The 227,123-nt window shown below is 70.9% G+C and carries 198 protein-coding genes, 3 rRNA genes, 13 pseudogenes and 1 riboswitch (1 of these 215 only partly in view); of the genes and pseudogenes, 101 read left to right on the top strand and 113 right to left on the bottom strand.

Features of this window, described 5'->3' with window-relative positions:
• Positions 1-543, bottom strand: partial view of a penicillin acylase family protein gene (locus StrepF001_RS04975; RefSeq protein ID WP_129797030.1) — the start only. Its footprint begins 2,256 nt before the window's first position; only the first 543 of its 2,799 coding nucleotides appear in the window; its start codon is at positions 541-543; its stop codon lies off the left edge, out of view.
• Between the two features lie 230 nt (positions 544-773).
• Here StrepF001_RS04975 and StrepF001_RS04985 point away from each other — a divergent pair, with 230 nt between their 5' ends.
• Positions 774-1,376, top strand: coding sequence for a hypothetical protein (locus StrepF001_RS04985; RefSeq protein WP_129797031.1), 603 nt, complete (start codon positions 774-776; stop codon positions 1,374-1,376).
• A gap of 102 nt (positions 1,377-1,478) precedes the next feature.
• Here the strand turns inward: StrepF001_RS04985 and soxR are convergent, their stop codons facing one another.
• Complete coding sequence (soxR, locus tag StrepF001_RS04990) at positions 1,479-1,976, bottom strand: redox-sensitive transcriptional activator SoxR (protein ID WP_129797032.1); 498 nt, start codon at positions 1,974-1,976, stop codon at positions 1,479-1,481.
• Between the two features lie 105 nt (positions 1,977-2,081).
• Here soxR and StrepF001_RS04995 point away from each other — a divergent pair, with 105 nt between their 5' ends.
• Complete coding sequence (locus StrepF001_RS04995; RefSeq protein WP_129797033.1) at positions 2,082-2,543, top strand: MaoC family dehydratase; 462 nt, start codon at positions 2,082-2,084, stop codon at positions 2,541-2,543.
• Between the two features lie 3 nt (positions 2,544-2,546).
• On the opposite strand, the gene StrepF001_RS05000 is transcribed toward StrepF001_RS04995, so the two are convergent.
• From StrepF001_RS05000 to StrepF001_RS05010, 3 genes are all read right to left on the bottom strand, one after another.
• Positions 2,547-3,191, bottom strand: a complete 645-nt coding sequence (locus tag StrepF001_RS05000) for a TetR/AcrR family transcriptional regulator (protein ID WP_129797034.1) — start codon at positions 3,189-3,191, stop codon at positions 2,547-2,549.
• A 73-nt stretch (positions 3,192-3,264) separates the two neighbouring features.
• Positions 3,265-3,552, bottom strand: coding sequence for a YiaA/YiaB family inner membrane protein (locus StrepF001_RS05005; RefSeq protein ID WP_129797035.1), 288 nt, complete (start codon positions 3,550-3,552; stop codon positions 3,265-3,267).
• Positions 3,553-3,611: 59 nt separating this feature from the next.
• Positions 3,612-4,763: an acyl-CoA dehydrogenase family protein gene (locus StrepF001_RS05010; protein WP_129797036.1), complete on the bottom strand. Its 1,152-nt coding sequence runs from the start codon at positions 4,761-4,763 to the stop codon at positions 3,612-3,614.
• Positions 4,764-4,850: 87 nt separating this feature from the next.
• On the opposite strand from StrepF001_RS05010, the gene StrepF001_RS05015 reads away from it, so the two are divergent.
• From StrepF001_RS05015 to StrepF001_RS05025, 3 genes are all read left to right on the top strand, one after another.
• On the top strand, positions 4,851-5,492 hold the full coding sequence (locus tag StrepF001_RS05015) for a TetR/AcrR family transcriptional regulator (RefSeq protein WP_129797037.1): 642 nt from the start codon (positions 4,851-4,853) through the stop codon (positions 5,490-5,492).
• 46 nt (positions 5,493-5,538) lie between these two features.
• Positions 5,539-6,375: a winged helix-turn-helix domain-containing protein gene (locus tag StrepF001_RS05020; protein WP_129797038.1), complete on the top strand. Its 837-nt coding sequence runs from the start codon at positions 5,539-5,541 to the stop codon at positions 6,373-6,375.
• Positions 6,376-6,440: 65 nt separating this feature from the next.
• Positions 6,441-7,391: a DMT family transporter gene (locus tag StrepF001_RS05025; RefSeq protein WP_165396179.1), complete on the top strand. Its 951-nt coding sequence runs from the start codon at positions 6,441-6,443 to the stop codon at positions 7,389-7,391.
• On the opposite strand, the gene StrepF001_RS05030 is transcribed toward StrepF001_RS05025, so the two are convergent.
• From StrepF001_RS05030 to StrepF001_RS05065, 8 genes are all read right to left on the bottom strand, one after another.
• Positions 7,383-8,702, bottom strand: a complete 1,320-nt coding sequence (locus tag StrepF001_RS05030) for an MFS transporter (RefSeq protein WP_129797040.1) — start codon at positions 8,700-8,702, stop codon at positions 7,383-7,385. The genes StrepF001_RS05025 and StrepF001_RS05030 overlap by 9 nt on opposite strands.
• A gap of 191 nt (positions 8,703-8,893) precedes the next feature.
• A complete protein-coding gene (locus tag StrepF001_RS05035; protein ID WP_129797041.1) occupies positions 8,894-9,979 on the bottom strand; it encodes a Zn-dependent alcohol dehydrogenase in 1,086 nt (361 codons plus the stop codon).
• A 14-nt stretch (positions 9,980-9,993) separates the two neighbouring features.
• Positions 9,994-11,382 carry an aldehyde dehydrogenase family protein gene (locus StrepF001_RS05040; RefSeq protein ID WP_129797042.1) on the bottom strand — a complete coding sequence of 463 codons (1,389 nt, stop codon included), beginning with the start codon at positions 11,380-11,382 and terminating at the stop codon, positions 9,994-9,996.
• A 117-nt stretch (positions 11,383-11,499) separates the two neighbouring features.
• Positions 11,500-12,744, bottom strand: a complete 1,245-nt coding sequence (locus StrepF001_RS05045) for an MFS transporter (protein WP_129797043.1) — start codon at positions 12,742-12,744, stop codon at positions 11,500-11,502.
• Positions 12,745-12,772: 28 nt separating this feature from the next.
• Positions 12,773-14,176 carry a citrate:proton symporter gene (locus StrepF001_RS05050; protein ID WP_129797044.1) on the bottom strand — a complete coding sequence of 468 codons (1,404 nt, stop codon included), beginning with the start codon at positions 14,174-14,176 and terminating at the stop codon, positions 12,773-12,775.
• Between the two features lie 133 nt (positions 14,177-14,309).
• Positions 14,310-16,562 (bottom strand): molybdopterin oxidoreductase family protein, encoded by a 2,253-nt coding sequence (locus tag StrepF001_RS05055; RefSeq protein ID WP_129797045.1) that lies wholly within the window; start codon positions 16,560-16,562, stop codon positions 14,310-14,312.
• Between the two features lie 113 nt (positions 16,563-16,675).
• Positions 16,676-17,293, bottom strand: coding sequence for a TetR/AcrR family transcriptional regulator (locus StrepF001_RS05060; protein ID WP_129797046.1), 618 nt, complete (start codon positions 17,291-17,293; stop codon positions 16,676-16,678).
• Positions 17,290-17,808: a hypothetical protein gene (locus tag StrepF001_RS05065; protein WP_129797513.1), complete on the bottom strand. Its 519-nt coding sequence runs from the start codon at positions 17,806-17,808 to the stop codon at positions 17,290-17,292. The genes StrepF001_RS05060 and StrepF001_RS05065 overlap by 4 nt, the downstream gene beginning before the upstream one ends.
• Positions 17,809-18,228: 420 nt before the next feature.
• Here StrepF001_RS05065 and hmgA point away from each other — a divergent pair, with 420 nt between their 5' ends.
• From hmgA to StrepF001_RS05085, 3 genes are all read left to right on the top strand, one after another.
• The gene (gene hmgA / locus StrepF001_RS05075; RefSeq protein ID WP_129797047.1) at positions 18,229-19,605 is read left to right on the top strand and encodes a homogentisate 1,2-dioxygenase; all 1,377 of its coding nucleotides are present in this window, start codon (positions 18,229-18,231) and stop codon (positions 19,603-19,605) included.
• A gap of 28 nt (positions 19,606-19,633) precedes the next feature.
• Entirely contained in the window at positions 19,634-20,383 is a 750-nt protein-coding gene (locus StrepF001_RS05080) for a GntR family transcriptional regulator (RefSeq protein ID WP_129797048.1), read from the top strand.
• Between the two features lie 119 nt (positions 20,384-20,502).
• A complete protein-coding gene (locus StrepF001_RS05085) occupies positions 20,503-21,672 on the top strand; it encodes a type ISP restriction/modification enzyme (RefSeq protein WP_129797049.1) in 1,170 nt (389 codons plus the stop codon).
• Here the strand turns inward: StrepF001_RS05085 and StrepF001_RS05090 are convergent.
• Complete coding sequence (locus tag StrepF001_RS05090) at positions 21,669-22,385, bottom strand: TetR/AcrR family transcriptional regulator (protein ID WP_129797050.1); 717 nt, start codon at positions 22,383-22,385, stop codon at positions 21,669-21,671. The two genes, StrepF001_RS05085 and StrepF001_RS05090, sit on opposite strands and share 4 nt — an antisense overlap.
• 63 nt (positions 22,386-22,448) lie before the next feature.
• Between StrepF001_RS05090 and StrepF001_RS05095 the strand changes: the two genes are divergently transcribed.
• A complete protein-coding gene (locus StrepF001_RS05095) occupies positions 22,449-23,399 on the top strand; it encodes an ATP-binding cassette domain-containing protein (RefSeq protein ID WP_129797051.1) in 951 nt (316 codons plus the stop codon).
• Positions 23,396-24,178: an ABC transporter permease gene (locus tag StrepF001_RS05100; protein ID WP_129797052.1), complete on the top strand. Its 783-nt coding sequence runs from the start codon at positions 23,396-23,398 to the stop codon at positions 24,176-24,178. Before StrepF001_RS05095 ends, StrepF001_RS05100 begins: the two co-directional genes overlap by 4 nt.
• Before the next feature lie 196 nt (positions 24,179-24,374).
• Here the strand turns inward: StrepF001_RS05100 and StrepF001_RS05105 are convergent, their stop codons facing one another.
• From StrepF001_RS05105 to sigK, 3 genes and pseudogenes are all read right to left on the bottom strand, one after another.
• Positions 24,375-24,644 (bottom strand): hypothetical protein, encoded by a 270-nt coding sequence (locus tag StrepF001_RS05105; protein WP_129797053.1) that lies wholly within the window; start codon positions 24,642-24,644, stop codon positions 24,375-24,377.
• Positions 24,645-24,759: 115 nt separating this feature from the next.
• Positions 24,760-25,576, bottom strand: a pseudogene (locus tag StrepF001_RS05110) (anti-sigma factor).
• Positions 25,573-26,115, bottom strand: coding sequence for an ECF RNA polymerase sigma factor SigK (gene sigK / locus StrepF001_RS05115; protein WP_165396161.1), 543 nt, complete (start codon positions 26,113-26,115; stop codon positions 25,573-25,575). Before sigK ends, StrepF001_RS05110 begins: the two are co-directional and overlap by 4 nt.
• Positions 26,116-26,320: 205 nt before the next feature.
• Between sigK and StrepF001_RS05120 the strand changes: the two genes are divergently transcribed.
• From StrepF001_RS05120 to StrepF001_RS05135, 4 genes and pseudogenes are all read left to right on the top strand, one after another.
• Complete coding sequence (locus StrepF001_RS05120) at positions 26,321-27,850, top strand: DUF4331 domain-containing protein (RefSeq protein ID WP_129797055.1); 1,530 nt, start codon at positions 26,321-26,323, stop codon at positions 27,848-27,850.
• A 100-nt stretch (positions 27,851-27,950) separates the two neighbouring features.
• Positions 27,951-29,474 carry a tetratricopeptide repeat protein gene (locus StrepF001_RS05125; RefSeq protein WP_129797056.1) on the top strand — a complete coding sequence of 508 codons (1,524 nt, stop codon included), beginning with the start codon at positions 27,951-27,953 and terminating at the stop codon, positions 29,472-29,474.
• Positions 29,471-31,051: a nickel transporter gene (locus StrepF001_RS05130; RefSeq protein WP_129797057.1), complete on the top strand. Its 1,581-nt coding sequence runs from the start codon at positions 29,471-29,473 to the stop codon at positions 31,049-31,051. The genes StrepF001_RS05125 and StrepF001_RS05130 overlap by 4 nt, the downstream gene beginning before the upstream one ends.
• Before the next feature lie 57 nt (positions 31,052-31,108).
• Positions 31,109-32,691 (top strand): annotated as a pseudogene (locus StrepF001_RS05135) (serine/threonine-protein kinase).
• 3 nt (positions 32,692-32,694) lie between these two features.
• Here the strand turns inward: StrepF001_RS05135 and StrepF001_RS05140 are convergent.
• Positions 32,695-33,498, bottom strand: a complete 804-nt coding sequence (locus StrepF001_RS05140; RefSeq protein ID WP_129797058.1) for an SGNH/GDSL hydrolase family protein — start codon at positions 33,496-33,498, stop codon at positions 32,695-32,697.
• A gap of 315 nt (positions 33,499-33,813) precedes the next feature.
• Between StrepF001_RS05140 and StrepF001_RS05145 the strand changes: the two genes are divergently transcribed.
• The 7 genes and pseudogenes from StrepF001_RS05145 to StrepF001_RS05175 all read left to right on the top strand — a co-directional run bounded on the left by StrepF001_RS05145 (position 33,814) and on the right by StrepF001_RS05175 (position 43,345).
• The gene (locus tag StrepF001_RS05145) at positions 33,814-35,022 is read left to right on the top strand and encodes a S8 family peptidase (RefSeq protein ID WP_129797059.1); all 1,209 of its coding nucleotides are present in this window, start codon (positions 33,814-33,816) and stop codon (positions 35,020-35,022) included.
• Positions 35,023-35,117: 95 nt separating this feature from the next.
• A complete protein-coding gene (locus StrepF001_RS05150) occupies positions 35,118-35,621 on the top strand; it encodes a hypothetical protein (RefSeq protein ID WP_240797285.1) in 504 nt (167 codons plus the stop codon).
• A 1-nt stretch (position 35,622) separates the two neighbouring features.
• On the top strand, positions 35,623-36,720 hold the full coding sequence (locus StrepF001_RS05155; RefSeq protein ID WP_129797061.1) for a GNAT family N-acetyltransferase: 1,098 nt from the start codon (positions 35,623-35,625) through the stop codon (positions 36,718-36,720).
• A gap of 322 nt (positions 36,721-37,042) precedes the next feature.
• The gene (locus StrepF001_RS05160) at positions 37,043-37,864 is read left to right on the top strand and encodes a glycosyltransferase family 2 protein (protein ID WP_129797062.1); all 822 of its coding nucleotides are present in this window, start codon (positions 37,043-37,045) and stop codon (positions 37,862-37,864) included.
• Positions 37,861-38,849: pseudogene (locus StrepF001_RS05165) on the top strand (glycosyltransferase family 2 protein). The gene StrepF001_RS05160 and the pseudogene StrepF001_RS05165 overlap by 4 nt, the downstream one beginning before the upstream one ends.
• Before the next feature lie 19 nt (positions 38,850-38,868).
• On the top strand, positions 38,869-39,642 hold the full coding sequence (locus StrepF001_RS05170; protein WP_129797514.1) for a polysaccharide deacetylase family protein: 774 nt from the start codon (positions 38,869-38,871) through the stop codon (positions 39,640-39,642).
• Positions 39,635-43,345 (top strand): lipopolysaccharide biosynthesis protein, encoded by a 3,711-nt coding sequence (locus StrepF001_RS05175; RefSeq protein ID WP_129797063.1) that lies wholly within the window; start codon positions 39,635-39,637, stop codon positions 43,343-43,345. The genes StrepF001_RS05170 and StrepF001_RS05175 overlap by 8 nt, the downstream gene beginning before the upstream one ends.
• 30 nt (positions 43,346-43,375) lie before the next feature.
• On the opposite strand, the gene StrepF001_RS05180 is transcribed toward StrepF001_RS05175, so the two are convergent.
• Positions 43,376-44,788, bottom strand: a complete 1,413-nt coding sequence (locus tag StrepF001_RS05180) for a xylan 1,4-beta-xylosidase (protein ID WP_129797064.1) — start codon at positions 44,786-44,788, stop codon at positions 43,376-43,378.
• A 168-nt stretch (positions 44,789-44,956) separates the two neighbouring features.
• Between StrepF001_RS05180 and StrepF001_RS05185 the strand changes: the two genes are divergently transcribed.
• Together StrepF001_RS05185 and StrepF001_RS05190 are read left to right on the top strand one after the other, a co-directional pair.
• Complete coding sequence (locus tag StrepF001_RS05185) at positions 44,957-46,051, top strand: DUF5925 domain-containing protein (RefSeq protein WP_129797065.1); 1,095 nt, start codon at positions 44,957-44,959, stop codon at positions 46,049-46,051.
• A gap of 39 nt (positions 46,052-46,090) precedes the next feature.
• Positions 46,091-46,864, top strand: a complete 774-nt coding sequence (locus StrepF001_RS05190; protein WP_129797066.1) for a DUF72 domain-containing protein — start codon at positions 46,091-46,093, stop codon at positions 46,862-46,864.
• Between the two features lie 57 nt (positions 46,865-46,921).
• Here the strand turns inward: StrepF001_RS05190 and StrepF001_RS05195 are convergent, their stop codons facing one another.
• Positions 46,922-47,290: a GntR family transcriptional regulator gene (locus tag StrepF001_RS05195; protein WP_206306769.1), complete on the bottom strand. Its 369-nt coding sequence runs from the start codon at positions 47,288-47,290 to the stop codon at positions 46,922-46,924.
• Positions 47,291-47,361: 71 nt separating this feature from the next.
• On the opposite strand from StrepF001_RS05195, the gene StrepF001_RS05200 reads away from it, so the two are divergent.
• Positions 47,362-48,291 carry a GNAT family N-acetyltransferase gene (locus StrepF001_RS05200; protein WP_129797068.1) on the top strand — a complete coding sequence of 310 codons (930 nt, stop codon included), beginning with the start codon at positions 47,362-47,364 and terminating at the stop codon, positions 48,289-48,291.
• A complete protein-coding gene (locus StrepF001_RS05205) occupies positions 48,272-48,772 on the top strand; it encodes a DUF402 domain-containing protein (protein ID WP_129797069.1) in 501 nt (166 codons plus the stop codon). The genes StrepF001_RS05200 and StrepF001_RS05205 overlap by 20 nt, the downstream gene beginning before the upstream one ends.
• A gap of 11 nt (positions 48,773-48,783) precedes the next feature.
• Here the strand turns inward: StrepF001_RS05205 and StrepF001_RS05210 are convergent, their stop codons facing one another.
• On the bottom strand, positions 48,784-49,401 hold the full coding sequence (locus tag StrepF001_RS05210; RefSeq protein ID WP_129797070.1) for a class I SAM-dependent methyltransferase: 618 nt from the start codon (positions 49,399-49,401) through the stop codon (positions 48,784-48,786).
• Between the two features lie 140 nt (positions 49,402-49,541).
• On the opposite strand from StrepF001_RS05210, the gene StrepF001_RS49395 reads away from it, so the two are divergent.
• Positions 49,542-49,676 carry a hypothetical protein gene (locus StrepF001_RS49395; protein WP_129797071.1) on the top strand — a complete coding sequence of 45 codons (135 nt, stop codon included), beginning with the start codon at positions 49,542-49,544 and terminating at the stop codon, positions 49,674-49,676.
• Between the two features lie 209 nt (positions 49,677-49,885).
• On the top strand, positions 49,886-50,863 hold the full coding sequence (locus tag StrepF001_RS05220) for a lytic polysaccharide monooxygenase (protein ID WP_129797072.1): 978 nt from the start codon (positions 49,886-49,888) through the stop codon (positions 50,861-50,863).
• A gap of 64 nt (positions 50,864-50,927) precedes the next feature.
• Here the strand turns inward: StrepF001_RS05220 and StrepF001_RS05225 are convergent, their stop codons facing one another.
• The gene (locus StrepF001_RS05225; protein WP_129797073.1) at positions 50,928-51,800 is read right to left on the bottom strand and encodes an alpha/beta fold hydrolase; all 873 of its coding nucleotides are present in this window, start codon (positions 51,798-51,800) and stop codon (positions 50,928-50,930) included.
• Between the two features lie 324 nt (positions 51,801-52,124).
• On the opposite strand from StrepF001_RS05225, the pseudogene StrepF001_RS47275 reads away from it, so the two are divergent.
• The 4 genes and pseudogenes from StrepF001_RS47275 to StrepF001_RS05250 form a co-directional block, all read left to right on the top strand.
• Positions 52,125-52,199, top strand: a pseudogene (locus tag StrepF001_RS47275) (cupin domain-containing protein); the annotation flags it as partial.
• 121 nt (positions 52,200-52,320) lie between these two features.
• Positions 52,321-53,061 (top strand): VOC family protein, encoded by a 741-nt coding sequence (locus StrepF001_RS05235; RefSeq protein WP_129797074.1) that lies wholly within the window; start codon positions 52,321-52,323, stop codon positions 53,059-53,061.
• A gap of 550 nt (positions 53,062-53,611) precedes the next feature.
• Complete coding sequence (locus StrepF001_RS05245) at positions 53,612-54,307, top strand: response regulator transcription factor (RefSeq protein WP_129797075.1); 696 nt, start codon at positions 53,612-53,614, stop codon at positions 54,305-54,307.
• The gene (locus StrepF001_RS05250; protein ID WP_206306770.1) at positions 54,300-55,412 is read left to right on the top strand and encodes a HAMP domain-containing sensor histidine kinase; all 1,113 of its coding nucleotides are present in this window, start codon (positions 54,300-54,302) and stop codon (positions 55,410-55,412) included. The genes StrepF001_RS05245 and StrepF001_RS05250 overlap by 8 nt, the downstream gene beginning before the upstream one ends.
• Before the next feature lie 154 nt (positions 55,413-55,566).
• Here the strand turns inward: StrepF001_RS05250 and StrepF001_RS05255 are convergent, their stop codons facing one another.
• The 4 genes from StrepF001_RS05255 to StrepF001_RS05270 form a co-directional block, all read right to left on the bottom strand.
• Complete coding sequence (locus tag StrepF001_RS05255; RefSeq protein WP_129797076.1) at positions 55,567-56,265, bottom strand: VanZ family protein; 699 nt, start codon at positions 56,263-56,265, stop codon at positions 55,567-55,569.
• Between the two features lie 281 nt (positions 56,266-56,546).
• Positions 56,547-57,629 (bottom strand): S1 family peptidase, encoded by a 1,083-nt coding sequence (locus StrepF001_RS05260; protein ID WP_129797077.1) that lies wholly within the window; start codon positions 57,627-57,629, stop codon positions 56,547-56,549.
• Between the two features lie 375 nt (positions 57,630-58,004).
• Entirely contained in the window at positions 58,005-58,910 is a 906-nt protein-coding gene (locus StrepF001_RS05265; RefSeq protein WP_129797078.1) for a S1 family peptidase, read from the bottom strand.
• 229 nt (positions 58,911-59,139) lie between these two features.
• The gene (locus StrepF001_RS05270) at positions 59,140-60,375 is read right to left on the bottom strand and encodes a DUF5685 family protein (protein WP_206306771.1); all 1,236 of its coding nucleotides are present in this window, start codon (positions 60,373-60,375) and stop codon (positions 59,140-59,142) included.
• Positions 60,376-60,687: 312 nt separating this feature from the next.
• Here StrepF001_RS05270 and StrepF001_RS05275 point away from each other — a divergent pair, with 312 nt between their 5' ends.
• Positions 60,688-61,128: a cell division protein SepF gene (locus StrepF001_RS05275; RefSeq protein ID WP_129797079.1), complete on the top strand. Its 441-nt coding sequence runs from the start codon at positions 60,688-60,690 to the stop codon at positions 61,126-61,128.
• Between the two features lie 41 nt (positions 61,129-61,169).
• Here StrepF001_RS05275 and StrepF001_RS05280 read toward each other — a convergent pair whose 3' ends face one another.
• Both StrepF001_RS05280 and StrepF001_RS05285 read right to left on the bottom strand, forming a co-directional pair.
• On the bottom strand, positions 61,170-62,399 hold the full coding sequence (locus StrepF001_RS05280) for an acyl-CoA dehydrogenase family protein (RefSeq protein WP_129797080.1): 1,230 nt from the start codon (positions 62,397-62,399) through the stop codon (positions 61,170-61,172).
• A gap of 105 nt (positions 62,400-62,504) precedes the next feature.
• Positions 62,505-64,134 (bottom strand): annotated as a pseudogene (locus StrepF001_RS05285) (MFS transporter).
• A 271-nt stretch (positions 64,135-64,405) separates the two neighbouring features.
• On the opposite strand from StrepF001_RS05285, the gene StrepF001_RS05290 reads away from it, so the two are divergent.
• The gene (locus tag StrepF001_RS05290) at positions 64,406-65,659 is read left to right on the top strand and encodes a glycosyltransferase family 39 protein (protein ID WP_240797286.1); all 1,254 of its coding nucleotides are present in this window, start codon (positions 64,406-64,408) and stop codon (positions 65,657-65,659) included.
• 263 nt (positions 65,660-65,922) lie between these two features.
• A complete protein-coding gene (locus tag StrepF001_RS05295) occupies positions 65,923-66,969 on the top strand; it encodes a phosphatase PAP2 family protein (RefSeq protein ID WP_129797082.1) in 1,047 nt (348 codons plus the stop codon).
• A gap of 78 nt (positions 66,970-67,047) precedes the next feature.
• Here the strand turns inward: StrepF001_RS05295 and StrepF001_RS05300 are convergent, their stop codons facing one another.
• Positions 67,048-67,263 carry an I78 family peptidase inhibitor gene (locus StrepF001_RS05300; RefSeq protein ID WP_129797083.1) on the bottom strand — a complete coding sequence of 72 codons (216 nt, stop codon included), beginning with the start codon at positions 67,261-67,263 and terminating at the stop codon, positions 67,048-67,050.
• 442 nt (positions 67,264-67,705) lie between these two features.
• Between StrepF001_RS05300 and ctaD the strand changes: the two genes are divergently transcribed.
• Positions 67,706-69,397 carry a cytochrome c oxidase subunit I gene (gene ctaD, locus StrepF001_RS05305; RefSeq protein ID WP_240797287.1) on the top strand — a complete coding sequence of 564 codons (1,692 nt, stop codon included), beginning with the start codon at positions 67,706-67,708 and terminating at the stop codon, positions 69,395-69,397.
• A gap of 52 nt (positions 69,398-69,449) precedes the next feature.
• On the opposite strand, the pseudogene StrepF001_RS47280 reads toward ctaD, so the two are convergent.
• The 4 genes and pseudogenes from StrepF001_RS47280 to StrepF001_RS05320 form a co-directional block, all read right to left on the bottom strand.
• Positions 69,450-69,779, bottom strand: a pseudogene (locus StrepF001_RS47280) (hypothetical protein); the annotation flags it as partial.
• Positions 69,692-70,315 (bottom strand): annotated as a pseudogene (locus tag StrepF001_RS47285) (YafY family protein); the annotation flags it as partial. The pseudogenes StrepF001_RS47285 and StrepF001_RS47280, both read right to left, overlap by 88 nt.
• Before the next feature lie 45 nt (positions 70,316-70,360).
• Positions 70,361-71,647, bottom strand: coding sequence for an ABC transporter substrate-binding protein (locus StrepF001_RS05315; protein ID WP_129797084.1), 1,287 nt, complete (start codon positions 71,645-71,647; stop codon positions 70,361-70,363).
• Positions 71,622-72,176, bottom strand: a complete 555-nt coding sequence (locus tag StrepF001_RS05320; RefSeq protein WP_129797085.1) for a hypothetical protein — start codon at positions 72,174-72,176, stop codon at positions 71,622-71,624. Before StrepF001_RS05320 ends, StrepF001_RS05315 begins: the two co-directional genes overlap by 26 nt.
• Before the next feature lie 138 nt (positions 72,177-72,314).
• Between StrepF001_RS05320 and StrepF001_RS05325 the strand changes: the two genes are divergently transcribed.
• The 3 genes and pseudogenes from StrepF001_RS05325 to StrepF001_RS05335 all read left to right on the top strand — a co-directional run bounded on the left by StrepF001_RS05325 (position 72,315) and on the right by StrepF001_RS05335 (position 76,249).
• The gene (locus StrepF001_RS05325; protein ID WP_129797086.1) at positions 72,315-72,791 is read left to right on the top strand and encodes a hypothetical protein; all 477 of its coding nucleotides are present in this window, start codon (positions 72,315-72,317) and stop codon (positions 72,789-72,791) included.
• Positions 72,791-75,545, top strand: a pseudogene (locus StrepF001_RS05330) (branched-chain amino acid ABC transporter permease/ATP-binding protein). The gene StrepF001_RS05325 and the pseudogene StrepF001_RS05330 overlap by 1 nt, the downstream one beginning before the upstream one ends.
• A complete protein-coding gene (locus StrepF001_RS05335; protein ID WP_129797087.1) occupies positions 75,542-76,249 on the top strand; it encodes an ATP-binding cassette domain-containing protein in 708 nt (235 codons plus the stop codon). The pseudogene StrepF001_RS05330 and the gene StrepF001_RS05335 overlap by 4 nt, the downstream one beginning before the upstream one ends.
• Before the next feature lie 103 nt (positions 76,250-76,352).
• On the opposite strand, the gene StrepF001_RS05340 is transcribed toward StrepF001_RS05335, so the two are convergent.
• Complete coding sequence (locus tag StrepF001_RS05340; RefSeq protein ID WP_129797088.1) at positions 76,353-77,006, bottom strand: transglycosylase family protein; 654 nt, start codon at positions 77,004-77,006, stop codon at positions 76,353-76,355.
• A 544-nt stretch (positions 77,007-77,550) separates the two neighbouring features.
• Between StrepF001_RS05340 and StrepF001_RS05345 the strand changes: the two genes are divergently transcribed.
• A complete protein-coding gene (locus tag StrepF001_RS05345; protein ID WP_129797089.1) occupies positions 77,551-78,330 on the top strand; it encodes a hypothetical protein in 780 nt (259 codons plus the stop codon).
• Positions 78,331-78,421: 91 nt separating this feature from the next.
• Positions 78,422-78,823: a hypothetical protein gene (locus tag StrepF001_RS05350; protein ID WP_129797090.1), complete on the top strand. Its 402-nt coding sequence runs from the start codon at positions 78,422-78,424 to the stop codon at positions 78,821-78,823.
• 56 nt (positions 78,824-78,879) lie between these two features.
• Here the strand turns inward: StrepF001_RS05350 and der are convergent, their stop codons facing one another.
• The 14 genes from der to StrepF001_RS05420 form a co-directional block, all read right to left on the bottom strand.
• Positions 78,880-80,361, bottom strand: a complete 1,482-nt coding sequence (gene der, locus StrepF001_RS05355; RefSeq protein WP_129797091.1) for a ribosome biogenesis GTPase Der — start codon at positions 80,359-80,361, stop codon at positions 78,880-78,882.
• A 75-nt stretch (positions 80,362-80,436) separates the two neighbouring features.
• Positions 80,437-81,084, bottom strand: a complete 648-nt coding sequence (locus StrepF001_RS05360) for a lysophospholipid acyltransferase family protein (RefSeq protein WP_129797092.1) — start codon at positions 81,082-81,084, stop codon at positions 80,437-80,439.
• Positions 81,081-81,776: a (d)CMP kinase gene (cmk, locus tag StrepF001_RS05365; RefSeq protein ID WP_129797093.1), complete on the bottom strand. Its 696-nt coding sequence runs from the start codon at positions 81,774-81,776 to the stop codon at positions 81,081-81,083. Before cmk ends, StrepF001_RS05360 begins: the two co-directional genes overlap by 4 nt.
• A 135-nt stretch (positions 81,777-81,911) precedes the next feature.
• A complete protein-coding gene (locus tag StrepF001_RS05370) occupies positions 81,912-82,997 on the bottom strand; it encodes a prephenate dehydrogenase (protein ID WP_129797094.1) in 1,086 nt (361 codons plus the stop codon).
• Positions 82,994-83,356, bottom strand: coding sequence for a chorismate mutase (gene aroH, locus StrepF001_RS05375; RefSeq protein ID WP_129797095.1), 363 nt, complete (start codon positions 83,354-83,356; stop codon positions 82,994-82,996). The genes StrepF001_RS05370 and aroH overlap by 4 nt, the downstream gene beginning before the upstream one ends.
• A 137-nt stretch (positions 83,357-83,493) precedes the next feature.
• Positions 83,494-84,564 carry a pseudouridine synthase gene (locus StrepF001_RS05380; RefSeq protein WP_129797096.1) on the bottom strand — a complete coding sequence of 357 codons (1,071 nt, stop codon included), beginning with the start codon at positions 84,562-84,564 and terminating at the stop codon, positions 83,494-83,496.
• Positions 84,564-85,220 (bottom strand): SMC-Scp complex subunit ScpB, encoded by a 657-nt coding sequence (scpB, locus tag StrepF001_RS05385; RefSeq protein WP_129797097.1) that lies wholly within the window; start codon positions 85,218-85,220, stop codon positions 84,564-84,566. The genes StrepF001_RS05380 and scpB overlap by 1 nt, the downstream gene beginning before the upstream one ends.
• Positions 85,217-86,263 carry a segregation/condensation protein A gene (locus StrepF001_RS05390; RefSeq protein WP_129797098.1) on the bottom strand — a complete coding sequence of 349 codons (1,047 nt, stop codon included), beginning with the start codon at positions 86,261-86,263 and terminating at the stop codon, positions 85,217-85,219. Before StrepF001_RS05390 ends, scpB begins: the two co-directional genes overlap by 4 nt.
• A gap of 18 nt (positions 86,264-86,281) precedes the next feature.
• Positions 86,282-86,848, bottom strand: a complete 567-nt coding sequence (locus StrepF001_RS05395) for a hypothetical protein (protein WP_129797099.1) — start codon at positions 86,846-86,848, stop codon at positions 86,282-86,284.
• A complete protein-coding gene (locus StrepF001_RS05400; protein WP_129797100.1) occupies positions 86,833-88,011 on the bottom strand; it encodes a ParA family protein in 1,179 nt (392 codons plus the stop codon). The genes StrepF001_RS05395 and StrepF001_RS05400 overlap by 16 nt, the downstream gene beginning before the upstream one ends.
• Positions 88,012-88,404: 393 nt before the next feature.
• Positions 88,405-89,529, bottom strand: coding sequence for an alanine dehydrogenase (ald, locus tag StrepF001_RS05405; protein WP_129797101.1), 1,125 nt, complete (start codon positions 89,527-89,529; stop codon positions 88,405-88,407).
• Positions 89,530-89,658: 129 nt separating this feature from the next.
• Positions 89,659-91,725, bottom strand: coding sequence for a tetratricopeptide repeat protein (locus StrepF001_RS05410; protein WP_129797102.1), 2,067 nt, complete (start codon positions 91,723-91,725; stop codon positions 89,659-89,661).
• A 173-nt stretch (positions 91,726-91,898) separates the two neighbouring features.
• Complete coding sequence (locus StrepF001_RS05415; protein WP_129797103.1) at positions 91,899-92,525, bottom strand: NUDIX hydrolase; 627 nt, start codon at positions 92,523-92,525, stop codon at positions 91,899-91,901.
• 96 nt (positions 92,526-92,621) lie between these two features.
• On the bottom strand, positions 92,622-94,289 hold the full coding sequence (locus StrepF001_RS05420; protein ID WP_129797517.1) for a CTP synthase: 1,668 nt from the start codon (positions 94,287-94,289) through the stop codon (positions 92,622-92,624).
• 510 nt (positions 94,290-94,799) lie between these two features.
• On the opposite strand from StrepF001_RS05420, the gene StrepF001_RS05425 reads away from it, so the two are divergent.
• From StrepF001_RS05425 to StrepF001_RS05435, 3 genes are all read left to right on the top strand, one after another.
• Positions 94,800-96,587, top strand: coding sequence for a glycoside hydrolase family 15 protein (locus StrepF001_RS05425; protein ID WP_129797104.1), 1,788 nt, complete (start codon positions 94,800-94,802; stop codon positions 96,585-96,587).
• A gap of 87 nt (positions 96,588-96,674) precedes the next feature.
• Positions 96,675-98,051 (top strand): FAD-binding oxidoreductase, encoded by a 1,377-nt coding sequence (locus tag StrepF001_RS05430; RefSeq protein ID WP_129797105.1) that lies wholly within the window; start codon positions 96,675-96,677, stop codon positions 98,049-98,051.
• 75 nt (positions 98,052-98,126) lie between these two features.
• On the top strand, positions 98,127-99,806 hold the full coding sequence (locus StrepF001_RS05435; protein WP_129797106.1) for a PucR family transcriptional regulator: 1,680 nt from the start codon (positions 98,127-98,129) through the stop codon (positions 99,804-99,806).
• Here StrepF001_RS05435 and StrepF001_RS05440 read toward each other — a convergent pair.
• The 6 genes from StrepF001_RS05440 to StrepF001_RS05465 form a co-directional block, all read right to left on the bottom strand.
• On the bottom strand, positions 99,803-100,939 hold the full coding sequence (locus StrepF001_RS05440; protein ID WP_129797107.1) for a glycosyltransferase family 4 protein: 1,137 nt from the start codon (positions 100,937-100,939) through the stop codon (positions 99,803-99,805). The genes StrepF001_RS05435 and StrepF001_RS05440 overlap by 4 nt on opposite strands.
• Positions 100,940-101,115: 176 nt before the next feature.
• Complete coding sequence (locus StrepF001_RS05445; RefSeq protein ID WP_240797288.1) at positions 101,116-101,856, bottom strand: hypothetical protein; 741 nt, start codon at positions 101,854-101,856, stop codon at positions 101,116-101,118.
• A gap of 2 nt (positions 101,857-101,858) precedes the next feature.
• The gene (gene recN / locus StrepF001_RS05450) at positions 101,859-103,577 is read right to left on the bottom strand and encodes a DNA repair protein RecN (RefSeq protein ID WP_129797518.1); all 1,719 of its coding nucleotides are present in this window, start codon (positions 103,575-103,577) and stop codon (positions 101,859-101,861) included.
• Between the two features lie 189 nt (positions 103,578-103,766).
• Positions 103,767-104,672: an NAD kinase gene (locus StrepF001_RS05455; protein WP_129797109.1), complete on the bottom strand. Its 906-nt coding sequence runs from the start codon at positions 104,670-104,672 to the stop codon at positions 103,767-103,769.
• Positions 104,669-105,484 (bottom strand): TlyA family RNA methyltransferase, encoded by an 816-nt coding sequence (locus StrepF001_RS05460; RefSeq protein WP_129797110.1) that lies wholly within the window; start codon positions 105,482-105,484, stop codon positions 104,669-104,671. The genes StrepF001_RS05455 and StrepF001_RS05460 overlap by 4 nt, the downstream gene beginning before the upstream one ends.
• Positions 105,485-105,491: 7 nt before the next feature.
• Positions 105,492-105,773 carry a hypothetical protein gene (locus StrepF001_RS05465; RefSeq protein ID WP_129797111.1) on the bottom strand — a complete coding sequence of 94 codons (282 nt, stop codon included), beginning with the start codon at positions 105,771-105,773 and terminating at the stop codon, positions 105,492-105,494.
• A gap of 42 nt (positions 105,774-105,815) precedes the next feature.
• On the opposite strand from StrepF001_RS05465, the gene StrepF001_RS05470 reads away from it, so the two are divergent.
• Positions 105,816-106,163: an SCP2 sterol-binding domain-containing protein gene (locus tag StrepF001_RS05470; RefSeq protein WP_129797112.1), complete on the top strand. Its 348-nt coding sequence runs from the start codon at positions 105,816-105,818 to the stop codon at positions 106,161-106,163.
• On the opposite strand, the gene StrepF001_RS05475 is transcribed toward StrepF001_RS05470, so the two are convergent.
• From StrepF001_RS05475 to StrepF001_RS05490, 4 genes are all read right to left on the bottom strand, one after another.
• On the bottom strand, positions 106,147-107,016 hold the full coding sequence (locus StrepF001_RS05475) for an ABC transporter ATP-binding protein (RefSeq protein ID WP_129797113.1): 870 nt from the start codon (positions 107,014-107,016) through the stop codon (positions 106,147-106,149). The two genes, StrepF001_RS05470 and StrepF001_RS05475, sit on opposite strands and share 17 nt — an antisense overlap.
• Positions 107,013-108,059, bottom strand: a complete 1,047-nt coding sequence (locus tag StrepF001_RS05480; RefSeq protein WP_129797114.1) for an iron chelate uptake ABC transporter family permease subunit — start codon at positions 108,057-108,059, stop codon at positions 107,013-107,015. The genes StrepF001_RS05475 and StrepF001_RS05480 overlap by 4 nt, the downstream gene beginning before the upstream one ends.
• Entirely contained in the window at positions 108,056-109,099 is a 1,044-nt protein-coding gene (locus tag StrepF001_RS05485) for an iron chelate uptake ABC transporter family permease subunit (protein WP_129797115.1), read from the bottom strand. The genes StrepF001_RS05480 and StrepF001_RS05485 overlap by 4 nt, the downstream gene beginning before the upstream one ends.
• Positions 109,100-109,171: 72 nt before the next feature.
• A complete protein-coding gene (locus tag StrepF001_RS05490) occupies positions 109,172-110,200 on the bottom strand; it encodes an HAD hydrolase-like protein (RefSeq protein WP_129797116.1) in 1,029 nt (342 codons plus the stop codon).
• 73 nt (positions 110,201-110,273) lie between these two features.
• Here StrepF001_RS05490 and StrepF001_RS05495 point away from each other — a divergent pair, with 73 nt between their 5' ends.
• Positions 110,274-111,566 (top strand): DUF1015 domain-containing protein, encoded by a 1,293-nt coding sequence (locus tag StrepF001_RS05495; protein WP_129797117.1) that lies wholly within the window; start codon positions 110,274-110,276, stop codon positions 111,564-111,566.
• Positions 111,567-111,622: 56 nt separating this feature from the next.
• On the opposite strand, the gene StrepF001_RS46265 is transcribed toward StrepF001_RS05495, so the two are convergent.
• Entirely contained in the window at positions 111,623-112,360 is a 738-nt protein-coding gene (locus StrepF001_RS46265; protein WP_206306782.1) for a tetratricopeptide repeat protein, read from the bottom strand.
• Between the two features lie 60 nt (positions 112,361-112,420).
• Here StrepF001_RS46265 and StrepF001_RS46270 point away from each other — a divergent pair, with 60 nt between their 5' ends.
• Entirely contained in the window at positions 112,421-113,335 is a 915-nt protein-coding gene (locus StrepF001_RS46270) for a hypothetical protein (protein WP_206306785.1), read from the top strand.
• 136 nt (positions 113,336-113,471) lie between these two features.
• Here the strand turns inward: StrepF001_RS46270 and rrf are convergent.
• The 4 genes from rrf to StrepF001_RS05520 form a co-directional block, all read right to left on the bottom strand.
• Positions 113,472-113,588, bottom strand: a 5S ribosomal RNA gene (gene rrf, locus StrepF001_RS05505).
• A gap of 105 nt (positions 113,589-113,693) precedes the next feature.
• A 23S ribosomal RNA gene (locus StrepF001_RS05510) occupies positions 113,694-116,813 on the bottom strand.
• A 317-nt stretch (positions 116,814-117,130) separates the two neighbouring features.
• Positions 117,131-118,656: ribosomal RNA gene (locus StrepF001_RS05515) — 16S ribosomal RNA — on the bottom strand.
• The 16S, 23S and 5S rRNA genes sit together here, the layout of an rRNA operon.
• Before the next feature lie 536 nt (positions 118,657-119,192).
• The gene (locus tag StrepF001_RS05520; RefSeq protein WP_129797119.1) at positions 119,193-119,843 is read right to left on the bottom strand and encodes a DNA-3-methyladenine glycosylase; all 651 of its coding nucleotides are present in this window, start codon (positions 119,841-119,843) and stop codon (positions 119,193-119,195) included.
• 138 nt (positions 119,844-119,981) lie between these two features.
• On the opposite strand from StrepF001_RS05520, the gene StrepF001_RS05525 reads away from it, so the two are divergent.
• The 3 genes from StrepF001_RS05525 to StrepF001_RS05535 all read left to right on the top strand — a co-directional run bounded on the left by StrepF001_RS05525 (position 119,982) and on the right by StrepF001_RS05535 (position 122,040).
• Entirely contained in the window at positions 119,982-120,764 is a 783-nt protein-coding gene (locus tag StrepF001_RS05525) for a sporulation protein (protein WP_129797120.1), read from the top strand.
• 40 nt (positions 120,765-120,804) lie between these two features.
• On the top strand, positions 120,805-121,344 hold the full coding sequence (locus StrepF001_RS05530; protein WP_129797121.1) for a YbhB/YbcL family Raf kinase inhibitor-like protein: 540 nt from the start codon (positions 120,805-120,807) through the stop codon (positions 121,342-121,344).
• Between the two features lie 186 nt (positions 121,345-121,530).
• Complete coding sequence (locus tag StrepF001_RS05535) at positions 121,531-122,040, top strand: HNH endonuclease (protein ID WP_129797122.1); 510 nt, start codon at positions 121,531-121,533, stop codon at positions 122,038-122,040.
• A gap of 105 nt (positions 122,041-122,145) precedes the next feature.
• Here the strand turns inward: StrepF001_RS05535 and StrepF001_RS05540 are convergent, their stop codons facing one another.
• The 3 genes from StrepF001_RS05540 to StrepF001_RS05550 all read right to left on the bottom strand — a co-directional run bounded on the left by StrepF001_RS05540 (position 122,146) and on the right by StrepF001_RS05550 (position 124,562).
• Positions 122,146-123,093 (bottom strand): SPFH domain-containing protein, encoded by a 948-nt coding sequence (locus StrepF001_RS05540; protein WP_129797123.1) that lies wholly within the window; start codon positions 123,091-123,093, stop codon positions 122,146-122,148.
• 146 nt (positions 123,094-123,239) lie between these two features.
• Entirely contained in the window at positions 123,240-123,671 is a 432-nt protein-coding gene (locus StrepF001_RS05545; protein ID WP_129797124.1) for an NfeD family protein, read from the bottom strand.
• Positions 123,672-123,764: 93 nt separating this feature from the next.
• Positions 123,765-124,562, bottom strand: coding sequence for an ABC transporter ATP-binding protein (locus StrepF001_RS05550; RefSeq protein WP_129797125.1), 798 nt, complete (start codon positions 124,560-124,562; stop codon positions 123,765-123,767).
• Positions 124,563-124,713: 151 nt separating this feature from the next.
• On the opposite strand from StrepF001_RS05550, the pseudogene StrepF001_RS05555 reads away from it, so the two are divergent.
• Positions 124,714-125,501 (top strand): annotated as a pseudogene (locus tag StrepF001_RS05555) (hypothetical protein).
• Between the two features lie 199 nt (positions 125,502-125,700).
• Here the strand turns inward: StrepF001_RS05555 and chpE are convergent.
• From chpE to StrepF001_RS05570, 3 genes are all read right to left on the bottom strand, one after another.
• Positions 125,701-125,946 carry a chaplin ChpE gene (chpE, locus tag StrepF001_RS05560; RefSeq protein ID WP_129797126.1) on the bottom strand — a complete coding sequence of 82 codons (246 nt, stop codon included), beginning with the start codon at positions 125,944-125,946 and terminating at the stop codon, positions 125,701-125,703.
• Positions 125,947-126,106: 160 nt separating this feature from the next.
• A complete protein-coding gene (locus StrepF001_RS05565) occupies positions 126,107-126,748 on the bottom strand; it encodes a response regulator transcription factor (protein ID WP_129797127.1) in 642 nt (213 codons plus the stop codon).
• A complete protein-coding gene (locus StrepF001_RS05570) occupies positions 126,741-127,886 on the bottom strand; it encodes a GAF domain-containing sensor histidine kinase (protein ID WP_129797128.1) in 1,146 nt (381 codons plus the stop codon). Before StrepF001_RS05570 ends, StrepF001_RS05565 begins: the two co-directional genes overlap by 8 nt.
• A 213-nt stretch (positions 127,887-128,099) precedes the next feature.
• On the opposite strand from StrepF001_RS05570, the gene StrepF001_RS05575 reads away from it, so the two are divergent.
• From StrepF001_RS05575 to StrepF001_RS05585, 3 genes are all read left to right on the top strand, one after another.
• A complete protein-coding gene (locus tag StrepF001_RS05575) occupies positions 128,100-128,798 on the top strand; it encodes an SDR family oxidoreductase (protein ID WP_129797129.1) in 699 nt (232 codons plus the stop codon).
• Positions 128,795-129,931 carry an S-adenosylmethionine:tRNA ribosyltransferase-isomerase gene (locus StrepF001_RS05580; protein ID WP_129797130.1) on the top strand — a complete coding sequence of 379 codons (1,137 nt, stop codon included), beginning with the start codon at positions 128,795-128,797 and terminating at the stop codon, positions 129,929-129,931. Before StrepF001_RS05575 ends, StrepF001_RS05580 begins: the two co-directional genes overlap by 4 nt.
• 299 nt (positions 129,932-130,230) lie before the next feature.
• Positions 130,231-131,001 (top strand): transglycosylase SLT domain-containing protein, encoded by a 771-nt coding sequence (locus StrepF001_RS05585; protein WP_129797131.1) that lies wholly within the window; start codon positions 130,231-130,233, stop codon positions 130,999-131,001.
• A gap of 112 nt (positions 131,002-131,113) precedes the next feature.
• Here the strand turns inward: StrepF001_RS05585 and StrepF001_RS05590 are convergent, their stop codons facing one another.
• On the bottom strand, positions 131,114-133,645 hold the full coding sequence (locus StrepF001_RS05590) for an FHA domain-containing protein (RefSeq protein ID WP_129797132.1): 2,532 nt from the start codon (positions 133,643-133,645) through the stop codon (positions 131,114-131,116).
• Between the two features lie 229 nt (positions 133,646-133,874).
• On the opposite strand from StrepF001_RS05590, the pseudogene StrepF001_RS05595 reads away from it, so the two are divergent.
• Together StrepF001_RS05595 and serB are read left to right on the top strand one after the other, a co-directional pair.
• Positions 133,875-135,578: pseudogene (locus StrepF001_RS05595) on the top strand (streptophobe family protein).
• 319 nt (positions 135,579-135,897) lie between these two features.
• Positions 135,898-137,106, top strand: a complete 1,209-nt coding sequence (gene serB / locus StrepF001_RS05600; protein ID WP_129797133.1) for a phosphoserine phosphatase SerB — start codon at positions 135,898-135,900, stop codon at positions 137,104-137,106.
• Between the two features lie 64 nt (positions 137,107-137,170).
• Here serB and StrepF001_RS05605 read toward each other — a convergent pair whose 3' ends face one another.
• From StrepF001_RS05605 to StrepF001_RS05620, 4 genes are all read right to left on the bottom strand, one after another.
• Positions 137,171-137,689 (bottom strand): histidine phosphatase family protein, encoded by a 519-nt coding sequence (locus StrepF001_RS05605; protein ID WP_129797134.1) that lies wholly within the window; start codon positions 137,687-137,689, stop codon positions 137,171-137,173.
• A 66-nt stretch (positions 137,690-137,755) separates the two neighbouring features.
• On the bottom strand, positions 137,756-137,962 hold the full coding sequence (locus StrepF001_RS05610) for a hypothetical protein (RefSeq protein ID WP_129797135.1): 207 nt from the start codon (positions 137,960-137,962) through the stop codon (positions 137,756-137,758).
• Between the two features lie 175 nt (positions 137,963-138,137).
• Entirely contained in the window at positions 138,138-138,254 is a 117-nt protein-coding gene (locus tag StrepF001_RS49400) for an SGM_5486 family transporter-associated protein (RefSeq protein ID WP_129797136.1), read from the bottom strand.
• A gap of 43 nt (positions 138,255-138,297) precedes the next feature.
• Entirely contained in the window at positions 138,298-139,599 is a 1,302-nt protein-coding gene (locus tag StrepF001_RS05620) for a CynX/NimT family MFS transporter (protein ID WP_240797290.1), read from the bottom strand.
• A gap of 81 nt (positions 139,600-139,680) precedes the next feature.
• Between StrepF001_RS05620 and StrepF001_RS05625 the strand changes: the two genes are divergently transcribed.
• Positions 139,681-140,376: a FadR/GntR family transcriptional regulator gene (locus tag StrepF001_RS05625; RefSeq protein WP_129797137.1), complete on the top strand. Its 696-nt coding sequence runs from the start codon at positions 139,681-139,683 to the stop codon at positions 140,374-140,376.
• Here the strand turns inward: StrepF001_RS05625 and StrepF001_RS05630 are convergent.
• The 3 genes from StrepF001_RS05630 to fabG form a co-directional block, all read right to left on the bottom strand.
• The gene (locus StrepF001_RS05630; RefSeq protein WP_129797138.1) at positions 140,351-140,701 is read right to left on the bottom strand and encodes a hypothetical protein; all 351 of its coding nucleotides are present in this window, start codon (positions 140,699-140,701) and stop codon (positions 140,351-140,353) included. The genes StrepF001_RS05625 and StrepF001_RS05630 overlap by 26 nt on opposite strands.
• 156 nt (positions 140,702-140,857) lie before the next feature.
• Positions 140,858-141,625: an enoyl-ACP reductase FabI gene (fabI, locus tag StrepF001_RS05635; protein ID WP_129797139.1), complete on the bottom strand. Its 768-nt coding sequence runs from the start codon at positions 141,623-141,625 to the stop codon at positions 140,858-140,860.
• Between the two features lie 5 nt (positions 141,626-141,630).
• Entirely contained in the window at positions 141,631-142,350 is a 720-nt protein-coding gene (gene fabG, locus StrepF001_RS05640; RefSeq protein ID WP_129797140.1) for a 3-oxoacyl-[acyl-carrier-protein] reductase, read from the bottom strand.
• 244 nt (positions 142,351-142,594) lie between these two features.
• On the opposite strand from fabG, the gene StrepF001_RS05645 reads away from it, so the two are divergent.
• The 3 genes from StrepF001_RS05645 to tyrS are packed head-to-tail and all read left to right on the top strand — an operon-like array spanning position 142,595 to position 146,838.
• The gene (locus StrepF001_RS05645) at positions 142,595-144,118 is read left to right on the top strand and encodes a TldD/PmbA family protein (protein WP_129797141.1); all 1,524 of its coding nucleotides are present in this window, start codon (positions 142,595-142,597) and stop codon (positions 144,116-144,118) included.
• Positions 144,115-145,512 (top strand): metallopeptidase TldD-related protein, encoded by a 1,398-nt coding sequence (locus StrepF001_RS05650; RefSeq protein WP_129797142.1) that lies wholly within the window; start codon positions 144,115-144,117, stop codon positions 145,510-145,512. Before StrepF001_RS05645 ends, StrepF001_RS05650 begins: the two co-directional genes overlap by 4 nt.
• 57 nt (positions 145,513-145,569) lie before the next feature.
• Positions 145,570-146,838, top strand: a complete 1,269-nt coding sequence (gene tyrS / locus StrepF001_RS05655; protein WP_129797143.1) for a tyrosine--tRNA ligase — start codon at positions 145,570-145,572, stop codon at positions 146,836-146,838.
• A 68-nt stretch (positions 146,839-146,906) separates the two neighbouring features.
• Here tyrS and StrepF001_RS05660 read toward each other — a convergent pair whose 3' ends face one another.
• Complete coding sequence (locus tag StrepF001_RS05660; RefSeq protein ID WP_129797144.1) at positions 146,907-147,182, bottom strand: GlsB/YeaQ/YmgE family stress response membrane protein; 276 nt, start codon at positions 147,180-147,182, stop codon at positions 146,907-146,909.
• 244 nt (positions 147,183-147,426) lie between these two features.
• Here StrepF001_RS05660 and StrepF001_RS05665 point away from each other — a divergent pair, with 244 nt between their 5' ends.
• Together StrepF001_RS05665 and StrepF001_RS05670 are read left to right on the top strand one after the other, a co-directional pair.
• Positions 147,427-147,834: a DUF3099 domain-containing protein gene (locus StrepF001_RS05665; RefSeq protein ID WP_129797145.1), complete on the top strand. Its 408-nt coding sequence runs from the start codon at positions 147,427-147,429 to the stop codon at positions 147,832-147,834.
• A 182-nt stretch (positions 147,835-148,016) separates the two neighbouring features.
• Positions 148,017-148,235, top strand: coding sequence for a hypothetical protein (locus tag StrepF001_RS05670; protein WP_129797146.1), 219 nt, complete (start codon positions 148,017-148,019; stop codon positions 148,233-148,235).
• Positions 148,236-148,246: 11 nt separating this feature from the next.
• On the opposite strand, the gene moaA is transcribed toward StrepF001_RS05670, so the two are convergent.
• From moaA to StrepF001_RS05685, 3 genes are all read right to left on the bottom strand, one after another.
• Positions 148,247-149,236, bottom strand: a complete 990-nt coding sequence (gene moaA, locus StrepF001_RS05675; RefSeq protein WP_129797147.1) for a GTP 3',8-cyclase MoaA — start codon at positions 149,234-149,236, stop codon at positions 148,247-148,249.
• 172 nt (positions 149,237-149,408) lie between these two features.
• Positions 149,409-151,034, bottom strand: coding sequence for a cation acetate symporter (locus StrepF001_RS05680; RefSeq protein WP_129797148.1), 1,626 nt, complete (start codon positions 151,032-151,034; stop codon positions 149,409-149,411).
• Positions 151,031-151,387 carry a DUF485 domain-containing protein gene (locus StrepF001_RS05685; protein WP_129797149.1) on the bottom strand — a complete coding sequence of 119 codons (357 nt, stop codon included), beginning with the start codon at positions 151,385-151,387 and terminating at the stop codon, positions 151,031-151,033. Before StrepF001_RS05685 ends, StrepF001_RS05680 begins: the two co-directional genes overlap by 4 nt.
• 339 nt (positions 151,388-151,726) lie before the next feature.
• Here StrepF001_RS05685 and StrepF001_RS05690 point away from each other — a divergent pair, with 339 nt between their 5' ends.
• The 4 genes from StrepF001_RS05690 (at position 151,727) to StrepF001_RS05705 (ending at position 156,590) form a co-directional block, all read left to right on the top strand.
• Positions 151,727-153,250, top strand: a complete 1,524-nt coding sequence (locus StrepF001_RS05690) for a S8 family serine peptidase (protein WP_129797150.1) — start codon at positions 151,727-151,729, stop codon at positions 153,248-153,250.
• A 96-nt stretch (positions 153,251-153,346) separates the two neighbouring features.
• The gene (locus StrepF001_RS05695) at positions 153,347-154,867 is read left to right on the top strand and encodes a S8 family serine peptidase (protein ID WP_129797151.1); all 1,521 of its coding nucleotides are present in this window, start codon (positions 153,347-153,349) and stop codon (positions 154,865-154,867) included.
• Positions 154,868-154,942: 75 nt separating this feature from the next.
• Positions 154,943-155,491, top strand: a complete 549-nt coding sequence (locus StrepF001_RS05700; protein ID WP_129797152.1) for a hypothetical protein — start codon at positions 154,943-154,945, stop codon at positions 155,489-155,491.
• A 91-nt stretch (positions 155,492-155,582) separates the two neighbouring features.
• Positions 155,583-156,590: a CopD family protein gene (locus tag StrepF001_RS05705; RefSeq protein ID WP_129797153.1), complete on the top strand. Its 1,008-nt coding sequence runs from the start codon at positions 155,583-155,585 to the stop codon at positions 156,588-156,590.
• A 4-nt stretch (positions 156,591-156,594) separates the two neighbouring features.
• Here StrepF001_RS05705 and StrepF001_RS05710 read toward each other — a convergent pair whose 3' ends face one another.
• Both StrepF001_RS05710 and StrepF001_RS05715 read right to left on the bottom strand, forming a co-directional pair.
• A complete protein-coding gene (locus tag StrepF001_RS05710; RefSeq protein WP_129797154.1) occupies positions 156,595-157,260 on the bottom strand; it encodes a lysoplasmalogenase in 666 nt (221 codons plus the stop codon).
• Between the two features lie 121 nt (positions 157,261-157,381).
• A pseudogene (locus tag StrepF001_RS05715) lies at positions 157,382-157,603 on the bottom strand (sterol desaturase family protein); the annotation flags it as partial.
• 205 nt (positions 157,604-157,808) lie between these two features.
• On the opposite strand from StrepF001_RS05715, the gene StrepF001_RS05720 reads away from it, so the two are divergent.
• From StrepF001_RS05720 to StrepF001_RS05740, 5 genes are all read left to right on the top strand, one after another.
• On the top strand, positions 157,809-158,804 hold the full coding sequence (locus StrepF001_RS05720) for a DEDDh family exonuclease (RefSeq protein ID WP_129797155.1): 996 nt from the start codon (positions 157,809-157,811) through the stop codon (positions 158,802-158,804).
• A 92-nt stretch (positions 158,805-158,896) separates the two neighbouring features.
• A complete protein-coding gene (locus StrepF001_RS05725; RefSeq protein WP_129797156.1) occupies positions 158,897-159,130 on the top strand; it encodes a hypothetical protein in 234 nt (77 codons plus the stop codon).
• 88 nt (positions 159,131-159,218) lie between these two features.
• The gene (locus tag StrepF001_RS05730; RefSeq protein WP_129797157.1) at positions 159,219-160,010 is read left to right on the top strand and encodes an SURF1 family protein; all 792 of its coding nucleotides are present in this window, start codon (positions 159,219-159,221) and stop codon (positions 160,008-160,010) included.
• A 122-nt stretch (positions 160,011-160,132) separates the two neighbouring features.
• Positions 160,133-161,917 (top strand): glycoside hydrolase family 15 protein, encoded by a 1,785-nt coding sequence (locus StrepF001_RS05735; protein WP_129797520.1) that lies wholly within the window; start codon positions 160,133-160,135, stop codon positions 161,915-161,917.
• Between the two features lie 5 nt (positions 161,918-161,922).
• Entirely contained in the window at positions 161,923-162,678 is a 756-nt protein-coding gene (locus tag StrepF001_RS05740; protein WP_129797158.1) for an SDR family oxidoreductase, read from the top strand.
• An 8-nt stretch (positions 162,679-162,686) separates the two neighbouring features.
• On the opposite strand, the gene amaP is transcribed toward StrepF001_RS05740, so the two are convergent.
• The 5 genes from amaP to StrepF001_RS05765 all read right to left on the bottom strand — a co-directional run bounded on the left by amaP (position 162,687) and on the right by StrepF001_RS05765 (position 165,054).
• On the bottom strand, positions 162,687-163,274 hold the full coding sequence (gene amaP, locus StrepF001_RS05745) for an alkaline shock response membrane anchor protein AmaP (RefSeq protein WP_129797159.1): 588 nt from the start codon (positions 163,272-163,274) through the stop codon (positions 162,687-162,689).
• Complete coding sequence (locus tag StrepF001_RS05750) at positions 163,271-163,951, bottom strand: DUF6286 domain-containing protein (RefSeq protein ID WP_129797160.1); 681 nt, start codon at positions 163,949-163,951, stop codon at positions 163,271-163,273. The genes amaP and StrepF001_RS05750 overlap by 4 nt, the downstream gene beginning before the upstream one ends.
• Positions 163,948-164,331, bottom strand: coding sequence for an Asp23/Gls24 family envelope stress response protein (locus StrepF001_RS05755; protein ID WP_129797161.1), 384 nt, complete (start codon positions 164,329-164,331; stop codon positions 163,948-163,950). The genes StrepF001_RS05750 and StrepF001_RS05755 overlap by 4 nt, the downstream gene beginning before the upstream one ends.
• On the bottom strand, positions 164,328-164,513 hold the full coding sequence (locus StrepF001_RS05760) for a hypothetical protein (protein ID WP_129797162.1): 186 nt from the start codon (positions 164,511-164,513) through the stop codon (positions 164,328-164,330). Before StrepF001_RS05760 ends, StrepF001_RS05755 begins: the two co-directional genes overlap by 4 nt.
• 61 nt (positions 164,514-164,574) lie before the next feature.
• Positions 164,575-165,054, bottom strand: a complete 480-nt coding sequence (locus StrepF001_RS05765) for an Asp23/Gls24 family envelope stress response protein (RefSeq protein WP_129797163.1) — start codon at positions 165,052-165,054, stop codon at positions 164,575-164,577.
• An 89-nt stretch (positions 165,055-165,143) separates the two neighbouring features.
• On the opposite strand from StrepF001_RS05765, the gene StrepF001_RS05770 reads away from it, so the two are divergent.
• A complete protein-coding gene (locus StrepF001_RS05770) occupies positions 165,144-165,863 on the top strand; it encodes a nucleopolyhedrovirus P10 family protein (protein WP_129797164.1) in 720 nt (239 codons plus the stop codon).
• Positions 165,864-165,868: 5 nt separating this feature from the next.
• Here the strand turns inward: StrepF001_RS05770 and StrepF001_RS05775 are convergent, their stop codons facing one another.
• The 4 genes from StrepF001_RS05775 to StrepF001_RS05790 all read right to left on the bottom strand — a co-directional run bounded on the left by StrepF001_RS05775 (position 165,869) and on the right by StrepF001_RS05790 (position 169,632).
• Positions 165,869-166,660: an enoyl-CoA hydratase/isomerase family protein gene (locus StrepF001_RS05775; protein ID WP_129797165.1), complete on the bottom strand. Its 792-nt coding sequence runs from the start codon at positions 166,658-166,660 to the stop codon at positions 165,869-165,871.
• 134 nt (positions 166,661-166,794) lie between these two features.
• Complete coding sequence (locus StrepF001_RS05780) at positions 166,795-167,016, bottom strand: helix-turn-helix domain-containing protein (protein WP_018567695.1); 222 nt, start codon at positions 167,014-167,016, stop codon at positions 166,795-166,797.
• A 362-nt stretch (positions 167,017-167,378) separates the two neighbouring features.
• On the bottom strand, positions 167,379-168,977 hold the full coding sequence (locus StrepF001_RS05785) for an ABC-F family ATP-binding cassette domain-containing protein (protein ID WP_129797166.1): 1,599 nt from the start codon (positions 168,975-168,977) through the stop codon (positions 167,379-167,381).
• A 91-nt stretch (positions 168,978-169,068) separates the two neighbouring features.
• A complete protein-coding gene (locus StrepF001_RS05790) occupies positions 169,069-169,632 on the bottom strand; it encodes a PQQ-binding-like beta-propeller repeat protein (RefSeq protein WP_240797291.1) in 564 nt (187 codons plus the stop codon).
• A gap of 485 nt (positions 169,633-170,117) precedes the next feature.
• Between StrepF001_RS05790 and StrepF001_RS05795 the strand changes: the two genes are divergently transcribed.
• A complete protein-coding gene (locus tag StrepF001_RS05795) occupies positions 170,118-170,531 on the top strand; it encodes a VOC family protein (RefSeq protein ID WP_129797167.1) in 414 nt (137 codons plus the stop codon).
• Positions 170,532-170,537: 6 nt separating this feature from the next.
• Here StrepF001_RS05795 and StrepF001_RS05800 read toward each other — a convergent pair.
• From StrepF001_RS05800 to StrepF001_RS05810, 3 genes and pseudogenes are all read right to left on the bottom strand, one after another.
• Positions 170,538-171,843, bottom strand: a pseudogene (locus StrepF001_RS05800) (hypothetical protein).
• 297 nt (positions 171,844-172,140) lie between these two features.
• Positions 172,141-173,268, bottom strand: coding sequence for an alpha/beta fold hydrolase (locus tag StrepF001_RS05805; RefSeq protein ID WP_129797168.1), 1,128 nt, complete (start codon positions 173,266-173,268; stop codon positions 172,141-172,143).
• Positions 173,269-173,526: 258 nt separating this feature from the next.
• The gene (locus StrepF001_RS05810) at positions 173,527-174,252 is read right to left on the bottom strand and encodes a class II aldolase/adducin family protein (protein WP_129797169.1); all 726 of its coding nucleotides are present in this window, start codon (positions 174,250-174,252) and stop codon (positions 173,527-173,529) included.
• A gap of 197 nt (positions 174,253-174,449) precedes the next feature.
• Between StrepF001_RS05810 and StrepF001_RS05815 the strand changes: the two genes are divergently transcribed.
• The 10 genes and pseudogenes from StrepF001_RS05815 to cobI all read left to right on the top strand — a co-directional run bounded on the left by StrepF001_RS05815 (position 174,450) and on the right by cobI (position 188,064).
• Positions 174,450-175,199 (top strand): lysozyme, encoded by a 750-nt coding sequence (locus tag StrepF001_RS05815; RefSeq protein WP_129797521.1) that lies wholly within the window; start codon positions 174,450-174,452, stop codon positions 175,197-175,199.
• Between the two features lie 142 nt (positions 175,200-175,341).
• Positions 175,342-176,580, top strand: a complete 1,239-nt coding sequence (locus StrepF001_RS05820) for an inorganic phosphate transporter (protein WP_129797170.1) — start codon at positions 175,342-175,344, stop codon at positions 176,578-176,580.
• Between the two features lie 31 nt (positions 176,581-176,611).
• Positions 176,612-176,833 (top strand): hypothetical protein, encoded by a 222-nt coding sequence (locus StrepF001_RS05825; RefSeq protein ID WP_129797171.1) that lies wholly within the window; start codon positions 176,612-176,614, stop codon positions 176,831-176,833.
• A 109-nt stretch (positions 176,834-176,942) separates the two neighbouring features.
• Positions 176,943-177,087, top strand: a riboswitch (cobalamin riboswitch).
• Positions 177,088-177,192: 105 nt separating this feature from the next.
• A pseudogene (locus tag StrepF001_RS05830) lies at positions 177,193-178,134 on the top strand (cobalamin biosynthesis protein).
• Positions 178,131-179,642: a cobyric acid synthase gene (locus StrepF001_RS05835; RefSeq protein ID WP_129797172.1), complete on the top strand. Its 1,512-nt coding sequence runs from the start codon at positions 178,131-178,133 to the stop codon at positions 179,640-179,642. Before StrepF001_RS05830 ends, StrepF001_RS05835 begins: the two are co-directional and overlap by 4 nt.
• Positions 179,639-183,295 carry a cobaltochelatase subunit CobN gene (gene cobN, locus StrepF001_RS05840; RefSeq protein ID WP_129797173.1) on the top strand — a complete coding sequence of 1,219 codons (3,657 nt, stop codon included), beginning with the start codon at positions 179,639-179,641 and terminating at the stop codon, positions 183,293-183,295. Before StrepF001_RS05835 ends, cobN begins: the two co-directional genes overlap by 4 nt.
• Positions 183,292-185,286, top strand: coding sequence for a putative cobaltochelatase (locus StrepF001_RS05845; protein WP_129797174.1), 1,995 nt, complete (start codon positions 183,292-183,294; stop codon positions 185,284-185,286). The genes cobN and StrepF001_RS05845 overlap by 4 nt, the downstream gene beginning before the upstream one ends.
• Positions 185,286-185,885, top strand: a complete 600-nt coding sequence (gene cobO, locus StrepF001_RS05850) for a cob(I)yrinic acid a,c-diamide adenosyltransferase (protein WP_129797175.1) — start codon at positions 185,286-185,288, stop codon at positions 185,883-185,885. The genes StrepF001_RS05845 and cobO overlap by 1 nt, the downstream gene beginning before the upstream one ends.
• A complete protein-coding gene (locus StrepF001_RS05855; protein ID WP_129797176.1) occupies positions 185,879-187,336 on the top strand; it encodes a cobyrinate a,c-diamide synthase in 1,458 nt (485 codons plus the stop codon). Before cobO ends, StrepF001_RS05855 begins: the two co-directional genes overlap by 7 nt.
• Entirely contained in the window at positions 187,333-188,064 is a 732-nt protein-coding gene (cobI, locus tag StrepF001_RS05860; protein ID WP_129797177.1) for a precorrin-2 C(20)-methyltransferase, read from the top strand. Before StrepF001_RS05855 ends, cobI begins: the two co-directional genes overlap by 4 nt.
• An 11-nt stretch (positions 188,065-188,075) precedes the next feature.
• On the opposite strand, the gene StrepF001_RS05865 is transcribed toward cobI, so the two are convergent.
• A complete protein-coding gene (locus StrepF001_RS05865; protein ID WP_129797178.1) occupies positions 188,076-188,780 on the bottom strand; it encodes a ZIP family metal transporter in 705 nt (234 codons plus the stop codon).
• Between the two features lie 100 nt (positions 188,781-188,880).
• On the opposite strand from StrepF001_RS05865, the gene cobM reads away from it, so the two are divergent.
• From cobM to cobC, 6 genes are read left to right on the top strand one after another with little or no spacing between them, the layout of a single operon-like run.
• Complete coding sequence (gene cobM, locus StrepF001_RS05870) at positions 188,881-189,699, top strand: precorrin-4 C(11)-methyltransferase (RefSeq protein WP_129797179.1); 819 nt, start codon at positions 188,881-188,883, stop codon at positions 189,697-189,699.
• On the top strand, positions 189,696-190,931 hold the full coding sequence (gene cbiE, locus StrepF001_RS05875) for a precorrin-6y C5,15-methyltransferase (decarboxylating) subunit CbiE (protein WP_129797180.1): 1,236 nt from the start codon (positions 189,696-189,698) through the stop codon (positions 190,929-190,931). Before cobM ends, cbiE begins: the two co-directional genes overlap by 4 nt.
• Positions 190,928-192,598 (top strand): precorrin-3B C(17)-methyltransferase, encoded by a 1,671-nt coding sequence (gene cobJ, locus StrepF001_RS05880; RefSeq protein WP_129797181.1) that lies wholly within the window; start codon positions 190,928-190,930, stop codon positions 192,596-192,598. The genes cbiE and cobJ overlap by 4 nt, the downstream gene beginning before the upstream one ends.
• Positions 192,595-193,185 carry a precorrin-8X methylmutase gene (locus StrepF001_RS05885; RefSeq protein WP_129797182.1) on the top strand — a complete coding sequence of 197 codons (591 nt, stop codon included), beginning with the start codon at positions 192,595-192,597 and terminating at the stop codon, positions 193,183-193,185. The genes cobJ and StrepF001_RS05885 overlap by 4 nt, the downstream gene beginning before the upstream one ends.
• Complete coding sequence (locus tag StrepF001_RS05890) at positions 193,182-194,111, top strand: sirohydrochlorin chelatase (RefSeq protein WP_129797183.1); 930 nt, start codon at positions 193,182-193,184, stop codon at positions 194,109-194,111. Before StrepF001_RS05885 ends, StrepF001_RS05890 begins: the two co-directional genes overlap by 4 nt.
• Entirely contained in the window at positions 194,101-195,162 is a 1,062-nt protein-coding gene (cobC, locus tag StrepF001_RS05895; RefSeq protein WP_129797184.1) for an Rv2231c family pyridoxal phosphate-dependent protein CobC, read from the top strand. Before StrepF001_RS05890 ends, cobC begins: the two co-directional genes overlap by 11 nt.
• On the opposite strand, the gene StrepF001_RS05900 is transcribed toward cobC, so the two are convergent.
• From StrepF001_RS05900 to StrepF001_RS05925, 6 genes are all read right to left on the bottom strand, one after another.
• On the bottom strand, positions 195,110-197,026 hold the full coding sequence (locus StrepF001_RS05900; RefSeq protein ID WP_129797185.1) for a DUF2264 domain-containing protein: 1,917 nt from the start codon (positions 197,024-197,026) through the stop codon (positions 195,110-195,112). The genes cobC and StrepF001_RS05900 overlap by 53 nt on opposite strands.
• A gap of 137 nt (positions 197,027-197,163) precedes the next feature.
• Entirely contained in the window at positions 197,164-198,210 is a 1,047-nt protein-coding gene (locus StrepF001_RS05905; RefSeq protein WP_129797522.1) for a LacI family DNA-binding transcriptional regulator, read from the bottom strand.
• Between the two features lie 44 nt (positions 198,211-198,254).
• Positions 198,255-199,904, bottom strand: coding sequence for an extracellular solute-binding protein (locus StrepF001_RS05910; protein ID WP_129797186.1), 1,650 nt, complete (start codon positions 199,902-199,904; stop codon positions 198,255-198,257).
• Positions 199,905-199,943: 39 nt separating this feature from the next.
• Positions 199,944-200,831: a carbohydrate ABC transporter permease gene (locus tag StrepF001_RS05915; protein ID WP_129797187.1), complete on the bottom strand. Its 888-nt coding sequence runs from the start codon at positions 200,829-200,831 to the stop codon at positions 199,944-199,946.
• Positions 200,828-201,682, bottom strand: coding sequence for an ABC transporter permease subunit (locus StrepF001_RS05920; RefSeq protein ID WP_129797188.1), 855 nt, complete (start codon positions 201,680-201,682; stop codon positions 200,828-200,830). The genes StrepF001_RS05915 and StrepF001_RS05920 overlap by 4 nt, the downstream gene beginning before the upstream one ends.
• 212 nt (positions 201,683-201,894) lie before the next feature.
• Positions 201,895-202,806 carry an SCO1860 family LAETG-anchored protein gene (locus StrepF001_RS05925; RefSeq protein ID WP_129797189.1) on the bottom strand — a complete coding sequence of 304 codons (912 nt, stop codon included), beginning with the start codon at positions 202,804-202,806 and terminating at the stop codon, positions 201,895-201,897.
• Between the two features lie 222 nt (positions 202,807-203,028).
• On the opposite strand from StrepF001_RS05925, the gene StrepF001_RS05930 reads away from it, so the two are divergent.
• The gene (locus tag StrepF001_RS05930; protein WP_129797190.1) at positions 203,029-204,279 is read left to right on the top strand and encodes a serine hydrolase domain-containing protein; all 1,251 of its coding nucleotides are present in this window, start codon (positions 203,029-203,031) and stop codon (positions 204,277-204,279) included.
• Between the two features lie 18 nt (positions 204,280-204,297).
• Here the strand turns inward: StrepF001_RS05930 and StrepF001_RS05935 are convergent, their stop codons facing one another.
• The 4 genes from StrepF001_RS05935 to StrepF001_RS05950 are packed head-to-tail and all read right to left on the bottom strand — an operon-like array spanning position 204,298 to position 207,875.
• The gene (locus tag StrepF001_RS05935; protein WP_129797191.1) at positions 204,298-205,389 is read right to left on the bottom strand and encodes an amidohydrolase family protein; all 1,092 of its coding nucleotides are present in this window, start codon (positions 205,387-205,389) and stop codon (positions 204,298-204,300) included.
• 25 nt (positions 205,390-205,414) lie between these two features.
• A complete protein-coding gene (locus StrepF001_RS05940; RefSeq protein WP_129797192.1) occupies positions 205,415-206,209 on the bottom strand; it encodes an amino acid ABC transporter ATP-binding protein in 795 nt (264 codons plus the stop codon).
• Positions 206,206-207,033: an amino acid ABC transporter permease gene (locus tag StrepF001_RS05945; protein WP_129797193.1), complete on the bottom strand. Its 828-nt coding sequence runs from the start codon at positions 207,031-207,033 to the stop codon at positions 206,206-206,208. Before StrepF001_RS05945 ends, StrepF001_RS05940 begins: the two co-directional genes overlap by 4 nt.
• Complete coding sequence (locus StrepF001_RS05950) at positions 207,030-207,875, bottom strand: basic amino acid ABC transporter substrate-binding protein (RefSeq protein ID WP_129797194.1); 846 nt, start codon at positions 207,873-207,875, stop codon at positions 207,030-207,032. Before StrepF001_RS05950 ends, StrepF001_RS05945 begins: the two co-directional genes overlap by 4 nt.
• 174 nt (positions 207,876-208,049) lie before the next feature.
• Between StrepF001_RS05950 and StrepF001_RS05955 the strand changes: the two genes are divergently transcribed.
• From StrepF001_RS05955 to thpD, 5 genes are all read left to right on the top strand, one after another.
• Positions 208,050-209,150 (top strand): aminotransferase class V-fold PLP-dependent enzyme, encoded by a 1,101-nt coding sequence (locus tag StrepF001_RS05955; RefSeq protein WP_240797311.1) that lies wholly within the window; start codon positions 208,050-208,052, stop codon positions 209,148-209,150.
• Positions 209,151-209,494: 344 nt separating this feature from the next.
• The gene (ectA, locus tag StrepF001_RS05960; RefSeq protein WP_129797195.1) at positions 209,495-210,010 is read left to right on the top strand and encodes a diaminobutyrate acetyltransferase; all 516 of its coding nucleotides are present in this window, start codon (positions 209,495-209,497) and stop codon (positions 210,008-210,010) included.
• Positions 210,011-210,073: 63 nt separating this feature from the next.
• A complete protein-coding gene (ectB, locus tag StrepF001_RS05965) occupies positions 210,074-211,345 on the top strand; it encodes a diaminobutyrate--2-oxoglutarate transaminase (RefSeq protein ID WP_129797196.1) in 1,272 nt (423 codons plus the stop codon).
• 21 nt (positions 211,346-211,366) lie between these two features.
• Positions 211,367-211,771 carry an ectoine synthase gene (locus tag StrepF001_RS05970; RefSeq protein ID WP_129797197.1) on the top strand — a complete coding sequence of 135 codons (405 nt, stop codon included), beginning with the start codon at positions 211,367-211,369 and terminating at the stop codon, positions 211,769-211,771.
• Between the two features lie 7 nt (positions 211,772-211,778).
• On the top strand, positions 211,779-212,672 hold the full coding sequence (thpD, locus tag StrepF001_RS05975; RefSeq protein ID WP_129797198.1) for an ectoine hydroxylase: 894 nt from the start codon (positions 211,779-211,781) through the stop codon (positions 212,670-212,672).
• Between the two features lie 63 nt (positions 212,673-212,735).
• Here thpD and StrepF001_RS05980 read toward each other — a convergent pair whose 3' ends face one another.
• From StrepF001_RS05980 to StrepF001_RS06000, 5 genes are all read right to left on the bottom strand, one after another.
• On the bottom strand, positions 212,736-213,788 hold the full coding sequence (locus tag StrepF001_RS05980) for a maleylpyruvate isomerase family mycothiol-dependent enzyme (RefSeq protein WP_129797199.1): 1,053 nt from the start codon (positions 213,786-213,788) through the stop codon (positions 212,736-212,738).
• Between the two features lie 25 nt (positions 213,789-213,813).
• Positions 213,814-214,404 (bottom strand): sigma-70 family RNA polymerase sigma factor, encoded by a 591-nt coding sequence (locus StrepF001_RS05985; protein ID WP_240797292.1) that lies wholly within the window; start codon positions 214,402-214,404, stop codon positions 213,814-213,816.
• Between the two features lie 54 nt (positions 214,405-214,458).
• Complete coding sequence (locus tag StrepF001_RS05990) at positions 214,459-215,508, bottom strand: aminotransferase class V-fold PLP-dependent enzyme (RefSeq protein WP_129797201.1); 1,050 nt, start codon at positions 215,506-215,508, stop codon at positions 214,459-214,461.
• A gap of 96 nt (positions 215,509-215,604) precedes the next feature.
• Positions 215,605-216,318 (bottom strand): DsbA family oxidoreductase, encoded by a 714-nt coding sequence (locus StrepF001_RS05995; RefSeq protein WP_129797202.1) that lies wholly within the window; start codon positions 216,316-216,318, stop codon positions 215,605-215,607.
• Positions 216,319-216,412: 94 nt separating this feature from the next.
• A complete protein-coding gene (locus StrepF001_RS06000; protein WP_129797203.1) occupies positions 216,413-217,021 on the bottom strand; it encodes a DUF1349 domain-containing protein in 609 nt (202 codons plus the stop codon).
• Between the two features lie 482 nt (positions 217,022-217,503).
• Here StrepF001_RS06000 and StrepF001_RS46275 point away from each other — a divergent pair, with 482 nt between their 5' ends.
• The gene (locus tag StrepF001_RS46275) at positions 217,504-217,878 is read left to right on the top strand and encodes a hypothetical protein (protein WP_206306772.1); all 375 of its coding nucleotides are present in this window, start codon (positions 217,504-217,506) and stop codon (positions 217,876-217,878) included.
• 256 nt (positions 217,879-218,134) lie between these two features.
• Here StrepF001_RS46275 and StrepF001_RS06010 read toward each other — a convergent pair whose 3' ends face one another.
• Positions 218,135-219,664 carry an aldehyde dehydrogenase (NADP(+)) gene (locus StrepF001_RS06010; RefSeq protein WP_129797204.1) on the bottom strand — a complete coding sequence of 510 codons (1,530 nt, stop codon included), beginning with the start codon at positions 219,662-219,664 and terminating at the stop codon, positions 218,135-218,137.
• 133 nt (positions 219,665-219,797) lie between these two features.
• On the opposite strand from StrepF001_RS06010, the gene StrepF001_RS06015 reads away from it, so the two are divergent.
• The 6 genes from StrepF001_RS06015 to StrepF001_RS06040 all read left to right on the top strand — a co-directional run bounded on the left by StrepF001_RS06015 (position 219,798) and on the right by StrepF001_RS06040 (position 225,576).
• Positions 219,798-220,571, top strand: coding sequence for an IclR family transcriptional regulator (locus StrepF001_RS06015; RefSeq protein WP_129797205.1), 774 nt, complete (start codon positions 219,798-219,800; stop codon positions 220,569-220,571).
• A gap of 4 nt (positions 220,572-220,575) precedes the next feature.
• Complete coding sequence (locus StrepF001_RS06020; RefSeq protein ID WP_129797206.1) at positions 220,576-221,046, top strand: GNAT family N-acetyltransferase; 471 nt, start codon at positions 220,576-220,578, stop codon at positions 221,044-221,046.
• A gap of 80 nt (positions 221,047-221,126) precedes the next feature.
• Positions 221,127-222,125, top strand: a complete 999-nt coding sequence (locus tag StrepF001_RS06025; RefSeq protein ID WP_129797207.1) for a hypothetical protein — start codon at positions 221,127-221,129, stop codon at positions 222,123-222,125.
• Entirely contained in the window at positions 222,122-223,420 is a 1,299-nt protein-coding gene (locus tag StrepF001_RS06030) for a histidine kinase (protein ID WP_129797208.1), read from the top strand. Before StrepF001_RS06025 ends, StrepF001_RS06030 begins: the two co-directional genes overlap by 4 nt.
• Positions 223,417-224,079 (top strand): response regulator transcription factor, encoded by a 663-nt coding sequence (locus StrepF001_RS06035; RefSeq protein WP_129797209.1) that lies wholly within the window; start codon positions 223,417-223,419, stop codon positions 224,077-224,079. The genes StrepF001_RS06030 and StrepF001_RS06035 overlap by 4 nt, the downstream gene beginning before the upstream one ends.
• 54 nt (positions 224,080-224,133) lie before the next feature.
• A complete protein-coding gene (locus StrepF001_RS06040) occupies positions 224,134-225,576 on the top strand; it encodes a penicillin-binding transpeptidase domain-containing protein (RefSeq protein WP_129797210.1) in 1,443 nt (480 codons plus the stop codon).
• A gap of 43 nt (positions 225,577-225,619) precedes the next feature.
• Here StrepF001_RS06040 and StrepF001_RS06045 read toward each other — a convergent pair whose 3' ends face one another.
• On the bottom strand, positions 225,620-227,077 hold the full coding sequence (locus tag StrepF001_RS06045) for an NCS2 family permease (RefSeq protein WP_129797211.1): 1,458 nt from the start codon (positions 227,075-227,077) through the stop codon (positions 225,620-225,622).
• Positions 227,078-227,123: the final 46 nt, after the last annotated feature.

The raw sequence follows: 227,123 nt of genomic DNA on the forward strand, positions 1-227,123 counted from the left end.
CATCAGCCACAGCCGGTCCTCAGCCGCCGCATAGCCGGCACCGAACTCCGTGCCGTACCGAGTGGTACCGGTGATGTGCGGTACGCCCGTCTTCTTGTCGCGGACGATCGTCACGTCGCTGCGGCCGGCAGGCTTGACGGTGGAGGCGACCTGATCGGCGGGGACCCCGAACGACGCGTCGTTGAAGAAGGTGTTGATCGTGGCGTCGGTGAGCGTGGAGTAGCCGGTGGCCAGAGAGGCGTACGGGCCGAGTTGGTCCTCGGCGTGGGCGGGCTGGGTGCCGAAGGCCTGGTGGAGGAGGATCTGTGCAAGGGTGGCGTTGCCGTTCTGGCCGGGCGGCAGGATGTCCGAACACCGGTTGCCGCAGTGGTCGGTGACGGCCGCGGCATCGGCGGCAGGCGCCTCGGGGGCAGCGGCCGCCTGGGACAGCGGGGACAAAAGGCCGGCAATCAGGACGCATACGGATGCGGTCTTCAGGAACCCGAGGGATCTCCGGGGAGTTCTCAGTCTGTCGAGCGCGTTGCGTGGGGTGCGCCGTGGCATGGCAGCTCCTCCCGACGGGGGTGGGCGGGATGTTACCGCCGGTTATCCCCGAGTTTGAAGATGAACATGCGTCACTTTTGGGAGTCGAAAGGACCAGCCAGAGCGGCAGTTGGAGACGGAGGACATCGGATGGAGCCGATTCGCTTGTCGATACGTCTATTCGGAGACGTCCGTACGACGACGCCGAAGTGACCGAAGTACAGGTGCAGGTGTGACGGAGGTGCAGGGCGATGGCCGGTTTCCGGAGTCTGGCGAGACAGGTACGCGACCCCCGGTGCGATCTGGCGCTACGGCGCTATTCGCTGCGCAAGTGCCTTGAACGGTTCGCCCCCTACGGACACAGGGCGACCTGGGACCACTTGTGCTCCCGGGCCGGATTCGGCCCGGAGGACCGGTCTCCCGAACCGGCGCGGCTCGTGGCCGCGTTGGAGGAGCTGGAGGAGGCGCGGGCGGTGTGGCTGGCCTACGAGGTCGAGTTCGCCGAGCGCCGCAAGAAGGAGAAGCACGACGGGCTGCGCAGGCCGGGCACGGTGGACGACTGGCACCGGCTGACCTGGGGCGGTTTCGGCGTCGCCTGGTGCGACGACCCGCGGCTCCACCCGGTCGAGCCGCTGGCGGAGGTACTGCGCCGGCTGATCGCCGCGTTGGAGCGCGAGCCCGGATCGGCGTGCCCGGCGTGCGGAGGGGAACGCCTCGTCTGGAAGTACGACCTGGACCACGAACCGTCGTCGGGGCCGGTCTGCACGGACTGCGGGATCCTGGTGCCGCGCCCCGTGCTCACGCCCGAGGCCCTGGCGTACGCCAGGCGCGAACGACTGCTGATGTCCGCCTGAGGATACGGGTGCTCAACGGGGGACAACGGGGGCAAAGAGGGGCAAAGAGAGGACAGTTGGAGGCGGTGAGACGCACCCGAACCACCTCCCGTCGGCAGCCCCTCAGCCGCAGCCCCCGGACTCCCGCTGCCGCGGCCCGCCTTCCCGTCGCTCCACCATCAGGCGGGAGCCCGACCGGCGTTCACCGAAGGCGTCGTCGGGGTTGGACAGGATGCAGGTGTCCAGGGAGAGGCAGCCGCAGCCGATGCAGTCGGTGAGGTGGTCGCGGAGGCGGTTGAGCTGCTTGATGCGCTCGTCCAGTTCGGAGCGCCAGGCCTCGGAGAGACGGGCCCAGTCCTCCCGGGTGGGCGTGCGTTCCTCGGGGAGCTCGGCGAGGGCCTCGCGGATCGTGGCGAGCGGGATGCCGACGCGCTGCGCGGCACGGACGAAGGCGACACGGCGCAGCGTGTCACGGGTGTAGCGGCGCTGGTTGCCGGCGGTGCGACGGCTGCTGATCAGGCCCTTGGACTCATAGAAGTGCAGGGCGGAGACGGCGGCGCCGCTGCGCGCGGAGAGCTGGCCGACCGTGAGCTCGTGGATCTTCTCGGGAATCTTGGGCACTCCTCCGACCCTACCGACCCGCCATGACCGACCGTCCGTTGACATGGGCTCCCGATCGCACCATGCTAAGCAGTCGCTTAGACAAGCTACGCGAGAGGCCGGGACATGGCAGAGCCGAGGATCTTCACGTCCGTCGATGAGCTGAAGGCGGCGGTGGGCGAGCAGCTGGGACACACGGACTGGCTGGAGGTCGACCAGAAGCGGATCGATCTGTTCGCCGACGCGACCGGTGATCACCAGTGGATCCATGTCGATCCGGAGAAGGCCGCCGCAGGTCCGTTCGGTACGACCATCGCGCACGGCTATCTGACCCTGTCGCTGCTGCCGTTGTTCGGCCCGCAGCTGATCGCCGTCGAGGGCGTGAAGATGGGCGTCAACTACGGCACCAACAAGGTCCGTTTCCCCTCCCCCGTCCCGGTCGGCTCCCGGCTGCGCGCCACCGCGCGGATCACCGGCGTCGAGGACGTGCCGGGCGGGGTGCAGGTGACGGTCGCCTTCACCGTGGAGCGCGAGGGCGGGGACAAGCCGGCGTGCGTCGCCGAGTCGGTGTCGCGGTACTACGTCTGAGGCCTACTTCTCGGCGCCCGGCGCCCGCTGCACCCCCACCATCCGCAGCACGAGGTCGGCGTACATCGCGCCGACCTCGTCGGGCGTCCAGGGGCCCTGGACATTGAACCAGCGGGCCACGTCGATGCAGAGCGAGAGCACGGCGAGGGTCGTGCCCTGCACGTCGAGCACGTCGAACTCGCCCGCCGCGAGGCCGTCCTCGATGATGCCGCGCACCTCGGCGTCGCACTGTCGCCGCAGTGCGACGATCTCGGCGCGGGCCTCGGGTCCGAGGGAGTCCAGTTCGTACTGGACCACGCGTGCTGTCGTGCGGCCCCCGGCGTGCCAGCGGACGAAGGAGCTCACCGCGTCGGCGAGCCGCTCGGTCGCACTGCCCTCACGCCGGGCCGCCGTGCGCAGGATGTCGAGGGCCCTTTCGTGGCCGATCCTGCTGATGCGGTGCAGCAGCTCTTCCTTGGTCTTGTAGTGGATGTAGAGCGCGGCCGGGCTCATGCCGGCGCGGCCCGCGATGTCACGGGTCGTCGTGGCGTGATAGCCGCGCTCGGCGAAGGCCTCCACGGCGGCGATCAGCAGTCGCCGGGCCGCGTCAGGGGTGACCTCGGCCCACGGCTGCATCTCGCCGCCGGCCGTCTCCTCCGCCGTACTCATCGCTTGTCCGCCCCTCTCGCCGCCAGAGGCACCACCATACCGCCGAAGCTGAGCGAGCGCTTAGGGCACTCGCTCAGAGCTTCTCGAAGGGGTCGTGCTCGGCGAGCAGCTTCTCCAGCCGTGCCTGGTCGACCCGGCTGACGATCTGCCCGGCCTCCTGCCGGTCGCGGATGACCTTGGCGAGCGTGAAGGCGGACGTGACGAGGTAGAGGACGGCGATACCGAGAAAGCCGCGCACCCATGGATCGGCCTCGAGCTGGAAGATGCCGACGGCCGTGGCGGCCAGGGCGACGGCGAACGACGCGACGGCCTGACCGTAGAAGGCGGCCGTGCTCTGCTGTTTGACCGGTGTGTCACTCATGGGGACAAGCGTCCGCAGATGTGGCGCGGCCCACATCCGCTCAGGTACTCAGAAGGTACTCAGAACGCCGAAACCCCGGTCAGCGCCCTGCCGATGAGCAGCTTCTGGATCTGGCTGGTGCCCTCGTAAAGGGTCATCACGCGGGCGTCACGCAGCAGCTTGCCCACCGGGTACTCGTCGATGTAGCCGTAACCGCCGAAGACCTGGAGGGCGTTGTTGGCGGCGCGGACGGCCGCCTCCGAGGCGAAGAGCTTGGCCTTGGACGCCTCGGTGGCGAAGGGCAGGCCGCGGTCGATCAGATCGGCCACCCGCCAGGTCAGCAGCCGGGCGGCGTCGGCGTCCACGGCGATGTCGCTGAGGAGCTCCTGCACCAGCTGGTGATGGGCGATGCTCCGGCCGAACTGCTCGCGCTCACCGGCGTACCGCACCGCCGCGTCCAGCGCGGCCTGCGCTATGCCGACACAGCCCGCCGCGACCGACATCCGCCCCTTGGCGAGCGCGGACATGGCGACGGAGAACCCCTTGCCCTCCGCTCCGAGCATCGCGGAGGCGGGGACGCGGACGTCCTGAAGGACCAGCTCGGCGGTGGCCTGGCCGCGCAGGCCGAGCTTGCCGTGGAGGGTGCGGCGGGTCAGGCCCGGAGCGGAGGCCGGCACGAGGAAGGCAGAGACGCCCTGGTGGCCGGGGGTGTCCGTGGAGCGGGCGAACAGCAGGACCACATCCGCCCAAGTCCCGTTCGTGATGAACATCTTGGTGCCGTTGATCACGTAGTCGTCGCCCTCGCGGACCGCGCGGGTGGCGAGGTTCCCGGCGTCGGATCCGGTGCCCGGCTCGGTGAGGGCGAAGCAGCCGACGTACTCCCCGGAGGTGAGCCCCGGCAGCCACCGCCGCTTCTGCTCCCCGCTCCCCCAGGCGGCGATCGTCTTGGCGACCAGGCCCAGCGAGACGGACACGATCCCGCGCACGGACGAGTCCCCGCGGCCGAGTTCCTCCGTCACCAGGCAGTACGCGAGATGGTCGCCGCCCGAGCCGCCGTACTCCTCGTCGACGGTCAGCCCCAGGAACCCGACCTCACCGAGCTTCTTGACGATGCCGCGGTCCACCTCCTCGGCGCGGTCCCAGGTGACGACGTTCGGGGCGATCTCACGGTCCACGAAGTCCCGGGCGAGCTGCCGTACGGCGGTCTGCTCCTCGCTGAGCTCGAGGTTCATGACGGGTCACCCCACAGATCGAAAGTCGCACAGTCGCCATTTAAATTAGCACTGCTAGTTTCCAGTCGCAGCCCTACTATGTGCGCCATGGCCCGACCGCGCAAGCCCCTGCTCAGCACCGAACGGATCGTCGAGACGGCCCGCGCGCTGGTGGACACGGAGGGCCTGGCGGCCGTCTCCACCCGCCGGCTCGCCGCGGAGCTCGGGGTGAGCGGGCCCTCGCTCTACAACCACTTCCGCACCAAGGACGAGATCCTGGAGGCGGTCGCGGACTCGGTGAGCGCCCAGGTCGATCTGTCGATGTTCGAGGACGGCCGGGACTGGCGGACCGCGCTGCACGACTGGGCCGTCTCCTACCGGGCCGCGCTGCGCAACCACCCGAACATCGTCCCGGTCCTCGCCCGCGGCCCCGGCCGCCGCCCGGCCGCGCTGCGGCTGGCGGACGCGGTCTACGGCGCGATGGTCGAGGCCGGCTGGCCACCTGCGCAGGCCACCTCCATCGGTGCGCTGATGCGGTACTTCATCATGGGCTCCGCGCTGGGCTCGTTCGCCGGGGGTTTCGTGGACGACGTGAGTGCATACGACCCCGCCGACTACCCGCACCTCGGGCAGGCCCATCTCCTGGCCGAGCGGCAGGAGAAGATCGACGAGCGCGCCTTCGAGACCGGGCTCGCGGCCCTGCTGGACGGGTTGGCGCAGCAGTACGAGCAGGTCGCACGGCCTGCGTAGAGACGGTTCGGTGGGCACCGAAAGGTGAGTGCCCCATGCTGGGCGCATGACTTCCAGGGATCCCCGGGCGCCGGAGCTTGCGCGGCTCGCCGGACTGATCGCCGACGAGACGCGCGCCGCGTGTCTGCTGGCGCTGCTCGACGGGCGGGCGTGGACCGCCGGCGAGCTGGCGCGGCATGCGGGGGTGGCCGCGTCGACGGCGAGTGAGCATCTGCACCGGCTGGTCGCGGGCGGGGTGCTGGCCGAGGAGCGGCAGGGGCGGCATCGGTATGTGCGGCTGGCCGATGCGCGGGTCGCGCAGTTGGTGGAGGATCTGGCCGCGCAGGTCGCGCCCGGTGCCGTGGTCCGACGGCCGCGTGGGCTGCGCGAGACGAGTTCCGGGTCTGCCATGGCCCGCGGCCGTACCTGCTACGACCATTTCGCCGGGCGGCTCGGCATCGCGGTCACCGATGCGTTGACCGCGCGCGGACTGCTGCTGCCGACGAGTGAGCCGGAGGGGCGCGCCGGTGTCGAGCGTTCGACCGCGCGCAGGCCCGAAGGACTGAGCACGGGCGGGCTCTCGACACCGGCTGGAGCACCCCGGAGGCGAACGAGCGAAGAGAGGGCCACCGGGTTCGCGCTCACGGACGCGGGACTGCGGTGGTTCGACTCCGCGGGCATCACCCTCGACCGCACGAGCCGCCGCCCGCTGGCCCGCGCATGCCTGGACTGGACCGAACGCCGCCCACACCTCGCCGGCGTCGCGGGCGCGGCCCTGTGCCGGCACGCCCTCGACGTCGGCTGGTGTGTGCGCATCGGCTCGGCGCGGGCGGTGAAGGTGACGCCGGAAGGTGAGCGCGCCCTGTCCGAACTGCTCGGCATCGAGGCGGAAGCGCTGCACTGAGCGCCGACGCCCCGTCCGAAATCCGCGAGCTTGCGTCCCCTTCCCCGCCTAGCCTCTGGAGCATGATGAACGCCTCCCCTCGGACACCGGCCCGCCGTACGCAGTTGTTGGCGGCCGGCGCCGCGACCGTCACCGTCGTGCTGTGGGCCTCCGCCTTCGTCTCGATCCGCAGCGCGGGTGCCGCGTACTCGCCGGGCGCGCTGGCGCTCGGGCGGCTGCTCGCCGGAGCCCTGGTGCTGGGGGCGTTCTGTCTTGTACGGCGGGAAGGGTGGCCACCGCGGTCGGCCTGGCGCGGGATCGCGATATCGGGCGTGCTGTGGTTCGGCTTCTACATGGTCGCTCTCAACTGGGGCGAACAGCAGGTCGACGCCGGTACGGCGGCCCTGGTCGTGAACGTCGGCCCGATCCTCATCGCCCTGCTCGGCGCGCGGCTGCTCGGCGACCGGATGCCGCCACGGCTGCTGGCAGGGATGGCGGTGTCGTTCGCGGGTGCGGTGACGGTGGGGTTGTCGATGTCGGGCGAGGGCGGCTCGTCGGTGCTCGGGGTGGTGCTGTGTCTGCTGGCCGCGGTCGCTTACGCCGGCGGGGTCGTGGCGCAGAAGCCGGCCCTGGGCCGGGCGAGCGTGTTGCAGGTGACGACGTTCGGGTGTCTGGTCGGGGCGGTGTGCTGCCTGCCGTTCTCCTGGCAGCTGGTGACGGAAGCCGCCGAGGCGCCCCTGTCGGCCACCCTCAACATGGTGTACCTGGGCGTGTTCCCGACCGCGCTCGCCTTCACGACCTGGGCGTACGCCCTGGCCCGTACGACCGCCAGCCGCATGGGCGCGACGACGTACGCGGTCCCCGCGCTGGTCGTGCTGATGTCGTGGCTGGCGCTGGGCGAGGTGCCGGGGCTGCTCACGCTGGCGGGCGGAGTGCTGTGCCTGGCCGGCGTGGCGGTGTCGCGGTCCCGGCCGCGGGCCGCGGCGCCGGTTTCCTGTACGGCGCCGCAGCCCGAGGGCGTATCGGAATCAGCGTGAACGTGCCCTGTCCGCAAGGACCTTGATGGACAGCAGCGCGATCACGGCGAGGCCGATGATGTAGGCGGACACCGCCATCGACGTGCCCGTCGCCTCCAGGAGCAGCACCATCACGAAGGGGGCGAGGCCGCCGCCGAACACGGCCGCGATCTGGTAGCCGAGGGAGGCGCCGGTGTAGCGCATCTCGGGCGTGAACAGCTCGGCGAACAGGGCGGCCTGGGGGCCGTACATGATGCTGAGGAAGCAGCTGGCGACGAACGTGCCGACCGCGAGCCACAGCAGCGAGCCGGTGTCGATCAGCAGGAACAGCGGCACGGCCCACAGCGCGATACCGGCCGCGCCGAGCGCGTAGATCCGGATGCGGCCGATCTTGTCGGAGAGCGCTGCGGCGGCCGGGATCAGCACCAGTTGGGTCAGGCTGATGCAGAGCGAGACGGTGAGGACGGCGCTCTTCTTCATGCCGAGTTCGCGGGTCGTGTAGTCGAGCACGCCGGTGATGATGATGTAGAAGGTCGCGGTGTTCACAGCGAAGGAGCCGCCGGCGAGGAGCACGGTACCCAGGTGACCGCGCAGGATCGTGCGCAGCGGGGAGGGCTGCTCGGCCTTCTCCTTCTCGGCCAGCTTCTTCTCCGCCTCCCGGAACTCGGGGGTCTCCTCGACTCGCGTGTGGATGTACCAGGCGAGGACGAGGACGAACAGGCCGACGAGGAACGGCACGCGCCAGCCCCAGGCCGCGAACGCGGAGTCGGTGGTGAAGGCTCCGGCCAGCAGGAACACCGTGTTGGCGGTCACCACGCCGATGGGGACGCCGAGCTGGACGAAGCTGCCGTAGATGCCGCGCTTGCCCTCGGGGGCGTACTCGGTGGCCATCAGCATCGCGCCGCCCCACTGGGCTCCGACGGCGATGCCCTGCACCACGCGGAAGGCGACCAGCAGGATCGGGGCGGCGACGCCGATCGTCTCGTACGTCGGGAGCAGGCCGATGCCGGTGGTGGCGATGCCCATGAGCGTGAGCGCGAGGACCAGCATCGGCTTGCGGCCGCGCTTGTCGCCGAGATGTCCGGCGACGATGCCGCCGAGGGGGCGGGCGAGGAAGCCGACGGCGAAGGTGGCGAAGGCGGCGAGTACTCCGGCTGTGGGGCTGCCGGCCGGGAAGTACAGGTCGCCGAGGACGAGGGCGGCGGCGATGCCGAAGACGAAGTAGTCGTACCACTCGACGGCCGAGGCGAGGGCGGCTGCGGTGGCGACCCGGCGGCGGTTCGGGGTGGCCGGGGTGGTGGTGAGCGGCTGGGCGGAAGGTGCCGTGTCCATGCGTGCACACTCCGGTGGGTGCGGGGACGGAACAGGGGGTGGCTCGGGTTCCGGGAACGTACTGACCGGACGGTATGGACGTCAACGGGTCGTGCAGCAGGAGTTTTGCCTGTACACGGCACGGAGAACGAGGTGCGGGCATGCCGAAGCCCCGGCCCACCCGCGGGGCCGGGGAGCGCGGGGCGGCCGGGTTAGAAGACCACCAGGGCCCGGCCGCCCTTCCCCGCCGACATGTTCTCGAAGGCCGCCGGAATGCCGTCCAGAGCGATGTGTTCGGTGACCAGCGCTGTCAGGTCGAGGCGGCCGGAGCGGACATGGCCGGCGAGGACGGGGAGGTCGCGCTCGGGGTCGCAGTTGCCGTAGACGCAGCCGGAGAGGGTGCGGCCCCAGTGGAAGATCTCCAGGGCGTTGAAGGTGACCTGCTGGTCCTTGCCGCCGATGCCCACCACCGTCGTACGGCCGCCGCGGCGGGTCGACTCCCACGCCGCGCGGATGGTGACCGCGCGGCCCACGCACTCGACGGCGACGTCGACGCCCTGCTTGGCGGTGCGGGCGCGGATCTCGCGGGGGGTGTCGTCGGAGGCGAGGACGTAGTCGGTGGCGCCTGCCGCGCGGGCCAGTTCCTCCTTCTGCGGGGAGACGTCCACCGCGATGATCCGGGACGCGCCCGCGATCCGGGCCGACTGGAGGGCGGCCAGGCCGACGCCGCCCACCCCGAACACCGCGACGCTCTCGCCGGGCCGGACCCGCGCCGAGTGGTGCACGGCGCCGTAGCCGGTGAGCACCGCGCAGCCGAGGAGGGCCGCGTCGGTGAGCGGGACGCCGGGCGGGGCGGGCAGGGCGCAGGCTGCGGAGACCACCGTCTCCTGAGCGAACGCGGCCACGTTCAGCCCGGGGTACAGCTCCGCGCCGTCGCGGGAGCGGTGGGCGTGGACGTCGGCCGCGCCGTTCAGGGCGTTGGCGCACAGCCAGACCTCGCCGAGCGCGCAGGCCGGGCAGGTGCCGCAGGACGGGGCCCAGTTGAGGACCACGCCGTCACCGGGCGCGAGGTGCGTCACCCCGTCGCCGACCGCGACGACCGTGCCGGCGCCCTCGTGGCCGAGGACGGCGGGGACCGGTACCCGCAGGGTGCCGTTGGACAGGGAGAGGTCGGAGTGGCAGACACCGGCGGCGGCGAGGCGGACCCGGACCTGGCCGGGGCCGGGATCGGGCAGGTCGATCTCGGTGATCTCCAGCGGGGAGCCGATGGCGGGCAGTACGGCGGCACGGACGGTCATGTCGGGGAACTCCGTCAGAACTGGAGGGACTTGGTCTGGAGGTATTCGGTGAGGCCGTGCACGCCCAGCTCCCGGCCCACGCCCGACTGCTTGTACCCGCCGAAGGGCGCGAGCGGGTTGAAGCGGCCGCCGTTGATGTCGACCTGGCCGGTCTCCATGCGGCGCGCGAAGGCGACCGCCTCCGTCTCGTCGCCCGCCCAGACGGCGCCGGCGAGCCCGTACACCGTGCCGTTCGCGATATGCAGGGCGTCCTCCTCGTCCTCGTAGCGGAGGATCGACAGGACCGGGCCGAAAATCTCCTCCTGCGCGACGGTCATCTCGGGGGTGACGTCGGCGAAGACGGTCGGGCTGATGAAGTAGCCGCGCTCACTCGGGGGTTCGACGCCGCCCGCGACCAGGCGGGCGCCCTCGGCCAGGCCCTTCTCGATGTAGCCGCGCACCCGGTCCCGCTGCCTGGCGTTCACGACGGGGCCGATGCGGTCGCCGTACTTGGCGGCCGCCCGGGCGGCGAGCTCGACGGCCGCGTCGTACTGCGCGGTGTGGACGAGCATGCGGGTCCATGCGCTGCACGTCTGGCCGGAGTTGGACATCACGTTGGCGACGCCGACGTTGACCGCCCGGGCCAGGTCGGCGCTCGGCAGGATGACGTTGGCGGACTTGCCGCCCAGTTCGAGAGCGACCTTCTTCACGGCGGCACCGGCCGTGGCCGCGATCCGGCTGCCGACGGCCGTGGAGCCGGTGAAGGACACCAGGTCGACGTCCGGGTGCCCGGCGAGGGCCTGCCCGGCCACCGGGCCGAGGCCCGTGACGAGGTTGAAGACTCCGGCCGGGACGCCCGCCTCGTGCACCGCCTGAGCGAAGGCCTGCGCGGTGAGCGGGGTGTCCTCGGCGGGCTTCAGTACGACGGTGCAGCCCGCGGCGAGGGCCGGCGCCACCTTGGCGACGATCTGGTGCAGGGGGTAGTTCCAGGGCGTGATCGCGCCGACCACGCCGATCGGCTCGTGGTAGACGGTCGAGTTGCCGACCTTCTCCTCGAAGGCGTACGTCGCCGCCAGCTCGGCGTACGAGCCCGCGACCGCGATCGGCGTACCCATGTGCACCGCCTGCGAGAACGCCAGTGGCGAGCCCAGCTCCGCGGTGATCGTCCCGGCGATCTCGTCCTTGCGTGCCACCAGGACGTCCCGCAGGGCGGCCAGTCGCGCGGCCCGCTCGGCCGGCGGCGTGGCGGCCCAGGCCGGGAGCGCGGCGCGGGCCGCCCGGACCGCGTGGTCCACGTCCTCGGCGTTGCCCGCGGGAACCTGCCCGATGACCTGCTCGTCGACCGGGTTCACGACGTCGATCGTGTCCCGGCCCTCGGCGGGGCACCAGACACCGTCGATGTACAGGGCCTGCTGCGCCTTCATGATCCGTCTGCCTCCCGAGCCTGTGCGTCGTCCGGCGCCTAAACTAGCGGCGTTAGTTTTCCGGCGCCAGGGGTGCCCCTGAAGCCTCCGGCACCAGAGATACCCCAGCGCGTGGCGTCAGGCGTCGCTCTTGCGCTGCGCCGTCGGGTGGGGTGACGGACGTCTGCCGGCGGACGCGGTGTCCTCCTCGGCCGGCCTGGCCGGGGAGCGCAGCGCCACGCCCGCCGACAGCAGCAACAGCCCGCCGAGCATCACGAACGGCGCGGCCACGCCCGCGATCCCGGCGATCAGGCCGGCCGTGGCGGGGGCGGCGACCTGGCCCAGGCGGTTGCCGGTCAGACGCAGGGCGAGGGCCGTGGAGCGGGCACCCTCGGGGGCCGCCTGGACGACCGTCGTCATGGACAGCGGCTGGCCGACGCCCAGGCAGAAGCCGAGGGCGGCGAGGATCAGGGCCAGCGCCCCCACCGGCACCGGCAGGGCGATGCCCGCGCACAGCAGGGCCGCCAGCAGGCAGGTCACGGTGAGCAGCAGGGTGCGGCCGACCAGCCGCAGCAGGGGCGTGAGGACCAGCCGGCAGGCGATGGTGGCCGCCGCGCGCAGACTGAGCAGCAGGCCGATCACGGACGGTGCGATGCCCCGTTCTTCGCCGACCACGGGCAGGTAGGCCGTGAGGACATCGGTCGCGGACAGCACCGAGAGGCTGATCAGGATGCCGGCGGGCACGCCCCGCGCGCGCAGGATGCGGTGGACGGGGACGCGGTCTCCCTGTCCGGTACGGGACGTGGGCGTCGTACGACGATCCTCTATGCGCCACAGCGACGTGAACGCCACCGCGGCACCCGCGCCCGCGACGAGCAGGGCGAGCGCACTGGTGCCCGCCATGTCGTGGCCGCCGATCAGCGCCCCGGCCGCGATCGGGCCGACCAGCTGGCCGAGCGAGGCGCCGATGGTGAAGTGGCCGAAGTTGCGGTCCTGTTCGTGCGGGGCGGACTGGCGGGCGACCAGGGACTGGGCGCCGATCACGAAGCTGAGGTGCCCGAGGCCCATGACACCGCTCCAGATCGCCATCGCCCAGAGGGAGTCGACGAGGCCGCTGAGCGCGCAGCCGCCGGATATCAGGACGACACCGGCGGGCAGCAGGGGCGCACAGCGGCCGTGGTCGGTACGGCGGCCCAGGGGGACGGCGGCGAACAGGGGGAGCAGGGCGTAGACACCGGCGATCACACCGACCGCCCGCTCGTCGGCGCCCAGCGCGAGGGCCCGGTAGGAGACCGCCGGCCGGGCCATCGACACCGCCCCCTGCGCGAAGCTGAAGGCGATGACGAGGCGGAGCAGCCAGCCGCGGTTCCTGCCGGGCCTCACGATGAGCGAACCTCCACCGGTCAACGGGTCAGATGATCCCGAACAGGATGCCTGCCCCGAGGATCACGAGGCATGTGAGGGCGGCCCACTTCACCACGAACCGCGTGTGGTCGCCGAATTCGACCTTCGCCATGCCGACCAGCACGTACACGGCAGGGACGAGCGGGCTGGACATGTGCAGCGGCTGGCCGACGAGCGAGGCGCGGGCCATCTCCAGCGGCGAGACACCGTGCGCGGCGCCGGCCTCGGCGAGGACCGGGAGGACGCCGAAGTAGAAGCCGTCGTTCGACATGAAGTAGGTGAGCGGCAGGCTCAGGATGCCGGTGACGAGGGCCATGTGCGGGCCCATGCCCTCGGGGATGACGTCGACCATCCACTTGGCCATGCTGTCCACCATGCCGGTGCCCTGGAGCACGCCGGTGAACACGGCGGCGGCGAAGACCATGCCGGAGACGTTGAGGACGTTGTCGGCGTGGGCGGCGAGCCGGGCCTTCTGGTCGGGCAGGTGCGGGAAGTTGACGGTGAGCGCGAGGGCGGCACCGAGCAGGAACAGCACCGGGATCGGCAGCAGCTCCATGATCATGGCGGTGAGCAGGCCGACCGTGAGCAGCGCGTTGAACCAGTACAGCTTGGGGCGCAGGGTGGGCCGGTCGGGGTCGAGGCCCTGGAAGTCGTCGTCCTCGGTGGCGTCGGCGTCGGTGCCGGAGCCGGAACCGCCGGTGCTCGCGACACCCTTGCCGGTGCCGGTGCCGGTGCCGCTCGCGACCAGGACCGTCTCCTTCTCGCTCTCCTCCACCAGCACCTCGTCCAGCGTCAGCACGCCGAGCCGCCTGCGCTCGCGCAGACCGAGGACGTACGAGAGGACGATCACGAAGAGCAGACCGACGGCCAGGGCCGGGATCATCGGCACGAAGATGTCGCTGGCGTCCAGCTTCAGGGCGGTGGCGGCGCGCGCGGTCGGGCCGCCCCACGGCAGGGTGTTCATCACGCCGTTGGCCATCGCCGCGACACCGGTCAGGATGACCAGGCTCATCTTCAGGCGCTTGTACAGCGGGTACAGGGCCGAGACCGTGATCATGAAGGTGGTCGAGCCGTCGCCGTCCAGCGACACGATCGCGGCGAGCAGGGCCGTACCGACGACGATCCGCATCGGGTCGGCCTTGCAGAACTTGAGGATCCCCCGGACGATCGGGTCGAAGAGCCCGACGTCGATCATCACACCGAAGTAGACGATCGCGAACATGAGCATCGCCGCGGTGGGGGCGAGGCTGGAGACCCCGTCGATGACGTAGTCACCGAGATGCGCACCCTTGCCGACGAAGACACAGAACAGTGCGGGTATGAGCACGAGCGCCGCTATGGGCGACATCTTCTTCATCATGATCAGGACCAGGAAGGTCGCGATCATGGTGAAGCCGAGGATGGTCAACATGAGTGGATACCTAACGTTCGCCCTTGAACTCCCACCTGGGCCGGCGGTGCGACGACGTTAGGTCCCCTCGAGCAGCGTTAACAAGACGTTGACGTGCGAGCAATAAGCGCAAAACTGCTGGTCACAGCTTTGCTCAGGTCAGCGGGGTGAGCTTTTCGGTCACGGCGGAGACTTCCACGGGCACTCCGTTGAGGACCGCGTTGCCCGACAGCGGGTCGAGCAGGCTGCCGTCGAGGAGCTGGTTGACGTTGACGCCGGGGTCGGTGGCGGCGTGGGTGAGGCGGGTGCCGGGACGGTCGTGGCCCCAGCCGTGCGGCAGGCTGACCACGCCCCTGCGCACACCGTCGGTGATCTCCGCGGGTGCGGTCACCTCTCCCCCGGCGCCCTTCACGCGCACGGGTGCCCCGTCGCGCACACCGAGGCGTTCGGCGTCCTCCGGGTGGATGTGCAGGGTGCAGCGGTTGGTGCCGCCGGTGAGGGCGGGCACGTTGTGCATCCAGCTGTTGTTGGACCGCAGATGGCGGCGGCCGACGAGGACGAGCCCGTCGGGTCGTTCCCGCAGCGCCTCGCGGAGCCGGGGCAGGTCGTCGGCGATGGGCTGCGGGAGCAGTTCGACCTTCCCGCTGACCGTCTTCAGCGGCTGCGGGAGCCGGGGCCGCAGCGGGCCGAGGTCGATGCCGTGCGGGTGGGCGAGCAGTTTCTCCAGGGTCAGGCCGTCCGGTCGTACGCCGAAGCCGTCGCCGTAGGGGCCGAGCCGCAGCATCATGTCGAGCCGGCGTTCGGGGCCGTTCGCCCCCGTGAGCTGTGCGGCGAGTTCCTTCGGGTCGCGGCCGTGCACCGGCGAGTGGGGGTCCCCGACCGCCTTGCCGAGGGTCTGGTCGATGACCATCGCGTCCACGGCCGCCGGGTCGGCGCCGTGCATGCCCGTGGCGGCCAGGGCCAGGCGGGCGAGGATCTCGGTCTCGGCCATCCTGCCGGGCTCCAGGGGCACGGCGGGGCGGGTGTAGCGGACCTGGTTGCGGATGGCGAGGGTGTTGAAGGCGAAGTCGTGGTGGGCGCTCTGCGCGGGCGGGGGCGGCGGCAGCACGACATGGGCGTGCCGGGAGGTCTCGTTGAGGTAGGGGTCGACGCTGACCATGAAGTCGAGCGAGTCGAGGGCCTTGTCGAGGCGGTCGCCGTCGGGCGCGGAGAGCACGGGGTTGGCGGCCACGGCGATCAGCGCCCGGACGGGCTCGCCCTCCTCGGTGGCGGTGTCGATCTCCTCGGCGAGCGCGGACAGCGGCAGCTCACCCTTGGCCTCGGGGTGGCGGCTCACCCGGGAGTGCCAGCGGCCGAGCGCGAACCCGCGGCCGGGCCCTGCGGGCCGAGGCGTCCGGTCGGTGGCGGCCTGCGGGAACAGGGCACCACCCGGCCGGTCCAGGTTGCCGGTGAGGATGTTGAGGACGTCGACGAGCCAGCTGGCGAGCGTGCCGTGCGGGACGGTGCAGCTGCCGATGCGGCCGTAGACGGCGGCGGTGGGAGCGGCGGCCAGCTCGCGGGCGAGGGTGCGGATCGTGCCGGCCTCGACATCGCAGGCCGCCGCGACGGCTTCGGGACTGAAGTCCCGTACGGCGTACCGGAGTTCGGGCAGGTCCTGGACATGCGGCGCGAGGTCGCCGAGGTCGACCAGGTCCTCCGCGAAGAGGACGTACGCCATGGCCGCGAGGAGCAGGGCGTCCGTGCCGGGTCGTACGGCGATGTGCCGGTCGGCGAGTTTGGCGGTGCGGGTGCGGCGCGGGTCGATCACGGTGAGGGTGCCGCCGCGTGCCTTGAGCGCCTTGAGCCGGCCGGGGAAGTCGGGCGCGGTGCACAGACTTCCGTTGGATTCCAGCGGGTTGGCGCCGATGAGCAGCAGGTGGTCGGTGTGGTCCAGGTCGGGCACAGGGATGGCGTTGGCGTCGCCGTAGAGCAGCCCGCTGGAGACGTGCTTGGGCATCTGGTCGACCGTGGACGCGGTGAACAGGCTGCGGGTGCCGAGCCCCGCGATCAGGAGCGGCGGGTACAGCGCGCCGGCCATGGTGTGCACGTTGGGGTTGCCGAGGACGACGCCGACGGCGTTCGGCCCGTATCGCTCGACGACCGGCCGGATCCCGGCGGCCACGGCGTCGAACGCCTCCTCCCAGGTGGCCTCGCACAGCTCCCCGTCCCTGCGCACGAGCGGGGTGCGCAGCCGGTCGGGGTCGCCGTCGACGGCCCCGAAGGAGGCGCCCTTGGGACAGATGAAGCCCTGACTGAACACGTCGTCGCGGTCACCACGGGCGCCGGTGACACGGGTTCCCTCGAGGGTGAGCGTCAGCCCGCAGGTGGCCTCGCACAGGGGGCAGATACGCAGGGCGGTGCGGGACACGGGTCCTCCCGGAGGTCTGGCGGCAGCGGTGACGCACGGACTGCGCCGAGCATACCGACCGGTATGCACGGAGGGGAGGCCTCACGCAGAGGGGGTCCGGAAATCGTCGGCTCTCAGTCCAGTACGCGCGCCAGATACGCCCGCAGCATCTCCCGCATCTCCCCGATGATCTTCTCGTCCCCTTCCGGGTCCACCCGGAACGCCAGATGCACCAGGGTGTCCGCGGTCTCCACCGCGATCAGGAAGGAGCGGCGCAGTTCCTCGTCGGGGGTGCGGTCGAAGTGGCCGGAGAGCAGGTCGGTGAGACGGTCGGCGACACGATGGTTGGGCTCGCCGTGGCGGACCCCGACCGGGATCTGGTTGCCGAAGTCGACCAGGGAGAAGCCGGGTGCGGTGCGCTTCATGGCGAGGTACTCGTCGAGCACGGCATCCAGGGCGGTACGCCAGTCGCCCCGTTCGGCATCCTTCAGCCGCTCGGTGACGCGCTCGGCGTAGCGTTCCAGGTTGCGCTGCGCGAGCGCGTCGGCCATCTGGCGCTTGTTGCCGAAGAAGCGGTAGACCGAGCCGATGGGGACACCGGCGCGCTGGGCGACCGCGCGGGTGCTCAGGTCGTCGTAGCCGACCTCGTCGAGGAGCTCGGCGCAGGCGTCGAGGATTCGGGTCAGCCGTTCGGCGCTGCGCCGCTGTACGGGCGCACGACGGAGCGTTGTCGCATGGGGCACGGGCTTCATGATGCCCGGTCGGCGCGATCCGGTGAACCGGCGGGCCCCTCGGTCGTGGACGCCGGCTCGGTCCCCGAGGCGGTGATGTCGGCCGTGCACTCGACGGGTTCGCCGTCGACCGCCCAGACGGTGCCGTCGTCGGCGTACAGCCGTGCGGTGACCTGGTGGGTGCCGCGCGGGACGAGACCGGCGGCCAGACGGTACTCGGGCGTGCGCAGTCGGGTTACAGGGCGGCCGTCCAGGAAGAGGCGGGCGAACCCCTGGCCGGGCACCGCCTTCGGCCGTGTACCGGCCGACGAGAAGCGGAAGTCACGGGCGGTCAGCCGTACGTCCCAGCCGCCACCGGAGGCGTCGGGCTGGACCTCGATGTCGACCTCGGGGGCGCGCTCCTCGTCCACCTCCCGGTAGGGCTGCCCCTCGTCGTCGGTGTCGTCGAGGAGTCTGCCCACCGGCGACGGCGACTCCCCGTTCTTCTGTCCTCCCGCAGCGCTGGTGCCACAGCCCACGGATCCGGTCAGCAGCAGGACACAGACCGCGAGCGCGGCTAGGGCCTGCGCCGGAAGTGGCGTCGTCCGCCCGGAGGGCGGGCCGGGCGGCGTCCGGTGCGTGCTCTCGGCGTGCCGGGCGAGAGCCCTCGTACTGGATGTACTTGGGCTTTCGCCCGGTGCGGCGAGTGGGGGCACCTCCCACGCCCTTAAGGCAATGGGGGAGCGGGCCGGGCGTCGTCCGGCAGGCGCCACTTCCGGCGCAGGCCCTAGAGTTCGGCGCGTCCACGACATGGCGGGGAGACTAGAACACCGGTCCGACACCCCGAATCCCCCTGGAGTCTGGTTCTCGTCATCCTCCGGGTCGTCCGTGGAGAGGAGGCCGTACGGCCTCTTGCGTACCCCGAGCCGCATTCCTATGGTGAACCATAGGAATGAGCGTGCAAGGGAGCACTGATCATGAGCGATGGGGGCACCTCCCGCGCGAGCGTGTTCGAGCGTGGGGGAGCGCGGAAGACCGCCGAAGGGCTGGCCCACCTCCACGGGTTCGGCAACGAGCACAGCTCCGAGGCCGTCCCGGGCGCACTGCCCGAGGGCCGCAACTCACCACAGCGCGCCCCACTGGGCCTCTACGCGGAGCAGCTCAGCGGGACGGCCTTCACGGAACCGCGGGCGCACAACCGCCGCTCCTGGCTCTACCGGATCCGCCCCTCGGCCGCACACCCGGGCTTCACCCGCACCGACAACGGCACACTGCGCACGGCGCCCTTCACCGAGACCGTGCCCGACCCGAACCGGCTGCGCTGGAACCCCCTGCCGGAGCCGGCGCCCGGCACGGACTTCCTGGCCGGCCTGTGGACCCTGGGCGGCAACGGCGACGCGACCCAGCGCGCCGGCATGGCCGTGCACCTGTACCACGCCGACGCCGACATGGACCGCGTGTTCAGCAACGCGGACGGCGAGCTGCTGATCGTCCCGGAGCGCGGCGGGCTGCTGCTGCGCACCGAGTTCGGGCTGCTGGCGGCGGAACCGGGACAGGTGGCGCTGATCCCGCGCGGCGTGCGCTTCCGTGTGGAACTCCTCGACACTGTGTCGAACGGCGGGCAGAGCCCGACGGCCCGGGGCTACGTCTGTGAGAACTACGGCGCCCCCTTCCGCCTGCCCGACCTCGGCCCGATCGGCGCCAACGGCCTGGCCAACCCCCGCGACTTCCGGGCGCCGGTCGCCGCGTACGAGGACGTCGAGGGCCCGGTCGAGGTGGTCAACAAGTTCTGCGGCAACCTCTGGACGGCCACCTACGACCACTCGCCGCTCGACGTCGTCGCCTGGCACGGCAACCATGTGCCGTACGCATACGACCTGCGCCGGTTCAATGTGCTCGGCACCATCAGCTACGACCACCCCGACCCGTCGATCTTCACGGTGCTGACCGCACCGAGCGACACCCCCGGCCTCGCGGGCGTCGACTTCGTGGTCTTCGCGCCGCGCTGGCTGGTGGGCGAGGACACCTTCCGGCCGCCGTACTTCCATCGCAACGTCATGTCCGAGTACATGGGCCTGATCGAGGGCGCGTACGACGCGAAGGCGGAGGGCTTTGTGCCGGGCGGCGGCTCGCTGCACAACATGATGTCGGCGCACGGTCCGGACCGGGAGACGTTCGAGCGGGCCGGCGCCGCCGAGCTGCGGCCGCAGAAGGTCGACGACGGGCTGGCGTTCATGTTCGAGACCCGGTGGCCGGTGACCCTGACCCCGCAGGCGGCCCGCGCCGAGCACCTCCAGCAGGGCTACGACGACGTGTGGCAGGGCCTGCAGCGGCACTTCGGCCCCTTGCACTGAACATTCCCCGGCCGGTACGGATGGCCCCGTGACCTCCTTCGCCCCGGACTCCATCGTCCTGAACCGCAAGCTGCCGCTCTGGTACCAGGTCTCGCAGTCGCTGCGCGCCTCGATCCTCGGCCGCTCGCCGGCGGATCCGCTGCGCCTGCCCACGGAGGAACAACTGGCGGTGCACTACGGCGTGAGCGTGCTGACCATGCGGCAGGCGCTGAAAGAGCTGGAGGACGAGGGCCTCATCACCCGTCACCGCCGGCGCGGCACGTTCATCGAGCCGAACGTCCGCCGCGGCACCCCCGTACGGCTGCTCGGTTCGGTGGACGCGATCGTGGCCCAGCAGTCCGGCATGACGACCGAGCTGCTGGACCACGGCCACGCGCGCGTGCCCGCGGAACTCGCCGAGTTCTTCCCGGATCTCGCCGAGGTGGCGACGTACCACCGGCTGCGCAGCGACGAGAAGACGGGCGAGCCGACCAACCACGCCCACAACCACGTCCGTCCCGAACTGGCCGACCGCATCGACCTGGACGACCTGGTCCGCTGGCCGATGACCAAGGTGCTGCGGGACATCGTGGGCGCGGACATCAGCCGCATCACGGACACCGTGGAGGCCCGCCTCGCGGACCCGGAGACGGCCCGCCTCCTCAACGTCCCGCTGCTCAGCCCGATCCTGCACTACACGGGCATCACCTACGACATGGCCGGGCGCGTGCTGGACGTGGCCGTCATCCACTACCGCGGGGACCGCTTCTCCTTCACGGTGACCCTGGACGCCACGTAAGCGCTCCGCCGGGGGCGCGGTGATGAACCTGCGGGCCGGTGGGGGCTGGTCGCGCCCCGCGGCGGAGCCGCATATCGGCGCTGTCCCGCGCCCCTTCGGGGCGCTCGATTCATCGTACGATGCCCAGCGTGACGCACGACGACGCTCCGTTGCTCGCGGACCTCATGCCGTGGTCCGTCGCACCGCCGCGGCTCGGCCGGGGGTGGCCGACGGGCCCCGACGCGGCGTCCCTGAAGGCTCGCTGGGACGCCTTCGTGAAGGCCGACGGCCCGGACCGGGAGGCGCTGCTGGAGCCGACGCGCTCCCGCACACTGCACTCGGCCGTGGGTCAGCTGCCCGGCCGGTCCGCCGGCACGGAGAAGCTGATCCGCGCCACGGGGCCCTGCCCGGAGCCGGTACGCGTCCTGCACGCCCCGTTCGACGAACAGTGGCTGATCCCCGACCACCGCCTGATCGACGCGGCCCGGCCCGAGCTGTGGCGGGTGGCCGACGAGCACCAGATCTTCGCGGTGGAGGCGACGGCGGCACCGGGCGCCGATGGTCCGTTGCTGCTCGCGACCTCCCTGCTGCCGGTCCTCCGCCCCGGCCGCATCCGCCCGTTGTACCGGCGGCCGGGGGGTGAGGAACCGAACCTGGCGCCGGGGTTGGTGGAGCACCTGGGCGCACGTCTCGGCACCTCGGTGGAGCCGGTGGACGTCCTCGCATGGGCACTGGCGACAGCACGGTACGCACCCGGCGGACACGCCGTCCCCCTCACCGAGGACGCCGGACTCTGGGCACAGGGTGTCGAGTCGGGCCACCGCCTGCTGTGGCTGATGCGCCGCAACGGCGAACGCCCCAAGCTCCCCGGCGGCCGCCGCCCGTACGTCCGGGCGCCGCTCCCCTCCCGGCCCGTCAACCTGCACTACGACCGTGACGAGGAGACCCTGGAGCTGGACGAGGGCCGCGTCTCCCCGGTACCGCCCGAGGCATGGGACTTTGAAGTGGGCGGAGTGCGGGTCCTGGAGCAGTGGTTCACGACACGCACCGCCGATCCGGAGCCGGGCACACTGACGGCGATCCGCCCGGCTACCTGGCCGCAGGCCTGGACGTCGGAGCTGCTGGAGCTGATCACGGTGCTGGCCCTGCTGTCAGAACTCCAGCCACTCCACCAGGAGTTGACGTCGTCCATCACGGCACCCGACCTCCACAAGGCCGGCGTCCTGCCGGTCCCGGAGTCGACCCGCAGGCCTGCGTCGGTGCTGGACGGGCACGAGGAGGGGCCGGAGGGGCAACTCGCGCTGATCTAACCCGGATCGGGGTCGAAGGCGTCCAGCACCCGTTCGAGCGCCCGTCTGAACACCGCCTCCAGATCGATCGGCCCGCTGTCCTCCATGAAGGCCGCGGCCAGGTGCGGATACGCGCCGGTGGCGACCTGGCCGCCGAGGTAGGCGATGCGGACCGCGTTCTCCTCCTCCTCGGACCAGGGCATGGCACGGGTGCGCTCGGCGGTGGCGATCTCGTTGGCGGTGTACGTCGTCACGACGCCGTTGATCAGCGCGACCAGCTCCATCTTCACGCCGTACGCAGCGTCGAGCGGTTCGAGACAGGCCAGGCAGTGCTCCAGGTAGCGCAGGGTGTTGGGGCTGAAGCCGTACACCCCTGACATCAGACGCGGCACCCAGGTGTGCCGGTGCATGATGCCGCGGGTCTCCTCCGCGTTGCGGATCATGTCGGCACGCCAGTCGCCCGAGGGCTCGCGGATCTCGTGCTCGGCGCCCACCGCGTCGATCATCAGCTCGTACAGGTCCTCCTTACGGGGGACGTAGTTGTACAGCGACATCGTCCCGCAGCCCAGCTCGGCCGCGACATGCCGCATGGACACGGCATCCAGCCCACTGGTGTCGGCGATCCGCACCGCCGCGGCCGCGATGTCCGCGCGCGTGAACGCGGGCCTGGGACCACGCCCGGTCCGCTCGGGTCGCGCCCAGATCACTTGGGGTTCGGCCGCCTTGCCCGCCATCGATCATCACCTCGACCACCATCCTAGTTACGTACACCGTACGTAGTGCGCTATGGTCGACCCATGACTTCTACGTACGCCGTACTTAGTGAAGGCCTGGAGAAGCGGTTCGGTGAGGTCCATGCCCTGCGCGGGCTCGATCTGGCCGTCGCGCAGGGCACCGTCTGCGGCCTCCTCGGACCCAATGGCGCCGGCAAGACCACGGCGATACGGCTCCTCACCACGCTCCTGCGCCCGGACGCCGGCTCGGCCCGGGTCGCGGGGCACGACCTGCTCCGGGACCCGGCGGCCGTCCGCCGCCACATCGGGGTCACCGGCCAGTACGCCTCGGTCGACGGCGACCTCACCGGCCGCGAGAACCTCCGGCTGTTCGCCCGGCTGCACCGGGTGCGCGGGCCGGCCGAGCGGGCCGGCGAGCTCCTGGACCGCTTCGGGCTGACCGAGGCGGCCGACCGCCCGGCGTCCACGTACTCGGGCGGGATGCGGCGCCGCCTCGACCTGGCGGCGAGTCTCGTCCGCCGCCCCGACGTGCTGTTCCTCGACGAGCCCACGACCGGCCTGGACCCCGCCAGCCGCAACCGGATCTGGGACGCCGTACGGCAGCTGACCGCCGAGGGCACGACCGTGCTGCTGACCACGCAGTATCTGGAGGAGGCCGACCAACTCGCCGACAGCATCGCCCTGATGGACCGGGGGCGGGTCGCGCACACGGGTTCGCCGGCCCAGTTCAAGGCCCTGATCGGCGCGCACGTCGAGGCCGTCGTCCCCGACGCCGACGTCATGGTGAAGGCGGCGGCCGTACTCGATCAACTCACCGGCGCGGAGCCGTCGTTCGACCACGAGCGGCGGGCCGTCGGCGCGGTGACCCGGGACGGCACCCTCACGCTCCCCCGCCTGGTGCGCGAACTGGACGCGGCGGGCGTGCCGTTGCTGGATGTGAGCATCGAACCACCGACTCTCGATGATGTGTTCCTGCGACTCACCCAGGATCAGGAAGAGGAGCGTGCGGCATGAGCACCCTGGCCTATGACGGCGGCGCGATGCTGGGCCGGCAGCTGCGGCGGATCCGGAACAATCCGGGGCTGCTGATCCTGACCCAGACGATGCCGATCTCCATGCTGCTGTTCTTCGGTTACGTCTTCGGCAGCGCGCTCGCGATGCCCGGCGCGGAGTACCGGTCCTTCCTGGTGCCGGGGCTGATGGTGGCGACCGCCGCGGGCGGGGTCATGGCCGGTATGTTCCAGGCCGCCCAGGACACGCACCGGGGTGTGATGGACCGCTTCCGGACGCTGCCGATGAGCCGGGCCGCCGTACCGCTGGGACAGGCGGCCGCCGACCTGGTGGTGACGGCCGCCGGGACGGTGCCGTTCCTGCTGGTCGGGCTCGCGGTGGGCTGGCGGATCGAGGGGTCCGCGCTCGAAGCAGTGGGCGCCGTGGGGCTGTTGCTGCTGTTCCGGTTCGCGACGACGTGGGTCGGGATCTTCCTCGGGCTGCTCACCCGGAACGAGGAGGCCGCCGGTCAGCTCGGCGGGGCGACCTTCCTGCTGCCGCTGCTGTCCAACGCGTACATCCCGACCGAGGGCCTGCCCGGCTGGCTGCGCACCGTCGCCGAGTGGAATCCGATCAGCGCGGTCACCACGGCCCTGCGGGACCTCTTCGGCAACGCACCCGTGCCGGACGGCGCCGCCTGGCCGGTCGCCCATCCGGTCGCCGGGTCACTGGCCTGGTGTGCGGTACTGCTCGCGGTGTTCGCTCCGCTCGCCGTACGCCGGTACACGCACGGCGAGCGGTGATGTGCGCGGGCGCCCAGCACTGCCGGGTGGGGGGCGCGGCGCATGGCGGCGAGGGGACGTACCCGCGCTCGAGCAGTACACCGGGGCGTTGCCGCGTGCCGTGGGGATGATGGACGGCGGTGTCGCGGCGCTGTGCCGGGACGGTGTGGCCGGCTGAGCGCGGGTCCTCGAGGCGTCGAGGAGACGCAGGTGTCGGTCAGCGTCCGCCGAACAGCGTGCGGCGCAGCCGGCGCAGCGGCGCGAAGAGCGAGACCCGGCTCACTCGCGCACCCCTGGCGCTGGGGGTGTGCGCAGGCTCACGCGCGGTCAGCTCACGCATCAGCGAGGTCGCCTCGGCCGTCTCCCTCTGGGGGACCGCAGGGCCCGCCAGCACCGAGAGATGGCGGTCGAGGCGCGAACTGGTCGCGCTGCTCCCGCAGGTGATCGCAGGGACCCTTGCCCTGCTGCGCACTGTTATCTGTTCCATGTCACTCCCCACCCGTACGAGTCCACCCGGCCCGGGCAGGGTAACCCTATCGCCCCCTTGGGGCACGCGTGTATCGCGGGCACAGGATTCACCTTCCCCGTAAGGGTGTTGACGATCACTCTCCGAATCCAACCGATTTCAGGGCGAGTTGAACAACTGGCTGGCTGGTGGGCTGCGCCGAGCCGCCGTCGGGTTCGACGGTCACGGCGAGTGACGTGGCGGACTGCTCGAGCCCCGTTGCGACCAAGGGCGTGTCGCCGTCGAAGAGGCCGAGGGAGCGCGGTTGCTCCTGGGGGCGCATGAGCCACAGCTGGTGCACCCGGTTGCCCGGCAGCTCGCCGTATCCGCTCAGGGTGACCACCGCACTCCCCTCAGATGCGGAAGCGATCACTCCGATATTTCGGCCCTCACCGTCCCGGCCGGTCGTCGCCCGTGCGTCGGGAGCGGCCAGGACGTGGGCGATCTCACGTGCCTGGGCGCGCTCGGCAGCCAGTTGCTCCTGGGTCCGGTTCGCCTGGACGGCGAACAGCGAGGCGACGACGAGAGCCGCCGCGGCGGTCGCGGTGGCGAACGGGACGAACAGGGGGCGCGGCCGGGGCGCACGGGTGCGCGCCGGGGGCGGCTGGGTCCCCCACATGGGGCGGCAGCGTGGGGGTGTGCTCACGCCCACGCCCCGGGGCGGGTTCCTGCGGAGTGGTCCGTACGGCGGCCAGGACCCGGTCCCGCAGCGCGGCCGGCGCCGGGGCGGCCGTGGACCAGGCGAGGCGGACGGCGTCCTCGGACAGCGCCCGCACCTCGGCGGCGCAGCGGGCGCAGCGCGCCAGGTGTTTCTCGAAACGGCGCCGCTCGTCGGGTTCGAGGGCGTCCAGCGCGTAGGGCGCGGCGAGGCTGTGCTGGTCCTCGCGGTCCAGCAGTCGGCCGAGGATGCTCACGCGACTCCTCCCAGGCACTCGCGCAGCCGGGTCAGTCCGTCGCGCATCCGGGTCTTGACCGTGCCCAGCGGCAGGGAGAGCCGCTCGGCCACTTCACGGTAGGTGTAACCGTCGTAGTAGGCGAGGGTGACGGACTGCCGCTGGAGGGCGGTGAGCCGGTCCAGGCAGCGGCGCACCCATTCGCGTTCGAGTTCGGCCTCGACCTCCTCGGAGACATGGTCGAAGGCGGGGTGGTGGGCGCGCCGGGCCTCGCGCTCCTCGCGTTCGCCGGCCGCGCGGGCGCTGCGCACCCGGTCGACGGCGCGGCGGTGGGCGAGGGTGAGGACCCAGGACAGGGCGCTGCCGCGGGCCGGGTCGAACCGGGCGGCGGACCGCCAGAGTTCGAGCAGTACCTCCTGGGCCACCTCCTCGGACTGGGCCGGATCCCGCACCACCCGCTTCACCAGTCCGAACACCGGCCCGGACACCAGTGCGTAGAGCTCCTCGAATGCCTTCTGGTCGCCGCCTGCGACGCGCACCAGAAGTTCGTCCGCCCCCACTCGGTCCCCCTCTCTCCGGCCGCACAGGGCCGGTCCCGTCCCACGAGGCATTCGCAACGAACCCACCTCCGGATGGGGTTACGGATCAGAGAGCCGAAAACGCGGGTCGAGCAGCGAGGAAATGAGTTTTCAGGTTCGACCAATCCGGTCCGGCCGTGGCTCCGAATCCCCGGCGTCAGGCAAGTTGGCACTGAGGACGGACGGCATGACAGCTATCTCCAAGCGCGGCGCAGGACTCAGGAGCGTCGCCACCCTCGTCTGTGGTGCGCTGGCCGCCGGAGGGCTCGCAGCCGCCGGCGTGACCGCGCTGGAACCGGGGGAGGCGGAAGCCTCCAGCCACCGGGAGGCCCCGCTGATCTCGGGGACCCCGCAGTACGACAACACCGACGTGTACGCGTTCGTGAGCCCGGACAAGCCGGACACGACGACGATCATCGCCAACTGGATCCCGTTCGAGGAACCGGCCGGCGGTCCGAACTTCTTCACCTTCGCCGAGGACGCCCAGTACGACATCCACATCGACAACAACGGCGACGCGCAGGGCGAACTGCTGTTCCGCTACACGTTCAAGACGCAGACGAAGAACAAGAAGACGTTCCTCTACAACACCGGTCCCGTCGAGAGCCTCGACGACCCGGACCTCAACGTCACGCAGACCTACGACCTCGAACTGCTGAAGCTGAAGAACCAGCACGTGCAGTCCCGGACGAAGATCGCCGACGACGTTCCGGTCGCGCCGTCGAACGTCGGCAAGGCGTCGATGCCGGACTACGCAGGGCTGCGCAAGCAGGCCGTCCATGAACTGGCGGGCGGCTCGACGACGTTCGCCGGGCAGGCCGACGACCCGTTCTTCCTGGACCTGCGCGTCTTCGACCTGCTGTACGGCGGGAACCTCTCCGAGGTCGGCAACGACACGCTCAAGGGCTACAACGTCAACTCCATCGCCCTGCAGGTGCCCACCAAGATGATCCAGGAGTCGGCCGACCAGCCGGTCGTCGGCATCTGGTCGACGACCCAGCGCAAGAACGCCCAGGGGCACTTCACGCAGGTCTCCCGGCTCGGCAACCCGCTGGTCAACGAGGTCGTCAACCCGATCGAGGACAAGGACACGTTCAACGCGTCCGCGCCGTGGGACGACGCCCAGTTCCTGGACAACGTCACCAACCCCGAGCTGCCGAAGCTCATCGAGGCGATCTACAAGATCCCGGCGCCCAAGGAGCCCCGCAACGACCTGGTGGACGTCTTCCTGAAGGGCGTACCGGACCTCAACCAGCCGCCGCACGTGACCCCGTCCGAGATGCTGCGCCTGAACACGTCCATCGAACCGGCCGCCGAACCGAAGCGACTCGGCGTCCTCGACGGCGACAACGCCGGCTTCCCGAACGGCCGTCGCCTCACCGACGACGTGATCGACGCCTCGCTCCAGGTCGTCGAGGGTGAACTGCTCGGCCAGAAGAACGACCTGGGCGACGCGGTCGACAAGAACGACAAGGAGTTCGAGAAGGCCTTCCCGTACGTCGCCCTGCCGACGGAGGGTTCCCGCGGCCCGCTCGCCAAGGGCACCTCGGGCGGCAACGACGTGCGCAACCAGATCGGCGACGCGCTGCAGCCGGCCGGGTCCTCCGAGGACAACATGACGCTGATCGCCGCCTCCGCGGGCGCGGGCGCGGCGGGGATCCTCCTGATCGGCGCCGGCCTGATGTGGTGGCGCCGGATGCGGGGCCGCGCGTACTGACGCGCCCCCTACCGACTGGCGCGGCCCGTCCCTCCCCATCCCCCACGGCACGGGCCGCGCCGCCTCACGATGACGACCCTTTTGTGTACGAGGAGAGGGCATGGTCCCGCATACGAACGACAACGAGCCGGAGCACGAGACCGACCGGAGCCCGGCCCCTGAGGAAACCGCGGCCCCCGCGGCCCCCACGGACACGGCCACCGAGACGACCTCGGGTGCGGCGGACGCCGACCGTACCGCCGCGGGCGTCGACGAGCGGGTCGCTGCTCTGCGGCGGGTTGCTGCGGCCGGGCGGCGCCTGCGGGGCGGGCGGGTTGCCGGCTGCGCCGCCCTGTTGGCCGTGGCCCTGACCGCCGGTTCGATCGCCGTGGGGAACGTCCGGGACGGCGACGGCCGGGGCGTTGCCGCGGCGCCCGGTGCCGTCGCTCCGGCCGTGCTGGCGAGCGGCGACCTCGACTCGAGCATCGGCGCCCTGCAGACCCATCTCCGCGCCCAGCCGAGGGACTTCGGCGGCTGGGCCACCCTCGGCCTCGCCTACGTCGAACAGGCCAGGGTCGACGGCGACCCCTCGCGCTACCCGCAGGCCGAGCGAGCACTGGACCGTTCCCTCGCCCTCGAACCCGAGGGCGACCAGGCCCTGGCCGGCCTCGCCGCCCTCGCCGCGGCCCGGCACGAGTTCACCGACGCCCTCGACTTCGCCGGCCGCGCCCTGAAGCGGAACCCCTACAACGAACGCGCCCTGGCCACCCGTATCGACTCCCTCGTCGAACTCGGCCGCTACGACGCCGCGTCGAAGGCCGCCGACACCGCCGACACCCGCCGGCCGGGCATCCCGGTCTTCACGCGGTACGCGTACGTGCGCGAGCTGCGCGGCGACGTCCGCACCGCCCGTCGGGTCCTGGAACAGGCCCTCGACAACGCCGTCGCACCCGGCGACGTGGCGTACGTCGCCACCGCCCTCGGCCAACTGGCCTGGAACCAGGGCGACTACACGACCGCCCTGGACCACTACGCCCGTGCCCTCGCCGCCGACGACACCTACCTGCCCGCCCTGGAGGGCCGCGCCCGCGCCCAGGCCACGAGCGGTGATCTCGCCGAGGCCGTACGGGGCATGGAGGCGGTCGTCGCCCGCGCCCCGCTGCCCGGCGCGCTCGTCGCCCTCGGCGAGCTGTACGAGGAGCGCGGCGCCGAGGGCGACCGGGACAGGGCCCGCGACCAGTACGCCCTCGTCGACGCCTGGACGGCGCTGGCCCGCGCGGGCGGCGTCAACCCCGACCTCGACACCGCGCTCGCGGCCGCCGACCACGGTGACGCGGACCTGGCCCTGCGCGCGGCCCGCGCCGAGTGGTCCCGCCGCCACACCGTACACACCGCGGACGCCCTCGCCTGGGCGCTGCACGTGGGCGGCCGCGACGAGGAAGCCCTGTCCTACGCCCGCCGGGCCACCGCCACCGGCTACCGCAGCGCCGCCTTCCTGTACCACCGCGGCATGATCGAGCTCGCCACGGGCCGTACGAAGGACGCCCGCGCCTCCCTGACGGCGGCCCTGGAGCTGAACCCCGGGTTCTCCCCGTCGGCGGCTCGCGAGGCCCGCGCGGCGCTGAAGACCCTGGGGGCCGAGTGAGGCCCCGTCGTGTTCTCGCCTCCGCCGCGGCCGTCCTGGGCGTCGCCGGCGCGATCGTGCTCGTCCCGGCAACCACCGCGAGCGCGCACCCCTTGGGCAACTTCACCGTCAACCACTACGACGGTCTCGTCGCCGCCCCCGGTGAGCTGCGCATCGACCACGTCGAGGACCTCGCCGAGATCCCGGCGACCCAGGCCGGGCCGGACGTGGAACGGCTCGGCATCACCGCATGGGCCCGCGGGCGGTGCGCGGACGCCGCGCGGGCCGGCGAGGCGACGGTCGACGGACGCACGGTCACGCTCGACGTCGCCGACAGCCACGCGCGCGTGCTGCCCGGTCAGGCGGGGCTCGACACCCTGCGGGTGGAGTGCCGGCTGACGGCTCCCCTGCCCGAGGCCGACTCCGTGACGGTCGGATTCCGCAGCGCGGGCGCCGACTCCGGCCCCGGCTGGCGGGAGATCACCGCGCGCGGGGACCGTATGACGCTCACCGCCTCGGACGTGCCGGAGAAGTCGTCGTCGCGCGAACTGACCGCCTATCCCGAGGAACTGCTGTCCTCCCCGGCCGACACGACGTCCGCGTCCCTGCGCCTGCGCCCCGGCGGTCCCGCCCTGGCCGAGGAACAGGGCGACGCGCCCGCCGCGTCCGTCCTGCCACGCGGCGCCGACCGCTGGACCCGGGCCCTGGAGTCCCTGGTCGCCCGGCACGACCTCACCGTCGGCTTCGCCGCCCTGGCCCTGCTCATCGCGGTCGGCCTCGGCGCGATGCACGCGCTCGCACCGGGCCACGGCAAGACCCTCATGGCCGCGACCGCGGCGGCCCACGGCGGCCGCGCCCGTATGCGGCACGTCCTCCCCCTGGCCGCCTCGGTGACGGTCACCCACACCCTCGGCGTGGTCGCCCTCGGCGTTCTGGTCACCGCCGGGTCCGCGGCGGCACCCTCGGTGATCGCCTGGCTGGGCATCGCGAGCGGAGTGCTGGTGACACTGGCGGGAGCGGGCCTCGTACGACGGGCGTTCCGCAACCGCGGACAGGCCCACGGCCACACGCGCACCCACGACCACGAACACGAGTACGCCCACGGGCACGAACACCGCGACCACGGTCACGAACACGTCCACGAACCCGAAACCAAAAAGCACAGCCACGATCACGACCACGGTCACCAGCACCCCCACCCTCACACCATCGAACACACCCACGGCGGCCACACCCACTCCCACCCCATCGCCCCCACCCTCCGCGGCACGATCCTCATGGGCTTCGCCGGCGGGCTCGTGCCCAGTCCCTCGGCCGTCGTCGTGCTCGTCGGCGCGGCGGCGCTCGGGCAGGCCTGGTTCGGGCTTCTGCTCGTCGTCGCGTACGGCGCCGGGCTCGCGCTCACCCTCACCGCGGCCGGGTTCGCCGTCGTCCGGTTCGGCAGCGGCGTGACCCGGGCGCTGGTCCGGCGGCCCCGCTGGACCGCCAATCCGCTGGCCGCCCTGATCCGCCGTACCGCGCCGGTGGGTTCCGGGTTCGTCGTCGTCGCCCTCGGGGCCGGATTGGTGTTCAGGGGGGCGGCATCCGCATTCGGCTGAGCTACTTTTGGGGAGAAATCAGGCGAGACATCGCTCGCGGATGCGAAGGGGGCGCCGGTGTCCGTGGATCCGGGCAGTGAACGCGTGATCGCCGGCCGCTACCGACTGCTGTCCCCGCTCGGCGAGGGCGGCATGGGGACGGTGTGGCTCGCCCGCGACGAGGTGTTGCGCCGCGAGGTCGCCGTCAAGGAGGTGCGGGCCCCGGCGGGGCTGCCGGCCGCCGACGTGGAGCGGATGTACGCCCGTCTGGAGCGGGAGGCCTGGGCCGCCGCGCGGGTCGCGAACCGCAATGTGGTGACGGTGTACGACGTGGCCACGGAGGAGGGCCGGCCGTGGATCGTGATGGAGCTGGTCCGCGGGATCTCTCTCGCCGAGCTGCTGGACGCCGAGGGCCCGCTGCCCCCGCAGCGCGCGGCGCACATCGGCGCCGAGGTGCTGTCCGCGCTGCGTGCCGCGCACGAGGCCGGGGTGCTGCACCGGGACGTGAAGCCGGGCAACGTACTGCTGTCGAACGACGGCCGGGTGGTGCTCACCGACTTCGGTATCGCGATGGTGGAGGGCAGCTCTGCGCTGACCATGACCGGGGAGGTGGTCGGCTCGCCCGAGTTCCTGGCGCCGGAACGCGCGCTCGGCCGCACGCCGGGTCCCGAGTCGGACCTGTGGTCGCTCGGCGTGCTGCTGTATGCGGCGGTGGAGGGCAGTTCCCCGTTCCGCAACGACACGCCGCTGAGCACCCTGCGGGCAATCGTCGACGAGGAGTTGCCGCCGCCCCGCCGGGCCGGTCCGCTCACCCCGGTCATCGAGGGGTTGCTGCGCAAGGACCCCGCCGAGCGGCTGCCGGCCGCGCGGGCCGAGCAGGACCTGCGGCTGATCGGCGCGGGAGGCACGCCGCGCGCGGACACGGCCCCGACGACGCCGTACACCCCGTACGCCCCGACCGCCGCGGCCCACCGGCAGCCGCCGACGCCGCCCCGACCTGTCCCCGCTGCCGCTGCCGCTGCCGCGACCACCGTCGACGAACCGCGCCACGACAAACGCACCGCCGCCGTCCTGATCGCCGGCGTCACCGCCCTGGCGCTGGCGATCGCCGGTCTCACGTACGCCCTGCTGAACCGCGACGACGGCGACAACCGCACCGCAGGGGGTGGCAACACCCCTACGGCAGGAGCGACTTCGACGGCGCCCGAGAAGGAGACCACCCCGGGCACCAGCGCTCCCACCACCCGACCCCGAGCAGCAGTCCGACGACCGCTCCCCCGCCGCAGTCGGTGACGGTCACCCTCACCGGCGCCCGCACGGAGTACTCGGGCACGTGCCCGCCGCCGAACGACCAGGCTCCCGCGTTCACGGCGACGTTCACGGTGGGACGGCTGCCCGCGGAGGTGGACTACCGCTGGGTGACCAAGGACGGCGAGGTCGAGAGCTGGAAGACGCTGTCGTTCCCCGAAGGGGGCGAACGGACCCGGCAGGACCAGGTGATCGTGACGACGTACGCCGACAGCGGGACGTATCAGAACGAGATCAGTGTCGAGGTCCGCGATCCGGTCCGGACGACGTCGGATGCGGTGGCGTTCTCGGTGACCTGTGTGACGGAGACCCCGACGGACGGGGCCTCCGCTTCACCTACGCCGACTCCCTGAAGGTCAGGCGGCGTTGTCGAGCACCGGCAGATAGCCGCCGGACTGGCCGTTCGCGGTCGGGTGGTACGACTCGCCGATGTTGAGCCAGTTGACGCTGTGCAGCCAGGAGCTGCCGGAGCAGATCTCGTGACCGGTGAAGGTGCCGCGCACGTCGCCCCAGGTGAAGCCGTGGTTCAGTGCGCGCTTCTGGATGGCGGTGTTGAGGTGGTCGGAGGCGTCGTTGATGGCCTTGCGCTTGGTCTCGGACAGACCGAGGCACGACTGGCCGAGCTTGTAGAAGCGGGGGTAGCCGAGCACGACGACCTGCGCCGCGGGTGCCTTGCCGCGGATCGCCGAGTAGACGGTGTCGAGCTTGCCGGGCAGCGTCGTGTCGACGTACGCCCTGGCGGTGTTGATGCGGGAGATGCAGGCGCTGTCGGACTGGAGTACGCAGGTCGTCATGACGTCCGCGAAGCCGGCGTCGTTGCCGCCGACGCTGATGGACACCACACCTGTACTCGCGTTGAGCGGGGCCAGCTGACCGGCGAGGACTTCATCCGTTCGGGCGCCGGAGCAGGCCGTGAAGGCGAACGACGAGGGTGAGTTGGCGGCGGCCCAGAGGTACGGGTACGCCTTCGTGCTGCGCTTGCAGTCGCCGCTGGAGCTGATGTAACTGCCCGCACCGACGCCGGAGGAGTAGGAGTCGCCGAGCGCCACATAGCTGGTGGCGGCGGCTTCGGACGCCTGCGCCGGAGCGGCTCCCGTGAGGGCGGCCGATGCGGCGAGGAGGAGTGAGCCGAGTAACACGACAAGTCGGGAACGTCTCATGGAACCTCCCTTTAGCAGGATCTCTGCCTCAACCGTCGTACCAACTACGCGTGTTGAACGGAAGTGTCCATGCCAAGACTTTTCACCCATCCTCCACATGAACCCTGCGCGTTCACTCTGGCGTTTGTTACGTGCTCATGACAGGTTTGTTGACAGGTACTCAACTCCCTTGTTCTACGCACGTAGCTCACCCACGCTTTACCGCAGCCCGGGCGGTACGCGACGCCCCGGGCCGTGTGCGCGAAGACGCGCTCACCCCCCACATGCGCGCAGCCCCACCCGGGCGCGCGCCGCCTGGAGGAGGACTCCCTCGTAATGGCACAACTGCGTAGCAAGAAGGCCCGGTTCGCCGCGACCACCAGCCTGGCGACCGCCGCCCTCCTGGGCGGGCTCACCGCACTCCCCGCCCAGGCCGCCCCGGCCGAGGGCAAGGTCCTGGCGGCCGGCTCCCCCGCCGCCGTCAAGGACAGCTACATCGTCACCCTCAAGAAGGGCGCCGGCGTCAAGGCCGCGTCCAGCGAGGGCAAGGGTTTGATCAAGGAGTACGGCGGCACGGTGCAGCAGACGTTCGGCAAGGCGCTGAACGGCTACACCGCCAACCTCTCCGCGACCGAGGCGAGGAGACTGGCCGCCGACCCCGCGGTGGCCTCCGTCGAGCAGAACCAGCGCGTCCAGCTCGCCGACACCACACAGTCCAACGCCCCCTGGGGCCTGGACCGGATCGACCAGACCTCGCTTCCGCTTTCCGGGACCTACACCTATCCGGACAGTGCGGGCAGCGGTGTGACCGTATACGTCATCGACACCGGCGTGCGCATCAGCCACTCGCAGATCAGCGGCCGGGCCACCTACGGCTACGACGCCGTCGACGGCGACACCACCGCCTCCGACGGCAACGGCCACGGCACCCATGTGGCCACCACGGTCGCGGGTTCCACTTACGGCGTCGCCAAGAAGGCGAAGATCGTGGCGGTCCGGGTGCTGAACAACAGCGGCTCCGGCACCACCGCGGGCGTGATCGCCGGCATCGACTGGGTGACGCAGAACCACTCCGGCCCCTCGGTCGCCAACATGTCGCTCGGCGGCGGCGCTTCGGCGTCGCTGGACACGGCGGTCCGCAACTCCATAGCCAGCGGCGTGACCTACGCCGTCGCGGCGGGCAACAGCAGCACCACCGCCTCCTCGTCCTCCCCGGCCCGGGTCTCCGAAGCGATCACGGTCGGCGCCACCACCAACACGGACGCCAAGGCGAGCTACTCCAACTACGGCTCCGCCCTGGACATCTTCGCGCCCGGCTCCTCCATCACCGCCGGCTGGCACACCAGTGACACCGCGACGAACACCATCTCCGGAACGTCGATGGCGACTCCGCACGTCGCGGGCGCAGCGGCGGTCTACCTCGCGAACCACACCTCGTCCACCCCGGCGCAGGTCGCCTCGGCACTGACGAGCGGAGCGACCACCGGCAAGGTCACCAGCCCGGGCAGCGGCTCCCCGAACCGGCTGCTGAAGATCGTCCCGTGACACCCCTGAGCCTGGTGTGACAGGCAGTTCCCCGGGGGCGGTCCCGCCGCCTCCGGGGAATGTCCCTATGTGCCACAAGAAGCGCATTCCGCGTCTTGACGGCCCGGGCGGCACTGCGCGACATTGAAGCCCGGCATCCGGCGCTTCGGGGGGCAAAGTCGCCAATGCAGACCATCCGCATCAAGACCGATGCATCAGACGCACCAGACGGTGTCGAGGGGACGCGGCCGGGTTCGGGGAGGGACCTGTGGCCCGTGCTCGCGGGCGCCGTGACGGCCGTCGGGGGGATCGGCGCGCTGCTCGCGCTCACCGACTCGAGCTCGCCGCTGCGCGCTCCGTTCACGCTGTTCTTCCTGCTCGTGGCGCCGGCCGCGGCCATCGCCGCCGCGCTCAGCGGGCTGGATCCGCTCAGTCGCGCACTCGTTTCGCTCGCGGGTGCGATCGTCGTCGACATGCTGGTGGCCCAGGGCCTGCTGGCCCTGCACCTGTGGTCGGTACGCGGCGGGATCGCGGCCGTGACCGCCATCAGCGCCCTCACTCTCCTGCTGGTTCTGGTACGGCGCCACGGCGGCCGTACCGTGAGAAGACAGGGCTCGTGACGTGGACATCAGTGTGTACCGCCCCGGCGAACTCACCGCCGCCGACCGGGCGGCGTGGACGGCCATGCAGGCCAAGGCCCATCTGCACGGTTCGCCCGAGCTGGCGAACCCGTTCCTGTCCCCCGAGTTCGCGCTCGCGGTGGGCCGCTGCAGACGGGGCGTACGGATCGCGGTCGTCCGCGAGGGCGGCGAACCGGCCGCGTTCTTCCCGTTCCAGCGATCGGCGACCGGCGTCGGCCGGGCCATCGGGCTCGGTGTCTCCGACGCCCAGGGCGTGGTGCACCGGCCCGGGTTCGCCTGGGACGCCCGGGAGCTGCTGCGGGCCTGTGGGCTCGCCGTATGGGAGTTCGACCACCTGGTGGAAGGCCAGCATCCGTTCGAGGCCGAGGCCTCCGGCACCTTCCCGTCCCCGGTCATGGATGTCGACCAGGGCTACGAGGCCTATCTGAGCCGACTGCGCGCCCAGTCACCGAAGTTCACCAGGACCACGCTCGCCAAGGAGCGAAAGCTGGGCCGGGACGCGGGTGAGGTCGTCTACGTCCACGACGAGCGCGATCCCGCCGCCCTGCGCACGCTGATGGACTGGAAGTCCGCGCAGTACCGCAGGACGGGGCGCAGCGACCGCTTCGCGCACGACTGGATCACCCGCCTGGTGGAGCAGCTGTTCCACACCCGCTCCCAGCCGTTCGCCGGGATTCTGTCCGTGCTGTACGCGGACGGCAAGCCGATCGCCGCGCACTTCGGGCTGCGCAGCGAGCGGGTGCTCGCCTGCTGGTTCCCGGCGTACGACCCGGCGTACTCGAAGTACTCCCCGGGGCTGGTCCTGCATCTGCGGATGGCCGAGGCGGCCGCCGCCGACGGCATCGCCTATCTCGATCTGGGCCGGGGCCAGAAGGAATACAAGGACTCCCTGAAGACCCGTGAAATCCAGGTGTCCGAGGGGTGGGTGACGCGACGTCACCCGGTGGCGATCGGGCACCGGGCCCGGCGTGCGCCGGTGCGCGCGCTGCGCAATGTCGTGGTGTCGCGGCCGGAGCTGTTCGAGCCCGCCGACCGGCTGCTCAAGAAAATGGGCAAGATCCGGGCAGGTCGCAGGTAACGGCCAAACCAACAAAAAGGTGAGGTCAGGTTCCAGGTCTTGCCATAAGGAGTGATAGGTCAATACCTTCATACATCTCACCCGCATCGGACCATCACCAAGCGGAACCAGGGGAGGGCTCAGGGGCCGCGGTGGTGCCGGCGCGGGCGCGGTAGGGGGGTGCCGTGCTCGGTGACCTGCGTGTGACCGAGACGTGCCGCGCAACCGGCTGCCGTTTTCCGGAGCCGGCGAGCTTTTGCCAGTGACAACCCCCCTTTCGAACCGGACACAGAGCCGGGCCGCCCGGGGGTGGGCGGTCCACCGGACGAGAGGGACCAGACTCATGAGCTCCGTTCTGGGCTCGGCAACCACGAGCCAGAATCCGACAACGGCCGGCGCATACCGGCCGATCTCCTCTCACCTGGCCATTGCGCCACCGGTGAGCGTGGTGATTCCCGCCATGAACGAGGCGGAGAATCTCCCCTACGTCTTCAAGACACTTCCGGACTGGATACACGAAGTGGTTCTTGTGGACGGCAATTCCACCGACAACACCGTCGAGGTCGCCCGTGACCTGTGGCCGGACGTGAAAGTCGTCGGACAGCGCGGCAAGGGCAAGGGCGACGCGCTGATCACCGGGTTCGAGGCCTGCACCGGCGACATCATCGTGATGGTCGACGCGGACGGCTCGGCCGACGGCAACGAGATCGTGTCGTACGTCTCCGCCCTCGTCTCGGGCGCGGACTTCGCCAAGGGCTCGCGTTTCGCCAACGGCGGCGGCACCGACGACATGACCTTCATCCGCAAGCTCGGCAACCGTGCCCTGTGCGCGGTCGTCAACCGCAAGTTCGGCGCCCGCTACACCGATCTGTGCTACGGCTACAACGCGTTCTGGCGGCACTGCCTGGACAAGATCGACCTCGACTGCACCGGCTTCGAGGTCGAGACCCTGATGAACATCCGGGTGGTCAAGGCGGGGCTGAAGGTGCAGGAGATACCGAGCCACGAGTACCTCCGCATCCACGGCACCAGCAATCTGCGCGCGGTGCGCGACGGGCTGCGGGTGCTGAAGGTGATCCTCAAGGAGCGCTCCAACCGGCGTGCGCTGCGCCGCCGTACGCACCCGTCCCCGATGCTCGACACGGTCCGGGGAGAGGTGTCTTGAGCAGTCCCGACATCTCCGTCGTGATCTGCGTCTACACCGAGGACCGCTGGGAGGACATCCTCGCGGCGGTCGCCTCGGTGCGGGCGCAGTCCCGGCCGGCTCTGGAGACGCTCCTGGTCGTGGACCACAACCAGGCGCTTCTGGACCGTCTGGCCGGGGAGTACAAGGAGGCCGGGGACGTGCGGGTGCTCGCCAACGCGGGCCCCCGCGGTCTGTCCGCCGGCCGCAACACCGGCATCGCGGCCTCCCGCGGCGACGTCATCGCCTTCCTCGACGACGACGCCGTCGCCGAACGCGACTGGCTGCGCCACTTCGCCTCGTCGTACGCCGACCCGCGGGTCATGGCGGTCGGCGGCCGTACCGAACCGATCTGGGCGTCGGGGCGCCGGCCCGCCTGGTTCCCGGAGGAGTTCGACTGGGTGGTCGGCTGCACCTACCGGGGCCTGCCGCGCGGACTGGTCCGGGTGCGCAACGTCCTCGGCGGCAACGCCTCCTTCCGCCGCAGCGCGTTCGACACGGCGGGCGGCTTCGCCACCGGTATCGGCCGCGACGGCGACAAGCGCCCGCTGGGCTGCGAGGAGACGGAACTGTGCATCCGCCTCACCCGCGCCCTGCCCGAGGCGGTCCTGCTGATCGACGACCGTGCGGTGATCCACCACCGGGTGCCGAAGGCGCGTGAGCACTTCGGGTACTTCCGTACGCGTACGTATGCCGAAGGTCTGTCGAAGGCACTGGTGGCCCGAAGTGTCGGCGCGGACAAGGGACTCGAGTCGGAACGCCGGTACACGACCCGGGTGCTGCCCGCCGGGGTGGCGCGCGGGCTGCGCGACGCCGTGCTGGCCCGGCCGGGCGGTGCGGGCGGGCGGGTGCGATCGTCGCCGGAGTGTTCGCGGCGGCCGGTGGGTACGTCGTGGGGAGTGTCCGGGCGCGCAGGGGCGGCACCACGTTCTCCGTGGCGCCGATCGAGGGGGGTTCCGGTGGCTGAGGTGCGCGTACCGATCCTCATGTACCACGCGGTCGCGACCGACCCGAACGACGCCACCCGCGCCCTGTCGGTCACGCCCGATGCGTTCGCCCGACAGATGGCGGTCATCGGCGACCTGGGCCTGACCCCGGTGACCACGGCCGATCTGGCGGCGCGGTGGCGCACGGGCCGTCCGCTGCCGCCGCGCCCGGTGCTGGTCACCTTCGACGACGGCTACGAGGGTGTGCACCGGCACGCCCTGCCCGTGCTGGCCAAGCACGGCTTCCCGGCCACGCTGTTCGTCTCCACGGGCTGGCTCCGGGGCGCGTACGACACCGGCGGCGGCCTGGACCGCATGCTCGACTGGGACCAGGTGCGCCAGCTGGCGGACGCGGGCGTCGAGATCGGCGGCCACAGCCACAGCCACCCGCAGCTGGACCAGCTCGACGACGACGCCCTGCGCTTCGAGCTGACCCGCTGCCGGGACATCGTGGCCGGTGAACTGGGCGCCCTGCCCGTGTCGTTCGCCTACCCCTACGGCTACTCCAGCCACCGGGTGCGACAGGAGGTGCGCGCCACGGGGTACGCCCAGGCGCTCGCCGTCGGCAACGGCCTGGCCCGCCGCCACCAGGGGCCGTACGCCCTGCGCCGTGTCACCGTGCGCCGCAGCACCGGCCTCGAGGAGTTCGAGCGGCTGATCGAGGGCCGCGCGATCGCCCGCACCTTCGCCAGGGACCGCGCCCTCACCAAGGGGTACGCGATGGTCCGCAGAGCACGACAGGTCCGCCGGAAGGCCACCAGAACCCGTGTCTGACACGACGACCACAGCACAGGCCGAACCCATCGAGACGCAGACCCCGGAGCAGCAGCCCCGGCGCCGGCTGCGCCTGCCCGCACTCGGCCGGTCGCCGGGCGGCGGTCAGCTGTTCCGCAACGCCTACGCGCTGATGCTCAACACCGGCATCTCCGCCCTCCTGGGCCTCGGCTACTGGCTGGTGGCGGCCCGCTACTACTCCGAGGCTGCGGTCGGTCAGGGTTCGGCCGCGATCGCCGCGATGAAGCTCCTCGCGGGGCTCACCGCGGTGACGCTCACCGGTGCCCTGGCCCGCTTCATCCCGGTCGCGGGCCGCACCACCGGGCGGCTCATCCTCCGTACGTACGCGGGCAGTTCGCTGGTGGTGGCGCTGGCCGCGGGGGTCTTTCTGCTGACGCTGGACGTGTGGGGGCCGTCGTACCGCTTCCTGCACGGGCCGCTGCCCGCCGCCGGGTTCGTGGTGGCCGTCGTCGCGTGGAACCTGCTCACCCTGCAGGACGGTGTGCTGACCGGGCTGCGCAGCGCGCTGTGGGTGCCGGTGGGTAACACCGTGTTCTCCGCGGTGAAGCTGGGGCTGCTGGTCGCGTTCGCGGTGGCGATCCCGATGACCGGCGTCTTCGTGTCCTGGGTCGCGGCGATCGCCACCTCCGTACTGCCGCTCGGCTGGCTGGTGTTCCGGCGGCTGGTGCCCCGGCATGTGAAGGCGACCGAGGAGCAGGCGAGGCCGCCGACGCTCGGGGAGGTCGGCAGGTTCCTGGCCGGTGACTACACCGGGTCGCTGTTCTCGCTCGCCGTGGTCTATCTCGTGCCGGTGATCGTGGCCGCGCAGGTCAGCTCCGAGGACAACGCGTACTTCTACATCACCGCCACCATCGGCGGCACGGTCAACCTGCTCGCCATCAACATGGGCGCCTCGCTGACCGTCGAGGGCTCGCACGACCCCGGCCGCCTCGCCGCCAACACCCGTGCCGCGCTGAAGCGGATGGCGCGGATCATGCTGCCGGTCGCCGCCCTGCTGTTCTTCGGCGCGCCGTGGATCCTCGGTGTCTTCGGTGCCGGCTACGCGGACGCGGCGACGCCGCTGTTGCGCTGGTTCGCACTCGGCGCGGTCCTGCGGGTCGTGATGGAGACGTACCTGGCGGTGCTGCGCGCACAGAGCCGCACCGCCGGACTCGCCTGGCTGCAGGGCCTGTTGTGCGTGCTGGTGCTCGGGCTGACGCTGCTGCTGCTCCCCCGCATGGGGCTGACCGGCGCGGGCGTCGCGGAGATCGCCAGCCTTGCGGTGATCGTGGCGATCGCCGCGCCCAAGTTGTACAAGATCGTCAGGGCTCCGTCCGTCGACCTCGTCGAGGGCACGGCACCCGACGGGGACCTCGCCGACCTGGGGGCGCGCGAGGTCCCGGCGGCGCCCGGGCCGGCGCGCAGGCGCGGGCCGGCCTGGGCGCTCGACGGCGACACCCTCGCGCTCGGCGTCCATGTCGACTTCGACCACCTCGAACGCCGCCCCGACGTGCGGCCGGGGCCGGGGACACCGCCGACGGGCGTGCCCGTGCTGCCGGAGCCGGAGGTGGACGCGCCGTTCGAGCCGGAGGCCGGCATGGCGGCCGTACCGGAGCCGATGCCGGAACCGGAGCCGATACCCGCCCCGGAAGCGGATGTTCCCCGTCCGGAGCCGTCGCTGCGACGCCTGTTCCCCACCCGCCTCGGTGTGATCCTCGGCTGTCTGCTGATCGCCGCCCTCCTGCTGTACTGGGTCCCGGCCCTGCGGCTCGGCGAGGCCGACCTGGACCGGATGGGCGGGCTCGGCCTCGTCTCCGTGCTGCCGGCCCCGACCCTGGTCGGCGCCGGACTTCTGGTCGTGGTGTTCGCCTCGCTGCTGTGGCTCGGTCGCGAGCACCGGACGCTGCTGCTGGTCACCCTGCTGGCGACCGTCGTGTCCCTGCACGCGCTGCCCGCGGTGATCGAGACCGAGCCGCGGTTCGCGACCGCCTGGCAGCACCTCGGGTTCCTCGACCACATCGACCGGACCGGCGTCGCGGTGCCCGACCTGGATGCGCGCTGGAGCTGGCCGGGCTTCTTCGCGGCCGCCGCGTTCGTCGCCCAGGCCTGCGGGGTCACGGACCTCACCGAGGTCATCCGCTGGTGGCCGCTGACCATGCAACTGCTCTGCCTGGCCCCGCTGTTCCTGCTGACCCGCTCGCTCCGGGCGAGCTGGCGCGCCAAGTGGACCGGGGTCTGGATCTTCGTGCTGAGCGGCTGGGTCGGGCAGGACTACTTCTCCCCGCAGGGCTTCACCTATCTGCTGTACCTCGTCTTCGTGGCGATCCTGCTCGTCTGGTTCCGTGCCCCGCGCGTGATCTGGACCAAGGCGCGTCCCGGCGAGGCGGAGGTCGAGCCGACCAACCGGCGGCAGCGGGCCGTGCTGCTGCTGGTGGTGACCGGTCTGTTCGCGGCGACCGTGCCGGCCCACCAGCTCACCCCGTTCGTGATGCTGGGCGTGCTCTCGGTCCTCGTCCTGATCGGCAGGTCCGAACTGCGCGGCCTGCCCGTCCTGTGCGGGGTGATGGTCGCCGCCTGGATCGGTTTCCTGGCCGAGCCGTACTGGTCCGGGCACTTCGCCGAGCTGTTCGGCGGGGTCGGCGGCGTCGGCGGCAATGTGTCGTCGTCGGTGTCCGGCCGGATCGAGGGCGGCAGTTCCACCCACAAACTCGTGCTGTACGCGCGCGTGGCACTGGCCGGCGGGGTGATGGCCTTCGCCTGCTGGGGCTGGTGGCGGCGGCGCGAGTACAAGTACCGGGAGCGTTCGCTGCTGGTCCTCGCCTTCGTGCCGTTCCTGGGCTTCGGCATGCAGTCGTACGGCGGTGAAATGGCGCTGCGCGTCTTCCTGTTCGCGCTGCCCGGCGCCGCCCTGCTGGCCGGACTGGCCCTGTTCCCGCGCACCGGCGTCACCGCCGAGGAGCGCGACAAGGACCGGGTGAGCCTCGCACCGCTGGCCGCGCTGATGGCCGGTCTTGTGCTCATGGGCGGCTTCCTGGTGGCCCGTTGGGGCAACGAGACCTTCGAACGGGTACGGCCCGGTGAGGTCGCCGCGATGGAGTACGTGTACGCCCATGACGACCCGAGCGTCCGGCTGCTGTGGCTCAGCGACGACCCGCTGGAGACCGTGACGCCGGCCCTGCCGTGGGGCGCCCGGGACATGGAGAAGGTGCAGTACGTGCCGACGCAGGCGCCGACCGACCCGGTGCTGGTGTCGGGGCTGGTCAAGGCGCTGAAGGACGCGGGGCCGAACTCGTATCTGATGATCAACCGGAGTCAGGTCACCTTCCTGCGCATGGACGTGGGCTACTCGGCGACCTGGGAGCCCCGGCTGATCCAGAACCTGGACCGGCGGCCGGAGCTGCGGAAGGTGTACATCAACGACGACGTCACCATCTATTCCCTGGCCCGGCAGCCCAGGGGTCCCGTGCCGGAGGCGGACCCGGGGCCGGCCGGACCGCTGGTGACCTGGACACCCTGGTCGGTGGTCGGGGCGCTCGCGGCCGTCGCGCTGATCGTGCTGCTGACGGCGCGGGAAGTGGTCCGGGTGGCGGTGCGGCCGAGCGTGCGGCAACTGCGGTGGCTGCAGAGCACCTTCTGGTTCTCGCTGCCGCTGCTGGCGGTGCTGCTCGCCTCGCTGGTGCAGCGGTTCCTGACGATGAAGTGAGCGGCCCAGGGCCTGTCCGGCGGACAGGCCCTACCGCTTGAGCCACTTCACCTCGTACGCCTGCAGGTCGAACCGCTTGCCGTCGACCTCGGTGCTGATCGCCCGGTCGAGCGTGTTGACCACCAGGACGGTCCTGTCGCCGGCGAGGACACGTACGTCCGCCGGGGCGGACACCGTCTCGTACGCGGTACCCGGCGGGAACTCGGCGTTGAAGCGGGCGACCAGGTCGTACATGGGCAGCCTGCCGCCCCCGTCGCCGGTGTCGGTCGGCGTCCACAGGCAGCCGGGGCAGTCGGGACCCGTCTCCTCCTCCGGGTTCCAGTAGAAGCCGGAGGAGGCGCCGCCCTTGACCATGGCGATCATTCCGGCGGCCTGGACGGCACCGCGGCGGGCCTCGGACCAGCCGTGCCGGTCGTCGTTGCCGTCGGACGGCTCGACGTAGTACTCGGCCCACCACAGCGGCAGATCGCCACCGGTCTGCCGGCGCACCCACTGGCCGACGGCCGTGAACTTGTCCGTCGCGGCGAACTCGTCGGGCAGCAGCTCGTCGTCCTTGGTGTAACTGGAGCCGTCCACGACGACGAAGTCGGCGCCCGCCTTGTGCTCGTTCCAGTAGCCGAAGGCGTCCAGGACCCGCTGGTCCATGGCGCCCCAGGGGCCCTTGAGGGTGCGGGAGGCGTTCTCGGTCTGGCGCGGGTCGACGCTGTCCATCACGAGGTACGGGCCGCCGACCATGATGTCGGCGTCGACCTTCTTCAGGGCCCGGTACACGAGGTTGTACAGCCTGGTGTAACCCTCGTGGTCCCAGCGGTGCTCCGCGTCGTTCCAGAACCCCTTGAACTCGTTCCAGACGATGAAGTGGCGCACGTCCGGATAGCGCTTGGCGACGGTCGCGGCGAGCGCGGCGAAGTCGTCGTAGTGCTCGGGGTCGGGGGCCGTCTCCAGGGCCGACTGGCTCCAGTCGGTGTTGCCGGCACCTGCCTCGCCGCCCTTCATCCAGTCCGGGGCGCAGCACAGCGTGATGACCGGCGTGCCCCCGGAGGCGCGGACGAAGTCGACCCGGCGGTCAAGAGCCGCGAAGTCGTAACGCCCCTTCACCGGCTCGGGGTTGTCGGCTCCCCAGCCCATGATGTGCTGGTTCTGCGGCAGGCTTGTGTTCTTGAGCAGGCCCTGGACACGCGCGGTGGCGGCGGTGCTGCCCTCGTCGGCGCTGAACTGGGTGTGGGTGAAGCCCCAGCCGACGTCCGGCTGCGGGTCCCGCGGCGGTGTGGCGGGCGTGCCGTGCACCTTGTCGCCGTCGGGCGAGGTGCCTTCGGTGCTCGCGCCGCCGCCGGGAAGCGTGCTGACCAGGGTCACCACCAGGGCCACGACGGCCGCCGACACACCGAGCAGCGCGGTGAGCCGCCACCGCCGTGCCCCCGAATCCCACCCATGACGTCCCATCGAGGGCAACAGTAACGGCGAGCAGGGCGATGGGGGCAGATGTCGTGGATGTACGACCCGGTAACGGGACGGAGAGGGACACAGCAGGAGGAGGAGCGTGGAGCCGACACTCCACGCGCACCGCGGAAACCGGGTGCACGCGGCGCCCGTGTGCCCGATCATGGCGGCATGTCTGCGAACCCACACGACGCTCTGCCGATCCGGCTCAACGTCGACGACAGCGACTCGCCGTCCGACGTCGTCGACGCGCTGTTCCTCGGCCGCTTCGCGACGGGCGAGCAGCCGTACTCGCATGCGGCCAACATCGACCGCGTACGGTCCGGGGCGACACTGCTGCCGCCGGACGCCCGGGTGCTGCGCGCGGCCCGCGACGACGACCGCAGCGCCACGCTGGCGGAGGGCGACGGCTGGACACTGCTCATCTCCCGCTGGAACCGCGGCGCCGACGTCACGGTGACGGCGACCAGCCCCGAGCTGGCGCAGCAGGTCCTCGACCAGGCCACGGACGGCGCGGCGGACGAACCCGAGCCGCAGCCGGAGAACGTCACGATGGGCTTCTGGTACGTCTCCCCGAGGCGCGGCCCGCACCGTACGACACGGCAGATCTCGGCGGGTACGTGGGACGAGGTCCGGGCCAACTACACGGCACCGGTCGCGGACGCGATGGACCGCCTGATGAAGACGACCCCGGAGGACATCGCTGGCCGGCTGCTGCTCCTGCACGGCCCGCCCGGCACCGGCAAGACGTCGGCGCTGCGCACGCTGGCCCGCTCGTGGCGGGACTGGTGCCAGGTGGACTGCGTGCTGGACCCGGAGCGCCTCTTCTCCGACGTCGGCTACCTCATGGACATCGCCATCGGCGAGGAGGACGCGGCGGGCAAGGGCCGCTGGCGGCTGCTGCTGCTGGAGGACTGCGACGAACTGATCCGCGGCGAGGCCAAGCACACGGCCGGGCAGGCGCTGTCCCGCCTGCTGAACCTCACCGACGGCCTGCTCGGCCAGGGCCGCAACGTCCTGGTCGGCGTCACCACCAACGAGGACCTCGAGCGCCTCCACCCCGCCGTCGTCCGGCCGGGCCGCTGCCTGGCCCGTATCGAGGTGGGGCCCCTGACCCGGCGGGAGGCGGTCGGCTGGCTGGGCAGCGAGGAGGGCGTGGGCCGCGAGGGCGCGACACTGGCGGAGCTGTACGCGCTGCGCCGGGGCACGTCACCGACGACGCTGCCGGAGCCGCGGGACGGGTCGGATGCGGGGCTGTATCTGTAGGGCTGAGGCTTCGGCTTCGGCCGGTGCTTTGATGGACGTATGACCCTGTTCGTCGGCACGTCGGGGTGGCAGTACAAGGACTGGCGGGGGCTGCTCTACCCCGACGGGTGTCCCATGCGTCTGTGGCTGGAGCAGTACGCGGAGCGGTTCGCCACCGTGGAGATCAACAACGCGTTCTACCGGCTGCCGACGCGGGAGAACTTCGAGGCCTGGCGGGATCGCGTGCCGTCGGACTTCGTGGTCGCGGTCAAGGCGAGCCGGTACCTCACCCACATCAAGCGGCTGCGGGACCCCGAGGAACCGGTGAACCGCCTGATGAGCCACGCGGAAGGGCTGGGCGACCGTCTGGGCCCGGTCCTGCTGCAACTCCCACCGACGCTGCGCGCCGATGCCGACCTGCTGGATGCCTGCCTCGCCTGCTTCCCCGCCGGCACGCGCATCGCGGTCGAACCGCGCCACGACTCCTGGTGGACGCCGGAGGTGGAGGCGGTGCTGCGCTCCCGGGGCGCGGCCCTGTGCTGGGCCGACGTCCAGGCCCGCCCGGTGACGCCGCTGTGGCGCACCACCGACTGGGGCTACGTCCGTTTCCACCAGGGCCGCGCTCAGCCGTGGCCGCGCTACGGCCGGCAGTCCCTGCGGACGTGGGTCCAGCGGATCGCGGGCACCTGGTCCGACGGGCACGACGTGTACGCGTACTTCAACAACGACCCCGGCGGGGCGGCGGTGGAGGACGCGGTGCTGTTCGGGGAGCTGGCGGCGCGGGAGGGGCGGACGGTCACACGGACTCCGGGGCGGCTGGAGCGTACGGCGTGACACCTGGTTCCCGCCGTGGCTGCTCGGCGTGATCCGCACATCTGATTCCGCCCGTGGCTACTCGGCGTACGCCGCCCGCAGGGCATCCCGAACCGCATCGAGCGCCGCGTCCTCGCCGAGGCCGAGCCGTCGGACCCGCTCGGCATAGGCCTGCGCAGCCGACGCCGCCTCCCGCTCGGCCGCCGAGCCCGCGGCGGCGACGAACGTCCCGTGCCGCCCTCGCGTCTCGATCACCCCGTCCGTCTCCAGCGCCCGGTACGCCTTGGCGACGGTGTTCGCGGCGAGGCCGAGCGACTCGGCCAGCCCCCGCACGGTCGGCAGCCGGTACCCCACCGGCAGCGCCCCGGACCGCGCCTGCTCGGAGATCTGCGCCCGCACCTGCTCGTACGGCGGGGCACTGTCGTCGATGTGGATCTTCAAGGTCACGGGCCGATTGTCCCGCACCCGCCGGAAAATGAGAGGCATCCCGCACTCGTCCCCACGTAACGTGCGCATCCATGACCGTCATCGTGCGCGACCTCCGCCCGGAGGTCCGAGCCGACATCGAGGGCTTCGCCCGCGTCAGGGGCCTCGCCACGCCCTTCCTCCTGATGACCCCGGAATCCCTCATGCACGACCTCACCCACATGAGCCCCGAGGCGCACTATCGCCCCCTCGCCGCCGTGGACGACGGCGAGGTGATCGGCACGGCCCAGGTGCACCTGGCCCACGACAGCCCCGAGCCCGGCCAGGGCAACGTCAACGTGTACGTGCACCCGGAGCGGACCCGCCGCGGCGCCGGCGCGCTGCTGGTCCGGGCCGCCGAGGAGCATCTGACCGCCCACGGCGCGACCAGGCTGTTCACCTGGGTCCTGGACGAACCCGGCAACCGCGCCTTCGCCGCATCGCACGGCTACGAGGCGAGCCGCTCTGCCCACTTCCTCCGGCTGGACCTGGCGAACAGCACGCTGCCACCGCTGCGGACCCCGCCACCGGGCGTCGAGCTGCGCACGGCCGCCGACTTCGCGGACGACCCACGCCCGATGTTCGAACTGGACGCGGAGACGACGTCGGACGAACCGAGCGACATCGACACCGAGTTCACCGACTACGAGGCCTGGATCGAGGAGACCTGGAAGCGCCCCCTGCTGGACCTCGATCTGACCACGGTCGCGGTCGTCGACGGCCGCCCCGCCGCCTTCACCGCGGCGTATACGGACGGCACCGGGCGCTACGCCACCGCCATGACCGGCACCGCCCGCGCCTTCCGCGGCCGGGGCCTGGCCAAGCTCGCCAAGAACGACTCGCTGCACCGCGCCCGCGCCGCCGGGTACATGGAGGCGTTCACGGGCAACGACGCCGGCAACGGCCCGATGCTCGCGATCAACAAGTGGCTGGGGTACGAGATTTGCGCAACGGAGGTGCGGTATGTCCGCGAACTCGGCTGACGCCGCACACATGGTGGACGTCGTCCTCGTCAAGGGCGGCCGGACGAAGATCCGTTACCCTGCGGAGCTGCTCCAGGACGACGGTGTCCGGATCTCGGTACGCGCCCCCTGGGCAGGCGACACCGCCCGCGACTTCGGCTTCGTACGCTTCGAGCAGGGCGACATCTTCACGGAGTACTACTGGCGGGACCGCTGGTACTCGGTGAAGGAGGTCCGCACGGCCACGGGCATCCTCAAGGGCTGGTACTGCGACATCACCCGCCCGGCCGCGCTCACCGGCACGGAGCTGGTCGTCGAGGACCTCGACCTGGACCTGTGGCGCTCCGCCGACGGCACGGACGTACGCCGCCTGGACGAGGACGAGTTCGCGGAGAGCGGCCTGCCGGAAGCGGACCCGGCAGCAGCCGCCACCGCCCTCGCGGCCCTGGACGAACTGGAGGCCCTGGCCCGCGGCGCCGACTTCGACGCGCTGCTCAAGTAGCGCAGCCACTCTCACACCACGCACACCACCGCATACCGCTCGTCGTCCACGCGTCTCCCCCACAGTCCGGCGTCCTCCGACAGCCGCTCCACCCGCACCCGCCCGCCGAGCGGCACGAGCAGCGCGCGAAGCCGCTCGGCCGGTATGCCGACCGGGCTGGTCCTCCCCCAGACGCCCTCGACCAGCACGAGCCGGCCTGCAGGCCGCACCAGTCCCCGCCAGTGCCGCAGGACGCGGCCGGGGTCGGGCAGCGTCCACAGGACGTGCCGTACGAGGACGACATCGAACCGCTGCGGCCCCACCGGCGGTGCCGCCGCGTCACCGACCAGGAACGCGGCGTCACGTCCGGCGAGCTTTGCGCGGGCCCGGTCCACCATGGCCGGGGACCGGTCGACGCCGGTCACGTGGTGTCCCTGCTCGGCCGCGAGGAGCGACAGGCTGCCGGTGCCACAGCCGAGGTCGAGGACGTCGCAGGGGGCGTCGGGCAGCCAGGTGCGCAGCCGTGTCGCCCAGGCCGCCCGGACGTCGGGATCGCGCAGTCCGTGGTCCGGCTCGTCGTCGAAGGTGGCGGCCGACGCGTCCCAGTCCACGTCATCCGCCGAGGTCGTTCCGTCCCGGTCATCCGTCATGCGCCCAAGAGTGACAGCCACCACTGACAGTCGAATCGTGACAGCCGCCACTGACAGACCCGTACCGATGAGGAACTCTCGCCGAAAGGGTCTACCTCCGTGAGATCACGGAAATGCGGTAGGCACTGAAGGAGGCAGCCATGCGCCGAGTCACAGTGCACAAGCCCCCACGGAAGACGGACACCCGCCGGGTCCGTGAGGAGGCCGAGGAGCGGCCCGCCGAGCGCCCGGAGGTGCGGAAGGACATCGCACGGACGTGGTGGCCGGACGGGTGACCGGGCCGGGTACCGGCGCACGGTGCCTCGAAGGCGCGGCGAACCGTACCTACCTCAGCGCAGCATGAGCACTCCCTTAAAGGGACCATAAGGATCTCCATCACCCGCCTCCAGCAGGCGATTTCACGGTTTCTTGGGGCTAGCTTCTGATCAGCCCCCACGGGATCCCCCCGGGATTCACCCCAGTGACCGTTACGAGGAGCTCCCCCATGCCCGCACGCCGCAAGGCCGCCGCCGTCGTCACCCTCGGCCTGGCCCCACTCGCCCTGACCGCGCTCGCCGCCGCACCCGCATCCGCGCACGGCTCGATGGGCGACCCGGTCAGCCGGGTCTCGCAGTGCTACGCCGAGGGCCCCGAGAGCCCCCGGTCGGACGCCTGCAAGGCGGCGGTCGCGGCCGGCGGCACCCAGGCGCTCTACGACTGGAACGGCATACGCATCGGCGACGCGAACGGCCGCCACCAGGAGCTGATCCCCGACGGCAAGCTGTGCAGCGCGAACAACGACGAGTTCAAGGGCCTCGACCTGGCCCGCGCCGACTGGCCCGCGACCGCCGTGAGCAGCGGCTCGTACACCTTCAAGTACCGCGTGACCGCCCCGCACAAGGGCACCTTCAAGGTGTATGTCACCAAGCCGGGTTACGACCCGTCCCAGCCGCTCGCCTGGGACGACCTGGACCTGGCCGACCCGGTGGCGACGGCCACCGACCCGGCCCCCGTGGGCGGCTTCTACACGTTCTCCGGCACGCTCCCCGAGCGTTCCGGCAAGCATCTGCTGTACGCCGTCTGGCAGCGCTCGGACAGCCCGGAGGCGTTCTACTCCTGCTCGGACGTCACCTTCGGCGGCGGCAGCGGCGAGCAGAGCGGCACGGAGAACGCCGGCGGCACCGACGCCTCCCCGGCGCCCACCGCGTCCGCCCCCTCCGAGGAGCAGATCGAGGACGGTACCGACAAGTCGACCGTCGAGAACCACGGCCACGGCGACAACGACGCCCGTACGTCGGCGGAGCCGGTCGCGGCGGCCAACCAGCCCAAGGCCGCCGGTGCCACCGAGAACCTCGCCGAGACCGGCGGCGACAGCGGCACGCCGTACATCGCCGTCGCCGGCGCGGCCGCGCTGGCGCTCGGCTCGGCGGCCCTGTTCGCGTCGGTACGACGGCGGGCGGTGGGCGGCCGGGCCGGCCGCTGAACCGGACTCCGGGGCCTGACCGGCGGCTCAGGCCGGTCAGGCCCCGGCGATGGCGGGGTGCGCGTCAACTGAACACCGACGCGCAGGTGGTGGGCTTCGCCCGCGCAGGATCCAGGGAGTTGGCCACCTCATGGAAGGCGATCCGGTCGAACAGGCCGATCGCCAGGTGCTCGGAGAGGTCGACCGGGCACAGATCCTGGAGCAGGACGTTGCGAACGTCCGGTCCGTCCAGGTACTGGCTGCGGTACGGCGTGGCCACCTGGTCGTACTTGGTGGCGATGACCGTGTACCGGACGCCGGGCACGGTGTCACCGCCCTCGTTGAGCTTGGTGAGGAAGGCGGAACCGGGGATCTGGTCGGCGAGGCCGGGGGTCGCGGTGGAGAGCAGGTCCTCGGCGCCCGGGAAGTACGGCAGCAGATGGGTGAGCCCACTGAGGGTGGCCCCGTGATTGTCGGGCGCGAGGCCGATGAGGGCGTTCACCTCGGCTGCTCCGCCGAGGAACTTCAGGTAGTAGCGGGGCATCATGCCGCCCTGCGAGTGACCGACGAGGTCGGCCTCGGCGGCGCCGGTCGCGGCGAGCACCTTGTCGACGAACGCGTCGAGTTGCTCTGCCGACTTGTCGATCGGACCGAGACCGTGGAAGAACGGGACGCCCGGCAGTTGGCCGTAGTCGAGCGAGAAGACGCAGTAACCGCGCTGGATCAGATACGGGGCAAGGCCCAGCCAGTTGTCGACGGAGTTGCCGAAGGTGCCGTGCACCAGGACGACGGGGCGCGGGTGGGCGGCGGACGGCTTGCAGGAGTAGTCGTTCCAGCCACTGTCCGAGGTCACAGTGGCGTCGGCCGCGTGAGCGGCGGTGGCGGCGGGGAGGGTGGCGACCACGGCGGTCAGCAGCAGCGCGGCCGCCGATCTGAGCACTCGTTTCCAGGGCAGCATCGGGTGATCTCCTTGCGGCTCAAGGGGAGGTGCGATGGCCTTACGCCCTGTGATCCGGATCACGAGGATGCTGTTCACTCGTCAAGTTACGGACGAGTAGTTCAAGTGGGAAGTTACGCGTCAGTAAAAACTTCCAGTGACGACAAGTCACCAGGAGGGACACATGGGCCGGTTGGGCACCAGACGCACCAACTGGCAGTGCAATGCGCGGACTTCGGCCTCCCCCCAGCCCACTCCACTCACGCGCGACGTCCGCAGCCGCCTCCTCCGCAGCCCGCGCACAGGCCCACTCGCGCCCAGTCAGCACGACGAGCCGGGCACGCCTGGGTCACCACCTCCATCGGCCTGGAGGCGGAGCTGGCCGACGGTACGCGTATCGTGCCGCCATGGGCCAACTGAACTGCTGATCGAGGGGAGTTACACCACCAACGACCCCGGAATCACCGCCCCCCGGCCCGATCTCTGTTTGGCGACGGTACCTGCGGATGTCGTTGCAGAGCGGGTGCATAGGATCGCCGGCATGGCACTGCGACCTGTTCAGGTGAACATAAAGGCTCTTGACGGCTCGGCGGTCGGCCGGTTCTGGGCGGAGGCGCTCGGCTGGAGTGCTTACAGCCCCGGCGTGACCACCTACGTCGGACCCGCCGGCGGCCTCGTCTGGCCGGACCCGGTCTTCGTCTGCGTCGACGTCGTTCCCGTCCCGGAACCCAAGACGACAACAAAGAACCGTGTGCACCTCGATCTCGCCACCACCTCGGCGGCCCATCAAGCGGAGTTGGTCGCGCGTCTGAAGGCTCTCGGTGCGACGCCCGCCCACGTGGGCCAGGGCAAAGTGCCGTGGACGGTCCTCGCCGACCCGGAGGGCAACGAGTTCTGCGTGCTGGAGCCTCGGGAGATCTACCGGGACACCGGGCCGATCGCCGCGGTGGTGGTCGACTGCGCGGATCCGCGGGCCATGGCCCGGTTCTGGGGTGAGGCGATGGACTGGACCCTGCACGAGGTGACCGACGACCATGCGGTGTTGCGCTCCGCCAAGGGTGTCGGCCCGTATCTCGAGTTCCTCCGCACGCCCGGCGTGAAGACCGTGCCGGACCGCGTCCATCTTGACCTGCTGCCGTACCCCGGTGACGACAAGGCAGCGGAGGTGGCCCGGCTGCGGGCCCTCGGCGCCACCGACCTCGACCTCGGCCAGGGCGACGTCCCGTGGACGTGCCTGGCCGACCCGGAAGGCCACGAGTTCTGCGTCCTCGCCCCCTCCTGACGCGGAGCCTTGACGACACCCCGACACGTGAGCCTTGGGTGCTCATGCGCCATGGCCCCGGGTGGTCGGGCTGCGGCGTCTCGGTCGATTCGGGCGGCGAGAGCTTGCGTGCAGGTGGTCAGCGATCGTTATGGCCGGCCGCCCCCGTGGGCGTCCGGTCAAGGCTTTGTGCGAACACCAGGCGAAGCGGCGCTGAGCAGCTGTGGCGAGACGCTCATGACCTGGACAGCCATCACGCTGATGACCCGCCGTCTCACCCGGAGGCCCGCCGGTCCACGCGACGGGCGGCTTGGGGGGCTTACCTCGATGCCCTTACGCGCGTGAGTGCGCACCGGATGACCCGTTCCTCGGGCGTGTAGCCGAGGGCTGCGGTGATCGCTGCTGTGACGACTATCAGGCCGACGACAAGGAGCCGGTGAATCCGGCGGGGCGTTGTTCGTGCGGACGGCAGGGTTCGAGGCACGCCTTCAGTCAAGGCAGCGTGGTGTTGCCGGCACGTATGTGGTTCTCGATATGTCGATGATATGCGCCGGCTCGTAGCATCGAGACCATGCGTGTGTTGATCGTCGAGGACGAGCCCTACCTGGCAGAAGCCATCCGCGATGGCCTACGCCTGGAAGCGATCGCAGCCGACCTCGCAGGTGACGGCGACACCGCTCTGGAACTGCTGAGCATCAACGCCTACGACATCGCCGTCCTCGACCGCGACGTCCCCGGACCGTCCGGTGACGAGATCGCCAAACGCATCGTCGCGTCCGGCAGCGGCATGCCGATCCTGATGCTCACTGCTGCCGACCGTCTCGACGACAAGGCCTCCGGGTTCGGACTCGGCGCCGACGACTACCTCACGAAGCCGTTCGAGCTGCAAGAACTCGCGCTCAGGCTCAGAGCACTCGACCGCAGGCGCGCGCACAACAGGCCGCCCGTGCGGGAGATCGCAGGTCTGCGGCTGGATCCGTTCCGCCGCGAGGTCCACCGCAACGGCCGCTACGTCGCGCTCACCCGGAAACAGTTCGCCGTGCTCGAAGTCCTCGTCGCTGCCGAAGGCGGTGTCGTCAGCGCCGAAGAGCTGCTGGAGCGGGCGTGGGACGAGAACGCCGACCCATTCACCAACGCCGTGCGCATCACCGTCTCGGCACTGCGCAAACGCCTCGGCGAACCCTGGATCATCGCCACCGTGCCAGGCGTCGGCTACCGCATCGACACGCAACCAGAGGCCGGACACGAGGGAGGAGACCGTGGATAGGGCGTCTGGGCTGAGCGTTCGCCTCAAACTCACCCTCAGCTACGCCGGCTTCCTCATGCTTGCCGGTCTCCTGCTGCTCGCGGCGGTGTGGGTGTTCCTCCTGCGTTACGTCCCCGAGCGTGCAACGCTCATCAACCACGATGACAACCCCACGAATGGTGTTTTTCCCGTCCGGTCCAGTCTCCTGGACGTTTTCGCTCCGAGGGCAGCCGCAGTGCTGGCGTTCCTGCTGGTGTTCGGCCTCGTGGGAGGGTGGATCCTCGCCGGCCGGATGCTCGCCCCGCTGACCCGGATCACCAACGCCACACGCACCGTCGCGAACGGATCACTCTCCCACCGGATCCGGCTACCGGGCCGCAAAGACGAGTTCCGTGAACTCGCCGACGCCTTCGACGGCATGCTCGAGCGGCTCGAAGCACACATCGCCGAACAGCAGAGATTCGCAGCCAACGCCTCGCACGAGTTGCGCACCCCCCTGGCGGTCTCGAAGGCACTTCTCGACGTGGCCCGCACCGATCCGACACACGACGCCGGCGAAGTCATCGACCGCCTCCACGCCGTCAACACCCGAGCGATCGACCTCACTGAAGCACTGCTCCTGCTCAGCCGCGCCGGCCGGCGGTCCTTCACCCGAGAACACGTCGACCTGTCCCTCCTGGCGGAAGAAGCCACCGAAACACTCCTCCCCCTCGCCGAGAAGCGTGGCGTCACCATCGAAACCTCCGGCGACATCACCCCCACCATCGGCTCACCCGCGCTCCTGCTGCAGCTGACCACGAACCTCGTGCACAACGCGATCGTCCACAACCTGTCTGAACAGGGCACCGTGTGGGTGAATACCAGCGTCCGCCCCAAGGCTGTGGTGCTCACTGTCGAAAACACCGGCGAGAAGCTCACCCCACAGCTGGTCTCGACACTCACCGAACCATTCCAGCGGGGCACCGCGCGCATACACACCGACCACGCAGGCGTCGGCCTCGGCCTGGCCATCGTCAAAACCATCACCCAGGCACACGACGGAACGCTCACCCTCACCCCGCGCTCCGTCGGCGGGATCCGCATCACTGTGGAACTACCCGCGATATCCCCGCACACCGACAGGTGACGAATATCGAATTCATTCGAACGTCTCCGGCATCCAATGAACCCAGACATTCCAGGGCCTCGCGGCGGACCATGACCAATCTCGGCGTCAACCACGGTTCGATTGATCCCCGAGGCCGAGGTAGCGGTGCACCGAGGCCGGCGTACCGCGCGGCTCAGCGCCCCGGTACCGGGGCCGATCGAGGTCCGTCTGACGACGCTGTGGCCGTAGCGCGCCACCAGCAGCGCGACGCCAGCGCGGCCAGCCCGGCGCCAGCGGTGTTGAGCAGTACGTCGTCCACGGAGGACACCCGGTCCAGCCGCAGGACGTACTGCGCGGTCTCGACCAGGACCGAGCAGCCCGCCGCGAGCGCCAGGATCCGCGGTACCGACGCCAGCGCCGCGAACCGCAGCGGGGCGAGGAATCCCAGCACCGCGAACACCAGCAGGTTGCCGACGACCTGACCCGTGTCCATCGCCAGCAGGTCTCGCAGCGGTACCAGGCTCACGACGGCGCCGGCCTCGTCGCCCGGCAGCATGATGATCCAGACCCACGGCATCGTCCCGTAGACGATGCCGACCTCGGCCAGCGACATCCGCCACGCCGACGTGACGCCGGCGGCCCTCCGACGGCGTGCCAGTGCCCACCCCGCCAGCGCGGCCAACGGCAGTGCGGCCACCGTGATGAGTGCCACGCCATTGAACGTACCGAAGAAGACGTGCCACCCCGGCCTGCGCAGCGGCATGGACAGCATCCTCAGCACCATGCCGAACGGGCCGAACGCAGCGGTCGCTGCACCGAGGATCGCCAGACTGACGATCACGATCCTGCGCGTACGACGGGCTGGGGCTGACAGTGATGTGCTGTGGTCCATGCCCGCATTGAAGGCGGAGGACTGTATCGCGGGCGTATGCGTTTTTCGATGCGCCCGTGATACGACGCGGTCTTCCGCCCGCCGGAGAGAGGGAGTGGGGGCCCACCCCGGCTCCGGGCGGCCCGGTGCAGTTCGGTCAGGTGCAGTTGCAGATCACGGCGGTTGGCGCGTCGGGCTCGGGCCCCTCCACCGCCAGGTTCACGCCGAACAGCAGACGGACGCCCGCATGCGAAAGTCCCGCCCCTCGCGCGCGGAGCGGGACTTCGCAGGAACGGAGTGGATCAGCCGATCTCGGTGCCGGTCGCCGACAGGGCCTCCGTCACCGGCTGGAAGAAGGTCTCCCCGCCGGAGGTGCAGTCGCCGCTGCCGCCGGAGGTGAGGCCGACCGCGTTGCTGCCGGAGAACAGCGAGCCGCCGCTGTCACCGGGCTCGGCGCAGACGTCGGTCTGGATGAGGCCGTTGACGATGTCGCCGTTGCCGTAGTTCACGGTGGCGTCCAGGCCGGTGACCGTGCCGGAGTGCACCTGCGTGGTCGAGCCGCTGCGGGTGACCTCCATGCCGACCGTGGCCTCGGCCGCGCCCGAGATCGCCTGCGTGGAACCGTCGTAGAGGTTGACCTCGCTCGGGTGGTCGACCTCGGCGGTGTACTTGACGAGGCCGTAGTCGTCGCCCGGGAAGCTGGAGGCCTCGTTCTCGCCGATGACGTTGCCGGACGAGTCCGACCAGGTGGAGATCCCCTCGGTGCAGTGGCCCGCGGTGAGGAAGAACGGTTCCCCGCCCTTGACCACGTTGAAGCCGAGCGAGCAGCGCCCGCCGTCGCCGGTGATGGCGTCGCCGCCGGCGATGAAGGGCTTGAACTCTCCCTTGGTGCGCTGCAGTTCGGCCGTGCCGCCGAGCTCCTCGACGACCGCGGTCAGCTTCTTCCACTCGGCCGCGGAGACCGTGCGGTCGGCGGTCACGACGACCTTGTTGGTGGTCGGGTCGGTCACCCAGGAGGTGCCGGGGATGGTCGCGTCCTGCTTCAGGGTCGTACGGGCGCCCTTCAGTTCGGCGAGGGAGTTCTCGACGATTCTGGCCTTGGCGCCGGCCTGCTCGACCGTCTGTGCCGCGGCCTCGTCGAGCACGTTCACCACGAGGCTCTTGGCCTTCGCGTCGTAGTACGTTCCCGCCGCGTCCGCGCCGAGGTCACGGTCGAGCGTCGAGGCGAGCTTTCCGGCCGCCAGGGCCGACAGCGTCTTGAGCGCGGGCGCCTCCGGGGTCTCACTGGCGTTCGCACTCTGCAAGGTGACTCCCGCGGCGACCAGTGCGGCGATGCCCGCACCTGCCACGGCGGCCCGCCGCCTGGGTATGCGTCGGTGCTTCAACTCACGTCCTCCTGTGGGGGGTTGGTCCGGGAGGCTGTGGGGGCCTCACGGACCAGAAGGTGTGTGGACTGGGCGCCCACTATTCCGACACCCACAGGGAGCACACAAGGTCGACTTCAGGACGCGCGTACGACAACTGGCGTGCGCCCCATACGCCTTGCGCAACTTGAACGTCCACGGTCGCGCCAGCGCGATTCGCAGTGCAAACACTACGCGCGAGTAACCGGTATGCGTTGAGTGAGGTCTAGTCCTGTCCGAAACTCGGCCCTTCGGGGACTGGGGCAAGGGCGAGCCCCCGCACGCGAGTTGCGTGCGGGGGCTCGCTTGCTGCCGGCTACAGATCAGGTCATACAGGTACCGATGACCGACCGAACGTCAGTAGACGCTGACGCCGTAGGCGCTCAGGGCCTCCGTGACGGGCTGGAAGAAGGTCGTGCCGCCGGAGCTGCAGTTGCCGCTGCCGCCGGACGTCAGACCGTACGCGACACCGTTGCTGCCGTAGAGCGGGCCGCCGGAGTCGCCGGGCTCCGCGCAGACGGTGGTCTGGATCATGCCGTAGACGATGTCACCACCGCCGTAGTTGACGGTCGCGTTGAGCGCGGTGACACGGCCGGTGTGCGTGCCGGTGGTGGAGCCGGTGCGGATGACGTTGGTGCCCACGCTCGGGGTGGCGGCGCTGGTGATGTCCACGCTGCCCGCGGTGCCGGGCTTGGTGATGGACGTGTTGGTGTACCGGACGATCCCGTAGTCGTTGGTCGGGAAGCTCGAGCCGGAGGTGGGGCCGAGGACCGTGGTACGGGCGGAGTTGGAGTACCAGGTGCCCGCGCCGTCGGTGCAGTGACCGGCGGTCAGGAAGTACGAGGTTCCGCTGCCGCTGCGGACGTTGAAGCCGAGGGAGCAGCGCCAGCTACTCGCATAGATGGCGTCGCCGCCCTTGATGAGCTTGTTGAACTTGCCGGGGGTGCGCTTGATCGTCAGGGCGTCGGCGTTGGCGCCGGCCGCCTTCTTGATCTTCGCGATCTCGGCCGCGGAGACCGTGCTGTCGACGGTGAGCAGCACGCGGTTGGTCTTGCTGTCGACGGCCCAGGCGGTGCCCGGGACGTCGGCCTTGAGCACCGAGTTGCCGGCGCTCTTGAGCTCGGTGGCGCTGAACGTGGCGGTGTCGGACGCGTTCGCGCTGGGGATCGCGATCGCGGCGGCGGCCACGAGTCCGGTGGAAACGGCGATCAGCCGGGTCCGTCTCGCTATGCCGCTGCGGGGGGTGGTGCGCTTGATCCTCACTTTTCGTTCCTCCACATGGGAAGTAGGGGGCCCGCGTGGGGTCGGGGCCCGTGAGGCGCAGCCAGCGGCCGCGTGCCCGGATTCCGAACACGCCGTGCCCCTGACAAGCGCTGAGGGGGAGTATTCGGGGGCACGGCCGACGGGCGCAAGAGCGCCTTTCGGCCGTCAATCTTTGAACGAGTTACGGGAATTGGCCACCGCTGCCCCACCGGCGAAGCACAGCAGCCCTTCAGCAGCCGTCGCAGGGACAGCAGCAGTCGCAGCCGCCGCAGTCGCAGTCACGGCAGCAGCCCTCGCGCTTCTTGCGGGACCACGGGCCCTCGTACTCTTCGGCGCAGCACAGCTTGCAGGTGCAGCACAGCAGCCAGAACATCCCGCAGCCGGCCCAGAACCCACGCCGCCCCTTCGGCGGCTGAGCGGCCGGCCCACCGCCGAACCCGCCGAAGTCACCACCGCCACCACCGCCGGGCGCTCCCCCGCCGCCCGTATAAGGGGTCCCGCCCGCGTACGGGTTCCCGCCGGCGTACGGATTCTGCGGTGCGCCGTACGGCCCCTGCTGTGGCGGCTGACCATAGGGCCCGGGCTGGTGGGACGCGCAGGCGGGCACCGTGCCGAACGCCCGGTCCACCGAGCGCCGCAGCTCGTGCACGAGCAGCAGGTGCGCCAGCCGGCCGTCCACGAACTCCACCTCCCGCAGCGCCAGCCGCACTCCGTGCACGGCGTCGTCCGCGAGCCGCCTCGCCTCGGCGAGCGAGGTCCCCGTGGCCGTCAGCGGGTTCCAGGCACCCGACGCGGCGTCAGTCTCCTGGTCCTCCACGGCGTCCAGCAGATGCGCCAGTCGGCCGAAGAGCCGGCCGGCCTCGGCGAGCGGTTCGGCGTTGCCCGGCCGGCCCGCCAGGATCGCGGTGTGCACGAAGGCCGCGGCCGTGGCGGTCTCGGTCGGCTCGGTGACGGTCAGGATCGACGTCCCGGGCCCGGCGAGCGCCTCGATGCCGACCTGCCGGTCCACGGCGTCGACCAGCACCGCCGTATCGAACCCGACCACCGCTGCACCACGAGCCCCCGCACGCCCCCACCCGTCGGCGACCCGGCGCGCGGCGAGCGCCACCGGCCGGCGGCCCAGCAGCCCGTCCCCGTCGGCGACATGGTCGCGCACCTTGGCCGACGCGAGCACCAGCGAGACGGCGGCCGCGAGCCGGGCCCCCTCACCCTGGGCGACGGACGCGGTCCGCATCCCGCGCAGCGGACACGGCCCCGCGGTACGCCGCCACCCGTCGGCGTCGGCCTGCGTGGCCTGAGCCTCCGTCAATACGGAGATGAGAAGCCCGTCGTAGTTCGTCACCACCCGGGCGAACTGTCCATGGTCACTGCGCAGCGCGAGACACAGTCCGCACAGATGCGCCATCCACTGCGTCTTGAGCCGTTCCCCGAGCCGGTGACTGCACGGCCTGACGATTCCGAACACGACGATCCCCCGTGATGCGTGCGACATTGAGCAGCCGCATCGTATCGACCGATTTTCACATCGGATCGACCGCCTTGGTTCACCCGTCCGCCTCGTCCCTCACCCGTACGCCATGAAGAATCATATTTCACTCACAGTCAGCAGCTGGGCCTGGCAGGACCCTTGGGGCACCCGGGCTCTCGACGGATTCGCTGTGCACCAGTACCGTCACAAACCCCCCGCGCGGCGTCTATCCACTTGGCGCACCGTCCGCATCATGGATGACCATAGGGATGCGGAAAGCGAGAAAGCCCGCTGTGAGAGGAGGCGTCCATGGGATCGGTGCGCAAGGCGAGTGCGTGGCTCGGCCTCGTCGACGACAACGATGACGAGCGTTACTACGACGACGACGAGTACTCCGAGGGGACCGAGTCCGGGGACGCCTGGGTCACGGACCCCCGGGTGAAGGTGGCCACGGACACGGCCGAGGAGAAGGGCCGCCGGATCGGCACGGTCACCCCGGACAGCTTCCGGGATGCCCGCGCCATCGGCGAGCTGTTCCGGGACGGCGTCCCGGTGATCATGAACCTGACGGCCATGGAGCCCGCCGACGCCAAGCGCGTGGTGGACTTCGCGGCCGGCCTGATCTTCGGGCTGCGCGGTTCGATCGACCGCGTGTCCAACCGTGTGTTCCTGCTGAGCCCCGCCGACACGGAGATCATCAGCGGGGAGCCCGCCGCCCACCGGGCGGACGGCTTCTTCAACCAGAGCTGAGGCAAGGCCGCTCACCGGCCTGCCCTTTCCGGTGCGACGGATCACCGGAAGGCATCGACTCCGGTGAGCGCCTTGCCCAGCACGAGTTGGTGCATCTCGACGGTGCCCTCGTAGGTGAGCACCGATTCCAGGTTGGTCGCATGCCGCATCACCGGGTACTCCAGTGAGATCCCGTTGGCCCCGAGGATCGTCCGGGCCGTACGGCAGATGTCGATGGCCTCTCGTACGTTGTTGAGCTTGCCGAAGCTGACCTGTTCGGGTCGCAGCCGGCCGGCGTCCATCCGCCGCCCCAGGTGATGGGCGAGCAGAATCCCCTTGTGCAGTTCGACCGCCATGTCGGCGAGTTTGGCCTGGGTGAGCTGGAACCCGCCGATGGGCCGCCCGAACTGCTCCCGCGTCTTCGCGTAGTCGACGGCGGTCTCGAAGCAGGTCCGCGCCGCGCCCATGGCACCCCAGACGATGCCGTACCGGGCATGGGAGAGACAGCTGAGCGGACCGCGCAGTCCGGTCACGTCCGGCAGCACGGCATCCGCGGGCAGCCGCACGTCGTCGAGAATCAGCTCGCTGGTGACGCTGGCCCGCAGCGACCACTTGTGCCGGATCTCGGGCGCGGAGAACCCGGGGGCGTCGGTGGGTACGACGAACCCGCGGATGCCCTCCTCGGTCTGCGCCCACACGACCGCGACCCCGGCGACGGACCCGTTGGTGATCCACATCTTGCGCCCGCCCAGGACCCAGTCGCCGCCGTCCCGCTTGGCATACGTCCGCATCGAGGCGGGGTCGGACCCGTGATCGGGTTCGGTGAGCCCGAAGCAGCCGATCATGTCACCGGCGGCCATGCCGGGCAGCCACCGCTGCTTCTGCTCCTCGGAGCCGAACCGGTGGATGGCGTACATGGCGAGCGACCCCTGCACCGACACCAGGGACCGGATCCCGGAGTCGGCGGCCTCGAGCTCCAGACAGGCGAGCCCGTACTGCACCGCACTGGCCCCGGCGCACCCGTACCCGCTGAGCGACATCCCGAGCGCCCCAATACCCCCGAGCTCCTTGGCCAGCTCCCGGATCCCCGGCAGCTCGCCCGCCTCGAACCACTCGGCGATGTGCGGCAGCACCCGGTCCGCGGCCCAGCTGCGCACGGTGTCCCGGACGGCCAGGTCCTCGGGCTCCAGCAAGTCGTCGATCCCGAGCGGATCGAACGGATCGAAGGCGGGCAACTTCTCGGGCTTCTCAGACTTCGCGGACTTCTCGAACTTCGGGGACTTCGAGGACACCGACACCCTCCGGGCAGCTCAAACTAGCACCGCTAGTCACGGACTCGGGGTGACGTTACGACCCGAGGGCCTGCGGAGCAACCACCCGCAGGCCGCAGGCGCCGCTCAACCCCCGCGGGCGACGTCCACCGGGGGTGCGTGGGTGGGAGACCCGACGCCGGCACGAGGCGACGGCACCTCCACAGCGACCGTCTCGTACTGCATAGCCCGCGGCAACCGCAACGCCATCACCGCCCCGAGCAGCAACAGCCCCGCACTCACCAGCAGCGTCACATGCAGCCCATGCACAAAACAGTCCCGAGCCGCCTCCCGCAGGGCATCCCCCGCCGGCCCCCCGAGCCGCCCGCGCGACGTCATACGCCTCCCCCAGCGAATGCCCCGCCGCAGCCGAGGCCGACGCCGGAACCCCCGGCACGGACGTCAGCCCAGGCGTGTACGCCGCATTCATCACGCTCCCGAGAAGCGCAATCCCGATTCCCGCCCCCAGCTGGTACGACGTCTCCCCGATCGCCGCCGCGCCCCCCGCCTGCTCCGGCGGAGCCTCGCTCAGCATGGACTCGTACGCCCCGAACAGCGTGGTCTCCAGCCCGAACCCGAGCAGCACGAACCCGGCCAGCAGCAGCCCGGGGTTGTCCTGCCGCCCCATCGCGGTCAGCAGCACCACGGCGAAGGCCGTGAGACAGAACCCGGAGGACACCATCCGCCGCGGCCCGAACCGCCGCAGCATCCGCGCCCCGAACAGCCCCGCAGCCATCGCCGCGAACGTCAGCGGCACCAACCGCAGCCCCGTCTCCAGCGGCGACAGGTCCAGCACCAGCTGCAGATACTGCGCCGCGATCAGCTCCAGCCCCACCAGCGCGAGCATCGCCAGCACAATGCACCCGACCGAGGTGCTGAACGCCGGACGGGCGAACATCCGCAGGTCGACCAGCGGATGCTTGCGCCGCCGCTGCCGCCGTACGAACAGGACGACCAGCGCGACCCCCACCACGAGCGGCACCACGGTGAACGCGCTGTCCACCGGCTCACCGCCACCGAGCCGCTTGACCCCCAGCACCACCCCGAACAACCCGGCCGCCGCCATCAGCGCACCGGCCACGTCCCAGGGCCCGTCCCCCGCTCCCGTCGACTCGGGCAGCAGAAGTCGCCCCACCGGCAGACTGACCAGCATCAACGGGATGTTGACAAGGAACACCGACCCCCACCAGAAGTGCTCGAGGAGGAAGCCGCCGAGAAGGGGCCCGACCGCCGCGCCGACCGCGGCCACCGCACTCCAGACGCCGATCGCGAGCGCCCGCTCGCGCCGGTCGGGGAAGACCTGCCGCAGGATCGACAGCGTCGCGGGCATGATCATCGCACCGCCGACGCCGAGCAGCGCCCGCGCCGCGATCAGGACCTGCGCGGTGTCGGCGACGGCCGCCATGGCGGAGGCGACGCCGAACAGGGCGTAGCCGAGGAGCAGGATCCGTCTGCGGCCCACCCGGTCGCCGAGCGTGCCGAAGAGGATCAGCAGCGAGGCGCAGACGAGCGGGTAGGTGTCGACGATCCAGAGCAGTTCTATCGCGCTGGGCTTGAGGTCCTCGGTGACAGCGGGCACCGCCACGTGCAGCACGGTCGCGTCGACCGCGACCAGCAGCAGGCTGGTGCAGAGGACCACGAGGACGACCCAGCGGTTGGCACCGGCCCCGGCCGCCCGACGGCGCAGCCCGACGGCAGCCGTGGTCGTCCCGGACATGTACGTACCTCCCAGATGTTCCCTCGCTTCGGCGGGCTCACGGGAGTGGGGACTCTCCCGTGACTCGGCCGGAGAGGAGCGGTGGTCTCCGGCCCGCGCAACGATCGGCGAGTGACACGTCAGCGTACGCGAGTCCGTACCGTGATCTAGTGGCGGACCTCTCATACATATGGCGGAACAGTGTGGCGTACGCCACTACCGTCGCCCGCTGTCGCCCCCCGTCACGCCGCCGCCGGCCGTGCGGCCCCGCGCGCCGTCGATAATCGAGCCCGTGACCGATCTTGAAACGCCTGTGGCACGCCGCGGCTCCGCGGCCCTGCGCCGGGCGGCCCCGGCCCTTCTCGGCTACGCGGCCGTCCGTGCACTGGGACTGCTCGCGCTGGCCGGATGGAGCGCGGCGCGGGACAAGAGCGCGTACACGCTGCTGACCGCCCGCTGGGACGCGCTCTGGTACACCCGGGTCGCCGAACTGGGCTACGGCTACGAGGTGCGTCTGCCGAACGGCGACGTGCACTCCAACCTGGCCTTCTTCCCCCTCCTCCCCTGGCTGGAGCGGCTGCTGCACGCGGTGACCCCGCTGTCGTACGCCGACGCCGGCTTCGTCGTCAGCCTGCTCGCCTCGCTCGCGGCGGCGTGGGGGATCTTCGCGGTTGCGGACCACGTGTACGGCCGTCGGGCTGGGGTCTGTGCGGTGCTGTTGTGGGCGGTGCTGCCGGTCGGGATCGTGCAGTCGATGGCGTACAGCGAGTCGCTGTTCACGGCGCTGGCCGCCTGGTCGCTGTACGCGGTCCTGACCGGTCGCTGGCTCACGGCGGGCTCGCTGGCCCTGCTGGCGGGACTGACCCGGCCGGTGGGACTCGCCGTGGTCGCGGCGGTGTGGGCGGCCGGGATCGCCTCGTTCGTACGAGCACGAGACCGGGACCTTGCTCCATCCGTGCGGTACCGCAGCGCGGCGCCCGTTCCCGGCGCACATGCCCTGTCGCGCGCCGCCTCCCCCTCCGACGGCGCGGGCATCGAGGGCGCGTCGGCCGGGCGGCGCGCCCTCGGCATGCTCCTCGCGCCGCTCGGCGCCGCCGGGTACGTCCTGTGGGTCGGCCACCACACCGGCAAGGGTCCGCTCGGCTATCTCGACGTCCAGGCGGGCTGGCGCAACGGCTTCGACGGCGGGTACGCCTTCGCCCGCTTCGTCGCCGAAAAGTTCACGTCGTTTCCGTCGGCCCCGGCCGGCCTGGGGCTGGTCGTCGGGGTCGGGCTGGTGGTCTGGCTGTACGTCGTCTGCGTCCGACAGCGCCAGCCGCTTCCGCTGCTGGTGTATGCGGGGGTGGTCACCGCGCTCGCCCTGTGCGCGTCGAGCTACTTCGGCTCGAAACCGCGCCTGTTGCTGCCGGCGTTCCCGCTGCTGCTGCCCCTCGCGCTTGCCCTGGCCAGACTGCGCACCACCGCCGCCGCGCTGGTCGTGGGCGGGGTCGCGGCGGCGTCGGCGGTCTACGGGGCCTTCTGGCTGAACGGCTCCGGTCCGCCCTGACCTGCTTCGATCGCCGGTTTTTATTGCCGGGTTATTGCCAGGTTATCGACCGGAAAAGTTCCCCCCAGGGCTCGGTGAACGGTTTCATAAGCAGCCGAAACACTAGACCATGGGCCGGTCAAAGAAATTGAAGAGAAGGCCCCCGAGGGATTGCAGAATCCCCGGAAATAAACCCCTTCCTGAGAGAAATCCCACATCACATCGTCATTACAAACCCGGTGATTGGGCGAGGAACTGAGCTCACTCGCTGTAACGTCGATTGTGTGCGTACCGAACCAACGCTGACCCGGCTCGACCGGATCTTCGCCCGACTGGACCGTGAACCCGTGCGGCCGGTCCTCGACGTGCCGCGAATGACCCGGCACCGGGTGGTGCTTTTCGGCGCGACTCTCACCTTCTACCTGACGATCGTCCTCGCCGTGGTGACCACCTCGTGGCTGGTCCGGTTCGACTGGCAGGCGATGCTGTTCCGGCCCTACCAGCAGTGGTCCGGGATCCACGCCTTCCTGGACTACTGGGTGGTCCTCGGGCAGCGCGGCCCCACGGCCGTCATGGTCGCCGCCTGGCTGGGCTGGCGCTGCTGGCGGCAGCACACACTGCGGCCGCTGCTGGCGTTCGGCGCGGCACTGCTGTTGCTGAACGTGACCGTGGGTGCGGTGAAGTACGGCCTGGGCCGCTCGGGCCCGCACTACGCGACCGAGGTCGGCTCCAACGAGATGTGGCACTGGTTCCAGGCCGGGAGCGACATATTTCCCTCGGGACACACCGCGAACGCCGTCGTGACCTGGGGCATCCTCGCCTATCTCGCCACCTCGCCACGCGCCCGGCGCTGGCTGTCCGCGCTGTCGGCGGTGCTGTCCCTCAGTGTCGGCCTCACCACCGTCTACCTGGGTACGCACTGGCTGAGCGATGTGCTGCTGGGCTGGGCCGCGGGTCTGCTCATCCTGCTGGCGCTGCCGTGGTTCGAGCCGCTGATCGCCCACGCCGAGGCCCGGCTCCTGGACCTGCGCGGCCGCCGGCTCGCCGGTGCGCGGCGTACGGCTCCGCAGGCCGCGCCCGTCCCGGCCGAGGTTCCCGCGGTGCTCACCCCGCGCCCGGTCGCCGAGGAGGAGGCGGCACCGGTGCGCGAGACCCTCTCCCCGTCGGCGGCGGCCCGCACCACCCGGGCGCCGGTCTATCTGGCCCCGGGCCCGCACAGCACCCGCGCGGAGCGCACCCCGGTCACTCCGGCGGGCAGCCGCCGGCCCCCGCACCCCGACCGTCTCCCGCGCGGCCCGGCCTCGACGGCCCGCCCGGTCACGGGCGGCTGACCGGCCGGGCGGTACGCACGGCGAAGGCCCCGGTTCCTCCTCGAGGGAACCGGGGCCTTCGTCATGCACCGTCGGCCGTCAGCCCTTCCAGGAGCGCGCCACCACGCCGTCCTTGACCTCGAAGTTCAGTCGGCCCACGCGGTACTCCATCGTGATGATCGCCCCCGGCGGCAGCGAGCGCACCGTCGACCAGCCGCGCTCGCGCGCGAGCCGCTCGGCCGCGGCCTCTTCGAGGCCGATGTACGCCTCGGGACTGTCGTCGGGTTCCGCGGGAGGTGTGGGAATGGGTGCCATGCCGCCACGCTAGGCGCTGCACGGCGGCCGGGGAAGTCGGCCAGGGAAGTGGAGCCCGTGCACCGTGGGTCACTGATCCCCCTGCGGTCACACTTCTGTCACAAGATCACGACACGCGTTTCGGGGGAACTCCATCACCCGGACGGACGGATCCGTACGCCTTGCGGCGGTATCCGAACACAATTCCCGTGTGTCTCCACAACTCCTCGAATTGCCCGGCGGAGAGTTTCTGAAGAAACGTCCCCGGATCCCATTCCATTCCAGTTTCGGGCGGACCCGCGGGGAGTCGGCACAACACAGGAAATACCCGGTTCCGACACAGACTCCCCGTACGCCCCCTGTCGCGGTACCCGGCCGCGCGAGCATCATGGCGTGGGCTCGCGGGTACGCGTGGCGCGGGCTCGGCGGGCCCGGGCGCGACGAGCGAAGGGGCGAGCGAGGCATGGGGACGGAGACCGTACCGGCTGCGACAGGACCCGTACGGACCAGGGCGCGCGGCGAGGTGATCGTCGACTGGCTGACCACCACCGACCACAAGAAGATCGGCCACCTCTACCTGATCACGTCGTTCGCGTTCTTCCTGATCGGCGGGGCGATGGCGCTGGTGATGCGCGCCGAGCTGGGCCGTCCGGGGCTGCAGATCGTGAGCAACAACGAGTTCAACCAGTTGTTCACGATGCACGGCACGATCATGCTGCTGCTGTTCGCGACGCCCAGCTTCGCCGGATTCGCCAACGAGCTGATGCCGTTGCAGATCGGCGCCCCCGACGTCGCCTTCCCACGGCTGAACATGCTGTCGTACTGGCTGTTCCTGTTCGGCGGGCTGATCGTGCTCGGCTCGCTGCTGGTGCCCGACGGGCCCGCCAACTTCGGCTGGTTCGCCTACGCGCCGCTGAACAGCATGGAACGCTCGCCCGGCATCGGGCCCGATCTGTGGATCATGGGGCTGGCGCTGGCCGGCTTCGGCACGATCCTCGGCGCGGTCAACTTCATCACCACCATCATCGCCATGCGCGCCCCCGGCATGACGATGTTCCGGATGCCGATCTTCACCTGGAACACGCTGTTCACGTCGATCCTGATCCTGATGGCGTTCCCGGTGCTGGCGGCCGCGCTGCTGTGTCTCGAGGCGGACCGGCGGTTCGGCTCGCACATCTTCGACGCGGCCAACGGCGGTGCGCTGCTGTGGCAGCACCTGTTCTGGTTCTTCGGGCATCCCGAGGTGTACATCATCGCGCTGCCGTTCTTCGGCATCGTCACGGAGATCATCCCGGTCTTCAGCCGCAAGCCGATCTTCGGCTACACGGCGCTGATCGGCGCGACGATGGCGATCACCGGTCTGTCCGTGGTCGTGTGGGCGCACCACATGTTCGCCACCGGGGCGGTGCTGCTGCCGTTCTTCTCCTTCATGAGCTTCCTCATCGCCGTGCCGACGGGCGTGAAGTTCTTCAACTGGACCGGGACGATGCTCAAGGGCTCGCTGTCCTTCGAGACGCCGATGCTGTGGTCGGTCGGTTTCCTGGTGACGTTCCTGTTCGGCGGTCTGACCGGGGTGATCCTGGCGTCGCCGCCGATGGACTTCCACGTCACGGACTCGTACTTCGTGGTGGCGCACTTCCACTACGTCGTGTTCGGCACCGTCGTCTTCGCGATCTTCGCCGGGTTCTTCTTCTGGTGGCCCAAGTTCACCGGGAAGATGCTCGACGAGCGGCTCGGCAAGATCCAGTTCTGGACGCTGTTCATCGGCTTCCACACCACGTTCCTGGTGCAGCACTGGCTGGGTGCGGAGGGCATGCCGCGCCGCTACTCCGACTACCTCGCCGCGGACGGCTTCACCGCCCTGAACACCGTGTCGACGATCGGCGCCTTCCTGCTCGGCCTGTCGACGCTGCCGTTCCTCTACAACGTCTGGAAGACCACCAGGTACGGCAGGAAGGTCGACGTGGACGACCCCTGGGGCTACGGCCGCTCCCTGGAGTGGGCGACCTCCTGCCCACCGCCGCGCCACAACTTCACGACGCTGCCGAAGATCCGCTCCGACTCCCCGGCGTTCGACCTGCACCATCCCCAGTACGCCGGGCTCCAGCAGCACCCCGTTCAAGAGCCCGGCTCAGGCGGTCCCGTGCCGTCCTGATCGCCTCCGTCAGCCCGTCCGGTTCCAGCACCTCGAACTCGAATCCCATCAGCATCACATGAATGACCATCACCTCGAGGCTCGCGGCCCCGGTGCGCAGGATGCAGGCGTCGTCGCCGTCGGCCTGAAGCGTCCCGGCGGACGGCGAGATGTGCTCGGCGGCCTCCTCGACGGGTACCAGCAGCCGGATTGCGGCGTGCGTGACGTACGCGCGCGTGGAGACGCCTTTGGAGACGTACGCGGCCAGGTCCTCGGCGGGCGGGTGCGCGGGGCGAATCGCGGGCCGTGCGGGGGCTTGGGGGTGATGCGGTCGACGCGGAAGGTGCGCCAGTCGTCCCGGTCGAGGTCCCAGGCGACCAGGTACCAGCGGCGCTCGGTGCACACCAGGCGGTGCGGTTCGACACTGCGGCGGGTGGCGGCACCCTCGTGGTCCAGGTACTCGAAACGCAGCCGCTCCGCATCCCGGCACAGGCCCGCCAGCTCCGTCAGCACGGCCGGGTCGACGGCGGCCGGCTGCGGGCCCCTCAGCATCGGCACGGTGAAGGCGTTCAGGGCGCCCACGCGGCGGCGCAGCCGGTTCGGCAGGACCTGCTCCAGCTTGGCGAGGGCCCGTACGGAGGTCTCGCCGATGCCCTCGATGCCCTGTCCGGCGGCCGTGCGCAGCCCGACGGCGACCGCGACGGCCTCGTCGTCGTCCAGCAGCAGGGGCGGCAGCTCGGCACCCGCGCCCAGTGTGTAGCCGCCGCCGGTGCCGGGGCTGGCGTTGACCGGATAGCCGAGCTCGCGCAGCCGGTCGACGTCCCGGCGCACGGTGCGCGGGGTGACGCCGAGGCGGTCGGCCAGTTCGGCGCCGGACCATTCGCGGTGGGCCTGGAGCAGCGAGAGCAGGCGCAGGAGGCGGGCGGAGGTTTCCAGCATGGGTCGAGTCTGTCAGCCGTTGCGGACAGGTGCGGTCCTGAAGCGTCACGGCTCGTACGACAGCAGCGGCACGTTGAAGCAGGTGCTGTTCATGTCCCCCTGGGAGACCCAGCCCCGGCCGTCCTGCCAGCGGGCCACCGACAGACAGCTCCTGCGGGTCCGCGGCGGCTCGGGCAGCGGCCTGAAGGTGACGGGGAGCAGCAGGCCGTCCGCGGTGTAGCCGTCGCTGCGGTGCACGAAATCGTCGACGCACGCGCGCGTGATGCCGGTTCGGGAGCAGGATCGCGCCGCGTCCGTGAACCACTTGGCCGCCGCCCAGCCCTCCAACTGCCACTGGGAGTGCGTCGGCAGCGACTCGGTGGCGTCCCGGAACTCCCGTACGGCCTCGTTGCCGGTGTCCTGGTGGTTGCGGCTGGACCCGGTCGCCCACAGGGCGTTGCGGCAGCGCGGGGCGTCCCTGTAGTCCTCGGGGACGGTGGACGTCCAGTTCTGCACGTTGGTGACCTTGGCGGTGACCTCGGCGCCGACGTCGTCCATCGCCTTGCACAGGCGGGCGTTGCCGTGGCTGTCGATGGCGTCGAAGACGAGGTCGGCGCCCTGCTGCTTCAGGTCGGCGGCGACGGCACGGAAGTTGGGCAGCGCGAAGTCGACCTGCTCGGTGACGACCTGGTAGCCCTCGGCCTTCAGGCCCCGCTCGACGAGCCGCGCGTAGGCGGCGGACGCGGCCTGGTTGTACGAGACGACGGCGGCCGTGCGTGCCCCGTGCTCGCGTTTGAAGTAGCGGTAGACCTCCGTGCCGCCGTACAGCTTCCCGTCCCAGCCCGGCTTCCCGTCACGGGGTGCCTGGCTGCCGTAGATGTCGTACAGGTGCGGGTAGGTGTCGTAGGCGGCGCCGATGGGCTGGCCGCCGATGTCGGGCACGCGCGCGCGGGAGACGCGGGAGGCGCCGGCGTAGTCCAGGGCCGTGGTGGCGACGAGGGCGACGACCCGGTCCTCGTCGATCAGCCGGTGCACGCACTCGTTGTTGCCCACGCCGCTGCCGCCGTCGTCGCACCGGCGCACCTCGATGCGGCGGCCGTCGATGCCCCCGCGCGCGTTGAGGCGGTCGAAGTAGGCCTGGGCGCCGTCGCGCGGGCCGGTGAAGGCGTTGCCGCCGACCGGGCTGGTGACGCTGGTGATGATGCCGACGCGCAGGGGCTCACCGGTGGCCGGGGCCGGCGTACGCCTGTCGTGCTCGAAGTCGCTCTCCGGAAGGCGGCTGCCGCAGGCCGTGCCCAGCAGGAGCAGCAGGACCGCGGCGGCGGCCTCAGCAGCCCGGCAGCGGCGTCGCATTGCCGGTCTGGTTCAGGGCGACGAGTCCGCACAGGGTCCTGACCGACACCTTCCAGGTGCCCTCCTGCTCGACCGCGGTACCGGCGGCGTCCGGCAGGGCGGTGGCGCCCTGGAGGGTCAGCGTGTACGTCACGTTCGCCTCGGTCGCCGAGGTGAACTCGACCTTGTCGACCTTCGCCTGCACCTGGGAGCCGCGTTCGTCGCCGCTGAAGGCCTGCAGCACCGGGGCCATCCGGCCGCCGTTCTCCAGGAAGTTCTGCTTGTCCTCCAGGGCGGTGGCCGGGTCGAAGAACTGCTCCCAGTTCTGCCGGATCTCCCGCTCGGCCGCGGCCGTGTCGGCGGGCGCGCTCGCCGCCTGATCGGTCGGTTGCGTCTGCTCCACGGCCGGCGTCGGAGGGGGACTGTCGCTGCCGCCGCCCTCGTCGTCGCTGCACGCCGCGAGGGCCGGGGCGAGGAAGAGGAGCAGGGCGGCCGCCAGTGCCGCACGCCGTCGCGCGTTCCCCCGCCTGAGGTCGCTCCCGAGAACCATCTGGCTCACCACCGGGTGTCGGTCCGGGCCGTGCACGCCGCTTTCAGGGTCAGCTTCCGGAAGGCATAGTGCAAGTCCGTTGGCAGACTTGGACATACAGCCAGACACACCCAGACACACGACGTGTGGGAGCCGGCCATGAGGACAGCCCGACCGCGGACCGTGCACCCCGTCCTGTGGGCCGGCTGGGCGGCGCTCGCGGCCGGCGCGGTGCTGTGCGTCCTGGGCTGGTACGGCGTCTCCGGTGAGCGGTTCGCCGAGCGGCAGCTGCCCTATCTGGCCTCCTGCACGGTCCCCGGCGCCGCGCTGATCATCGCCGGGGCGGTACTGCTCACCCACGGTCGTACCGCGCTCGCCGCCGCGCGCGTGGAGGAGCTGTACGCCCTGCTGGTGGCCGCCGAGCCCGCCGACGCGGACGGGTCGGGTCAGGCAGCCGCCGCGCCGGTCGCGGCCGGCGCGGACCTGTTGATGGTGCCGGGCGGCACACTCTTCCACCGCGCGGACTGCCCACTGGTGGCCGGGAAGGCGGAGGCCGTGCCGGTGGACGGGAAGCTGGTGGCGGGCGGCGAGCTGGGCCCGTGCCCGATCTGCGAGCCCGCCGGGACGACGGGCTGATGTCGTCTCTCACGTACGACCTGACACTCGCGGGCCTCTCGGTGGGCAGCGCCGCCGCGCTCACCGGGATCGGGCTGATCGTGACCTACCGCGCGACGGGCGTGCTGAACTTCGCGCACGGCGCGATCGCGATGGTGTGCGCCTACGCACTGCGGCAGTTCGTCGTCGAATGGGGCTGGCCGCTGTGGCCGGCCGCGGCGGTGACGCTGGTGGTGCTGGCGCCGGGTCTCGGCGTGGTCCTGGAGCGGTGGGTCTTCCGCCCCCTGTCGGTCCTGGGCAGTGATCCGGCGCAGACGTTGGTGGCGTCCATCGGGGTGTTCGTGCTGCTGGTGGGCGGGGCGGCGCTGCTGTGGGGGCAGGGGGCGCGGGACGACGCCCCCGTGCTGGTGCCGGACGAGCCGTGGGGGCAGTTGGCCATCGTGCTCGTGCTGGCCGCCGCGGTGGCGGCCGTGATCAGATGGACGCGTGTCGGGCGGGAGCTGCGGGCGGTCGTGGACGACCGGCAGCTGGCCGTGCTCGGCGGGATCGACGCGGACCGGGTGGCCGCGGCTGGCTGGGCGTTCGGCTCGTTCACGGCGGGGCTGACGGGCGTGCTGCTGGCGCCGTACGTCCGTCTGGACCCGTACGGGATGCCGCTGTTGGTCATGGAAGTGGTGGCGGTCGCGGTGGCCGCGCGGATGCGCAGTCTGCCGGTCGCCGTGGTGGTGGCGCTGGGCGTCGGGGTCGCGCAGAGCCAGTTGACGCGGCTTCATCCGGCGGGCTGGGGCGAGCCGTTGCTGCAGGCGGTCGGCGCGAACCTGTTCGTGGTGGCGTTGCTGGTCGCCGCCCTGGTGCTGCCCGGCGTCGGCACACGGGACGCGCTGCCGCGTACGGCGACGGCGCGGGTGCCGACCCCGCCGGGCGCCTGGATCGTCGCCGTGGTCCTGTTCCTGCTGCCGCTGGGCTTCGCCGGACGGGACCTGCACACCTCGGTGCAGGTGCCCGCGCTCGGCGTGGTGCTGCTGTCGCTGGTGGTGGTCACCGGCCGCAGCGGCCAGATCTCGCTGGGGCAGGCGGCGTACGCGGGTCTGGGCGCCCTGTTCACGGCCCTGCTGGCGGCCGGGCGGTTCCCGGGCCTGCCCCGCCTGCCGGAGCTGGCCGCGCTCGCCGTCGCCGTCCTCCTGGTCGCCCCGCTCGGTCTGCTGACCGGCTGGCCGGCGATCAGCCGCCAGGGCCTGGCCCTGGCGCTCGCCACGTTCGCGGTGGGCGTCGGGGTGAGCCGGTTCGTCTTCGCCCAGCCGTACGCCACGTCCGGGCTGTCGCTCGACCGCCCGGCGGGCTTCGCCGGGGACCGCGCGTACTACCCCTGACCGGCGCGCTGCTCGCCACGCACGCGCTGCGCCGGGGCCGTACGGGCCGGGCGCTGGCGGCGATGCGGGACCACGAGTCGGGGGCGTCAGCGGCAGGCGTCCAGGTGCCGGCCCTGAAACTGCTGGCGTTCGTGTCCGGCGCCGCGCTGGCGGCGCTGGGCGGCGGCATGCTCGGCATGGGCCTGCGGGCCTTCGACCCCGCCGCCTACGACCCCGTACGCGGCCTGCTGTGGTTCGCGGCGATCGTCGTCCTGGGCGCCGACAGCACACTCGGCGCCCTGGCCGCGGCGGCACTGCTGGTCGGCCTCGACGCGGGCACCCGGGGCGGGGTGGCGGCGGCGCTGATCGGGCTGCTGGCGGTACTGGTGGGCCGCTTGCCCGGGGGCCGTACGAGGCGCTGCGGACGGCGGCGGGGAGGCTGCGGTTGCGGCGGGCGGCGAGGTTGACCGCGGTGGGGGCGCAGACGCGGAGGCGACTACGACCGGCGGAGCAGCGGGCGGCGCGCCGACCGGCGCCGGCGGGGGTGACCGCGGTGGTACGCACCGGGGCGACACACCAGGCACCCGCGGCCGCCGACGGCGCTGAGCCCCCACAGGGGCCACCCGCACCCGACAACGATGCCCGCACGAGTGGTGCGGGTGGGAACCCGAACGCGGCCGAAGGCCGCCACGTGCCCACCCACAAACCCGCACATGCACCCGCACCCCCACCCACCCTCACCACCCGCCACCTCCTCGCCCGCTACGGCCGCTTCACCGCCCTCGACGGCGTCGACCTCGACATCCCGCCCGGCCGGATCACCGCCCTCGTCGGCCCCAACGGCGCCGGAAAGAGCACCCTGTTCCACTGCCTGGCCGGAACCGTGCGCCCCGCGCGCGGGCGGGTGCTGTTCGGCGGACGGGACATCACCCGGCTGTCCGCCCACACCCGCACCCGGCTCGGCATCGCACGGACCTTCCAACAGCTGGCCGTGTTCCCCTCGTTGACGGTGGCCGACAACGTCCGGGTCGGCGCCGAGCAGGGGCGGATCGCCGATCCGGGTGCCGTGGAGCGGGCACTGCGGCTGTTCGGGCTGGACGGCCCCGTACGGGCGCTGCCCGCCGCCGGGCTGCCCACCGGCACGCTGCGCCGCGTCGAGCTGGCCCGGGCCCTCGCGGGTGGCCCGCGTGTGCTGCTCCTGGACGAGCCCGCGGCCGGCCTCGACACCGCCGAAGCAGCGGCGCTGGCCCGGGTCCTGAAGGCGCTCGCCGCGGACGGAACCGCCCTGCTCGTCGTCGAGCACGACCTCGACCTGGTCGCCGACCTCGCCGATGTCGTGCACGTCATGGCAGCGGGCCGGATCATCGCGTCCGGCCCGCCCGGTCGCGTCCTCGACGCCCTCGCCGCGCGGGAGGCCACGCCGTGACCATCGCCCTGCGCCACGCGCGCGTGCGCTACGGCCCCCTGGAAGCCCTGCACGGCATCACCCTCGCCGCCCCCTCCCCCGGTCTGACCGTCCTGCTCGGCCGCAACGGCTCCGGCCGTACGACCGCCCTGCGCGCGCTGGCCGGAACCGTGCCGCTGTCGGGCGGCGCGGTGCTGTGGGACGGCGTCGACGTGACCCGCATGCCCGCCTACGAGCGGGCCCGGCGCGGACTGTGCCTCGTACCGGAGCGGCAGGCCGTGTTCGGCTCCCTCACCGTGCGGGAGAACCTGGAACTCGCCGCGCCGCGCCACGACCCCGCCCTCGCCGCCTATCCGCAGCTGCAGCCGCTCCTCCCGCGCCGCGCCGGCACCCTCTCCGGCGGCGAGCAGCGCATGCTCGCCCTCGCCCGGGCGCTGCTGGCACGCGCGCGCGTGGTGCTCGTCGACGAACCCGTGCAGGGCATGGCGCCGGCGGTCGCGGCCCGCACGTACGACCTGCTGGGCTCGCTGGACGCCTGCGTGGTCCTGGCGGAACAGCGGCTGCCGCCCGCCCTGCACGGCCGAGCCGCCCTCGTGTACGAACTGCGCCGCGGTGCGGTCGTCTTCAGCGGAGAAGCGGGCGAGTTGCGGGCGCGGGAAGCGGCGGCCCGCACACCGCGGGGGCGTGCTCCGGGCCCTGCGCGCGGGCCGAACCCTCCGGGATGAGCAGCATCATGCCGTGCCTGCGGGCGACGCCGCCCGCTGCGCCAGGGGCCCCGCCCGGTCGGTGGACCGGGCGGGGCCCCGTGCTCCGGGCAAGGGGAGCGGCTCAGAGCGCGAGGCGCTGCCCGGGCACGATCACGTCGGGATCACCGCCGATGACGGCCTTGTTGGCGGCGTAGAGCCGCTGCCAGGTGGTCCCGTGCCGGTCGGCGATACCGCTCAGGGTGTCGCCCTGACGGACGGTGTAGTCGCCGCGGGTCGTGCCGCGGTCCGTGTGGTCCGACGCCCGCGCCGGCGTCTTCGCCGGCTGCGACGAGGAGGTGGACCGCTCGGACCGGTCGGACTGCTCGCCGGCCGAGCCGGTCACGGGCGCCTCGGGAGCGCCGCCGGACGCTCCGGCGCGCACCGAGCAGGTCGGCCACGCGCCCCAGCCCTGTGTGCGCTGCACCTTGGTGGCGACCGCGATCTGCTGCTCCTTGGATGCCTGGTCGGCGGTGGGCGCGTAGGCCGAGCCGCCGTACGCGCGCCAGGTGTCGGCGGAGAACTGGAGTCCGCCGTAGTAGCCGTTGCCGGTGTTGATGTGCCAGTTGCCGCCGCTCTCGCACTGGGCGATGCGGTCCCACACTCCGCCGTCCGCGGCCGCCGCGTTGCCTGTTCCGGCCAGCAGCCCGAGCGGGGCCAGCAGGGCCGCCCCGGCGAGGACTGCCGTCGTACGCGCCTTACGGACGTTGTTGCGAGTGGTATCGGCACATTCGGACATGTAATTCCCTCTCGACGGACCCGGGGTCCCCCAAGACGGGGCGCGTCTGCCGCGTATGGCCGCGGTCGTCGCGCTCCGCCCCGTCCGCCGACGGCTGTGCTGTGCGCCGGCCTGATGCGGCCGGCGCGGCGGCGGACGTACCCGAGCGGTGCTCGTTGCACACGGCCGAGGAATGTACGGAGCTTGAGCAGTCGGCCTCAACCAACTCCTCGTCGCTCCAGGCCAGTTCGCCGTTACCCGAGGTATCGTCGATTTCCGGCCACCCATTTCATTCGCCGATTTCCTGATTTGTCGACCAGTTACTCCGTCGACCTGTGACCCACTTCACCACTACAAGTGCCTTGCTGTTTCCCCGACTTGACGGTGAGTGTCCGATTCCGTGCCGGTCGTGACCGTGTGCGGTGGATGGTTCGATTCCGTTCGCCGGTCAGCGTGACTCCCGCCACAGATCCCCCGTTGTCTTCTTCATGAGCCCGGGACCACCCGGACCACGGGCCGGGAGCCACCCGGCCTCGCCACGTACCGCATCCCGAGGGAGCCACCCGTGCCGCGCATGCTCGACGTCAGCGACGAGGTACGCGCCGAGATCGGCGACGAAGAAGCCAACCGGCTGCTCGCCGGAGAGAACGCCCCCGGCAGTTACGACTGCACGTCCTGCCGCACCCCGGGGGACTCCGAGCGCGAGCGGACCAGCACCGTCCTGTTCATCGGCGACGAGACCGCCGTGCTCGCCTTCGCCCACGCCACCTGCCTGCCCTCGCAGGTCGTCCAGGTCACCGAGGAACAGCTCCGCGGTGCCGTGCGGTCCATCAGCGGCGACACGGTCGACCTGGAGCCGGAGCAGGTGGTGCCGGAGCAGGCCGTGCTCGGTGTCACCAGCGGACTGGTACTCATCGCCGGGGAGTTGCACCCGGCCCTCGTCGTCGAACCCACCGGCCCCATCGTGCGGCCCGGCTCCACCGCCGCCGGTGACGACTTCCTGCCGCTGCTGATCGAGCAGGGCTTCATGCCGGTGACCGAGCTGAGCTCCCTGCCGCCGGTGCTGCACGGCTGGTCCGTGCTGCTCGCCATGGGGCAGCTGCACGCGGTGCTCCAGCCGAGCCCGGGCGGTCAGCCGGTGGCCTGGTGGCAGGCGCATCAGCCGCTGCAGGTGACCGAGGGGTGGCGGGCCGCCGCCAACAAGCACCAGCAGGTGCTGATGTTCGCGGCTCCGGTGGGGTCGATCGGGCGTCAGCCCCGGGAGGATCTGCTGCGGGACGCCCTGGACAAGGCCGCGGCGGGCGGGAAGCTCGTCGCGAGTGTGCTGCCGCTTGCGGGGACGTGAGCGAGCGAGATCGTCGGGGGTGCAGCAGCCCTGCGCCCCTTGCGGTCTCGCTCGGCCGCATCTCTTCAGAGCCGGGGTCGTTTGGACATACGTGCACGCATACGACGTTTCCCGCCGCCAGTCCTTCCAGTCGATCCGGTCCACACGGCCGGCACAGGAACATTCGGGCGGCCCATCGGCCACGCCGATCTACGACGCGCTCTATGCCGAGTACGTCAAGTCCTTCCGCTCGCTGCCGGGTGACCGCAGCGGCGAGGACGAGTTCGGGTTCACCGCCTTCGCGAGCATCCCGCACGGTTCGGGATCGTTCGGGGGCCACCGCGCGGGATCGTTCAGCAGCTCGTACAGCGCCTACAGCGCGGGCGCGCAGAGCGCACGGCACGGCAGTGGGCAGTTGTCGCCCTGGCAGCGGGTCGGGCAGATCGGGCAGCACGGCACCGGGATGCACCACGTCCCGGCGGCACTGCCACCCGGTCCCCGCAAGGGGAGCTGAAGCGACGAGGGCGACCCGACAAGGGCCGCCCTTCTGCTACGTCTTGTGCCGCGTCGCTACTTCTTCTTCGCGCCGCGCTTCTCACGCACCCGCACCGAGATATGGATCGGCGTCCCCTCGAAGCCGAACTCCTCACGCAGCCGGCGCTCGATGAAGCGCCGATAGCCCGCCTCGATGAACCCGGAGGCGAAGAGCACGAACCGCGGGGGCTTGGTGCCGGCCTGGGTGCCGAACAGGATGCGCGGCTGCTTGCCGCCCCGGACCGGGTGCGGGTGGGCGGCGACCAGTTCGCCGAGGAAGGCGTTCAGCCGGCCCGTCGGGACACGCGTCTCCCAGCCGGCCAGGGCCGTCTCGATCGCCGGGACCAGCTTCTCCATGTGCCGTCCGGTCTGCGCCGAGACGTTCACCCGGGGCGCCCACGAGACCTGACCCATCTCGGTCTCGATCTCCCGCTCCAGGTAGTAGCGACGCTCCTCGTCGAGGGTGTCCCACTTGTTGTACGCGACGACGAGGGCGCGGCCCGCCTCGACGGCCATGGAGATGATGCGCTGGTCCTGCACCGAGATCGACTCGGCGGCATCGATCAGGACGACGGCCACCTCGGCCTTCTCGACAGCCGCCGCGGTGCGCAGCGAGGCGTAGTAGTCGGCGCCCTGCTGGAGATGGACGCGCTTGCGGATACCCGCCGTGTCGACGAACTTCCAGGTCTTGCCGCCGAGTTCGATCAGCTCGTCGACCGGGTCGCGGGTGGTGCCGGCGAGTTCGTTGACGACGACCCGCTCCTCGCCGGCCACCTTGTTCAGCAGCGAGGACTTGCCGACGTTCGGGCGGCCGATCAGCGCGACGCGGCGCGGTCCGCCGACGGCGGCTGCGAAGGTCTGCTGGGGCGCGTCCGGCAGCGCCTCCAGGACGGCGTCCAGCATGTCGCCGGTGCCGCGGCCGTGCAGCGCGGAGACGGGGTGCGGCTCGCCGAGGCCGAGGGACCACAGGTAGGCCGCGTCGGCCTCGCCGCTCGGGCCGTCGACCTTGTTGGCGCACAGCACGACGGGCTTTCCGGCCTTGCGCAGCAGTCGTACGACCGCCTCGTCGGTGTCGGTGGCGCCCACCTTGGCGTCGACGACGAAGACGACCGCGTCGGCCGCCTCGATCGCGAACTCGGCCTGCGCGGCCACGGAGGCGTCGATGCCGAAGACGTCCTGCTCCCAGCCGCCGGTGTCGACGACCTTGAAGCGGCGGCCCGCCCACTCGGCCTCGTAGGTGACGCGGTCGCGGGTGACACCCGGCTTGTCCTCGACGACGGCCTCACGGCGGCCGATGATGCGGTTCACCAGAGTCGACTTGCCGACATTCGGGCGGCCGACGACGGCGAGTACGGGCAGCGGTCCGTGCCCGGCCGCCTCGATGGCACCCTCGACCTCCTCGAGGTCGAAGCCCTCGTCCGCGGCGAGCTCCATGAACTCCGCGTACTCGGCGTCGCCGAGCGCCCCGTGATCGTGCTCGAACGCGTCCGAGCCGTCGGGCTGGATGTGGTCGTTCATGAAGTCCGTACCTCGTCGTTCATCGTGGTGATCGGTGGAGTACCCGATATCGGGTGATCCACTACTCAGTGTCGCTCAGCGCCCGGTGAGGCGCCTGGCGTTTTCCAGGTGCTCGGTGAGCTGTTTCTGGATGCGCTCGGTCGCCTCGTCCAGCGCCGTGCGGGTGCGCCGTCCGCTGCCGTCACCCGCCTCGAAGGGTTCGCCGAAGACGACGTCGACACGGTGCCGCAGCGGGGGCAGCCCCTTTATCAACCGTCCCTGCCGCTCGGAACTTCCCAGCACGGCCACCGGCACGATCGGGGCTCCGCTGCGCACCGCGAAGTACGCGAGGCCGGCGCGCAGTGCGGCGAAGTCGCCCTCGCCGCGGGTGCCCTCCGGGAAGATACCGAGGACGCCGCCGGCGGACAGCACGTCGAGGGCCCGCGTGATCGCTGTCCGGTCGGTCGTGTCGCGGTCGACCTTCAGCTGGCCGATGCGGGTCAGGAACGGGTCGAGCGGGCCGACGAACGCCTCCTTCTTGACCAGGAAGTGCGTCGGCCGGGGCGCGACGCCCATGACCATCGGGCCGTCGATGTTGTGGGAGTGGTTCACGGCGAGGATCGCCGGACCGGCCGCGGGCACCCGCCAGGCGCCGAGCACGCGCGGCTTCCACAGCCCGTACATCAGGCCGACGCCGATGCGCCGCCCGACCTCGGCGCCCCGCGCCGACGGCACCTCGCTCACTTCCCGGCCCGCTTCTCCTCGACGAGGGTGACGACGCACTCGATGACCTGCGGCAGCGTGAGGTCGGTGGTGTCCACCTCGACCGCGTCGTCCGCCTTGGCGAGCGGCGAGGTCTTGCGGCTGGAGTCGGCGGCGTCCCGCTTGATCAGGGCCTCGCGGGTGGTGTGGATGTCCACACCCTTCAGCTCGCCGCTGCGGCGGGCGGCACGGGCCTCCGGGGAGGCGGTGAGGAAGATCTTCAGGTCGGCGTCGGGCAGCACGGTCGTACCGATGTCGCGGCCCTCGACGACGATGCCGTTCTCGGCGGCGGAGGCGACGGAGCGCTGCAGCTCGGTGATCCGGGCGCGTACCTCGGGCACCGCGCTCACCGCGCTGACCTTGGAGGTGACCTCCTGGGTGCGGATCGGGCCGGCGACGTCGACGCCGTCCACCGTGATCGTCGGGCCCGCCGGGTCGGTGCCGGAGACGATGTCCGGCTTGCCGGCCACGGCGGCGATCGCGGACGGGTCGTCGATGTCGATGCCGTTGGTCACCATCCACCAGGTGAGCGCCCGGTACTGGGCGCCGGTGTCCAGGTAGCTCAGACCGAGCTGTGCCGCCACGGCCTTCGACGTGCTCGACTTGCCCGTACCGGAGGGGCCGTCGATGGCGACAATCACGGGCTGGGCGGTCCGAACGGCGCCGTTTTCCACGGGGGGACACCTTCCTGGTGCGGTGTGGGGTGAGTGTGCGGGGCGCGAGCGTGCCCCGCACAAGGTTACTGGGTTCGGGTCACTCGTCCGGCCGCCCGGCACCTCCCGACGCGGTGGGCTGCCCCACCCCGGCACCTACTGCCGGATCGCCCAGCCCCGCTCGCGCAGCGCGGCGCTCAGCACGGGCGCCGCCTTCGGCTCCACCATCAGCTGCACCAGACCCGCCTGCTGCCCGGTCGCGTGCTCGATGCGTACGTCCTCGATGTTGACGCCCGCCCGTCCCGCGTCCGCGAAGATGCGGGCCAGCTGGCCCGGCTGGTCGTCGATCAGTACGGCCACGACCTCGTACACCCGCGGAGCGGACCCGTGCTTGCCGGGGACGCGGACCTGGCCCGCGTTGCCGCGCCGCAGGACGTCCTCGATGCCGGCGGTGCCCTCGTGCCGCTTGGCCTCGTCGGAGGACTGCAGTGCGCGCAGCGCGCGGACCGTGTCGTCGAGGTCGGCGGAGACGTCCGCGAGGAGGTCGGCGACCGGCCCGGGGTTCGCGGAGAGGATGTCGATCCACATCCGGGGGTCGGAGGCGGCGATCCGGGTCACGTCCCGGATGCCCTGCCCGCACAGTCGTACGGCGGCCTCCTCGGCGTTCTCCAGACGCGCGGCGACCATGCTGGACACCAGGTGGGGCATGTGGGAGACGAGGGCCACCGCGCGGTCGTGGGCGTCGGCGTCCATGACGACCGGGACGGCCCGGCAGTGCGAGACCAGCTCCAGGGCGAGGTTCAGCACCTCGGTGTCGGTGTCCCGGGTCGGGGTGAGCACCCAGGGGCGGCCCTCGAAGAGATCGCCGGTCGCGGCCAGCGGACCGGACTTCTCGCGGCCGGACATGGGATGCGTGCCGAGGTAGCAGGACAGGTCGAGGCCGAGTGCCTCCAGCTCACGGCGGGGGCCGCCCTTGACGCTGGCCACGTCGAGGTAGCCGCGGGCGAGCCCGCGCCGCATGGCGTCCGCGAGCACCGTGGCGACATGGGCGGGCGGGGCGGCGACGATCGCGACGTCGACGGGACCGTCGGGCGTCTCGTCCGTGCCGGCGCCGAGCGCGGCCGCCGTCCGGGCTTGCTCGGGGTCGTGGTCGGCGAGATGCACGATGACGCCGCGCTGCACCAGGGCCAGGGCTGCGGAGGTGCCGATGAGCCCGGTGCCGATGACGAGTGCGGTCCTCACTGCGCGATGTCCTTGCGCAGGGCGGCCGCGGCGCCGAGGTAGACATGGTTGATCTCGGCGCGGGACCGGTCGGACTCGATGTGCGCGAGGATGCGCACGACCCGCGGCATGGCGCCCGCGATGTCCAGTTCCTGGGCGCAGATCAGCGGGACGTCGACAATGCCGAGCTTGCGCGCCGCGGCTGCCGGGAAGTCGCTGTGCAGGTCGGGCGTGGCCGTGAACCAGATGCTGATCAGGTCGTCCACGCTCAGCCCGTTGCGCTCCAGGACGGCGGTGAGCAGGGCTCCGACCTGCTCATCCATGTGGCTGGCCTCGTCCCGCTCGAGTTGGACGGCGCCCCGGACCGCTCGTACCGCCACGGCGATGCTCCTTGCTGGTGTGTATCGGCTCTGCGTCCGTCCAGCGTAGTCAGCCCGTCGCCGACAGGTACGCGACGCCCGCCCGCTGAGACAGCGGGCGGGCGTCGCCTGCCGTTCGGACAGGCCCCAGAGGAGCCCTAGAGGTCGACTTCCTTCATCAGCATCCCGACCTCGGTGTTCGACAGCCGTCGCAGCCAGCCCGACTTCTGGTCGCCCAGCGTGATCGGGCCGAAGGCCGTCCGCACCAGCTTGTCGACCGGGAAGCCGGCCTCCGCGAGCATGCGGCGGACGATGTGCTTGCGGCCCTCGTGGAGGGTGACCTCGACGAGGTAGTTCTTGCCGGTCTGTTCGACGACCCGGAAGTGGTCGGCGCGCGCGTACCCGTCGTCCAGCTGGATGCCGTCCTTCAGACGCTTGCCCAGGTCACGGGGGATCGGGCCGACGATGTGCGCGAGGTAGGTCTTCTTCACGCCGTACCTGGGGTGCGTGAGGCGATGGGCCAGCTCACCGTGGTTGGTCAGCAGGATGACGCCCTCGGTCTCGGTGTCGAGCCGGCCGACGTGGAAGAGCCGCGTCTCACGGTTGGTGACGTAGTCGCCGAGGCACTGGCGGCCTTCGGGGTCCTCCATCGTCGACACGACACCGGCGGGCTTGTTGAGCGAGAAGAACTGGTACGACTGCGTCGCCACGGTCAGGCCGTCGACCTTGACCTCGTCCTTCTCCGGGTCGACCCGCTTGCCCTGCTCCAGGACGATCTCGCCGTTGACCTCGACCCGCGCCTGCTCGATCAGCTCCTCGCAGGCACGCCGCGAGCCGTACCCCGCGCGCGCGAGCACCTTCTGCAGCCGCTCGCCCTCCTGCTCGGCGCCCGGGAAGGTCTTGGGCAGCTTGATGTCCTTCTTGCCCGCGTACCGCTCCCGGTTGCGCTCCTCGGTCCGCGTCTCGTACTCACGCGAGCGCGCCGGTGCCGTACGCCCGCCCTGCTGGGGCTTCTTGGGCCCGCCCTTGGCGCCGCCGCGGGCCGCGCCGCCGCGTCCCGCCTTCGGGCCGTCCTTGGTGGCGCCGGGGCCCACGTCGTAGCGGCGCTCCTCGGGGCGGGGCTTGCGGGGGCGGCCCTGCCCCTGCTTCTGGTCCCTGTTGTTGCCGGCACCGCGATAGTTACCGCGCCCGCCGGTCCCGCCACTCTTGCCGCTGCCGCTGCTTCGCATCAAAGTTCCGTCGTCTTGTCGTCTGCGTCCTCGGAATCCGGAGCGTCCGGATCGAACGACGGCACGCCTTCCTGCGTCTCGGCCTCGATCGCCTCCGCCTCCGGGAGGAAGGGCGCGAGCTCCGGGAGCTCGTCCAGGCCGCGCAGGCCCATCCGCTCCAGGAAGTAGTTCGTCGTCGTGTACAGGATCGCACCTGTTTCGGGTTCCGTGCCCGCCTCCTCTATCAGACCCCGCTGGAGGAGGGTGCGCATCACGCCGTCGCAGTTGACTCCGCGGACGGCTGACACGCGGCTACGGCTGACCGGCTGGCGGTAGGCGACCACTGCCAGCGTCTCCAGCGCGGCCTGGGTGAGCCGGGCCTGCTGGCCGTCCAGGACGAAGCCCTCGACGGCCGCCGCGTACTCGGGCCGGCTGTAGAAGCGCCAGCCGCCCGCGATGAGCCGCAGCTCGAAGCCGCGCCCCTGCACGGTGTACTCGTCGGCCAGCTCGCGCAGCGCGTCGCCGATCTGCCGCCGGGGTCGCTGGAGGATCTTCGCGAGATGCTCCTCGGTCGCGGGCTCGTCCACGACCATGAGGACGGCCTCCAGGGCGGGCTTCAGTTCGAGGTCGGCGACGCTCCGCAGCCCCGCCGGAAGCCCGGTGGTCTCCTCGCTCACGCCTTCTCCTCCTGCTCCTTCGGCTGCTCGGGCGGCCGGTCGAACTCGTCGGTCACCATGGGCTCCGCCTCCCCCTCGCCGCCGGTCCAGCGCACCAGCAGCTCGCCGAGCGCGGTCTCCTGCTCCAGCGCCACGGCCTTCTCCCGGTACAGCTCCAGCAGCGCCAGGAAGCGCGCCACCACGGTCAGTGTGTCGTCCGTGTCCTCGACCAGCGCGCGGAAGCTGGCCTCGCCCAGCTCCTTCAGCCGCGCGACCACGATCCCGGCCTGCTCCTGCACGCTCACCAGCGGTGCGTGGATGTGGTCGACGTACACCTGCGGCTTGGGCTTCGGCTGCATCGCCTTGACCGCGAGCTTCGCGAACCCCTCCGCGCCGATGCTGATGACGACCTCGGGCAGCAGCTCCGCGTGGTGGGGTTCGAGTCCGACGGTACGGGGGTAGCGCCGGGCTTCCTCGTCGAGGCGGTTGCTGAAGATGTCGGCGATCTGTTTGTACGCGCGGTACTGGAGCAGTCGCGCGAACAGCAGGTCCCGGGCTTCGAGGAGGGCCAGGTCGGCCTCGTCCTCCACCTCGGCGGCCGGCAGCAGCCGGGCTGCCTTGAGGTCGAGCAGGGTGGCCGCGACGACGAGGAACTCGGTCGTCTCGTCCAGGTCCCAGTCCGGCCCCATCGCCCTGATGTGCGCCATGAACTCGTCGGTCACCTTGGACAGGGCGACCTCGGTGACGTCGAGCTTGTGCTTGGAGATCAGCTGGAGCAGCAGGTCGAAGGGGCCCTCGAAGTTGGAGAGCCGCACCTTGAAGACCCCGGAATCGCCCTCTTCGGACTCCGCGGGAGCCGCTTCGAACTCCGTCGGAGCGGTGGGTTCCGGCTCAGGTTCCGGTGCGACGACCTCGGGTTCCGGCTCCGCAGGAGCGACCGGCTCGGGCGGTGCCTCCACGGGAACCGGCGCCTCGACAGGCACCCCTGGAACACCCGGCCCCCGCCCCAGGGCACGCCGACGACCGGCTGCGCTGCCGGAGGCCGAGGCGTCGTTCGAGGTCATAGCCCCCGCAGGCTACCGTTACCGCCCACGGAGCCGTCGTACGAGGATGCTGGCGTCCCCCCTGCTCTCCAGATCCGCGAGCACGACGGCGACCGCCTCCCGCACGATCCGTCCCCGGTCGACGGCCAGCCCGTGCTCTCCCCGGAGCACGAGTCGCGCGTGCTCCAGATCCATGAGCTCCTCGGCGGACACGTACACCGTGATCTTCTCGTCGTGCCGCTCACGCCCGCTGGGCCGCCGTGCGGCCGCCCGTCCACGCTTGCGGGGCGTCGCCGCGGCAGAACCTTCCTGCGCCGCCTGACGCCGGGAGGAGCGCTCCGAGGCCGCGGCCCGGCTGCGGGACTCCCCCGCGTCGGCCGGCTCCGCGTCGGCCGCGACATGTTCGGCCCCGTCGCCGTCACCGCCCTGCGCGGGCACCGACTGCGGTGCGTCCTCGACCACGGCGGCCGCGTCACCCTCTCCCGCGGGCGGCGGCACCCTGGCCTCGCCGTTGGCCTGGCGCCGGGGAGTGGATGCCTGGAGCGCCGATCCCCCTGTCGTACGGAACAGTTCGTCGGCCCCCGGCAGACTCACTCGGCGTGACACCGGGCGAGCACCTCCCTGGCGAGCTGGCGGTAGGCGGCGGCACCGACGGAGTTGGAGGCGTACGTGGTGATCGGCTCACCGGCGACCGTGGTCTCCGGGAAGCGGACCGTGCGCCCGATGACCGTGTGGTAGACGTGGTCGTCGAATGCCTCGACGACCCGCGCGAGCACCTCGCGGCTGTGCACCGTGCGCGAGTCGTACATCGTGGCGAGGATCCCGTCGAGCTCCAGCTCCGGGTTGAGCCGCTCCTGGACCTTCTCGATGGTCTCGGTGAGCAGCGCGACACCACGCAGCGCGAAGAACTCGCACTCGAGAGGCACGATCACCTTGTGAGCGGCCGTCAGGGCGTTCACGGTGAGCAGGCCGAGCGAGGGCTGACAGTCGATGACGATGAAGTCGTAGTCAGGCAGCAGCGGCTTCAGGGCGCGCTGCAGCGTCGACTCGCGGGCCACCTCGGAGACCAGCTGCACCTCGGCCGCCGACAGGTCGATGTTGCTGGGCAGCAGGTCCATGTTGGGGACCGCCGTCTTCAGCAGCACCTCGTCGGCCGCCATCCCCCGCTCCATGAGCAGGTTGTAGACGGTGAGGTCGAGCTCCATCGGGTTCACGCCGAGGCCGACCGACAGCGCGCCCTGCGGGTCGAAGTCGACGAGCAGCACCCGGCGCCCGTACTCCGCGAGCGCGGCACCCAGGTTGATGGTCGACGTCGTCTTGCCGACGCCGCCCTTCTGGTTGCACATCGCGATGATCTTCGCGGGACCGTGGTCGGTCAGCGGGCCCGGGATCGGGAAGTACGGCAGCGGGCGACCGGTCGGGCCGATGCGCTCACGGCGCTGGCGGGCAGCGTCGGGCGCGAGCGTGGCCGCGTACTCGGGGTCGGGCTCGTACTCGGCGTCGGGGTCGTAGAAGTGCCCGTCGGGCAGTTCGTCGTAGTCGGCGAAGTGGTTGTGGGGCGCGCCACTTCCGTCGCCGGCCATGGCGTTCACGTGATGGCCATCCATGCTCTGGTGTGCTGGGCGAGTCACTCCTGAGGTCTGGTGACTCTGGTGGGCTGCGAAGGTGCGCACCGCGACGGAGCCGACAGCCTCGAACCCCGCGGGAGCCTGGCCCCGCGCAGGGCTTCCTGGTTGACCACCCCCGGGAGAAAATGTCGACTCATTCACAAGTCGTCTTACCTCCTTGGTGACCAGGAAACTTCTAGACAGGTCAGCGTGGCACCATGCCGACGGTTGGCGACTCTATGGCGTGTCGGCGGTTCGCAGCAACACAATCCGCCGGACCCGGCCGGATGTGTCGGCAATGAAACATCCCTCTGTCAAGGGCGTACGGCCGTCGCACGGTAGGTTTCACCGGTGTGCGAATCGGTTCAAGGGTTACGTTCGAGGCGAGTTGACCGAGAGCCGCAAAGTGACCATACACACACCCGGCCGGACCTTGTCGGGCAAGGTCCGGCCGGGTGCGCGAGGTTGACGAGCCGTGTTGACGTATCGCCTTTACGAAAAGGTGACTTAGGGCCTACTCGGTGATGAGGCCCTGGTCCGAGCCGTGTCGCCGGCTCAGCCGAGCAGGGACTCCAGCTCCACGTGCTCCAGGCCGTGCGCCTCGGCGACCTCGCGGTAAGCGACCTTGCCGTCATGGGTGTTGAGGCCCTTGGCGAGCGCGGGGTCGCGGCGCAGCGCCTCGACCCAGCCGCGGTTGGCCAGCTCGACGATGTACGGCAGCGTGGCGTTGGTCAGCGCGTAGGTGGACGTGTTGGGCACGGCGCCGGGCATGTTGGCGACGCAGTAGAAGACCGACTCGTGGACCTTGAAGGTCGGCTCGGCGTGCGTGGTGGGGCGGGAGTCCTCGAAGCAGCCGCCCTGGTCGATCGCGATGTCGACAAGGACACTTCCCGCCTTCATCCGGGAGACCAGCTCGTTGGTGACCAGCTTCGGGGCCTTGGCACCCGGGATGAGGACGGCGCCGATCACGAGGTCGGCCTCGAGGCAGGCCTTCTCGAGTTCGAAGGCGTTGGAGACGACGGTCTGGATCTTCGTGCCGAAGACCTTGTCCGCCTCCTTGAGCTTGTTGATGTCCCGGTCGAGCAGGGTCACGTGGAAGCCCATGCCGATGGCGATCTGCGCGGCGTTCCAGCCGGAGACACCGCCGCCGATGACGACGGCCTTGCCCGCCGGCACACCCGGGACGCCGCCGGGCAGCACACCGCGGCCGCCGCCCGCGCGCATCAGGTGGTAGGCGCCGACCTGCGGGGCGAGCCGGCCGGCGACCTCGGACATCGGGGCGAGCAGCGGCAGCGCGCGGCTCGGCAGCTCGACGGTCTCGTAGGCGATCGCCGTCGTGCCGGACTCCAGCAGAGCGTCCGTGCACTCCTTGGAGGCGGCCAGGTGCAGGTAGGTGAAGAGCGTCTGGTCCTTGCGGAGGCGGTGGTACTCCTCGGCGATGGGCTCCTTGACCTTCAGCAGCAGGTCGGCGGTGGCCCACACCTCGTCGGCGGTGTCGAGGATCTGCGCGCCGGCGGCCAGGTACTCGGCGTCCGGGATCGAGGAGCCGACGCCGGCGCCGCGCTCGATGACGACCTGGTGGCCGCCTCGCACCAGCTCGTGCACGCCGGCGGGGGTGATGGCCACCCGGAACTCGTTGTTCTTGACCTCGCGGGGGATGCCGACCTTCACGTCGATCACGGTCCTTGGCTCAGAGGGGGTAGTACGCGACATACCCGGATGTTCAGGGCACACCGGGAGACACCGCAGGAGAACGTGCGGCAGAGCCAGTCTAATGAAGGCGTTCCCGCTGTCTAGCCTTTCATTGCATCAATCTTCAGCGGATGCACTACGGATTTCGCAGGCGTTAGCGTCTTGTTCCATGGCTGGATCTCGCGTATCGCCCTCCTGCATCTCTTCCCCCAGCATGCGCTCCGCCGCCTTGCGGTGCAGCAGAGCGGCCGTGGAGTCACCGAGGTGGTCCAGGGTGTCGGCGAGCCGCAGGTGCAGCGCGGCCTGCAGTCGTACGTCCTCCGCGCGGCGCGCCCACTCGACGGCTTCCTGGCAGGTGCGCAGCGACTCCTCGGGCCGCCCCGCGTACTCCTGGACCCGCGCCAGTTCGCTCAACGCCCGCGCGTGGGCGGCCACATCGCCCAGCTTGCGGTACCCGGCCATCGCGGCGCGCCAGTGCCGCTGCGCCTCGCCGTAGCGGCCCGCGTAGGTGTGTGCGGTGGCGATACGGCCGTACAGCCGGGCGGCCTCCGCGCGCTCGTCGCGGGCCAGGCGCTCGGCGAGGGCCCGGCCGAACCAGTCGGCGGCCCGGTCGTGGTCGCCGAGCTCCTGGTGCGCGCCGCCTACGGATTCCATCGCGCGTCCGGTCGCATACGGGTCGTTCGCCCGGCGTCCGGCGTCCAGGGCGGCCCGGTAGCGGGTCAGCGCGTCGGCCGTGCGGCCGGTCTGGGCGTCCAGGTCGCCGAGATTCAGCAGCGCGGCGGCCTGCTCGCGGGGCAGGTCCTGGCGCTCGGCCACATCGAGGACGAGGCCGTGGATGCCGTACAGGTCGGGCGCCGCCGCCTGCATGCCGAAGTGGGCCACCATCGCCCGCACCAGCTGGGACATCAGACGCCTGGCCAGCGTGTCCAGCTCCCCGTCGGCGACCGCCAGCCGGGCGGCGGCGAGCAGGGCGGGCTTGCGGATGCGCAGCCAGTCGGCGGCCGCGCGAGGACTGGGGAAGCGCAGGGAGCGCGGCATGCCGAGCAGCTTCTCGCGGGCCTGCGGGCTGTCGGTCTCGGTGATGGCCCGGCACGACTGCAGCAGCCGGACCGTCCGCTCCAGCATCCGGGCGCGGGCCAGCTGCAGCTCGGCCGGGCGGTCCTGAGCCTCGATGCGATCGCGCAGCAAGGGGTGCAGACAACCCGGAATCTCGTACTGCGGCAGCGGCGAGTCCACCGCCCGCAGCAGACCGACGGCGACGAGGTCGTCCAGGGTGGTGCGGGCGCCGCTGACCGAGCAGCCGGCGAGCGCGGAGGCGGTGTGCGGGTCGACGTACTCGGTGGGGGCCAGGGTGAGCAGTCGCAGTATCCGGGCGGCGGAGCCCGGCAGGGACGCGTACACGAGCCGGAAGACCCGGCCGAGCGGGGCCCCCTCGTCGCCCTCGGCGCGCAGCTGCTTGGCGAGGTCGGCGACGGCCGCCTTGGGGCGGGCTGCGAGCCAGCCCCCGGCCAGCGTCAGCGCGGTCGGCTGGGCCTGGCACTCCTCGACGAGCCCTTCGGCCGCCCGCGGGTCGACGGTGATCCGGACGGAGCCGGTGAGCCGGGACAGCAGTTCGACGGCGGACTTGGTGTCGAGGCCGCCGAGGGTGCAGGGGCGGACGTCCGAGATCCCGGTCAGCGGGCCCTGGGAGACGGCGACGACCAGGCAGTCCGGGGTGTCCGGCAGCAAGGCGTCGACCTGCCCGGCGTCGGCCGCGTCGTCCAGCAGAAGCAGGGCCCGGCGGTCGGTCAGGGCCTCGCGGAGAGCCGCCGCGAGGTCGTCCTCGGCGGCGCCGGGCGGGGTCGGCAGGTCCAGGGCGGACAGTAGTTCGCGGGCGGTGCGCTCGGTGGGGACGGGGGTGCCGTCGGGTTCGCTGAGCCGGGCCCGCAGTACCCCGTCGGGGTAACGCTCCGCGACCTGACGTACCAGCTCCTCGGCCAGCGCCGTACGGCCGGAGCCGGGTCTGCCCGCGATGAGGAGCACGCGCGCGCGTGGTGCCTTCCGGCCGGAGAGGGTGTCCAGCCCCGCACGCTCGATGTCGGCGCGCAGCTCCTTCAACTCCCGTGTGCGGCCCAGGAACTGGCTCTCCGCCGACGTGCGCCCCGACACCTGCACGCCGTCCGTGTCCACCGCCTGATCCGTCACGGGCCACACTCCCGTCCCACCGCACCGCACACATCCCGCCGGGACTCCGGTTCGGGCGCTTACAGAGCCTAGTTCACGCTCTGCGACGAACCGTGTGGAGCACGGCGGGGACGTCCCCCGATCGGATCAGGCGATCGTCACACCGGGGGACGCCGCAGGCGCCCTGTGCGTGTTCAGGACTCGAAGGGACGCGCGGGCCACGGCGCCTGCGCCGGGCGCAGCGCGTCGAGGCCGTCGCCCTGCCGGGCGGCGACGAGCGAGAGGACGCCCACGACGAGGCAGGTGTTGTGCAGCTCGCCGGCCAGCACGCCACGCACGAGCTCCTCGACCGGCACGCGCGCGAGCTCCATGTCGGCCTCCTCGTCCTCGACCTCGAAGCGCTCTCCGTCGGCGTCGGACAGGCCCCGGGCCAGGAAGATCCGCACGGCCTCGTCGCAGCCGCCGGGCGTGGTGTAGACGTCGGTCAGCACCCGCCAGTCCTCGGCCTTGACGTGCGCTTCCTCGTAGAGCTCGCGCTGGGCGGCGTGCAGCGGGTTCTCGCCCGGGACGTCGAGCAGCCCGGCCGGGATCTCCCAGAGCTTGTGGCGCACGGGGTGGCGGTACTGGCGCAGGACGAGCACGCGGCCGGCCTCGTCGAGGGCGAGGACCGCCACCGAGCCCGGGTGCACCTGGTAGTCGCGGCGTACGACGGTGCCGTCGGGCATGACCACGTCGTCGGTGCGGACGGAGGTCTTGTTGCCCACGAAGGGGGTGTCAGTGGCCCGGATCTCCCACTCCTCCGGGGTGTCCTTGATCGTCATGCCCTGTCCTTCCACGTGCAAAGAATCCCCGTACAAGAGAAACCGGGGTGCTCACCTTTTGAAGGTATGCACCCCGGCCACCGTACAACTGGTGTGTTACTTCGAATTCTTCCGCTCGACCGCGGCCTTCACGAGCCCGGCGAAGAGCGGGTGCGGCCGGGTCGGCCGCGAGCGCAGCTCCGGGTGCGCCTGGGTGGCGACCAGGTAGGGGTGGATCTCGCGCGGGTACTCCACGTACTCGACGAGCTTGCCGTCCGGCGAGGTGCCCGAGAAGAGGATGCCCGCCTTCTTCTCCAGCTCGGAGCGGTAGGCGTTGTTCACCTCGTAGCGGTGCCGGTGCCGCTCCTCGACGTACTCCTTGCCGTCGTACACCTCACGCACGATGGAGCCCTCGGCAAGCTTGGCCGGGTACATGCCCAGGCGCATCGTGCCGCCCATGTCGCCCTCGCCCGCGACGATGTCGAGCTGTTCGGCCATGGTGGAGATGACGGGGTGGGCCGTCGCCGCGTCGAACTCCGTCGAGTTCGCGTCGGCGATGCCGACGAGGTTGCGGGCCGCCTCGATCACGATGCACTGCAGGCCGAGGCAGAGGCCGAGCAGCGGGATCTTGTTCTCGCGGGCGTACTGGATGGCGCCGACCTTGCCGGAGACGCCGCGGTCGCCGAAGCCGCCGGGGATGCAGATCGCGTCCACGTCGGAGAGCTGCTCGGCGGCGCCGGCCGGCGTCCTGCAGTCGTCGGAGGCGACCCACTTGATCTTGACGCGGGTCTTGTTGGCGAAGCCGCCCGCGCGCAGCGCCTCGGTGACCGAGAGGTAGGCGTCGGGCAGGTCGATGTACTTGCCGACGAGGGCGAGGTTGATCTCGTGCTCGGGGCGGTGGACGCGGTCGAGCAGGTCGTCCCAGGTCGTCCAGTCCACATCGCGGAACGGCAGGTCGAGGCGGCGGACGGCGTAGGCGTCCAGGCCCTCGGAGTGCACGACCTTGGGGATGTCGTAGATGGAGGGCGCGTCCGGGCAGGCGACGACCGCGGCCTCGTCGACGTCGCACATCAGCGAGATCTTCCGCTTGATCGCGGTCGGCACTTCGCGGTCGCAGCGCAGCACGATGGCGTCCGGCTGGATACCGATGTTGCGCAGGGCCGCAACCGAGTGCTGGGTCGGCTTCGTCTTCAGCTCTCCCGAGGGGCCGATGTACGGCAGGAGCGAGATGTGCACGACGAAGACGTTGTCGCGGCCGACCTCATGCCGGACCTGGCGGACGGTCTCCAGGAACGGCAGCGACTCGATGTCGCCGACCGTGCCGCCGACCTCGGTGATGACGACGTCCACGTCCTCGGCGGCCATGCGGCGGATGCGGTTCTTGATCTCGTTGGTGATGTGCGGGATGACCTGGACGGTGTCGCCCAGGTACTCGCCGCGGCGCTCCTTGGCGATCACCGTCGAGTAGACCTGACCCGTGGTGACGTTGGCGGAGCCGTCCAGGTCGCGGTCGAGGAAGCGCTCGTAGTGGCCGATGTCCAGATCGGTCTCGGCGCCGTCGTTGGTGACGAACACCTCACCGTGCTGGAAGGGGTTCATCGTGCCCGGGTCGACGTTGATGTACGGGTCGAGCTTCTGCATCACGACGCGCAGGCCCCGCGCCTTGAGCAGCATGCCCAGGCTGGAGGCGGTCAGGCCCTTGCCGAGCGAGGAGGCGACACCCCCGGTGACGAAGATGTGCTTGGTCGTCGTGGCTGTGCTGTTTCGAAAAGCAGCGGGCGGCATGGCCAAGAGGAGGCTCCCGTGGTCGCGTTCTGGAGTGCGGTGCGGCTGTCCGGCCCGGAGATCCCGGGTTTTCTGGAGGAGCCGTCGCTGCGGTTCGGGGGTTTCTTGCCCACCGGTCCACGGGCTACCAGGGTATCAGCGCCACGGCCCGATGGCGCCCGGCCACGCTCCGCGCACAGTCCGCCACGGACATGCACTGCTCACCCTTTTCTCACCCGGCGCTCACTCGTTCGGCGCACGCGCGTTGCCCGGAGCGGCACGCAGATCATCTACGTGCGTCGTATCCTGCTCGGACACTCGCTGCCGAGCCCGCCGGCACCACGGCACCACCCCCGTCCGTACGCACCGGAACAACAAGAGCTCGTCAGTTCGTTGAGCGACGACGGTCGTTTTGCCTCTCGGCAGGGCGACGGTTTTACTTCACAGTTCAACGACGCATTACAACAACCCCCTGACCGCTTTAGCGCAAGCCCCCTGTGGGGCTACGTGGCCGTTCGACTGGAGTTGCACGTGGCCGGGCGTATCGAGGACTACGCACTCATCGGAGACATGCAGACCGCTGCCCTGGTCTGCCGGGACGGCACAGTCGACTGGCTGTGCCTGCCCCGCTTCGACTCGCATGCCATCTTCGCCGGTCTGCTGGGCACCGAAGAGCACGGGTTCTGGCGGATCGGCCCTGCGCACGCGGCCGACGCCGAACCCCCGACGGCGGCCCGGCGCGGCTACCGCGGCGACTCGCTGATCCTCGAGTCGGAGTGGGACACCCCGCGCGGCACGGTCCGCGTGATCGACTTCATGCCCCCCAGGGACGGCGCGCCACAGCTGATCCGGATCGTGGAGGGCGTCTCGGGCCGGGTACCGATGCGCTCGGCGCTGCGGATGCGGTTCTCCTACGGCCGGATCGTCCCGTGGGTGCACAAGCACGACGGGCGCACGGTCGCGGTCGCGGGGCCGGACTCTGTGTGGTTCGACACATCTGCCGAGACGTACGGCAGGGCGCTGACGACGTACGCCGACTTCACGGTCGCGCCGGGCGACCGGATCGCGTTCACCATCTCGTGGCAGGCCTCGCACCGCGAGCCCCCGCCGCTGCCGGAGCCGGAGCAGTCGCTGGAGGCGACGGAGGACTTCTGGCGCGAGTGGGTGGAGCACTGTACGTACCACGGCCCGTACCGCGAGGCGGTGGTCCGCTCGCTGATCACGCTGAAGGCCCTGACCGGCATCGTCGCGGCGCCCACGACCTCGCTGCCGGAGGAGATCGGCGGCGTACGCAACTGGGACTACCGCTACACCTGGCTGCGGGACGCCGCGATCACCCTGTCCTCGCTGCTGCGCACCGGCTACCGCGAGGAGGCCCGCGCCTGGCGCGAGTGGCTGCTGCGCGCGGTCGCCGGCGACCCCGAGAACCTGCAGATCATGTACGGCATCGCCGGCGAGCGCGAGCTGGGCGAGGCAGAGCTGGACTGGCTGCCCGGCTACGAGAACTCCGCCCCGGTACGGGTCGGCAACGGCGCCGCACACCAGCTCCAGCTCGACGTGTACGGCGAGGTCACCGAGGCCCTGCACCTGGCGCACATGACGGGCCTGGCCCGCAGCGACTACGCCTCGCTGCTCCAGCTGAAGCTGATCCGCTACCTGGAGGACCACTGGCAGGAGCCGGACGAGGGCATCTGGGAGGTGCGCGGCCCGCGCCGCCACTTCGTGCACTCCAAGGTCATGGCGTGGGTCGCCGTCGACCGCACGATCAAACTGCTGGAGTCCGGCGACGCCGACGGCCCGCTGGAGCGCTGGCGCGAGCTGCGTGACGACATCCACCGGGACGTGTGCGAGAAGGGCTACGACAAGGAGCGCAACACCTTCACGCAGTCGTACGGCTCGCAGGAGCTGGACGCCTCGCTGCTGCTGATCCCGCAGATGGGCTTCCTGCCGCCGGACGACAAGCGCGTGATCGGCACCATCGAGGCCATCCAGCGCGAACTGTCCACGCCGGACGGCTTCATCCTGCGCTACCCGACGCAGGGCGAGGACGCGGGCGTCGACGGTCTCCCCGGCGACGAGGGCGCCTTCCTGGCCTGCTCGTTCTGGATGGCGGACGACCTGGCGATGATCGGCCGAGTCGACGAGGCCCGCAAGCTGTTCGAGAAGCTGCTCTCCCTGCGCAACGACCTCGGACTGCTCGCCGAGGAGTGGGACCCGCGCCTGCAGCGCCAGGTCGGCAACTTCCCGCAGGCCTTCAGCCACGTCCCGCTCATCGACACGGCACTGCGCCTGACGGCCTCGGGGGCATACGGAGGCTGAGGCCACGGCTGGAAGGCCGGAAAGGACCGACGGGCCGCCCCGGCCTAGGCTGGAAGCGCATGCGCCCTTCGCCGGAAGGGGGCGGCCATGTCCTCCAAGGCGCACACGCTCCTCGCCGCGCTCCGCGACGATCTCGACGGCAATGTGTTCGCCCCGTGGGATCCGGGCTACGACGATGCCCGGTCGGTGTTCAACGCGATGATCGACCGCCGACCGGCCGTGATCGCGCAGTGCGCGCACGAGGCCGATGTCGTGCGGGCCGTGCGCTTCGGACGCGACCTGGACCTGAACATCGCGGTGCGCGGCGGCGGTCACAGCGTCGCGGGGATGGGGACGAACGACTCCGGACTGGTCGTCGACCTGCGCCGGATGCATCACGTCACCGTCGATCCCGCAGCCGAGGCGGTCCGGATCGGCGGCGGCGCCACGATGCGCGACCTGGACCGCGCGACGCAGCCGTACGGCCTGGCGACGACAGGCGGACGGGCTTCGACGACAGGCGTCGGCGGCTTCGTCCTCGGCGGCGGCAGCGGCTGGCTGGAGCGCTCCTGCGGCCTGGCTGTCGACAACCTGCTCGGCGTCGAGCTGGTCACCGCGGACGGCGAGCAGGTCCACGCCAACGCCGACGAGAACCCGGACCTGTTCTGGGCCCTGCACGGCGGCGGCGGCAACTTCGGCATCGCCACGGCCCTCACCCTGAAGCTGTACGAGGTACCCGAGTTCTCCATCGCCCAGGTGCTGTACCTCCCGGAGTTCGGCCCCGAGGCGGTCCGCACCTACCGCGACATCATCGAGTCCGGCCCCCTGGAGGCGGGCGGCGCCGTCATCCACCTCACCGGCCCGCCCACGGACTTCGTACCGCCACGGCTGGTCGGCAGCCTGCTGTGCTGTGTGCTGCTGGCGTACGCGGGCGCCGAGGAGGACCTGCGCAAGGTGGCCGAGCCACTGCTGGCGCTGCCGCACGAGGCGGAGCTCGTCACCGCGATCCCGTACGCCGACCTCCAGTGCATGATCGACGATCCGCCCGGCCTGCGGAACCACTGGTCGGCGGAGTATCTGACCGGCGCGCCCGACGCGTTCGTGGACGTCTTCTGCGCCCGCGCAGACTCCCTGCCCGTGCCGACCGGCACCAAGCACATGCTGTTCCCGCTGGGCGGCGCGGTCGCCGACGGTCCGGCCGACCACCCGGTGCCGTACCGGGACGCGCCCTGGGCCGTGCATCCCTTCGCCATCTGGGCGGACCCGGCGGACGACGAGCGGTGCATGCGGTGGGTCCGCGACGTCCGTGCCGACGTCCGGCCGTGGAGCACCGGAGCGGTCTGCCTCAACTTCATCGGCGATGAGGGCACGGACCGCGTACGGGCCGGACTGGGCGCCGAGAACATCCGGCGCCTGGGCGAACTGAAGCGGCGCCACGACCCGGACAACGTCTTCCGCTTCAACCACAACATCAAGCCCCTGTAGGCCGGTTCCGAGGTGATCGTTCCCGCAACCGCTCGGAGATGTCGCCGGAGCGTTCGCGCAGGTAGCGTCCGCTGCATGGACAGCCGCACGGACCAGCGATTCGACAGCCAGGGCGCCGGCATCACCGTTCAGCGGGCGCTGGAGCTGCCCGGGCTGCGCAGTGGGCTCCCCGAGGTGCTCGCGGGCGCCGACCGGCTGCAGCGGACCGTGCGCTGGGTGCACGCGGGCGAGGTGCCGAACATCGCCTCGCTGCTGAAGGGCGGCGAACTGCTGCTGACCACCGGCTACGGCCTGGGCACCCGGCCGGCCGACCAGCGGGCGTTCGTGCGCACCCTGGCCGAGCGGGGCATCGCGGCCCTGGTGGTCGAGCTGGGCCCGCGCTTCACCCGGCTGCCCGCCGCGCTGGTCGACACGGCGCGGGCGGCCGGGCTCCCGCTGGTCCAGCTGCACCGCGAGGTGCCGTTCGTGACGGTCACGGAGGAGATCCACACCGAGATCGTCAACGGCCACTACGCGCTGCTCCAGCAGGCGGAGGAGGTGCACCGGCGCTGCACCGAGGCCCTGCTGGGCGGCGGCGGAGTACCGCAGGTGCTCGGCATCCTGGCCGACTTCAGCAGCAACCCGGTCTTCCTGGAGACCTCCGACGGCCGCCTCCTGTACGCCGCCGGGGCCGGGCCCGAGGGTGCCGAACCGCTCCAGGTGTGGGAGGGGCTGCGCGGCCCGCACAAGGACGCGCCGCCGCCGGCCGGGTCGGTGCTCGTGGACGTGCCGGGGGGCGGTCCGGGGACGGGGTCGGTGCGGGCCCGTCTCGTGCTCCTGCCGGTCCGCGCGCCCCTGGCGCCGGTGCACCGGATCGCGGCCGAGCGGGCCGCCGGCATCCTCGCCGTGGTCCTGATGCAGGCCCGTCAGGAGGAGGAGCTGGCGGCGCGCGGGCGCGGCGACTTCCTCACCGACCTCGCCGAGGGCCGGATCACCCCGCAGGACGCCCCGGCGCAGGCCCGCGTCCTGGGCTTCAAGCCGGGCACCGGCCCGCTGCTGCCGGTGGTGATGCGGCTGGGTGACGCGCTGACACCGGACGGGGGGACCGCCAGTTCGAGCGGAGCCGAGAGTGGGGGAGGCTGGGCGGTGCTGGCCCGGGCGGTGGCGGAGGAGCTGGCCTCGGTGGGGGTTCCGGTACTGCTGGGCGTACGACCGGTCGAGGGCCGTGTCCCTTTGTTGCTCGGCCTGCGATCGGAGTCGGAGCGCTCCGCGGTCGCCGACCGGGTCGCGGCGGCGCTGCGGGCCGGGGTCGAGCGCGCGGGGATGCAGCGGCCGGGAGCCCAGCCGCCGGTCGTGGTCGTCGGGGTGGCCGGAGGCTGGGCGGCGGCGTCGGCAGGGCTGCGGCACGCGGCGGAGACGGCCACCGCGGCACAGGGGCTCACGGACCGTCCCTGGTACGACGCCCGGCGCCTGGACATCGACCTGCTGCTGTGGCGGCTGCGTGACCATCCCGACCTCGCGGCCTTCGTGGACCGCACGATCGGCCCGATCCGGGACCACGACCGCCGCTCCAGACCTCCGCTGCTGCCCACCCTGGAGACGTACCTGGCACATGCGGGCCGCAAAGCGGAGACGGCCCGCGAGCTGCACCTCAACCGCCAGACGCTCTACAACCGCCTCGCCCGGATCGGCGAGTTGCTGGGCACCGACCTCGACGACCCGCAGTCCGTACTGGCGTTGAGCCTGGCACTGCGGGCGCGTCGGCACGTGCCCTAGGCGAACGGCCTGGCCTGCGTCAACTCGTCGTAGATGCTGAGGACTTGGGCGACGGTCTCGTCCTCGGTCGGCCAGGTGGCCGCCTGCCGCAGGCCCATCTCCTTGAGCTGCTCCCGCCGTTCGGGGTCGGTGAGGAGCCGTACGACGGCGTCGGCGAACGCCTCCGCATCTCCCGACGGGACGAGTTCGGCGGCGTCTCCGACGAGTTCGGGGATGCCGCCGACCGAGGTGGCGACCAACGGTACGCGCGCGTGCAGGGCCTCCTGCGCGAGCACGGACCGGGACTCCCACCGGCTCGGCAGCAGGGCGAGGTCGGCGGACGCGAGCAGTTCGGCCACGTCGTCACGCCGCCCGATGAGCCGCACCGGCAACCCCTCTTCCTCGATCCGGCGCTGCAGCAGCGCACGCAACGGCCCCTCCCCCGCGATGACGACCAGCGGCACGGGATCGAGCCGACGCCAGGCGCGCGAGGCGTCCAGCAGGACGTCGTAGCCGCGCTGCGGGTCGAGGGAGCCGACGGCCATCAGCAACGGGCGTCCGGTGGCGCCGAGTTCGGCCCGGATCTTGGGGCGCAGCCGGTCGGGGTCGTCGCGCTCGACGGGCGTGCGCTGCCCGGGCAGGGCGACGGCGGCGAGCCGGGCGTCGCGGGCGCCCGCCCTGCGCGCCCGGTCGACGAGGTCCGAAGTGGTCCCGAGCACGACCGCGGCGGCCTTGACCACCCGGCGCTCCAGCAGACGCAGAAAGCGGGCGCGCGCCCCCTCGGCGTGGGCGCGGTTGTGCCAGGTGACGACCAGCGGGGTGCGCCGTCCGCCGAGGGCGAGCGCGGCTCGGAAGGAGGCGTGCAGTCCGTGCGCGTGCACCAGGTCGGCGCCCGTGCAGGCCGCCCGCAGCACGGCCACGGACGCGGGATCGCTGCTGCGCGGCACATGGACGTGCTCGGCTCCGGCGCCGGTGAAGTCGTAGGTGTGATCCGCATCGTGGGGGGCGCACACGGTGACCCCTACGCCCCGTGCGACGAGCCCCGCGGCAAGAGAGCGCACATGTGCGCTGCTGCCGGCGTTGCCTCCGCCCAGCACCTGCACGGTGCGCAGCGGCGACTGGCCGTGCGGTGAGGGGCTGCTCACGGGGGTCACGTGGCCGGGGGCTCCTGATTCGGCGTCGGACGGTCACGAAGCAACGTACAGAAGGATCGTGTGGAAGGGGTGTACCGCTCGGCTTCCTCGCGTACCCGCCCAAGCATGCCAGGACATACGGCCGTCAACGGCCCGTCGACCGTCTCGGCCGCAGACAACCTGGCGATCCGAGTCACTCACACGAGTGACCTCGCCAGCTCGCTGACCCGATCGCCGCAGACCGCCGCGAGCACGACCGCCGCAGCGTGGACGGCCAGCCCGATTCGCCTGTTGCCGGCGACGACAGCAGCCCCGAGGGCGGCTCCCAGCGCATGCGCGCCGGTGTCACCGATCATCGCGCCCTCCCTCAGGTCATCGGGCAGCACCGCGGCAGCCGCCCCCGACGTGGCGGCGGCCATGTCCGCGCCCGGCCCCTTTCGCAGCAGCCCCGGCGCCGCGAGCGCGAGGACCGCTCCGGCAGCCCTCCCGGGCCGTACGTCCACGAGGTTGACGAAGTGCGCGGCACCGGCGATCACGACGCCGGCCAGCACCTTGTCCAGCGGCCGCTCCTTGAGCGCCGCGCCCGCGAGCAGCCCGGCCGCGGAGATCCCGAACAGCTTGACGACACCGCTGGTGACCTCACCGTCCCGCAGCGCCGTCAGATGCGCCCGGAAGCCGCGCCGGTGATCCCCGGCGACGTCGTCATACGCCCCGCAGGCGCCGACGGCCACCAGGGCGGCCCCCGCGAGCGGACTCACTCGCCCGACGCCGGCCGCCGCCGCGAGGGCGGCCGCGGGTCCGGCGTACAACTTCACGGTCCTCCCGGCGTAGTTCTTCCGCTCCCACCGCTCCCGCCCACCGGGCGCGGTGGCCCGCAGGGCGGCGAGTCCGGCGCGGGTGAGGGCGGCCGTGACGGCGAGGGAGGTGGACCTCGACACCGTCACACGTCCGCCCGAGCCGACTCCAGCAGCTCCTCCGCATGTGCCCGGGCCGTCTGCGAGTCCTCCTGCCCGGCCAGCATCCGCGACAGCTCCCGGATCCGCTCCTCGCCCTCCAGAACCTTGACGCCGGACCGGGTCACCGACCCGTCGTTCGTCTTCTCGACCAGCAACTGCCGGTCGGCGAAGGCGGCCACCTGGGGCAGATGCGTCACCACGACGACCTGCGCGGTCTTCGCCAGCCGCGCCAGCCGCCGCCCGATCTCGACCGCGGCCTTGCCGCCCACGCCGGCGTCCACCTCGTCGAAGAGATACGTCGGCACGGGGTCCGTCCCCGCGAACACGACCTCCACGGCCAGCATCACGCGGGACAGCTCACCACCGGACGCACCCTTGGCGATGGGCCGGGGCGGCGCGCCCGGGTGGGGCGCGAGCAGCAGCTCCACCTCGTCGACACCGGCCGGCCCGTACGCCACCGCACGTCCACCGACCTCGACGCCCTCCGGGTCCTCGGTCTGCCGGATCGAGAACGACACGCGCGCGTGCGGCATGGCCAGCGAGGCCAGTTCGGCGGTCACTGCGGCGGCGAACCGCTCCGCCGCCACGGTGCGCGCATCCGTCAACGCCTGCGCCAACCCTCCCAGTTCGGTCCGCAGCGCGTCCCGTTCGGCGGTCAGCTCCCCGATCCGCTCGTCATCGCTGTCGAGCTCGGTGAGCCGCACGGCGCCCTGCTCGGCATAAGCGAGTACGGCGTTGATGTCCTCGCCGTACTTCCGGGTCAGCGCGGTCAGCGCGGCCCGCCGCTCCTCGACCGCGGCCAGCCGCAGCGGATCGGCGTCGAGATCGTCGGCGTACCCCGCCAACTCCCCTGCCACGTCGCCCAGCAGGATCCCGACCTCCCCGATCCGGTCGGCCAGCGAGGCCAGCGCCGGATCGTGGGACCGTACGGCCTCCAGGGCCCGGTGCGCGCCCGCGACGAGGGTCGAGGCGTCGACGCCCTCGGGGTCCTCCGGGTTGCCCGCGAGCGCGGCGTGCGCGGCGTTCGCGGCCGACGCCAGCGCCTCCGCGTGCCCGAGCCGCTCGGCCTCCTCGGCCAGCTCCACGTCCTCACCGGCCCGCGGTTCCACGGCGGCGATCTCGTCGAGCCCGTACCGCAGCATGTCGGCTTCCTGGGCCCGCTCACGCGCGCGTGTGGTGATGTCCTCCAGCTCGGCGGAGACGGCCCGCAGCCGCCGGTAGGCCTCCGTGTACTTGGTGAGTGGCACGGCGACCGCGTCCCCGGCGTACCGGTCCAGTGCCTGCCGCTGCCGGGACAGCTTCAGCAGCCCCTGCTGATCGGTCTGCCCGTGCACGGCGACCAGCTCGTCGGCCAGCTCGGCCAGCACCCCCACGGGCACCGACCGCCCACCCAGATGCGCCCGCGACCGCCCCTCGGCGGAAACGGTACGGCTGATCAGCAAGGCCCCGTCGTCGAGCTCGGCCCCGGCCTCCTCGGCCCGTACGGCGACCGAGGCGTCCTCGGGCACAGTGATCCGCCCCTCCACGACCGCCTTCCCGGCCCCGATCCGCACGAGCGCCGGATCCGCACGCCCGCCGAGCAACAGCCCCAGGCTGGTGACGACCATTGTCTTACCGGCACCGGTCTCACCGGTCACGGCAGTAAAGCCGGGCGACAACTCGACGACCGCATCGTCGATGACGCCGAGCGACCGTATCCGCATCTCCTCCAACACGGACACGACCTTACGAGGTCCGGGGCAGGGATTGCGACCGGCCCACCCATGTCACCCACGTGAGTGGACGTACCTCAGGGGCGCGGGGTTGTATCGATGTGCGGCTCCGCCGCGTGGGCGCGACCAGCCACCGACAGTCCGCAGCCGCCGACGCACCGGAAACCACCCCACAAACCGCTAATGCGGCGCCCCCCGCCACCCGGAAACCGGCAGCGCGAACTTCGCCACCAGCCGATCGGTGAACGACGCATGATGCAGCCGAGCCAGCCGCACCGGCACAGACCCCCGCCGCACCTCGACCCGCGCCCGGGGAGGCAACTCCACAGTCCGCCGCCCGTCACACCACAAAACCCCCGGCGGAATGTGCGGCAGCACCTCCACCGCCAGCACGGAATCCGGCGACGTCACCAACGGCTTCGCGAACAGCGCATGAGCACTGATCGGCACCATCAACAGCGCCTCCACCTCGGGCCACACCACAGGCCCACCCGCGGAGAACGCATACGCGGTCGACCCGGTGGGCGTCGAGAGAACGATCCCGTCACACCCGAACCCCGTCACCGGCCGCCCGTCGATCTCGAGCACGACCTCGAGCAGCTTCTCGGCGCCCGCCTTCTGCACGGCCGCCTCGTTCAGCGCCCAGTCGGTGTGCACGATGTCCCCGTTGCTGAGCACGACGACGTCGACGGTCATCCGCTCCTCGACCTCGTACGCCCGCGTCACCACCCGGTCGACAACCTTGTCGAGATCGTCCCGCTCGGCCTCGGCGAGGAACCCGACCCGCCCGAGGTTGACACCCAGCATCGGAACCCCGGAGGCCCGGGCGAACTCCGCGCCCCGCAGCAGCGTCCCGTCACCGCCGAGCACGATGAGCAGCTCGCACCCGTCGAGGCACTGCGGGGTCGCCTCCTTGACGAGTTCCACCTCGTCCGGCAGGGGCAGATCCTGTGCCTCCGCCTCCAGCACCCGGACGCCGATCCCCGACCGCAGCAGCCCCTTGACCACCAGCTCGGCGCTGCGGATCGCCGCGGGGCGCCCGGTGTGGGCCAGCAGGAAAACAGTACGAGCTCGGTTCGGTGTCAACGCGGCCCCTCCGCCACTGCACGGTCAACGTCGGCCGGGTCCAGTCGGGGAGCCCCGGCCCGCAGCCACAGAAAGTACTCGACATTCCCCGAGGGCCCGGGCAACGGACTGGCCGTCACACCCTTCACCCCGAGCCCCAGCTCCCCGGCCCGCTCGGCCACCCCGCGCACGGCCTCGGCCCGCAACTGCGGGCTCCGTACCACTCCCCCGCTGCCCAGCCGCTCCTTGCCCACCTCGAACTGCGGCTTCACCATCATCACCAGATCGGCGTCCGGCCGCACGCATCGCACCAGTGCGGGCAGGACCAGTCCCAAGGGGATGAAGGACAGATCCCCCACCACAAGATCCACAGGTTCCCCATCGATCGCCTCAAGCGTCAACTCGCGTACGTTCGTACGGTCCTTGACCGTGACGCGTTCATCGCTCTGCAGACTCCAGGCGAGTTGCCCGTATCCGACGTCGACGGCGACGACATGCGCGGCCCCCGCCCGCAACAGCACGTCGGTGAAGCCTCCGGTGGACGCGCCGGCGTCCAGCGCCCGCCGCCCCTCGACGACGAGCCCCTGCGGGACGAACACCTCCAGCGCGCCGGCGAGCTTGTGGCCGCCCCGCGACACGTAGTCGGGATCGTTGTCGTCGGCCGCGACGACGATGGCCGCCGCGGTCTCCACCTGCGTGGCCGGCTTGATCGCGACGGTCCTGCCGACGGTGACCCGCCCGGCGGCGATCAGCTGGCCGGCATGCTCACGCGAGCGCGCAAGCTTGCGGCGGACCAGCTCCGCATCCAGACGGCGACGTGCGACTCCTGCCACGTTCGGTTCAGCTCCTAGTCCCATACGTCGACGGGGGCGCCGGAGGTCCCGGGCGGGCGTCGAGCGCGGTGAGCGCGTCGCGCAGCCCCCGATGTACATCCTCGTACACCTCGAGGTGTCCGTCGGTGGCGAGGTGGTCGGCGTCGGCCAGCCGCTCCAGCTGCGCGTCGACCTCGGGTTGCCGGTGGGGTGCGGGGCACCTCGAGCGGGCGGGGGCGGCGGGGTCGTACTCGGGCTGCGCCGGCGCCGCCTCCTGAGGGATCTCCGTCTGCGGAACCGAGTCGTTCATGCCCTGACGCTACCCCGAAGCGCTGGGGTACCGTCGATCGCCATGGCCACGATCGAGGAGTGCCGCGCCGCACTGGAGAAGCTCTCGGACAACATGCAGGACGCCGGGGGCGACGTCCGCGCGGCCGCTGCCCTGGACCGCTCGGTGAGCTGCCGCATCACCGACCTGGACATCACCTTCGTCGGCCGCCTCGAGGACGGCCGGATCAAGGTGCACGACACGCTCCGGGGACGGGCGCGCGAGAAGGCGCAGATCCGGCTGACCCTGGCCGGCGACGACCTGGTGGCGCTCGTGGACGGCGAGCTGCACTTCGCGAAGGCCTGGGGCTCGGGCCGGGTGAAGCTGGAGGCGAGCCTGTTCGACCTGTTCCGCCTCAGGAAGCTTCTGTAGCCGCCACGGCCGGGGCTTTCGCCCGGGCCTTGCGCGCCGCCGGCACCACGAGCGGGGTCCCGGTCTCCGGGTCGTCGATGACCTGGCAGCGCAGCCCGAAGACCTCCTCCACCAGCTCGGCGGTGACGATGTCGTTCGGCGCACCCTCGGCGATCACCTCGCCGCCGCGCAGCGCGACGAGGTGTGTGGCATACCGGGCGGCGTGGTTGAGGTCGTGCAGGACGGCCACCAGGGTGCGGCCCTGCTCCTCGTGCAGCTCGGCGCACAGGTCGAGGACATCTATCTGGTGCTGGATGTCCAGGTATGTCGTCGGCTCGTCGAGCAGCAGCAACGGCGTCTGCTGGGCGAGCGCCATCGCGATCCAGACACGCTGGCGCTGACCACCCGACAACTCGTCGACATAACGATCCGCGAGCTCCGCGACACCGGTCTGCGCCATGGACTCCTGCACGACCCGCTCGTCCTCGGTCGACCACTGGCGCAGGAGCCCCTGGTGCGGATAGCGGCCGCGGCCCACGAGGTCGGCGACCGTGATCCCGTCCGGCGCGATCGACGACTGGGGCAGCAGGCCGAGGGTCCGTGCGACCTTCTTCGCGGGCATCGACTGGATGACCTGCCCGTCCAGCAGCACCCGGCCCTGGCTGGGCTTGAGCATCCGCGAGAGCGCACGCAGCAGCGTCGACTTGCCACAGGCGTTCGGACCGACGATCACGGTGAAGGAGTTGTCCGGGATCTCCACCGACAACTGTTCGGCGATGACCCGCTGGTCATAGGCGAGGGTGACGCTCTCGGCGGTCAGGCGGTTCACGGTGCTCCTAGTGTTGTTCAGCTCGGTGCTGCTGCTCGCGCTCATATCCGGCCCGCCCTGCGCTCGGTGACCAGCAGCCACAGCAGGTAGACACCCCCGAGCACGCCGGTGACCACGCCCACGGGCAGCTGGTCGGCGCCGAAGACGCGCTGCGAGATCCAGTCGGCGGTGACCAGCAGGGCGGCGCCCATGCACAGGGACGGCAGCAGGTTCGGGCCGGGCGAGCGGGTCAGGCGGCAGGCGAGCTGCGGCGCGGTGAGCGCGACGAAGCTGACGGGGCCGGCGGCGGCGGTGGCCGCAGCGGTGAGCAGGACGGCGGCCACCATCAGCAGCAGCCGTACGCGCTCGACCCGCACCCCGAGGGCGTACGAGACGTCGTCGCCCATTTCCAGCATCCGCAGCCCGCGCGCATTGGCCATCACGAGCGGCACGAGGACGGCGCACAGCGCGAGCAGCGGCCAGACCTGATCCCAGCTCCGGCCGCTGAGCGACCCGGTCATCCAGACCACCGCGCGGGCCGCGTCGACGATGTCGGCCCTGGTCAGCAGATAGCCGTTGACGGCCGTGACGATGGCCGACACACCGATACCGACCAGGACCAGCCGATAGCCGTGCACGCCCTGCTTCCAGGCCAGCACGTAGATGGCGAGCCCGGTCCCCAGACCGCCCACGAGCGCGCCGAGGGTGACGGCGTTCGCGCTCCCGGAGAACAGCACGATCATGACGAGCGCCCCGGCCGTCGCCCCCTGACCGAGGCCGAGCACGTCAGGGCTGCCCAGCGGATTGCGGGAGATCGACTGGAACAGCGCACCGCCGAGCCCGAGCGAGGCGCCGACCAGCAGCGCGACCAGGACCCGCGGCAGCCGCAGCTCGTTGACGATGAACTCCTGACCGGCATCGCCGCTCCCGACCAGGGTCTTCAGCACGTCGCCGGCCGGGATCGGGAAGTCGCCGGTGCCGATCAGCACGACGCTCGCGGCGAGCGCGGCGAGCAGCAGCAGGAGGACGACGGTGAGGGTCCGGAGGTCCAGGCGCACGGACAGCCCGCCCGGCGTGCGCACGGCACGGTTGGCACGGTTGGTCTTCACAGCTGGGCCGTCCTCCGCCGTCGTACGAGAAAGATGAAGACCGGGCCGCCGAGGATCGCGGTGACGATGCCGACCTGGAGCTCCGCGGGCCGGGCGACGATCCGGCCGAGCACATCCGCGCCGAGCAGCAGCACGGGCGACAGAATCGCCGCATACGGCAGGATCCAGCGCAGGTCCGGCCCGGTGAAGGACCGCACGACATGCGGAACCATCAGTCCGACGAACACGATCGGCCCGCAGGCGGCGGTCGCGGCCCCGCACAGCACGGTGGCGGCGAGCATCGACAGCGCCCGGGTCCGGTTCAGGTTGGCGCCGAGCGCCTTGGCGGTGTCGTCGCCCATGGCCATGGCGTTCAGCGGCCGGGCGAGAGCGAGCGCGAGGAGCGAGCCGACCAGGAAGAAGGGCAGCACCTGTGTGATGGTCTCGTCGGTCGCCGAGGTCAGCGAACCGACCGTCCAGAAGCGCATCTTGCCCAGCGCGGCCTCATCCATGATCATCACGGCCTGGAGATAGCCGTAGAGCGCGGCGCTGATCGCGGTGCCGGCCAGCGCGAGCCGGACCGGCGTGGCCCCCCGGCTGCCGCCCAGGAACCACACGAGCGCCCCGACCGCGGCCGCGCCGAAGAACGCGAACCACACATAGCCGCTCAGGCTCGTCACGCCGAAGTAGGTGAGAGCGGTGACGACCGCCGCCGACGCGCCGGCGTTGATGCCGAGCAGTCCGGGATCGGCCAGCGGGTTGCGGGTGAGCGCCTGCAACACCGCCCCGGACAGGCCCAGCGCCGCGCCGGCGAGGAGCCCGAGGACCGTCCGGGACATCCGTTCGTCGACCACGACGTCGCCGTACGTCCCCGAGTTCTCGAACAGGCCGTGCCAGACCTGTTCCAGGGACAGCTCCTTCGCGCCGACCGCGATGCTCGCCAGCGCGACGAGCACCATGATCGTCGCGGCCACGAGCAGCCCAAAGGCACGTATCACCCGGCGGGTTGGAGGCGCAGGGGTGACGTCCGCGCGCTGTTCGGGAGGACTTTCAACCAACACGGAGGTTAGGTTAGCCTACCCTCCGATCGGATCAAGATCCCGAGTCCGCCGCACGCGACTGCCGAGCCCGTCTCACAACCCCAGCCGCGCCAGCGCCTTCTCCCCGTCCAGCTCGCACACCCCCTCACCGGCCGCCGTCCAGGCCGCCGCACACAGGGCGCGCAGCCCGTCCACGGGCTCGCCGTCACCGTCGAGTTCGAGTTGCTCCGCGCCTGCCGTCGCCGTCCAGCCTCCGCACCGGAATCCGTCGCCCGCCTCGGCGATCTCCGGCTGCCCGGTGAGCAGCCCCCGCAGATCGGCGTCGACATACGTCGGCCGGTGCTGCGGCGGCGCGGCGAGCAGCTGCGGCCCGTCGGTCACGCCGGTCAGCACCAGCAGCGAGTCGACCTCGCCGTTGAACGCGCCCTCGATGTCCGTGTCCAGCCGGTCCCCCACCACCAGCGGCCGCTTCGCCCCCGTGCGCAGGATCGTCTCCCGGTGCATCGGCGGCAGCGGCTTGCCCGCGATCTGCGGCTCGGCGCCGGTCGCGATCCGCACCACCTCCACGGCAGCGCCGTTGCCCGGCGCGATCCCGCGTGCGCTCGGAATCGTCAGGTCGGTGTTCGACGCGAACCACGGCACGCCCGCCGCGATGGCGTAGCACGCCTCGTTGAAGCGCCCCCAGGGCAACTCCGGCCCCCCGAACCCCTGCACGACCGCCGCCGGATCGTCGTCCGCCGACTCGACGGGAACGAGCCCGCGCTCCCGCAGCGCCACTCGCAGCCCCTCGCCGCCGATCACCAGCACCCGGGCTCCCGACGGCACCTGCTCGGCGATCAGCCGCGCCACCGCCTGCGCCGAAGTGATCACGTCCGAGGCCGTCGTGGGTATGCCCAGCGCGGTCAGATGCGCGGCCACGGTGTCCGGGGTCCGCAGCGCGTTGTTGGTGACGTACGCGAGATGCATCCCGCCCGCCCGGGCCGCACCGAGCGAGTCGACCGCGTGCACGATCGCGTTCCCGCCCGCGTACACCACTCCGTCCAGGTCGAGCAGCGCCGTGTCGTACGCCTCGCTGAGCGCCTCTCCACAGCCCTCGGGCCTGGTCCTGACCCCCTGGCTCATTCCGCATCTCTCCTCGGTTCGGCGTCTTTCCCCCGATCATCCCTCATGCCACCGACACACGTACGATGCCGAGATGAACACAGCAGGTCACCCGGAAGCAACGACGCGCCGAGGCCTGGAACTCACCCCGTTCCGAGGGCTCCGCTACGACCCCGACCGGGTCGGCAGCCTGGCCGCCGTGACATCCCCTCCGTACGACGTCGTCGTACGCCCGGACGGCCTGCACCATCTGCAGTCGGCCGACCCGCACAACATCGTCCGCCTGATTCTCCCCGAGGCCGCCACCTCCACCGCCCGCAACGCACAGGCCGCGGACACCCTGCACCGCTGGCTCACCGACGGAGTCCTCACCCCCGACCCGGAGCCCGGCCTCTACGTCTACGAACAGTACGACGGCAACGGCATGCTCCAGCGCGGACTCATCGGCGCCCTGCGGGTCTCGGATCCGACGGAGGGCGTGGTCCTGCCGCACGAGGACGTCATGCCGCACATCGTCGCCGACCGAGCGGCCCTGATGCGCGCCACCTCCGCGAACCTCGAACCCCTCCTCCTGACCTACCGAGGCAACGGCCCGACGGCCGCCACGACCGAAGTCGTGGAACGCACAACCGAGAAGCCCCCTCTGCTCGCCACGACCACGGAGGACGGCTTCAGCCACCGCCTCTGGTCCGTCGCGGACCCCGGCGACGTGGCCCGGATCCAGTCCGACCTCGCCCACCACCAGGCCCTGATCGCCGACGGCCACCACCGCTGGGCCACCTACTGCCTGCTGCGCGCCGAGCACCCGTCCCCCAGCCCCTGGGACTACGGCCTGGTCCTGCTGATCGACACCGCCCGCTACCCCCTGCGTGTCCGCGCCATCCACCGCCTCCTGCACGGACTGCCGGTGGCCGACGCCCTCGCCGCCCTAGACGGCCGGTTCCGCGTACGACACCTCGACGCACCGCTGACCGAGGCGCTTGCCGCGCTCGGCGACGCGGCGTCCGCCGGCAACGCCTTCCTCCTGGCCGGCGACGGCGCCTTCCACCTGGTGGACCGCCCGGACCCGGACCTGCTCTCCCGTACGGTCCCCACCGACCGCCCCACCGCATGGCGCACCCTCGACGCCACGGTCCTGCACGCCACGCTCCTCACCCACGTCTGGCACATCCCCGAGGACTCCCCCGCGCACATCGCCTACATCCACGACGCGTCCGCCACGGTCACCAAGGCGGAACGCGACGGCAGCACGGCCGTACTGATGCACCCCGTCCGCGAGGAAGTCGTACGAGACCTCGCCCGCCAAGGCGTCACGATGCCCCGCAAGTCGACGTCGTTCGGCCCGAAACCGGCGTCCGGGCTGGTGCTGCGCGCACTGGACATCTGACATACGAAGGGGGGCGGGATCCATGTCCGGATCCCGCCCCCCTTCACTCGGGCACGTCAGTGCTTGTCGTCGTCCCGGCCGTCACCGGTCTCGTCACTCAGCTCGCTCTCACTCTCGTCGAGAGCGTCGACGAACTCCACGCCGTCCAGCTCGGCAAGCCGGTCCGAGGCATCCGTGCTGCCGTCCCGGTCCGCCTCGACGGCCTTCGCGAACCACTCCCGCGCCTCGCGCTCCCGCCCGGCCGCGAGCAGTGCGTCGGCGTAGGCGTACCGCAGCCGCGCGGTCCACGGCTGTACGGAGCTGGAGGCCAGCTCGGGGCTCTGCAGCGTCACGATGGCCGCGTCGAGCTGCCCCATGTCACGTCGGGCACCGGCCGCGACCAGCCGCATCTCCACCTGCCCGGCCTTGTCGAGCTTGTGCACCTCGGGCGCACCGGCCATGTCGAGCGCCTTCTCCGGCCGTCCCAGGCCCCGCTCGCAGTCGGCCATGACGGGCCACAGATCGACGTTGCCGGTCATACGCCGCGCCGCACGGAACTCGGCCAGCGCCTCCCCGTACTTCTGGTTCGCGTACGCCGCGAACCCGGCTGCTTCCCGAACGGCCGCCACGCGCGAGGCCAGCCGCAGGGCGACCTTCGAGTAGCCGTACGCCCCCTCGGGGTCCTCGTCGATGAGCCGGGCAACCATCACCAGGTTCTTGGCGACATCGTCCGCGAGCGTCTTCGGCAGGCTCTGCAACTCCTGCCGTACGTCCTGGTCGATCTCGTCGCCGGTCACGTCCTCGGGGATCGGCAGCCGCTTGATCGGCTCACGGTCACGTTCCCGCTCCTCACGGAACCGGCCGCCACCGCCACCGTGCCGGTCGTCGCGGCCACGGAAGCCACCAGGGCGGCCACCACGGTCGTCCCTACGCGGCGCACCACGCCCACCACGGTCGTCCCGACCCCGGTACCCGCCGCGCTCACCCCGGCTGTCGTCGCGGCGCCCGTAGCCACCACGCTCCCCACGGCCCTCGCCCCGACGATCGTCCCGCCGGAACCCACCGCGCTCACCTCGGTCCCCCCGCTCATCCCGCCGGAAACCACGGTCGCGGTCATCACGGCGGTCATCGCGCCGGTCATCGCGCCGGTCATCGCGCCGGTCATCGCGCCGACCGTATCCACCGCGGTCACTGTCACGCCGGACATCGCGCCTGTCGTCGCGGCGGTCGTCCCGACGGACATCACGGCGGTCATCACGGCGGTCGTCGCGGCGGTCGTCCCGACGGACATCACGGCGGTCATCGCGGCGGAAGCCACCACGATCACCACGGTCATCACCACGCCGGTCGTCGCGCCGACCGTACCCGCCACGGTCGTCGTCCCGACGGAAGGAAGGACGGTCACCACGGTCGTCGTCCCGACGGAAAGCAGGACGATCACCGCGGTCGTCCCGACGGAAGCCACCGGGACGGCTGCCACGGTCGTCCCGACGCGGCCCACGGTCACGGTCACCGCGCTGGAAGGACGGACGCGATCCACGGTCACTGTCACGTCGGCCGTATCCGCCCCGGTCACTGTCACGGCGGTCATCGCGCCGGTCGTCGCGGCGGAAGCCACCACGCCCACCCCGGTCATCACCACGCCGATCGTCGCGCCGACCGTATCCGCCACGGTCGTTGTCCCGCCGGAAACCGCCACGGTCACCACGATCGCCGCGGTAGCCGCCTCGGTCGCCGCGATCCCCACCATCCCGTCGCCGCTGGTCGCGCTCCGGTCGGTCCTCGGGTGAGTTGGTGGACATCGGTGACTCCTGTCTTCGGTACCGCAAGTCATTCTCGCGCAGCCGCGTACGCCGCGCGCTCTGGAAAAACAAAAGGACCCCTGGTCCCAGCTGAACGCTGGTGACCAGGGGTCCTTCAAAGATTGTTCGGCGGTGTCCTACTCTCCCACAGGGTCCCCCCTGCAGTACCATCGGCGCTGTGAGGCTTAGCTTCCGGGTTCGGAATGTAACCGGGCGTTTCCCTCACGCTATGACCACCGAAACCCTATTGGTTTCGAGCGAACAAGCACACTCTTCAATTGTCTGTTCGACTCAAAGCCGGCAACTGTTCGTTGCCTCAGAACTGACACAGTGGACGCGAGCAACTGAGGACAAGCCCTCGGCCTATTAGTACCGGTCAACTCCACCCCTTGCGGGGCTTCCATATCCGGCCTATCAACCCAGTCGTCTACTGGGAGCCTTACCCCATCTAGTGGGTGGGAGTCCTCATCTCGAAGCAGGCTTCCCGCTTAGATGCTTTCAGCGGTTATCCCTCCCGAACGTAGCCAACCAGCCATGCCCTTGGCAGAACAACTGGCACACCAGAGGTTCGTCCGTCCCGGTCCTCTCGTACTAGGGACAGCCCTTCTCAAGACTCCTGCGCGCACAGCGGATAGGGACCGAACTGTCTCACGACGTTCTAAACCCAGCTCGCGTACCGCTTTAATGGGCGAACAGCCCAACCCTTGGGACCGACTCCAGCCCCAGGATGCGACGAGCCGACATCGAGGTGCCAAACCATCCCGTCGATATGGACTCTTGGGGAAGATCAGCCTGTTATCCCCGGGGTACCTTTTATCCGTTGAGCGACGGCGCTTCCACAAGCCACCGCCGGATCACTAGTCCCGACTTTCGTCCCTGCTCGACCCGTCGGTCTCACAGTCAAGCTCCCTTGTGCACTTACACTCAACACCTGATTCCAAACCAGGCTGAGGGAACCTTTGGGCGCCTCCGTTACCCTTTGGGAGGCAACCGCCCCAGTTAAACTACCCATCAGACACTGTCCCTGATCCGGATCACGGACCCAGGTTAGACATCCAGCACGACCAGACTGGTATTTCAACGACGACTCCACCCACACTGGCGTGTGGACTTCACAGTCTCCCAGCTATCCTACACAAGCCGAACCGAACACCAATATCAAACTGTAGTAAAGGTCCCGGGGTCTTTCCGTCCTGCTGCGCGAAACGAGCATCTTTACTCGTAGTGCAATTTCACCGGGCCTATGGTTGAGACAGTCGAGAAGTCGTTACGCCATTCGTGCAGGTCGGAACTTACCCGACAAGGAATTTCGCTACCTTAGGATGGTTATAGTTACCACCGCCGTTTACTGGCGCTTAAGTTCTCAGCTTCGCCCACCCGAAGGTGAGCTAACCGGTCCCCTTAACGTTCCAGCACCGGGCAGGCGTCAGTCCGTATACATCGCCTTACGGCTTCGCACGGACCTGTGTTTTTAGTAAACAGTCGCTTCTCGCTGGTCTCTGCGGCCACCCCCAGCTCGGAGAGCAAGTCTCTTCACCGGCGCGGCCCCCCTTCTCCCGAAGTTACGGGGCATTTTGCCGAGTTCCTTAACCATAGTTCACCGAACGCCTCGGTATTCTCTACCTGACCACCTGAGTCGGTTTAGGGTACGGGCCGCCATGAAACTCGCTAGAGGCTTTTCTCGACAGCATAGGATCATCCACTTCACCACAATCGGCTCGGCATCAGGTCTCAGCCACACGTGCGACGGATTTACCTGTCGCACGGCCTACACCCTTACCCCGGGACAACCACCGCCCGGGATGGACTACCTTCCTGCGTCACCCCATCACTCACCTACTAACCGCTTGGTCCGGCGGCTCCACCACTCCGTGCTTGTCCGAAGACGCACACGGCGGTTTCACGGCCTTAGCATCACGATGCTCGATGTTTGACGCTCCACAGCGGGTACCGGAATATCAACCGGTTATCCATCGACTACGCCTGTCGGCCTCGCCTTAGGTCCCGACTTACCCTGGGCAGATCAGCTTGACCCAGGAACCCTTAGTCAATCGGCGCACACGTTTCTCACGTGTGTATCGCTACTCATGCCTGCATTCTCACTCGTCAACCGTCCACGACTCGCTTACGCGGCCGCTTCACCCGGCAGACGACGCTCCCCTACCCATCACAGTCTCCGTTGGGAGTATGTACTGCAATGACACGACTTCGGCGGTACGCTTGAGCCCCGCTACATTGTCGGCGCGGAATCACTTGACCAGTGAGCTATTACGCACTCTTTCAAGGGTGGCTGCTTCTAAGCCAACCTCCTGGTTGTCTCTGCGACTCCACATCCTTTCCCACTTAGCGTACGCTTAGGGGCCTTAGTCGATGCTCTGGGCTGTTTCCCTCTCGACCATGGAGCTTATCCCCCACAGTCTCACTGCCGCGCTCTCACTTACCGGCATTCGGAGTTTGGCTAAGGTCAGTAACCCGGTAGGGCCCATCGCCTATCCAGTGCTCTACCTCCGGCAAGAAACACACGACGCTGCACCTAAATGCATTTCGGGGAGAACCAGCTATCACGGAGTTTGATTGGCCTTTCACCCCTAACCACAGGTCATCCCCCAGGTTTTCAACCCTGGTGGGTTCGGTCCTCCACGAAGTCTTACCTCCGCTTCAACCTGCCCATGGCTAGATCACTCCGCTTCGGGTCTTGAGCGCGCTACTCTACCGCCCTGTTCGGACTCGCTTTCGCTACGGCTTCCCCACCCGGGTTAACCTCGCAACACACCGCAAACTCGCAGGCTCATTCTTCAAAAGGCACGCAGTCACGAGAATGAAGCAAGCTCCATTCCGACGCTCCCACGGCTTGTAGGCACACGGTTTCAGGTACTATTTCACTCCCCTCCCGGGGTACTTTTCACCATTCCCTCACGGTACTATCCGCTATCGGTCACCAGGGAATATTTAGGCTTAGCGGGTGGTCCCGCCAGATTCACACGGGATTTCTCGGGCCCCGTGCTACTTGGGTGTCTCTCAGACGAGCCGCTGACGTTTCGACTACGGGGGTCTTACCCTCTACGCCGGACCTTTCGCATGTCCTTCGCCTACATCAACGGTTTCTGACTCGCCCCACGGCCGGCAGACCGTGGAAGAGAGATCCCACAACCCCCACGACGCAACCCCTGCCGGGTCTCACACGTCGTAGGTTTGGCCTCATCCGGTTTCGCTCGCCACTACTCCCGGAATCACGGTTGTTTTCTCTTCCTGCGGGTACTGAGATGTTTCACTTCCCCGCGTTCCCTCCACATGCCCTATGTGTTCAGGCATGGGTGACAGCCCATGACGACTGCCGGGTTTCCCCATTCGGACACCCCCGGATCAAAGCCTGGTTGACGACTCCCCGGGGCCTATCGTGGCCTCCCACGTCCTTCATCGGTTCCTGGTGCCAAGGCATCCACCGTGCGCCCTTAAAAACTTGGCCACAGATGCTCGCGTCCACTGTGCAGTTCTCAAACAACGACCAGCCACCCATCACCCCGAACCAACCGGTTCGAGTGCACTGGGGCCGGCATCCGAAGGACGAGCAGCGCTCGCACCCTCAGACACCCAACAGCGTGCCCGACCAGCTCCCGTCCGGAGATCATGCGTTCCACGCTCTTGCGAGCAGTACTTGCAGCCTCCGACCCGTGAACCCGGCCGAATAATCAACGTTCCACCCATGAGCAACCACCGCAGGACACTCGCCTGCGTTGTGGCTCTGGACCACCAAGCAAGCTTGGCAGCCTAGATGCTCCTTAGAAAGGAGGTGATCCAGCCGCACCTTCCGGTACGGCTACCTTGTTACGACTTCGTCCCAATCGCCAGTCCCACCTTCGACAGCTCCCTCCCGCGAACGGGTTGGGCCACCGGCTTCGGGTGTTACCGACTTTCGTGACGTGACGGGCGGTGTGTACAAGGCCCGGGAACGTATTCACCGCAGCACTGCTGATCTGCGATTACTAGCGACTCCGACTTCATGGGGTCGAGTTGCAGACCCCAATCCGAACTGAGACCGGCTTTTTGAGATTCGCTCCACCTCACGGTATCGCAGCTCATTGTACCGGCCATTGTAGCACGTGTGCAGCCCAAGACATAAGGGGCATGATGACTTGACGTCGTCCCCACCTTCCTCCGAGTTGACCCCGGCGGTCTCCCGTGAGTCCCCAGCACCACAAGGGCCTGCTGGCAACACGGGACAAGGGTTGCGCTCGTTGCGGGACTTAACCCAACATCTCACGACACGAGCTGACGACAGCCATGCACCACCTGTACACCGACCACAAGGGGGCGCCTGTCTCCAGACGTTTCCGGTGTATGTCAAGCCTTGGTAAGGTTCTTCGCGTTGCGTCGAATTAAGCCACATGCTCCGCCGCTTGTGCGGGCCCCCGTCAATTCCTTTGAGTTTTAGCCTTGCGGCCGTACTCCCCAGGCGGGGAACTTAATGCGTTAGCTGCGGCACCGACGACGTGGAATGTCGCCAACACCTAGTTCCCACCGTTTACGGCGTGGACTACCAGGGTATCTAATCCTGTTCGCTCCCCACGCTTTCGCTCCTCAGCGTCAGTAATGGCCCAGAGATCCGCCTTCGCCACCGGTGTTCCTCCTGATATCTGCGCATTTCACCGCTACACCAGGAATTCCGATCTCCCCTACCACACTCTAGCCAGCCCGTATCGAATGCAGACCCGGGGTTAAGCCCCGGGCTTTCACACCCGACGTGACAAGCCGCCTACGAGCTCTTTACGCCCAATAATTCCGGACAACGCTTGCGCCCTACGTATTACCGCGGCTGCTGGCACGTAGTTAGCCGGCGCTTCTTCTGCAGGTACCGTCACTTGCGCTTCTTCCCTGCTGAAAGAGGTTTACAACCCGAAGGCCGTCATCCCTCACGCGGCGTCGCTGCATCAGGCTTGCGCCCATTGTGCAATATTCCCCACTGCTGCCTCCCGTAGGAGTCTGGGCCGTGTCTCAGTCCCAGTGTGGCCGGTCGCCCTCTCAGGCCGGCTACCCGTCGTCGCCTTGGTGAGCCGTTACCTCACCAACAAGCTGATAGGCCGCGGGCCCATCCTTCACCGCCGGAGCTTTCCACCATCAAAGATGCCCAAGATGGTCGTATCCGGTATTAGACCCCGTTTCCAGGGCTTGTCCCAGAGTGAAGGGCAGATTGCCCACGTGTTACTCACCCGTTCGCCACTAATCCACCCCGAAGGGCTTCATCGTTCGACTTGCATGTGTTAAGCACGCCGCCAGCGTTCGTCCTGAGCCAGGATCAAACTCTCCGTGAATGTTTACCGGTCATCCGGTGCAACACCACGAGAGCGGAACAGCCAGGCGGAATAAGCCCGGCCGTTCACAGCGTCCTCGCTGTGTTATTTCAAAGGAACCTCGCCCCGGCCTGACGGCCGGAGACGGGGTATCAACATATCTGGCGTTGATTTTTGGCACGCTGTTGAGTTCTCAAGGAACGGACGCTTCCTTCGTACTCACCCGAGAGACTCTCTCGCGGCTTTCCTCCGGGCGCTTCCCTTCGGTCTTGCGTTTCCGACTCTATCAGATCCTTTCCGATCCGATTCCCAGTCGGCGGGATTTGTCTTGGGCTTGTGGGCTTTTGCCCGTCAGCCTTTCGACATTCACTACTTTAGCCGATTCCCCACCCGATTCATAATCGGGGTTCTGCGGGTTCGAATTCAGGCATGCAAGCACACCGAAATCGACCCCGCTGAGGGGTTCTCGTAAGTAGTGGGTTGGCCGCTCCGGCTGCTGACAATCGCAGTACCCGGTTCAGCGGCTCGGGCTACGTTACGCACCTTCGAGGGCAGAGTCAACTTCGGCGGCGCCTCGGGACGTGGGCCCGATAGGGGCTCACCGTGGGGTCGTTGGCGATCCAGAAGCGCCAGGGGTGGACGTCCCCGTTGCCACCGTCGCCGGCCACGCCGGTCCGGGGACCATTACGCACCTGGTCAGGGGTGGCCGGGGTACCGACGAGCACCTTCAGTGGTGCCTCGCCGGAGGCGCACGCGTCCGTGCCGTCCAGGGCGCGGCCCACGTCCAGGGCCGTGGCCAGCCGGGCGGGACCTTTGGCCAGTTCCTTGTCGTTTCGGGCCGAGAGTCGACGTCTGCGGGCCAGCTCGGCGCCCTCGATGATCTCGCCGGCGCGGAGCAGGACGGCGCTCGCCTGTCCGTCCGGGCCGCACACCAGATTCATGCAGTGCCACATGCCGTAGGTGAAGTAGACGTACACATGGCCGGGCGGACCGAACATCACGTCGTTGCGGGCCGTGCGGCCGCGATAGGCGTGGGAGCCGGGGTCGTTCGGGCCGTCGTAGGCCTCGACCTCCGTCAGGCGCAGGATGATCGGACCGTCCGGGGTCGTGCGTACGAGGAGGCGGCCGAGGAGGTCGGGGGCCACGTCCAGTACGGGCCGGTCGAAGAATCTCCGGGGCAGGGGCGTACGGTCGGGGGTCGCGATCATGCCGTCCGAGGGTAGTGCAGACGGCTGGGTGCAGCGGGGTGGTCAGGGGACGTTCGCCTTGCCAGGGTGGGGCGCGGAACCGGTCGCGGCCGGATCGCGTTTGTAGTGATCAGAGACGTTAGTGAACGAGGGAGAGACATGGCGTTCAAGAAGCTGCTCGCGAGTCTGGGGGCCGGCGGCGCTTCGGTCGAGACGGTGCTGACCGAGGTCAACGTGGTTCCGGGCGGTGTCGTCCAGGGTGAGGTGCGGATCCAGGGCGGGTCCGTGAACCAGCAGATCGAGGCGCTGTCTGTGGGGCTGCAGGCCAAGGTCGAGGTCGAGGGTCAGGACACCGAGTACAAGCAGGACATCGAGTTCACGAAGGCACGGCTGGGCGGTGCCTTCGAGCTGCAGGCGAACGCCGTGCACGCGGTGCCGTTCGGGCTGGACATCCCCTGGGAGACGCCGATCACGATGATCGACGGTCAGCCGCTGCGTGGCATGCACATCGGTGTGACGACCGAGCTGGAGATCGCGCGTGCGGTGGACTCCGGTGACCTGGACCCGATCAACGTGCATCCGCTGCCGGCGCAGAAGGCGATTCTCGACGCCTTCATCCAGCTGGGCTTCCGTTTCAAGAACGCGGACATGGAGCGCGGGCACATCCGGGGTACGCGCCAGAAGCTGCCGTTCTACCAGGAGATCGAGTTCCTTCCGCCGCAGCAGTACCGCGGGCTGAACCAGGTGGAGTTGAGCTTCGTGGCCGACGAGCAGGCTATGGACGTCGTGCTCGAGATGGACAAGAAGCCGGGGCTGTTCAGCGAGGGCAGCGACACTTTCCGGTCGTTCCAGGTGGGGTTGCACGACTACCAGGGCACCGACTGGGTGGCGTATCTCAACCAGTGGCTGTCCGAGGTCGGCAGCAAGCGCAACTGGTTCTAGGCTCGGAACCCACTGAACCATCCGATCAGGAGGTACCGAGGTGACCGAGCTCAAGAGGCGGCCGCTCCCCCACGACTTCCATCCGCCCGTGCCGTCGTTCACGGTCACGAGTGAGGACGTCGAGGAAGGCGCGACGCTCAAGGACGCTCAGGTCTACGCGGCCGGCAACACGTCACCGCACCTGCGGTGGGAGGGCTTCCCGCCCGAGACCAAGAGTTTCGCCGTGACCTGCTACGACCCGGACGCCCCGACGGGGAGCGGTTTCTGGCACTGGGTCGTGTTCGACATCCCTGTGTCGGTGACGGAGCTGCCGGCAGGTGCGGGCAGCGGGAAGTTCGAAGGGCTGCCGGAGGGTGCCGTACAGGCGCGCAACGACTACGGCACGAAGGACTTCGGCGGTGCCGCGCCGCCGCCCGGGGACGGGCCGCACCGGTATGTGTTCACGGTGTACGCCGTGGACCAGGAGAAGCTCGGTGCGGACGCGGACGCCAGCCCGGCCTTCGTGGGTTTCAACCTGCGGTTCCACACGCTGGCGCGCGCCCAGCTGATCGGTGAGTACGAGGTGCCCGCCACACCCTGACGTTCACCGAACGTTTGCCCGCCTCTGGTCTTGGACGTGATCAGAGGCGGGCATTTTTGTTGCCGGGGGTCACGGGGACACCCCTGTGGAGCAGCAGATATTGCGTTGTCCATCTCGGCGTGCACGGCCAGAGTTGATCCCAGCCCGCCATGGGGTGGGCCGGTGCACACGGGAGGTGGGCTGGTTATGCGGGACACGCTGGTTCTGAACGCGAGCTTCGAGCCGCTGTCGACGGTGACGTTGAACCGAGCCGTCGTTCTGGTGCTTCAGGACAAGGCCGTCGTCGAGCAGGCCCACCCCGAACTGCGTATGCGCGGAGCCGCGGTCGACATACCGGCGCCCCGGGTGATCAGGTTGTGCAGGTATGTCCGGGTGCCGTTCCGAAGACAAGCGCCGTGGTCGAGGCGGGGTGTCCTGGTGCGGGACCGGCACAGGTGCGCGTACTGCGGGCGGCGGGCGACGACCGTGGACCACGTGGTGCCGCGGTCGCAGGGTGGTCAGGACACCTGGCTGAACACGGTCGCCTCGTGCGCGGAGGACAACCACCGGAAGGCGAATCGGACGCCGGAGGAGGCGGGGATGCCGTTGCTGCGGAAGCCGTTTGAGCCGACGCCGACGGATGCGATGTTGCTGGCGCTGGCCGACGATGACTTTGAGGCGCTGCCGGATTGGTTGGCGCAGTCGGCTGCTGCCTAGACCGTAGGGCTGCGGGTTTGGTTGACCTGCGGGCCGTATGTTGTTGATCGCGCAGTTCCCGCGCCCCTGAGAGGGTGTGGGGAACTGCGCGTTGTAAGGCGGCCGTCAGTCGATGCTTGGCTTCTCTCGGCGTTCGGAGGCTGTGCCGCTGTTGCCCGAGGAGCCCGAACCTCCTGCGTTCGGGGCGAAGTTGCCCATGGCGCCGGAGAGGCCCTTGAGGGCGTCGCCGATTTCGCTGGGGACGATCCAGAGCTTGTTGGCGTCGCCCTCGGCGATTTTCGGGAGCATCTGAAGGTACTGGTAGGAGAGCAGCTTCTGGTCGGGGTCGCCGGCGTGGATCGCCTCGAAGACCGTACGGACGGCCTGGGCCTCGCCCTCGGCGCGCAGTGCGGCGGCCTTGGCCTCACCTTCGGCGCGCAGGATCTGGGACTGCTTCTCACCCTCGGCGCGCAGGATTTCGGACTGCCGGACACCTTCGGCCTGGAGGATCGCGGCGCGCTTGTCACGGTCGGCGCGCATCTGCTTCTCCATCGAGTCCTGGATGGAGGTGGGCGGTTCGATCGCCTTGAGCTCGACGCGGTTGACGCGGATGCCCCACTTGCCGGTGGCCTCGTCGAGGACGCCGCGCAGGGCCGCGTTGATCTCCTCGCGTGAGGTGAGGGTGCGTTCCAGGTCCATGCCGCCGATGATGTTGCGCAGCGTGGTGACGGTGAGCTGCTCGATCGCCTGGATGTAGCTGGCGACTTCGTAGGTGGCGGCGCGGGCGTCGGTGACCTGGTAGTAGATGACGGTGTCGATGTTGACCACCAGGTTGTCCTGGGTGATCACCGGCTGCGGCGGGAACGGAACGACCTGTTCGCGCAGGTCGATGCGGTTGCGGATGGTGTCGATGAACGGGACGACGATGTTGAGGCCCGCGTTCAGCGTCCGCGTGTAGCGGCCGAAGCGCTCCACGATGGCGGCGCTGGCCTGCGGGATGACTTGGATCGTCTTGATCAGGGCGATGAAGACCAACACCACCAGAATGATCAGGACGATGATGACCGGTTCCATCGTCGTTCCCCGTACCCTTCTTCCGCATCGGCGCTTTCGGCAGTTCTTATGGTGCAGATCTTATGGCTGTTGAAGATCTTGCTGGTCGAGTCTGACAGACCGTCGCGCAGCTCGTGCGGTGTTCGGTCACCTTGCGTCGTGCGAGGTCACATGACGATCGCCGTGGCACCCTCGATGTCCACCACGTCCACTTCCTGGCCTGCCTCGAAGGTGCGGTCGGCGTCGAGGGAGCGTGCCGACCAGACTTCACCGGCCAGCTTGATACGTCCGCCGGAACCGTCGACGCGCTCCAGCACGACGGCTTGTCGGCCTTTCAACGCCTCTACACCGGTGGCGAGTTGGGGACGTTGTGCACGGTGCCGGTTGGCGATGGGCCGTACCACCGCGATGAGGGCCGTCGAGACGACAGCGAAGACCACGACTTGGAAGACGGCGTCACCGCCGAAGATGCCGGCGGTCACCGAGGCCGCGATGGCGCCCACCGCGAGCATGCCCAGTTCGGGCATCGCGGTGATCACGAGTCCTATGCCGAGCCCCGCCGCTCCGATCAACCACCACAGCCACGCGTCGATTTCCACACGGTCATGGTAGGACCGCGGAACGTGCGCGGACAGGGCGCGATCAGGTTGGCAGGTGCTTCTTACCCGTCTCTTTGCGGGTACTTCACCGGCTCAGGACAGCGGGAGGCCCTGGGCGGTCCAGCGGTCGCCGACCTGCTCGACGACGAGTGGGAGGCCGAAGCAGAGGGAGAGGTTGCGGGAGGTGAGCTCGAGCTCGAGGGGGCCGGCCGCGAGGACCTTGCCCTGGCGGATCATGAGGACGTGGGTGAAGCCGGGGGCGATCTCCTCCACGTGGTGGGTGACCATGAGCATCGAGGGGGCGATCGGGTCGCGGGCGAGGCGGCCGAGACGGCGTACGAGGTCCTCGCGGCCGCCGAGGTCGAGACCGGCGGCGGGCTCGTCGAGGAGGAGCAGCTCGGGGTCGGTCATCAGGGCGCGGGCGATGAGGGTGCGCTTGCGCTCGCCCTCGGAGAGGGTGCCGAACTTGCGGTCCAGGTAGTCGGACATGCCGAGGCGGTCCAGGAACGCGCGGGCGCGCTGCTCGTCGATCTCGTCGTAGTCCTCGTGCCAGGCGGCGGTCATGCCGTAGGCGGCGGTGAGCACCGTCTGCAGGACGGTCTGGCGCTTGGGGAGCTTGTCGGCCATGGCGATGCCGGCCACGCCGATGCGGGGGCGCAGTTCGAAGACATCGGTGCCGGGGGTGCCGAGGGTTTCGCCCAGGATGGTGGCGGTGCCCTTGCTGGGGTAGAGGTAGCTCGAGGCGACGTTGAGGAGGGTGGTCTTGCCGGCGCCGTTGGGGCCGAGGATGACCCAGCGCTCGCCCTCCTTCACCGACCAGGAGACCTGGTCCACCAGAGCCCGGCCCTCGCGGACCACGGATACGTCCTGAAGCTCCAGAACATCGCTCATGAGCGCGTTGTCTCCCCTTGCAGTGTGGCCGGTCTCGGCTGTCGCGTACGCCTGTGGCTCGGTCTGCCGCGCCGGTGGGCGCAGCCCTCAAGGAAATCTACGCCACCGGTCCGCCGGTCCATTCCCTCGGTCCGGTACTTAGGGTGGAGGCATGCTTTCGGAACCGCGCTCTGGGCGCCTTGCCGCTTGGGGAAATGCCCTTCTTGCCGGACTTGTTTCGCCGGACGACGCCGTGCTCGCCATCGTCGGGGACGATGCCGTGCACCGGGTGGAGGGGCTGCCGGGTGAGTCGGCGCCGGTCGGGCTCACACTTGCGCTGGGGCGGCTGCGGGCGCTCGGAGTGACCGGGCTGCGGGTCGCCCTGCCGGCGCCGGGGCATCCGCTGGGGCTGAGCGGGCCGCCGGAGTTCAATGCGCGGGCGCTGGACGCCGAGGAGGCGGTGATCTGCCACGGCGGTGCGCTCGGGCTGGTGCCGGAGGTGTACGAGGCCGGGCCCGACGGTGATGTCCATGTCGAGGTCGTGTGGCATGTGCTGCCGGTGCGGGAGGCGCCGCCGGCCGATGTGCCGTCGCTCGGGGAGGCGGAGCGGGAGCTGGCGGAGGCGCTGCGGGAGGCGACCGAGGTGCTGACGCGGCTGGACGTGGCCGGGTCGGGGCCGGTGGCGGAGGCGGCGATCGATGCGTATCGGGCGCGGGCCGAGCGGGGGGGGAGGCGTTGGCGCCGGGGTATCCGGGGCGGGCCGTGCGGGTGCTGGAGCTTGCGCAGCGGGTGGGGATGCTGATCTCGGTGGCGTGTGAGAACGGGCACGGGGGTGCGGTGAGTGCATCTGAGATGGCGGCGCGGTCTGAGGCGTTGCGGCCGGTGGAGCGGGTGGCTCGGCGGGCGCAGGTCGCGGCGTACAACTCCGTTGTGGAGGAGCGGGAGCGGGGCGTGAGGTGAGGGTCGGTCGGTTGCTGTGGTGACCGGTGTTGGTGCGGGGCGGGGGGTGGGTGCGCAGCCCGGCGCTGACGAGGTGCCGCCCGCGCCCACCCCTGCCGCCCTGGGCGGCACGACTGCCCGCGGCTCGACGCGGCAAAACTGACCGGCCTCCCGGAGGGAACCCGGGAGGCCGGAGGTCACTGCGGCTTTGCTGTGGACGTCAGCGGTTGATGCCCAGGTTGCCGAAGGCCGGGTTCAGCACGCCGATGACGTTCACGCTGTTGCCGACCGCGTTCACCGGGATGTGCACCGGGGCCTGGACGACGTTGCCCGAGAGGACACCCGGCGAGCCCACGGCCTTGCCGTCGGCCGTTGCGCCGTCGGTGGCGGAAGCCATTCCGGCACCGGCAGCCATGAGCCCCCCGGCCACCATCGTCACGGCCGCTGCCTTCTTCAGGTTCTTCACTTCTGAGCCCTTCTGATGCGATCGCCGCGGCCAGTCGCCGCAGCACGCACTGAAGAACGGCCGAGTTCGACGAAGGATGCGCCATTCGGGGGACATTCCCACGACGGTATGAATCTCAGCCCGGAGCGGAACCCTCCGTATTGCCGGACGAGCGTACTGATCAGCCGGTCACCCCGTGGCGTACGGCCCACAGTGCCGCCTGGGTGCGGTCCGCCAGGTCGAGCTTCATCAGGATGTTCGAGACATGGGTCTTCACCGTCTTCTCGGACAGCACCAGCGCGCGGGCGATCTCGCGGTTGGAACGGCCGTCGGCTATCAGGCCGAGCACCTCGCGTTCCCGCTCGGTGAGCGAACCCGCCCTGCCCGGGCCGGAGTTGGCCTCCTCCTGGGACAGCAGGGCGCCTGCCACCTCGGGCTGGAGCAGGACGTGCCCCGCGTGCACCGAGCGGATGGCGCCGGCCAGCGCATCGGGATCGACGTCCTTGTACACATAACCGGCGGCGCCCGCGCGCAGGGCCGGGACCACCGTGCGCTGCTCGGTGAAGCTCGTGACGATCAGCACGCGCGCGGGATTGTCCAGCTCGCGGAGTCTGCGCAGCGCCTCGACGCCGTCCATGCCGGGCATCTTGACATCCATGAGAACGATGTCGGGCTTGAGCTCCTCGGCGCGGGCGACGCCCTCGGCGCCGTCGGCGGCCTCACCCACCACCTCGATGTCGTCCTGCACCTCGAGAAAGGTACGCAGACCCCGGCGGACCACCTGGTGGTCGTCGACGAGCAGCACCTTGATCGCTTCAGCCACCGGGGGCCTCCATCTCGATGGTGGTGCCCTTTCCGGGCGCCGATTCCACAGTGAGCGTGCCGCCGATCCCGCTCGCCCGGTCCCGCATGGAGACCAGACCGAGGTGGCGTCCCGCCCGGCGCACCGTGCGGGGTTCAAAGCCGCTGCCGTCGTCCGTGACCCGCAGGACGGCACCGCTGCCGCGCCTCTCCAGGGTCACGTCGACCCGGTCGGCCCCGGAGTGCCGCAGGGCGTTGTGCAGGGCCTCCTGGGCGACCCGCAGCATGGCCTCCTCCTGGGCGGCGGGCAGGGCGCGCACACCTCGGCCGGTGAAGGTCACATGCGCGGTGTGGGCGCGGTCGAGGACCTGGATCTGGGTGCGGAGGGTGGCGACGAGGCCGTCCTCGTCGAGGGCTGCGGGGCGCAGTTCGACGACGGCGGCGCGCAGTTCGTCGGCGGCCTCGGCAGCGAGTGCGGCCACCTGTTGCAGTTCGCCCTTGGCGCGGGCCGGGTCGCGGTCGACGAGGGCCGCGGCGGCCTGTGCCGTCAGGCGCAGGGAGAACAGTTTCTGGCTGACCGCGTCGTGCAGTTCGTGGGCGAGGCGGGAGCGCTCCTCGGCGATGGTCAGCTCGCGGCTGCGTTCGTAGAGGCGGGCGTTGGTCAGGGCGATCGCGGCGTGCTGGGCGAGGATGGCCAGCAGTTCCTCGTCGTCCGCGGTGAATCCGCAGCCGCCTTGCGGTTTGGAGCAGTTTTTATTTGCCAGGAACAGTGCGCCGATGACCTCGTCGCCGTCTCGGATGGGCAGGCCCAGGAAGTCGGACAGCTCGGGATGGGCCGAGGGCCAGCCCTCGAAGCGCGGATCGGTGCGGACGTCGCCGAGGCGCTGTGGCTTCGCGTCGTGGAGCATCGCGGCGAGGATGCCGTGCTGGCGCGGGAGGGGGCCGATGGCCCGCCACTGGTCGTCACTGACCCCGTCGACCACGAACTGCGCGAACCCGCCGTGGTCGTCCGGGACGCCGAGCGCGGCGTACTGCGCGTCGAGCAGCTCGCGGGCCGAGGCGACGATCGTCTTGAGGACGTCGCGCACCTCGAGGTGCCTGCTCATGGCCAGCAGCGCGGAGCTCACCGCGGCGAGGCCGGACCGGGGGCCGTGACTCATGCCCTCACGGTACCGGCGGGCTGTGACACCGCGGATCGGACCGGTGACGGCAGCCGCCTAGGACGGTGGGCCTAGGACCGGGGTTGTGGCCGGGTGGATTAGGTCGAAGGGCCCCGACGGTCTGCGGCCCGCGGCCGAGGCGGGGCGGGCGGTCCGGTTCCTACGTTGAGGGCACGCCGATCGAGCGGCGTCCAGGACGAGGGGACGTGTGTCATGCCGGTAGCGATCATCACGGGGGCATCGAGGGGGCTGGGGCGGGCGCTCGCCGAGGCCCTCGCCGGGCGCGGCTGGGATCTGGTGCTCGACGCCCGTGGGGCCGAGGCACTGCGGGAGACGGCGACGGCGCTCGCGGCGTACGGGACCCGGGTGGAGGCCCTGCCCGGCGATGTCACGGACGCCGGGCATCGGGCCGGGCTGGTGGCGGCGGCCTGGAAGCTGGGCGGCGTCGATCTGCTGGTGAGCAACGCGAGCGCGCTGGGCGCCGAGCCGCTCGTACGCCTGCAGGAGCTGCCGCTGGACGGGCTGCGGCGGGCGCTGGAGGTGAACCTGGTGGCCGCGCTGGGCCTGGTGCAGGAGGCGCTGCCGCTGCTGAAGGCGGCCGAGGCGGGGGCGGTGATCGCCGTCAGCTCGGACGCGGCCGCCGAGCCGTACGAGACGTGGGGCGGCTACGGGGCGTCCAAGGCGGCTCTGGACCATCTCGCAGCGGTGCTGGCCGTGGAGGAGCCGGGGCTGCGGGTCTGGGCGGTCGACCCCGGTGACATGGCCACGGACCTGTACGCGGCGGCTGTACCGGACGACGGTGATCCGAGGCCGGAGCCCGCCGGTGTGGTGCCGGCGTTCCTGCGGCTGCTGGACGAACGGCCGGTGAGCGGCCGCTACGGTGCGCCGGCCCTGCTGGAGGGGGATCGATGACGCCGGCCGTCCGGGTGCCGGAGGAGTTGTCCGCGCGGGTGCCGGTGGAGCAGCGGGGGCCGGGACTGGACCGGGATGCCGTACGGCTGCTGGTGTCGCGGGGCGCGGAGGTGTCGCATCACGCGTTCGTGGAGCTGCCGCGGTTGCTGCGGGCGGGGGATCTGCTGGTCGTCAACACATCGCCGACCCTGGCCGCCGCGGTGGACGGGCGGATCGGGCACGCGCGCGTGGTGGTGCATTTCTCGACGCGCGGGGACGACGGGCGGTGGGCGGTCGAGCTGCGGGATCCGGACAGGAAGGGCACCACGCGCGCGCGTGCGGGCGGCCCTGCGGGGACAGAGGTGCGGCTGCCCGGGGGCGTGCGGCTGGTGGTGGAGGAGCCACTCAGTGCACGGGGCGAGCGGCTGTGGTGGGCGCGGCCGTCCGGGGCGGGGGTCCTTGGGATGCTGCGGGCGCACGGGCGGCCGATTCGTTACTCCTATACGGAGCGGGACCAGCCGTTGTCCGTCTACCAGACGGTGTTCGCGCTGCCGTCGGCCGACGGGGCGGGCAGTGCGGAGATGCCGAGTGCGGCGCGGCCCTTCACGGTGCGGATGGTGACGGAGCTGGTGAGCCGAGGTGTGCAGTTCGCGCCTGTGACACTGCACACAGGGGTGGCGTCGGCGGAGGCACACGAGTCGCCGTATCCCGAGCGTTTCGCCGTGTCGGGGGCGTCGGCTCGGCTGATCAATGCGGTCAAGGCCGATCAGAAAAGGCGCGAAGCGCTTCCTTGGAAGGGTGGTGGCGGGAGACGGGCGGGCGGCAGGGTCGTCGCCGTCGGGACGACGGCCGTGCGGGCCGTGGAGTCGGCGGTCGGAGCCGACGGGGTCGTACACGCGCGTGAAGGGTGGACGGATCTCGTCGTCACCCCGGAGCACGGGGTGCGGGTGGTGGACGGGCTGCTGACGGGGCTGCACGAGCCGGAGGCCTCGCATCTGCTGATGCTGGAGGCGGTCGCGGGGCGGGCGGCGATCGACCGCGGGTACGAGGAGGCCCTGCGCGGACGCTACCTGTGGCACGAGTTCGGAGACGTGCATCTCCTGCTTCCGGCAGAAGGTGCTCACGCAGAGCATTTCTCACGCAACTGTTGGTGAGACCGTTGCGCGGTCCATGTGAGCCCGCGCATAGGGTGCAGATCACGTACGAAGGTGCATAGGAGATAAACCCCCTCACGCCGAGCGGGACAGATGGTCCAATCTGTCCCGTTTTGTCATTTCGGTATCTACTACGCGGGGTAGTACGTCACACCTTTGCCTGGAAATTTTGCGGCCGCTAACAATGGCTGCCGTCGCTCAGCGCCGTGGGTTTCGGCCCGCGGCGTTCGTGCGGGAAGAACCGATTCCCCCGCTGGACGTAGAGCGACCTCCGCGCTATTCGAAGAGGTCCATCAGCCATGCCCAAGAACACCAAGCTTCGCGAGCGTGCTCGCGCGCTGACCAAGAACCACAAGATCGCCCTCGCCGGTGTCGCCACGCTCGGCGCCGCCACCCTCGCGTTCTCGGCAGTTCCCTCGGGCGGGCAGACGACCACGATCGACGCCGCCTCCGCGTCCCCGGTGGCCTACAGCTCCGAGCGGGTCAAGGACGTCAAGGCCAGCGTCACCGACCAGCTGGCGGTTGCCAGTGTGAAGGTCGAGGCGATCGAGGCGAAGAAGAAGGCCGCCGCCGAAGCCGCCGCCAAGAAGAAGGCCGCAGCCGCCGAAGCCGCCGCCAAGAAGAAGGCCGCAGCCGCGATGAAGGCCGCCGCTGAGCGGAAGGCGGAGCTGGCGCGTCAGGCGAAGGAGGCCGCGAGCCGGTCCGTGCAGCGTGTCCAGGTCCAGCAGGTCGCCGCGAAGGCGACCTACGCCAACAACCTCGACGGCTGGATCCGGCAGTCGCTGGACATCATGAAGAGCAAGGGCATCCCGGGCTCCTACAACGGTCTGCACCGCAACATCATGCGGGAGTCCTCGGGCAACCCGAACGCCATCAACAACTGGGACATCAACGCCGTCAACGGCGTCCCGTCCAAGGGCCTGCTCCAGGTGATCCCGCCGACCTTCAAGGCGTACCACGTCCCCGGCACGTCCTGGAACATCTACGACCCGGTCGCCAACATCACCGCCGCCGCCAACTACGCGGCCGACAAGTACGGCTCGATCGACAACGTCTTCGGCGCGTACTGACGAAACCGCGCGGACCGAGGCCGGCGCGGACCTCCGGTCGCGCACGCCGAAGGGCGGCACCCCTCCTGACCGGGTGCCGCCCTTCGGCGTCGTACGAACTCCTTGCACGCGCCTACTTGCGCATGACCTCGGGCTCGTGGCGGCGCAGGAAGCGGGCCACGAAGAAGCCGCAGATCACCCCGAGGGCGAGCAGGGCGGCCATGTCCATGCCCCATGTGCCGACGGAGTGCTCCCACAGCGGGTCGTTGTCGGCGCCCTCCTCGGGCGGGCTGATCTTGTTGAAGTCCAGCGTGGCACCCGCGGCGGCGACCGCCCAGCGGGACGGCATCAGGTACGAGAACTGGTTGACGCCGACCGTGCCGTTCAGGGCGAACAGGCAGCCCGTGAAGACGACCTGGATGATCGCGAACATGACCAGCAGCGGCATGGTCTTCTCGGCCGTCTTCACCAGGGACGAGATGATCAGACCGAACATCATCGAGGTGAAGCCCAGCGCCATGATCGGCAGGGAGAGCTCCACGAGCGTGAGCCCGCCGAGGACCAGGCCCTCCTCCGGGAGCTCCCGGCTGGAGAAGCCGATGACGCCGACCAGCAGGCCCTGCAGCACAGTGATCATGCCCAGCACGAACACCTTGGACATGAGGTACGCGGACCGGGACAGGCCGGTCGCGCGCTCCCGCTCGTAGATCACCCGTTCCTTGATCAGCTCGCGGACGGAGTTGGCGGCGCCGGCGAAGCAGGCGCCGACCGCGAGGATCAGCAGGACCGTGGTGGCCGTCCCGTTCGGGATGATGCGCCCGGTCTGCGGGTTGGCCGGGTTGGGCAGCAGGCCGTTGTCGGGGTCGATGAGCAGGCTCACCGCGCCGAGCACGGCCGGCAGGATCAGCATCAGCGCCAGGAAGCCGCGGTCGGAGGCGATCACCGAGACGTAGCGGCGCACCAGGGTGACGAACTGGGACATCCAGCCCTGCGGCTTCGGCGGTTTCATCGCCTGCATCGGCGGCATCTGTACGGACTGTGCGGCGACGGCGTCGATGTCCGCGGCGTACATCTGGTAGTGCTGCGAGCCCTTCCAGCGGCCCGCCCAGTCGTAGTCGCGGTAGTTCTCGAAGGCGGAGAAGACGTCGGCCCAGGTGTCGTAGCCGAAGAAGTTCAGCGCCTCCTCGGGCGGACCGAAGTAGGCGACCGAACCGCCCGGGGCCATCACGAGGAGCTTGTCGCACAGTGCCAGTTCGGCCACGGAGTGGGTGACGACGAGGACCGTACGGCCGTCGTCGGCGAGGCCGCGCAGCAGTTGCATGACATCGCGGTCCATGCCCGGGTCGAGGCCGGACGTCGGTTCGTCGAGGAAGATCAGCGACGGCTTGGTGAGCAGCTCCAGGGCGACCGAGACACGCTTGCGCTGGCCGCCGGACAGGGACGTGACCTTCTTGTCCTTGTGGATGTCGAGCTTCAGCTCGCGCAGCACCTCGTCGATCCGGGCCTCGCGTTCCTGTGCCGTCGTGTCGGCGGGGAAGCGCAGCTTGGCCGCGTACTTGAGGGCCTTCTTGACGGTCAGCTCCTTGTGCAGGATGTCGTCCTGCGGGACCAGACCGATGCGCTGGCGCAGCTCGGCGAACTGCTTGTAGAGGTTCCGGTTGTCGTACAGGACCTCGCCCTGGTTGGCGGGCCGGTAGCCGGTGAGCGCCTTGAGCAGGGTCGACTTGCCGGAGCCGGACGGGCCGATCACCGCGATCAGCGACTTCTCCGGGACGCCGAAGGAGACGTCCTTGAGGATCTGCTTGCCGCCGTCGACCGTGACGGTCAAGTGGCGGGCGGAGAAGCTGACTTCACCGGTGTCGACGAACTCCTCGAGCCGGTCGCCGACGATGCGGAACGTCGAGTGGCCGACGCCCACGATGTCGGTCGGGCCGAGCAGTTGGGATCCGCCCTTGGGGATCGGCTGGCCGTTGACGTACGTGCCGTTGTGCGATCCCAGGTCGCGGATCTCCATGCGACCGTCGGGCGTCGAGTGGAACTCCGCGTGGTTGCGGGAGACCTGGAGGTCGGAGACGACCAGGTCGTTCTCCAGGGCGCGGCCGATGCGCATGACGCGGCCGAGCGCGAACTGGTGGAACGTGGTCGGGCTGCGGTCGCCGTAGACCGGCGGCGCCCCCGCGCCACCACCGGGGCCCTGCTGGTGCGGGATCTGCGGAGCGGCCTGCTGAGGCTGCTGCCAGCCGGCCTGCGGGGCCTGCTGCTGCGGCGCCTGCTGCGGCGCCTGCTGGGACCAGCCAGGATTGGCGCCCTGAGCGGCGTACGGCTGCTGCTGGGGCTGTGCCTGAGGTGCGACAGCCGCCGCGTCGCCGGACAGGTTCAGCTGCGGTCCGTCGGTCGCGTTGCCCAGGTTGACGGACGAGCCGGGGCCGATCTCCATCTGGTGGATCCGCTGCCCCTGCACGAACGTGCCATTGGTGCTGCCATGGTCTTCTATGACCCAACTGCGGCCGTTGAAGCTGACCGTGGCGTGCCGCCAGGAGACCCTGGCGTCGTCGAACACGATGTCTCCCTGCGGATCGCGTCCGAGTGTGTATGCCCTGGACGCGTCGAGCGTCCAGGTTCGTCCATTGGTTTGCAGTACGAGTTCCGGCACTCCATGCCCCACTGAGTTGTCCCCCGAGTTACCCCCATCACAGGGAGTCTAGGGATGTCGAACATCGGGGGGAACTATTTCAGGAGCGTCCCCCTGACCGAAAGTCGGGCCTTGTGAAGACCGCGTACGGGCGCAACGACTCGTCCCGTTGACGGGGTTGAAACCGGCCCGGAGAGTGGTAATCCCACGCGAGGGGGACATGCACGGTGGCGACACCGTGCCGCGGATCGGGGGGTCTGCCATGAGCGGCGAGAACGCCGAGAGCGCGGAGTACGGCAGGAAGCTGCCGTGGGTCGACATCCTGCTGTCCGCGATCGCCTCCGTGAGCTGGGCGTTGATCGGGATGGCGGGCACGGCGGCACTCGGGCTGCATCTGCTGGAGGCGGACTCGGCCGGTTCGCTGGGGCCGATGACCGCGGCGGTCGTGGCGCTCGGGGCGGGGGGTTCGGTCACGCCGTCGGGAGATGTGTCCGCGTTCGGACTGTCAGGCGCCGAGGCCACGACGGCCCTCGAGATCACGCCACTGGGTGTGAGTCTGGTCGGTGCGCTCCTTTTGTCCTGGTTCTTCTTACGGTCCCTGCGTACGGCGGGAGTTGTGGTCGCCCCGGCCGAACTCCTCGCGCGCGCGGGCGCGGTGGTCGCTCTGTTCGTGGCGACGCTGGGCGGGCTGGCCTGGGCGGGGCACGACGTCATCACGATCGACGGCGGCTCCCTGGGGCTGGACGAGCTGCCCGGCGGCTCGGGCTCCGACGGCATCGAGATCCCCGGGCTCGGGGACGTCGGGGACATCGGCGGTCTGCTGCCCGACCGGGTCGGCGACCTCATCGACGCTCAGGCGGCGGTCGGGTTCACCGTGGACACCGCACCCACGCTGCTGGGCGGCTTGGGCTGGTCGGCCGGGGTCCTGCTGATCGCCCTGCTGGCCTCGCGCCGCACTCCCCTGCCGCGCGGCTGTCAGGCCGTGCACCGGGTCGTACGGCCGGCCGTGTCGGCGCTGGTCGCGGTGCTGCTGGTGGCCGTGGCGGCCGGGCTCGCGGCGGCGGCCTACGCGGCGATCGGCGACGACCACCCGAAGCGGATCGCGGGGGCCGCGCTGCTTGGCGCGCCGAACGGCGTGTGGCTGGGGATTCCCCTCGGGCTGTTCGTGCCGTGGGACGGGGAGGCCTCGGGAGCGCTGACCCGTTTTCTGCCGGATCCGCTGGACGACCTGCTCGTCGACTCCGACCAGCCGGTCACGCTGGGGCGGCTGGCCGAGCTGGACGGGCGGGTGTGGCTGCTCGGCGTGGCGGCGGCGTTGATGATGCTGCTGGCGGGCGTGTTGCAGGGGGTGCGGACGCCGGTACGTGATCAGGGCGCCCTCGGCTTCGCCGGGCGGTGTGCGCTGCGGCTGGGGGTCGTGACCGCGCTGGCGCTGCCGCTGCTCGGCCTGCTGACGGAGGTGTCCCTGGACGCCTCGCTGTCCGTGCTGGGGTTCGACGCGTTCGGGGCGGGGGTCGAACTGCAGGGGCACCTCGGGATGGCGCTGCTGCTCGGCGCCCTGTGGGCGCGGGGGCGGGTGCCGTCGGCGCGCTGCTGGCGTACGCGACCGGGGCCGCGGGCGGCAGGCGGCGCCGTTGGCACGCGGTGACGGGGCGGGGGGCGCCCGTTCCTGCGGGGGTCGGGGCCGTATGCGCCCAGTACGCCGTACCGGCCGCCGAACCCTGACACCAATCCCTATCTGCGGGTGCCGGAGGGGCTGCGGGAGCGCGAGGACGTACGGCCCGAGGGGGCTCCGCGGGGCGACGACGTGTACGGCGCTCCCACGGTCGCCCGGCCCTTCGATCCGCCTCCGCGGCGTCCGGGACCGCCGTCGTCCGGGTCGCTCGGGAAGCGGCCGCCGGAGGGGCCACCACACCCGCCGCCCGGCCCTCCGCCGCCGGGGCGGCCCAAGGGCCCGCCGCGGTGAGCCGCAGGACGGCGGAGGCCGGGCCGACCGGGGCGGATGGCTCGGTCGTGTCGACCACGTCGGGCGATGGCTCTGCCACCGTCGCCCGGCCCTTCGATCCGGCTCCGCGGCGTCCGGGACCGCCGTCGTCCGGGTCGTCCGGGAAGCGGCCGCCGGAGGGGCGGGCGGAGGCCGGGCCGACCGGCGCGGGTGGCTCGGTCGTGGCCGACTCGTCGGGTGCGCGCCACCGGAGCGACATCCAGTGTTATCCACTGTTCCGTGTCCGCTAAGCGGACCTCAGGGGCGACAGGCACGGGGTGCCGGTTACGGTGGGAACACCATGAGCGCTTCGCAGACCTCTGACGTCCCGACTCTCCTTGTCAAGATCTTCGGCAAGGACAGGCCGGGCATCACGGCCGGACTCTTCGACACCCTCGCCGCCTACTCCGTCGACGTGGTCGACATCGAGCAGGTCGTCACGCGCGGCCGGATCGTGCTGTGCGCGCTCGTGACCGAGCCTCCCCGCGGGCTGGAGGGCGATCTGCGGGCGACCGTCCACAGCTGGGCGGAGTCCATGAAGATGCAGGCGGAGATCATCTCCGGCCGTGGCGACAACCGGCCGCGCGGCCTCGGCCGGTCGCTGGTGACGGTGCTGGGGCATCCGCTCACCGCGGAGGCGACGGCCGCGATCGCCGGCCGGATCACCAGGACCGGCGGCAACATCGACCGTATCTTCCGGCTCGCCAAGTACCCCGTGACAGCGGTCGAGTTCGCGGTGTCGGGCGTGGAGACCGAGCCGCTGCGCACCGCCCTGGTCATGGACGCCGCGGCGCTCGGCGTGGACGTGGCGGTCGTCGCTGCGGGCCTGCACCGGCGCGCTCAGCGCCTGGTCGTGATGGACGTGGACTCCACGCTCATCCAGGACGAGGTGATCGAGCTCTTCGCCGCGCACGCCGGCTGCGAGGCCGAGGTCGCCGAGGTGACGGCGGCCGCGATGCGCGGGGAGCTGGACTTCGAGCAGTCGCTGCACGCGCGCGTGGCGCTGCTCAAGGGGCTGGACGCGTCGGTGGTGGAGAAGGTGCGCAGCGAGGTGCGGCTGACGCCGGGCGCGCGCACGCTGATCCGGACGCTGAAGCGGCTCGGGTACCAAGTGGGCGTTGTCTCGGGCGGGTTCACCCAGGTCACCGATGACCTCAAGGAGCGGCTGGGGCTCGACTTCGCGCAGGCCAACACGCTGGAGATCGTCGACGGCAGGCTGACCGGCCGGGTCATCGGCGAGATCGTGGACCGGGCGGGCAAGGCGCGGCTGCTGCGCCGGTTCGCCGCGGAGGCAGGCGTACCGCTGGCGCAGACCGTGGCGATCGGCGACGGCGCCAACGACCTGGACATGCTGAACGCTGCGGGGCTCGGGGTCGCCTTCAATGCCAAGCCGGTGGTGCGCGAGGCGGCGCACACGGCGGTGAACGTGCCGTTCCTGGACACGGTCCTGTATCTGCTGGGCGTGACCCGTGAAGAGGTGGAGGCGGCGGACACGCACGACGAGGACTGAGCCCACCGCCGCAGGGAAGGGCCCCGGCACTGCGAGCGTGCCGGGGCCCTTCACCTGGACGGGATCACTCGGACGGCGCCCAGTAGTCGAGCAGGGTGGCCGCCCCCGGTTCCAGGGTCTTCCAGGAGCCGGTGAAGGTCAGCACGGCGAAGGCGGCGGCCGGGAAGCCGCGGCGGCTCATCCGCTCCCGGGCGTCCTCGTCGGCGGAGCCCGCCAGGACCTCGGCGAGTCCCTGCACGCCGGGGTTGTGGCCGATCAGGAGAACGTTCTGCGCGTCGTCGGGGGTTTCGTTGAGTACGGCGATCAGCTCGCCGGGCGAGGCCTCGTAGATCCGCTCCTCGTAGACGGTTTTCGGCCGCTGCGAGAACTCGTGGACGGCGAGCTTCCAGGTTTCGCGGGTCCGGATCGCGGTGGAGCAGAGGGCCAGGTCGAAGGGGATACCGGAGTCGGCCAGCTTGCGTCCGGCGACGGCGGCGTCCTTGCGGCCCCGCTCGGCGAGCGGCCGCTCGTGGTCGTTCACCTGTGGCCAGTCGGCTTTCGCATGCCGGAAGAGGACAATCCTGCGGGGTTCTGCGACGCTCATGAGATCCAGCTTCGCATGAAAACAGGCCATGGGGCGCAGGGAGTTGACGGGCGGCTTCGCCCGTGCTCAGCGGGCCATCAGCTGCTGGGCACGCTCGACGAGGTGGGTGACGGCGGGCTCGCCGGTCGCCGCGTGGGCGTCGGAGGGGTTCAGCATCAGGCCCAGCAGCGCGACGAAGGCGACTACCGGCAGGGCAAGGGCCCACCAGGGCAGCCGGATGTCGACGCGGCCCGTGGTCGCCGGGTGGGGCCGGGTGTGCGTGCGGGCCGACATGATGCCTCCGTGGGTCCGTCCTCGATGGGTCGTGGTCCGCGTCGCGCGGCCACAGTTCGAAGCTACGGAAACAAGAGCCGCCAACCCATCCGGTGATCCACCCACTTGACCCTGACCCTCACCCCCTAAGGGATGGGGGGCTAGCACCACCATGGCGACACAGAGGGGCAAGGGGTCACGGCGCGGCGATCGACGCCACGATGGCGATGATCACGAAGATGGCGAAGAACGAGCCGAAGACGAGCAGCATCTTCTTCTGGCCGTTCTGGGGGTTCGGATCGAGCACTGGCATGCGGCAAGTCTCCCACCCCGCGCCCGCGCCTCCTCCGCCGGGGTCAGCGGGCCGCCTCCGCCTCCACCGTGCGGTTGCGGCCCGCGAGGACACCCACCGCCATCTGGGGGATCATCAGGCCGGCCATGAGGGCGATGGGCAGCCCCCAGCCGCCGCTGTGCTGGTAGAGCACGCCCACCAGGAGCGGCCCCGGGATGGAGATCAGATAGCCGGTGCTCTGCGCGAAGCCCGACAGCTGGGCGACGCCCGCGCCCGTCCTGGCGCGCATCCCGACCATGGTGAGGGCCAGCGGGAAGGCGCAGTTGGACACACCGAGCAGCAGGGCCCAGGCCCAGGCGCCGCCGGCCGGCGCGAAGTACAGGCCGGCGTAACCAGCGAGTCCGCAGACGCCCAGCGCGAGCACGATCGGCCCCTGCTGGGGCAGTCGCGTGGCGAGCCGGGGGATGACGAAGGCCAGCGGCACGCCCATCACCATGGTGACGGCGAGGAGCAGCCCGGCCGTGCCCGCGGCAACGCCCGCGTCGCGGAAGATCTGGGCCATCCAGCCCATGGTGATGTAGGCGGCGGTGGCCTGGAGCCCGAAGAAGACGGCGAGGGCCCAGGCGGTGCGGCTCCGGGTGATCCGCAGCGCGGAAGCGTCCTCGCGCGCGTGCTCCTGCCGGTCGGCCGCCTCTCCGGCGGACGTCGCCCTCCGGTCCCGTACGAGGGCGATCCACGGGAGTACGGCCGCCGCGGCCGGCACGGCCCAGAGTGCGAGCCCGGACTGCCAACTGCCGCCCAGCACCTCGGTCATGGGCACGGTCACCGCGGCCGCGGCCGAGGTGCCGAGGGCGAGCGCCATCGAGTACAGGCCGGTCATCGAGCCGACCCGGTCCGGGAACCAGCGCTTGACGATGACCGGCATCAGCACGTTGCTGACCGCGATGCCCATGAGGGCGAGGGCGCTGGCGGCCAGGAAACCGGCCGTGCCGCCCGTGTACGGCCGGACGATCAGGCCCGCGGTGATGGCCGCCATTCCGGCGCAGACCACGGCGCCGGGGCCGAAGCGGCGGGCCAGCCGCGGTGCCATGACGCCGAAGACGGCGAAGCAGAGCGGCGGTACCGAGGTGAGCAGGCCGGCCACGCTGCCGCTCATGCCGAGCCCGTCGCGGACCTCTTCGAGGAGCGCGCCGAGGCTGGTGATGGCGGGGCGGAGGTTCAGCGCGGAGAGGACGATGCCGAGGACGACCAGGCGCATGGTCCACGCGCGCGCGGGGGACCTCTCCCCCACCGTCGCCGGCGGGCTGGTTGCCGGACCGCTTACGTCCGGGTGCGTCCTCGTCCGGGTTTCCTCGCTCGCCGCCATAGGCCCATCATAGAATCATGGGATGATTGGTTGTCCATCCCTCTGCGGTCCGCTGCCGCCCGTTCCGTGCGAAGGTGGGCCATGCCCCTGAGCCACCCCCGCCGTTCGGCACTGTCCGAGCAGGTCATCGCCGAGCTGCGCAACCAGATCGCCTCGGGCGAGTGGCCGGTCGGCTCCCGCATCCCGACGGAGCCCGAACTGGTCGAACAGCTCGGCGTCGCCCGCAACACGGTCCGCGAGGCCGTCCGGGCGCTGGCGCACAACGGCCTGCTGGACATCCGCCAGGGTTCCGGCACGTACGTCGTGGCGACCAGCGAGCTGGCGGGCGTGATGCACCGCCGTTTCGCGGGCGCAGACCCGCGGCACATCGCCGAGCTGCGTTCCACGCTGGAGTCGGCCGCCGCGAAGCTCGCCGCCGAGCGGCGCACCGAGAAGGACCTCAAGCAGCTCGACACGCTGCTGCGGCGGCGCGAGGAAGCCTGGGAGTCGGGTGACACGGAGGCGTTCGTGGCGGCGGACGCCACCTTCCACCTGGCGGTGGTGGCCGCCTCCCACAACGACGTCATGACCGCGATGTACGCGGACCTGGGCGAGGTGCTGCGGGACTGGCTGCGCGAGGACGTCGGCGAGAAGCTGACACCGGAGACGTACATGGACCACACACGGCTCCTGGACGCCATCCGCGCGGGCGACGCCGAGACGGCGGCGACCGAGGCCGCGGGCTATCCGTTCCAGTGCCGTCCGGGCCGGCTCAGCTCCCCCGGTTCTGGTGGCTGACCCACACCGAGGCGACTTCCTTCCAGCAGCGGCCGGTGAGCCGCACGGTCATCGCGGGCCCGGCGTCCACGGGGGCGCTGTCGGTGTCGAGGTCCCACCAACGGTCGCACTCGATGTGCAGTTGGACGCGATCGGTGTCCACGTAGGGATTGTGGCAGTGGGCCACCACATGGGAGCCCTGGATGCTCGTCCGGCACTCGGCGCCGAAGGGCGCAGCCGTCGGTTCGTCGGCCGGCACGCGCGCGTGGGGCATCGCGCCGTACGGAAGGAGCATGAGGAGAGCTACGGCGACGGTCACTGAGGCCAGGCTGCAGTACAGGCGCACAAGGGGACCTCCTCGGCCGTGCTGGGGAGGGACGCGTGGTGAACGCGAACTCCAGCGTGCCCGGTTGTGACCCGCCCCCGCCCGGCCGGATGGACCGAACGGGGGACACGCGAAGGGCCCGCACCCGGTGGGATGCGAGCCCTTGATCAGCGGTGATCAGGCGCCGATGGCATGCAGGCCGCCGTCGACGTGGATGATCTCGCCCGTGGTCTTCGGGAACCAGTCGCTCAGCAGGGCGACGACACCGCGGCCGGCCGGCTCCGGGTCCTTCAGGTCCCACTCCAGCGGGGAGCGGGTGTCCCACACGGAGGCCAGCTCGCCGAAGCCCGGGATGGACTTGGCGGCCATGGAGCCGAGCGGGCCCGCCGAGATGAGGTTGCAGCGGATGTTCTGCTTGCCCAGGTCGCGCGCCATGTAGCGATTGGTCGCCTCCAGGGCGGCCTTGGCCGGGCCCATCCAGTCGTACTGCGGCCAGGCGAACTGGGCGTCGAAGGTGAGACCGACGACCGAGCCGCCGTTCTGCATCAGCGGCAGGCAGGCCATCGTCAGCGACTTCAGGGAGAACGCCGAGACGTGCATGGCCGTGGCGACCGACTCGAACGGCGTGTTGAGGAAGTTGCCGCCGAGCGCGTCCTGCGGGGCGAAACCGATGGAGTGGACGACGCCGTCCAGACCGCCGAGCTCCTCGCCGACGACGTCGGCCAGGCGCCCGAGATGCTCGTCGTTGGTGACGTCGAGCTCGATGACCTTGGTGGGCTTGGGGAGCTTCTTGGCGATGCGCTCGGTCAGCGTGGGCCGCGGGAACGCGGTGAGGATGACCTCGGCGCCCTGCTCCTGGGCCAGCTTGGCGGCGTGGAAGGCAATGGAGGCCTCCGTCAGCACTCCGGTGATCAGGACGCGCTTGCCCTCGAGAATTCCGCTCATGGTGATCAGTGACCCATTCCCAGTCCGCCGTCAACGGGAATGACGGCTCCAGTGATGTACGAGGCGTCGTCCGACGCGAGGAACCGCACCGTCGCGGCGACCTCCTCGGGCTGCGCGTACCGGCCGAGCGGCACCTGCGACACGATGGTGGCGCGCTGTTCGTCGGTGAGCACCTTGGTCATGTCGGTGTCGACGAAGCCGGGCGCGACGACGTTGAAGGTGATGTTGCGCGAGCCCAGCTCACGGGCGAGGGAACGCGCGAAGCCGACCAGGGCGGCCTTGGAGGCGGCGTAGTTCGCCTGGCCGGGGCCGCCGTACAGACCGACGACCGAGGAGATCAGGACGACGCGGCCCTTCTTGGCGCGCAGCATGCCCCGGTTGGCACGCTTGACGACGCGGAAGGTGCCGGTGAGGTTGGTGTCGACGACCGAGGTGAAGTCCTCCTCGGACATGCGCATCAGGAGCTGGTCCTTGGTGATGCCGGCGTTGGCGATCAGCACCTCGACGGGGCCGTGCTCGGCCTCGATCTCCTTGTAGGCCTGCTCCACCTGCTCGGGGTCGGTGATGTCGCACTTGACGGCGAGGCAGCCCAGTTCGGTGAGGGCGGCCGGCGGCTCCCCCGAACGGTACGTGATCGCAACCTTGTCGCCGGCGTCGGCGAAAGCGCGGGCGATGGCGAGGCCGATGCCCCGGTTGCCTCCGGTGACGAGAACCGAGCGGCTCAACGGATCACCCTTTCGATAGCGGTCTGATACCCCCGCCCGAACACCTGGATGACAGGCGGCTTCACCGAAAACCTATCGTTCGGCCAGCGGTCCGTGACATTCGGGCGCCGACAGTGGCGCAGGGGACTCACTGTTGGATCCCTACAGAAAGCTGCGTACGCCGGACGCAAACGTGTGGCCCGCGCCCCCGCCGACGCGACATGATCGGAGCAACCACCGGTCACACCAACAGGAAGAGACCCAGGTGCCACATACCATCGACGAAGCCTTCACGGCGCTTCCGCTACGCGCCCTGGCCGACGCCGCGCTGGCACGCGCGCGTGCGCTGGGTGCGGAGCACGCCGACTTCCGGCTGGAGCGGGTGCGCAGTGCGTCCTGGCGGCTCAGGGACGGCAAGCCGTCCGGGTCGTCGGACACCACCGACCTGGGATACGCGGTGCGGGTCGTGCACGGCGGGACGTGGGGGTTCGCGTCCGGTGTGGACCTGACCATGGACGCCGCCGCCAAGGTGGCGAGTCAGGCGGTGGCGATGGCGAAGCTGTCCGCCCAGGTGATCAAGGCCGCCGGGTCGGACGAGAGGGTGGAGCTCGCCGACGAGCCCGTGCATGCCGAGAAGACGTGGATCTCTTCGTACGAGATCGATCCGTTCACCGTGCCCGACGAGGAGAAGTCCGGGCTGCTGACCGAGTGGAGCATGCGGCTGCTCGCCGCCGACGGGGTGGACCACGTCGACGCCTCGCTGCTCACCGTGCACGAGAACAAGTTCTACGCCGACACGGCCGGCACCGTGACCACGCAGCAGCGCGTGCGGCTGCACCCGCAGCTGACCGCCGTGTCGGTCGACGAGTCGAGCGGCGAGTTCGACTCCATGCGCACCATCGCGCCGCCCGTCGGGCGCGGCTGGGAGTACCTCACGGGCACCGGCTGGGACTGGGACGCCGAGCTGGCGCAGATCCCCGAGCTGCTGGCCGAGAAGATGCGCGCGCCGAGCGTGGAGGCGGGCGTGTACGACCTCGTCGTCGACCCCTCCAACCTCTGGCTGACCATCCACGAGTCCATCGGGCACGCCACCGAGCTGGACCGGGCGCTCGGCTACGAGGCCGCCTACGCCGGCACCTCCTTCGCCACCTTCGATCAGCTCGGCAAGCTCAAGTACGGCTCCGAGCTGATGAACGTCACCGGGGACCGCACCGCCGAGCACGGCCTCGCGACCATCGGCTACGACGACGAGGGCGTCGAGGGACAGACCTGGGACCTGGTCAAGGACGGCACGCTGGTCGGCTACCAGCTGGACCGGCGGATCGCGAAGCTGACCGGTTTCGAGCGGTCCAACGGCTGCGCGTTCGCCGACTCCCCCGGCCATGTGCCGGTGCAGCGCATGGCCAACGTGTCGTTGCAGCCGGATCCCGCCGGGATGTCGACCGAGGATCTCATCGGCGGCGTCGAGCGCGGCATCTACGTCGTCGGGGACCGGTCCTGGTCCATCGACATGCAGCGCTACAACTTCCAGTTCACCGGGCAGCGCTTCTTCCGGATCGAGAACGGGCGGCTCGCCGGGCAGTTGCGGGACGTCGCCTACCAGGCCACGACCACCGACTTCTGGGGTTCCATGACGGCCGTCGGTGGTCCTCAGACGTACGTCCTGGGCGGCGCCTTCAACTGCGGCAAGGCCCAGCCCGGCCAGGTCGCCGCCGTGTCGCACGGCTGCCCGTCCGCCCTCTTCAGGGGAGTCAGCATTCTGAACACCACGCAGGAGGCCGGTCGATGAGCGCCCCCACGAGCAAGCCGCACGAGATCGTCGAGCGGGCCCTGGAGCTGTCCCGGGCCGACGGCTGTGTCGTGATCGCCGACGAGCAGTCGACCGCCAACCTGCGCTGGGCGGGCAACGCGCTGACCACCAACGGCGTCACGCGCGGGCGCACGCTCACCGTGATCGCGACCGTCGACGGCAAGGAGGGCACGGCGTCCGGGGTGGTGTCGCGGTCCGCGGTGACCGTGGACGAGCTGGAGCCGCTGGTGCGGGCCGCGGAGGCCGCCGCGCGGGGCGCCGGTCCGGCCGAGGACGCGCAGCCGCTGGTCACGGGTGTGCCTCAGTCGCCGGACTTCACAGACGCGCCCGCCGAGACCTCGTCCGCCGTCTTCGCCGACTTCGCGCCGGCGCTGGGTGAGTCGTTCGCACGCGCGCGTGCCGGCGGACGCGAGCTGTACGGCTTCGCCAACCACGAGCTGACCTCCACCTACCTCGGTACGTCGGCGGGGCTGCGGCTGCGCCACGACCAGCCCAACGGGACGCTGGAGCTGAACGCCAAGTCGCCGGACCGTACGCGCTCGGCGTGGGCGGGCCGGTCGACCCGGGACTTCAAGGACGTCGACCCGGCCGCGCTCGACGCCGAACTGGCCGTACGCCTGGGCTGGGCGGAACGGCGCATCGAGCTGCCCGCCGGGCGGTACGAGACCCTGTTGCCGCCGACCGCGGTCGCGGACCTGCTGATCTACCAGATGTGGTCGGCGTCGGGCCGGGACGCGGCCGAGGGCCGGACGGTGTTCTCCAAGCCCGGCGGCGGCACGCGCGTCGGCGAGAAGCTGACCGAGCTGCCGCTGACCCTGCGCAGCGACCCGAACGAGCCCGGCCTGGAGGCGCTGCCCTTCGTGCTCGCGCACTCCTCCAGCGGCGACTCGTCGGTGTTCGACAACGGGCTGCCGCTGGCCCCCACCGAGTGGGTGGGCCAGGGCGAGCTGAAGCATCTGATCACCAGCAGGCACAGCGCCGGGATGTCCGGGCTGCCGCCGGCGCCGGGGATCGACAACCTGATCCTGGAGAACGGGGGCGAGGGCCGCTCCCTGGAGGAGATGGTCGCGAGCACCGAGCGCGGACTGCTGCTGACCTGCCTCTGGTACATCCGCGAGGTCGACCCGGCGACGTTGCTGCTGACCGGCCTGACCCGGGACGGGGTGTACCTCGTGGAGAACGGCGAGGTCGTCGGCGAGGTGAACAACTTCAGGTTCAACGAGTCACCGGTCGGCCTGCTCGGCCGGGCCACGGAGGCGGGGCGGACCGAGAAGACGCTGCCGCGGGAGTGGAGCGACTGGTTCACCCGGGCTGCCATGCCTGCGCTGCGGGTGCCCGATTTCAATATGAGCTCTGTCAGTCGGGGCGTATAACCTCGTATGCGGCGGTCACCCGACTGCCCGAAGATCATCCAAGGAGACACGAGAACCGTGACGGACATCGTCGACGAGCTCAAGTGGCGGGGGCTGTTCGCCCTCTCCACCGACGAGGAAGCACTGCGCAAGGCGCTCGCGGACGGTCCCGTCACGTTCTATTGCGGCTTCGACCCGACCGCGCCGTCGCTGCATGTGGGGCATCTGGTGCAGGTGCTCACCATGCGGCGGCTCCAGCAGGCCGGTCTGCGGCCGCTGGCGCTGGTGGGCGGCGCCACGGGCCTGATCGGCGACCCGCGCCCCACGGCGGAGCGCACGCTGAACGATCCGGAGACGGTCGCCGGCTGGGTCGAGAAGCTGCGCGGCCAGATCCAGCCGTTCCTGTCCTTCGAGGGTGAGAACGCGGCCGTCATGGTCAACAACCTCGACTGGACGCAGAACCTGTCCGCGATCGAGTTCCTGCGCGACATCGGCAAGCACTTCCGCGTCAACAAGATGCTGACCAAGGACTCCGTCGCCCGGCGCCTGGAGTCCTCCGAGGGCATCAGCTACACCGAGTTCAGCTACCAGATCCTGCAGGGAATGGACTTCCTCCAGCTGTACCGGAGGTACGGCTGCACGCTCCAGCAGGGCGGCAGCGACCAGTGGGGCAACCTCACGGCCGGCCTCGACCTGATCCACCGGCTGGAGCCGCACGCCAACGTGCACGCCCTGGCGACGCCGCTGATGACGAAGGCGGACGGCACCAAGTTCGGCAAGACGGAGGGCGGCGCCGTCTGGCTCGACCCGGAGCTGACGACGCCGTACGCGTTCTACCAGTTCTGGCTGAACGTGGACGACCGGGACATCTCCACGTACATGCGGATCCTGTCGTTCAGGTCCCGTGCGGAGCTGGAGGAGCTGGAGCAGCAGACGGAGGAGCGTCCGCAGGCCCGGACCGCACAGCGTGCGCTCGCCGAGGAGCTGACGACGCTGGTGCACGGCGCCGACCAGACGGCCGCCGTGATCGCCGCGTCCAAGGCCCTCTTCGGCCAGGGCGAGCTGACCGGACTGGACGCCGGGACGCTGGCCGCGGCCCTGTCCGAGGTGCCGCACATCCAGGTCGCCGAGCTGGCTCCCGCCGTGGACCTGTTCGCCGGGGTGGGCCTGGTGCCCAGCAAGTCCGCGGCGCGCCGCACGGTCAAGGAGGGCGGCGCCTACGTGAACAACGTGAAGGTCGACTCCGAGGACGCGGTCCCCGCCGAGGAGGACCTGCTGCACGGCCGCTGGCTGGTGCTGCGCCGGGGCAAGAAGAACCTGGCGGCGGTCGAGGTCACGGGAGCCTGAGCGGCTGTATGCGAGCGCAGGGGGCGGCCTTCCGGCACCGGAAGGCCGCCCCCTGCGCCGTACGTCTGTCAGGCCCGCCGCTTGCCGCCCCTCAGCTGCATGTACGCCATGTCGCCGAGGAAGACGATGACGACTGCGGCGACGAGCTGGAAGATATGGCGGCTCCAGTCGATGCCGGGCGTCTCGTCGACGCCGAAGCCCCGGGCGATGGCGTTGCCGGCGATGGCGCCGAGCATGCCAAGGATGGTGGTCAGCCAGAGGGGGCTGTGCTGTTTACCGGGAATGACCGCCTTGGCGATCAGGCCCAGCACGAATCCCACGATGATCGCCCACAACCAGCCCATGGCTGCCTCCTCGTACGGCTCGACGTGAGCATTACACCCAGTTTCGGCCGGTCCCCCGTACGGCGCATGTCGGGTGGACCGTACGCGCCCCTGCGGATGCCGTTCGCGCAGGCAGGGCGGGTACCCGGTCTCGTAGGCGGCGCAGGGGCGGCGTAACGTGGGGGCTGTCCGGCCCCGGTTCCCGCCCGGTGCGGAGCTGGGACAGGCCAGGGAGAGGTCCGATGCGGGCGGATGGTGGAATGTGATGCGGAAGCATGGTGACGGCGGTAACGCCCAGGTGTTCCGGATCACCGGAGCCCGGCAGGGCCTCCAGGATGACGTCCGCGGCCGGCAGCGCCGGTACGTCATCTCGATGTCGGTCCGTACGGTCTCGGTGATCCTGGCCGCCACGCTCTGGAACGTGGAACGGCACGTCGCGATCGTGGCGTTGGTGCTCGGCGCGGTGCTGCCCTATATCGCGGTGGTGATCGCCAACGCCGGGCGGGAGAACGTGCCGTCACTGCCGTCGACGTTCGTGGCCGTACAGCCCCGGCCGATGCTCGCGCCACCGCGTGACGAGGACGACGGGTTCACGGAACCCGTCCCGGAATCCGCCCCTGAAGACGTCCCCGAAGACGTCGTGGGCGATCCGGCGCGCGGACGGCCCGAATAAGATCTGCGCCAAGCTCAGGAAAAGCTCAGATCAATCATGTTGTTCCAGTGCACGGCAAGCGGTTACCCGTGACATACTTCGTACGCGCTCCGCATCCCCCGTCGGAGCGACGGACCGACGCCGGGCAGCTCCCCCCGTGGCTGCTCGGCGTCGCCTTTTCTGCGCAGTGGTGAGACGAACCTGTGAGTGACGAGACCCCGATCTGTTCCGCCAAGGGCTGCCGTGCGACTGCCGTATGGGTGCTGGCCTGGAACAACCCGAAGATTCATACGCCGGAGCGGCGGAAGACGTGGCTCGCGTGCGAGGAGCATCGGGAGCATCTTTCGCAGTTTCTCGGGGTTCGGGGGTTTTTGAAGGACGTCGTCAAGTTCGAGGACTGGGAAGCGCCCCCGGGCGCGTAAGGCCGAAGGCCTCAGCCGCCGATCGCCGACATCGGGCGGTCCGGCTGGATGAACGTCGGGTCGTCCAGGCCCGCGCCTGCCTTCTTGCCCCACATCGCCAGGCGCCAGATGCGGGCGATCTCCTCGTCGGGGGCACCGGAGCGCAGGGCGGCGCGCAGGTCGGTCTCCTCGCGGGCGAACAGGCAGTTGCGTATCTGGCCGTCGGCCGTCAGGCGGGTGCGGTCGCAGGCCGCGCAGAACGGGCGGGTGACGGACGCGATGACGCCGACCACATGCGGGCCGCCGTCGACCAGCCAGCGTTCGGCCGGGGCCGAGCCACGCTTCGCGGAGCCCTCCTCGGTCAGCTCGAAGCGGGTGCGCAGCGAGGCGAGGATGTCGCCCGCGGTGATCATGCCGTCGCGCTTCCAGCCGTGCTGGGCGTCCAGCGGCATCTGCTCGATGAAGCGCAGCTCGTAGTCGTGCTCGACGGCCCAGGCGAGCAGGTCGGGGGCCTCGTCGTCGTTGAGCCCGGGCATCAGGACCGAGTTCACCTTGACGGGGTTCAGGCCCGCCTCCCGGGCGGCGTGCAGACCCTCGATGACGTCCCGGTGCCGGTCCCGGCGGGTCAGCGTCTTGAAGACGTCCGGGCGCAGGGTGTCCAGGGAGACGTTCACCCGGTCCAGGCCCGCCGCCTTCAAAGCGGCCGCGGTGCGCTTCAGGCCGATGCCGTTGGTGGTCAGGGACATCTGCGGGCGCGGCTCCAGCGCGGCGACGCGCTCCACGATGCCCACCAGTCCGGGCCGCAGCAGCGGCTCGCCGCCGGTGAAGCGGACCTCCTCGATACCCAGGGCGGTGACCGCGATGTCGATCAGCCGGACGATCTCGTCGTCCGTGAGCAGATCGGGCTTGGCCAGCCACTGCAGGCCCTCCTCGGGCATGCAGTACGTGCAGCGCAGGTTGCACCGGTCGGTGAGCGAGACCCTCAGGTCGGTGGCCACCCGGCCATAGGTGTCGATGAGCACGCAGGCCCCCTCCCTCGCAGCGGATCACACACAGCGGAGCACATTGTCCGACACCTGTGAGCCTACGCGACGGCAGTGACAGCCACAGCGGCCTGATCACACAGGTACGGTGCGGCCGCGTCGTAGGGACCTCCACAGAGGCCTACGACGCGGCCGCGTACCGGGGTGGCGATCAGTGGGCGCCGGTGCCGGTCAGGGACCGCACCTCCAGCTCGGCGTACTTGCCGGTGTCGGGCTCCTCCTTGGACAGGACCGTGCCCAGCCAGCCCATGAAGAAGCCGAACGGGATGGAGATGATGCCCGGGTTCTTCAGCGGGAACCAGGCGAAGTCGACGTCGGGGAACATCGCCTTGGGGTCGCCGGAGACGACGGGCGAGAACAGCACCAGGCCGACGGCCACGATCAGACCGCCGTAGATCGACCACAGGGCGCCCTGGGTGGTGAACCGCTTCCAGAACAGGCTGTAGAGGATCGTCGGCAGGTTGGCGGACGCCGCGACCGCGAAGGCCAGGGCGACCAGGCCGGCCACGTTGAGGTCGCGGGCGAGGGCACCGAGGGCGATGGAGACGATGCCGATGAAGACGGTCGCCCAGCGGGCCGCCTTCATCTCCTCCTTGTCGGTGGCCTTCCCCTTGCGGATGACGTTGGCGTAGATGTCGTGCGCGAAGGAGGACGACGAGGCCAGGGTGAGACCGGCGACCACGGCGAGGATGGTTGCGAAGGCCACCGCCGAGATCGTGGCCAGCAGGATCGCGCCCCAGGCCGAGTCGACGCCGCCCAGGTGCAGGGCGAGCAGCGGGGCGGCCGTGTTGCCGGAGGGGTTGGAGGCGATGATCTCGTCCTGGGAGATCAGCGCGGCGGCGCCGAAGCCCAGGGCGATGGTCATCAGGTAGAAGCCGCCGATGATGCCGATGGCCCAGTTCACGGACTTCCGGGCGGCCTTGGCGTTGGGCACCGTGTAGAAGCGGATCAGGATGTGCGGCAGACCGGCGGTGCCGAGCACCAGGGCGATGCCGAGGGAGATGAAGTCCAGCTTGGTGGTGCCGCTCGCACCGTACTGGAGGCCGGGCTCCAGGAAGGCGGCGCCCTTGCCGCTGTTCTCGGCGGCGGTGCCGAGCAGGTCGGAGATGTTGAAGTTGAACTTCAGCAGCACCAGGAACGTAATGAGGATCGTGCCGCCGATCAGCAGCACGGCCTTCACCATCTGCACCCAGGTGGTGCCCTTCATACCGCCGATGGAGACGTACACGATCATCAGGACGCCGACAAGGGCGACGATGAGGATCTTGCCGAAGTCCGAGGTGATGCCGAGGAGCAGCGAGACGAGGACGCCCGCGCCCGCCATCTGGGCCAGCAGATAGAAGATCGACACGACGATCGTGGACGTACCGGCCGCCGTGCGGACCGGGCGCTGGCGCATGCGGTACGCGAGCACGTCGCCCATGGTGTAGCGGCCGGAGTTCCTGAGCGGCTCGGCCACCAGGAGCAGGGCGACCAGCCAGGCGACCAGGAAGCCGATGGAGTACAGGAAGCCGTCGTACCCGAAGAGGGCGATCGCGCCCGCGATACCGAGGAACGAGGCGGCCGACATGTAGTCGCCGGAGACGGCGAGGCCGTTCTGGAAGGCGCTGAACTGGCGCCCGCCCGCGTAGAAGTCGGCCGCGTCCTTGGTCTGGCGGCCCGCCCAGACGGTGATGCCGAGCGTCGCCAGGACGAACAGCGCGAACAGGGTGATGATCAGCGGCCGGTGCTCGCTGGCCTCGTTCGCGGCGAGGAAAGTCTGCTGTACGGGGCTCATGCGCCGCCCTCCATCCGGGACTTGATGGCCTCGGCCTTGGGGTCGAGCTTCGCGGCAGCGTGCCGCGAGTACCACCAGGCGATGAGGAACGTGGTGACGAACTGTGCGACGCCGAAGACGAAGGCGACGTTGATGTTGCCGAACAGCTTGGTGCCCATGAAGTCGCCCGCGTAGTTCGACAGCAGGACGTACAGCAGGTACCAGGCGATGAAGGCGACGGTCAGGGGGAAGGCGAAGGAGCGGTAGGAGCGGCGCAGTTCACCGAACTCCGCGCTCTCCTGCACCTCGACGAACTCCTCGGTCGAGGGGAGTCGGTGTTCTGACTTCGAGGGGGGCGGTGCGTCGGTTGCCACGGAGTCTCCTCGCGTTGCGGATGCGATGGTGAGGGTAGTGATGTGGATCACGTAAACCGGGCGGCGATGTTAGTGCCCTTCGGGCGTGATCCAAAAGGGGGCTCGATCGTGCTCGCGCTCCCTGCTCAACGTCACGGCGGCACGCGCGGACCGGTTCAACCTGTCCGACTTCTTTCGAAAATCGGTACGTCAGGACCACGAAGTCGTCGCCTCATCGGCGGAAGCCATTGCTGGCCAGCGAGTTCGGGAGATAGCTTCGGCCTGCACACCCGTCATGCACCTGCCCGAGCACCACCTGTGTCTCGGGCCGGTTTCGTTTCCGGATGATGTGGAGACCCCATGGCTCATCTGCGTTCCAGACGCCGGCTGGCGCTCGCCGTGCCCGTCGTGCTGTCGCTGACCGCCTCGATCGGCTTCCTGCCGGCGGCCGCCTCGGCCGCCCCGCGCGTGGAGTCCGGCGCACAGACGGCGGACGCACCCAACCTGGCGTATGTCGTCAACACCAAGACGGACCGGCGCACGATCGCGTCGGTGCAGAAGGCGATCGCCGCGGCCGGCGGCACCGTCGTGACGACGTACGACAAGATCGGCGTGATAGTCGTCCACTCGGCGAACCCGGACTTCGGCGCGCAGATACGCACGGTCCGCGGAGTGCAGTCGGCCGGTGCCACGCGCACCGCCCCGCTGGTGGCCGCGGGCACGACGGACGAGGGCGCGGCCGACTACCTGACGGACGGGGAGGCCGCCAAGACCGAGGCCGCCGCCACGCCCGGGAGCGAGCCCCTCGAGGCCGACCAGTGGGACCTGCGCGCGATAGGCGCCGACAAGGCCGCGCAGATCAACCCGGGCAGCGGGAAGGTCACCGTCGCCGTCATCGACACCGGCGTCGACGACACCCACCCGGATCTCGCCCCGAACTTCTCCGCGGGCCAGTCCGCCAACTGTGTCGGCGGTGTCGCGGACACCAGCGAGGGCGCCTGGCGGCCGTACACCGCGGAGGACTACCACGGCACGCATGTCGCCGGTGAGATAGCCGCGGCCCGCAACGGCGTCGGTGTGGCCGGCGTGGCGCCCGGTGTGAAGGTGTCGAGCATCAAGGTGAGCGACCCGCACAACGGTCTCTTCTACCCGGAGAGCGTCGTGTGCGCGTTCGTGTTCGCCGCCGACCACGGCGTCGAGATCACCAACAACAGCTACTACGTGGACCCGTGGCTGTACAACTGCATGGACGACCCCGACCAGAAGGCGATCGTCGACGCGGTCAACCGGGCCCAGCTGTACGCCCAGAAGAAGGGCACCCTGCACCTGGCGTCCGCGGGCAACTCCAACCACGACCTGGACTCCGACGCGATCGTCGACGACACCAGCCCCGACGACTCCACCCCGGTCGAGCGCACCATCGACCCGCACGAGTGCTTCGACGTGCCGACGCAGCTCCCGGGGATCGTCACCGTCAGCGCGACGGGTGTGCAGAACCTCAAGTCGTACTACTCCTCGTACGGCAAGGGTGTCGTCGACATCGCGGCGCCGGGCGGCGACCGGCGCTACCAGCTCCCGGACACACCGTCGAAGGACGGCCGCATCCTGTCGACCATGCCCAACAACGAGTACGCCTTCCTGCAGGGCACCTCGATGGCCTCGCCGCACGCCGCGGGCGTCGCCGCGCTGCTGAAGTCCGAGCACCCGTGGGCGGGCCCGGCGCAGCTCCAGGCGCTGCTCAAGGCGCAGGCCGACAACCCGGGCTGCCCCGAGTCGTACGACCAGGACGGCAACGGCACGCAGGACGCGGTGTGCGAGGGCGGCGACCGCGTCAACGGTTTCTACGGCTTCGGCATCGTCAATGCGCTGCGCGCGGTGAAGTAGGCCGCCGTCAGGCTTGCGGCGCGACCGGTCCGGTCGCGCCGCACGGACGTCCCGCACGGTCCGTCGTACCGCGAACGAACTGGAGACATCCTCACCATGACAGTGCCTCACCCACGCCACCGCCGCGCCCTGGTGATCCCCGTCGGGATGGCCATGGCGACGGCTGTCGCGTTCCTGCCGGGCGCCACGGCGTCCGCGGCTCAGCCCGCGCCGACGGCAGCGACCGCCGACGCGACCTCGCTCAGCTATATCGTCAACGTCCGCCCCGGGCACGGCCCTTCGGGGCATGTGAAGAAGGCGATCGCCGACGCCGACGGCACGATCGTGATGTCGTACGACCGGATCGGCGTGATTGTCGTGCACTCGTCGAACGCCGACTTCGCCAGGACGATCCGCACGGTGCGCGGGGTGGAGTCGGCCGGTGCCACCCGGACCGCCCCGCTGCCCGCGCAGTCCACCACCGACGTGGGGACGCCGAAGGTGCTCAGTGCGCAGGAGGTCGCCGCCGCCGAGGCCGCCGAGGGCCAGGACCCGCTCCAGGGCCTGCAGTGGGACCTGCCGGCCATCAAGGCGGACAAGGCGCACGAGAAGTCGCTCGGCAGCAGCAAGGTGACCGTCGCCGTGATCGACACCGGCGTCGACGACACCCACCCCGACATCGCCCCGAACTTCGACCGCGAGGCCTCCGTCAACTGCGTGACGGGCAAGCCGGACACCACCGACGGCGCCTGGCGGCCCGGCGCGACGGAGAGCCCGCACGGCACGCATGTGGCCGGGGAGATCGCGGCGGCCAAGAACGGCGTCGGCATGACGGGCGTCGCGCCAGGGGTGAAGGTCTCCGGCATCAAGGTGTCCACCACGGCCGGCTACTTCTACACGGAGGCCGTCGTCTGCGGATTCGTGTGGGCGGCCGAGCACGGCGTCGACGTGACGAACAACAGCTATTACACCGACCCCTGGTACTTCAACTGCAAGAACGATCCCGACCAGAAGGCGCTGGTGGAGGCCATCACCCGGGCCTCGAAGTACGCGGAGAAGAAGGGCGCGGTCAACGTCGCCGCGGCCGGCAACGAGAACTACGACCTCGCGGCCGACGAGATCACCGACCCGGTGTCCCCCAACGACTCCACGCCCACGGAGCGGGTGATCGACCCGTCCGAGTGCTACGACATACCGACCCAGCTGCCGGGCATCGTGACGGTGGCGGCGACCGGTGCGAAGGGTCTGAAGTCGTCGTTCTCCAACCACGGTCTGGGCGTCGTCGACATCGCCGCTCCCGGCGGCGACTCCACGGCGTACCAGAAGCCGGAGCCGCCCGCGACCAGCGGCCTGATCCTGGGCACGCTGCCCGGCGGCAAGTGGGGTTACATGGCGGGTACGTCGATGGCCTCGCCGCATGTCGCGGGCGTGGCCGCCCTGATCAAGTCGACCCATCCGCACGCCACTCCGGGCCTGGTGAAGGCCCTGCTGTACGCCGAGGCGGACGCCACGGCGTGCACGGACCCGTACGACATCAACGGTGACGGCAAGGTCGACGCGGTGTGCGAGGGCCCGAAGAACTACAACGGCTTCTACGGCTGGGGCACGGCGGACGCGCTGGACGCGGTGACCAGGTAGGGCTTTTGTGCAGGTGATCCGGGCCGGGCGGCTGTCCGTCCGGCCCGGACGCCGCGTAGGGCAGGATCTGACGTCATGCTCGCATACGAAGATCCCGCGACCTGGGGACCCAAACCGGTCCGGCCCAGGTGGCAGCTGGTCCTGCGCTTCATCGCGACCGTGGTGTGCTTTCCGGTGCTGTGCGTGGTGGGGCTCGCGACGTTCGTCCTCTTCATCGCCCTCGCCTTCCTGACGGAGCTGATCGCGATGTTCAGCTCGCGCTACGAGCGAGGCTTCGGGGAGGTGATGGAATCGGCGCTGGACCGGGTCGTCGGCCTGGGCTCCTGGTTCGTCACCTGGCCGCAGCTGCGGCACGAGGGTGACACCGAGTACTACCGGGCGAAGGTCGACAAGGTGGTGGCCGACTGGACGGCCCGGGCCTCGGCCCCACCCGAGCCGGACAAGGCAGAGCCACCGGTGGAATGCGAGATAGCGCTGTCCGTCTATCGCGGTGTGGGCGGCCGCTACCTCACGGAGGTCGCCCTCGCCCAGGGATGGGAACTGCGTCCGTCCGACGTGCGCAAGGAAGTGCGGCTGCGGTGGTCGGCCGCCACACGGGTCGACCGACCGGTCGTCGAAGGGTAGGCGGGGCGGCCGGGTGCGCTGCCCCGCGCAGGCGCTCCCCGGTTGTTCTCCTGAACTTGCCTGCTCTGTGGCCGCTGGTGAAGATCTCGAGGTGACGTTGATACGACCCACTCCCGGGGCGGCCGACGCCGACGGGGCGGTACGAAGACCCGGTGTCGGCCGGGCGGTCGCCGTGCTCGTCCTGGTGGCGCTCGGCGCGCTGATACCCGTGCTGGGACCGTCCCCCGCTCTGCACGGCACCGGCGAGGCGGCCGCCCCCGGCGTCGAGGGTGTCGGGCTGCTGCGTGCGGTGCTGTTCGCGGCGCTGTGTGTGCCGGTGGGCGAGCTGTTCGTGAATCGGCTGGCCCGCTTCCTGCCCGGCGCACCGGAGGGGCGGCCGCGCAGTTGGGCGCCGTATGCGGCCTGCGCCGGCATCGGCGCGGCGCTGGGGCTCGCGTCGGTCGTGGCGACCGGCAACCTCGTGCCGACGAGCCTCGCCCAGATCGACGTCGGCGGCCTCTACGCGTCCCGGGACGGCAGACTCGCGCTGCTGGAGGTCAACGCGTTCATGGTGGCGGGCCTGTGCGCACTGACGCGCCGGCCGGGGACGCAGGTGTGGCCGCTGGCCGCGGTGGCCGTCGCGGAGGCGCTGCGCGCACATCCCCCGACCGAACCCAGCCCGCTCGTCGGCTCCGGTCTGACGCTCGTTCACCTCACCTGCGCCGCACTGTGGGTGGGCGGGTTGCTGCACGTGTTGCGGGCGCTTCGCCGGTGGGGTGCCGCGGAGAGGGGTGCCGCCCTGCTGGGGCGGTACGCGCGCGTGGCGGCCGTGCTGCTGGCCGTGATCACCGCGACCGGCATCTGGAGCACCCTGCGCCGGATGCCGCCGGACACGGTGCTGAAGCAGTTGACGGCCACGGCGTACGGGCGCGTGCTGCTTGCCAAGGTGCTCCTCGTGGCCGTGGTCGCGCTGCTCGCCCTGTGGGCCAGGATCCGGCTGCGCCGGGCGGCCGACCCGCTGACCGCCTGCTTCCCCGCGCGCATGGAGGTCGTCGGGCTCGGGGTGGCGGTCGCGGTGTCCGGCCTGCTGACGGCGCTGCCGCTGCCGATCCGCTGGTGAAGGGTCACGCCGCCTCGCGCAATGGCATCGTCGGGGCGCGTCGGTCCGTGCCGAGGGTGCCCCGGGTCAGCAGGAACTGTGCGGCGATGTACGTGGCCATGATCCAGAAGTCCGGCCTCGGTGGTTGCGGCCAGTCGGCGACACCGGTCGCGATGAGCGTGTCGGAGAGCATGAAGAGCGCCCCGCCGAGACCGGCGGCCGTGCCGAGCCGGGTCAGGGCGCCGTATGCCATGGCCGTGAGCAGGGCGCTGTAGGCGGCGACGGGGATGCGGAGGCCGGCGGGCAGGTCCGGCCGGAGCAGGGCGACGGTTCCGGTGAGGGCGATGGCGTAGCCGACGGCGAACAGACCGGCACGCGCGCGTGGAACGGCGTTTCGACCGTGCGCCCTGAAGACGGCGAGGTAGCAGACGTGGCCCACGGCGAAGGAGGCCATCCCGGCGAGGAAGGCGGGCTCGGCATCCGACAGGAGCAGCGCGTCACCGCCCCAGCCGAACAGCAGGGCGACGACGAGCAGCCGGGGTGCGCCGTGCAGGGCGGCCCAGGCGGCCGGCAGGGGCATCAGGAGGGGCTTGGCCACGGTGTGACCGGGGTCGAAGCCGACCGCGAGGGACACGAGGTCGGTGACGACGGCGAGGGCGAAGGCGGCGAGCAGGAGGCGGGGTGTTCTCACGCGGCCGCGGCCTCCTCGGCCTGTTCCGGCGTCGGCGCGGGCGCCGGCTGCCGGCCCGGCCCGCGGAACACCCGCCCGGCGCGCTCGCGCCAGCCGGCTGCCGCCCTCATGTCCTTGGCCGTGTGAGTTCGTGGATCGCCGTACAGATCGCGACGATCGGGATCTTCCAGAGGAAGTCGAAGACGAGACTGCCGAGCCCCATGGTGACGCTGGTGGCGGCGTCCTTCGCCTCGTAGCCCGCCGCGTCCTCGTCGGGATGGAGACGGACGCTGATCATCTCGGTCACGGTGAGCAGCACGAAGGCGGGTATCGACCGGACCACGACATCGGAGAGGTTCGGCATGGCTGCACCGTAGGACTGCGGATCGGCCACGGCCAGACATTGTTACCGATAAGTATTACCGGGGGTACGCGCTTGCTTGTCGGTGATCTCCACCAAGGGCGCACGCGTGCGTGCGCCCGTATCCGGTACGGTCTCCCGAACAGGCGGACGGACCTGCGTACCTGTCGGACAGCGGTGTCAGTCCCGGCCCGTATTCTCAGTGACCATGCTCGAAGACCGCACGACCGCAGCGTCCTCCCCCACCGCGTGGCCGGCCGCGTATCCCCACGGTTACGCAGTCGTCGACGTGGAGACCACAGGCCTGGCCAGGGACGACCGGATCATCTCCGCGGCCGTCTACCGGCTGGACGGACGCGGCGAGGTCGAGGACCACTGGTACACGTTGGTCAATCCGGAGCGGGACCCCGGGCCCGTATGGATCCACGGTCTGACGAGCGAGGTGCTCGAAGGGGCGCCGCTCTTCCAGGACATCGCCGAGGAGTTCGCGACCCGGCTGGAGGGCCGGGTGCTCGTCGCGCACAACGCCGTGTTCGACTGGCAGATGATCGCCCGGGAGTACGCGCGCGCGAAGAGCGAGGCCCCGGTGCGTCAACGGCTGTGCACCATCGCCCTGTCCAAGGTGCTGGAACTGCCGCTGCCCAACCACAAGCTCGAGTCGCTGGCCGCGCACTTCGGCGTCGTACAGCAACGGGCGCACCACGCACTGGATGACGCGCGCGTGCTGGCCGAGGCGTTCCGGCCGAGCCTGAGGGCCGCGGCCGAGAGCGGCGTGCGGCTGCCGCTGCACGAGTGCCGGCCGCTGACCGAATGGTGGGAGCCGCCCGCGCCCCGCATCGGACAGCAGGCGACGGGCGGGTACGGCAGTTACCGGCCGGGCAGTTGGCGGCCCTCCCGCAAAAGGCCCGCCTGCCCGTACCCCAACCCAGGTCGCTACGAAGAGGGCAAACGCCTCAAACAGGGCATGCGGGTCGCCTTCTCGGGGGACACGTCGGTCGAGCGTGAGCTGCTGGAGGACCGCGCGACCGAGGCCGGGCTGCATGTCGCCACGAGCCTGTCCCGGCTGACCAGCCTGCTCGTCACGAACGACCCGGACTCGGGCACGTCGAAGGTCGTCAAGGCCCGGCAGTACGGCACGCCGGTGGTCGACGAGGCGGCGTTCGGACAGCTCCTCGGGGACGTGGAGCCGGCGTCGGAGCCGTGAACCCGGCAGGCAGCCGTACGGACGGGTGATTGCCGGGCGACTCGCCCGGCGCCCGCTCGCCCGTGCCGCGGGGACGGCTCACCCTGTGGCGCATGGCGACATGTGAAGTTTGCGGCAATAACTACGGAATGACCTTCGAGGTGCACGCCCAGGGCGCAGTGCATGTCTTCGACTGCTTCTCCTGTGCGATCCACCGCATGGCCCCCATCTGCGAGCACTGCCGGGTCCAGATCATCGGCCAGGGCGTCGAGGCCGAGGGCCACTGGTACTGCGGCGCCCACTGCGCCCGCGCCGAGGGGAAGGCGGGGATCATCGACAAGGTCTGAGACGGTCCAAGCCCACCCGAGCCCTACCCGATCCCCTGCGGCACACCCCAGCGACAACACCCCGCAGCCCGAGATGTACGGTCGTGGGGTGTACCGCTTCCTGTTGTCCCGGCAGTGGGTGATCCTCACCCTTGTCGCCCTCGCGCTCATCCCCACGATGATCGAGCTGGGCTTCTGGCAGCTTCACCGGCACGAGAACAGGGTCGCGCTGAACAAGGTGATCGCCGACTCACTGGCGGCCGAGCCGGTCCCGGCCGAGTCGCTGACCTCGCCCGGCGCTGAGGTCGAGGACGCGGACCTGTACCGCCGGGTCACCGCGAAGGGCCGCTTCGACACCGCGCACGAGGTCGTCGTACGCCGCCGGACCAACGCGGACGACGAGGTCGGCTTCCACGTCCTGACGCCCTTCGTCCTCGACGACGGCAAGGTCCTCCTGGTGAACCGGGGCTGGATCCCCGCGGACGGCCCCAGCCAGACGGCGTTCCCGAAGATCCCTGCACCGGCGGAGGGTGAGACCACCGTCACCGGACGGCTGATGCCCGACCAGACGACCGCCGAGAGCGGCATCAAGGACGTCAGGGGACTGCCGGACCGACAGGTCATGCTGATCAGCAGCGAGCAGGCGGCCGAGCGTCTCGGCAAGCAGGTCCTCGGCGGCTACATCGAACTGACCTCGCCCGAACCCAAGGGCGACACACCCGAGCTGATCCCGGCTCCGGACCACGACAGCATCGGCAACCACATGGCCTACGCCATCCAGTGGTGGCTGTTCTCCGCGGGCGTCCCGGTCGGCTGGGTCATCCTCGCCCGCCGCGAGGTCCGGGACCGCGCGGAGGCGGCGAAGCAGGAGCGGACGGAGGCGGAGCCGGCGACGGTGTAACCCGTCACCCCCCGGCTCTTGCCCGGATTGCCCCCACGGCCCCCGGGAACCCGGAATCCGTGTACCCGCCCACCGAGAACCGAGCCGAGAGCAAAGCCGAGAACAGCGCCGGCATCGGCGCCGTGAACCGCATCGAGGACTACGCCCTCGTCGGCGACGAACAGACCGCCGCCCTGATCGGCAAGGACGGCTCCGTCGACTGGCTCTGCCTCCCCCGCTTCGACTCGGCCGCCTGCTTCGCCAAGTTGCTCGGCGACGAGGAGAACGGCCACTGGCGGATCGCCCCCAAGGGCACCGAGGGCCACTGCACCCGCCGCGCCTACCGCCCCGGAACCCTGGTCCTCGACACCGAGTGGGACACCCCGCAAGGGTCGGTCCGGGTCACCGATCTGATGCCGCAGCGGGATCGCGCACCCGACCTCGTACGCGTCGTGGAGGGCCGCAGCGGCCGGGTGACCGTACGCAGCACGCTCCGTCTGCGCTTCGACCACGGCTCGATCGTGCCGTGGGTGCGCAGGACCGACGGCCACCGGGTGGCCGTCGCGGGCCCCGACTCGGTGTGGCTGCGCAGCGAACCCACCGTGCGCACCTGGGGCGAGGGCTTCGGCACGCACTCGGAGTTCACGGTCGAGAAGGGCGAGAAGGTCGCGTTCGTCCTCACCTGGCACCCCTCCCACGAGCCGCGCCCGCCCCTCGTCGACCCGTACCAGGCACTGCGCAGCAGCGTCACCGACTGGCGGGCGTGGGCGGCCCGCTGCCGTTACCACGGCCCCCACAGGGACACGGTCGTCCGGTCGCTGATCACCCTCAAGGCCCTCACCTACGCGCCGACCGGCGGCATCGTCGCCGCGCCCACCACCTCTCTTCCCGAGGAGATCGGCGGTGTGCGCAACTGGGACTACCGCTACTGCTGGCTGCGCGACTCCACGCTCACCCTGGGCGCGCTGCTGTCGGCGGGCTACCAGGAGGAGGCGGAGGCCTGGCGCAACTGGCTGCTGCGGGCGGTCGCAGGCGACCCGGCGGACCTGCAGATCATGTACGGGCTGGCGGGTGAACGGCGGCTTCCGGAGTACGAGCTGCCCTGGCTGACCGGTTTCGCCGGTTCCGCACCCGTGCGGATCGGCAACGACGCCGTACGGCAGTTGCAGTTGGACGTGTACGGCGAGGTCATGGACTCCCTGTCGCTGGCCCGGCTTTCGGGCCTGTCCGTCAAGCCGCATGTGTGGCGCCTGCAGTGTGCCCTGATGAAGTTCCTGCGTACGGCGTGGCGGCAGCCGGACGAAGGGCTGTGGGAGGTGCGCGGCGGCCGGCGCCAGTTCGTGCACTCGAAGGTGATGGTGTGGGTGGCCGCCGACCGCGCGGTGCGCACGCTGGAACGGCATCCGGAGCTCGACGGTGACCTGGCGGGCTGGCGGGAGATGCGCGAGGAGGTGCACCGCGAGGTGTGCGAGCGGGGGTACGACCCCGAGCGGAACACCTTCACGCAGTACTACGGTTCGCGCGAGCTGGACGCCGCCCTGCTGCTCATCCCGCGCGTCGGCTTCCTGCCGCCGGACGACCCGCGGGTGAAGGGAACCATCGACGCGGTGCGCGAGGAGCTGTGCCACCAGGGCTTCCTGCGCCGCTACAGCACCGACGGGACGGTCGTCGACGGGCTGCCCGGCAGCGAAGGGGCCTTCCTGGTGTGCTCGTTCTGGCTCGCGGACGCACTGCACATGACGGGTCGTACGGACGAGGCCCGCGAGCTGTTCGAACGACTGGTGGGGATGGCGAACGACGTGGGGCTGCTGGCCGAGGAGTACGACCCCGTGACCGGCCGCCAGCTCGGCAACTTTCCGCAGGCGTTCAGCCATATCGGCCTGGTGAACACGGCCCTCGCCCTGTGCGGGGCGGACGGGGCAGGATAGGGGCCATGGATCTTGGACTGAAGGACCGGGTGTACGTCGTCACCGGGGCCACGCGCGGGCTGGGTAATGCCTCCGCGCGCGAGCTCGTGGCCGACGGGGCGAAGGTGGTCATCACCGGGCGGGACGACAAGCGGGTCGCCGACGCGGCGGCGGAGCTGGGGCCGAACGCGTACGGGGTGGCCGTGGACAACGGCGATCCGCAGGCGGCGGCCCGCCTGATCGGTGCCGCGCGCGAGCGGTTCGGCGGCTTCGACGGCATCCTCATCAGCGTCGGCGGGCCGCCCGCCGGGTTCGTCGCCGACAACACCGACGAGCAGTGGCAGTCGGCGTTCGAGTCGGTTTTCCTGGGTGCGGTGCGGCTCGCCCGCGCGGCGGCGGCGGAGCTCGAAGCCGGGGGCGTCATCGGGTTTGTGCTGTCCGGCTCGGTGTACGAGCCGATTCCGGGGCTGACCATCTCCAACGGGCTGCGGCCGGGGCTGGCGGGCTTCGCCAAGTCGCTCTCGGACGAGCTGGGGCCGCGGGGTATTCGCGTCGTCGGGGTGCTTCCCGGTCGTATCGACACGGATCGCGTGCGTGAGCTGGACTCCTTGTCCGCGGATCCGGAGGCGACGCGTGCGGCTGCCGAGTCACGTATTCCGTTGCGGCGGTACGGGGCGCCGGAGGAGTTCGGGCGTACCGCCGCGTTCTTGCTGTCGCCGGCTGCGTCCTATCTGACGGGCGTCATGGTGCCGGTGGACGGCGGGGCGCGGCACGGCTTCTGAGAGGCACGTCAACTGACCCTTTCCGCACGGTGCTTGACGCCCCTCAGGCGGACCTCGGCGGGCAGCGACGCCAGGCCCGCCGAGTCGCGGGCGTGGGCCAGGGCCTGGGCCGTGAGGCGGTGGAGCGCATCCCCGGGGTCCACGTGCGGCTCCACCAGGAGCCGGACCCGTGCCTTCGGCGCGCTGCGTCGCCCCGTGAGCTGGACATGGGCGCGGGCGACGCCGTCCAGGGCGTCCGCCTCGCCGGTGAGTACACCTTCCAGGGCCCGCCCGCGCAACAGGGCGCCCTCGCCGTCGCCGGTGTCGACGAGCACCTCGGCGAGCCGGCGTCGGCGCACCACCGCGACCAGCCACCACAGGGCGAGCAGGACGAGGACGGCGAGCGCGGCGAGGACGGTGGGCCACCACCAGCCGGCGTCGCGCCAGCGGGTCCGCTCGGCGTCGCCGAGCAGCACGTCGTTCGTGCCGTGATGGATCCACCAGGACGGGGGGTCGACTCCCAGCCCGACGGCGAGCACCGCCCCGCCCAGCACGACCAGCACCAGCCCGATGATCGCGAGCAGCACCCGGTTGACGGTTCTGAGCACCGCGCTCACCCCTTCCGGCCGGGCCGCCGGACGTGCACCGTCAACGCGGGCCGCCGGGCCAGGCCCAGCCCCCTGATCGCGTCGGCGAGCACGCTGTCCAGGTCGGCGCGTACCTCGTCCAGTTCACGGAAGTGCGAGACCGCCCGTACGTCGGCCCGCTTGCGGCGCATCCGGACCCGTACCGACTGCACACCGGACACCTCCATGGCCCGGTCGCGCAGCACGGTCGCGGCGGCGTCGCGGTGCAGTCCGGCTCGTACGTCGGCATGGGTGCGCCGCATCGGCAGGACGGCTCGCAGTCCGGGCGTCGTGGCCAGCACGATCAGCCAGAGGCCGAGGGCGGCGGCGACGCCGGCGCCGACGAGGACCCAGGTGTCGTCGAGGGGGCGTTCGGCGAGTTGGCGGGCGAGTTCCCGGCGCCAGTGCATGGGCGGCCGGTCGGCGCGGACGGCGGCGATGTCGTAGAGGAAGGCGCCCGCGACGACGAGGAGCAGCAGCGCGACGATGCCCGCGGGGATACGGCGGGCCGACCAGAAGCGGTGGTTTCCGCCGTTGTCCGCGTCGGCGAGCGGCAGCGGTTCGTAGGCAGCCGACGAGGCGGACTGGCCGAGTTCGGGCTCGGTCGGCTCCTTCTCGATGACCGGCAGTTGCTGTGTGGTGCCGTCGGAGCCCTGGGACTCGCTCATCGCGTCCTCCCCTGCGCCGCGCCGTGCGCCGCTGCCAGATGCAGCCGCTCCACCTGGACGGCGACCTCCGGAACGTCCATTCCCACCAACGCGCCTACCCGTTCGACGACCTGGCGACGCACCTGCCCGCAGCGGGAGCCGATGTCGCTGGGGTAGTCGAGTTCGAGGTGGATGTGGACCCGGGCGGCGTCGTGGTGCACGACGACCGTGGCGTGCGGGCGGGCCGCCTCGGGCGGCAGCGTGCCGAGCGCCTCGCGGGCCGCCTGCGCGGCGATCTTCGCGACCACGCGGTCGGCGATCAGGGTCGCCCCGCGCTCGCCCGGAGGTACGACGGTGACCGGTCTGCGAGGTTCGGCGGCCCCACTGCTCACGGGCGTCACCGCCGGCGTTCGCCACGCGAACGGAAGAAGTCGCCGGCCTCCAGGTCCCCCTCCAGGAACCGGCCGACGACGAACCCGACGGCGCCCAGGGCCGCCACCAGCAGGAAGGCACCGAACCCGCCGAAGTACCCGGCGAAGCCCAGGGCCATTCCGGCGATCATGCCGACCAGGGCCATGCTCATCGTGCGCTCCTCAGCTAGTCAGCGGCGCGTCAGTCGTACAGGTGTTCCGGTCGCCGGGGCGTCACTGGATCCGGGGTTCCCTCTCCTCCTCTTCTTCTTCCTCCGGAAGCTTGACATCACTCACCGCGATGTTGACCTCGACCACCTCAAGGCCGGTCATCCGCTCCACTGCCGAGACCACGTTCTCCCGGACGGCCCGCGCCACGTCGCCGATCGACACGCCGTAGTCGACGACGATCTCCAGGTCGAGCGCGGTCTGCACCTCTCCGACCTCGGCCTTCACCCCGCGTGTCACGGACTTCGTCTGGCCGGGCACCCGCTCGCGTACGGCCCCGAAGGTGCGGCTCAGTCCGCTGCCCAACGCATGCACGCCGACGACGTCGCGGGCGGCGAGTCCGGCGATCTTCTCGACGACCCCGTCGGCGATGGTGGTCCTCCCCCGGGTCCCCGGATCGCCGCCGCCACGCCGGGTGGGCTTGCGGGTCTGTACCGGAGGCTGGGTTTCGCTTTCGGGGGCCTGTGTCCGGTTCATATCGGTCATGGCCGTGCGTCCCTTTCGGTCGTCGTCCCCTTCGACCACGGTAAGCCGGGTTGCGTGGTCGCGCGCCGGGGATGCGGCAGGCTGGAGCAATGACGGCGGACGGATGGACGCGGGCGGTACGACGGCAACCGGGGCTCGGAAGGCTTCTGCCGCTGGGCGGCCCGCGCGACGGCGCGTGGATCACCGAGCGGGCGGTGGAGGCGGTGCTGCGGCACGCGGCGGGCGCGGTGCCCGGCGTGCGTCTGGGCGCGGTCGGGATCAGCCTGGCCGATCCGGAGGGCGCCCATGAGCCCGCCGTACCGCCACCACCGAGCGCCCTGCCGCCCGGCCCTCTGCGGGTGACCGCCGACTTCGCGGCGACGGCCGCCGAACCGCTGCCGACGGCGGCCTCCCGGCTGCGTGGGGCCCTGGCAGCGGCCGCGTCGCAGCGGCTCGGGCTGACGGTGGCGGAGGTCGACCTGCGGGTGACCGCTCTGCTGGACCAGGAGGCGGAACCCGAGGCCGTACAACCCCCTCAGCCGCCGCAGGCGCGGGAGTCGACAGACCCCGAGGAAGCCCTGGTGGCCGACGCCGCCCTCGCCGTCCAGGGCGTGAGCCGGCTGACCGGGGCGCTGGGCGGTGTGGGCCGGGCGGTACACCTCGAGGAGGAGCCGGGCGACCGCGCGCTCCCGCGCCGCCATGTGCGGATCGAACTGGCGGTAGGCGCGGACCACCGGGCCGTGGACGTGGCCCGGGAGGTCCGCGTGAAAGGGGGAGAGGCGCTGCCGGATCACCCCACGGTGGCGGTACTGATCACGGCAGTCGGCTGACCGCCCTACTCGCCGATGCCCGCCAGATCCCGCAACCGGCGCGCCTGAGCGGCGCGTTCGGCGACCCGCTGCTCCTCGTACGTACGCTCTCCCGCACCTCGCAGCAGGGCCTTGGTCTCGATGACCGCGTCCCGCGGCGCGGCAAGGAGCGCCGCCGTCAGGTCCCGTACGGCGCCGTCGAGTTCGGTCGGCGGCACGGCGACGTTCGCCAGCCCCGTGCTCACGGCCTCCCCAGCCTGTACGAAGCGCCCGGTCACACAGATTTCGAGCGCGCGGGCATAGCCGACGAGCCCGACCAGCGGATGGGTGCCGGTCAGGTCCGGCACCAGCCCCAGGCTGGTCTCGCGCATGGCGAACTGCACGTCGTCCGCGACGACGCGCAGGTCACAGGCGAGGGCGAGTTGGAAGCCCGCGCCGATGGCATGCCCCTGCACCGCGGCGATGGACACGATGTCGCTGCGCCGCCACCAGGTGAACGCCTCCTGGTACTCGGCGATGGTCGCGTCCAGCTCGGCGTCACCGCCGCGCGCGAGGTCGATGAAGGACGGCTCGCCCTCGAAGCCCTCGGGCGTGAACGCCTGCCGGTCGAGCCCGGCCGAGAAGGACTTGCCCTCGGCGCGCAGCACGACCACGCGGACGGTGCCCGGCAGCAACCGGCCCGCCTCGGCCAGCGCCCGCCACAGAGCGGGGCTCTGCGCGTTGCGCTTGGCCGGATTGGTCAGCGTCACCGTGGCGATGGCGTCATCGACGGTGAGCTGTACGCCGTCCTTGTCGAGTACCGGGTCGAGCGAAGCCATGGGGCGCCTCCGATGGGTGCAGTCATCGTGAGTGCCGTACGACGGCACTCATAAGTGACTGCACAGTAACCACCCAGCCGATCACCTGACCGACCGGGTGGCCACCATCGAAGTCGACGGGCCTCGCCCGGGGGTCAGGCCGAAGCGGCCTTCTTGCCCCGTGTCGCCCCGCCACGCCCACGGAGCGTGACGCCCGACTCGCTGAGCATGCGGTGTACGAAGCCATACGAGCGGCCGGTCTCCTCGGCCAACGCCCGGATGCTCGCACCGGCGTCGTACTTCTTCTTCAGGTCTGCCGCGAGCTTGTCGCGCGCGGCGCCGGTCACCCGGCTGCCCTTCTTCAGAGTCTCGGCCACCCGTGCCTCCTCATGGGAAGTGCGCTCTGGTCCCCTCATGATCACCCCTCCGGGGCTTCATGGCCACCCATTCGGCAAGGTCCGTGGGTGAGGGTTTTGACGACAGGAGCACATCCCCACAAGCGGAATCAGTAGTTCCACCAGGTGATATGCATACGGCCGAACGGGTTGTTCCATGAATTACCAGGTCAGGAACGCGGCGCGGCCAACCCCTTGTCGACAAAGGGATCGGCCGCGAAACCGGTGTAGGACACACCGGGGTACGAGGAGATCTCACACAGATGGTGGATCACCTATGGGCCGAATGATCCATACGCGTGGATCACTCATTCGATCAAGCGGCGCTGACCGCCCCCGCCGGCTCAGGCGAGGGCGACCAGATCGGCGTAGTCGGCGCCCCACAGGTCCTCGACGCCGTCCGGCAGCAGGATGATCCGCTCCGGCTGGAGCGCCTCGACGGCGCCCTCGTCGTGGGTGACGAGGACCACGGCGCCCTTGTAGGTGCGCAGCGCGCTGAGGATCTCCTCGCGGCTGGCCGGGTCGAGGTTGTTCGTCGGCTCGTCGAGGAGCAGGACGTTGGCCGACGACACCACGAGGGTGGCGAGGGCGAGGCGGGTCTTCTCACCGCCGGAGAGGACCCCGGCCGGCTTGTCGACGTCGTCGCCGGAGAACAGGAACGAGCCGAGCACCTTGCGGACCGCGACCAGGTCCATGTCGGGCGCGGCCGAGCGCATGTTCTCCAGCACCGTGCGGTCGGGGTCGAGGGTCTCGTGCTCCTGGGCGTAGTAGCCCAGCTTGAGGCCGTGGCCCTCGATCACCGCGCCGGTGTCGGGCTTCTCGACCCCGGCCAGCAGGCGCAGCAGGGTGGTCTTGCCGGCGCCGTTGAGGCCGAGGATGACCACTCGGGAGCCCTTGTCGATGGCCAGGTCGACGTCGGTGAAGATCTCCAGCGAGCCGTACGACTTGGACAGCCCTTCGGCGGTCAGGGGGGTCTTGCCACAGGGTGCGGGCTCGGGGAAGCGCAGCTTGGCGACCTTGTCCGACTGGCGGACCTCCTCGAGGCCGGACAGCAGCTTCTCCGCGCGGCGGGCCATGTTCTGCGCGGCGACCGTCTTGGTGGCCTTGGCGCGCATCTTGTCGGCCTGTGCGTTGAGCGCGGCGGCCTTCTTCTCCGCGTTGGCCCGCTCCCGCTTGCGGCGCTTCTCGTCGGCCTCGCGCTGCTGCTGGTAGAGCTTCCAGCCCATGTTGTAGATGTCGATCTGGGCGCGGTTGGCATCCAGGTAGAACACCTTGTTGACGACCGTCTCGACCAGGTCGACATCGTGGGAGATCACGATGAAGCCGCCGCGGTACGTCTTGAGGTAGTCCCGCAGCCAGATGATCGAGTCGGCGTCGAGGTGGTTGGTGGGCTCGTCGAGCAGCAGCGTGTCCGCGTCGGAGAACAGGATCCGGGCCAGCTCGATACGGCGGCGCTGACCGCCGGAGAGCGTGTGCAGCGGCTGGCCGAGCACCCGGTCGGGCAGGTTGAGCGCGGCGGCGATGGTGGCGGCCTCCGCCTCGGCGGCGTACCCGCCCTTGGTGAGGAACTCCGTCTCCTGCCGCTCGTACTGCCGGAGCGCCTTCTCGCGGGTGGCGCCCGTGCCGTTCGCGATGCGCTGCTCGTTCTCGCGCATCTTGCGGATCAGTACGTCCAGGCCGCGGGCGGAGAGGACGCGGTCGCGGGCGAGGATGTCGAGGTCGCCGGTGCGGGGGTCCTGCGGGAGGTAGCCCACCTCGCCGGAGCGGGTGACGGCGCCGGCGGCGGGGATGCCCTCGCCGGCCAGGACCTTGGTGAGGGTGGTCTTGCCGGCGCCGTTGCGGCCGACCAGGCCGATGCGGTCGCCCTTGGCGACACGGAAGGTTGCGGATTCGATGAGGACGCGGGCACCGGCGCGCAGCTCGATACCGGAGGCGGAGATCACGGACAGACTCCAGGGCGGGTTGTGAGGCGGGACAGGCGGCTGAGGGACTTCCCGCCGTCTAATGCACGAGGAGAATGGCCATGGACCCAGTCTAACGGGGCGCTGCAACCAGTTTTTGCGGGTTCAGCTGTTCGGGCCCGCGGCCGAGGGCCTCGTTGCCCAGGGACCTGCGGTGCGGGGCGATCCGGCCCCGGTCGTCGACGGCGACGAGCTGCGCGGTCCACGCGTCCCGGGCGCAGGGCTGGGCGATCAGCAGGGCTCCGCCGCGGTGCAGCGCACGTTCGGGCGCGAACCAGCATCCCTTGCGGGCGGGCAGCACCCAGCGCAGGTCACCGTCGGCGGTGCGGTACGCGGCGACGCGGCGCGGGGTGAGGACTGCGAGGATGCCGCGGCCGAGGGGGCGCAGCACGCCGGTGCCGCCGTGGGCCGCGAGCCAGCCGGCGGAGGCGGGCAGGGCACGGTGCCAGCGCACGGACCTGCCGTCGGTGGCGGTGACGAAGCCGTCGTCCCAGAGCGTGATCGCCTCCCCGCGCGCGGGGAGCACGGTGAGCGGGCGCCGGCCGTCACGGGCGTGACGCCAGCGGACCTCGCCGGTCGTCGGGTCGTACGCCTCGACGGTCCCCTCATGGGTGCGCAGTTCCGTCGGGTGCTGCACGCGCGCATGGACGGTGAGGCGGTCTCCGTAGGGGTGGGGCGCGCCTGGTGGGCGGCGGCGAGGAGGAGGGCCGCGAGAAGGAGGGCGGCCCCGGCGGCCAGGAGGCGGCGGAGGATACGCAGCGGGGCTTTCGAGACCGGGGCGTGAGGGCTCGTCCGCGTCACCTCGACCGGCAGAACGATCACCACGCCCCCTTCGTCCGGAGCCACTGCTCGCCGCTTCCCACGCGGACAGGCGCAGAGCGTAGCCACGCGCGGGACGGGGCGCGGGTGCGCCGTCGGGACACGACGCGGGGGCGGGGGCGGGTCCCTCGTTCGGACGCCCGCCCCGGCGCCGGCTTCCTCCCGGTCGCGGGGCGTTGTCAGTGGCGGGTGCAAGACTGAGCAACAGGCAGCATTTCCGGGCTTGTTTTTCGGCTTGTTTCCGGGATTTCCGGACTGGAGATCCCGGCATTTCAGGCAGCGATACACAAGGGAGTGATCGGCATGGCAGGCACCGGCGGGGGGCGTCCGAGCATCTTTCCGACGCTGCTGTACTCGGACGCGAAGGCGGCGATCCGGCAGCTGACGGAGGCCTTCGGTTTCACGGAACTGTCCTTGTACGAGAGCGAGGACGGCACGGTGATGCATGCCGAGCTGGTCCAGGGCAACGGCGCGGTGATGCTCGGCTCGAAGGGCCGCGGCGGCCGCTTCGACGAGGCGATGAAGGGCGCGGGCCCGACGGGGGTGTACGTCGTCGTCGACGACGTCGACGCACACCACCAGCGGGCCGTGGACCACGGCGCGGAGATCCTGATGCCCCCGACGGACCAGGACTACGGCTCGCGGGACTACATGGCCCTGGACCTCGAGGGCAACATCTGGAGCTTCGGGACGTACGGCCCGCAGATAGAGGCCTGAGCCGGGTCAGCTGCCCCCGGTGTGCACCTGGAAGGCCGCACGGCGTACGGCCTTGGCCAGGGCGGGGTCGGGGTGGGCCGCGGCGAGCGCGACCAGGACCTGGACGGTGCGGGGATGGCCGACCGCGCGCACCTCGTCGAGCAGCGCGGGCACCGTCGGCTGCACGGCGGACTCCAGATGCCGGACGAGCAGGGGCGCCTCACCGTGGTCGGCGACCGCGGCCGCCGTGTCGACCCACAGCCAGGTGGCCTCCTCCCGGGTGAGCACCTCGTAGGCGTCCTCCGGGTCGGCTCCGTCGTGTTCGGCGAGCCACAGCAGGGCGTACGGCCGCAGGGTCGGCTCGTCGAGCGCGATGCGTACGTCGGGCTCGGCGGGGGCACCGACGACGCGCAGCGCCTCGAAGGCGAGGCCGCGCAGCAGGGCATCCTCGCCGCGGGCGGCGTCGAGGAGTTCGGTGACGGCGCTGCCGACGGGGCGGGCGGCGAGCCAGGCGCGGTACTCGGCGCGGGCCGCGTTCGGGCGCAGCTGGGCGCAGCCGCGGAGCATGTCCTCGGCGGCCGCCTCGATGTTCCCGGCGGGGCTCTGCGCGGCGACGCAGATCTGCTCCAGCTTGACCCAGACCGCCCAGCTGCCCAGCGGGGTGAGGGTGGCCTGGCCGTCGCCGTAGGTGAGTGCGCCGACGGAGGTGAGGGCGTGCAGGGCCCAGTCGAGGAGAGGGGCCAGTTCGGCGTCGTCCCCGGGGGGTCGGGTGCGCCGCGGAATGCACCGGGCCGGCGTCGGCGGGAGGCGCAGGGGCCGGGATGCGCGCGGGTTCACGCGGCGGGCCGTAGGGGATTTCGCAGCGCTCGGTGCGCAGTTCCCTGACGCGTTGGGCCAGCAGATCGAGGAGCTGCTCGACGGGGACCGGTCCGGCGGACAACTGGAGGAAGGAGAGCACCTGAGGCATGGCCGAGACGACCTCGGCAACGGCGGCGGGCTCGTGGTCGGCGGGTTCCGGGTGGGCGAGCGACCAGGCATCGAACAGGGCGACCCAGCCACGCAGAACGGCGGTGTCGTCACGGTCCCAGGCCCGCAGCCGCCAGCCGGGGCGGGCGCTGTCGCCGTGCACCTCGACGAGGCCGGCGAGGCGGGCGGTGTCCCAGTCGGCGCGGACCTGGGCCGGCGTCAGACCCAGTTCACCGGCCGCCCGTTCGGCGGTCGCGTCGGCCAGGGGGGCCTTGCCGTCGGAGGCGGCGTTGTCCCTGCCGGGGCCGAGTGCGGTGTCGGCCCAGCGGGCGACGCGGGCCGCGCCGGCCAGCCTGGAACGTGCCATTCCAGCCAGCTCCGAGGGAGCCGGTGTGCCCTCCGGCGGGCGGGGCGCGGGGCGGCGCGAGCGCCGCTGGTTCATCGCTCGGGGGGCGGCGGCCAGGGGTCGCGGGCGGACGAGTCGAAGCCTGGAGTCGCGCGGGATACGGGACGTCACGGGTGCAGTCTTCCGGTTGACGGTCCGAAAACCCAAACGGAATGTCACGGGCGGCGACGGGACTGGCCAACGCAAGGGCTCCTCGGGCGGCCCGGGCCGAGATCCGGACAGTGGTACGGCGTTAAACGGAACCGTCGTGGCCGGGACTCACATCAGCGGTGTCAGGAAGCGGCGGAGGGCTTCCTCGTATGCCGACGGGTCGGCGTTCCACAGGGCGCTGTGCGGGGCCTGCCGGACGGTGTGGAGGGCGACCAGATCGGGGCGGCGTTCGGCCAGCCGGCGGGAGTAGGCCCAGGGGGCGACCGTGTCGTCGGGGCCGTGGAAGATCAGGGTCGGGATCTTCAGGCGTTCGGGGTGGGCGGCCTCGTCGATGCGGTCGCCGTACAGACCGGTGCGGCCCTGGGCGGCGCGCACGGCCAGCGGCAGCAGGGGTGCGGGCATCCGCCGGGCCGCGGCCAGGGCGCGCAGTGTCGCCTCCCAGTTGAGGACCGGGGAGTCGAGCATCAGGCCGCGGATGCGGTCGCGGTCGGCGGAGTGCGCGGCGGCGCGCAGGGCCATGGTGGCGCCGGTCGACCAGCCGTACAGGACGACCCGTTCGGCGCCGTACCGCACGGCGTGGCGAATCGCCGCGTCCAGGTCGCGCCACTCGGTCTCGCCGAGATGGTTCAGGCCGTCGGGCGGGCGGGGTGCGCCGAGGTCGCCGCGATAGGCGAGGTCGAGCACGGGGAAGCGAAGGCCGTGCAGGAACTCCATGACGTTCATGGGGTGTTCCCGTGTCGTGCCCAGGCCGTGCACGGTGATCACCCAGGTGTCCCTGGCGGCAGGCACGAACCAGGCGGGCAGGACGCCGAGTTCACCGGGCACGTCGACGTCGGCGTGGTCGAGACCGAGGGCGGCGCCGGGGTCGCCGATGTGCAGGTTGGGGGTGAGCCACACCTTGTCGCCCGGCTCCAGGCTGCCGTGCGTGACGCGCTCCAGGCGGCGGACGACGGCGTCGGCAGGGTGCGGGGCGCTGTCCAGGACGGGGCCGACGACCGCGTGGGATCCGTCGCCGGAGAGGCCGTAGGTGCCGGGGCGTTGGGAGGCCAGGGCGCGGGTGAGGGTGACGCGGCCCGCGGCCGTGCTGTGCACGGTGAGCCGGGGTTCGGTGGGCAGGGGCCGGCCCGGCGGCGCCTTCAGTGCGGCGCCGCTGGCGAACCGGCCGGCGGCCACGGCGGCGGCGCCGGCTGCGGTCATCGCGGTGACGGCGGCGGCCGCCGCTTTGACAGTGCGCACGGATCCAGTGTCCTGGCGGACGTCGGCGGGGGCCAGTGGGAGGGGGGCTCGGGGTGATGCGGCTTGAGGCGTTAAGGGGGTGTGGGTGGGGGTGGGATCGCTCACCGGCGCGTGCCGGGTGCCGCTGCGCCAGTGCGGGTGGGAGTGGGATCACTCACCGGCGCGTGCGGGGTGCCGCTGCGCCCACCCTCCCCACGCTCGGCTTCGCTCGCGCGGGGGACCCCATCGCCCCAGCGGCACGACTGCCCGCAGCTACGATCACTGCCCGTACCCCCGCAACCGCTCCCCCGCCGCCCTCAGCTGGTCGTCGGACAGGAGGTTCGGGGTCAGGCCGGGGACCGAGGAGGCGGTCAGCCAGAGGTGGCACATCCACTCCAGCTGGGCGGTGCGGTCGTAGGCCTGGTCGAGGGTGGCGCCGTAGGTGAGGGTGCCGTGGTTCTGGAGGAGGCAGCCGGAGCGGTCGGCGAGGGCGTGCAGCATGTTCTCGGCCAACTCCTCGGTGCCGTACGTCGCATACGGGGCAACCCGGACGGGCCCGCCGAGCGCGCCGGCCATGTAGTGGATCGCGGGGAGCTCACGGACGAGCGTCGAGACGGCGGTGGCGTGCACGGCGTGGGTGTGGACGACGGCGCGGGCGTCGGTGGTGCGGTACACGGCGAGATGCATGGGCAGTTCGCTCGTCGGGACGAGCGTGCCGCGCACCTGCCGTCCGTCGAGGTCGACGGCGGTCAGGGCGTCCGGCGTGAGCCGGTCGTAGGGGACGCCCGAGGGTGTGACCAGGACCGTGTCCCGGACGCGTACGGACACATTGCCGGACGTACCGACGACCAGTCCGTCGGCCACGGTCCGGCGGGCCGTCGCCACGAGCGCCTGCCAGGCCCGGAACTCCTCGTCCCGCACACCGCTCATCCGCGACTCCTCCACTTCCTGTGCGCCCTCCCGGCCGCCCCGGACGTCCCGCCGGCCCCGCCGCCTTTCCGCCATGCCGTGATCCTGCCAGGGAGGCCGTCGGGCGGTTGCCGCGCCGGGGCACTGTAGGGCGGAAGCGGCACGTCCGGAAGGGTGCATATCAGCACAGATCCCCCTTCACCCCTACTTGGCCGGAGATCGATGAGCATTCAACGATCTTCCCGTACTCTCTGGGGGGATTTGTCATGCACGTTGCCATTCCGGGGGGAAACATGGCCCGTGACCGCAAACCGTTCCGCCATCGCAGCCGCCTTGCCGCGGCGTCGGTGGCGGCCTTCGCGATCGGGGGGACCGCACTGGCCGAGATTCCGGCCACGGCGGCGAGCAAGCCGAAGGGGCACGACGTCTCGTCGCATCAGAAGAACGTCAACTGGCAGAGCGCGAAGTCGAAGGGCGCCCGGTTCGTCTACGTCAAGGCGACCGAGTCCACCACGTACCGCAACCCGTACTTCAGCCAGCAGTACAACGGTGCGCGGAACGCGGGCCTGATACGCGGGGCCTACCACTTCGCGCTGCCGAACAAGTCGTCGGGCAAGGCCCAGGCGGCGTACTTCGTCCGCAACGGCGGCGCCTGGCGCGGGGACGGCTGGACGCTGCCACCCGCGCTCGACATCGAGTACAACCCGTACGACAAGAAGCACAAGTGCTACGGCCTGAGCAAGGCGAAGATGGTCAGCTGGATCAAGGCCTTCAGTGACGAAGTGAAGCGGCTCACCGGCCGCCGCCCCGTGATCTACACCACCACCCACTGGTGGAACACCTGCACGGGCAGCAGTCACACCTTCGCCGGCAACCACGCGCTGTGGATAGCACGCTACGACTCGGCGAGCGCGGGAACACTCCCGGCCGGGTGGTCGTTCTGGACGCTCTGGCAGTACGACAACAGCGGCAGCCTGCCGGGTGACCAGAATCTCTTCAACGGCTCGACGACCCAGTTGAGGAAGTTCGCAAAGGGCTCGTAGCCGGGCAGGACGGGGCCGTCGATTCCTGACCGGACGACGGCCCCCACCTTGAGACACCTGGACACCCCCCTCAGTTCACCTTTCGTTCACTTGGGTTACGTACGTTCGTCCAGCCAATGACCTCGAACGATTGCCTGGGTAAATGGAAGGCATCTCGCTGATCCTCGCGATTGTGGTGGTAACCGCACTCGCGTTCGATTTCACGAACGGTTTCCACGACACCGCGAACGCGATGGCGACCACCATCTCCACCGGTGCCCTCAGACCCAAGGTCGCGGTGGCCATGTCCGCCGTCCTCAACCTGGTCGGCGCCTTCCTCTCCGTGGAAGTCGCCAACACGATCTCCAAGGGGCTGGTCGACGAGAGCGGCATACGTCCCGAGGTCATCTTCGCCGCACTCGTCGGCGCGATCCTGTGGAACCTGCTGACCTGGCTCGTAGGCCTCCCGTCGTCCTCCTCGCACGCCCTCATGGGCGGTCTGATCGGCGCCACCATCGCCTCGGCCGGCGTGGGCGCCGTGCACGGCGACGCGCTCGTCACCAAGGTGCTGATCCCGGCGATCGCCGCCCCGCTGGTGGCCGGCATCGCGGCGATGCTGGCCACGCGGCTGACGTACCGGCTCGGCAGGAAGGCCGACGGCAAGGCGGCCGCGAAGGGCTACCGCGCCGGCCAGATCGCCTCCGCCGGCCTCGTCTCCCTCGCCCACGGCACCAACGACGCGCAGAAGACCATGGGCATCATCACCCTCGCCCTGGTCGCCGGCGGCTCCCTCGCCCCCGACTCCGACCCCCCGATGTGGGTCATCCTCTCGGCGGGCCTGGCCATCGCGCTCGGCACCTACCTCGGCGGCTGGCGCATCATCCGCACCATGGGCAAGGGCCTGACCGACCTCCAGCCGCAGCAGGGCTTCGCCGCGCAGACCAGCGCCGCGACGGTCATCCTGGCCTCCTCCCACCTGGGCTTCTCGCTGTCCACCACGCACTCGGTCTCCGGTGCGGTGATGGGTGCGGGTCTCGGCCGCAAGGGCGGGGTCGTGCGCTGGTCCACCGCCACCCGTATGTTCGTCGCCTGGGGCCTGACCCTGCCGGCCGCCGCGCTGGTCGGTGCCGTCGCGGAGTGGGTCACCGGCTTCGGCTCATGGGGCACCGCGCTCGTCGCCGTCTTCCTGGTCGCCTCCAGCGCCGCGATCTGGATGCTCTCCCGGCGTGAGGTCGTCGACCACACGAACGTCAACGACACGGCGGAGGAACCGGCCGGTGTCGTGACGACCGCGATGGCCGCCGTGGCCACTCCCCCGCCCGGCGCGGCCGAGGGCCTGACGGCCACGATCCCCGCGCAGCCCGCATCCCCGGACCAGGCGCCTTCCCGGGCCGCCGTCTGAGCCCCCCAGGTACGAAGGAAGCAGAAGCAGCATGAAGATCGACTGGGCGGCCCTCGGCTCCGTCTTCGGCGTCAGCCTCGTGGCCACCGTGGCCCTCGTGGGCCTGTTCACCCTCGGCATCGCGGGCCTGTCCCGCCGGGAGCGCGCGGTGGCGCAGGGCGATTCGGCCGCGCTCGCCGTCGCGGGGGCGTACGCCGCCTTCGCGGCATGTGCGGCGGCGGTGGCGTACGGGATCTATCTGATCGTGGCCTGAACCTGACTCAACCGACGCGCCGGGCGGTACGGGGTTTCCCGTACCGCCCGGCGCGTCGGTGTGTGGGCCTCAGCACACTCCAGCACCGCAGGTCACAGGCAAGTTGACGCCCCTTCCGACCCCGTGGTGGACTTCCGGGGCCATGTACGGCGGCAGGAGAGGAAGCCCGGTGTGAATCCGGCGCGGTCCCGCCACTGTGACCGGGGAAGGAACTCCCCGGGAGCCAGGAACTCTCACCGCCGGTCTCGTCGAACCAGGGCGTGGACACCCTGAGTGAGGACATATCGCGATGCTCGGCTGCCGTTCGAGGTTGAGGTTCAGTACCCGGGTTCTGCCCGACCCCGCGATCGGCTGAGCCGATGCGTGCCGATCGCGTCTTCGCGTACGGCGCCGCTCTCGGTCTCCTCGGCGATCTGCTCCTCGGTGATCCGCGCCGGGGGCATCCGGTCGCCGCGTTCGGGCGGGCCGCCGGTGGGGTCGAGCGGGTGCTGTGGCGGGACCACCGCGGGTGGGGTGCGCTGCATGCCGTCGTGTGTGCGGGCTCGGCGGTGGCGCTCGGGACGGCGGCCTCGCGTCTCGTACGGTCGTCTCCCGCCGCCTCCGTGGCCCTCACCGGCGTCGCCACCTGGGCGGTCGTGGGCGGGACGTCGCTGGCCCGCGAAGCCCGGGCCATCGGTCGTGCCCTGCAGGCCGGTGATGTGGAGGCAGCGCGGGCGCGGCTGCCGCATCTGTGCGGGCGGGATCCGCAGGCGCTCGACGCGGACGGGATCGCCCGGGCGGTCGTGGAGTCGGTGGCCGAGAACACCTCCGACGCGGTCGTCGGGGCGCTGGTGTGGGGGGCCGTCGGCGGGGCCGGGGCTGCTCGGGTTCCGGGCCGTGAACACCCTCGACGCCATGGTCGGGCACAGGTCGCCCAAATACCTGCGGTACGGGTGGGCTTCCGCCCGTCTCGACGACCTCGCCGGGTGGCCGGGCGCCCGGCTGACCGCCGCACTCGCCGCGCTGGCCGGTCCCGATCCGCGGGGAGCCGTACGGGCCTGGCGCGCGGACGCCGACCGGCATCCGAGCCCCAACGCCGGGCCGGTGGAGGCCTCGTTCGCGGGGGCGCTCGGGGTCCGGTTGGGCGGACCCTGTCCTACGGGGGCCGGGTCGAGCGCCGTCCCGTGCTCAACGCGTCGGCGGGGCGCGCCGTCCGGGTCACCGACGTGGAGCGGGCGGTACGGCTGTCCCGGCGCGTCGGACTGCTCGCGCTCGGCGTCTGTGTCGCCGGGCGGCTGCTGACAAGGGGGCGTACGTCATGAGTGGTGGAGGTCTGCTGGTCGCCGGCACCACCTCCGACGCCGGCAAGAGCGTCGTCACCGCCGGGATCTGCCGGTGGCTGGTGCGCCAAGGCGTGAAGGTGGCGCCCTTCAAGGCGCAGAACATGTCGTTGAACTCGTTCGTCACGCGCGAGGGTGCCGAGATCGGGCGGGCGCAGGCCATGCAGGCGCAGGCGTGCCGCGTGGAGCCGGCCGCGCTGATGAATCCCGTGCTGCTCAAGCCGGGCAGTGACCGCAGCAGTCAGGTCGTCCTCATGGGCAGGCCCGTGGGCGAGATGAGTGCGCGCGGCTACCACGGAGGGCGGCAGGAGCGGCTGCTCGGGACGGTGCTGGAGTGCCTCGCCGAGTTGCGGGGCACGTATGACGCGGTGATCTGTGAGGGGGCGGGCAGTCCCGCCGAGATCAATCTGCGCCGGACCGACATCGTGAACATGGGGATCGCCCGGAACGCGCGACTGCCCGTGCTCGTCGTCGGCGACATCGACCGCGGGGGCGTCTTCGCCTCGTTCTTCGGCACGGTCGCGCTGCTCTCGCGCGAGGACCAGGAGTTGGTCGCCGGCTTCCTCGTCAACAAGTTCCGCGGCGATGTGTCGCTGCTCGAGCCGGGGCTGGAGATGCTCCACGGGCTCACCGGGCGGCGTACGTACGGTGTCCTGCCGTACCGGCACGGCCTCGGTATCGACGAGGAGGACGGACTGCGGGTGTCGCTGCGGGGTTCCGTCCGGGAGTCCGAGGTGTCCTCCCCCGTCGGCGAGGACATCCTCCGGGTCGCCGTCTGCGCCGTCCCGTTGATGTCCAACTTCACGGACGTGGACGCACTGGCGGCCGAACCCGGGGTCGTGGTGCGGTTCGTGGACCGGGCGGAGGAACTCGCGGACGCGGACCTCGTCGTGGTGCCCGGCACCCGGGGGACGGTCCGGGCCCTGGAGTGGCTGCGGGAACGCGGCCTCGCGGACGCCCTCGCCCGCAGGGCCGTGGAAGGACGGCCCGTCCTCGGCATCTGCGGCGGTTTCCAGATCCTCGGTGAGCACATCGAGGACGAGGTCGAGTCGCGCGTGGGCCGGGTGGACGGGCTCGGACTGCTGCCCGTGCGCGTGCGGTTCGCACGGGAGAAGACCCTCACCCGGCCCGTCGGCGAGGCGCTCGGCGAGCCCGTCGAGGGGTACGAGATCCACCACGGGGTCGCCGACGTCGTAGGCGGCGAGCCCTTCCTGGACGGCTGCCGGGTCGGGCAGACCTGGGGCACGCACTGGCACGGCTCGCTGGAGTCGGACGGTTTCCGGCGGGCGTTCCTGCGCGAGGTGGCCGCCGCCGCGGGCCGCCGTTTCGTGCCGGCGCCCGACACCTCGTTCGCCGCGCTGCGCGAGGAGCAGCTCGACCGGCTCGGCGACCTGATCGAACAGCACGCGGACACGGACGCGCTGTGGCGGCTCATCGAGTCGGGCGCGCCGCAAGGACTGCCTTTCATTCCACCGGGAGCGCCCGTATGAGCACTGTGTTGTTGTTGTCGACCGCCGACACCGATCTGCTGGCGGCCAGGGCCGCTTCCGGTGCCTCGTACCGGATCGGCAATCCGACCCGGGTGGATGTGGAACAGGAGCTGCCCGGGCTCCTCGACGGCGCCGACATCGCCGTCGTACGACTGCTGGGCGGCAAGCGGGCCTGGGAGGACGGGCTCGCCGAGCTCAAGGCCTCGGGCATCCCGACCGTGCTGCTGGGCGGCGAGGCCGTACCGGACGCGGAGCTGATGGCCGAGTCGTCCGTCCCGGCCGGAGTGGTGGCCGAAGCGCTGAAGTATCTGGTCGAGGGCGGGCCCGCCAACCTCACCGAACTCGCCCGGTTCCTCTCCGACACCGTGCTGCTGACGGGCGAGGGGTTCGTCGAGCCGCAGAAGATGCCGGAGTACGGCGTCCACGGCGAGCGCCCCTTCGTCGACGGCCGTCCCACCGTCGGCGTGCTCTTCTACCGGGCCCATGAGCTGAGCGGCAACACCGCCTTCGTGGACACCCTGTGCGACGCCATCGAGGCGCGGGGCGCCAACGCCCTGCCCGTGTACTGCGGTTCGCTGCGCGGTGCGGACGCGGAGCTGTACGAGCTGCTGTCGAAGGCCGACGCCCTGGTCGCCACCGTCCTCGCCGCCGGCGGTACGCATGCCTCCCAGGCGTCGGCGGGGGGCGACGAGGAGGCGTGGGACATCGGGGCGCTGGCCGATCTCAACGTCCCTGTGCTGCAAGGACTTTGCCTGACGTCGTCCAGGAGTGCCTGGGAGGAGTCGGATGCCGCCCTGTCCCCCATGGACGCGGCGATGCAGGTGGCGATCCCGGAGTTCGACGGGCGGCTGATCACCGTGCCGTTCTCCTTCAAGGAGCAGGGGCCGGACGACGTGCCGGTGTACGTCGCCGACCCGGAGCGGGCGGCGCGGGTCGCGGGTATCGCCGTACGGCATGCGCAGTTGAAGCACAAAGCCAACGCGGACAAGAAGCTCGCGCTCGTCTTCACCGCGTATCCGACCAAGCACTCGCGCGTGGGGAACGCGGTCGGCCTGGACACGCCCGCATCCGCCGTACGAGTCCTGGACGCCCTCAAGGCTGCCGGCTACAGCCTCACCGAACACCCGGACAACGGCGACGAGTTGATCCACCGGCTCATCGAGGCAGGCGGTCATGACGTCGAGTGGCTGACGGAGGATCAGCTGGCGGCCGCCCCCGCGCGCGTGCCACTGGCCGACTACCGGGCGTGGTTCGACAAGCTCGACCCGGAGCTCAGGGACGGGATGCTGGAGGCGTGGGGCGAGCCGCCGGGTTCGCTGTACGTCGACGGGGACGACATCGTCCTCGCCTCGCTCCGGTTCGGGAACGTCGTCGTCATGATCCAGCCGCCGCGCGGCTTCGGCGAGAACCCGATCGCGATCTACCACGACCCGGACATGCCGCCGTCGCATCACTACATGGCGGCCTACCGCTGGCTGGAGAACTCGTTCGGTGCCGACGCGATCGTGCACATGGGCAAGCACGGCACGATGGAGTGGCTGCCGGGCAAGGGGCTCGGGCTCGGCGGCGGGTGCGCACCGGACGCGGTCCTCGGGGATCTGCCGTTGATCTACCCCTTCATCGTCAACGACCCCGGCGAGGGCACCCAGGCCAAGCGGCGTGGGCACGCCACCGTCGTCGACCACCTCGTGCCGCCGATGGCGCGGGCCGACACCTACGGTGACCTGGCCAAGCTGGAGCAGCTGCTCGACGAGTACGCGCTCGTCTCCGACCTGGACCCGACCAAGGCCCCGGCCGTGCGCGCCCAGATCTGGACGCTGGTCAAGGCGGCCGAGCTGCACCACGACCTGCATGTCGACGAGCAGCCGGACGACGAAGAGTTCGACGAGTTCGTCATGCACATCGACGGCTATCTCTGCGAGATCAAGGACGTGCAGATCCGGGACGGTCTGCACATCCTCGGTGGTGGGCCGGTGGGCGAACCGCGCGTCAACCTGGTGCTCGCCGTGTTGCGCGCCTCGCAGGTGTGGGGCGGGCAGGCGAACGCGCTGCCGGGGCTGCGGGCCTCGCTCGCGCTCCACTTCGGCCTGGTCGAGAAGGAGTTGCTCGCCGAGCCGGGCGCTGCGGTGAAGGTACCGGTCGAACTGACGGATCTGGTCGAGGGGCCGTCCCGTACGGCCGCCGACGCGATCGACCTGCTGGAGCAGCTGTGCCGGCGGATCGCGGAGGGGATGGAATCCCGCGCCTGGGCGGGTTCCGAGAGCACCGCTCTCGTTCGGGAGGTGCTCGGCACCGAACTCCCGGACGCTGTCTCGGTGTTGGAGTTCGCCTGTACCGAGGTCGTCCCCCGGCTCGCCCGTACCACCGACGAGATCGGCCACATCCTCAAGGCCCTCGACGGCGGTTACGTCCCGGCGGGCCCGTCGGGCTCCCCCACCCGTGGGCTCGTCAATGTCCTGCCGACCGGCCGCAACTTCTACTCGGTCGACCCCAAGGCCATTCCGTCCAGGCTCAGCTGGGAGGTCGGCCAGTCGCTCGCCGACTCGCTCGTGCAGCGGTACCTCCAGGACACGGGCGAGTACCCGAAGTCCGTCGGCCTGACGGTGTGGGGTACGTCCGCGATGCGCACCCAGGGCGACGACATCGCCGAGATCCTCGCGCTGCTGGGCTGCCGTCCGGTGTGGGACGACGCGTCGAGGCGCGTCACCGGCTTCGAGATCGTCCCGTCGGCCGAGCTCGGCCGCCCCCGCATCGACGTCACGGTGCGCATCTCCGGTTTCTTCCGGGACGCGTTCCCGCATGTCGTCGGGCTCATCGACGACGCGGTACGGGCGGTGGCCGAGCTGGACGAGCCCGCCGAGTCCAACTTCGTACGGGCGCATGTGGACGAGGACACCGCCGAGCACGGTGACCGGCGGCGCGCGACCGCCCGTGTCTTCGGGTCGAAGCCGGGAGCCTATGGGGCGGGGTTGCTCCCCCTCATCGACGCCCGCAACTGGCGATCCGACGCCGACCTGGCCGAGGTGTACGCGGTGTGGGGCGGCTACGCCTACGGGCGCGGGCTCGACGGGCGGGCGGCGCGCGGGGACATGGAGACGGCGTTCCGGCGGATCGCGGTGGCGGCGAAGAACGTCGACACGCGTGAGCACGACCTCGTCGACGCCGACGACTACTTCCAGTACCACGGCGGCATGGTCGCCATGGTCCGCCATCTGACGGGCGCGAGCCCCGAGGCGTACGTCGGCGACTCCGCCACTCCCGACCAGGTGAAGACCCGCACCCTGGGCGAGGAGACCCACCGCGTCTTCCGGGCCCGGGTGGTCAACCCGCGCTGGATGGCGGCGATGCGGCGGCACGGCTACAAGGGCGCCTTCGAGATGGCGGCGACCGTCGACTACCTCTTCGGCTACGACGCCACCGCCGGGGTCGTCGACGACTGGATGTACGAGAAGCTCAGCGCCGAGTACGTCTTCGACCCGGAGAACCGGGACTTCATGAAGAAGTCCAACCCGTGGGCGCTGCGCGGCATCACCGAGCGGCTGCTGGAGGCCGCCGACCGTGGGCTGTGGGCCGAGCCGGACGCGGACACCCTGGAGCGGCTGCGCGCCACCTACCTGGAGCTCGAAGGCGACCTGGAGGGCGAGGACAAGTGACCACCCCGTTTCCGTTCACGGCCGTCGTCGGCCAGCACGATCTGCGGCTCGCGCTGCTGCTGAACGCCGTGTCCCCGGCGGTCGGCGGCGTGCTCGTACGCGGCGAGAAGGGCACCGCCAAGTCGACGGCGGTGCGCGCACTGTCGGCGCTGCTGCCTCAGGTGCCCGTGGTCGCCGGGTGCCGTTTCTCCTGCGACCCCGCGGCTGCCGACCCGGCGTGCCCGGACGGGCCGCACGAGTCCGGGCCGGGCGTGTCGCGGCCGGCGCGCATGGTCGAACTGCCCGTCGGCGCCTCCGAGGACCGACTGGTCGGCGCCCTGGACATCGAGCGGGCGCTCGCCGAGGGCGTGAAGGCCTTCGAGCCCGGCCTGCTCGCCGACGCACACCGCGGGATCCTGTACGTCGACGAGGTCAACCTCCTCCACGACCACCTGGTCGACCTGCTGCTGGACGCGGCGGCGATGGGCGCGTCGTATGTCGAGCGCGAGGGTGTCTCCGTACGGCATGCCGCACGGTTCCTGCTCGTCGGCACCATGAACCCCGAAGAGGGCGAGCTGCGGCCGCAGTTGCTCGACCGGTTCGGGCTGACCGTCGAGGTCGCGGCCTCACGGGAGCCGGACCAGCGGGTGGAGGTCGTCAGGCGCCGGCTCGCCTACGACGACGATCCGGCCGGTTTCGCCGCGCGGTGGGCGGACGAGGAGGCCGCCGTACGGGCACGGATCGTGGCCGCGCGTGAGCTGCTGCCCTCCGTGCGGCTCGGCGACGGGGCGCTGCGGCAGATCGCGGCGACCTGTGCCGCGTTCGAGGTGGACGGGATGCGGGCCGACATCGTGATGGCGCGGACCGCGACCGCGCTGGCAGCGTGGGCCGGACGGCCCGATGTGCTCGCGGAGGATGTGCGGCAGGCTGCGCTGCTCGCGCTGCCGCACCGCAGGCGGCGTAACCCCTTTGACGCGCCGGGACTCGACGAGGACAAGCTCGACCAGACGCTGGAGGAGTTCTCCGGTGAGGGCGACGAGGACCCCGACCCGGACGGGCCCGGCGGAGGTGGCGGGCAGCCGCCGTCCGAGGGGCCGCAGGCCGATGGCGGCTCCGGCGCGCGTCCCGAGGCCGACGAGGACGGGGAGCCGCGGGCTTCCGGGGCCGGGGAGCAGACTCCCGTACGGGCGTCCGAGCCCTTCCGTGCGAAGGTGCTGAGCGTGCCGGGTGTCGGTGAGGGTGCCGCCGGGCGGCGTTCACGGGCACGGACGGAGCATGGGCGGACCACCGGGGCTCGGCGGCCCCAAGGGGCGCTCACCAAGCTGCACTTGGCGGCCACCGTGCACGCGGCCGCGCCGCATCAGCGGGCTCGGGGGCGGTCCGGGCCGGGGCTGGTGGTGCGGCGGGATGATCTGCGGCAGGCCGTTCGGGAAGGGCGCGAGGGGAATCTCGTGCTGTTCGTCGTGGATGCCTCCGGGTCGATGGCGGCTCGGCAGCGGATGAGTGCGGTGAAGGGGGCCGTGCTGTCGTTGCTGCTGGACGCGTATCAGCGGCGGGACAAGGTGGGTCTTGTGACGTTTCGGGGGGCGGCCGCCGATGTGGCGCTGCCGCCTACCTCGTCCGTGGATGCCGCCGCAGCTCGGCTGGAGTCGCTGCCGACCGGTGGGCGTACGCCGCTTGCGGCCGGGCTGTTGAAGGCCCATGAGGTGCTGCGGGTCGAGCGGCTGCGGGATCCGGCTCGGCGGGCGCTGGTCGTGGTCGTGACGGACGGACGGGCCACGGGTGGGCCCGAGCCGGTCGCGCTTGCCGAGCGGGCGGCTCGGTTGTTCGCCGCGGAGGGTGTCGCGTCCGTGGTGGTCGACTGCGAGTCGGGGCCCGTACGGCTGGGGCTCGCGGGGCGGCTCGCGGGGGAGCTGGGCGGTACGGCGGTGACGCTGGACGAGTTGCGGGCGGACTCGATCGCCGGGCTGGTGCGGGATGTTCAGGGTGTGGCGAAGAGGAGGGCCGCGTAATGCCTCAGGGGCAGCCGAGTGTGGTGCCGGACGATGGCCTGACGACTCGTCAGCGGCGTAATCGGCCGCTGGTGGTCGTGCACACGGGCATCGGGAAGGGCAAGTCCACCGCCGCTTTCGGGCTGGCGCTGCGGGCCTGGAACCAGGGCTGGCCCATCGGGGTGTTCCAGTTCGTCAAGTCGGCCAAGTGGAAGGTCGGCGAGGAGAACGCGCTGCGGGTGCTCGGTGCCAGTGGTGAGGGCGGATCCGTCGACTGGCACAAGATGGGCGAGGGCTGGTCGTGGGTGCAGCGCGACGACCAGATGGACAACGAGGAGAAGGCCCGCGAGGGCTGGGAGCAGGTCAAGCGGGATCTGGCCACCGAGACGTACAAGCTGTACGTCCTCGATGAGTTCGCGTACCCCATGCACTGGGGGTGGGTCGACACCGACGAGGTGATCTCCGTGCTGCGGGACCGGCCCGGAACCCAGCACGTCGTGATCACCGGGCGGAACGCGCCGGAGAAGCTCGTCGACATCGCCGACCTCGTCACCGACATGTCCAAGGTCAAGCACCCCATGGACGTCGGGCAGAAGGGGCAGAGGGGCATCGAGTGGTGACTTCTGTGCCCCGGTTGGTCGTCGCCGCGCCGTCGTCCGGCAGCGGCAAGACCACCGTCGCCACGGGGTTGATGGCCGCGTTCGCCGCGCGGGGGCTCGCCGTGTCCCCGCACAAGGTGGGGCCGGACTACATCGACCCCGGGTATCACGCGCTCGCGACCGGGCGGGTGGGGCGGAATCTCGACGCGTATCTGTGCGGGCCGGAGTTGATCGGGCCGTTGTTCCTGCATGGGGCGCGTGGGTGTGACATCGCCGTCGTGGAGGGGGTAATGGGGTTGTACGACGGGGCAGCGGGGGAGGGTGAACTGGCGTCCACCGCTCATGTGGCGAAGCTGTTGCGGGCGCCGGTGGTGCTCGTGGTCGACGCCTCGTCGCAGTCCCGGTCCGTGGCGGCGCTGGTGCACGGGTTCGCTTCCTGGGATCCGGAGGTGCGGGTCGGGGGTGTGATTCTGAACAAGGTCGCCTCCGATCGGCATGAGCTGCTGCTGCGGGATGCTCTGGACTCGGCCGGGGTGCCGGTGCTCGGCGTGCTGCGGCGGACCGCTCAGGTGGACACGCCGTCGCGGCATCTGGGGCTGGTGCCGGTCGCCGAGCGGCGGGGGGCGGCCGTGGAGGCGGTGGCCGCCATGGCCGCGCAGGTGACGGCCGGGTGTGATCTGGAGGCTCTGGCCGGGCTGGCGCGGAGTGCGGGTGCGTTGTCGGGTGCGGGGTGGGATGCGGCTGAGGTCTTGGGTTCTTCGCCCCCGCCGCCCCTTCCCGTTCCCGACCCTGGGGGCTGCGCCCCCAGACCCCCGTTTCGGCCTGAACTGCCTCGTCCTCAAGCTCCCCCAGAGGGGGCACCCTCAGACGGGCTGGTTGTTGCCGTTGCCGGTGGGGAGGCCTTCACGTTTTCCTATGCCGAGCACAGTGAGCTGCTGGCCGCTGCCGGGGCCGACGTCGTGGCCTTTGATCCGCTTCGTGATGAGCAACTGCCTGAGGGCACACGCGGGTTGGTCATCGGGGGTGGGTTTCCCGAGGTGTACGCCTCCGAGTTGTCCGCCAACGAGCCGCTCCGTAAAGCCATCGGCGAGCTTGCGCTCGCGGGCGCGCCTGTCGCTGCCGAGTGTGCCGGGCTGCTGTATCTGTGCCGGGAGTTGGACGGGCTGCCCATGTGCGGCGTGCTCGATGCGCAGGCGCGGATGTCGGAGCGGCTCACGCTCGGCTACCGGGACGCCGTGGCCGTCAGTGACAGCGTGCTCGCCGGGGCCGGGACGCGGATGCGCGGGCACGAGTTTCATCGGACCGTGGTCGAGCCCGGGTCCGGTACCGCCCCTGCCTGGGGGATACGGGCGCCCGAGCGGCGCGTCGAAGGCTTCGTACAGCGCGGTGTGCACGCGAGTTATCTGCACACGCACTGGGCGTCCGCGCCCGGTGCGGCCCGTCGGTTCGTGGAGAGGTGCCGGACGTCATGAGCAGCAAGCTGATCGGAGTCGGGGTCGGTCCCGGCGACCCGGAGCTGGTGACCGTCAAGGGTGTCAACGCGCTGCGCGCCGCCGACGTGGTCGTCGTCCCCGTCATGGACACCGGTGAGCGCGGGCGCGCCGAGGCGACCGTGCTGCACTACGTGCCCGAGGAGAAGGTGCTGCGGGTGGTGTTCGCGCTGAACGAGCGGAGCGACCGGGCGCGGCGCGAGGCCGCCTGGGACGCGGCGGGTGAGCGGGTCGCCGGGCTGCTGAAGCGGCATGACTCCGTGGCCTTCGCGACGATCGGGGACCCGAACGTGTACTCCACGTTCACCTATCTCGCGCAGACCATCACCGAGCTGGTCCCGGGGACCGTCGTCGAGACCGTGCCCGGCATCACCGCCATGCAGGACCTCGCGGCGCGGTCGGGTGCCGTGCTGACGGAGGGGACCGAGCCGCTGACGCTGGTGCCGGTGACCGCCGGGGCCGCCGTGCTCAAGGAGGCGCTGAACGGGCCCGGGACCGTCGTCGCCTACAAGTTCGGACGGCAGGCGGCCGAGGTCGCGGAGGCGTTGCGGGAGAGCGGCCGGCTCGACGGGGCCGTGTGGGGGTCGGCGCTGGGGCTGCCGGAGGAGTCCGTCCGGCCGGCCGGCGAGCTGGACGGGACTGCGCTGCCGTATCTCTCGACGCTCATCGCGCCTGCGCGGCGCGAGGGCGGGCGGGGCGGCAAGTTGTGAAGCTCGAGGGCTCACTCCGCGATGCCCACCACCAGCCAGATGAACGCCGCCCCCGCGACCGTGCACAGCAGCGTGGAGCGGGCGGGGTGTTCGTGGTGGGCCTCGGGCAGGATCTCGGCCGCGGCGAGGTAGAGCAGTGCGCCGCCGAAGAAGCCGAGGTAGGCGCCGAGCAGCGGCTCCGGGATGGCGAAGAGCAGGGTCGAGGCCGCGCCGGCGACCGGGGCGACCGCGGCGAGGAACAGCATCGTCAGCGCCCTGCGGCGGGCGTTTCCGTACAGGCGGGTGAGGGTGTACGTGTTGAAGCCGTCCGCGAAGTCGTGGGCGATCACCGCGAGCGCCACGGCCACGCCCATGCCGCCGCCGACCTGGAAGGCGGCGCCGATCGCCACGCCGTCCATCGCGCTGTGCCCGATCAGCGCGGCCGCCGCCGTCAGGCCCACCTCCGGGGTGCGGTCGGCGCGGCGGGCGGCGAGCAGGCGTTGCACCAGATGGGCCAGCAGGAAGCCGGCCACGAAGAGGAGCAGCGCGGCCGGTACGCCGTAGAGCTCGGTGTCCGCCGCCGCCAGTGCCTCCGGCAGCACGTCCAGGCCGACGACGCCCAGCATCAGGCCGCCGGCCAGGCCCAGCACCAGGTGCCGGCGGTCGGTGACGCGCAGGGCCGTCCAGCCGCCCGCCAGCGTCATCAGGAACGCGCCGAGCGCGACGAAGACAGCCATGCGCCCTTGCTATCGGATCGACGGGCGGGTGCGCACTCCCCCACGCTCGGGCGTCACCAGCCGCAGTACTCGTAGGACTTGTAGGAGAGGACCGATTCCCATGGCCGATGCCCCCACCGGCAAGGTGACCTTCGTCGGTGCCGGCCCCGGCGCCGCCGATCTGCTGACGTTCCGTGCCGCGCGCGCCATCGCCGAGGCCGATGTCGTGATCTGGGCGGCGAGCCTGGTGCAGGCGGAGGTCCTCGAGCACGCCTGCGAGGGCGCGGAGATCCTCGACTCGGCGACGATGTCGCTGGAGGACGTGGTCGCCGTGTACGAGCGCGCGCACGCCGAGGGCCTGCAGGTGGCCCGCATCCACTCCGGCGACCCGGCGCTGTGGGGCGGCACGCAGGAGCAGCTCGACCGGTGCGCCGAGGTCGGTATCGCGACCGAGATCGTGCCCGGTGTGTCGTCGTTCTCGGCGGTGGCCGCGCTCGCGCAGCGGGAGCTGACCATCCCGGAGGTGGCGCAGTCGGTCGTCCTCACCCGGCTCGGCGGCGGCAAGACGCCGATGCCGCCCGGGGAGGAGGTGCGCGAGTTCGCCAAGCACGGCACGACCATGGCGGTCTTCCTGTCGGCGGCCCGCAGCGGGCAGCTGGTGCGGGAGCTGCTGGAGGGCGGCTATCCCACGACCACCCCGGTCGTCGTCGCCTACCAGGCGACATGGCCGGAGGAACTGGTCGTGAAGTGCACGATCGGCACGCTGGAGGAGACGGTCAAGGAGCACAAGCTCTGGAAGCACACCCTGTTCCTGGTCGGTCCGGCCCTCGACGCGCACGGCACCCGCTCGCACCTGTACCACCCCGGTCACTTCCACGGCTACCGCAAGGCCGACCCTGAGGCCCGCCGGGCGCTGCGCGAGCGGGGTGCGAGCACATGATCACCGTCGTCGGTACGGGGACGGGGGCCGCGCCGCCGGACGACGTGGCCGCCGGGGCGGAGCTCGTCGTGGGCGGGCGGCGGCATCTGGACGCCGTACGGCTGCCGGAGGGCGCCGAGCGGATCGTGCTCGGGCCGCTGGCGCCCGCGCTGGACACCATCGAGGAGTACGTCGCCAAGGACCGGCCGGTGGTCGTGCTGGCCTCCGGGGATCCGGGGTTCTTCGGGATCGTCCGGGCGCTTGCGGAGCGGTTCGGCGCCGGGCGGCTGGACGTGCGGCCCGGCGTCTCGTCCGTCGCCGCCGCCTTCGCGCGGATCGGGCTGCCCTGGGACGACGCCGTGGTGGTCAGCGCGCACGGGCGGGAACTTCGGACGGCGGTGAACGTGTGCCGGGCCCGGCCGAAGGTCGCCGTGCTGACGGGACCTGGCGCCGGTCCGGCCGAGTTGGGGGCCGCGCTGCTGCACAGTGAGCGCGTCCTGGTCGTCGCGTCCGCGCTGGGCGATCCGGAGCGGGAGCACGTGGAGCGGGTGACGCCCGCCGAGGCCGCGGCGCGCGACTGGGGTACGGCCGTGAGTGTCGTGCTGTGCCTGGACGAGACCCGTGCGCCGGGTGCCGTACGGACGGTCGCCGGGCCTCCCGCAGGGCCCGGCGGATGGGCGCTGGACGAGGCCGGGTTCGCCCACCGCGACTCGATGATCACCAAGTTCGAGGTGCGGGCGCTGGCCCTGGCCCGGCTCGGGCCGCGCCTGGGCGACCTGGTGTGGGACGTCGGTGCGGGCTCCGGCTCGGTGGCCGTCGAATGCGCCCGGCTCGGCGCCGCCGTCGTCGCGGTCGAGAAGGCAGCAGACGGGGTCGAGCGGATCCGCGCCAACGCCAGGGCGCACGGCGTCGACGTCCATGTCGTGCACGGGGCGGCGCCGGATGTCCTGGCCGGTCTCGACGATCCCGACGCGGTGTTCGTGGGCGGCGGAGGGCGCGAACTGCCTGCCGTCGTCACCGCGTGTGCGCGGCGGGCCCGGCGGGCGGTGGTCATCGCCATGGCCGCGCTGGACCGGGTGCCGGCGGCACGCGAGGCGCTCACCGGTGCCGGCTTCGACTGCGACGGCGTGCTGCTGCAGTCGTCGCGGCTGGCGCCGCTGCCGGGGGACGTGACCCGGCTCGCGGCGACCAATCCCGTTTTTCTGCTGTGGGGCACGAGGCCTCAAGCCTGTCCTGAAGGAGTTGCCCAGTGATCGGCCTCATTTCCGCCACCGCGGCGGGGGCGGTGGCGCGGGACCGGCTGGCCGCGGCGTGGCCGGACCGGACGCGGGTGTACGACGGTCCCGTGGGGGGCGCCGTGCGGGCCGCGTTCGCGGAATGCGAGCAGCTGGTGTGTTTTCTCGCGACGGGGGCGGTGGTACGGCTGGTCGCGCCACTGCTGTCGGACAAGAAGACCGATCCCGGTGTGGTGTGCGTGGATGAGAGTGGGCGGTTCGCTGTTTCGCTGGTGGGCGGGCACGGTGGTGGCGCCAATGAACTCGCCCGGGAGGTCGGGGAGTTGCTGGGCGCCGAGCCCGTGGTGACGACGGCGACCGACTCCGCGGGACTGGCCGGGCTGGACACTCTGGGCCTGCCTGTGGAGGGCGATGTGGCCGCGGTGTCGCGGGCGTTGCTGGACGGCGAACCGGTCGCTCTGCGGGCAGAGGTGGCCTGGCCCCTGCCTCCCCTGCCGGTCGCGGCGGAGGGGTCGTACACCATCCGTCTGACGGACCGGGCGACCGACCCGGCGGAGCATGAGGTGCTGCTCCGCCCGCCGTCCCTCGTCGTCGGCGTCGGCGCCTCCAGGAACGCCCCCGTCGACGAGGTCCTCGGGCTCATCGAGGGCAGCCTGTGGGAGGCGGGACTGTCCCCGCGGAGCGTCGCCGAACTCGCCACCGTCGACGCGAAGGCCGGCGAACCCGGAATCGTCGAGGCGGCCGAGCGGCTCGGCGTGCCCCTGGTGACGTACTCCGCCGAGGAGCTGGCGCAGGTCGACGTGCCCAACCCCTCCGACGCGCCGCTCGCCGCCGTCGGGACACCGTCCGTCGCGGAGGCGTCGGCGCTCGCACGGGGAGGCGAACTTCTTGTGCCCAAGCGGAAGTCGGCCATGGCCACCTGTGCCGTGGTACGGCGGCCGGGGCGCGGGCGGCTCGCGGTGGTCGGGCTCGGGCCGGGGGCCCGCGATCTGCTCACCCCGCGCGCGAAGGCGGAACTGCGGCGCGCCTCCGTGCTCGTGGGGCTCGACCAGTACGTCGACCAGATCCGCGACCTGCTGCGGCCCGGCACCCGGATCCTGGAGTCGGGGCTCGGGGCCGAGGAGGAGCGGGCGCGCACGGCCGTCGAGGAGGCCCGGAAGGGACACGCGGTCGCGCTGATCGGCAGCGGCGACGCGGGCGTCTACGCCATGGCGTCACCGGCGCTGGCGGAGGCGGGCGCCGACATCGACGTCGTGGGCGTGCCCGGGGTGACCGCCGCGCTCGCGGCCGGGGCGATCCTCGGGGCGCCGCTCGGGCACGACCATGTGTCGATCAGCCTGTCCGACCTGCACACGCCCTGGGAGGTCATCGAACGCCGGGTGCGCGCCGCCGCCGAGGCGGACATCGTCGTGACGTTCTACAACCCGCGCAGCCGGGGCCGCGACTGGCAGCTGCCGAAGGCGCTGGCGATCCTCGCCGAGCACCGCGAGCCGACGACGCCGGTGGGTGTCGTACGGAACGCCTCGCGGCCGGACGAGACCAGCCGCCTGACGACCCTGGCCGCGCTGGACCCGGCGACGGTCGACATGATGACGGTCGTGACCGTCGGCAACACGGCCACCCGTGAGATCGCGGGGCGCATGGTGACGCCGCGCGGCTACCGCTGGCAGGAGGAGGCCCGGTGAACCGTGTGGTCCACCCGATCGAGCAGGAGTCGTTCCGGCGGCTGCGCGCCCGCCTGGACACCTCGCACTTCCCGCCGCTGACCCGGGCGGTGGTGGAGCGGGTCATCCACTCCGCCGCCGACCTGGACTACGCGAGCGACCTCGTCATGGACGAGGGCGACCTGGCGAAGGCGTACACCGCGTTGCACTCCGGGGCCCCGGTCGTCGTCGACGTTGAGATGGTGGCGGCCGGGATCACCCGGCGCGAGACCGTCTGCCGGCTGAAGGACGCCGAGTCCGGGCCGGGGCTGACGCGTTCGGCGCACGCCGTGCGGCTGGCCTACGAGGAGGTCGGCCCCGGCGCCCTGTGGGTGATCGGCTGCGCGCCGACCGCCCTGGAGGAGCTGCTGACGCTGGATGCCGCGCCCGCGCTCGTCATCGGTCTGCCCGTCGGTTTCGTCGGCGCGGCCGAGTCCAAGGCCGCCCTGCGGGAGAGCGGACTGCCCGCCGTGAGCAACGTGTCCGAGAAGGGCGGTTCCGCGGTCGCCGCGGCCGCGCTCAACGCCCTGCTGTACCAACCCACTTCGTATTCCGAGGAGAAACAGTGACCACCCCGCCGCCCGCCCTGCTCATCGCCGGTCACGGCACCCGGGACGACGCCGGGGCCGAGGCGTTCCGCGACTTCGTACGGGAGCTGGGCCGCCGCCACCCCGACCTGCCCGTCGCGGGCGGCTTCATCGAGCTGTCCCCGCCCCCGCTGGGCGATGCCGTGACCGAACTGGTGGAGCGCGGTGTACGGCGGTTCGCCGCCGTTCCGCTGATGCTGGTGTCCGCCGGCCACGCCAAGGGGGACATCCCGGCGGCGCTGGCCCGCGAGAAGGAACGGCACCCCGGGATCTCGTACTCCTACGGGCGTCCGCTGGGCCCGCACCCGGCGCTGCTGAGCGTCCTGGAGCGACGGCTGGACGAGGCGCTGGGAACCTCGGGACGCAGCCCGCGGGACCGGGCCGACGTGACCGTGCTGCTGGTCGGCCGGGGGTCGACGGACCCGGACGCGAACGCCGAGGTGCACAAGGCGGCGCGGCTGCTGTGGGAGGGGCGCGGGTACGCCGGGGTCGAGACGGCGTTCGTGTCGCTGGCGGCGCCGGACGTGCCGAGCGGGCTGGACCGGTGTGTGCGGCTGGGGGCGAGGCGGATCGTCGTGCTGCCGTACTTCCTGTTCACCGGCATCCTGCCGGACCGGGTGCAGATGCAGACGGAGGGCTGGGCGGCCGCGCACCCGGAGGTCGAGGTGCGCTCGGCGGACGTGATCGGGCCGGAGCCCGAGCTGCTGGACCTGGTGATGGAGCGGTACGAGGAGGCGGTGCAGGGGGACCTGCGGATGAACTGCGACTCGTGCGTGTACCGGATCGCGCTGCCCGGCTTCGAGGACAAGGTGGGACTGCCGCAGCAGCCGCACTACCACCCCGACGACGACGGTCACCACCATCACGGGCACCACCACGGCGGACACGCCCACTCCCATGCGCACTGAGGGCGATGCGCACGACCTGCGGCACCACGGGGACGCCGAGGTCCGGGACGGGGGACGGTCGCTGGTCGACCTGGCGGTCAACGTGCGCGCCGGCACACCGCCCGCGTGGCTGCGGGAGGTGATCGCCGGGTCGCTCGGTGGGCTGGCGGCCTACCCGGACGGGCGTTCCGCTCGGGCTGCGGTGGCGGCCCGGCACGGTCTCGCACCGGACCGCGTGCTGCTGACGGCGGGTGCGGCGGAGGCCTTCGTGCTGCTCGCCCGTGCCCTGAAGGTCCGTCAGCCGGTCGTCGTGCATCCGCAGTTCACGGAGCCGGAGGCGGCGCTGCGGGACGCGGGCCACACCGTCGACCGGGTGCTGCTGCGCGAGGAGGACGGCTTCCGGCTGGATCCGGCGGCGGTGCCCGAGGACGCCGACCTGGTCGTGATCGGCAACCCGACCAACCCGACGTCGGTACTGCACCCGGCCGACGCCATCGCCCGACTGGCCCGTCCCGGGCGGACGGTGGTGGTCGACGAGGCGTTCATGGACGCCGTGCCGGGTGAGCGGGAGGCACTGGCCGGGCGGACCGACGTTCCCGGGCTCGTGGTCCTGCGCAGCCTGACGAAGACCTGGGGGCTCGCGGGGCTGCGCATCGGATACGTGCTGGCGTCCCCGGAGACCATCGGCGCCCTAGAACGCGCCCAGCCGCTGTGGCCCGTGTCCACGCCGGCGCTGGCCGCCGCTCAGGCGTGCGTGGGATCGCAGGCCCTGGCGGAGGCGGCACACGCCGCGCACCGCATCGCCGCGGACCGGGCCCACCTCGTGGCGGGGCTCTCCGGGATCGCCGGACTGCAGGTCGTGCAGCCCGCCGAGGGGCCCTTCGTCCTCGTACGGCTGCCGCGAGCCGCCGCCGTACGCCGGCACCTGCGCGACCTCGGGTACGCGGTGCGGCGCGGGGACACCTTTCCCGGGCTGGGCGAGGAGTGGCTGCGGCTGGCGGTCCGGGACCGGGCGACGGTCAGTTCGTTCCTCCGGGCGCTGGAGCAGGCGATGACACGGGCGGACCGCTGAGCCGGGGCACCCGCTCCCGGGTGCCGTCCGGGAAGCGGATCTCCACGGTTCCGTCGGCGTCGACCGTCGCGCCGGCGCCCCTGCGCAGAGCGTGCGGATCGGCGCTGAGCACCACGAGGGTGACCAACAGGCCGGCGCCGTCGGGCCGCTGAAGAACAGGCGTCGCCGAGTGGTGTCCGCAGGCATTGGTCCCGACGGCCTGCGCCACCGTGCCGTCGGCACCGCTCCAGCCGTACAGCCCGAGGATCGCGCTGGTCAGACCGTCGGCGCGGCGGGCGAGCGCCCAGCCGGGTCCGGTGCGGGCGACCGGCGGCTCGGTGTCGTCGGCCACGGACCAACCGCCCTCGCGCACCGGCGTGCCGGGCGGTACGTCGAGACGGTGCACCCGCACCTCCCACGGGCCGTTCACCACGCTGACCGTCTCGATGCGATGGCCGCCGCCGGCCTGCCAGGAGGCGGCACGGCGGCCCTCGGCACCGAGGGGGTGGATACGGCCGCGCGGGGACGGTGTGCCGTCGGCGGCCAGGACGGCGAGGTGGTTGTCGGGGCCCGGTGTCTCGGGGGCCGTGGCGCTGGAGTAGGCGAGCCTTGCGTAGTGCGGGCTGTCCTCGGCCGTGGCGGGCGGGGGCGGCAGCCGGTCACTGCCGTGGTTGACCAGCCGTACGATCCCGTCGGCCGCGGTGGAGTGCAGCAGCCAGCCCGGTGCGGGCAGGGCCAGACACACGTCCGTGGTGTCCACGGGGGCCGGTTCCTCGGGCGCCGTCCACACGGGGTGGTCCGCGGGCAGGAGCAGACCGAGGAAGGCCTTGCTCGCCCAGTACGGGGAGGCGGGGCCGGAGTACCGCTGGGTCACGCCGAGGAACGGCCGGTACCAGCCCAGCGTGAGCAGGCCCCGCTCGTCCGGCGCCCCGCGCTCGGCGAAGTGCTTCAGTGCGCCCGAGGCCAGGCGGCGGGTGCGGCCCGGCGGCAGTGGCGTGGCGTCGGCGAGCGCGCCCGCCCAGAGGGGGGCGGTGGTGGCGAAGCGGTAGGTGAGGGAGCGGCCCTGGTGGACCGGGGCGCCGTCGGAGCCGAAGAAGTGCTGGTGGACGGCGAGGAATTCGCGCAGGCGCGCGCGATGCCGGGCCACCGTCTCCGGGTCCGCCCGCGGGCCCGCGATCCGCGCCCACAGCACCGGATACAGATGCAGCGCCCAGGCGTTGTAGTAGTCGAACTTCCGGCCGTCGCCGTCGGTGTACCAGCCGTCACCCCGGTACCAGTCGTCGAGCCGGGCGAGCCCGGCGTCGATCTCGGCCCGGCTGTGCGGGGCCCCGACGGACGCGAGGAACTCCTCGGTGATGACCTGGAACAGCCGCCAGTTGGAGTCGTTGGCACGGGCGCCGACAAAACCGCCGAGCCAGTCGGTGACCTGCTCGCGTACGCGGTCGTCGAGGTGCTCCCACAGCCACGGCCGGGACTCGTGCAGGGCGATGGCGATGGAGGCGGCCTCGACCATCGGCTGGGCTCGGTCGGTGATGGGCGGCCAGTGTTCCCCGTCGTGTGGGTCGGTGCCGGCGGCGAGTCCGGTGGCGTACCGCTCGATCAGAGCCGGGCCGACCCGTCCACCCGACCCCGCGATACGGAAGGCGGCGAGCAAGAAGGAACGCGCATAGCCCTCCAGACCGTCCGACCAGGGCCCGGAATGGCTGGGCGGCCCCGGCAGCCGGTACTGCGCGAACCCCGGCGAGGCATACGGCAACAGCCCGTCGAGCAGCCGATCCGCGATTGCCTCCCAGTGGGCGCGGGTCCAACCGGTGATCGGCGAGAGGAGAGGATCGAGCTCGGGCAGTCGCGTAGGGTCGGGGAGCGACACATACGGGGCGCTCATAGGGGGTTGGATCCTCCTTTGTCGGGTGGCCCGCTCTCCAGTCGGAGGCGGGTGCAACGCCCTACAGGGGCGCGGGGCTGCATCGATATGCGGCTCCGCCGCGTGGGCGCGACCAGCCACGAACTACCCGCAGTCGCCTACGGCGCCCCCGGCGAAGCGACGCTACGGCGCACAACAATGTGCGTACCGAGCAGATGATGGTTCCCCCCGGATTGCTCGGGATCACGCAAAGCGATCCGCACAGCGGCACGACCAAGCTCCTCCGCAGGAGTACGCACGGTCGTGAGCGGCGGATTGAAATCCTCGGCCAGCGGAATGTCGTTGTACCCGACAACAGAGATGTCATCGGGGACGCTCAGCCCAGCATCGGCAATCGCGCGGAGCGCCCCCGCAGCGACCATGTCGTCCCCCGCGAACACGGCCGTGAACTCCCGCGTCTCCTTGAGCAGTTCGGTCATCGCACGCAGCCCGGCCGCACGGCCGAGCCCACAGTCGACCACGCGGCCGGCGCTCCGCGGCAGCCCATGCTCGGCGAGCGCCGCCCGATACCCGGCGACGCGGGCGTCGAGCGCGGTGTTGCCGGGCAGCCCGCCGAGGAACACGATCCTGCGGTGACCGGCGGACAGCAGATGAGCGGTGATCGCCCGCGCCCCCGCCTCGTTGTCGAACTCGACGACCAGCGCCGGGATGTCAGGATCCGGCGCTGGTCGCCCGCACAGCACAAGCCGGCCCCCGGAGGAGTCCAGGGCCTGCGCATAGTGAGCCACGCGCGAGCGATACGCGTCGTCCTCGACGACCCCGCCCACCAGGATCACCAGCCGTGCCCCCTCCTCCCGCATCAGCTGCACGAACTCCATCTCGCGCTGCGGATCCCCGCCGGTCGCGCCGACGACACACAGCCAGCCCCGGTCGGCGGCCTCCGCCTCCACCCCCTCGGCGACCTGGGCATAGAAGGGGCTGGTGACCTGGCGGACGACGACCGCGGCCATCTTCCGGCCGCCGCCCACCAGCGCCCGCGCATGCGCGTTGGCGACGTAGTCGAGGTCGCGGGCGGCGCGCAGCACACGGGCCCTGGTCGCCGTGGGCACCGGGTGGTTGCCGCTGAGCGCACGGGACGCGGTGGCCATGGACACGCCGGCCCGTTCGGCGACGTCGCGGATCGTGACCCGCCGTTTGGCGCCCATGTCGTTCCCCATCCGCCGCGTCTCCCCTTCCTGCCAGTGGTTCTTCAGGTGTTGGCCGCGTAGTCCTGCGCGAGCTCCTCGGCCATTCTGTCGCCGCCCCGGTCCCGCCACCGCTTCACCGTCGCGTCCCATTCGGACAGCGGGATGCGGCCCGCGACGATGCCGGTGACGGTGTCGTCGAGGAGCGCCTTGAGCGTGGTGCCCTGGGCGTTGTTCGTGCGGGACTGCAGGCCGAAGGAGGCGTTGCGGATGGCGTGCGGGACGACCTTCTGCTGCCAGGCGTGCAGGGCCCGTACGGCGTCGGGCATACCGGGAACGAACAGCACCTGGGGGCCTTCGGCGAGGTACTTCAGCGGCAGGTTGGTGTTGTTCTCGACCTCGCCGAGCTTGGTGGGCTCGGGCGAGCCGTCCTTGCCGCGGGTGAAGTGGGTACCCTCGACGCCGTAGTGGACGAGTTCCCACTCCTGGCTGCCGAAGGGGGCGGCGAGGTAGTCGAGGATGCGCAGCAGCAGCTCGATGCGTTCCTTCTTCGCCTTCTTCAGCACGGTGTAGCCGAAGGAGCGGCGGGCGGCGACGATGCCGCCGGGCTCGCCGCCGACGCTGTACGGCAGTGCCGCGGCCGGGGTCAGCTTGCCCTTCGACTCCTGGTACTTGGGCAGGTAGGCACCGAAGCCGTCCTGCATGGAGCCGACGGTGCCGTTGTAGTAGAGCGTGGTCAGGTCGATCTGGGAGATGGACGTGGCGTCGGGGTGGTACGAGCCGTTCTTGCGGAGCTGCGCCTGGAAGGCGATGGCCGCCTTGTAGCGTTCGTCGGCCCAGCCTGGCTGGAAGGTGCCGTCCTTGGTGACGGCCCAGCCCTGGGGCGCGTTGTGGGCGGCGGAGTGCACGGCGTTGCCGAACAGGGAGCCCTGAGCGGCGCCGAGGGCGTACGTCCGTCCCTTGGTCGCCTGCTTGGCGACGGCGGTGAAGTCGTCGGACGTCCAGCCCTCCTTCATGCCCGCGTCGGTGAACATGCCCTGGTTGATCCAGAGGGTGGAGCCGGGCAGCGGGCGTTCCAGGGGGATGCCGTAGAGGCGGCCGCCGATACGGCCCATGTCCTGCCAGGCGTGGGTCGGGATGTTGGCGAGGTTGGGGTAGGCCTCGATCGCGTCGCCGGACAGGAACGGTGTGAGGTCCTCGGCGCGTCGCTGCACGAACTCGGCCTCGCGGGGCAGCACGAACCCGGAGAAGAGGTTGATGACGTCCGGCAGGGAGTCGGCGTCGCCGGCCATCACGGTGGCCATCTTCTTCTGGTAGTCGGCCTGGGAGACGATCGTGTACTCGATCTTCACGCCGAGGGCCTTCTCGACCGCGGCCCAGAACCGGTTGGCGGAGGCCGGTTTCGGGGGTGTGCCGAACGAGACCGACATGACCTTGATGGTGGAGCCGTCGCCCGGGGTGCGGGCGACGGACCTGACCAGGTCGGTGGGGTAGGAGGTGTAGCCGGCCTGGACGCCCGCCTGCGTGGGGGCGAGGTCCGGCTCGGGGCCGGTCGCGGGCTTGTACGCGGGCCAGGGCGCGAGCTTCTTGCCCGCGTTGGAGACGTCGCTGTCGCCGCCGGAGGAGGAGCAGGCGGTCAGCAGACCGGGGACGGAGACCGCGGCGCCACCGGCGGCCAGGGAACGCAGCAGGGTACGTCGGGACATGCGGGGCATGGGAGACCGACCTTTCTGGATGCGGCTCTTGATGGGGTGTCAGCTCTTGATGGCGCCGGTGAGCACGCCTTTGGTGAAGTACTTCTGCAGGAAGGGGTAGACGAGCAGGATCGGCACGGTGGCGATCACCAGTACCGCCATCTGCACGGTCTGCGGGGCCGTGATGGTGGCCTCGCCGGTGGTCGCGTCGGTGAGCCCGGATCCGGCCACCACATAGGTGCGCAGCACCTGTTGCAGGGGCCAGTGGTCGCTCTCCAGGTAGAGCGAGGCATAGAACCAGGAGTTCCAGTACGCCACCGCGTAGAACAGGCCCACGACGGCGAGCGCGGCCTTGGACAGCGGCAGCACGATCGAGAACAGCACCCGCCAGTCCCCCGCCCCGTCGAGGCGGGCCGCCTCGTACAGCTCCTCGGGGATGCCCTGGAAGAAGCCCCGCAGGACGACGAGGTTGAACACGTTCACCAGGACGGGCAGGACCAGGGAGGCATAGTTGTCCAGCAGGCCCAGCTCCTTGACCAGCAGGAAGCTGGGGATCATGCCGGGCGGGAACAGGAACGTGAACAGGATGAGCAGCAGCACCGGCCGGCCGCCGAACACACCGGGGCGGGACAGCGCGTAGGCGAGGGTCACCGTGCAGGCGAGGCTGAGGAGCGTGCCGACGATCGTGACTCCGGCACTGACGCCGAGGGCGTGGGTGACGATGCCGCCGTCGAGGATGTCCCGGTACGCGTCCAGGGACGGCTCGGTCGGCCACAGCACCCAGCCGCCGTTGGCAACGACCTCGTCCGTGGAGGCCAGCGACGTAGAGACGATCACCAGGAACGGCACGCACACCAGCAGCACGACCGTGGCGAGCGCGAGGACCTTGCCGGCCTGGGTGAGGGGCCGGGGCTTTTCCAGCCAGCCCGGCCGTGCGGATGCGCTCACTTGTAGACCCCCTGTTCGCCCAGGCGGTGGGCGACCTTGTTGGCGGCGTAGACGAGGAGGGCGCCGATGACGCCCTTGAACAGGCCCGCGGCGGCGGCGAATCCGTAGTCGCCGCCGACGATGCCCTGGTAGTAGACGAAGGTGTCGATGATCTCGGCGGCCTCGGGACCGACCGCGTCGCGTTGCAGCAGCATCTGCTCGAAGCCGACGGAGAGGATGTCGCCGAGCCGCATGATGAGCAGCAGCACGATCACCGGGCGGATGGCGGGCAGGGTGACGTGCCAGAAGCGCCGCCAGGGACCCGCCCCGTCGATCGCGGCGGCCTCGTACTGCTGCTCGTCGACCTGGGACAGCGCGGCGAGGAAGATGATCGTGCCCCAGCCGGCGTCCTTCCAGATGACCTGGGCGACGACGAGCGGCTTGAAGGCGTCCGGGTTGCCGATGATGTCGACGGTGTGCAGCCCGGCGCCGCTCAGGGTGCTGTTGAGCAGTCCGGTGTCGCCGAGTACCTGCTGGAAGAGGGCGACGACGATCACCCAGGAGATGAAGTGCGGCAGATACGCCACCGACTGCACGAAGCGCCGGACCGTGCTCCACGTCAAGCTGTGCAGGAGCAGGGCGAGCGCGAGCGGCACCGGGAAGTAGAAGACCAGCTGGAGGACGGCGATCCAGAGGGTGTTGACGACGGAGGACCAGAAGGCCCCGTCCTCGAACATGCGCTGGAAGTTGCCCAGTCCGACCCAGGGGCTGCCCCACAGGCCGTCGAAGGGCACGTACTCCTTGAACGCGATGACGTTGCCGACCAGTGCGCCGTAGTGGAACAGCAGGAAGTAGGCGAGGCCGGGCAGCATGAGCAGGAAGAGAGTTCGGCTCCGTTCGTGAAAGCGCTTTCGCCGAACAACGGCCACGGTTCCCCCTCATGTCTCTGGATCGGCGTGAGGGGAAGTTAAAGCGCTTTCATTCGACAGTCAACAGCCCTGACACAGAAAAGGCGTTGGCCCACGTCAGGGCAGGCGCCTCGACGTGGGCCACAGAGTGAAAACGCTTCCACTCCTCGTCTATGTCAGCTCCGCCTGCGGCGCGCCAGGGCCACCGCTCCCCCGCCCGCCGCCAGCAGCGCGACGGCGCCGCCCGCGATGTACGGAGTCATCGAGCTGCCGCCCGTCTCGGCCAGACCCGACTCGGCGGCCGCACCCTGGGGCTTCACGTCGCCGGCCGGATCCGCGCTCGGCGACGCGGTCTGCTCCGCAGGAGCCGCCGGCGCCTCGCAGGTCGCCTTCGCGAGCGTCAGCGTGCCCTCGACCTCGGCGACGTTCAGCTTCAACGGGTTGACGGAGACCTTGAGTTCGAGGGCCGTGGCAGCTGCCGTACGGGAGGTCGTCTCCCGCTGCGAGAGGTCCAGGCGCACCTCGCCCACGCCCGGGACCGTGACGTCGGTCGGGCCACCGGCGGTGAGCGTCACGCGCTTGCCCAGTACCGTCACCGCACCCAGCACGTTGGCATCGGCGACCGGCGCCTTCCCGGCCGCGCAGGTCGCCGTCGAGGTGATGCCCTCGACCTCGATGAGGGACAGCAGCGGCAGACCGGGGACGTGGAGCTGGGCGTCGGCCAGCCGCGTGGAGCCCTCCGCCTTCTCGGCGGTCACCGTCGCCTTGGCCTGCGCCACGTCCGCGCGCAGCACGGTGAACGGGTTTCCCCCGTCGACACCGTCCAACTGGGCGGTCAGCGCGGTCTTCTCGGCGCTCTGCGGCGCCTGGACCTCGTTGAGGGAGACCGCGAGCGGGACGTTCACGGTCTTGTTGAGCAGGGACACATCGAGCCCGGTGCGCAGGACGACGGCGCTCGCGCGCCCCTGCTCGTCGGTCGCGTGCGCGGAGCCCGCGCCGGCCAGCGCCCCGGGACCGGAGGCGAGGACGGCGGCGGCCGCCACGGCGGCCGAACGGCGGGCAGGTCTGCGGAAGTTGACGCTGTTCAAGGGTGAGACTCCCGTGAGAGACGAGCTTGGGACCCGGCAAGAATTACGCACCGAGAGTGAACCGTCAGCCACCAGAGGTGACTTCACCCCAACGTGTGGTTTTCGTGTGTTGTTTCGAATCTCCGCGCCGAGAGGCGGCGGGGCACGAGCGCTCCTATGGTGGTGGTACAGGGCCTTGCGGCCCAGGTCGCGGGCCTCTCCTGAGGTGCCTGGAGTCAGCCCATGACGCGCTCGTACGGACGTCTGCGCAGGGGGGCCGTCACCGCCGCTGCAGTGGGCGTACTCGTGGTGCCGCTCGGGGGCGGAACCGCCTTCGGTGCGCCGTCGCTCGCGCCCACCACCGCCACCGGCATGGAACAGCCGTCGCCCTCGCCCTCGGACGACTTCCGCGCGCTCACCCCCGAGGTGAAACAGCAAGTCGACGAGGCCGTCCAGCGGGTCATGCGCGAGGCGAACGTGCCCGGGGTGACCGTGGGGCTGTGGACGCCGGACAAGGGGAATCACGTGAGGTCGTTCGGCGTCGCCGACAAGGACAGCGGCCGGAGGATGTCGCCGGATCTGTACATGCGTATCGGCAGCGAGACCAAGACCTTCACCGTGACGGCGCTGCTGAAGCTGGTCGACGACGGCAAGGTCGAACTGGACGACACGATCGGCGAGTACGTCGACGGTGTGCCGGGCGGGGACCGGATCACCCTGCGCCAGCTGGCCGGGATGCGCAGCGGGCTCTTCAACTACACCGAGGACCCGGACTTCTTCAAGGCGCTGACGTCCGATCCTCAGCGGTCCTTCACGCCGCAGCAACTGCTCGACTACGCGTTCAAGCACCCCGTGCTGTTCCAGCCGGGCGAGAAGTTCTCCTACTGCAACACCAACCTCATCCTGCTCGGCCTGGTCGTCGAGGAAGCCGGCGGACAGCCGCTCGGCGAGTACATCGAGGAGAACATCCTCGAACCGGCCGACATGTACCGCACGATCTTCCCGACCGACGCGGCCTTGCCGAGTCCGCACGCGCAGGGGTACACGGACCAGACCGCGGACGGGAAGGTCGCCAACAGCACCGACTGGAATCCCTCCTGGGGCTGGGCGGCCGGCGCGATGATCTCCACGCTGGAGGATCTGCGGATCTGGGCACCCACCGTCGCCACCGGCGTCCTGCCCGACGGGGACATCCTGATCAGCCCCGCCATCCAGAAGCAGCGGCTCGACACGCCGCCCACCACCATCCCGGGCGCCGGGTACGGCCTCGGCATCTTCAACGTCCAGGGCTGGATCGGCCACAACGGCTCGCTGCCCGGCTACGAGTCCCTGACCATCTACCTGCCGTCGGCAGAGGCCACCATCGTCGTGCTGCTGAACACCGACATCAACCACGACGACACGGAGCCCAGCACACTCTTCGGCGATGCAATCACGAAGATCGTCAGTCCGCAGCACGTCTTCAACCTGCCCGCGCAGCCCGCGGCCCGCTGATCCGTCCGCGCGAGCGCCCTACCCGACGACCCGCCCATTCAGCACGATCCGCGAAGGCGCCGCCAGGACGCGTACGTCCGCCCGCGGGTCGGACGCGTACACCACGAGGTCCGCCGCCGCCCCCTCCTCCAGGCCGGGGCGGCCGAGCCACTGGTGGGCCGCCCAGGTCGTCGCCGAGAGCGCCTCGACCGGTGGGATGCCGGCGGTGACCAGTTCCGCGACCTCGGCCGCCACCAGGCCGTGGGGCAGGGTGCCGCCCGCGTCCGTGCCGACGAAGACCGGGATGCCGGCGTCGTACGCCGAGCGCACGGTGTCGTAGCGCCGCTCGTGCAACCGTCGCATGTGCTCCGACCAGCGCGGGAACCTGGACTCGCCGCTGTCGGCCAGCTTCGGGAAGGTGGCGATGTTGACGAGGGTCGGCACGATCGCCACCCCCCGATCGGCGAACAGCGGAATCAGGTCCTCCGTCAGGCCCGTCGCGTGCTCGATGCAGTCGATGCCCGACTCGACCAGGTCCCGCAGGGAGTCCTCGGCGAAGCAGTGGGCGGTCACGCGGGCGCCCAGGCGGTGGGCCTCCGCGATTCCCGCCTCCACCGCCTCGCGCGGCCAGCAGGCCGACAGGTCGCCCACCTCGCGGTCGATCCAGTCGCCGACCAGCTTCACCCAGCCGTCGCCGCGCCGGGCCTCCTGGGCGACGTAGGCGACCAGGTCGTCCGGTTCGATCTCGTGCGCGTAGCCGCGGATGTAGCGGCGGGTGCGGGCGATGTGCCGGCCGGCCCGGATGATCTTCGGCAGGTCCTCGCGGTCGTCGATCCAGCGGGTGTCGGAGGGTGAGCCGGCGTCGCGGATCAGCAGGGTGCCCGCGTCGCGGTCGGTCAGCGCCTGCTTCTCCGCGATGTCGTCGTCGACGGGGCCGTGCGCGCCGAGGCCGACATGGCAGTGCGCGTCGACGAGGCCGGGCAGGGCCCAGCCCTCGACGGTGCGGATGTCGCGGGCGCCGACGGGACGGTCGTAGGAGATCCGGCCGTCGACGACCCACAGCTCGTCCCGGACGTCGTCGGGTCCGACGAGCACCCGTCCCTTCACCCGCAGCACAGCGCCATTCCTCATGAGCTGCACTGTAGTCAGGCGGGCTCTACTCGCTCTTCCCACCCACCTGGTCCGAGGTCTCCTCCTCCACGTTCGCCATCGCCGGGTCGAGGAGACGGGAGAGGAAGTGGCGGGTGCGTTCGTGGCGGGGGTGGGCGATGACCTGGTCGGGGGTGCCGTCCTCGACGATCACGCCGCCGTCCATGAAGACGACCCGGTCGGCGACCTCGCGGGCGAAGGTCATCTCGTGGGTGACGACCATCATCGTCATGCCCTCGTTCGCAAGCATGCGCATGACGGCCAGGACGTCCCCCACCAGCTCCGGGTCGAGCGCCGAGGTCGGCTCGTCGAACAGCATCACCTCGGGGCCCATCGCCAGGGCGCGGGCGATGGCGACGCGCTGCTGCTGGCCGCCGGAGAGGGAGGAGGGGTAGGCGGTCGCCTTCTCCGACAGGCCCACACGTTCGAGGTTCTCGGCGGCGACCCGGGCCGCCTCCGCCTTGCCCCGCCCGAGCACCCGGCGCTGCGGCAGCGCGAGGTTCTCGGTCACCGTGAGGTGCGGGAAGAGGTTGAACTGCTGGAAGACCATGCCGATCCGGCGGCGTACCGCGTCGATGTCGACATCGGGGTCGGTGACCTCCGTACCGCCGACGAAGACCTGGCCCTTGGTCGGCTCCTCCAGGAGGTTCACGCAGCGCAGCAGCGTCGACTTGCCCGAGCCGGACGGGCCGATGACGCAAGAGACCTCGCCCTGGCCGATCTCCAGGTCGATGCCGCGCAGCACCTCGTTGTCGCCGAAGGATTTGTACAGCTCGCGGATCTCGATTTCCGGACGGCTCATTTCACGGCCTCCTGGGCCTTCGTCTCCATACGGCGTACGACGAAGCCGAGCGGGATCGTGACCAGCAGGTAGCACAGGCCGGCGACCAGGATCGGCGTGGAGTTGGCGGTCTGGCTGGCGAGGTCGCGGCCGAACTTGGACAGCTCCCGCTCCTCCAGGGTGACACCGAGGAACAGCACCAGAGAGGAGTCCTTGAAGAGCAGGACGAGTTCGTTGGTGAGGGGCGGCAGGATGATCCGGAAGGCCTGCGGGAGGATGATCGAGACCATGGCGCGGGCGGGCGAGAAGCCCAGGGAACGGGCCGCCTCCATCTGCCCCTTGGGTACCGCCTGGATGCCCGCGCGGAACGTCTCCGCCATGTACGCGGCGGCCACCAGGCCGAGTGCGAGGGCGACCTTGCCGTACGTTCCGCCGGGGATCTCGGTGCCGGGGAAGGCCAGCGGGACGGCCACCCCGATGAAGATGAAGATCAGCAGGGCGGGCAGGCCGCGGAAGATCTCGATGTAGATACCGGCGATCCAGCGGTACGGGCCCACGGAGGACAGCCGCATGAGGGCCAGCACCATGCCGAGCACCAGGCCGACGAGGAAGCCGGACACGGTGTAGAGCACGGTGTTCTTCAGCGCCAGCGTGATGACGTCCGGGAACATCTGCTCGGCGATGTCCTGCTGGGCGAACTGGTTCTGCAGCCGGTCCCAGTCGGCGCCGACCGCGAGGGCGACCAGGGCGCCGACGAAGACGACGTACTGCACACCACGGGACACCCGGCGCTTCTGACGCCGGGTCAGCCCCTTCTTCTTCGGCTGTACCGTCACCTCGGTCATGAGGCGGACGGGGAGGCCGCGGACTCCTCGTACGGCCCGATCCACTGCTCGTACAGCTTCTTGTACGTGCCGTCGGCCTTGGCGTCCGCGAGGGCCTTGTTGACGGCCTTGAGCAGCGGCTCGTTGCCCTTCTTCACCGTGAAGCCGTACTGCTCGCCGGTGTTGATCTGCTCGGCGACCTCGAAGGCGTCGGCGTTGGCCTGGTCCTTGAGCCAGCCCTGGACGACCGGGTAGTCGATCACGACGGCCTCGACCTGGCCGGTGCGCAGGCCGTTGATGACGGCGTCGGAGGACTCGAAGGAGACCGGGTCGAGGCCCTGGCTCTTGGCGTAGTCCTCGCCGGTGGTCTGCGCCTGGGCGCCGACCTTCTTGCCCTTGAGGTCGGCGAAGGAGCCGATGCCGCTCTTCTTGTCGACCAGGACGGCCTGGGTCGCCTCGAAGTAGGGGTCCGAGAAGTCGACGTTCTTCTTGCGCTCCTCGGTGATGGTCATGCCGGCGGCGGCGAGGTCGCACTGGCCGGCGTTGAGGGACCCGCCGGTCTTGAAGTTCTCGAAGGGCTGGTCGACGATCTGCTGCTGCACGCCCAGATCCTCGGCGACCAGGTCGACGAGGGAGACGTCGAAGCCCTGCACCTTGCCGTCGATCTCCGACTGGAAGGGCGGGTAGGGCAGGTGGGTGCAGGTGGTGAGCTGGCCGCCCTTGACGAGAGTGACCCCGCCGGCGGCGGTCTGCGTACCGCTCGCGTCGCCGTCGTCCGACCCGCAGCCGGCCACGAGCAGCAGCCCGGCCGTCGCGGTGGTGGCGGCCAGAATGCGGGCTCGGCGCCCGAGGACCGTGATCACGGGGACCTCCTGTGAGGGAACTATGGGTTCCGATTATAAGGAGAACTTTGAACCACTCAAACCAAACCCATGGCAACGAGACCGTCCGGCCTGAGAAGTCTCCGGCAACAGGGGGTGTGCGGCCCGCCGGTTACGCTCGACAGCGTCGACCCCGTGAGCGAAGAGAGCACCGCCGTGACCCACCCCCTCCTGGACCTGGCCCCGCTGACCGCGGCGCACTTCGCCGCCATCGAGGACCGGGTGGCCCGGCTGCTCGGTACCCGCCAGGACGTGGTGATCATGCAAGGTGAGGCGCTGCTGCCACTGGAGGGCGCGATCCGCGCCACGGCCGGTCCCGGGACGACGGCGCTGAACGTGATCACCGGACCGTACGGGCAGACCTTCGGGAACTGGCTGCGGGACTGCGGAGCGACCGTGATCGATCTCGCGGTGCCCTTCCACACGGCGGTCACGGCCGAGCAGATCCGCGCGGCCTTCGCCGAGCACCCGGAGATCGACTTCGTGTCCCTGGTGCATGCGGAGGCGGCGACCGGTAACACCAACCCGGTCGCGGAGATCGGCGAGGTGGTGCGGGAGCACGGGGCGCTGTTCTACCTGGACGCGGTGGCGTCGATCGGCGCCGAGCCGGTGCTGCCGGACGCGTGGGGCGTGGACCTGTGCGTCATCGGGGCGCAGAAGGCGATGGGCGGTCCCGCCGGGGTGTCGGCGGTGTCGGTGAGCGAGCGCGCCTGGGCCCGTATGGCGGCGAACCCGAACGCCCCGCGCCGCTCCTACCTCTCCCTGCTGGACTGGAAGGAGCGCTGGATCGACGCAGGCCGCACGTCCCTGCTGCACGCGCCGGCCCAGCTGGAGATGCTGGCCCTCCAGGCCTGCGTCGAGCGGATCGAGGCGGAGGGCCCGCAGGCGGTGATGGCCCGGCACGCGGCCGCCGCGGCGGCGACCCGGGCGGGGGCGTTCGCGCTGGGCGGGGGCCTGGAGCCGTACGTGTACGAGGCCGCGGAGGCGGCGCCGGTCGCGACCACCCTGCGAGCACCCTCCGGCGTCGTGGCGTCGGAACTGGTGGCCAGGGCTCTGGAGAGCGACCCCGCGCTGCCGCTGGCCGCGGGCGGGGGCACGCTGGCCAAGGAGATGATCCGCGTCAACCACTACGGTCCCGACGCGACGCCGGGCGCCGTCCAGGCGAGCCTGGCCGCTCTGGGCGCGGCCCTGACCGAGAAGGAACTGACGGTGGACCTCGATGCGGCGCGGCGAGCTGCCGAGGCCGCCTGGCAGTAATTGCCGGGCACTCTCTTCACGTTGATTTTCCGGGATTTCTTTTCCGCAATTTCAATCACTTAACCGGGAGCAGCTTCCCGTATTCTTCTGCCCGCTTTCCCCGACCCTAAACACAAAGATTTCGCGAACACCAAGCGGCGTAATTCGGGCAGATCTCTTCGGGATTACACGGCTGTGACGCGTTCCACATCGCGCCCGTTTTGTGCGCTATGTAGCCCACAAACCAGGGCATTTCGCCGCACCCTCGCGCGGCTGTACGCGCACGCGTGATAACACAGGACGCGCCGACACGTAAGCCCCTCCGGCCATGCAATTTCGAATTTCGCTCGGTAAATTCAATTCGCATGACTGCCGCACAAGCAGACCTGCACATCGACCGTCCGGCGGTTACGGACGGGGCCGCTGTCTGGCGGCTCGCCAAGGAATCCGGAACCCTCGACCTGAACTCCTCGTACAGCTATCTGCTGTGGTGCCGGGACTTCGCCGCCACCTCGGCGGTGGCGCGGGCGGACGACGGGGCGGCCGTCGGCTTCATCACCGGGTACCTGCGGCCGGACCGCCCGGGGACCCTGCTGGTGTGGCAGGTGGCCGTCGACGCCGCGTACCGCGGACGCGGGCTGGCGGCGCGGCTGCTCGACGGACTGACCGCCCGGGTCGCCGCCGAGCAGGGGCTGACCTCCGTCGAGACCACCATCACACCGGGCAACACCCCCTCCGAGCGGCTGTTCACCTCGTACGCCGCCCGGCACGGCGCCCGTGTCGAGCGTGCGGTGCTGTTCGACACGGGTCTGTTCCCGGACGGCCCGCACGACCCCGAAGTCCTGTACCGCATCGGCCCGTTGACCCACCTCTCGCAGTGACCCGTCGCAATTGACCGTTGCAACTGACCGTCGTATGACCGTCGCAATGAGGAGCGATTCTTCGTGACCATCACCCAGCCCGACCTCAGCGTCTTCGAAACCCTGGAGTCCGAGGTGCGCAGCTACTGCCGCGGCTGGCCCACCGTCTTCGACCGGGCGCGCGGCAGCCGCATGTACGACGAGGACGGCCACGAGTACCTCGACTTCTTCGCCGGAGCCGGCTCGCTCAACTACGGACACAACAACCCGGTGCTCAAACGGGCCCTGCTCGACTATCTGGACCGGGACGGCGTCACCCACGGTCTCGACATGTCGACCACGGCCAAACGCGCCTTCCTGCAGACCTTCCAGGACCTGGTGCTGCGGCCGCGCGACCTGCCGTACAAGGTCATGTTCCCGGGGCCGACCGGTACCAACGCCGTGGAGTCCGCGCTGAAACTGGCGCGGAAGGTGAAGGGCCGCGAGGCGATCGTGTCGTTCACCAACGCCTTCCACGGCATGTCCCTCGGCTCCCTCGCCGTGACCGGCAACGCGTTCAAGCGGGCCGGCGCCGGGATTCCGCTCGTGCACGGCACGCCCATGCCCTTCGACCACTACCTGGACGGCAAGGTCGAGGACTTCCTGTGGTTCGAACGACTGCTTGAGGACCAGGGCTCCGGGCTCAACAAGCCCGCCGCTGTGATCGTCGAGACCGTGCAGGGCGAGGGCGGCATCAACGTGGCCCGGCCCGAGTGGCTGCGGGCGCTGGCCGAGCTGTGCGAACGCCAGGACATGCTGCTGATCGTCGACGACATCCAGATGGGCTGCGGGCGCACCGGCGCGTTCTTCTCCTTCGAGGAGGCCGGGATCGTGCCCGACATCGTCACCGTGTCGAAGTCCATCAGCGGCTACGGGCTGCCGATGTCGCTGTGCCTGTTCAAGCCGGAGCTGGACGTGTGGGAGCCGGGCGAGCACAACGGCACCTTCCGCGGCAACAACCCCGCGTTCGTCACGGCCACCGCCGCGCTGGAGACGTACTGGACCGACGGCTCGGCCATGGAGAAGCAGACCCGCGCGCGCGGTGAGCAGGTCGAGCAGGCGCTGATCGCCGTCACCGAGGAGAACCTCGCCGACGTCAAGGAGTACCGGGGCCGCGGGCTGGTGTGGGGCATGGAGTTCCACGACAAGGGCCGGGCCGAGCGCGTCGCCCGCCGCGCCTTCGAACTCGGGCTGCTGATCGAGACGTCGGGCCCCGAGAGCGAGGTCGTCAAGCTGCTGCCCGCCCTCACCGTCACCCCCGAGGAGCTGGACGAGGGCCTGCGTGTCCTCGCCCGTGCCGTACGCGAAACCGTCTGAGAAAAGGAGCTGTTCAGCACCGTGATCGTCCGTTCGTTCAAGGACATCGAAGGCACCGACCGGCATGTGAAGGCCGCGTCCGGCACCTGGGAGAGCAAACGCATCGTCCTCGCCAAGGAGAGGGTCGGCTTCTCGCTGCACGAGACGATCCTGTACGCGGGGACGGAGACGTCGATGTGGTACGCCAACCACATCGAGGCCGTGGTCTGTGTGCAGGGCGAGGCCGAACTGACCGACCACGAGACCGACCGGACGTACACGATCACGCCCGGGACGATGTACCTCCTCGACGGCCACGAGCGGCACACGCTGCGCGTCAAGGAGGACTTCCGCTGTATCTGCGTCTTCAACCCGCCCGTCACCGGACGGGAGGACCACGACGAGAACGGCGTCTACCCCCTGCTCACCGAACCCGAGGAGGTGTGACATCCCCATGACCACCAGCACTGTCACGGATCTCTACCCCAGCCGCGGCGCCACCGAGGTGTCCGTCCCCCGCCAGGACCCCGTCGTCTGGGGCGCGCCCGGCACCCCCGGGCCGATCGACGTCGCCGGTCTCCAGTCCTACGAGCGGGACGGCTTCCTCGCCATCGAGGAACTCATCACCGACGACGAGGTCGCCGTCTACCGGGATGAGTTGAACCGGCTGGTGGCGGACCCGGCGATCCGGGCCGACGAACGGTCGATCGTCGAACCGAAGTCGCAGGAGATCCGTTCCGTCTTCGAAGTGCACAAGATCAGCGAGGTGTTCGCCGCGCTGGTGCGCGACGAGCGGGTCGTCGGGCGGGCCCGGCAGATCCTCGGCTCGGACGTGTACGTCCACCAGTCGCGGATCAACGTCAAGCCGGGCTTCGGGGCCAGCGGCTTCTACTGGCACTCGGACTTCGAGACCTGGCACGCCGAGGACGGTCTGCCGAACATGCGGACAGTGTCCGTCTCGATCGCGCTGACCGAGAACTACGACACCAACGGCGGGCTCATGATCATGCCGGGGTCGCACCGGACGTTCCTCGGATGCGCGGGGGCCACGCCGAAGGACAACTACAAGAAGTCGCTGCAGATGCAGGACGCGGGCACGCCCTCGCACGAGGCGCTGACCGCGATGGCCTCGCAGTACGGCATCAAGTTGTTCACGGGCAAGGCCGGTTCGGCGACCTGGTTCGACTGCAACTGCATGCACGGGTCGGGCGACAACATCACGCCGTTCCCGCGCAGCAACGTCTTCATCGTCTTCAACAGCGTGGAGAACGCGGCGGTCGAGCCGTTCGCGGCGCCGGTGCGGCGGCCGGAGTTCATCGGGGCGCGGGATTTCACGCCGGTGACGTGACGTAGCCCCCGCAACGCGTCAGGGCCCCTCTCCGGAGGGGCCCTGACGCGTTGCGGCGCCCGTCTACAGCCACGCCAGCGACGCCGCGCGCTCCAGTACGTTCCGTACGGCCGACTCGTCGCCGGCCGCTCCGCGCGGGACCTCCTGCGGCGGATACCGTCCGCCGACCAGCAGGCAGAAGTCGACCGGATCCAGGGCGAGTTCGGCGCGTACGGGTTCGGCGTCGGAGCCCAGCACCCATTCCGGGCCGCCGGTCACGGAGAAGAGGACGGGCGGTGCGGTGGGCCCGAGGGCCGCGCCGAGGATGCGCACCGCGAGCCGGATCAGGTGCCGCAGGTGTTCCTCGGGCGGCGGCGGGACGGCCAGGCCCAGGGCGCGGCCGATGTCGTCGGCGTGGATCCAGGTCTCGAACGCGCGCACGAGGAAGTGGTCGGCGACCGGCAGCCGCAGCCCCATCAGTGTCACCGCACGGGCGGCCGACTGCGCATCGCGGGCCTCGGGTGCGCTGAGCAGGGCGGCCGCCTGCGCGGACCAGGCAGCGACGGTCTCCCCGGGCGGGCGCCCGCGCTCATGGGCGATCACCTCGGCGGTACGCCGGTTCCAGGCGGCGTCCCAGGGCGTGCCCTCCTCGATCCCGGAGGGCGGCCGGCCGGTGCCGGCCCCGAGCTCCGCCGCGAGCGGCTCGTCGGCGGCGAGCAGGTGGGCCACGGTCGCGTGCACGTCCCAGTCGTGCACGACCGGCGTACCCCACCGGCCGTCCGCCTCGGACAGCAGCGCCTTCAGCCCGGAGACGGCAGCGGCGTAGGGGGCGGCATGCGGGGCGACGGCGGGGGCGGCGGCACGGTGGCGAAGGGCACGGGCCAGGACGGTGGAGGTGGGCCCCTCGAGCGGGGCCGATGCCGGGGGCCGCGCCTCGGACGGCGACCCGTCCGAGGCAGACGCGGCCGGCGCCGGCCCTTCCAGCATCCGTACCACTGCCCTCAGCCGTTCCGCCTCCCTGGCGCATGTTTCGCAGGTGGCGAGGTGGGGCGGGATCGTCTTCTCGTCGGCCGGTTCCAGGGCGCCGAAGGCCCAGGCGGCCAGGAGTTCCCGTACGGCGTCGTGATCGGTGGTCACCGTGTGCCTCCTTCCACTGCTGCCATCATGCGCCCCTTTCGAGGGCCGGGTCCGGCGGGTCGGCCAGGGATTCGGCCAGGGTGCGCAGCGCGGTGCGCAGGCGGGTCTTGGCGGTGCCCTCGGGGATGCCGAGTTCCACGGCCGCCTGCCGGTAGGTGCGGCCGGCGAAGTAGGCCAGGTGCACCACCTCCCGTTGCGGCTGCGGGAGTTCGGCGAGGGCGGAGTGCAGCAGCAAGGAGCGTTCCCGGTCCACGACCGTCTCGTCGGGTCCGGGACCTGGCTCCGGGATGGCGTGCAGGGCGGAGTCGTCGGCGCGGGCGGCCTTGCGGTGCCGGGCCTCGCTGCGCACCCAGTCCACGGCCCGCCGGTGGGCGAGCAGGGACAGCCAGGTGCGCAGTGAGCCGCGGCGCGGGTCGAAGGCGTACGGCCTGCTCCACAGCTGGGCGAACACCTCCTGCGCCACGTCCTCCGCGGCGGCCGCGCTGCGCGTCACCCGCACGGCGACGCGCCGCACCAGCCCGCCGTACGCCGTGTACACCTCGGCCAGCGCGGACTCGTCGCCGTACACCAGCCGCCGGTGCAGTTCCGCGTCGGCCCCGACGCCCGCCTGCTCCACCGGCACCACCCCCGGTGCCCTTCCTAGCGTCCTCGGCCTGACCGCGCCAGTGGTTCAGCCGGACAGCACGTCCAGCAGGCGGTCGACGTCGGCCGGCGTGTTGTACAGGTGGAAGGCGGCGCGCAGGTTGCCCGCACGATCGGAGACCTCGACTCCGGCGCGGCTCAGGTCGGGCTGGCGCCGTCCGAGTCCCGGCACGGAGACGATCGCCGAGCCGGGCGCCGGAAGGGGTTCGTGGCCGAGCGTCGCCAGGCCCGCGCGGAAGCGGTCGGCGAGCGACAGGTCATGCGCGTGGACGGCGGCCACGCCGAGTTCCTCGACCAGGGCCAGGGAGTGCCGGGCGCCGGTGTAGGCGAGGAGGGCGGGGCTCTCGTCGAACCGGCGGGCGGAGTGGGCGAGTTCCTTGACCGGGCCGTAGGTGCTGTCCCAGGGGTGTTCACCGGCCGCCCAGCCCGCGAAGACGGGAGTGAGTCCGCCGAAGTCCTCCGGTACGACGAGAAAGGCCACGCCGCGCGGGCAGACGACCCACTTGTAGGCGACGGAGGAGACATAGTCGAAGTCGTCCGCGGCGAGCGGCAGCCAGCCGACGGCCTGGGACACGTCGATGAAGGTGCGCGCCCCGTGCGCGCGGGCCGCCTCGCGGATCGCCGGCAGGTCGGCGATCCGGCCGTCCACCGACTGCACGGCGCTCACGGCGACGAGCGCGGTGTCCGGGCGGACCGACTCGGCGAGCCGCTCCAGGGGCACGCTGCGCACCTTCAGGTCCCCGCGGACGTGGAAGGGGTTCACCAGGGAGCTGAAGTCGGCCTCGGCGGTGAGCACCTCGGCGCCCTCGGGCAGCGCGGCGGCGATCAGCCCGCTGTGCACGGCGACGGAGGCCCCGGCCGCGACCCGGCTCGCCGGCACCCCGACGATCCGGGCGAAGGCGGCCCGGCAGGCCTCCACGTCGGCGAACATGTCCTGCGGCACGCCTTCGGCCAGGGACAGTGCGGCGGCGTGCAGCGCCGCCACCGTGCGGGCCGGCAGCAGGCCGGTGCTCGCGGTGTTGAGGTAGGTGTTCTTCGGGGCGAACTCGGCGCGGACGAGGCTCTCGAAGGTCTCCATGGGGTCCACTCTGCGGTCCCGGGAAGCCCACGTCCATTGCGTATTTCTACGTGGTTTCCCTAAGGACCGCTTATGGACCGGCCCTCACCTGCGGCTTCAGTGCTGCGGCACCGCGCACCCGTCCGGACCGCACGCCTCGGCGCCCGCGTCGTCGATCAGCTTCAGCGGCGACCGCTCGCCCCACGCCTGCGTGAGTGCCTGGCCGAACACCTCGGCGGGCTGCGCGCCGGAGACGCCGTACTTCCGGTCGAGGACGAAGAACGGCACCCCGGTGGCACCGAGCTGCGCGGCCTCCCGCTCGTCGGCCCGCACCTCGTCGGCGTAGGCGCCCGGATCGGCGAGCACCTTGCGGACGCCGGCCTCGTCGAGCCCGGCGGCGACACCGATCTCCACCAGCCGCTCGTCGTCGTCGAAGACGGACCGCTCCTCGGCGAAGTTCGCCTCGTACATCAGCTGGACGAGCTCACCCTGCCGGCCGTGCTCCTTGGCGAAGTGGAGCAGCCGGTGCATGTCGAAGGTGCTGCCGTGGTCCCGGCCGCGCGTCCGGTACGTCAGCCCCTCGGCGGCGGCCTGCGCCCCCAGGTTGTCCTCGCCGGCCTGCGCCTGGGCCTCGCTCATGCCGTACTTCTTCGCGAGCATCGTCAGCACGGGCTGCACGTCGTCCTTGGCCCGTCCGGGGTCCAGCTCGAACGACCGGTGCACGACCTCGACCTGGTCGCGGTGCGGGAACTGAGCCAGCGCCTTCTCGAAGCGGGCCTTGCCCACGTAGCACCAGGGGCAGGCGATGTCGCTCCAGATCTCGACGCGCATGGGTTCTCGCTCTCTCAGGCTCGTACCGGGTACGGAGACTCCCTCCGTCGGTGCGTGAACGTTCAAGCGACCGGTTTCATTCCCGTACGCCGGCTCAGCTGCCGTCCCGCAGATCCCGCGGCCAGCTCGGCCGGAACCCTATGTGGTCGTACGTCACCACGCATCCCTCCCCCAGTGGCGACTGGGTCATGAAGCCGACCAGGGCAGCTCCCGTCTCCTTCTCGCCGCCCAGCGTGAACAGCCGCACGAAGGCCCAGCGCTCGCCGTCGCGGGAGGCGTGGAAGGCGAACGCCCTGCCGGTGCGGCTGACGCGGAGCCAGACGCTGCTGCCGTCCACGACGAAGGAGTTCGCGTCGTCGGAGTGGTCCCGGGTCACCACCGTGCACACGGTGGGCAGATCGGGCGAGCGCTCCAGGCAGAGCTTCGCCCACGCCCGCTCACCGACGTGCACGTACAGCACACCCGCGTCGAAGGCGGCGGCGAAGCCGACCGTGACATGGGCGATCAGCTGGAAGTCCCCCTCCGGCGCACCCAGCAGCCGGGGCGCGTCGGAGGCGGAATCCAGGGCCTCGCCCGTGGGCGGCACGAAGCGGTCCTGGCGGGCTCCCGCCCAGCCGGTGAGCGCGCCGTCCTCGTACGACCAGTGGCCGTCGGGGCCATAGGTACGCAGCGGAAACGGGAGTTCGGGGAGTTCGAAGTCCATCCCGCCAGTGTTCCAGCCGGGCCGGGAGCCCTGCCCACCGGTCGGTGGAACGGTGCTTGACGAACCGTCACGCCCGCCTCCCGGCGTCGGCGTCGGCCTCGGCTTGGCGGGGACCAAGTCGCTTGCGCGGAACCGGGGTTCGACCCGGGTGAACCGGCTCGGAACAACCCCCGATGATCACGCCGTGGCCGTTCCTGTTCCCAGCCGGGTCCAAGCAAGATCGCGAAGTCAGGCTGGACATTAGGTCATAAATGGACACATCTCGCACGGCTCGATACGGTCGAATTACAGGCGCTACAGCTGCAGCAGTGACCAGCGAGCAGAGAAGTCGGCGCCAGAGGCCGGAATCCACCGGCCCGAACGGTACCCAGCGCATCGCGCTGCTGTGCAGGTACCGGTCCCGGTCCGCACCCTCACAACTGACGCTTCGACCGGGGCAAGTCACCGTCTGCACGTGCCAGTCCCGAAGGAAGAAGATAGTTATGCGCCCCAAGCGAACCATCGCACTAGTGGCGAGCCCTCTCGTCGTGGCCGCGGCCCTGGCACTCCCCGCCACGGCCATGTCGCAGAACTCGGACGCCTCGGTGGCGTCCGCCCCGCAGGCCCCGAACCAGCCCACTCCCACTCCCACTCCCACTCCCACCCCGACGCCGAAGCCGACGAAGACACTTACACCGGAGCAGCAGGGCAATCGGGACGGACGGGCGGCCGGGAGGGCTGACGGCGAAGACTGCAATTACAAGCAGTCCTTTGCGCCGAAGCAGAAAAACTCGAAGTACCGGTCGGCCTACAACACCTCTTACGAGCGGAACTACGACGCGACCTGCGTCGAGGAGGAGGAGGAGCCGGAGCCGTAGAACATGTCGCGGAGCCCCGCGTCGGATGTCCGGGGTCTGCGAAGGCAGGCCCCGCCACTTCGACTGCGGGGCCTGCCGCGCGAGCGAGGCTCTCCCAACCGTCCTGCACCGCAGCGACGACGGCCGTCCGGCCCTCACCTACGACTGTCCCGGAACGGCGAGCACGCGACGGACGCTGAGCTGATCCTCTCGGCGGTCGAGGCCGAGCGCCTTCACGCAAGCCTCTGCCGCGCGTACGCCGGTCCGGGCCGCCGGGTCAGACCTCCATCCGCCCGTTGAACCGCCGCGGCAGCCCCAGCGGGTTGTCGTCGCGCAGCTCCGGCGGGAGCAGCGCCTCGGGCGCGGTCTGATACGTCACCGGACGCAGCCAGCGCTCGATGGCGGTGCCGCCCACCGAGGTGGAGGTGGACGTCGTCGCCGGGTAGGGGCCGCCATGGTGCTGGGCGGGGGCGACTGCAACACCCGTCGGCCAGCCGTTGACCAGCACGCGTCCGGCGAGCGGCGTCAGCTCCGCAAGCAGCTCGGGCCCACGCCCCTCCCCCGCGGCCTCCTCCGTCGAGAGGTGAACCGTCGCGGTGAGATTCCCCGGCAGCCGCGAAAGAACGGCCTTGACCTCGGCTTCGTCCTCGTAGCGGGCGACGACGGTCACCGGCCCGAAGCACTCCTCCAGGAGCAGGTCGTACTCCCCCTCCTGCGCGAGCTTCTCCGCCGGAACCGTGAGGAAGCCCGCGCTCACCGTGTGCTCGCCGCCCGCGCCCGGCGTCACGGGCGACTCCACGTCGGGGAGTTGCGCACGCTCCGCGACACCGGCGACGAAGTTGTCCCGCATACGGTGGTCGAGCAGCACGCCCGCTTCGGTGTCGCTGACCGCCTCCGTCAGCGACTTCACCAGCCGGTCCCCGGCCGCGCCCTGCGGCGCCAGCACGAGACCCGGCTTCACGCAGAACTGTCCGACGCCCAGCGTCATGGAGCCGGCGAGCCCGCCGCCGATCTGCTCGGCGCGCTCCGCTGCCGCGGCCTCCGTGACGAGCACCGGGTTCAGGGAGCCCAGCTCACCGTGGAACGGGATCGGCACCGGACGCGCGGCGGCCGCGTCGAACAGGGCCCGGCCCCCTCGTACGGAACCGGTGAAGCCCGCCGCGGCGACCAGCGGGTGTTTGATCAGCTCGATGCCCGCCTCGAAGCCGTGGACGAGGCCCACGACCCCTTCGGGGATGCCGTGCTCCGCGGCGGCCCGGCGCAGCACGGCCGCGACCAGCTCGGACAGCGCGGGGTGGTCGGGGTGGGCCTTGACGACCACCGGGCAGCCCGCGGCGAGCGCGCTCGCGGTGTCGCCGCCGGCGACGGAGAAGGCGAAGGGGAAGTTGGAGGCGGAGTAGACGGCGACGACGCCGAGCGGGACCTTGTAGCGGCGCAGGTCCGGGATGGGCGGGGTGGCGGTGTCGTCGGGGTGGTTGATGACGACGTCGAGGAAGGCGCCCTCGTCGACGATGTCGGCGAAGGCCCGCAGCTGGTAGCAGGTGCGGGCGAGTTCGCCGGTCAGCCGGACCGGGCCGAGCGCGGTCTCGGCGTCGGCGGCCTCGACGAGCTGGTCCTTGGCGTCCTGGAGCCGGTCGGCGGCGGTGCGCAGGAAGGCCGCCCGGACCGTGCGGTCGGCGAGGTCGCCGCGGACGGCGTGGGCGGCGCGGACGGCGGTGTCCACCTCCTGGGCTGTGGCCTCCACCGCAACCTGTTCACGCTGCTTCCCGGTTCGGGGGTCGACACTCCAGACTGGTGCTGCTGCCACCGCGGGTCCCTCCACACATGTATTGCCGCAGTTCTGGGTCATCCACCAGGGTCGTTCGATATACTGAACACTGTCTCTGATGGTGAATATGCTGTTGGAGACTATTTCCCGTCGAACGAAGGGGTCAAGGGCGATGTCGGCAGGCGAGACGGGGGGCGGAGCGCAGGTCAAGTCCGCGGTACGGACGGTTGAACTGCTCGAGTACTTCGCCGGACGTCCAGGTATGCACTCGCTCGCGGCGGTCCAGGAGGCCGTGGGCTATCCCAAGTCGAGCCTGTACATGCTGCTGCGCACGCTCGTCGACCTCGGCTGGGTGGAGACCGACGCGACGGGCACGCGGTACGGGATCGGCGTACGGGCGCTGCTGGTGGGGACGTCGTACATCGACGGCGACGAGGTGGTCGCGGTGGCCCGGCCGACGCTGGACCGGCTGTCGGACGACACGACGGAGACGATCCACCTCGCGCGCCTGGACGGGACGAACGTCGTCTACCTGGCCACCCGGCAGTCGCAGCACTACCTGCGCCCCTTCACCCGCGTCGGCCGCCGCCTGCCCGCGCACTCCACCTCCCTCGGCAAGGCGCTGCTGAGCACGTACACGGACGAGCAGGTCCGCAAGATGCTGCCGGAGACCCTCCCCGCCCTCACCGAGAACACCATCACCGACCGGGAGAAGCTGATCGAGGAGCTGCACCAGGTACGGGAGCAGGGGTACGCCGTGGACCGCGAGGAGAACACGCTGGGCCTGCGCTGCTTCGGCGTGGCGATCCCCTACCGCACGCCGGCCCGGGACGCGATCAGCTGCTCGATCCCGGTGGCCCGCCTCACCCCGGCGCACGAGCAGATGGTGAAGGACGCCCTGTTCGACGCCCGCGACCGGCTGACGCTCGCCACTCGTAGACTCTGACTCCATGGATGTGGAACTGCGCGAGGTCCACGACAGCGACCTGGCCGTCTTCTACCGGCAGATGAACGACCCGGAGGCCCTGCGCATGGCGGCCTTCACCCCCGAGGACCCGGCCGACCGGGACGCCTTCGACGCGCGCTGGAAACGGATCCGCACCTCGGCGGACGTCCTGCGCACGATCCTCGCCGACGGAGACGTGGTGGGGAGCACGGCCGTGTACGGGGAGCCGGGCGAGCGCGAGGTGACCTACTGGGTCGACCGCGCGTACTGGGGCCGGGGTGTCGCCACGGCCGCCCTGCGGGCGCTGCTCGCCGAGGTCCCCGAACGCCCGCTGTACGCACGGGCGGCGGCGGACAACGAGGGCTCGCTGCGGGTGCTCATGAAGTGCGGCTTCCAGGTCAGGGACCGGGCCCGGGGATTCGCGCACGCGCGCGGCGAGGAGATCGACGAGCTGGTCCTGGCGTTGGAGGGCTGAGCGGGCCTCCCCCATGCGGCGGAGACGGATCACCGTCGCGCAGGAGGTGGGCCCCTGCCGTCGCGCGGGAGCGTGGACGCATGACGCAGACACTCGCTTCTGAGCAGGTGACGCCCACCGTCGGGGCCGACCGGTCCCGACGGTTGCTGCGCGTCGTCGCGATCGTCTCCTGTGTGCCGTATCTCGCGCTCAAGGTCGCCTGGATCGCCGGGAGTCACATCGGGATCCCTCAGAGCAGCCCGCTGCTGGAGCACCGGGGGAGCATGGCCGTCGCCAACGCCGTCACCGTCCTCCTGGACGGTGCGGTGATCGTGCTCGCCCTGGTGCTGACCCGGCCGTGGGGGCTGCGGGTCCCGGCGTGGCTGCCGGCCTTCCCGGTGTGGGTGGCCACCGGCCTGCTCGCGCCGATCATGGCGGGCTTCCCGATCCAGCTCCTGGCCGACATGCTCGCCGGCACCCCGGGGAGCGCCCCGGGCGACAGCGAGCCGTTCCTCGACGCCTGGGTCTTCGGGGTCGTCTACTCGGGGTTCATCGTGCAGGGACTCGCCCTCGGCGCCCTGTTCGTGCCGTACGCCCGGGACCGCTGGGGCCGGCTGTGGCAGGGGCGGGTCTGGGAGCTTCCGGTCGGCGTCATCGGGGCGGCCCAGCGGGCGGTCGCGGCTGCGGCCGCCGTACTCGCTCCGCTGCCCCTCGCGGTGCACCTCCTGTGGGCGTGCGGCGGCACCGCCGGGCTGGACGAGGCCCGGGTCGCCGACCGGACGAGTGGCTTCCACGTGATGGAGGCGCTGTCCGCCGCCTTCCTCGCCATGGCTGTCACCGGCGGCTTCCTGCTCGCCTTCCGGCGCGGCCGGGCCCTGCCCGTCAAGCTGCCCCTCGCACTCGCCTGGGTCGGTTCCGCCGCCACGGTCTGCTGGGCCACCTGGTTGTCGCTGGCGCCTCTCACCGACGTGGCCGACGGGCCGACACCGCTGATGAACCTCGCCTACGCTGGCCAGATGATCGTCGGCATCCTCGTCGCCTGCCTCGGCGTCCACTTCCTCGCGGAGCGGTCCGCGGGCCGGAAACGCCGTACGGCATGAGCCGGTTCATCCCGTTCCTGTTCGGCAGGCGGGCGCGTCGCCGCTGGCTCCATCTGATCATCGGCGGCGCGCTCGCCATGCCGTACGTCTTCGTGGGCCAGCTCGTCGTCGGTCCCGCCACCGACTCCCGGTACGTCTTCAACGACCTGCCCCTGCAACTCCTCTCCTTCGCCGTCGGGTTACCCCTCGCCGCGGTGACCTCCGTGCTGTTCCCGCTGACCCGGCCCCTGGAGGCCGGCGCCGTGCGGTGGCTGTGCGGGGTCGACGGGGACCGGCTCGCCGACGGGCCGGCCCGGACGCGGGACGCGAAGGGGCGTACGGCGGCCTGGTTCACGCTGCATCTCGGGCTCGGCGGGATCATCTCCGGGATGTCGCTGGCGGTGCCGCCGTTCGCCGGCTTCCTCGTCGCGCTGCCGCTGATCGTGTGGCTGGGCGGTACGGAGTTCGTCGAGTTGCCCGAAGCCCTCGAACAGACCTGGGTGGTGGCGCTCGCGCCGGTCGCGGGCACGGCGACGCTGCTCGCGCTCGCCGGCTGCGCGGCCGCCTGTGGCGCGCTCCTCGCCCGATGGGCGCCCGCGCTGCTCGGCCCCACGCCCGAGGACCGGCTCGCGGCGGCCGAGGCCCGCGCCGCCGACCTCGCCGTACGCAACCGGCTCGCGCGCGAGTTGCACGATTCGGTCGGCCACGCGCTCAGCGCCGTCACCCTCCAGGCGAGCGCGGCCCGCCGAGTCCTCGACGCCGACCCGGAGTTCGTCCGCGAGGCCCTGGCCGCGATCGAGGACACGACCCGGCGCACGGTCGGTGAACTCGACGCCGTGCTCGGCGTGTTGCGGGACGGCGACGCCCCCGGTACGGCCCCGGCGCCCACCCTCGCCGCCGACCTCGACTGCCTCCTGCGCCGCACCCGCGCAAGTGGGCTGCGGGTGACCGCCACGGTCGACGCCGACCCCACGGCCCTGCCGCCCGTCCTCTCCCGCGAGGCCTACCGCATCGTGCAGGAGGGGCTGAGCAACGCCCTCAAGCACGCCGGTGACGGGGCGGCCGTACAGCTGCGGATCGAAGTGACCGACGGGCACCTGGAGATCACCGTCGAGAATCCCGTCGCCTCCACCCCCGAGCTCCGCCCCGGTGGCGGTCACGGCCTGCGGGGCATTGCCGACCGGGCGCGGCTGCTGGGCGGGACGACGCGGGCCGGTGCCGCGCAGGGGATGTGGCGGCTGTACGTACGACTTCCCACGAAGGGATCTTACGAACGACCGCGATCAGCCCACGAGGAAAGGTATGGACCCGCATGACGACCCGCCCGCCCATCCGCGTCGTCCTCGCCGACGACGAGCGCATGGTGCGCACCGCCCTGCGCGCCATCCTCTCCGCCGAGCCGGACCTGGAGGTGGTCGGTGAGGCGGCGACCGGGACCGAGGCCGTGTCCGTCGTCCGGGAGCGGCGGCCCGACGTGGTCCTCATGGATGTGCGCATGCCGGAGATCGACGGCATCCGGGCCACCGAGCAGATCCTGGCCACGCTCGACGAACCGCCGCGTGTTGTCGTCGTGACCACCTTCGAGCACGACTCCTATGTGTACGACGCCCTGCGTGCCGGAGCCGCCGGGTTCCTGCTGAAGCGGGCCGACGCCGACGCGCTCGTCCAGGCCGTACGGCTCGTCTCGCACAGCGACACCCTGCTGTTCCCGTCGGCCGTGCGCACGCTCGCGGCCGAGCACGCGCGCGCGTACCCCGCTCCACCGCCCTGGGTGGCGCGGCTCACCGGCCGCGAGAGCGATGTGCTGCGACTGATGGCGCAGGGCCTGACCAACGCGGAGATCGCGCGGCGCATGGAGGTCGGTCCGGCCACCGTGAAGTCGCATGTGGCGGCGATCCTGGCGAAGACCGGCACCCGGGACCGCACGCAGGCGGTCATCGCCGCCTACGAGGCGGGCTTCATGAACGCTCGATGAGAAAACGGGGCGGAAGGGAACGATCCGGTCTGTCCCGGTCGTCTTCGAAGCGGGATGAACAAGACGATCAGGCGCGCCTCCGTCTTCGCGCTGCTGCTGGTGCTCGCTCTGCTGGTGCGGGCTACCTGGGTGCAGTTCTACGACGGCCAGGCCCTCGCGGACGACAAGAACAACCGGCGGAACACGATCGCGCTGTACAGCGAGCCGCTCGGCAACATCATCGTGGGCGGCGACGCGGTCACCGGCTCGGCGCGGACGAAGAGCGGTGACCTCGCGTACAAGCGGACGTACACGGACGGCTCGCTGTACGCCGCCGTGACCGGGTACAGCTCGCAGGCGTTCGGAGCCACCCAGTTGGAGGGCATCTACCAGGACCTGCTCGGCGGAACCGACAACCGTCTCAAGAGCGTGCTGGACACGGTCACCAACAAGCGGTCGGAGCCGGGCAACGTGATCACGACGATCGACCCGGATGTGCAGAAGGCGGCGTACGACGCGCTCGGCGACAAGAAGGGCGCCGCCGTCGCGATCGACCCCACGACCGGGAAGATCCTGGCGGTCGTCTCCACTCCGTCGTACGACCCGTCGCGGATCACCACGGGCGACTCGGACGCCTGGACGCAGCTGACCAAGGACTCCGACAAGCCGATGACGAACCGGGCGCTGCGCCAGCCGCTGCCGCCGGGTTCGACGTTCAAGCTGGTCGTCGCGGCGGCCGCGCTGGAGGACGGCCTGTACTCGTCGGTGGACGAGAAGACGGACAGCCCGGACCCCTATCCGCTGCCGCAGTCGAGCGACAAGCTGACGAACGAGAACCCGTCCGCCCCGTGTGAGAACGCCTCGATCCGGGTGGCTCTTCAGTACTCGTGCAACAACGTCTTCGGGAGCATGGCCGTCGACCTGGGCCAGGACAAGGTCAGGGCGATGGCCGAGAAGTTCGGCTTCAACGACGACGAGCAGGACGTGCCGGTGCGGGCGTACGAGAGCGTGTACCCGTCGGACATGGACGACGCGCAGACGGCCCTGTCGGGCATCGGCCAGTTCGATGTCACCGCAACGCCGCTGCAGATGGCGATGGTCTCAGCGGCCATAGCCAACGACGGCAAGCTGGTCTCGCCGCATATGGTGTCGCAGATCACCGACAGCAGCGGTGATGTGCTGCAGGACTACGACGACAACGCCTCGACGGAGGAAATCGTGAGCTCCTCGACCGCCGAGCAGCTCCAGTCGGCGATGCAGACGGTGGTCGAGGAGGGCACGGGGACGAACGCGCAGATCGCGGGCGCGACGGTGGGCGGCAAGACCGGCACGGCCCAGCACGGCGAGAACAACAGCAAGACGCCGTACGCCTGGTTCACGTCCTACGGGAAGGCCGACGGCAAGGAGGTCGCCGTCGCGGTCGTGGTGGAGCAGTCGGACGCGGCGCGTTCGGAGGTCAGTGGTAACGGGCTGGCGGCGCCGGTGGCCAGGGCGGTCATGGAGGCGGCGCTGAAGTAAGGAAGGAAGGGGGCAACCCGCGTAAAAAGGTTGCCCCCACCGGTCACTTCACTCCGAGAATCTGTTCGATCGGGTCGATCGCGAAGTACACCAGGAACAGCGCCGAGGTCCCCCACAGCAGCCAGTGGACCTCCTTCGCCTTGCCCAGCACCGTCTTGATCAGGACGTAGGCGACGAAGCCCGCGCCGATGCCGTTGGTGATGGAGTACGTGAACGGCATCACCGCGATGGTGAGGAACGCCGGGATGGCGATCTCGTACCTGTCCCAGTCGATCTGCTTGACCTGGGTCATCATCAGGAACCCGACGGCGACCAGGGCCGGGGCGGCCGCCTGGAGCGGGACGATGGTGAGCAGCGGGGTGAAGAACAGGGCGAGGGCGAACAGGCCGCCGGTGACCAGGTTGGAGAAGCCGGTGCGCGAGCCCTCGCCGACGCCGGCCGCCGACTCGATGTAGGAGGTCGCCGAGGACGACGAGGCGGCGCCGCCCGCGACGGCCGCGGCGCCGTCGATCAGCAGGACGCGGCCGAGGTTCGGGACCTTGCCGTCCTTGTCCAGCAGCCCGGCCTCCGTGCTGATACCGACGACCGTGCCCATGGTGTCGAAGAAGTCGGACAGGATCAGCGTGAAGACCAGCAGGACGACGGTGATGACGCCGACGCCGGGCTCGCCGAACGCGCCGAACAGGCTGAAGTCGCCGATCAGTCCGAAGTCGGGGGCATCGACGACCTGGTCGGGCCACGCGGGCGTGGTCAGGCCCCAGGTCTTGATGTCGGCGATGGAGTTGATGACGATCGCGACGACGGTCATGGTGACGATGCTGATGAGGATGGCGCCCTTGACCTTGCGGGCGAGCAGTCCGATGGTCAGCAGCACGCCGAGGCAGAACACGAGAATCGGCCACCCGGTGAGCGTGCCGGAGCCGCCGAGCTGAACCGGCACCGTGGTGTTCGCGGCGTCCGGGATGCGGCTGACGAAGCCGGCGTCGACAAAGCCGATGAAGGCGATGAACAGGCCGATGCCGACGCTGATCGCCTGCTTGAGCGCCTGCGGGATGGCGTGCATGACGGCCTCGCGCAGCCCGGTGACGACAAGGACGCAGATCAGCAGGCCTTCCAGGACGATCAGGCCCATCGCGTCGTCCCAGCTCATCAGCGGGGCGATCTGGAAGGCGACGACCGCGTTGAGGCCGAGTCCGGCGGCCAGGGCGAGGGGCAGATTGCCGCCGATGCCCATGATGACGGTCATGACCGCGGCCACGAGGGCGGTGGCGGTGGTGAGTTGAACCGCGTCGAGCTGCTCTCCGTACTTGTCCCTGGCACTGCCCAGGATGATCGGGTTCAGGACAAGGATGTAGGCCATGGTGAAGAACGTGGCGAAGCCGCCACGTATCTCCCGGCCGAAGGTGGACCCCCGTTCAGAGATCTTGAAGAACCCGTCGATGCTGTTCGCCGCCGGTGGCGGGACACTTGGCCGGTCGGTCACCTTCTGCGTTTCGGACATGGCGGACACTCCTTGGCGCCTGAATGATCTGTGTGCGGATGCTGGC

The organism is Streptomyces sp. F001, from assembly GCF_004187715.1.
Lineage (GTDB): Bacteria > Actinomycetota > Actinomycetes > Streptomycetales > Streptomycetaceae > Streptomyces > Streptomyces flavusporus.

What these genes read in the sequence shown, in the direction of transcription:
- StrepF001_RS05740 (WP_129797158.1), top strand. Translation starts at nt 161,923, where the DNA reads ATGGATCTTGGACTGAAGGACCGGGTGTACGTCGTCACCGGGGCCACG.
- StrepF001_RS49400 (WP_129797136.1), bottom strand. Translation starts at nt 138,254, where the DNA reads ATGCCAGTGCTCGATCCGAACCCCCAGAACGGCCAGAAGAAGATGCTG.
- StrepF001_RS05810 (WP_129797169.1), bottom strand. Translation starts at nt 174,252, where the DNA reads ATGGCGGAAAGGCGGCGGGGCCGGCGGGACGTCCGGGGCGGCCGGGAG.
- StrepF001_RS05035 (WP_129797041.1), bottom strand. Translation starts at nt 9,979, where the DNA reads ATGACCGTCCGTGCCGCCGTACTGCCCGCCATCGGCTCCCCGCTGGAG.
- StrepF001_RS05085 (WP_129797049.1), top strand. Translation starts at nt 20,503, where the DNA reads ATGCCCAGCGTGACGCACGACGACGCTCCGTTGCTCGCGGACCTCATG.
- cobO (WP_129797175.1), top strand. Translation starts at nt 185,286, where the DNA reads ATGCCTCAGGGGCAGCCGAGTGTGGTGCCGGACGATGGCCTGACGACT.
- StrepF001_RS05210 (WP_129797070.1), bottom strand. Translation starts at nt 49,401, where the DNA reads ATGACGGATGACCGGGACGGAACGACCTCGGCGGATGACGTGGACTGG.
- StrepF001_RS06000 (WP_129797203.1), bottom strand. Translation starts at nt 217,021, where the DNA reads ATGGACTTCGAACTCCCCGAACTCCCGTTTCCGCTGCGTACCTATGGC.
- thpD (WP_129797198.1), top strand. Translation starts at nt 211,779, where the DNA reads ATGACCACCAGCACTGTCACGGATCTCTACCCCAGCCGCGGCGCCACC.
- StrepF001_RS05570 (WP_129797128.1), bottom strand. Translation starts at nt 127,886, where the DNA reads ATGAGTCACGGCCCCCGGTCCGGCCTCGCCGCGGTGAGCTCCGCGCTG.
- StrepF001_RS05105 (WP_129797053.1), bottom strand. Translation starts at nt 24,644, where the DNA reads ATGGAACAGATAACAGTGCGCAGCAGGGCAAGGGTCCCTGCGATCACC.
- StrepF001_RS05825 (WP_129797171.1), top strand. Translation starts at nt 176,612, where the DNA reads ATGAAGATCGACTGGGCGGCCCTCGGCTCCGTCTTCGGCGTCAGCCTC.
- StrepF001_RS05930 (WP_129797190.1), top strand. Translation starts at nt 203,029, where the DNA reads ATGACGCGCTCGTACGGACGTCTGCGCAGGGGGGCCGTCACCGCCGCT.
- StrepF001_RS05465 (WP_129797111.1), bottom strand. Translation starts at nt 105,773, where the DNA reads ATGAACGACTCGGTTCCGCAGACGGAGATCCCTCAGGAGGCGGCGCCG.
- StrepF001_RS05575 (WP_129797129.1), top strand. Translation starts at nt 128,100, where the DNA reads ATGCCGGTAGCGATCATCACGGGGGCATCGAGGGGGCTGGGGCGGGCG.
- StrepF001_RS49395 (WP_129797071.1), top strand. Translation starts at nt 49,542, where the DNA reads ATGCGCCGAGTCACAGTGCACAAGCCCCCACGGAAGACGGACACCCGC.
- StrepF001_RS05660 (WP_129797144.1), bottom strand. Translation starts at nt 147,182, where the DNA reads ATGGGCTGGTTGTGGGCGATCATCGTGGGATTCGTGCTGGGCCTGATC.
- StrepF001_RS05050 (WP_129797044.1), bottom strand. Translation starts at nt 14,176, where the DNA reads ATGTTGACCATCCTCGGCTTCACCATGATCGCGACCTTCCTGGTCCTG.
- StrepF001_RS05020 (WP_129797038.1), top strand. Translation starts at nt 5,539, where the DNA reads ATGACTTCCAGGGATCCCCGGGCGCCGGAGCTTGCGCGGCTCGCCGGA.
- StrepF001_RS05540 (WP_129797123.1), bottom strand. Translation starts at nt 123,093, where the DNA reads ATGGAACCGGTCATCATCGTCCTGATCATTCTGGTGGTGTTGGTCTTC.
- StrepF001_RS05680 (WP_129797148.1), bottom strand. Translation starts at nt 151,034, where the DNA reads ATGAGCCCCGTACAGCAGACTTTCCTCGCCGCGAACGAGGCCAGCGAG.
- StrepF001_RS05320 (WP_129797085.1), bottom strand. Translation starts at nt 72,176, where the DNA reads ATGGTTCTCGGGAGCGACCTCAGGCGGGGGAACGCGCGACGGCGTGCG.
- StrepF001_RS05090 (WP_129797050.1), bottom strand. Translation starts at nt 22,385, where the DNA reads ATGGCGGGCAAGGCGGCCGAACCCCAAGTGATCTGGGCGCGACCCGAG.
- StrepF001_RS05190 (WP_129797066.1), top strand. Translation starts at nt 46,091, where the DNA reads ATGACCCTGTTCGTCGGCACGTCGGGGTGGCAGTACAAGGACTGGCGG.
- StrepF001_RS05775 (WP_129797165.1), bottom strand. Translation starts at nt 166,660, where the DNA reads ATGGCTTCGCTCGACCCGGTACTCGACAAGGACGGCGTACAGCTCACC.
- StrepF001_RS05200 (WP_129797068.1), top strand. Translation starts at nt 47,362, where the DNA reads ATGACCGTCATCGTGCGCGACCTCCGCCCGGAGGTCCGAGCCGACATC.
- StrepF001_RS05820 (WP_129797170.1), top strand. Translation starts at nt 175,342, where the DNA reads ATGGAAGGCATCTCGCTGATCCTCGCGATTGTGGTGGTAACCGCACTC.
- serB (WP_129797133.1), top strand. Translation starts at nt 135,898, where the DNA reads ATGAGCGCTTCGCAGACCTCTGACGTCCCGACTCTCCTTGTCAAGATC.
- StrepF001_RS06020 (WP_129797206.1), top strand. Translation starts at nt 220,576, where the DNA reads ATGGATGTGGAACTGCGCGAGGTCCACGACAGCGACCTGGCCGTCTTC.
- StrepF001_RS05040 (WP_129797042.1), bottom strand. Translation starts at nt 11,382, where the DNA reads ATGAAGGCGCAGCAGGCCCTGTACATCGACGGTGTCTGGTGCCCCGCC.
- StrepF001_RS05185 (WP_129797065.1), top strand. Translation starts at nt 44,957, where the DNA reads ATGTCTGCGAACCCACACGACGCTCTGCCGATCCGGCTCAACGTCGAC.
- StrepF001_RS05095 (WP_129797051.1), top strand. Translation starts at nt 22,449, where the DNA reads ATGACTTCTACGTACGCCGTACTTAGTGAAGGCCTGGAGAAGCGGTTC.
- StrepF001_RS05300 (WP_129797083.1), bottom strand. Translation starts at nt 67,263, where the DNA reads ATGGCACCCATTCCCACACCTCCCGCGGAACCCGACGACAGTCCCGAG.
- StrepF001_RS05550 (WP_129797125.1), bottom strand. Translation starts at nt 124,562, where the DNA reads ATGAGCGATGTTCTGGAGCTTCAGGACGTATCCGTGGTCCGCGAGGGC.
- StrepF001_RS05900 (WP_129797185.1), bottom strand. Translation starts at nt 197,026, where the DNA reads ATGAGCGCCCCGTATGTGTCGCTCCCCGACCCTACGCGACTGCCCGAG.
- StrepF001_RS06045 (WP_129797211.1), bottom strand. Translation starts at nt 227,077, where the DNA reads ATGTCCGAAACGCAGAAGGTGACCGACCGGCCAAGTGTCCCGCCACCG.
- StrepF001_RS05275 (WP_129797079.1), top strand. Translation starts at nt 60,688, where the DNA reads ATGGGATCGGTGCGCAAGGCGAGTGCGTGGCTCGGCCTCGTCGACGAC.
- StrepF001_RS05120 (WP_129797055.1), top strand. Translation starts at nt 26,321, where the DNA reads ATGACAGCTATCTCCAAGCGCGGCGCAGGACTCAGGAGCGTCGCCACC.
- StrepF001_RS05025 (WP_165396179.1), top strand. Translation starts at nt 6,441, where the DNA reads ATGAACGCCTCCCCTCGGACACCGGCCCGCCGTACGCAGTTGTTGGCG.
- StrepF001_RS05380 (WP_129797096.1), bottom strand. Translation starts at nt 84,564, where the DNA reads ATGCGAAGCAGCGGCAGCGGCAAGAGTGGCGGGACCGGCGGGCGCGGT.
- StrepF001_RS05060 (WP_129797046.1), bottom strand. Translation starts at nt 17,293, where the DNA reads ATGAAGCCCGTGCCCCATGCGACAACGCTCCGTCGTGCGCCCGTACAG.
- StrepF001_RS05420 (WP_129797517.1), bottom strand. Translation starts at nt 94,289, where the DNA reads ATGCCGCCCGCTGCTTTTCGAAACAGCACAGCCACGACGACCAAGCAC.
- StrepF001_RS05625 (WP_129797137.1), top strand. Translation starts at nt 139,681, where the DNA reads ATGCCCCTGAGCCACCCCCGCCGTTCGGCACTGTCCGAGCAGGTCATC.
- StrepF001_RS05495 (WP_129797117.1), top strand. Translation starts at nt 110,274, where the DNA reads ATGAACACAGCAGGTCACCCGGAAGCAACGACGCGCCGAGGCCTGGAA.
- StrepF001_RS05220 (WP_129797072.1), top strand. Translation starts at nt 49,886, where the DNA reads ATGCCCGCACGCCGCAAGGCCGCCGCCGTCGTCACCCTCGGCCTGGCC.
- StrepF001_RS05535 (WP_129797122.1), top strand. Translation starts at nt 121,531, where the DNA reads ATGCGGGACACGCTGGTTCTGAACGCGAGCTTCGAGCCGCTGTCGACG.
- StrepF001_RS05225 (WP_129797073.1), bottom strand. Translation starts at nt 51,800, where the DNA reads ATGCTGCCCTGGAAACGAGTGCTCAGATCGGCGGCCGCGCTGCTGCTG.
- StrepF001_RS05695 (WP_129797151.1), top strand. Translation starts at nt 153,347, where the DNA reads ATGACAGTGCCTCACCCACGCCACCGCCGCGCCCTGGTGATCCCCGTC.
- cobC (WP_129797184.1), top strand. Translation starts at nt 194,101, where the DNA reads ATGCGCACTGAGGGCGATGCGCACGACCTGCGGCACCACGGGGACGCC.
- StrepF001_RS05245 (WP_129797075.1), top strand. Translation starts at nt 53,612, where the DNA reads ATGCGTGTGTTGATCGTCGAGGACGAGCCCTACCTGGCAGAAGCCATC.
- StrepF001_RS05690 (WP_129797150.1), top strand. Translation starts at nt 151,727, where the DNA reads ATGGCTCATCTGCGTTCCAGACGCCGGCTGGCGCTCGCCGTGCCCGTC.
- StrepF001_RS05005 (WP_129797035.1), bottom strand. Translation starts at nt 3,552, where the DNA reads ATGAGTGACACACCGGTCAAACAGCAGAGCACGGCCGCCTTCTACGGT.
- cbiE (WP_129797180.1), top strand. Translation starts at nt 189,696, where the DNA reads ATGATCACCGTCGTCGGTACGGGGACGGGGGCCGCGCCGCCGGACGAC.
- StrepF001_RS05910 (WP_129797186.1), bottom strand. Translation starts at nt 199,904, where the DNA reads ATGCCCCGCATGTCCCGACGTACCCTGCTGCGTTCCCTGGCCGCCGGT.
- StrepF001_RS05605 (WP_129797134.1), bottom strand. Translation starts at nt 137,689, where the DNA reads ATGAGCGTCGCAGAACCCCGCAGGATTGTCCTCTTCCGGCATGCGAAA.
- StrepF001_RS05340 (WP_129797088.1), bottom strand. Translation starts at nt 77,006, where the DNA reads ATGTCCGAATGTGCCGATACCACTCGCAACAACGTCCGTAAGGCGCGT.
- StrepF001_RS05700 (WP_129797152.1), top strand. Translation starts at nt 154,943, where the DNA reads ATGCTCGCATACGAAGATCCCGCGACCTGGGGACCCAAACCGGTCCGG.
- StrepF001_RS05520 (WP_129797119.1), bottom strand. Translation starts at nt 119,843, where the DNA reads ATGATCGCGACCCCCGACCGTACGCCCCTGCCCCGGAGATTCTTCGAC.
- recN (WP_129797518.1), bottom strand. Translation starts at nt 103,577, where the DNA reads ATGCGGATACGGTCGCTCGGCGTCATCGACGATGCGGTCGTCGAGTTG.
- StrepF001_RS05995 (WP_129797202.1), bottom strand. Translation starts at nt 216,318, where the DNA reads ATGCGCGTCGAGATCTGGAGCGACATCGCCTGCCCCTGGTGCTACGTG.
- StrepF001_RS05470 (WP_129797112.1), top strand. Translation starts at nt 105,816, where the DNA reads ATGGCCACGATCGAGGAGTGCCGCGCCGCACTGGAGAAGCTCTCGGAC.
- cobN (WP_129797173.1), top strand. Translation starts at nt 179,639, where the DNA reads ATGAGCACTGTGTTGTTGTTGTCGACCGCCGACACCGATCTGCTGGCG.
- StrepF001_RS05720 (WP_129797155.1), top strand. Translation starts at nt 157,809, where the DNA reads ATGCTCGAAGACCGCACGACCGCAGCGTCCTCCCCCACCGCGTGGCCG.
- StrepF001_RS05765 (WP_129797163.1), bottom strand. Translation starts at nt 165,054, where the DNA reads ATGACCGATATGAACCGGACACAGGCCCCCGAAAGCGAAACCCAGCCT.
- StrepF001_RS06030 (WP_129797208.1), top strand. Translation starts at nt 222,122, where the DNA reads ATGAGCCGGTTCATCCCGTTCCTGTTCGGCAGGCGGGCGCGTCGCCGC.
- StrepF001_RS05815 (WP_129797521.1), top strand. Translation starts at nt 174,450, where the DNA reads ATGGCCCGTGACCGCAAACCGTTCCGCCATCGCAGCCGCCTTGCCGCG.
- StrepF001_RS05140 (WP_129797058.1), bottom strand. Translation starts at nt 33,498, where the DNA reads ATGAGACGTTCCCGACTTGTCGTGTTACTCGGCTCACTCCTCCTCGCC.
- StrepF001_RS05010 (WP_129797036.1), bottom strand. Translation starts at nt 4,763, where the DNA reads ATGAACCTCGAGCTCAGCGAGGAGCAGACCGCCGTACGGCAGCTCGCC.
- StrepF001_RS05145 (WP_129797059.1), top strand. Translation starts at nt 33,814, where the DNA reads ATGGCACAACTGCGTAGCAAGAAGGCCCGGTTCGCCGCGACCACCAGC.
- cobI (WP_129797177.1), top strand. Translation starts at nt 187,333, where the DNA reads ATGAGCAGCAAGCTGATCGGAGTCGGGGTCGGTCCCGGCGACCCGGAG.
- StrepF001_RS05795 (WP_129797167.1), top strand. Translation starts at nt 170,118, where the DNA reads ATGGCAGGCACCGGCGGGGGGCGTCCGAGCATCTTTCCGACGCTGCTG.
- StrepF001_RS05665 (WP_129797145.1), top strand. Translation starts at nt 147,427, where the DNA reads ATGCGGAAGCATGGTGACGGCGGTAACGCCCAGGTGTTCCGGATCACC.
- StrepF001_RS04995 (WP_129797033.1), top strand. Translation starts at nt 2,082, where the DNA reads ATGGCAGAGCCGAGGATCTTCACGTCCGTCGATGAGCTGAAGGCGGCG.
- StrepF001_RS05620 (WP_240797290.1), bottom strand. Translation starts at nt 139,599, where the DNA reads ATGGCGGCGAGCGAGGAAACCCGGACGAGGACGCACCCGGACGTAAGC.
- StrepF001_RS05580 (WP_129797130.1), top strand. Translation starts at nt 128,795, where the DNA reads ATGACGCCGGCCGTCCGGGTGCCGGAGGAGTTGTCCGCGCGGGTGCCG.
- StrepF001_RS06025 (WP_129797207.1), top strand. Translation starts at nt 221,127, where the DNA reads ATGACGCAGACACTCGCTTCTGAGCAGGTGACGCCCACCGTCGGGGCC.
- StrepF001_RS06015 (WP_129797205.1), top strand. Translation starts at nt 219,798, where the DNA reads ATGTCGGCAGGCGAGACGGGGGGCGGAGCGCAGGTCAAGTCCGCGGTA.
- StrepF001_RS05760 (WP_129797162.1), bottom strand. Translation starts at nt 164,513, where the DNA reads ATGAGCATGGCCCTGGTCGGCATGATCGCCGGAATGGCCCTGGGCTTC.
- StrepF001_RS05610 (WP_129797135.1), bottom strand. Translation starts at nt 137,962, where the DNA reads ATGTCGGCCCGCACGCACACCCGGCCCCACCCGGCGACCACGGGCCGC.
- StrepF001_RS05435 (WP_129797106.1), top strand. Translation starts at nt 98,127, where the DNA reads ATGGACAGCCGCACGGACCAGCGATTCGACAGCCAGGGCGCCGGCATC.
- StrepF001_RS05585 (WP_129797131.1), top strand. Translation starts at nt 130,231, where the DNA reads ATGCCCAAGAACACCAAGCTTCGCGAGCGTGCTCGCGCGCTGACCAAG.
- der (WP_129797091.1), bottom strand. Translation starts at nt 80,361, where the DNA reads ATGAACGACCACATCCAGCCCGACGGCTCGGACGCGTTCGAGCACGAT.
- ectA (WP_129797195.1), top strand. Translation starts at nt 209,495, where the DNA reads ATGACTGCCGCACAAGCAGACCTGCACATCGACCGTCCGGCGGTTACG.
- StrepF001_RS46275 (WP_206306772.1), top strand. Translation starts at nt 217,504, where the DNA reads ATGCGCCCCAAGCGAACCATCGCACTAGTGGCGAGCCCTCTCGTCGTG.
- StrepF001_RS05160 (WP_129797062.1), top strand. Translation starts at nt 37,043, where the DNA reads ATGAGCTCCGTTCTGGGCTCGGCAACCACGAGCCAGAATCCGACAACG.
- StrepF001_RS05865 (WP_129797178.1), bottom strand. Translation starts at nt 188,780, where the DNA reads ATGGCTGTCTTCGTCGCGCTCGGCGCGTTCCTGATGACGCTGGCGGGC.
- StrepF001_RS05525 (WP_129797120.1), top strand. Translation starts at nt 119,982, where the DNA reads ATGGCGTTCAAGAAGCTGCTCGCGAGTCTGGGGGCCGGCGGCGCTTCG.
- StrepF001_RS05430 (WP_129797105.1), top strand. Translation starts at nt 96,675, where the DNA reads ATGTCCTCCAAGGCGCACACGCTCCTCGCCGCGCTCCGCGACGATCTC.
- StrepF001_RS05835 (WP_129797172.1), top strand. Translation starts at nt 178,131, where the DNA reads ATGAGTGGTGGAGGTCTGCTGGTCGCCGGCACCACCTCCGACGCCGGC.
- StrepF001_RS05255 (WP_129797076.1), bottom strand. Translation starts at nt 56,265, where the DNA reads ATGGACCACAGCACATCACTGTCAGCCCCAGCCCGTCGTACGCGCAGG.
- StrepF001_RS05750 (WP_129797160.1), bottom strand. Translation starts at nt 163,951, where the DNA reads ATGAGCGAGTCCCAGGGCTCCGACGGCACCACACAGCAACTGCCGGTC.
- StrepF001_RS05180 (WP_129797064.1), bottom strand. Translation starts at nt 44,788, where the DNA reads ATGGGACGTCATGGGTGGGATTCGGGGGCACGGCGGTGGCGGCTCACC.
- StrepF001_RS05920 (WP_129797188.1), bottom strand. Translation starts at nt 201,682, where the DNA reads ATGCTGCCCGGCCTCGCCTACTTCCTGCTGTTCCACTACGGCGCACTG.
- StrepF001_RS05390 (WP_129797098.1), bottom strand. Translation starts at nt 86,263, where the DNA reads ATGACCTCGAACGACGCCTCGGCCTCCGGCAGCGCAGCCGGTCGTCGG.
- StrepF001_RS05125 (WP_129797056.1), top strand. Translation starts at nt 27,951, where the DNA reads ATGGTCCCGCATACGAACGACAACGAGCCGGAGCACGAGACCGACCGG.
- StrepF001_RS05475 (WP_129797113.1), bottom strand. Translation starts at nt 107,016, where the DNA reads ATGAGCGCGAGCAGCAGCACCGAGCTGAACAACACTAGGAGCACCGTG.
- StrepF001_RS05940 (WP_129797192.1), bottom strand. Translation starts at nt 206,209, where the DNA reads ATGAGCCGTCCGGAAATCGAGATCCGCGAGCTGTACAAATCCTTCGGC.
- StrepF001_RS05030 (WP_129797040.1), bottom strand. Translation starts at nt 8,702, where the DNA reads ATGGACACGGCACCTTCCGCCCAGCCGCTCACCACCACCCCGGCCACC.
- StrepF001_RS05000 (WP_129797034.1), bottom strand. Translation starts at nt 3,191, where the DNA reads ATGAGTACGGCGGAGGAGACGGCCGGCGGCGAGATGCAGCCGTGGGCC.
- StrepF001_RS05205 (WP_129797069.1), top strand. Translation starts at nt 48,272, where the DNA reads ATGTCCGCGAACTCGGCTGACGCCGCACACATGGTGGACGTCGTCCTC.
- StrepF001_RS05325 (WP_129797086.1), top strand. Translation starts at nt 72,315, where the DNA reads ATGAGGACAGCCCGACCGCGGACCGTGCACCCCGTCCTGTGGGCCGGC.
- StrepF001_RS06040 (WP_129797210.1), top strand. Translation starts at nt 224,134, where the DNA reads ATGAACAAGACGATCAGGCGCGCCTCCGTCTTCGCGCTGCTGCTGGTG.
- cobM (WP_129797179.1), top strand. Translation starts at nt 188,881, where the DNA reads ATGGCCGATGCCCCCACCGGCAAGGTGACCTTCGTCGGTGCCGGCCCC.
- StrepF001_RS05235 (WP_129797074.1), top strand. Translation starts at nt 52,321, where the DNA reads ATGGCACTGCGACCTGTTCAGGTGAACATAAAGGCTCTTGACGGCTCG.
- StrepF001_RS05490 (WP_129797116.1), bottom strand. Translation starts at nt 110,200, where the DNA reads ATGAGCCAGGGGGTCAGGACCAGGCCCGAGGGCTGTGGAGAGGCGCTC.
- StrepF001_RS05415 (WP_129797103.1), bottom strand. Translation starts at nt 92,525, where the DNA reads ATGACGATCAAGGACACCCCGGAGGAGTGGGAGATCCGGGCCACTGAC.
- fabI (WP_129797139.1), bottom strand. Translation starts at nt 141,625, where the DNA reads ATGAGCGGAATTCTCGAGGGCAAGCGCGTCCTGATCACCGGAGTGCTG.
- StrepF001_RS05935 (WP_129797191.1), bottom strand. Translation starts at nt 205,389, where the DNA reads ATGAGGAATGGCGCTGTGCTGCGGGTGAAGGGACGGGTGCTCGTCGGA.
- StrepF001_RS05170 (WP_129797514.1), top strand. Translation starts at nt 38,869, where the DNA reads ATGTACCACGCGGTCGCGACCGACCCGAACGACGCCACCCGCGCCCTG.
- StrepF001_RS04985 (WP_129797031.1), top strand. Translation starts at nt 774, where the DNA reads ATGGCCGGTTTCCGGAGTCTGGCGAGACAGGTACGCGACCCCCGGTGC.
- StrepF001_RS05990 (WP_129797201.1), bottom strand. Translation starts at nt 215,508, where the DNA reads ATGGAGACCTTCGAGAGCCTCGTCCGCGCCGAGTTCGCCCCGAAGAAC.
- StrepF001_RS06035 (WP_129797209.1), top strand. Translation starts at nt 223,417, where the DNA reads ATGACGACCCGCCCGCCCATCCGCGTCGTCCTCGCCGACGACGAGCGC.
- StrepF001_RS05945 (WP_129797193.1), bottom strand. Translation starts at nt 207,033, where the DNA reads ATGACCGAGGTGACGGTACAGCCGAAGAAGAAGGGGCTGACCCGGCGT.
- StrepF001_RS05015 (WP_129797037.1), top strand. Translation starts at nt 4,851, where the DNA reads ATGGCCCGACCGCGCAAGCCCCTGCTCAGCACCGAACGGATCGTCGAG.
- StrepF001_RS05100 (WP_129797052.1), top strand. Translation starts at nt 23,396, where the DNA reads ATGAGCACCCTGGCCTATGACGGCGGCGCGATGCTGGGCCGGCAGCTG.
- ctaD (WP_240797287.1), top strand. Translation starts at nt 67,706, where the DNA reads ATGGGGACGGAGACCGTACCGGCTGCGACAGGACCCGTACGGACCAGG.
- StrepF001_RS05770 (WP_129797164.1), top strand. Translation starts at nt 165,144, where the DNA reads ATGACGGCGGACGGATGGACGCGGGCGGTACGACGGCAACCGGGGCTC.
- StrepF001_RS05315 (WP_129797084.1), bottom strand. Translation starts at nt 71,647, where the DNA reads ATGCGACGCCGCTGCCGGGCTGCTGAGGCCGCCGCCGCGGTCCTGCTG.
- StrepF001_RS05650 (WP_129797142.1), top strand. Translation starts at nt 144,115, where the DNA reads ATGAGCGCCCCCACGAGCAAGCCGCACGAGATCGTCGAGCGGGCCCTG.
- StrepF001_RS05905 (WP_129797522.1), bottom strand. Translation starts at nt 198,210, where the DNA reads ATGGGCGCCAAACGGCGGGTCACGATCCGCGACGTCGCCGAACGGGCC.
- StrepF001_RS05725 (WP_129797156.1), top strand. Translation starts at nt 158,897, where the DNA reads ATGGCGACATGTGAAGTTTGCGGCAATAACTACGGAATGACCTTCGAG.
- hmgA (WP_129797047.1), top strand. Translation starts at nt 18,229, where the DNA reads ATGAGCGATGGGGGCACCTCCCGCGCGAGCGTGTTCGAGCGTGGGGGA.